Source organism: Paenibacillus lycopersici, assembly GCF_010119935.1.
Lineage (GTDB): Bacteria > Bacillota > Bacilli > Paenibacillales > Paenibacillaceae > Paenibacillus_Z > Paenibacillus_Z lycopersici.
This window is the reverse complement of the sequence record NZ_CP048209.1, coordinates 3,378,986-3,609,671: the sequence shown is the minus strand read 5'-3', so window position 1 is coordinate 3,609,671 and position 230,686 is coordinate 3,378,986. Positions and strand designations below refer to the sequence as shown.

Below are 230,686 nucleotides of genomic sequence, written 5' to 3'. Positions count from 1 at the left end.
TAAGTGCCTTTAATATTCTCTCTTCTCTTTCTTTTGCATCCTGTCTTGCCCTTGACTCACGCTCAGTGGCTTCTTGCCGAAACCTTTCTTCTCTCGCCAATAACTCACGTTGTATTCTCTCATCTCTTTCACTTATATCTTTCTTGAAATCTCTTAAATCCTGATCAAGTCTATCAATAATCTTTTTGTAGCCTTCATCCATTGGTTCTTCACCTTCTTTTGGTGACATATCCTTGCTTGAAGAGTTCATTAAAAACGGTAAGTACGTATCAATTATTGCCGTAGAGGCTCTCCCCTCTTTAAGTTGAGGTTTGACAAATGTATTATACTCTATTCTTTTACCTTCATGTCTAATATCTTTTGGATTATTATGCTCCTCTTCTATTATGATATATCTTTTCGTTTCCAATGTACTCGATCTGTTTTTAGAGTTATAATTTTTTAAATCAACGACCTTCTCACCCATCAATTCTATCACCTTTTTTGAGTTCACTTAATCGTTCAGTGGTTTCCTCAATTATTTCAGAAATTGATTTCACGGATCTATTGGCTCGAGTAAGTATCATTTGAAGATCTTCCTCATCGTACCTCTCGATATTAGCCTTAATAAAATCCAATAGACCATTAATAATAAATGTGTAGGTACGTATATTTGCATCAAAAATATACTCTTTATTGTTTAAGTTATAAATCGTAAGCTTATCCAGTGTGTCCGGGTCATCTTGTATTCTAACGTTCATCCCGTATATGTAATCTGGGCTTAATTCCGCTTGCATTTCTAACCTTCTGCAATCATGACTAAACGTTTTATGAAGCATTCTGAATAGTTCACCATATTCATATTCAGACGTAATTGCTTCAAAATCACTCTCATCATTTTCGGTAAAAAACTCACTAATTGCTTCCCCTACAGGAGCTCCGAACATCTCATTTAAAGAACTAGCAAGATCGAAGTTTTCATATTTATGTCTAGTAATAAGTCTATCTAATGTAAACCAAAGGGCATTAATAAGATTGGGATTCTCTTTCAATTTTTTATCTAAAATATACAGCCCATTCTCTAATGCCATTGCTCCTGTAGTCATTTTATCCCCCTTGTGAATTCCAAAATAAGCCTCAAGCTTATTATAATTATCTTCTCAGGCTTTGAATATAGTTTTGTGGGAATTTCAGATAACGTTCTTGGATTCACGAACCCTCACTGCCTTAAGAGCGGCCGCGATGTGGTTAGTCAGTGCAGGGTTGTCCGGCTGAATATGCTTCTCTGCCACTGAAAATACTGCAACCGAATCCGCTTCTTATACTCCGGTCCGGACCAAGCGGCGTAGCCGCGCAGCGTGAATCCGGTGTTAGCTGATGTTGCTGTCATCTATGTATCACTTACAAATTTTTTTTCAATTATCTCTTCTATAAGATACGGTCTCCACACTCTACCAATTTCTGCATCCCCATGGATTCTACCAGCATAAATACCTAGAAATTTATTGCTAACTCCACCAGCCATAATGTAATTCCCGTTAGAAGTGTTGTAACCTCCAGTAAGTCTAAGTATAACAGGGGAACCTGACATTCCACCTCGTGTTGTTGCATCAATCAAAAATACTGGCAAATTGTCATAATTTAAATCGGGATCAGAGGCTATATGTCCTGTTTTCCAAATGGGAAAAGCAACCCCTGTAGCTATACCATATGGAAAACCAATTATTGATACTGGCATTGCAGGTTGGGCGAGCATATCAACACTAGCAAGATTAAGATCTAGTGGATATGCAGAAACCTCACTATTAATTGTCACCGGTAATGCAACAACATCAATCTTGTTTCCCATCGGATGTTCTAACCATCTCGCATTACCATCTGAATCATAAAGTTTTTCAGAGATTCTTATCCAATTACCTAAACCTCTGCTCGAATGATAAATGATTCTTACTTCGTCAGGTACAGCTCCGGTTGACGATAGTAACATTCCATTTTCTGCATTTCTACCTGAAAGAACATGCCAATTTGTTATCAAATAATTGCTGGAGTTAATGTTCACTAAAAATCCTGTTGCTGTACTCAAGACATGGTTATTAACTGCTAACTCTAGTCGCAGACTACAAGCACTTAAAGGATCAATAAATATGTTCTTTCTTGTATTCATGGAATCTCCTCCGCTATTAATCTATTCAGTTTTTTACAGCAATTTCAGTTAACGTCTTATTCACGTACTTCGTAATAATTCCATATATAGGGTATTCGCGAAACATTGGAACTATCCTGCCCGCTAGCTTCATGCTGGTAACCAGTTCCACCTCATAGTTAGATTACTGGAATGGCGGCGGTTTCGGGCTTTTTTCTTTCCTACTTCGTTTTTATCATTAATTTCCATACCGTTCCCTCACTCCGTCGCTCGATCCCCTCATTTTTTATTGAATTTACGTTTCCGAATCCAGGAGACCGATGAATTCCCGGATCGGCTGTCGTCTATGTAATCGAAAGCATGAATGAACACAAACCAATTTGAAGAAGAGGTGTATTGAAAATGGCGTTAACGTCCGCATTCACGAGCTTCAACCTGCCTGTACTCGACGTAGCACGATCGCAAGCGTTCTTCACCGGACTCGGCTTCGAGCGCAACCCGCAGTTCCCCGGGAACGAGAATTCGGCAGCCATCGTAATCGGCGACAACCTGCAGGTCATGCTGATCAAGCAAGCATTCTTTAATACGCTCACGGAGAAGGAATCCGTCGATACGAGCAAGTATGCGCAGATGACGATCGCATTGGCCTTCGAAAGCCGGGACAAGGTCGATGAAATCGTGAATACCGCGGTTTCCTTGGGCGGGCAATTGCACGCTGAACCTGAATATCATGGGTCCATGTATCATTGGGGCTTCGTGGACTTGGACGGCCATCTGTGGGCCATTAACTGCATGAACATGGAAGCGCACTAGGTTAAGGCTAACGGAGATCACGCTCGTACGAGGGTTCGCAAAGAAAGACGCCGGGCATCTTCCCCGGCGTCTTCTTCGCGATGATTAGTTTTGTTCGGTATAGGCTTTGAAATGGTCCATGATCGCTTGCCAGCCTGCTTGCTGGAATTCGACGGGATTGGAGCTCTCCGCGTCGAACGTTTCAATGACCTTCGTCTCATTCCCTTGATCGACGAAAGCAATATCCACTCTTCTTCCGTCTCCCATGGCGTAGCCGATCGCCTCATGCCGATTCACGACATCGTAGACGCCGCCAAAATCAAAGCCCATGCTGCCATCCTTCGCTTCCATTCGCGTCAGAAACTTGCCGCCGGCCCGCAGATCGTTTTCGGCTCGCGGCGCATGCCAGTCCGAGGACGCTTGATTCCACTTCGTGATGTGGTCCGGCTCGGTCCAATAGCGCCACACCTTCTCGACAGGGGCTTGAATGACGGTTTGCACGGTTACTTTCGTCGGTTGATTCGTTTCCATTATTAAAAAACACCTCTCTCCTATGAGTCGTCGTTTGGCTATCCTCAATAATATAGACGCAAGCCCATGGCGAAATTCATTGGTCCATTCGCTCAGGCAGCCCAAATCGCGAAAATAATGGCGTATGAATGAAGTTTTGAACGTGCAGGATTTGATTAGCTTTGGTTTCGATGACGTGGATGCCCCAGGGTACCAGGCCAGGGCCCGATTGGTCCGGCATATACTGGGCCAACGCCGGATAACCGCCATTCACCGTAATGGGCACGAATCGCGAACCTTCGCAATGCCAGCGAGTAAGCGAATAGAACGCGGACAACTCTTCCTTGCCGCGGATCCACATCTCGAAGGGCGGCATCGACATGCAGCCTTCCTCGTGAAACAACGCGACGAGCGCAGCGATATCGAATTGCTCAAAGGCCTCCACATACCGGGCCAGCAGCTGCTGCTCCGGTCGAACGTCCATGCTGCAGAGCTCATCCGAGCGAAGCTGCGCCCGGTCCATCGTCTCCCGTGCTCTCTGCAAGGCGCTGTTCACCGCTGCCGGCGACATCGCCAACGTTTCCGCGATCTGCTTGGAGGACCATTCGAAGACATCCTTCAAAATGAGTGCCGCGCGCTGCCGCGGAGGCAAGGTCTGCAGGAGAGCGATGAAGCACAGTCGAAGGGTCTCTCTGCGGACGAGCCGATCCGCCGGATCGTCCCCGAAGCCGGTAGACGGCCAGATCCAGGCAGAGTCTGGCAGCGTGTCGCGCGGCTCGACGATGGCGACGGCCGGATCGAACAGGTCAACGGGAAGCGCGCGCCGTTTGGATTGTCGCAGCTTGTCCAAGCACAGGTTGGAGGCAATCCGATAGACCCACGTTTTGAACGAGGAATCCTGTCTGAACGTGCTCCGGCTCTGCCAGACCCGAATACTCGTCTCCTGAACGGCATCCTCCGCATCGTCCATGGAGCCTAGCATCCGGTAACAGAACGAGGTCAAGCCCGGCTTCAAGCTTGCAAATAATGGTTCGTCAAATGCGGTCTCGTTCATCGCGGCCTCCCTTAACGATCTCCCCGAAGGGCGGTACCTTCAATATAGTTAATGAAGCGGACAGCCTCAATACCTGCGCTATTGACCGCTGGGTATCACTATTCATGAGCAAGAATGTTAATAAGTTTGCCAAACGGGTCGCGGACATAGAATCGCCGAACGCCCCAAGGTTCATCGACTGGACCATATTCGATCTGAAATCCAGCGCGTGTCATGCGTTCATAAGCAACATGGACATCATCGACTTCGATGGACAGATCAGGCGTAGGCGTGCGGGAGCCGCCTTCTGAGGCAAAACTAATTTGAATATTCATCTCCCCGGGTGAACCGTATGTTCGAATCCAACCATGATCCATCAACAAATCAAGTCCGAGGACGTCCTGATAAAAGCATTTTGCTGCCGCGATATCCCGTGTGTCTACATTGGTGACGATTCGTGTTACTTTCACATCTAACCTCCGTTCTAATCACAGACGATCCGAACTGGAAGAAACGCCCTTTATTTTACAGTAACTCATGGCAATGCGTTATTCAACTACCCTGCCCGGCGATTTCCTGGCAAGCCGTCCTCTGCTTACTCATATACCGGAGAGCTCATTCTGGAGAAAGCAAACAAAACATCGTGCAAAGCGGGTAATTCCAGGTCATGCGGAATGTCAAAGCTGTTGGAATAGATGGCATCAAGCCCTTGTTCGGAGAGAAGGGCGAATACGTCTTGAACGGAACGATATAAATTGAATTTCGGTTCCCTCGTCCGGTTGGCCATATATCGGATGATATAGGCAATGGTCGCTACTTGCTGCTGTGAAACAATCGTATCCAAGCGAGAAACATCCACCGTGTCTTTGCCCAGCTGAATCGTATTGCTGCCGACATTCACATATTCGAAGATCCGATTGCTCTCCGCATCCCTTTTGAAAGTGGTCAGAGAGTCCGTCTTCACCCATCTCTCCAGCTTCCACTGCACCTCATGCGCATCTTCTCTTTCATAGAATGCATACGTATGTTGCCTGGATGGCTTTAATTCGCGATTAAAGTTATGCAGGGTATAGTTCTTCATCATGTACACATGATCGGCCAAATCCAGATATTCACTGGTTCCGCCAATAATTAGAATGGTCGAAACCCCCGCTTTGGTATACAAATGACGGACGCGATCCGTAAAAGGGACGATGGGATCGTCTTGAATGATTTGCTTCATGCGGGAATCGCGTATCATGAAGTTGGTAGCCGTTCGGTCTTCGTCAATCAGCAATGCCTTGCATCCGAAGGATACGGCTTCGATAATATTGGCCGCTTGCGAGGTGCTTCCGCTGGCATGCTTGGAACTAAAGGCCTTGGTATTGGAATGCGGAATATCCCGTATAAAAGGCGTAATGTCCAGGGAAGTTACGCTGCGGCCATCCTCTGCAATGATTTTGCAGCTTCTCTCTTCGGTTATGCAGTACTCGCGCCCATCCCCAAGAACATGATTGTAAATGCCCGATAACATGCTGTCTAACAGCGTGCTTTTCCCTGAATAGCCGCCTCCGGTTATAACGGTCACGCCTTCGGCGATCCCCATGCCTCTAATCACAAAGCCGTCCGATAATGTAAATTCGATTTCATCTTCCGTCGGGGAAATAAAAGGAACGGCCTCGCCTAGCGGTTGGTCTCCTTTCCCCCGCGGCAGAACACTGTTATTGGCTATAAAGCTTACCAGCTTGCGCTCTTGCAATAAACTTCTGATCTCCATCTGTCTTCTATACACGGTATTAAATCGAACGCAGGCATCATGGTCGAAGAAGTCTACAAAATCTCTGATCGCCTTTCCCAATTCCTTTCTCACGATCTTCACGGATAATTTGCCTGCCACGACATTCCGTTTCTCCATCATGTGCACAGGGAAACGGATGACCATCGCGAGATTCAGCATGTCATCTTTAAGAAAACAGCTGTTGCGGGCAATGACTTTTTGATTAGGTGCATGAACGTATATTTTGCCCGTGAATTTCTCTTTCCCCGTCTTATGCTCTTGCGCCAAATCGATCTGTTCGATAAGCGAAACAAAAGCCCGCAAACAGAAGTCGGCCGTTGAACCGTCCAAAGTGCTGTCGCGGCTTTCTAGGCTTAACAGCTGTACGGGAATCCGAAGCGTAAACTTGACGAATTCAGGTTTTGATTTATGCGTTTCATTGCATACGATCGTGACTCCGTGGTAGGAATAAACGTTATCGTTCTTATATAAGGCTCTTAATGAAGTCACATCGGAGAGATCACATGAGCCTAATAATTTGATGAGTCTGTTAATAGCCATTCGCCTCCTGTTGGTTATGGCTATAATTGTGACATTTCCCCCATTTCATTACAAAGGAACGTTTTTATTTAACTGTTTTTTATCGGCTGGCCCGAGTCCGGTCAGGAGATATAGGAGCTGCGGCCTGAGCTCCTCCTAAGGCAGCGAAAAGGCAGGTTCGCTTGCGGCTCCCGACGGTTCACTTTGATCCAACTTCACCAGAGTAAAATTTCAAATAATCTTCAAAATGCTCCGTCCAATAGGATACGGAATGATCACCGGGATTGGCATGCCACTCCGCTTCAACATGCCTGCTTTTCAATAGGGCATACAGTTCCTGATCCGCTTCTGCTAGCTGATCGGAGCTTCCCGCATCGAGGTAGATGTCCACGTCATTCAGGTTGCGGCTAACGGCCAGTTTAAAAGGATCCCGCTGCTCCCGTAATGCCTCGGTGGGGAACAGCCAGTCACGCTGGTCCATATATTGATCATTATCCGTATAATCCCAGATTGCAGCGCTATGTCCCCCAATCTTACTGAAGAGGTCCGCGTGGTTAAAACCGAGGTAAAGAGCGGCGTAACCCCCCATCGAGAAGCCGCCGACATAGCGGCCTTCCCGCGAGGCGATTGTGCTGTAATGAGAATCTACGTAGGGTATGACCTCTTCTACTAAGTAGTCCTCATAATTGCCTTCATCTACGCCGCCTGGATTCACGCCTTGTCCGGGGACCGTGTTTACCGCGAAGCTATTCCCGTAATCAGGAGAAACGATAAGCATGGGCACGATAGTACCTTGTTGAACGAGACGATCGGAAACTTCGCCTAGGCCCATATTTTCAAAAACGTAATCGCGATTTCCGCCATAGCCATAAAGCATGTAAACTACCGGATACCGCGCCTTTGGGTTATAGCCTGGCGGCGTATAAACATCGAATCGCATAGTCGTCGCCAATGCCTTGCTGTCAATTTCAACGTCCTGGATGTTGGAAACGGCCTTCGCGTTACTAGTCTCCATCGAGCTTGAAGAACAACCGGTGACTACCAGACCGATTACGGGCAGTAAACAACAGGTAAGCTGCGCGATTTTACGTCGCATAAGCGAAAGCCCCTCCACTCCGCATTTGAAATTAATCTTCATGACATTTTATCCCAATTCAAGATCGCATACGCCGTTCTTCCCGATACAGCATATAACCGACAACAACTCCATATACCGCAGAAACAATATGGATCCAAGAAGGTCTTGTATCTGCTGCTTTCGTAAGCACCAGTATTGCATCGATGGCTGGCATCAGAATGGAGGTTACCATCACGACAAGCATTGCTTTTCTCATACGAAGTATCATCAAGAGCAGGAGCAAGATTCCAATAAAAAGGTCGCGATCTGCTTTGATGTATACAAGATTCTTATCCGCGGAGTCGTGAAGGGGCAAGCCGAACTCCCGTATTGCAGCTTCTGGCTGGACAAATCCTCGTATGCCTAGATACAGCATTAACAGCGTCACGACACCCGCGAGCCAAAATGTTACTGACTTTGGTCCCCAATTACGTATATTCATTCTCTACCTCCATTGAATAATAAATTGTGCATCGGTTCAAGACGAAACGAATATCGGGAGATTAACGGGAGATTAAATAGAGGGGCATCGCCGACGGCACCATCTTATTTCTTCACGATGCCCAGCAGGCGATCAACCTCCTGCGTCCAGTCGATTCCGATCGCCTTGGCATCTTGAAGCATAAGACCGGTTACGACCGACAGAAACAGAATCAATCTGCCGTAGGGATCGCCCTCCGCGAATTGTCCTTCCTGCTGCCCCCGGACGAAGATCGGAATCAACGACTCGATCGTATCCCGGGGGGAATATCGCTCGATGGCTTCCTTGGCCCTCTGGGGTACCCCTTCCGACTTTTGCGCTTGTTGAACGAGCATGAAATAATGCTTGTGGTTCTCGTCCAGCAGCCGAAGCGTGAACGCCTTCAGCTGATCAAGGGGCGAACCTGGCAATTGCCCCATATTCCGAATGGCGTCCTGGGATTCTTCGATCGCCTCTTCCACGAGAAGCGCGAAGATTTCGTCTTTGGATTCGAAATATTTATACGTCAGCCCTTGGCTGATGCCCGCTTCCTCGGCGATCAAGCTCATCTTCGTTCCGGCGAGCCCTTTCTCCGCGAAAACTTTAAGCGCAGCTCGCTTGATATGAGCTTTGCGTTCATCGTGTACTTGTTCGGATTGCGCTTTTCTTGCCATGGTCATCCTTCTTCCCTTCTGCGTGTCGCCCCGTCAATTATGCTTCCGATGCGCGAGTTTGCCATTCGCTAACTTCCCAAAGCTTTTTCGCCGCTTCCATGCTCCGGGCTTGCGCCGACTGTGTCCCCACCCGCTTATCGGCGTAATAACAGCCGCTCTCCAGGTTGTTGACATCGGTTTCCGCCAGCCATACAAGGGTCTCCGCGCCTTTCTCGGGCGTACGGGCGAATCTCATCATGGCGGCAGTCGTCATCCGGGCCATCCAGCCGTTGTCGCGATTGAAATTCGTAGCGACGAGTCCGGGATCAAAGCAATACGCAGCCACATTCGTGTCCTTCATACGCTGTGCCAGCTCGGCGGTAAACAAGATGTTCGCTAGCTTGGTCTCGCCGTATCGAAAATTAGGACCGCCCTTCAGTTTTCCCAGAAACCCAAAATAACGCTTGCCGCTCAAGTCATCGAAATCGATCCCTTTCATGGCCATCTTATGGCCGTGGGACGACGTTGTAATGACACGGGCATGTTCACTCATCGCAAGTCTATCCAGGAGCAGCGTCGTGAACAAGAATGGCGCGATATGGTTGACCGCCAGCGTCATCTCGATTCCGTCTTCCGTCATCGTATGATGAACGAACATGGCACCTGCATTATTGATCAAAATATCAATCTTCGGACATTTCGCCAAAATTTCGTCCGCCGCACGGCGGATCGACCGCTGGGACGATATGTCGGCGATGAAAACGTCCACCGTAACCCGATTGCCGCAGGAAGCCCGGATCTGTTCGGCCACCGCTTTCGCTTTGGCTGCATTACGCGCAACGATACCCAAATTCGCCCCTCTGGCAGCTAACTCTTGTGCGGCTGCCAAACCGATGCCGCTCGTCGCACCGGTAATCACCACGTATTTCCCGCTTAGGCTGCGACCGTTCGCCTGTCGAATTCCGCTCATTTTGAATGCCTCCTATTAATTAAATGAACCGTTCATTTAATTAAATTATATAGAGGATCCATTCATCTGTCAACGGTGCGGATGCCTTGCATTCATAATGGGCGCGAGAGAACACAACCGCTGCCCGCAATTCCCCAACTCGTAACAATTCGGCTACGTCTGCGCCACACTTTGGCAATAACTTTCCGTTATCCTGAATTTCGGACAACTACCTTCCGAAATGAGGAACGAACATGAAGAAAATCGCATGGACCTTGACAAGCCTGGTCTGCTTACTCGCCGCTTGCAGCGGCAACAGCTCCCAAGGGACGGAAGTACCGGTGACGGAACCCGCTTCGCCTTCGCAAGCCCCTTTGGAAAGCGAGCATGCTTCCGAACCTGTCACATTAACGTTCGCCACCTATTATTTGAGCGATCGGATGAAGACGGCCGTAACGAAATACGAATCCTTGCATCCCGACGTAACGATACGGCTTCAAGCAACGCCGTCTTACGGGAAGGATTTGGACGAAGCGGCGGCTAACAGGGAGAAGTTCCTGACCGGCGCGAATACGGCCATCTTGGCCGGCAAAGGCCCTGACCTGGTGGAGCTGGATATATTGCCCATGGAGGCTTATGCGAATCGTCATCTGCTCGTCAATTTGCAAGACATGATGTCAAGCGATATATCGTTTCGCGCGCAAGATTACTTCACCAATATCCTGGATAACGCGAGAGTGAACGACGGATTGTACGGCATGCCGTTATACTTCTACCTGGACGGATTGCTTGGCAATAAATCGGCCATCGACAAGACGGGCGTGCCGATTGACGACAGTAATTGGACGTGGAACGATTTCATAGCCGCAGCCAAGCAGTTGAAGCAGAAAGGCGAGATCGCAAGCGCGTTGATTACCGAGCCTTCCATCCTGCTGAGCGAGATGACCGCCGATAATTTCACTCGGCTCGTTAAGGAGAAGAACGGTGAGCGCGCGTTTGATTCCGATTCGTTCATCGAACTGATTCATGACGTGCAGGCCATGATCGATGACGGCTTGCTGTTCGACATGGCCGCGGACGGCGGCGGCAGGGGCAGCGCGGCCACCTTGAACGCGAAGGCGTATTTCAACGCATGGCCGATCGATTCGTTCGAGAGCTATTTATTGAACGGCTTTGCCGAGCAAACGAAGCTATATACGCTGCCCCATCCGCACGAATTAGGCGCTGGCGGTTATTTCTCCACTTTCGGCATGGTCGGCATCAACGCGAACTCCCCGCATAAGCAGGAAGCGTGGCAATTTCTCGCCTTTCTCATGGATGACGAAGCGAAGTCGCTTACCGCTGCCGATACTAATACGAATATCGGCTTCCCGATCAACAAGCTCGCGTACGATGGGCAAGTCGAGCAATTGAAAGAAGCGGGTACGATTCAATCGGACGTTCATCCCGAAGCGATCGTCGACACCGAGAAACTGGATCAATTAAAAGGCTCTCTGTCGGAAGCCGTTCATTGGGTGCGGACGCCTTCCAAAATAGATGAAACGATCATGAACGAATCCAAAGCCTATTTCAGCGGCCAGAAATCGGCCGAAGCCGTCGCGAAGCTCGTTCAGAGCAAAATCGATCTCATCCTCAATGAGTAATCATTATGTATGCAAGGAAGTTGCTAAGCGCTGTTGTTCTTAAGTCCTGACTCCAATGCACATAGAGCCTGTTAGCTCAAGGCTAACAGGCTCCGTTGCAAGCAAGATCTTCCTATGGCCTTTGAAGCGCGATCGTAATCTCGTGCCGATCTTCCCCAAACTGCGAATCCCCCCGCGTAAAGACCCAATACGCCGGAATCATGCTTCTCAGCAGTTCAAGCTCCGCGCCGTTCAACCGAAGTCCCTCGATCCGGTCGCCCGGGAAGCGGTAATCCGCGCCTTCGCGCTTGCGATACTTAATCGCCAACAAATTTTTGATACCGCCGATCGTAATGAACGGAAAGCGGTAGCCGTCCGATACCGCCGACTCCATCAACTGTAGGTTATCCTGCGCGAACGTCAGCAGCCGTTCCCACTTGACGTTCGGATCGACCGCCTCCGTTAGCTCGGCCTCGCTCTCCGCGCCGGCGCGAAGCAGATCCATAATCTTGTTGGCCGACAGTCCGTGCGCGATCATTCGCTCCAGCTGCAGCGAATAGAGCTGCGGCAGCTTCGTTCCGCCGCCGCTCATACGAGGTGGCAAGCGACGCTGTGATCGTTCCCGACGTTCCGGAACAACGGCGCTTCCTCGCGGCAGCGGGCAACGGCAAAGGGACAGCGCGTATGAAATTTGCAGCCGGACGGCGGATTCGCCGGGTTTGGCAGCTCCCCGCTCAGCACGATCCGTTCGCGCTTCAGCTTCGGAATCGGGATCGGTACGGCCGACAGCAGCGCCTTCGTGTACGGATGCAGCGGATTGCGGAACAGCTCGCCGCGCGAAGCGGTCTCCATCATCGACCCCAGGTACATGACCCCGATATGCGAGCACAGATGCTCGACGACGCTGAGGTCATGGGAGATGAACAAATACGTCAAGCCCTGCGTGTCCTGCATCTTGCGAAATAAATTGATGATCTGCGCTTGAATCGAGACGTCCAGCGCGGAGACCGGCTCGTCGGCGATGATCAGATCGGGATTCAAGACGAGCGCCCGGGCGATGCCGACGCGCTGGCGCTGGCCGCCGGAGAACTCATGCGGGAACCGGTCGATATGATACGACGACAGTCCGCATGCGGCCAAGACGTCCATGACCCGGTCGCGAATTTCTTCCCGGGGCGCCAGACCGTGATCCAACAGCGCTTCGCCGATGGCATCGCCGATGCGCACGCGGGGATTCAGCGAGCTATACGGATCCTGGAAGATGAGCTGCATTTTCGGACGAAGCTGTCGCAGCTCCTGCGGCGCCAGCTTGTACAGATCGACGCCCTTGAATTTCACTTCGCCGTCCGTTTTGTCCGTCAATCTGAGAATCGTACGGCCTACCGTGCTTTTTCCGCTTCCCGATTCTCCGACTAAGCCGAAGGTTTCGCCTTGCTTGATCGAGAAGCTGATATCGTCAACGGCCTTGACGCTGCCGACCGTACGGCTGAGCAGACCTGATTTGATTGGAAAATACTTCTTTAGCCCATTTACCTCGAGCAGCGGCTGTGCTGCCTCAGACATGCGCGATCGCCTCCTCGTACAGCCAGCATGCGACCTTTTGCCGCTTGCCGGCATCCTTCAACGCCGGCTGCTTCGTCCGGCAGATGTCCATGCAGTGCGCGCAGCGATCGTGAAAGTAACAGGACGGCGTCAGCTCGAGCGGATTCGGCACCTGACCCGGAATGGAATACAGCTCGTCCCGGCGCTGATTGATGATCGGCTTGGATTTCAGCAGCCCCTGCGTGTACGGATGCTTCGGATGCTCGAACAGCTCCACGACCTCGCCTTCCTCCACGACCTTGCCCGCGTACATAACGACGACGTAGTCCGCCATCTCGGCCACGACGCCCAAATCGTGCGTGATGAGCAAAATCGACGTCTCCGATTCTTCCTTGAACCGGCGCAGCATATCCAGAATCTGCGCCTGGATCGTCACGTCGAGCGCGGTCGTCGGCTCGTCGGCGATAAGCAGCTTCGGGCTGCAGGAGATCGCGATGGCGATCATGATGCGCTGCAGCATGCCGCCGCTCAGCTCGTGCGGATACGAATCGGCGATCTGCTCCGCGCGCGAAATGCCGACTTCGCCGATGAGCTCGATCGCCCGCTTCCGCGCGGCTTTCTTGCTCAGCTTCAAATGCTCCATGAGCGGCTCCATCAGCTGCTCGCCGATCCGAAGCACGGGATTGAGCGAGGTCATCGGCTCTTGGAAGATCATCGCGATCTCGTTGCCGCGAATGGTGCGCAGCTCGTTGCGGCTCAGCTTAAGCAAGTCTTCGCCGTTGAACGCGATGCTCCCGCCGATCACACGGCCGGCCGGCTCTTCGATCAGCCCCATCACCGACAGGGCCGTGATGCTCTTCCCGCTGCCGGACTCGCCGACGATGCAGACGATTTCGCCGGGGCGAACCCGCAGGCTTACGTCGTCGACGGCCCGGACGATGCCCTCTTCGGTTTTGAAATGCGTGCTTAAATGCGTGATATCAAGTAACGGATTCATGTTCGCGCACACCTACCTTTTCTGCTTGGGATCCAGGACGTCCCGCAGCCCGTCGCCGAAAATATTAATGGCGATGACGGTTGCGAAGATCGAGAGCCCGGGCGGAATCCAAAGCCACGGATGGTCCTGGAAATCGATCATGTTGTTGGCCGCGTCGATCATATTGCCCCATGTCGGCGTCGGCGCCATAACGCCGAGACCGAAGTAGCTCAGCACGGATTCGTATAGAATCGCCCCGCCGATGTTGAGCGTGGCGATGACGATGAGCAGCGGCACCAGGTTCGGCAGCAAATGATGAAATAGCTTCCGACGATCGCGAAGCCCGAGCACGACGGTGGCTTGCATATATTCCCGCTCCCGGAGGCTGAGCATCTGGCCCCGCACCATCCTCGCGAGCCCCGGCCAGCCGACGATGCTGAGCATCATCATGACGATGTACATGCGGTAATCCGTCGGCACCTTCCATTCCGACAAGAGCGCGCCCAGAATGAAGAGCAGCGGAAGGCTCGGAATCGTCAGCAGCAGGTCGGCCAGGCGCATAATGATTTGATCGGCGATGCCCCGGTAATAGCCAGCGATCACGCCAAGCAGCGAGCCGACGAAGACGGACAGCGCCATGGAAGCCAGGCCGACGGTCAAGGATATTCGTCCGGCCTGCAGCACGCGGGTCAGCACGTCGCGGCCCAGCGCATCCGTGCCGAGCCAGTGCTTGAGGCTCGGCGCCTTGTTCATGATGGCCATATGGATCTTGTTGTCCGTGTACGGCGAGAACAACGGGCCGACGAAGCAAGCGACGAACATGAACGCCACGACGACGAAGCCGAATACGGCCAGTTTGTTTTTGAGCAGCCGCCTCAAGGATTGCTTCCAGAGGGACGTATAGACGGGACGAACAGGTTGCGGGTTAGCGGACGCCATAGCCGCAGTCCCCTCTCCGTGAATCGTTGACATCGAATGGACCTCCTACAGCCTGACCCGCGGGTCGGCGACATGATACAGAATGTCCGAGACCAGCGTGCCGATGACGGTCAGAATCGCGATAAACAAGGTGAAGCCCATCAGGAGCGGGTAATCCCGCAAACTGAAGGATTGCATATAGAGCTGCCCGATCCCCGGCCAGTTGAAAATTTTCTCGATGATCAACGAGCCGCCGAACAAGGCGGGAAGCTCGAAGCCGACCAGCGTAATGGCGGGCAGCAGGGCATTGCGCAGGGCATGCGTGAACAAGACCTTGCGCTCTTTCAAGCCCTTCGCCCGGGCCGTGCGGATGTAATCCTGCTTGATGACGTCGATCATGTTGCTGCGGAAGTAACGCGTCAGCGAACCGACGCCGAGCAAGGTCATGACCATCACCGGAAGAATCATATGGTGAATGACTTCCCGAACATAAGCGAAGCCCGTCGCGTTGCTTCCCGTTGTCAGCATGCCTCCTGGAGGCAGCCACTTCCAGTCGACGGCCAAAATCTTAATGAGGAAGAGGCCGATGAAGAACGACGGAATCGACATCGCCGCGAAGAGAGCCACCATGACGATCGTATCGAACCATGAGTATTGCTTGTAGGCGGCGACGACGCCGACGACGACCGCGATCAGCCAGGTCAGGAACGTGGAAACGACCGCAAGCAGGAACGAATTCCAGATATATTGGTTAAACAACGTAAGAACGGGCTTCTGCTGCGACAGCGAATAGCCGAAATCGCCGTGGAAGGCGTTCTTCATCCAGGTGGCGTACCGCTCGATCACGGGTTTATTCAAGCCGTAGATCTCCCGAAGCTCGGCTTTGCGTTCCGGCGTCAGCTTGATGTTGCCCGTAATGAAGTCGCCCGGCGTCAACGCGTACAAGCAGAAGATCAAGAAGGAAGCCGCGAACAATATAACGATCATGTATAAGATCCGCTTCGTAATGTACGTGCTCATAATCGACTCCTTAACCTGTCATTCCCCGCCCGGTTTCGGACAGGGAATGGGGATTGTATGTCTCGTTATCGTTATTGGCTCAGCGTCCAGCTCGGCAAGCTTGGAGCAAGTCCGTTGAACGGGCTGACGCTCAGGTTCTGGATCCGCCCGTTATAGGCGTACACGCTCTTCTTATAGCTCGTGAAGATGACCGGCAGCTGGTCGTTCAGCAGCTTGTAGATATCTTGGTACACGGCTTTGCGTTCGTCGATGTTCGACGTCGCCAAGCCTTTGTCGTAAAGCTCCTTGAACGTGGCGTCGTCGTAGCCCGGAATCTCGCCGTCGACGAATTGGAGCAGGCCGTCCGACGGATCGGTCAGGAGCGATGTCGAGAAGGAAGCCATGTCGTAATCGCCGCCTTCGACCTTGGAGACGAGCGCGTTGAAATCCGCGAATACTTCGGGCTCGAACTTGATGCCGAGCGCTTCGTAATCCTCTTTCGCCACGGCGATGAAGATATCGGTCTCCGGCTTCTTGGAGCCCAGGAAATGGATGGTCAGCTTCTTGCCGTCTTTCTCGCGAATGCCGTCCGCGCCTGCCTTCCACCCCGCTTGGTCCAGAAGCGCCTTCGCTTTCTCCGGATCGAACTTGTACGGATTGATGCCGTCCTCCGTATAGGACCACGAGATCGGCGAGGATGGAATGTTCGCGACTTGACCCGCGCCCTGCGCCGCATCGACGTAGATGCTCTGACGGTCCAAACCGTAGGTAAGCGCTTGGCGCACCAGCTTGTCTTCCAGCGCCGGATGCTTCAGGTTCAATTGCAGATAACCGTACGTGCTCGGCGTATACGAGAGGATATTGACGAACCCGAGCGCTTTCAGCTTGTCGATATTCTCTTTGGTGGCCGTGAAGGACGCGTAGTCGACCTCGCCTGTCTCCAGGTACTGCCATGTGTCGCCTTGGGCCGTTTTATATATGAAATGCTCCGTCTTCGGCTTGCCGTCAAAGTAGTTCTCGTTCGCGACCATGCGCACTTCTTGGCCCGGAATGAATTTCTCCAGCTTGTACGGTCCGGTTCCCAGCGGGCTGCCGCTCAGCTTCTTCATGTAATCCAATTGGCCTTGCTTGTAGTCCTTGCCGTAATACGCCTTGGAGAGCACGTCGGAACCGAGCAGCGTCAGCGCGCTGGCGTTCGGCTTCTCGAGCGTGACGGAGATCGTCTGCGGGTCGATGACCTTAATGCCCGGGATGCTTGTCGCCGTGCCGGCTTTATAGGCGTCGCCGCCTTGGATATGCAGCGTATTGACGAGGGAGTCGCCGTCGTATGACTTGTCGTACAGGATCGTCCACGTGAAGGCGACGTCGTCGGCCGTAAGCGGCGTGCCGTCGCTGAATTTCAAATCCTTGCGGAGATGATACGTGTACGTCAGGTTATCGGAGCTTACGTCCCATTTCTCGGCCAAGCCCGGAATAGGCAGGCCTTTGTCGTCGACGCGGACGAGCGGCGTGTACAGCAGGGACGATACGTTGCCGTCGTAGCCGCTTTGCTGGAAGTACGGCGTGAACGCGCCGCTCGGATCGGTCAAGCCGACGATGATCGTGTCCGTACGCTGCTTCGCGACGTCGGGCAGCTTCGACATGTCCGAAGCCGTTATGAGTCCGGCAGCACCCGACGCACCCTGATCGGGCGTCGCCGCGGTCGCTCCGTTGCCGGCTGCGGGCTGGTTGGCCGCAGGCTGGTTAGCCCCGGCCGCATTGTTCGCGTTCGAATTGCCGCCGTTGCTGCCGCAAGCGGATAAGAACAACGCGGTCGCGAGAATGGCTGTCGATAGAGTTACGATTTTTTTATTCATGATACCCTCCCTGGAATCGGCTGCTTTGTAACGTCGTCTAATCCCGACAGGATTACTCAGCATTATTTGTCCTTATTATAGGGAGGATTAACGGTTCTGTAAATAGAGAACTAAAAATAAATTCTTTAAAAAAAGAATATAGGAAATGTTCACCAGAAACATAACGCAATGCTGCATACGTCCGGAAACGCAAACAACCGCTTACGCATCGTCTAATCGATGCGTAAGCGGTCGTCTGCAGCGCTTGTCTTTAATCCGCCGGCTTCTTGATATAGTCCATAATTGTACTGTGCGCCTGCTCGATCGCGCTCGTTCGGAGGCTGTACGTCGTCAGCGTCTCGCCCTCGAAATGCGCCGTCAACATACCGGCGTTGCGAAGCTTCGAGATATGATCATGGGTTATACCTTTGGACAGCTCCATATGGCGCACGATCTCGATGAACGAACGCGGGCCTGCGCTCAGGTATCTCAGAATCTTCAGCCGGCTCTTCTCCGCAACGCTCCGGATCATGCGGTACTCGTGCGGCGACAGGAAATCCTCGTCGCTGACGTACACCCGTGCGGCGTAGTGGCAGATGGTGATTTTCCCATAGTTGCTGATGACGTTGACCGGCTGAAAATGATATTGCGGCATCAGAATCACCTGCTCGAGGCCGTTCACCGGCACGAACGACAGGCCGTTCGTCGTCTCGTCGACGAACGCGAACGGGTCGGCCGACGGAAGCGCTTGCTTGCGGGCGCGCGCTTCCTCCCGGAGCATCGGCATGATCGCCGGATCGATATGGCGAAAATACTGCTCGTTCCATTGTTCGAACAAGCGTACGGTATGATCGCGAAATTCGCCCATCTGATTCGGGAACTGGTTGCCGTAAGCCGACATTAATTCATACAGCTCTCCTGCCGACATCCCTCTGAGCCAATCGATGAAATCGGCGACGTCTTCGCCGGGACATAGATGCACGAGCAGATAGGTTAGCTTCCAGTCGCCGTCGATTTGCACCTTGTCGAGCAACGCCGCCAATTCAGGCGTGATCCGCTGCCGGACGTCCTTGGCCCAGGACGGGGATAAATCGAGCTTCTTATGCGATTTGCGGCAAACGTAGGCATGCAAGCTGCCCATGATTTCGTATAATGGTTTGAATCTCACGTCCAAGCTGTATTCCATGGCCGTACGCCCCTCTCTGCCTCATATTATAGCAATGGATCCTCGTTGCGCACCACTTGGAATTTTCAAGCCCTGCGGACGGGAGGCAGAAACCGCCAAAAAACGCGTACCGGGCCCGATTCGAGGATAGGAGGTCGCCGTCCATGTCCCTCTTGATTAAGCAAAAGGGACGCGATTGTTTTTCAAACCCAAGAACAACCGGCCGGCCATAATCGCCCGGATGTTCTTGTTCCTGGCAAAGACCATTCTCGTTCAGCTTGCGTAAGGAACGACTATAACAAAGCTGACAAGCGGCGACACGCCGCTCATTCCCGGTACGCTCCCCGGAGGACTGTACAGCGTCACCTCATACGTACCCGGCCCTTTGTTCGGCGTTAACCGGTAGGTGAACTTGCCATCCTGAAGCGGAATATCCACGCGCTTGCTCGACAGGTTTCCGGCATGATAATCCATGCCGATCGAGTCGAAGCTCTGCCCCTTCAATGCCCCCGTAATATCGACTGAGGCGCCGGCGCTTATCTCCGCGTAACCGCTTGGCCACGACTTTCCATTGCTGCTCGTCAGCTTAAGCTCAACCTTCAAGGAATCCGCGAAGAAGGAACCGTCCGTGCGAAAAGGCACATCGGCAGCCGTAATCGTCGTCTTGATCGGAATGCTATCAATGACGCGCTTCGTCTGCATATCCCGCATGACAAAAGCATTGTCGCCCGGCAGCAAATCCACGCCTACTTTATACAGCTGGTACTTCAAGCTGTTATAGCCAACCGGAGGCTTTTGCTGCTCATAGCCCCAGGACGCCCCTGATCCCAACCGCTCATTGGAGTAGGTGAACGGAGGTCCTCCGATACTGAGCACCGAGGTCTTATAGTCCGCCTTGCTGCCGATCGGCGGCACGACCGAGTTGGTCGACCAATGCGTATAATGCACCGCGATTGCTTTCGCGGCGGCATCGTAGGTAACCGGCAGACCGAACTGCTCCGACATGAAACGAAGCGGCACGAGCGTCGTGCCATCCTTCACAAGAAGCGGTACTGTCGCCAGCTTCTCCTGCTTGCGGAACACTTCACCGGTACGAAGCCGCAGCTGAAGTTCGTTAAGCCAACCGTTCTGGGAGACGTAGACTGCCCCGCCGCCGGCCTCGGCAACGTACTGAATCTCCCCTCCGATAAGGGTCGCAATATCCCGGAGCGGCAAGAACGCCGTCCCGTCCTTCACGATCGGAGCTTGCGCCAGCGGAACGAACCGATTCTCGTACGGCTCGAACATCTCGCTGCGCCCTGCCTGCAGGTTCAGCTGCATATCGACCGGCAGCAGCACGATATCCGCCGAGTCGAGCAGGTTCACGACAGGCCGAAAGCTGGTCAGCATCGAGACGAAATCTTCAAGCGAACCAAAGCCGGCAAACGAGTAATACGTGCCGCCGTTATTCGTCCAGCTCGCCGAATACGTCACCTTCCCGGAAGCCGCCTTCGTCACGAGTACCGTTCCGGCCGCCCCGCTCACCGGTGCGCCGGCCTTGACCATCGCAGCGAATTTACTGCTCAGCTGCTGCTCCAGCCCCGCGTCCGCGCCAGTGCTCCAGAACTTCCAGCCAGCGGCATCGCCGCTCTGCAGCAGCTTCGCGCTCGGCGGCACCGACAATCCTTCCTCGGCCGCCGACCCCGCCGCAAGCCGGTAAAGCACATCGGAAGCCTTAGGCTCCCCTGCTCCGCCAGCGCCCAGCAGCATCGCCACGGCCGGCAACGCCTTCTCCGAGCGATACGCCGTCAATATATAACCATCACCGGTCAGTTGACTCCGCATGCCGTAATATTGCCAATGCGAATCCGGCAGCCGCGTCGGCAAATACGCCGTGACGGGACTCTGGTTAAACAGCTGCTCCGCCAACGCGCTCGTAAAATGCGTATAATAACCGAAGCCCGGATCCAGCTCCGGTTTACCGTTCCCGGTCAGCCTCGGCGCAGACGCGCCATCCGTACCATTTGCCCCATCGGCCGCCGCCGACGAAGCCGCGCCATTACCGGCCGTCCCCGCGACCAGCGCTCCCGCAAGCAGCAGGAACCTTGTCCAGCTCTTTGTCATTTCCGCTAACCTTCCTTTCATGATAAGCTTCCTGTTTTTACAGACGCTCCCATCGCTGAAAAGTTGCTTCCATAGCCGAGCGAAGGCAACATATCATCCATAGACGGTTGTCTTCGTTTGCGGTTGAATTTTTTTACCCGTTTACGTAAATAGCGAACGGGGAATTCTTTATTCTGATCAAGCCTTGAAGCTCCTTCTCTTCCGTGAAGAGAACAAATGCGGCACGTATTCCGTATAAACGGATTACGTGCCGCATTTGTTCGGTCGCGTCTTTGTTTGAGTTATCAGCTGGCAAACCGCGCCCTGGAGCACAACGGATCCTGCTGCCGCTTCGCCGGCGTGGCATGGACTGCTGCTACCGTTTCGAACCGGCCGGTTTCATGACGCCTGGTTCACGGTGCGTGCGTCGCTGCATGGAAGCGGACAGGAGATGCGTTATTCGCTGCTTTATCGCGTGTTTCCGTGTGCTCGCGGACAGGAGATCCGTTAAATCGGCTGATTAATATGTTTTCGATGCCATACGGGGACATTAACGGATCCTGTGTCCGTGCGCCACCCTAATAGCGCGATTTCGCCAAAATAACGGAACCACTGTCCGCGAGTCATCGAGAGAGACCCTTTGTGATCCTTTCCTTTCGAACTGGGGCACAGGCGGAGTCGAAGCCCGCTCCTGTGCATCCAATGTATCTCCCCTGCCGCATACGGAGGCCAATCGTCACGACTTGGGCGTCTGCTTCTCGCCCGCCGGTAACCGGATCGTCGCCTTGGTGCCGACGCCGACCGCGCTTTCGAAGCTTAACCGCCCGCCCATGCCATGAATGATTTGATACGCGTCCATCAGTCCGACTCCGCTGCCCGACGCTTTCGTCGTATGGGAGACGCTTCCCAGTTTCCCCAGCTGTTCTTCGGTCATGCCCGCTCCCGTATCGGCAATCTCGACATGCATGCCTTCTTCCTGCCGATAGGCGCGGATTTCGACGGAGCCCCCGTTCGGCGTCGCTTCGATGGCATTCTTGATCAAATTGATGATGACTTGCTTCAACTTCACTTGATCGCCGGTTATGCTCAATCCCTCGTCGATGAAGGTATGCATCAGGATGCCTCGCATCGTAGACATGGTGCTCATGAGCGTATGCATATTCTGCAGCAGCAGCGTGAGATCGATCGCTTGAATGCGAGCTTCCCGGGGCTTAGCATAGTTCAGAAAATCGCTGATAATAAGCTCCGCCCGATCCAATTCATCGACGGCGGTATTCATGTAATACTTCCCCCGATCGTCGAGCGACATCTTGGCCAGCTGAATGAAGCCTCTCACGACGGTCAACGGATTGCGAACTTCGTGCCAATTCGCTCATCACCGAGAGCATATCGTACTTCTGCAATTCCGTATCCATATGATGCAATTCCTTGTCCTTTTGCCGCAGCTCCGCTTCTTTCCGTTGCAGCGTGATCTTCAGGGCATGAAGCTGTACGCCTCTTTCGATAAAATGAACGCATAGCACGGTCAGTACAATTTGGAGAACGCCCCCTGCCGCGTAAGCAAGCCAATCCATCGGAGAGAGCGCCGTTTGCGTCTGCCCTTCCCGGAACATAAGCGCGTTAAGCAGGTATGCCCATCCCGCTACAAGCGAGCTTAGCCAATACTTCCGTCTCGAATCCAGTTCATTGATGCGCAAGGCAATCGGACAAGCCAGAAGGAGAACGAGAATGCTGCCGGCCGCCCAGACATGCCAGAAGCGCGGATCCGATACGAGAAGCATATAACCGCACATGATGCCGGCCCCCACCCCGCCGGTTCGCAGCCCGCCATATAGGGAAGCGATGCCGATCGCAATCCAAGCGTTATCCAATTGAATGGCCCCGTCGGACGAAGGCTGAACGACGATGCTCAGAATCGACGTCGACCCGCATACGACGCCGATCAGCCAGCGATTCGCGAAGCGGGGAGAAATCCGCTCCGTCATTACCGTTCGAATAATTGTAAGTGGAACCATTATCATGAAGGCATGCATCATGATATCCTTGACCATCTGAATCTCCCTTTCCGCAGGACATCAAAAAAAAGCCTAAATAAAGGCTGCGTTCGGCAGTCTTTATTTAGGCTTAAGTCCGGTGTAATACCCATCCACTTCCACCTGTATACAATTAAATCGCTTGGCTCGGCAATGCATGGAGTGATTTCTGACACGGTTAGGCCGCAGCTTCATATCCGCGCGCCCACTCGTATCATTTCGCGATCCTCGCTTCGTTTCAATACTTATTAAGCGGTCGGATTCAAGATGAACACGTTGTTGTTATTGTGCAGCAGCCTTTTCTCCAGCGCCCGCTTGGCGATCACCAGCTGGTCCGTTAAGCCTTGGCGGATGAGCTGTTTCTCGATCGGGACCAAGATGCCGTTCCGAATGACCAGCAAGGTTCTGGCGTTGATCAGATAGGAAGCCACCTCCGCCGGCGTTTTCTGCGCTTGGGCGCTGACCGATATGATCTCGGCATGAATGGCTTCTTTCTCGGGATAAACGCACTCGGACAGCTTGCTTCCGTCATCGGTACAGATGCACGTGAAATTGCCTATATAACTCGCAATATCGGTTTGCGTCTTCAAGCGATCCAATGGCGTACTCCCTCCCGAATGACAATCTCGTGCTAAGATTGCCATCCGAAGGGCGTAGTTATACCTGGATTAGCGCACGCCTGCTGAGTCGGTAGTATCTATCTCGCAGCCGCTCGCAGCTCCATCCGTCAATAGATTTCGGTGGCGTCGGCCGGCAATCGACGAACATGCTCGATATATGCCGTTACGCGCAGATCGTCTTCATGAGGATATTCGTACTGCAGTTGATCCGCAACAACTTTCGCCGTACTGCGAAACAATCCGCACATCGCGAGCATCGCTTCCCATACGGCATCGCAGCTTCCTTCGGCAAAGGTGGACAGGAGCTCCTGCCAGCTTTGTTCCGACAGATACCTCCCCAAGTATTTGCCGCTTTTGCCCGCGCTTACGGAATAGTCGGTTTGGATGCCAACTCGCCACTCCAGCATCTTGAGGAGCATCGGCCTCATTACGTTATTAAGATGATGATGGGCATAGAGAATTTCCTTCCTCCATAGCCCCTTCGCCACGTACGTAGAAATCCACCAAAATTCGTTGCAGCAATCCGCGAAAAATTCGGGCGACGGGCGTTTCGCCCTATAATCTTCGTCAGTCGGGGCCGCAAGCGCTGGAAGGCATGCGTCTTTATCCAATAAAATCATAGACAGCTTATCGCCGTTGTTCCAGTTATCCTTGTTCTTGATCGGGGAAAGCGAGAGGTCGATTCGGTTGCCGTCAGCAAACAGCATCAGGTAAGCGAACCCGCCGTCGTTCCACTCGGACGGAAATAAGGGCATGTTATCCGGCGTTTGCATTATAATGCGCTCGCCGAAAACATCGATCCAACGCGGATTGCGAACAAAGGAATCCACGTCGGTAACGATATAGACAATGTCAAAGTCCTGAAAAGGATCCTTCGGCGCATTCGGATTCGTCCGCGATCCGTTCATGGCTACCGCGCGAATCCGTTCGTCCTTAGCAGCGATACCGAGGATCAAATCAAGCATTTCTTTTTCATTTCTCATATTCGTTTGCCAACCTCCGCATTCTATTTTTTGGAATTCAATCTAGAAATGCCAATAAGGAGGTCCGCGATTTCGAACGGTATAAACGCTAGCCCGACAGGCAGGTTATAACTTTTGGAACGTCTTCTTCATCGTCGTTTCTCCTCTCTAAAAGGATAGTCGTGCAATGCTTAAAAATGGATGTGCTCCCACGATATCACTGCAAGATACTAACCTCAAGAGCTTGCTGCCTTGATTCATTGGACTTCCAGTTAATCGCGGGAATGAGAGAAAGGTCTAGTCGGTCGTAGTGTTCAGTCTCACCGGCTGCTTCAGCTTCGCGGACGCGTAAGCGGCGATCGCAACCTCCATGGCGCGCAAGCCATCCAGGCCGGTCACGGACACCGGCTTGTTGGAAATGACGCATTCCACGAAATGATCGATCAGTCCTTGATCCGGATCGTCTCCCCAGAAAGGCGTCGTCGTCTTCATCGTGTCGTCGCTGTGCAGCGTCAAATTCTGCTTGTACAGGTCGACCTTGGCGCTGCCTTCCGTCCCGATCAGGTCGAGCGTCAGGTCGCCCCACACCGGAAAGGATTTCGAACGCGACCAGGATGGATCCAGCGAGGCGACGACGCCATTGTCGAACGTGAACGTCAGCAAGCCGCAATCGTCGATGTTCGCGTCCTCGTAAAAGGATTGATCGATCTCCGCGTACACTTCGTTCACTTCGGCCCCGGGCATGTACCAGCGCATGACGTCGAGCACATGAACGGTATGATCCATGACGGCGCCCCCGCCAGCCAGCTCCTTGTCGGCGAACCAGCCCCAGGGCATCGTGCCGCGGTTCGTCCCGCTGAACGCAACGATTCGCCCGAGTTCTCCCGATGCGATGCGCGCCTTCATTCGCTGCGCTACCGAGCTGAACCGGCAAGGGAACGCGATCATCAGCTGGACGCCTGCCCGGTCGGCGGCGTCTATCATCGCCTTGCCGTCTTCCACGGTCGTGGCGATCGGCTTCTCGCACAAAATATGCTTGCCGTGCTTCGCCGCAGCAATTGCATAACCGGCGTGCTTGGCGTTCTCCGAGCAGATCACGACGGCATCCGAAGCTTCAATCAGCTCGATCTCGCTCGCATACCACGACGTGCCGAATTCCTCGGCCATCCGTCTGCCGCGCTCGGCGTCGTCGTCCGCGATGCCGACAAGTTCGGCGTCCGGATTACGCAGGATGGCATGCGCATACGACCATGCATGCATATGGGCAAAACTAATGATTCCGATTTTCATCCGCCTAACCTCCTCTAATCGAACGTAACGACTTCGCCCGTCTCCGCGGATTTTACGGCCGCAAGGGCGAGCGCCAGCGACTTCGCCGCGTCTTCTCCGGTGACGAGCGGCCGCGAACCCGTGCGAACGCAATCGACGAAATGACGCAGCTCCGCTTCGTATGGCGATGCCGCCAACGGGCTCTCCGCTAATGCCGCCGGATTGCCGTCCCCTCTGAGCGAGACCGCAATCGGCTTGTGGTCGTCCGAATCCAGCTTCAGAACGCCGCCGGTTCCCGCCAGCTCGAGATACGAGCGGAACCCGTCGGGGAGCGCCCAACTGGCGGTCAGATGCGCGATGATGCCGCTCTTCGTCCGGATCGAGACGAAGGCATGCTCGCCCGGCAGCCCTTCCCCGGCGATCTTGGCATAGACGCGCTGCGGTTCGCCGAACGTCCAGCGAAGCCAGTCCAGATCGTGAATGCCGAGATCGGCCAGCACGCCGCCCGAACGGGACTTGTCCTGGAACCATTCCGCCCATCCCGGCGCGGCTCCTTCGCGAATCATGCGCACGGTGCCGACCTTGCCGAGCTTGCCTTCTTCGACGAGCTTCTTGGCCATCGCATAGTCCGGCGAGAAGCGAAGGGCTTGTCCAACCATGAACGTCACGCCGGCGGAGCGGCAAGCCTCGTCCATCCCGATCGCGTCCTCGAGCGAAGTCGCGATCGGCTTCTCGCAGAATACGTGCATGCCGCCGGACGCCGCCCGAATGACATGACTTTTGTGCAGATGGTTCGGCAAGCATATATCGATCACGTTCGGCTGCTCGGCTTCGATCAGCGCCTCCATCGAGGCATAGCTGTTCGCGCCGTAAAGGCCCGCCAGCTTGGCAGCCGTTTCCGGCTGTTCATCGGCTACGCCGACGATGCGAACCTCGGGAATTCCGTCGTAAGCGGCGGCATGCGTACTCCCCATCATCCCTGCTCCAATAATGCCGATCTTGAGCATCGTTACCCCTCCTTTATGTTCGGATAGACGCGCCGCCCGCGAACATACGTCTCCAGCAGCTCGAGCCGCTCGTCCAGGACGAGAAAGTCCGCGTCCAGCCCTTGCGCCAGCGCGCCTTTGCGCCGATCCGCCCCTGCCTCTCTCGCCGGTACGGCCGTGAACGAGGGCAGCACGTCCTCCAGCGGGCGGCCCGTGATGTCCAGCACCCGGCGCAGCGAATCCAGCATGGTCGCGGAACTGCCTGCGAGCGTATCCGTTCCCTTCAAATAGATCTTCCCGCCGTCAACTACCGTGTTGCCGTATTCACCTTCCGCCATCCCCGCTTGATAGACCGCGTCGGTAATGACGCAGACGTTCCACGGCCCCTTCAAGTCATAGAGCAGACGCACGGCCGCGGGATGCACATGAATGCCGTCGACGATGATTTCGGCCGTCAAGCGTGGCTCGGTCAGCCCTGCCCCCGCGACGCCGGGTTCCCGATGGGCGAAAGGACGCATGCCGTTGAAATGATGCGTCGTATGGCGCGCGCCCCACGCGACAGCGGACACCGCCTGCTCGTACGTTGCGTCCGAATGGCCGATGGACACGCGGACGCGTTGATCCGTCAGCCACCGGACGAACGGCTCGCCCCCGGCTAGTTCGGGAGCGAGCGTAATGAGCCGAATCGTCCCTCCCGCAGCCGCGATGTAACGCTCCATCTCCTCCCGATCGGGCGGATGGAGCCAAGCTTCCTCGAAAGCGCCCTTGCGGATCGGATTCAGGAACGGCCCTTCCAGGTGAACGCCGATGTAGTCGGCGCCGTTCATCGAGCCGTCGGTCTGAGCTTGCAAGGCGTTGCGCAATATGCCGATCGTCTGCGGTTCCGGCGCGCCGCCGGTCGTTGCGAGCAGCGAAGTCGTCCCGTGCGCCGCATGAAAGCGCGCCGTACCGCGAAAGTCCTCCGGCTCGCCGCGAAGCAGATCGTAGCCGCCGCCGCCGTGCACGTGGACGTCGACGAAGCCCGGCACGATGATTTTGCCGGCCAGATCCACGGTTTCGCCCATGTCTGCCGTCGCGGGAGCGTCAGCCGGACCCGCCGAGACGATCGTTCCGTCTTCGGCTATGACTAGCCGGCCATCCGCGAAGCGCTCGCGACCGTTATACAGCTGCGCGTGAATGTAGGTGGTAGTCCTCACATCTTCTCTCCCCCTTCTATTCGGAATTAACCATGCCTATTCAGGATAAACATGGTGCAAGGCGCCGATAAGCGCGGCGTCCTCGCCGAGGGCGGCCGGCACGACGCTAAGCTTGCCGCGCAGCCACGGGAATCGGTCGTGCAGCTGCCGGCGAATGGGTTCCAGCAGCGGCTCCCCGGCATTCGCGACGCCGCCGCCGATGACGATGATCTCCGGATCGAGCAGCGCCACGGCCGTCTCCAGCTTATCCGCAAGCAGCCCGGCGGCATAGCGATACATACCGCTCGCGCGTTCGTCGCCTACCGCGCACAACCGTGCGACGTCCTCCGCCGTCGGGGGCACGGCATCCGACATGCCGGACAGCCCGGCTTCCGCGGCTAGCCGCGCGATGCCCGGACCGGAGACGATCGTCTCGAGGCAGCCGACCTTCCCGCACGGACACTTCAGCGCAAGGCCGGGAACCGTGTCGTGTCCGATCTCCCCCGCCAGATTATGTCCGCCGCGAATAAGCCGGCCGTCGACCGCGACTGCGGCCGCGATGCCTGTCCCGATCGTGAGGCATAACGCATTGCGCGCTCCTCTCGCCGCTCCCGCCTGAAGCTCTCCCCGCGCGAACGTGCGGACATCGTGATCGATGCATACGGGAACGCCCAGCCGCTCGGCCATTAAGGGGACGAAGGGAACTTCTCTCCAGCCAAGATGCGTCGCCTCGTAAACGACCCCATCCTCGGGATCGACGCCGCCGGGAAGGCCGAAGCCGGCTCCGGCAAGCGCCGCCGGTTCGCCGTGCAGCGCGGCCAGCGCAGTCTGCAGCCGGCTTGCGATCGTCTCCATGAAGGCGATCGGCTGCCCGAACCGCTCCCGCTTCGCGCCCAGCGTCTCGAATTTCGTCTTGGCCAGCAGCGAACGCGATTCGTCGAACAAGCCGATCACCGTACCCGTGCCGCCGATGTCGATGCCCGCATAGATGCGCCTCATCGCCCGCCGTCCGTTTTCACGGCGCCGTTCGTCTCGGACGATAACCGGATCGCGTCCAGAATCCGCATGACCGTCAGCCCTTGGCGGACATCCGATACCGGCTGCTCCCGCCGGATGACGCATTGAACGAAATGGTCGATTTCCTCTTTGTAGTAGTCGTTGCTCTCGACCTGCAGCCGGCTTTCGACCGGCACGAGGCTCGATTCTTTGAAGAGAAACAGCGGGTCGAGGCTGACGCCCCCTTGGGTGCCGTACAGCTCGATCTTCATCGCGTCGTCTTGCGCCCCGTTCGCCGCCCAGCTCGCTTCGACGGTCAACGCGGCGCCGTTCGCGAACGTGATGTATGCCGTGCCGAAGTCCTCCACGTCATAGATGCCCTCGGCTTTGTTATCGGCCGACCGCGCTTCGTAGAACCCGTTCACCTTCGTCTCATACGGCGCGATGCGGCGAAACAGCTTGCCAAGGACGTTATCCGGCTCCGGCATGCCCATCAGCCACCAGGCCGCGTCCAGCGCATGGACGCCGATATCCATCATCGGTCCGCCGCCGGACAGCGTGCGCGAGGTGAACCAGCCCTTCGGCACGCCCCGCCTGCGAATAATGCGCGCCTTCGCGAAATAAATGTCGCCGAGCTCGCCCGACTCCGCGATCCCCTTCAGCGCTCTGACGTCATACCGGTAGCGGCTGCTCATGCCGGCCATCAGCACGCGGCCCGTTCGCTCGGCTGCTTGCACGAGCCGTTCCGCCTCCTCTGCCGTCGCCGTCATCGGCTTCTCCACAAGCACGTCGAGGCCGGCTTCGAGCGCCTGGATGGCCAGCTCGGCATGGCTCGCGTTGAACGTGCAGATGCTGACGGCATCCAGTCCCGCGCCTTCGAACATCGCTTTCGCCGACGGATAGGCGGCCGCGCCCCATTCCTTGGCCGCCTCCTGCGCGCGCTCGTAATCGAGATCCGCGACCGCCACGAGCTCGACCTGTGGATGGTTCTTGTAGTTGGGCAAATGAAAAATATGGGCGATGGCGCCGATTCCCACGACGCCGACTTTAATGGTTGTCATGTTTTCACGCTCCCGGGCTATTCTTTCGTGTCGAAACGTTTGCACGTACAGGGAAGAATACCGCTTCCGTTGTCAGCGGAGCGGCATTGGCAGTCGTTTATGCTTTCATTTGGCCGCTGCCCGAGCTCTCCCGGACGATTAATTCCGTCGGGATGACGATCTTGCGCACCGTACGGCGCTCCGGCTCCGTCTCGAGCGAAGCGAGCAGCAGCTGTACGAGTTCCTGGCCGATATCCTGAATCGGCTGCCTCACCGTCGTGAGCGACGGCTTGAACAGGCGTGCGGAGAAGATATCGTCGTACCCGACGACCGCGACGTCTTCCGGCACGCGGATGCCCGCCTCCTCCATCGCCTTGATCGCCCCGAACGCGAGAAGATCGTTCCCGCAGAACAACGCATCGAAGGCGATCCCGCTCGCGCGGAGCGACTGCAAGCCTTCGTAGCCGTCCGCGAACGATTGGCCCTGCACCACGCGGATCAAGCTTTCGTCGACCGTATAGCCGTGCATCATCAGCGCCTTGCGGTAACCGAATTCCCGCTCGATCGAGACGGCGGGTCCCCCGATATACGCGATTCGTCCGTAGCCGAGCCGGATGAGATGCTCCACCGCGATGTACGTCCCTTGCAGATGATCGCCGATGACGCAGCTCACGCCCGCGATATTCGGGTCAAGGGAGACGAGCGGGATGCCGGCCGTTTTGAGCGCCTCGATCTGCTCGCCGGCCGCCAGTCCGTAATGAGGGGAGGAGCAATAGATAACGCCATCCATCCGGCGCTCGGAACACATTCTCAAGTAAGCGTTTTCTTTATCCGGTTCGTTGTCCGTCGAACAGATGAGCGTCGTGTATCCGCGCGCCCACAGCTCGTCCTGGATGACTTCCGACATCAACGCCCAATATTCGTTCGATAGCTGAGGAACGATGAGTCCGATCGTGCTCGTGCGTTTCATGATCATCGTGCGCGCGACGAAATCCGGCTGAAACTGCAGCTTCTCGATCACCTCCCGCACGCGGTTGATCGTATGGCGGCTCACCCTGTCCCTCCCGTTCAGCACGCGCGAGACGGTGGATATCGACACGCCGGCTTCCTTGGCCACTTCCTTGATGGTCGTCTTCATCTTATCCCGCCCTTTTCGCAGCCTCTCCGGCCGCATCTCTCGAACAATGCAGCAATGCCAGGCGAATCTCCAAGCCTACCCGCGGTCCGGCAAGCGGCGAATGCGCGGATCGGTGAACACGTCCGACTCGTCATGGCTTGCGCTCGAGAACTCCGAGACGACCGCCCCCTCCGCGCCGGCCTGGAACCAGTGAAGCGTATTCGGCGCTATCGTATACTGCTGTCCCGGGCGGAGCTCGACCTCATGAAACGCCGTGTAATACGGCTCGCTTCCGGCCGGAGGCCGGGCTTGGCGGCGTAACGTCTCCTCGCCCTCCACGTACAAATACACGACGCCCGAGCGGCAGCGGAATGTCTCCATCTTGCCGGGATTGGCCGCGGACAGCGGCGGATGCCGATGCTCCGGACAGGTCTGGCCCGGGAGGAGCACCAGATCCTTGGCGCAGTACCGTTCGTTATTGACATACGTGATCAGCTGCAGCCCGCTACGGGCAAGCTCGCCAAGCCCCATATCGGCCACTTCGACGGCCGCTTGCTCCTCTTCGGTCAGCACGGTGCCGGCTTGTGCCAGCATGCGGATCGTAAAGGCCCGCGCTTCTTCCCTGGTTATGGTCATGCTCATTTCCCGCAACTCCTTCTTCCGCGATTTCACCTTCGGCGGCTTACTCTACCGAGCACGCGACGAGCGCGTACAACGGCAAGGCCGGAAGATGGACGGTCAAATAGCCATCCTGGCAGTTCCATTCCGCTTGCACGGATTCGGCGTTCAGCGTGTGAACCGCCAGGCCCTTCACGCGGCGCGGCATGCGCATCCGAAACGCGGCCGGCGCCGGAACGACCCGGTCCTGTTCTTGATCGAACCGATAGTTCACGAGATGAACGGCAACGTCGCCGTTTGGCAGCGCGTGCGGGTGAAGCCCGATATCCGCCGCTCCCTCCACCTCGATCTGGAACCTGGCATCCGGCAAGGCGTCCTTGATCGCGGATACGAAGCCGTACAGCTTGTCCGCTTCCTCGCTGCGTGCGGTACCCGGATGCGCCAGCACCTTGGCTGCCAGCTCGCGCGCTTCCTCGTCCGCGGCGTCCGCCAAACGGCCATACACGACGACGCTGCCGCCAGCGTCCAAGTAAGCCAGCACCGTCGTCAGCTGCCTTGCCGTCATGATGTCGTTATCGGGCAGGACGAGCACTTTGTACGCGGAGAGGCGCTCCGGCGTGAATTCGTCCCGGAACAGCTCGCCGTCGTCGGAGATGACCACGTCGAACGGAATATGCTGCTTGCTCATCTGCCGGATAATGTCCCAGAACGGCATGACGACGTCCTTGTTGACCGTCGACGAGAGCATCGTCGCCTGGTCGCCGTCGTCGCCGACCGCGTCGTTCTCGCGGTGCCAGTAACTCGGGTAGCTGTAGTTGACGGCGATCTCCGCGCCGGACACGTTCGAGATGAGATGGTCGTAGTTCTTCAGGAACCGTTGGACGGCCATCGTCGGCTCTTTCGGCGCGTAGAACGCGTCGCGGATCGTGTTGCCCATCCATCCGCCGTACGGAATCGACAGGTTGCAGCCGAACGTCGTCGCCTCCAGCAGCATGAGCTGGAATTGCTCCGCCATGCGGCCGGCCTTCAGGTTCTCGAGCAACTCGGGAACGATGCCGCCGTACGGGTTCTCGACGACCGTCATCGGCTTGCCCCCGGCGAAGCCGTTCGCATACCGGTACCAGTATGCTTGACGATAGAGCGTATTGCGCATCTCGGTCGCGATCATGTCGACTTCCGGCTGCAGCGGCATGTATTGGTGCATGACGTGGAAGAAGTTGCCCGACACGAGCACGTCCCGGCCTTTCGATCGGCCGTAGGCGCGAATGTGATCGGTAAGCTCTTTGAAATAGCCCGTCATGATTTTCATCTGGAAGCGGAAATACTCGTTGAACAGCGGAACCGTTCCCCGGTTGGGACCCGGAAAATCGATGCCGTTCGCCTGCAAGTACTCCCCGTAATGGAACGCGTCGAAGTCGGTGTCCGCGAATTGGGCGGGCAGCAGACCCAGCTGCCGGCGTTCTTTCAAATAAGCGCTGAACGGCTTCATGCAATCCTTGCAGAAGCAGCCGCCGTAATTAATCGCCGTGATCGGCAGCTCGCACTCGTCGAGATGAACGCCGTGAACGCCGGCGTCGATCTGGATTTCGATGATTTTCTTGAGGTACGCGCGCCACACCGGATTGTTGCGGCACATTTGATAGCAGATTTGCTCGTTCCCCATGACCTCGACCCATGAAGCGTGAACGGCCGTGCCGTCCCACTTGCGCGCGGCGCATTCCTCCCACAGATCGGTCACCGGCTCGCCTTCGCTGTTGTAGAGACCGTCCGGGAAATAATCGCGGAACGTCTTCTTGAACAGCTTCGGATACTTGTCCTGACTGAACTCGCGTAAGCCGTACCATGTCTTCTTGCCCTCGCCGCGCAGAATATTCAAACCGAGCAGCTTCGTCTCGTCCTCGCTGATCTCGGCGGGAAACTCCCAGCCCTGCACCTCGAATACGACGCCGAATACCTTGATGCCGTGCTTGTCGCATTCGCGGATGAATTCCCGGTCGTTCATATACCCGTATACGCGCAGCCGCTGCGGCACTTCGCCGTACGCCTCCTCTTCCAAATAGGAGAGGGAGAGGCTGCCGCCGCCGAGCGCGGACCAGACGAGCATCGTCGCCTCGTAATCCTTGAGATCTTCGACCATTTGCGTCCTGCGCATCGGCAAGCTCGGGTGGAAGCAATGCTCGTCCCGATACCAGGCGTCGAAATAAATGCCGCGTTCCATAGTGGTTCATCCTTCCCGCGTAGTAAGCTGGTTGAAGCGCCGAAGCGCAAACAACGATAGATCGAAGCCCGGCTCTTCGCCCGCGGCCAAAGCAGCCAGGATTTCGCCGATGGCGCTGGCGAACTTGAACCCGTGTCCGGAAAACCCGGCGCCGATGGCGACATGGGGATAGTCCGGATGGCGGTCGAGAATGAAGTGCTCGTCCGGCGTCATCGTATACGTGCAGGCGCTGCCTCTAATGATATCGGGTACGACGCCCGGCATATAACGCCGCACGTACGCGGCGCAATCCGCGCCGTCGTCCGCGAACGCGCCGTGCGCAGGCAGAACGCCGTCCTCCGGCATCGGACGGAAGCCTCCGTCATGCCGTCCCGCCTTCACGCCTTCGCCGCCGATGTCCGGGAAGCCGAAGTAGATGCCTTCGGGCAGATCGAACAAGAACGCGGGAAAGCGGTCCGGCGCATAGTCGGCCGTCGCCGGCCGGAACCATTCCACCGTCTTGCGAATCGGCGCGAGCGGCATCCGCTTCAAGCCGAGCTTCGCCAGCATCGGTCCGGCGAATTTGCCCGCCGTCACGACGAGCGACTTCGCGCGGAACGTGCCTTGCGCCGTGACGACGTCCGCGCCGCCCGCGTCCGGACGGACGGCAACGACCGGCGTATCGGCCAGCATCGCTGCCCCGCGCGCGACCGCCGCGTCCCGGTAAGCTTGCACGCAGGCTTCGCTGAGCAGGACGCCGCTGTCCGCTTCGTAGCAGCCGGCGAACGATTCGGGCAGCGTCAGCCCCGGCCAGCGCTTGCGCATTTGGGCGCCGTCCAGCAACTCTGCGGGCAGCCCGTTCTCCCTCGCGCTGACGATCATCTCGCCGAGCATCCTGGAGTTCGGCTCGCCGGCTTGCAGGAAGCCGGTCTTAAGAAACAGCTCGCGCCCGGTCTCCCGCTCCAGCTCGGCCCACAGCGCCTGCGCGCGCAGCGCCATCGGCGTGTATTCGCGTCCTTCCCCGTACGCATGGCGGATAATCCGGGTTTCGCCGTGATGGGTGCCTTGCGCGTGAGGCGGATCGAACGCGTCGATCATAAGCGCGCTGCGTCCCGATGCGGCCGCGTGATAGCCGGCGGACATGCCCATCGCGCCCGCGCCGATGACGATGACATCGTAGTGCTCCACCTTCAGCCCCTCCTTCCGTTACTCGGCTTCTTGCTTAGCCTGCCGTCCATACGGCGCTTCCGTATGCGCCAAGCGTCACCTGGTAGCCGTTCGTCTGATTATCGTTCGCCTGATCGCCGTTCGTCTGATTGTCGTGAGTATCGGCGGCTCCGTATGCGAGCGAGGCGCCGTTCATGGATTTCGGCAGCGCGAACGTTGCCGGTTCACTAGACAAATTCACCGCGACGAAACGATTTTCCTTTTCCTTCCTTCTCCAGAACGCGATAACCGGCGTACCGGTGTACACGTATTCCGTCTGGAAGTCGGCATCGAAGCACTGGCGCCGCATCGCGAACAACTCCTTGAAGAACGCCCGCAGATCTGGGCCATCTTGAAGATAGATGGACGCGTCCTCGTCGCCTTGGTACAGCATCGGCATGCCGTCGATGCAGCTGAGCAGCACCCAGAGCGCCTTCGCTCGGGCTTCGCCGTACCATGCCGTCGCGCGCGACTTGTTCCATACCCACGTAACGGTATCGTGATTGCCGAGAAACCGGAGCTTGACGTAGCCGGGAACGGTGCTGAGCAGCTCCGCCTCCAGCCAGCGCGTGAGCTCGCGGGCAAAGTCCGCCGGGGCGAGCCGTTCCTCTTCCATTTCATAGAGCGCCCGGAACAGCGCCATGTCATAGAAGACGTCGGTGTACGGCGCGTAGGCCGGAACCGGATTAAAGTTCTCCGGCGTCGACAGCGGCTTCTTGCCGGCCTCGACGAAGCCGTCGCGGATCGCCTTGCTGATCAGGATGCCGCCCTTCAGATTCGAGCTGCTCGGGCGGTTGCCGCCGTAAGGCCGCCAATTCGTCAGCCCGCCCATCGCGCAGTCGATGCGCGCGCCGTCGACGCCGAAGCGCGCGACATGTTCTTTGACGAGCTCTCTCGTGTAGGTCAAATATTCCGGATTCGTCATGTCGAAGCTCAAGCAGTTCCATTCGATCTGAGGTTCGCCGTCCCTGCCGACGGAAGCCCATCGGCGATATTCGCGGCCGAGCGGATCCTCGAGCTCGGGACCGTGCGGCACATAATCGAACAGCAGCGTCATGCCGAGGTCATGCAGCCTGCGGCTGAACAGGGCGACGTCCTCGTCGCTGCCGTAACGCGGATCCACGATGCGCTGATCGGTCGGATGATAGACGCCGCGATCCAGATGCTCGAAGATCGGCAGCACCCAGACATGGTCGATGCCCATGTCGCGCAGCGCCGGCAGCTCCCCGGCGAATGCCGCCATGTCGCGGCGGATCGGGAAATCCGCGTCCATCGTGCCGTGCGGGTGGCACGAGTAGAGCACGCCGTCCCGATGGCCGTCCGCCGGCGGCGTCCAGCCTCGGCCGGCATAGAGCTCGCGGATCGGCGCGAACGGATCTCCGTCTCCGATCGCCTGCACGTACAGCATGCCGCATGTCAGCTTCCCGCCCGGCAACAGATTCGCTTCGACGGCCGCGAGATTGACGAGCCGCAGCCGTTCGCCGTCCCGGTAGACGCCGGTTCCCCACTTCTCTTCTTCGTCCACGAATATGAGGTTGGTCCGCTCGCCGCCGCTGTTCAAGCGGATGACGGGATTGACGAGCCCGGTCTCGACCGGCGCCCGGTCGGCCAGGCTTGCGGCTTCGAACATCCGGTAAGGCACGTTGCCCGGAAAATCGAATGCCGTCCCTTCCGGTCCGATCGGCTGGCTTGCCATGAAAGCGACGCCGTTCACGTGCAAGGAAGCCGTGCCCGCGTTCTCGAACTCCGCTTCGATGACCGCGTTCGCGCCGATCGCGCCGTACCGGACGGCCAGCGCCAGTCCGCCGCGGCGGAACCTGGCGGTCAGCAGCTCCTCCGTCTCTTCCCAGCCGGCGAACGTCCACGGCGCTTCCGGGCCTTCGCCCGGAATGACGCGCGGAAGCTCCCACGTGTTGGCGCCTTCGAAGCTGCGCCAGGCAAGGCGTCCCGTCCCGTATCGGCCGTCGCAGCCGATATCGAGGGTCAAGTCCCCCCGCCATACGCCCCTGCCCGAGGCTTGGACGGACCGGAGCCGGCCGTCGTTCTCGTCGAACGTCAGCGTAACGTCGCCCCGCGTCCATTGCCGGACGGGAGCCGGATTCGAATGAGCCATGCGGCACTCTCCTTTCCTGCGCGTACGGCCTGGTTATTGCTCGTTGGCCAGCAGCGCGTCCGCGATCATTTTGAACAATTCGAGATCCTGCTTGTAGTCTTCCGGCGTCGTCTTCGGCGCGATCCCCTTCGTTACGACGTCATAGAACGTCTCGAGCTCGACCGTATACGGATCCTTCAGCGTCGGGCGCTTGACGTACTCATGATACGCTTCGCCGACCGTTTCCTTCACTTCCAGCGTCGTCGGCAGATGACGGATGTATGGCGTGTCGTACTTCACGTTCAGCTGCTTGTATTTGCCGAACACTTCGATCGAGGCGTCGAAACGGCACTGCTCGTCCACGCCCGTCTCGAAGGTGGCGAAATAGCCGTCGAATTCGAGGGTGGCCGTAATGTAGCCGCCGCCGTTCCACTGCGTCGCCGAGACGACGCGTTTCGGCATGCCGAGCAGCTCGCGCATCGCGGACAGGTCATGGCTGTTCAAGCCGGCCAGCAGCCCGTACGCGTTATAGATATCCTGCGGCACGTCGCCGATTGCCTCCTTGATCATCGCCGAACGGCGCGTCCAGCGCTCATCCATCTTGTCGCCGGGGATATCGCCGAAGCGGTACACCGTGCTCGATTGGTCGATGATTTTGCGGTTCGGGCCGATGATGTCGCGGATCTTCGCGTATTGGATCGGGCCGAGCGTCTTGATTTCCTCCAGCGCTTCCGTGAATGCAGGCGCATAGCGGCGCATGTAGCCGACCATCACTTGCACGCCCGCCTCGTCGCGCGCCCGGATCATTGCGTCGGCGTCGGCGCGATTGAGCGTCATCGGCTTCTCGATCAGGACATGCTTCCCGTTCTTGAGCGCCTGAATCGCGGAATCGGCGTGGTATTCGTCGCTGTTCAGCACGAACACGGCATCGAGATCCGCCTGCGCCGCAAGCTCCTTATAATCCGTGTACAAATTCGTCACCCGGTACTTCTCGCCCAGCACCTGCAGCAGTGTCGGCGAAATATCGCAAAGCGCCGCGATTTCATAGCGGTCCGCCAAATTTTCCAAAATCGGCAAATGCGTGATTTGGGCCACTTCTCCGAGTCCAACCAGTCCAACCTTCAATTTTCTCATCGTGTACGTTCCCCTTCGTCTATTCGAATGTAATGACTGCTTTCAGAAACCCTTCCGTCTTGCCCTTTGCCGCTTCGAAAGCGGCGTTAATGTCTTGCAGCCCGTAGTAATGGGAGAGCAGCGGCGCGATGGCCAATTGGCCGGATTCGAGCAGCTTCATTCCCGTGCGAATGCCTTTCAAATACGCTTGCGGGTCGCGCTCGTGCGCGTTGATCACGTCGAGTCCTTTCCAGTTCCAGGCCTGCACGTCGATCATGCGCTTGCCTCCTTGATGGTAGCCGAAGATGACGAGCCGGCCGCGGATGCGCACCGCTTCGGTCGCGGTATCGAGCGCTCCCTGCTTGCCGGTCGCTTCGATGACGACGTCCGCGCCTTCGCCGTCCGTCAACTCGAGAATGCGCGCGACCGCGTCTTCCTTCGTCGCGTCGATGACCGCGTCCGCGCCGAGCTTGCCTGCCAGCTCGATCGATTCCGGCCGGGTGTCGACCGCGATAATGCGGGTGGCTCCCTTAAGGCGCGCGCCTTGCAGGATCAGCCCGCCCATGAAACCGACGCCGATCAGCACGACCGTGTCGCCGACTTCTATCCCGGAGCGTGCCGTGCCGTTCATCGCGCAGCCGATCGGCTCGCCGAGCGCCCAATCGAACGGCACGTGGTCGGCCAGCTTGATGGCCCATTCCTCCGGCACGGACACGAATTCGGCGTATCCGCCCCGGTCGGTGAAGATCGTCACCCGGTCGCCGACCGCGAAGCGCCCGGCTCCTTCGCCCAAGGCGACGACGATGCCGCTCACTTCATGCCCGAAGAAGATCGGCTCCGCCGTCTTGAAATTCGGATCGTTCCACATGCCGAGCTCCGACGAGCAGAGCCCGCACGCTTTCACCTCGATCAGCAGTTCGCCGGGACCCGGCGACGGCTTGGCGATGTCCATGACCCGGACGTCGCCGGGTCCAAATATAGCAGCAGCTTTCATGTCTTCTCTCTCCTCTTCGCGCAATCAGATGTCGAACGCGACGCCGGCCTGCAGGATCACGTTCGCGTATGGCGTGTTCTCGCCCGTCCGAACGACCGCGACGGCTTCTTCCGCGATCAGCCGCTTCAAGTCCGCATGCGGGATAGCCGTTATCGGAACGTCGCCCAACAGCTCGAGCGCCTCCGATCGCACCGCGCCCTTGACGGCCGTCCATTCTTCGGCGACGATGGCGCTCTCGACGGCGAGCTCGCTTAGGATCGCGCGCAGCGTGTCGACGAAGCCGGGTATGCCTTGCACGAGCGCAAGATCGATCCGCTTCACGTGCCGCGGGATCGGCAGCCCGCAGTCCGCGACGACGATCCGGTCGGTATGGCCGAGCGATGCGATCAGCTGCGAAAGCCCGGAATGGAGCAAGGCGGTCTTTTTCAACGTCTTCCCTCCTTCCTTAACCCTTGATGCCCAAGCTGGCGATGCCGCCGATCAGGTTCTTCTGCGCGACGTAATAGATGATGAGCAGCGGCAGGAGAATGACCGTGGAGGCAGCCATGAGCAGATTCCATTCCGTCGACCGGGAAGAGACGAAGTTCGCAAGACCGATGGCGAGCGTGAACTTCTCCGGCGAATTCAGGTAGATGAGCGGCGACAGAAAATCGTTATAGACGCCGGTGAACGTATAGACGACGATAATCGTGAGCGACGGGCGCAGTATCGGCACGAGCACCTTCCACAGGATTTGAAACTCGTTCGCGCCGTCGATCTTGGCCGCCTCGTCCAGATCCTTCGGGATGGTCAGCAGGAACTGCCGCATCAGGAACACGTAGAACGCGTTGCCGAAGAAGGACGGGACGACGAGCGGCAAGTACGTATCGATCCAGTCCAGCTTGCTATAGAACAGGAACGTCGGAATCATCAAGACCTGCTCGGGAATGAGCATCGTCGCCAGCATCAGGAAGAACAGCGCGTCGCGGCCGCGGAAGCGAAACCGGGAAAAGCCGTACGCGATGAGCGTGCACGAGATGACTTGTCCGGCGATCGTCAGAATTTCAAGCGTGAGCGTGTTCGTAATGTAGGTGCCGAAAGGAGCGAGCGTGAACGCGTCGTGATAGTTGTGCCAGAGCGGATGGGAGGGAATCCACTTGGGCGGAAATTCCCACATGCCCGCTTTCGTCTTCAGCGAAGTGGAGATCATCCACAGGAACGGAATGAGGCACACGATCGACAAGGCTGCCAGCACCAGATGCGCCAGGGTCGAACCGCCGAGTTTGCGAATGCGGTAGGTCATGCCGTTTTCCCCTTTCCGTTATTGTCTTCGGCGTCGTAGAACACCCATTTGCCTTGCGACTTATAGACGACGATCGCCAGAATGAACGAAATGATCCCGCCGACCCAAGCCATTGCGGACGCGTAGCCCATGTCGAAGGTTTTGAACGCCTTCTGGTACAGGTACAGCATGTAGAAGAGCCCTTCGTTATTCGGTCCGCCGCCGCTCGAGCTGCCGCCTCGTCCGTTCATGATGAACGCGGACGTGAACACCTGGAACGAACCGATGATGCCCATGAGAAGCTGGAAGAACAGCGTTGGCGTCAGCAAGGGGAGCGTAATCCGGGAGAACCGCTGCAAGAGCCGGGCGCCGTCGATTTTGGCCGCCTCGTAGAGATGGCCCGGAATGTTCTGCAAGCCGCCCAGGAAGATGATGGCGCTCCCTCCGATGCTCCACAGACTCATGATGATGTAAGTCGTTAGAATCCAGTTCGGATCCTCTAGCCATTTCGGGCCGTGGATGCCGATGAGCGAGAGCAGGTAATTGAGCAGGCCGTAATCGCTATTGAAGATCCATTTCCAAACCATGGCGATGGCCACGCCCGAGATGACCGACGGCAGGTAAAACAGCGTCCGGTACGTATTGATGCCGCGAATATTCAGATTGAGCATCAGCGACAGGGCCAGACCGAATATCAAGCCGAGCGGAATCGCGAAGGCGCTGTAGACAAGCGTGACGCGCAGCGATTTGTAGAACAGCTTGTCGTGAAACAGATGCTTGAAGTTATCCAAACCTACCCAGGACGGCGACTGGTAAATATCCCACTTCATGAAGCTGATGATCAGCGACGCGGCGATTGGGAATACCGCGAAGATGACTAATCCGATCAGCCAAGGGGAGATGAACAGAAAACCGAGTCTTTCCTCCCTGCGTTCGGCCTTGCTCATAATCGATTTGGCCATGACGGGCCCCCGTTCCTTGAATGAATTGTGATCAGAATTGTCAAAACGTTTACGCAAACGGACATGCGAAACCGCAAAGGGAAGGACGTGGCGCCCTTCCGGTAAAGCGTTGTCAACGAAGGCTTTACTCGACGTTCACGTATTGATTGCCGGCGCGGTCTTGTCCGCGCGCCAGGAAGATCTGCCAGTTCTCGTTCTTCTCCGGCACGACCTTCGTATCGGCCGACAAGAATCTCATCGTGTAGCCGCACCGGCGGTGCGGGCTCGTATTCGCCGTCGCGCCGTGGATGATGCGGGAATCGTGCAGCGAGCATTCGCCGGGCTCGAGCTCGAAGTAGACCGCCGCCGATTCGTCGAGGTTCTTGATCGTCGCGTGGAACGTGTTGATCGCCATGTCGACCGATTCGTATTCGGAGAAGCCGTTATGATGCGTGCCCGGAATGACTCGCATGCAGCCGTTCTCCTTGTTGCTGCGATCGATCGCAAGCCAGACGGTGACGATGTTGTCGTACTTGTCGAAGCGTCCGTTCCAATACGCGGAATCCTCGTGCCAAGGCGTCTGGCGCCCCGTGAACGGATCCTTGCAGATGAAGTGGCTGGACCAGAGAATGATGTCGGGACCGATCAGCGGCTCGACCAGGTCAAGCACTTCGTCGGCCAGCAGAAACTCCAGCAGGCGCGGATCGCGGAAATGCGGCGTGTCGAGCTCGTCGGACAGCTTGGCGCCCTTCTCGGCCAGCTGCTCTTCGAAGATTGCCGTCAGCCTCGCCATTTTCTCGGCCGAGAATACCGGCTTCTTGTATAAGTGATAACCTTGCTCGCGATAAAACGTTACTTCTTCTGCAGTCAATTTGGACATCGCGGACCGTCTCCCTTCGTGCGTGAACGTGTGTAAAATCGTTTTGACTCCTGCTATCTTCATTATAGGGAACGATTCGCCGCCGTTCTTGTTTCAGACGGTACGCGCCTTTGTTCTATTTTGATATTCCATCAGCTCGTACACGGACGGCCCCGCTTGTTTCGATGCGGGTATCGCCACTTTGCGGTTGCCCTTCCTGAATTTGGCCGGCGTGCTGTCGAATCGTTCTTTGAACAAGTGATAGAAGTGACTCAAATTCTCGTAGCCGGCTTCCATGCAAATCGAGACGATGGCGTCGTCGGTCTGCACGAGCAGGTTGGCCGCGTACTGCAGCCGAATTTCGTTGATCCATTCCGTCGGCGTTTTGCCGAAGCACTTCTTGACGACCCGGGTCAGATGCTCCGGGCTTTTCCCGGACAGCTCGTACAGCCGCGGCAGGCCTTCCGCGAAGTTTTCCTTGATGCGCATTTCGTTCGCCAGGTCGACCAGCCAATCGGGTACGGTAAGCGTTGCGGCGGCCTCCGGACGATCGGAGAAGCAGCTCATGAAGATATCTGCCGTAAACACCCGGATCTCCGAGCGGATCTGCTTCTTCTGCATGCCCGGAAGCACCGTGATTTCATGCAGCTTATCCCGGATGATGTCCGTCTGATAGGTTCCGATCTGCTTGACGGGCGGCATCGGGCTGCTCAGCAGCCCTTCCGCGTCCAAGCCGTCGCCCAGGTAGCCGAACATGGCTTCTGCCATTCGGGGCGAGAACGCGAGGTTCAACAGCTCGACCGGACGGTTGCCGTCCCCGGCGTAGCAATGCACGTCGGAAGGCCTGACGAAGCACAATGTACCCGCTTCGAGCAGCTCTTTCTTGCCGTTGATCAGATGCAAGACGGAGCCTTTGGTCACCAGGAAGAGCTCGTAGAAGTCATGGTCGTGCATGTCGGTAATATTCGAGATCGATTTGTGATAGGCGTAATGAATGTCCGTCTCCGGGTCCAGCAGGTTTTTCTCAAGCAGTTTTACCATGCGATCACATCCCTGTTCAGTTAGGAAAACAAACCCCGTGCGCCGGATTTAGGCGCACAGGGCGGAAACGTTATGACTACGCGCGGCAAGCTTATTGCTGCGAGAGCAGCTCGTCGATCTTGGCCTGCATCTCGTCCGCCACCTTAGGCAGCACTTCGGCGGGATCCTTGTAGGTTTTGCCGTCTACCGGATTTACGACGTCGGTGTAGGCCTGCGTGAACATCGAGCCGACCTCGTTCCATGTCCGGTTGCGGTCGTAAGAAGGCGCCTTCGTCGTCAGCTTCGCCTGCTCGAGGAATACCTTGAGCAGCTCGTCCTGCTCCAGCCCCTTCTCCTCCCATACGCTCGGCATCGGCGGTCCCCACATGAAATTCGTATCGATCGCCTGCTTGCCGACTTCCGGACTGGACAAATACTTCATGAACGCCCATGCCGCGTCCTTCTTCTCGCTCTTGTTGTTCATGTACCAGCTGACTTCTTCGGTCCAGGCGAAATTATTAGCGCTGCCGGCGTCTTTCGGGAACCCGACGGCACCTGCCTTGAAGCCTGCTTTCTTAATATCGTTATAGCCCCACAGGAAGCCGAGGGACATGCCGATTTTGCCGCCGGAGAACGGACCTTGGTCGCCCGCGGTCTGCATGACCGAGGACGGCGCGTTGACGCCTTCTTTGGACAGCGTTTGCGCGTATTGGAACAGCTTGATCATCTCGGGAGAATCGACGTAGCCTTTGACCTTCTTGCCGTCGTCGCTTGCCACGTCCCCGCCCATGTTCCAGATGATCGGGTTGCCCGTAATCGCGTTGAAGTCGCTCGCGAACAGGTCCGTGCCGTAAATGCCGTCGTCCGGATGCGTCAGTTTCTTGGCGGCTTCATGGAAATCGTCGAGCGTCCAATCCGACGTCGGGTACGGCACGCCGTATTTATCGAACAGATCCTTGTTGTAGTAGATGACCGCGTTCGACATATCCCGCGGAAGACCGTAATAATGGCCGTCCGCGCCTTTCAGGCGAAGCGCCGTGGCCGGCTGGAAATACTTGTCCATATCGTATTGGTCGCGAGCGATGAATTCGTCGAGCGGCGCGATATAGCCGCGCTCGAACTCATCCGGGGAATACCAGCCGCCCCACAAGTCCGGCCCTTTGCCTGCCGCGAAGGCCGCGTTCAGCTTTTCGAAGAAGCCGTCTTCCGGAATATTCGCCATTTTGACTTTAATATCCGGATGGTCCTTCTCGAATTGTTTGATCAGCGTCACGTAGAAGTCCTGCGTTCCCGTGCCGTCCAGCTGCCAGAAGTCGATCGTGGTCGTTTTGCCCGGCGTTGATTTGCCGGACGAATTGTTTCCGGAAGCGCCGTTTCCGGAGGTATCCTTGCTCCCTCCGCTGTCCGAACCGTTGGAACAACCGGCAAGAACGCCGACCGTCAGCGCGGCCGTCAAGGTAATGCCTGCCCACTTTTTCATGTGAATCCTCCCTTTTCTCTTACAAGGTGTTTCGATTCGTAAAAAAGATGTATGTGCGAAAACGTTTCGACACCGAACGATCGTCCGCCATAAAAGCGTTTTCATGAATCTTATTATATCGGATCGTTTAGCGAAATCTTGTATTATTTTGATCTTCGTATTTAAAATAGAAAAATAATGCCTGCGGACTCCGCAATGTATCGGTTCACGAAAAAACGGCGGCGCTTTACCCTAACGCGCCGCCGTATCTTTATTGCATTATGTTCTTGTTTTCTCAAGTAACAGAAGTTCTGTCCGCATCATGCTGCCGGTCGAATTTTAACTGGAGCGAATCGCAAATGGGAGTATAGCCGATCTTTTGATAGATGCTGTTCGATGTGGGATTTGCCAAGTCCGTATACAAGACGCACTTCGTAAATCCTTTATCCAATGCAAGTTGGCTGATTTGCGCCACAATGGATGTCGCGTAACCCTTTCCGCGCTCGTAAGGAGGGGTATATACGAACGCCACGCCAACAGCCGTCTGCATGACTCTCGTATATCCCGCCATAGAAACGGGTCTCCCGTCAACCTCTAAAATATACAGTTTTTTCGATGCGATCCGGTAGAGGTACGGCTCAGCATCTTGCGGGATGGCCATTTCCGTTCTGCCATAACTTGCCGCAGCATAGAATGCTTCGGCCCAGTACGGGAAAAAGTGAATATCCTTTTCATCCAGCAATCGAACGCTACCGGCCTGCTGAATGTCCGGGTTTACTGCCGTAAGCTCATATATACGTTGGTTCATGGTTGTTTTGAACGTTATTCCCTTGCGCAAGGCGTAGGCTTTGGCGAAATACTCCGCCAAGTTTTTTTCGCTTAGCACGCCTGGAATTTCACGGTCTAGCAGCTCCTCGATCAGACAGTTTACGGCTTCCGGGTTAATGCTATTATCCGTTGCATACAGCGTAATATTGTGCGGCGGTGTCATTATGGCGGTCAATCGTATGCCCTCGGCATCCGAAACCGTTGCCATAAGCCAATTGACAGGATCACGCCAGTCTGTTTTGTCTCTTCCTTCATGCCCGATGATAATATTGCCGAGAGGAATCAAATTTTGCGCTTCATGACGCATCAGCACATCATAGGTAGCGTCGTAAAACGCATGCACATCCGTATACAGCTTGAATTGCATGGACATATCACCCTTTCTCCAATTTAATCGTAGATGATGAAGACGCAAAAAAACTCCGTCCCGATAGGGACGGAGCTGCTCCGCGTTACCACCCTGATTGGCGTTTGCATCAAACGCCCTCTTAGCCATCGTCCAACAACGATGCTTCTGTGTAACGGTAGAATCCCGGGCCCGTCTACTCTGATTCGGGGGCCAGCTCCGAGGTGATTTTTGGATTCGGATATCCGCTGCCTCGCACCGACCGGCAGTTCTCTGAATGGCGTTTCCGACCTACTTGTCCTCTTCATCGCATTTGGTCATTGTTCATTACGTTCACTATAAAATAAGCGCAATATTCTGTCAATAACTCGAGCGCCCCAGCACGTCTTCGGGCCATTCCGGCATAGGCATGAACCGATCATTCAATACGTTCTGGATCGCGGCATAAGCCGCCCTCGCGAGTAGCTTCTTATGTAGTTTTCAAGGAGCCAATCATTCGTATAACGAAGCCGTCGAAGCCAGGTTCACCGCATCCGGTTCTGGCCGTGCAAGGATTTGCCCGGAGGGCCGGTGTTCTCGAACGAGAAAAGCCGCCATTGCACGACCAGGTTCGATGCGTTTGGCTGCGATGACGGCTTCGTTACAGCCCCGAATGAGCTTGAAAGGCGGCATATGCGGCCCGCCCGCGCCGGCATCTCTCGCGCGGCCACCGGCCGCATTTTCCTTTGCTTTTGTACTGTGCCTTAGGATTATCAGCAGGCTGCTGTGATCTGCCTGGCGTGGCAATGATCGAAACGCAGCGAAAGCGGAGTGAAATGATGGCCGCGTGCCTTCCATAATAAAAAGAGAGAGCTGGCTTACAGCTCTCCCATACGAGAATGACCGCCGGAGCGATAAGCACATACGGGTTGCGAAGGAGCTTGTTAACCATGCGCGCTGCCGGCCAATTGCTTGCGAGTCACAATGACGCCCTCCATCGCTGCGATCCGGTTCAAGGCGGATTCGATAAACGCCTCGTCTCTCGTTCGCTGCTCTTCGCTATCAAAATAGTACAGGTCGTGCCCGGATACATAGAGACGGGCGGACTCGCCGACGTTCAAATCATCTTCCGTCTTCATGATGATCGTGCTACAGCCCGCAGCCACGTGATACAAGTGATCCATCCCGAGCATTTCCTTGGTCACGATCATCCCGGCGGCCTGTATGCCTCGGAAACGGGCCGGCTTCGTCAGCCTCGCTTTCTGCGGGCGAAACCCGATCGCTCCCATGCCCGGAAGAGCAATCGTATTCATGCGGGGATCGCCGATGAAGGTAGCCACGAACAGGTTGGCCGGATTCTCGTATACTTCCTTGGGGGTACCTTGCTGCATGACGCGTCCATGATTGAAGATCACGATATCGGTTGCCATCGTCATTGCTTCGATTTGATCATGCGTAACGAATACGAACGTGGATTTCAAGTCCCGGTGCAGCTCGATCAGCTCGCCTCGCATCTGGTTGCGTAATTTGGCGTCTAAATTGGATACTTTTATGTTTTCAAGCCGAATTCTATATTGTTGCGCACCGTCATATGAGGATAGATGGCATAGTTTTGGAAGACCATGGCAATCCCTCGCTCTCCGGGCTCCGTTTTGGTGACATTTCGGTCGCCGATGTAAATCTGTCCGGCGCTAACCTCCTCCAGGCCGGCAATCATGCGCAAGGCAGTCGTCTTTCCGCAGCCCGACGGCCCTAACAGCACGGTAAACGAACGATCCTTCACTTCGATGATAGGCTTTAGCAATTAAGTTAAAAAAGCGTCTTCCGTGAAGGAAGAATTGTTCGACTCGCACAGAGCGAGACTTGCATCGATCTGCCCGATTACTTGTTCAGCACGGGCATCCACACCTCCCATTCATACGCGTCCGAATTAGCGTCGCCCGGGCCGTATACCTCCAGGGACGGCACCTGTTGATTTCGCTTGTATCCGCTCACCGGGAACCATTCCGTCATAATGCGGGCATACGCTTCCCCAGCCTCGGCGAAACCGGTTTTAGACGTAATCGTAAATACCGCCCACAGCGCCGCGGGAATCCCCTCCACATCCATGCCGTCAAGCGCAGGCTTATCTCCGAGTTCCGCTCCGATGATACAGGCCGGTTCATGCCCGGCTGCGCTGAATTTGTACGCCCCCACCTGCCAGTAAGGGGCCTGATAGTAGCTGGCGAGGCCTTCTCCGTTCAGCAGCCTCGCGTTATACCGTTTCATGAACGAACGCCAGTCCTCGCTGTCTCCGCCGCAGGCAAAACCGATGATTTGGAAAGCCGGCTTGGTTTCCATCCGAAATCTCATCTCATTCACTCCCCTGATGGTGAGTTTGAAGGCGATCTGGGGATAGGTCTTCAAGGAAACACCGCTTTTCCGCGCCGACAGCGGCGTTTGCCCATGCAGCTCCTTGAACGCACGGGAGAACGTCCCCGGCGATTCATAGCCGTATTTGAGCGCAACATCGATTATTCTCCCGTTTCCGTTCTGGATGTCGAAAACGGCCTGGGTCAGCCGTCTCCGCCTGATATAGTCCGAGACCGGCATGCCGGTCATGAACGAAAATATGCGGGAGAACTCGTATGTCGAGCAGCCGACGATCGACGCCATCGCCTCCATTCGTATGTCCTCGGTCAAATGATCTTCGATATATGCAATGACGCGGTTCATTCGATGAAGCCAATCCACATTATCCCTCCCCTCGTATGCTAGTATAGGCGAACAAAGCTTGCGATTCTTATCATCTGTTGGCAAATGCGGCTAAGCTTAAGCTTAGCGGCTCGAACCCGATTGTCGCACAGATCCGTTGAATCTCCTCTACGGGGAATGGCGCGGTCCTGCTAACCGAACCGAGCTGCGTTTCTAGTGGACATCACATTCATCGCGCGATCCTTCCGCTACAATGACTTATACCATCGAAAGCGTGACTGCGGCAGCCCAAGATTTCACTTATCCTCACGATCCCCTTTACTACTATAACGCTTGATCGGTTTTATTGCCGGTGACATATATGACCGGAATAACAACCAAAAGAAGCTTGATTTCTCAAGCTTCACTTTTCACGCTCCTGCTGTCGAGAAAGTACCCGGTTCTTCGATATTGCCCATGCCGGCCGGATCGTCTTCGTGGGCAACGGACTATGTCCGCGAGCATTAATAAAGCCATGAAAACAGGCGAATAGCGGATCTCCTGTCCGGATTCAATGCGATTCGCAGACAGTGCTGCTGCCTATCTCTCCTTATGCGATGTGAGTCAAACTGCTGGAGCTGTCTAAGCCGGGGAACGGGGATGCGGCTGGCCGCCAGATCATTGTTTCACTTCAATCTTGTATACCTGCGGCGTGCCGAACTGCGGAAGCACTTCCCGCTCGCCGAACCGTTCCAGCAAGTCCAGCAGCATTTCCCGCATGAGAAGGCCGGGCTTGTCGGAATGCATATGCGTCTCCAGGCGCAGCTTCAGGTCGAGCGGCACGTTCGCCTCGGTCGATTCGAGCACGGCCATGTCCTCGTCGACGACCGCCTTGTCGAAGGCGATCACTTTCTCCGCCGGCACGTCCGCCTCCGTATCGTTGCGGAAGACGAATTGCGTCAGCATGCAGCTTCCGTCGTCGATCGGCGTCGCGCAGGTCACGATCGAATGAATAAGCCCAGACGGGTACGTAATGTCGGTCTGGCGGATGAACGGCATGTACCAGCGGGAGTGCGTTCTGCGCGTCGTCTCCTTCTCTTCGGTGTCGATGACTTTCACGACGCTGTTCAGCTTGTTCGTGACTCGAATCTCGGCATGCATATCGAACCCGCCGTCGAACGGCGCGATATCCATCTCCGCCGGAACGGGGTCGGTGTTCTCGCCGAACGTATTGTGATGCACGAACGCGATATGCGCGTTGTCGAACGAGTTCTCCATCAGCCGCAGCGCCGAACAGCCGATCGGGTGATAGAATTCCTCGATTTGCCGGAAGCCGGGCTCGTCCGCGCGCTTGAAAGCCGGAACGTCCGCGATCGGATCGTCCAGCGCCACCCAGACGTGGCCATAACGCTCCTTGCAATGATACGCTTTGATTTTGTAAACCTTCGGCGGGTTCTCGAGCTCGGACTGGGGAAAATACGTGCATTTGCCGTTTCCGTCGAACTGCCAGCCGTGGTACGGGCAGACGATGCAGCCGCGGCTTACCGTCCCCTTCGACAGCTTGGCGGTACGGTGGCAGCAGCGGTCCACGGCGGCGGCCGGCTTGCCGGATTCATCCAGCCACAGCACGACCGGCTCGCCGAACATCGTCACGCTCCGCGGCCTTTCCTCCAGCATCGACGCCGGCATGACCGGATAATAAAATTTGCGCAGTACGGGCTGTTGCGTTTGCAGCATATCAACCGCTCCTCTCCAGTAGCCTTCGCGAGATCCTCATAGCGAACGTACGGCTGCCCGCGGGCGCTTCCGGCAGGCAGCCGTTTGATTGCATGCGTTTATTTGCTTGGCAGGAATTCCTTCGTAAAGACACTGCCGATATCTTCCTTCTTCTTCAGCACGCCCACGTCCAGCAGCTGCTGCTGCAGTTCCGTCCAGCGCGCTTCGCTCATCGTTCCCGTACCGTCCGTCGCGGCGTCGCCGCCGAACGCGAAGTCCATCTCCTTCTCCGCGCTGAATTTCATCATATCGAGGCTCATGTCCGGATTCTGCTTCTGAATGGCGGGATTGATCTCGTCGGCGTGGTCTTTGTAATAGTCCCAGCCCTTCACGGTCGCTGCCATAAATGCCTTCACTTCGTCCGGATGGTCCTTAATCATGTCTTCTGTCGTAAAGTAGACGCCGGCATAAACGTTGTAGCCGGAGTCGGCGTTCAACAGCATGTCGAACTCGACGCCTTGCTGCTGCAGCGTGTACGTCTCCGAAGTGACGTAGCCCTGCGTGACCGCTTGCTTATCGTTGACGAAATTGACGAGCGATCCGGTGTATTTCATTTCCTGCGCGTCGCCCAGTTTATATTTGTTTTTCATGAAGAGCCAGAAGCTTGCGGTCGAGGCGACATAGACCTTGTGCCCGTTCAGGTCGCCGAAGCCGTCGATGCCGGCATTTTTGTGGTAGAAGAGCGCCTGCGGGCTCTTCTGGAACGCCGTGCCGATCGCCACGACCGGAATGCCCTCCTGCCTCGCGACCAGGATGTCGTCGGCGTTCGCCATGCCGAACTCCGCTTTGCCGGAAGCGACGATTTGGGTGGCCGAAACCGAAGGACCGCCGGGCATGAGCGTCATGTCGAGACCGCCGTCCGCGTAGAAGCCTTTCTCCTGCGCGGCGAAATTCCCGCCGTGCTCCGGCTCCGCGAACCAGTTCAGGACGAGCGTCGCTTTGACCGGCTCCTTCGTTCCCGAGCCGTTAGAATCGCTTGCATTGCCGTTCGAGCCGCATGCAGACATCAGACCGGCGGATAAAGCCATAATCGCGGTTAAAGCGGCGCCTCTCTTCGCATTCACAGTTTTCATGGTCATGCTCCCCTCCATCAAGCTTCTTTTTTTATTTTGTGCTTCTAGGCTCATCATAGAGGGTGCGTCATATACAGGTCAATATATATTACATTAGATTTGTAATCCGGCACAATATTCGGAGAATAGATTGTTATTCGCTCCTTGTACTGCGAAGCGCATCACATGTAACTAACTCATAATCGTCATACATAACGTATATATGACGTGAATAGGCACGGGATGATTAGACAGTCCCCACAGTTACCCCGAGTTCTTTCAACCAGCGGCGGTACGCGACCGAGAAGACATCGACCCGGTGGTTCAGCTCCGCCTGCAGGTCGAGCGGCAGCAGCTCGGGCTTCTGCGATTCGATGACCTGCGCATCCTGATCGAAGACGATATCCTGGAAGCGGATGAAATTCGCGTCGTCCGCGTCGAAGCCGTAATTGCGAGAGACCAACATGAACACGAGGCATTCGTCCTCCGCCACCGGAGAGACGGTAAGCAGAATCCACAGGGTCTGGCCGTTGCCGGGGTCGGTCTTCGACAGCCTTCCGGACAGCGGACGGAATACTTCCTTGCGATAGACATACGTCGTTCCATCCTGCTTATCCGAGCCCGAATGCGCGACCGGCTGGAATATCGGAATGTTCTCGATATAAATCCGGTCCTGCTCCTTGACGACCTGGATGTCCGGAAGCTCGGCGTAGTCGGGATGGCCAAGCAAATCCTGATGGACGAACATAAGATGCGCAAAATCGGTGAAATTCTCGATCACCCGCGTCCCCGCCGCCTTCACCTTGTACGGTCCGCAGGGCAGCGGACGGAAGGCCGGGTCGGCGAACTCTTCGAAATGCGGCACGCTGCCCGCCGGTTCGCCGAGACAGATCCAGACGAAACCGTACTTCTCCTCGCAGGCGTAGGCTATTGTCCTCGTCCGCGGCGGAATCCGTTCCCCGGCCGGCTGGGCCGGAATGCAGACGCATCGCCCTTCGCCGTCGTACCGCCAGCCATGATAGGGGCAGACGATCTCATCGCCCTTCATCCAGCCCTTGGACAGCATCGCGCCGCGATGGATGCACAGGTCGCGCAGCGCCTGGACGCCGCGGCTGTTCCGGAACAGCGCCACCCTCTCGCCGAGCAGCGTGATGCCGATCGGCTTCTCCTTCAGCTCGGAGGATAAATACACGGCATGCCAATCGTTTTCCAGCACGGGATCGAGCAGTCTTGCCATAAGCGAAGCACCGTCCTTCAATGGGATGTGTAATTATTGACCGGAACGAAACGCCGGATAGCGCGCCGCCAGCTTCGCGCGCAGCGCGTCGACGCGCGCCTGGGCGCGGCGCAGCAATTCCCGTTCGTCTACGAGAACGCACCGCCCTTCTTCGACGACGATTCGGCCGCCGACCATAACGAGCTCCACGTCGTTGCCGTTTGCGTTATATACGAGGGCGGAGGAAGCGCGGTGAACCGGACTGATATGCGGTTTCAGCAGATCGACGACGACGAGGTCGGCCTTCTTGCCGGGCTCGAGACTGCCGAGATCGGCTTCGCGGCCCATCGCCTTCGCTCCGCCGTTCGTCGCCATCCGCAGCACATCCATCGGAGGCAGCAGCGTCGCGTCCATCGCATCGACTTTATGAAGGCAGGCCGTAAATTTCAACACCTCGAGATTGTCTTGGCAATTGTTGCTTCCGGGCCCGTCCGTGCCGAGCGCCACGTTGATGCCCAGCCGCCGCATAGCCGGCACGCGCGCGATCCCGGAGGCGAGATACATGTTCGATACCGGGCAATGCACGACCGAGGCCCGCCTGTCGCGGATCGTCTCCAGCTCGCCGTCGTCCAGCCATATGCCATGCACGACCTGCGTGCGCTCGCCCAGCAGGCCGACTTCGCTCAACAGCTCGAGATTGCGCAAGCCGAACCGTTCAAGCGTATTGTCGATCTGACCGCTCGTCTCCGCTACATGCACGTGGGCGATGAGATCTCGCTCGTCTGCATAGCGGGCGGCGCGTTCGAGAAATCCGCGCGAACAGCCGTACAGATTAAGCGGGCCGAGCGCGATGCTTACCCGCCCCGATGCCGCGCCTTCCCAATCGTCCAGCAGATCGTCCGTCGCGGCGAACACCTCCTCCGCCGATTCGCGCAGCCGCCGTTCGCCGGACAAGTCGGCTCCGCCGCGGGCGAGATGGCCTCGTATGCCGGAGTCGACGAACGCGCGCAGCACGCCGGACGTATTATCCGGAGAAGTATGAATGTAATGGTGGTCCATCAAGTAGGTCGCGCCGGACTTCAAATTTTCGACGCAGCCGATGAGGCCCGCCAAATAGAAATCCTCCGGCTCCATGACGAGGCTTAGGGGCCAGATAATTTCGCGCAGCCAGTCCGCGAGCGGCAAATGGTCGGACACGCCGCGCATATAGGTTTGGAACAAATGGGTGTGGGCGTTGATAAGTCCCGGAATGACAGCCTTCCCTTCCGCGTCGCAGACGTACGGACAGGTCTCGCGAAGCCGCTGCAGCCGTTCGTCGTCCCAGCGCCACGGACCCACCTCTTTGATTTCGTCTTCCGATACGTACACGTAACCGGGCTTGAGCACGCTGCCCGCTGCGTCCATCGGCAGCACCGTTCCGTTATAGATCAGTTTATCCGTCACTCTCGTCCCTCCCTGGTGACAGGCGTTCATGCCTGATCATCGTATACGTCGAGCGCCGCTTGCACGGACTCGCCTGCCGGCAGCTTCCGGCCTTCGCGCAGCAGCGATGCCTCCAGCGCGCCGAGCAGATGAAGCACGTTCGTCTGCCGGCAGCCGTAGCCCATCGTGCCGATTCGCCATATTTTCCCTTTCAGCGGCCCGAACGAGCTGGCGATCTCGACGCCGAAGCCGCGCAGCAGCCGTTCGCGCACCCGCTCGCCGTCGATGCCGTCCGGCACGTTGACGCATGTGACGACCGGCAGCTTGCAGCCGGGATCGCCGTATAGCTCAAGCCCCATTGCGCGCAGGCCGCTCATCAGTGCCCGCTCGTGCAATCGGTGGCGGGCGAATCGTTCCTCCAGACCTTCGGACAGCGCGATCCGAACGCCCTCCCGAAGCGCATACAGCATGGACGTCATTTCGGTATGGTGATTGAGCCGGGCCGGGCTCCAATAATCCTGCAATTGACTCAAGTCAAGATAATTGCTTTGCACGGGCCGCGCGGAAGGCGAATCGCCGGCGCCGGAGCGAAGGCCGCGCTCGATCCGCTTGCGCTTCAGCAGCTTGCGTTCGGCGCGATCGTTATACGTAACGGGCGCCATGCCGGACGGAATCGACAAGCATTTCTGCGTGCCGCCAATGACGGCGTCCAGCTGCCATGCGTCCGTCTCCATCGGTACGCCGCCGATCGTCGCCACCGCGTCGACGACAAGCAACGCGCCGACTTCGCGGCATGCGGAACCGATGCCCTCCAACCGCTGCAACCGTCCGGTCGACGTTTCGCCGTGCACGATCGCGACGAGATCGGGACGCTCCCGCGTGACGGCGGCCGCGATTTCCCCGGGGGCGAAGACGCCGCCCCATTCCCGTTCCATCACGATCACGGAAGCTCCGCAGCGCTGGGCGATCTCATGCAGCAGATGGCCGAAACGGCCGTAGATGGGGATGAGCACCCGGTCTCCGGGCTCGATCAAGCTGTTCAGCACCGCTTCGATGCCGGAGCGGGACGTGCCGTCGACGGGATATGCCCATTCGTTGCCGGTCCGGAACAGATGGCGCAGCAGCTCCATCGATTCGTTCATCAGCCGCGTGAATTCGGGATCGAACTGGCCCAGAATCGGATACGACAGCGCGCGCAGCACGCGCGGCTCGGCCTCGACGGGGCCGGGCGTCATAATGATGCGCGGGGAAGGCGACAATTCCTTGTAGGCGGATCGGTCGAAAGGCGCAAGGCCGAACGGTTGGTTCATCGCTGCCACTCCTGTCCATAAGTTAATTCGTACAGGCAGTCCGCCAGGACGGCAGCGCCTTCCTGCAGATGCAGCGGGGCCGAATATTCGTCCGGCGAGTGGCTGACACCGCCTCGGCTCGGCACGAACAGCATGGCGGCCGGACAAACGGCGGCGAACAACTGGGCGTCGTGTCCCGCTCCGCTGACCATCCTGCGCGAGGAGTAAGCCCGCGCCAAGCAGGCGCGTTCCAGGAGACCGGTCAGCCCGCCGTCCATCGGCACCGGCTTCGATGCCAGCCAGATACGCGACGCGAAACCGAGTCCCCGCCTTCGCGCAATGGCCGCGAAAGCGGCGAGCGTATCCCGGCAAAAGGATTCCAGCATCGCATCCTCGTCGTGCCGGATATCGAGCGTGAACCGAACCTCGCCGGGTATGACGTTCGGCGTGCCGGGCATCGCCTCGAGACGGCCGGCCGTAGCCACGAGCGGATCGCCCGCCGCTTTCGCCCGCGTCTCGAGCAGGGCCAGCATCTCGGCCGCGCCGGCCAGCGCGTCGGCCCGCATCGACATCGGCGTCGTGCCCGCATGATTGCTCGCTCCGGTCAGCGTGACGGCATAGCGCCGCTGCCCGACGATCGCCTCCACGAGTCCGATCCGCCGGCCCGAGCGCTCGAGCGCGATGCCCTGCTCGATATGCAGTTCGACGAACGCGCCGATATCGCGGCGCAGACAGGGCGTCTGCGCCTCCAGGCCGAAGCCGGCCTCGCGCATCGCCTCCGCAAGCGTAATTCCGTCCGCGTCGGCAATGCCTGCGCCGTCTTCGAGGCCGTAGACGCCGGTCGCATTCCCGGATCCCCAGTAGGCGAGCGGAAAGCGGCTTCCCTCTTCCTCGCAAAGCGACACGACCTCGAGCGTGCGAAGCGGCGCGCCGCAGGTTCGCTTGAGCGCGGCGACCGCCAGCAGGCCGGCCGCTATGCCATAGGCGCCGTCATACCGGCCGCCGGAACGGACGGTATCGACATGCGAGCCGGTCAGCACGACCGGCGCTGCCGGGTCGGCGCCAAGCAGCCGCCCGTACAGATTGCCCGCGCGGTCGAAGCGCGTCTCGAGCCCGGCCGCCCGCATCCGCTCCTCCAGGAACAGCTGGGCCGCCCGCCACGGCTCCGTATATAGCAGCCGGGTGACGCCGCCGCCCGCCTCGGCGCCGAAGACGGCCAGTTTATCAAGCAGCCCCTGGAGCTCCGCGAAGGCGGACATGTCCAGCGGCGCCCTCATGACGGCCGCTCCCCGTTGCCGGGCAATGGCCGCGAAGCCTGGCGGCTCAACCCCGGTGCGGAGGCAGGCGTTTGCGCCGGAAGCGCATTCGGCTGCGCCTGGCGGACATCCGGCTGCGGCTTGGGGACATCCGGCTGTGCCTTGGAGGCATCCGGCTGCGCATGGGGGTCATCGGGCCGGGCCTTGGGGACGTCCGGCTGCGCCGGGAGGACGATCGTCCGTTCGATCGGCGCTTCGCCCTCTCCCGCAATTCGAGGCGGAACCGTAAGCCGCATTCCGCCGCCGGGCGTCACGCCCTCTCCGTCCATGTACACCGTCTTCCCGCGGCACAGCGTCCGTACGACCTTACACGTGAATTGTCGTCCGATGTACGGATTATGCGGATGCCGGTGATAGAGCCCCTCGCGCGTCAGTACATAAGGCCGGTTCGGATCGACGATCGCCAGATCGGCGTCGAAGCCTTCCGAAATTTCGCCTTTGCGCGGATAGAGGCCGAAGCGCCTTGCCGGATTGGCCGACAGCGCCGCCGACAGCAGCGGCAGCGGTAAGCCGCGCTTCACCCAGCCTTCCTCCAGCATCAGCTCCAGCGTGTTCTGCGCGCCGGCGATGCCGCCCCATGCGTCGAAGAACGACAGACCCGGCGCCGTCTTCATCGATTCCGGGCACGGCGAATGATCGGATGCGATCAGATCGATCGCCCCTTCCAGCAGGAGGGACCACAATCTCTCCCTGCGGTCTTCGCCGCGCAGCGGCGGCGCGCATTTGGCCGCCGGCCCGACGAGCGCCATGTCGTCCTCCGTCAGCGTCAAGTAGTGCGGGCATGTCTCCGCAGTGACATCGATGCCCCGCCGCTTGGCGGCCGTTATCATGTCGATCGCCTCCGGCGTGCTGATATGCACGAAATGGAGGCGGCAGCCGGTCTCCGCCGCCAGCTCCAGCGCCACGGATACCGCCTCCAGCTCGGCCACGGCCGGACGCGATGCGGCAAAGTCCCGCGCCCCCGTCCGGCCCTCGGCCGCGAATTTCGCCGCGAGCCGCGAGGTGATCGCCTCGCTCTCCGCATGCAGCGCGAGCAAGCCGCCGAACGCCGCGATCCGGCGCATTCCATCCCGCAGCGCCTCGCGGCCGATTTCGCGGAATCGCCCCTCGCCCTCGCCGCCCGGATTCGACATGAACGCCTTGAACCCGACGACCCCGGCGGCCGCCAATTCCGCCAATCGGTCCGCGTTGCCCGGGACGAGCCCGCCCCAGAAGGCGTAATCGACGGCGGATGCGCCCTCGGCGATCCGCGCCTTCAAGGCCAGCGCATCCGCGTCGACCGTCGGCGGATTGCCGTTCAGCGGCATATCCGCGTAAGTCGTGCAGCCGCCGGCCGCCAGCGCCGCCGATCCGGATGCGAAGCCTTCCCAATGACCGAAATTCGGCTCGTTAACATGCACATGGACGTCGACGGTCCCGGCCATGACGAGCAGGCCGTCCGCATCGATCGATTCCGCGGCACGGCCTGCGCCGTCAAGAAGGCCAGCGTCCGCGACGATCGCGATCCGTCCGTCCTTCACCGCGATGTCCGCCTTCCTCGCTCCGGACGGAAGCACGGCCGTTCCTCCCCGGATGATCACATCGTAGCGTTCCTCCAGTTCTCCCAGTTCCCCCATGTCGTTCAGCTCCCCCGATACGTACTATAACCGCCGGGCGCCGCCAGCAGCGGGATATGATAATGGGCTTCCGGATCGGTCACCCGGAATCGTACCGGCACCTGCTCCAGCAGCTGTTCCGGCGCGGCCGCCTTCGCCTCGGCGGAACCGCTCGCGAACGCTTCTCCTATGCAAGCTTCCCCTTCGCCGGCCACTGCGCCGCCGAAATAACCGCCGATATGGAACAGCAGCTCGTACACGCCGCGCTCCAGGCAACCCTCCGCCAGCAGCGGCTGATTCAGCCTGCCGTCGGCGTTGGTCACCGCTTCCGTCACGAGCACGCACGGCAGCGTCCCGTCCAGCCGCCACAGCTGCACCTTCACTCCGGGAGCAGGCCGCCCGCGCGAGACGTCCAGCACATGCGTCGTCAGCCGTCCCCCGCTCATGCCGACTCCCCCGGTACATCGTCGCGCAAGGCGAGCAGATCATCCTTCGTCATCGAGAAGCCCTGGAAGCCGAAAGGCGGACGCGGTTCGGTGAATACGCCCGGCGCGCCGCCGCCCGCCGGCTCCACGACGGTTTCCCAAGTCCGGTTGTTCGACTCGAATCTGACCTCCGCCAGCTGCGGGAACCGGGTCAGCAGCCGCTGGCCGATCAGCCAGATCAAATATTGAATGGAAGGCGTCGCGAACTCGTAGAACACGTTATGCGCGATATCGCGCACCTGCTCGGCCGGGACGTAGCGTCCCTTCTCCGGCCGCAGCGCATCCTCCGGGTCGTCGTAGCGCCACAGCAGGTCAAGGAAAATAAACAGCGGCCGATCCTGCGCTTCCGGCAGCGTCGTGTATTCATCGCGAATGAAACCGGCGAACGAGCTGCCGCTGACTTTAATAAGCTGCAGCGCCGACAAGCCGCACCAGTGGGAGGCGATCGCCGAGCCGCCGGCCTCACTGCGCACGACCTCCATTCCGGCGCTTGCATGGTCGTTATGGGAAGGACGGTACACGAGGTCGTTGTGCATGAAACCGCCCGGCCCCGGCACGGCGAGCGGCTCGAACGGAATCCGGTCCGCGCTCAGCTCCACGCGATCGATATGCGGGTACACCGCCAGGAAACGTTCGGCCAAAAAGGCAAGCAGCCCTTCCGTCGCGCAACCGTCGAACGAAGCCGACTGGCGCAAAATGAAATTTTTCATCGAGTCGGTGGCGACGACCTGGCGGTTGTCCCCTTCGGTGAAGGACGTCAGCAGCGCTTCGCCGCTGACGGCGAATTTGACGTTATGGGCGAAGATGACGTTGCGCGTCTCGGAGTACGGCGATTCCGGTATCGGCGGCGCTTCCAGCGGGCGGGCGTAAGTCCGGTAAACGAGCACGTCGCCTTTTCCGTAATAAAGCGTGCGTCCGCACGGCAGTTTCAACATAGCAATCTCGTCCTCTCGTTCTATATTCAGGAGCCGATGATGCGACCGAGACGGAGCTCGGTAATGCGGGCGATTTCAGCCAGCGCCCGCCTCCGTTCGGAAGCCGGGTCGCCGGCGATTCTGAGGCGCATCGCTTCGGCGACGTCCTCCTTCGTCCGTCCCGCGACCGCGAGAATGAACGGGAAACCGAACTTTTCCGTATACGCCCGATTCATGGCGTTGAAATCGTCGTATTCCTCCGGCGTCAGCGCATCCAGGCCGGCGCCCTGCTGCTCCTCGGCCGACAGCGCCGTTACGCGGAGCCGGGTCGCAAGGTCCGGATGGGCGCGCAGCAGAGCCAGCGCTTCGTCCGGGGAGGCCTCCTCGACCTGACGCAGCATCGTCTCGTGGAGATGCGTCAAGGAACGGAACGGCCCCTTGCTCCACGCCCGCCCCGCTACCCAGGAAGAATGCTCGAATACCGGGCCGAGCAGTTCGGTGAAGCGCGCTTCGTTCAAGCCGTTGATGTGCGCGATCGTCATTCGTTCGCCGCTTGAATCGCTTATGTCCTTTCGTTCGCTCAGCCGTCTCCCCTCCTCAGCTCCGCCGCCCGCCGGACCGCCCGCATGATGCCTCCGTAGCCCGTGCATCGGCACAAATTGCCCGACAGCGCCTCCTCGATCTCGGCTTGGGAAGGATTCGGGCGCGCGTCCAACAGCGCGGCCGCGGACACGACCATCCCCGGCGTGCAGTACCCGCACTGGAAGCCGCCTTCCTCCAGAAAAGCGCGCTGAACGGGGTGCAAGCCCCCGTCCGCGATGCCCTCGATCGTCGTGATCGACCGCCGTTCGCACTGGTACGCCATCGTCAGGCAGGCATTGACCGGCGCGCCGTCGATCAATACCATGCAGGCGCCGCAGCGGCCGATCTCGCAGGAACGCTTCGTCCCGGTCAATGCCAGATCGTCGCGGATCACGTCGAGCAGCCGTCTTGACGGCGCGATCGCGAGCCGTACCGGCATGCCGTTCACCTCGGCCTCCCAATCCTCCGCCAGCGCCGAGATACGCATCGCTTCATCGTTCATCGCCCGTCGCCTCCTTGCTCCGCATAGGAGCCGCATCCTGCAGCAGCGCGGGGTCGACCGGCAGCCGGTCGATCCACCGGCCGGCCGCGTGCCGGATCGCCGACGCGATTGCCGGCGCGAGGCCGATCGAGCCGATCTCCCCGATGCCTCTCGGACCGTGTTCGTCGCCTTCGGGCAAGTCCTCGATCGGCAGCACCTCGACCGGGCCGGCCTGATCGATGATCGTCGGCACGAGGTAGGTGTCGAAATTCATCGTCACGTACCGCCCGCCCTCCATGACCGCTTCTTCCAGCAGCGCATAGCCAAGCGCCATCGAGCTGCCGCCTTCGATTTGGCCGAGGAAGCCCTGCGGGTTCATGACCGGCCCCGCCGCAACGGCGTGGAACTGGTCGAGCACGCGGACTCTTCCGGTCAACCGGTTGATCTCCGCCTTCACCGCCACGGCGGCGTGGCTGTACAAATAATGGGCGCCGATTCGCTTCGTGTCCGAGGCCGGGTAATGGACGGCCGCTTCGCATACGATCGGCTCCGCCAGCGTCGCGGCCAATTCGGCGTAACCGACGGCGAGGTCTCCCGTCGACCGCCAGCGCGCGCCGCCTTCCCCGAGCCGCAGCAGCGCCGGCGAAGCGCCGAGCGACTTGCCGGCCGCTTCCAGCACCTGCTCGGCAAAAGGCTCCTTGAGCAGCTCGAGCGCCTTCCACATCATGGTGGTCGCGCGCGACGCCGTGGTGGAGCCGCTGTCCGGCACGGCATCGGTATCTCCGATCACGATCCGCACGTCGCTCGAAGCGAATCCAAGGCGCTCGATCAACATCTGCTCCAGCGTTGCGATCAGCCCTTGGCCGCATTCCTCGAAGCCGAAGGCGGCTTCGATGATGCCGTCCTTGCGCAGCGTCAGCCGCCCGCCGGACGGATCCGGAATGCCGACTCCGAGACCGGCGCCGTGCATGACCAGCGCCGCGCCGATGCCGGTGACCAGCCACGGCTTCCGCGCTTCCGGACGGAAATCGGCATCGGCGGCGGATCCGTCGAGTCCGCCGATCCGCTCCTGCCACAGCCGGCTCTCCCGCAGCGCCTTCCAGACGCGTTCCGCCCCGTCCGTCTTCGCGATCGGCTGCCCGAACGGCCCCGTTCCTTCAGCCTCCGGCTTCAGATTAAGCTTGCGGAACGTCCACGGATCGAGTCCGGCCGCTTCGGCCAGCCGGTCCATTTGCCCTTCGAGGGCGAAAATCGCCTGATTGCCGCCAAAGCCCCGAAACTCGCCGGACATCCCGTTATTCGTGAAGACCGATCGGCTGGCCGCGTCGACCGCGCCGAACGCGTATGAGCCGATCGCGTGCTCGGTCGCGAAGTTTAGCACCTCCGCTCCTAACGTGGCGTACGGGCCGGTGTCGGCGACGATCCGGACGAGGTGGGCGGCGATCCGGCCGTTATGGTCGATGCCGGTCTTCATGCGGATGACCATCGGATGGCGCTTCAGACCGGATCGTACGGATTCCCAGCGGGAATTGTGGATTTTCACCGGACGGCCCGCGGCGCGTGCGAGCAGCGCGCCGTAGGGCTGGACGTTCAGCTCGTCCTTGCCGCCGAACGAACCGCCGATCGGGCTCGATACGATTCTGATCCGATCTTCCGGCACCGCCAATATTCGCGAGAGCTGCAGCCGGTCCATCAAGCCGTGCTGCGTCGGCGCATAGACCGTCAGCCGGCCGTCCGGCTCCGGCACGAACAGGCCGCCCTCCGTTTCCATGTAAGCGTGCATCTGGCGCGGCGTCCGGTACGTCTCTTCGACGATATGCGCGCATTCGGCGAAAGCCGCGTCGATGTCGCCTTTCGCATACGAGGTCTCGTGCAGCACGTTGCCATCGGGATGCAGCAAGGGCGACCCCGGCGCAAGCGACCGCTCGGGATCGTCCAGCACCCGCAAAGGCTCGTAATCCACCTCGATCAGCGAGAGCGCCAGCTCCGCCTGCGCCCGCGACTCCGCCGCCACGGCCGCCACCGCATCGCCGACGTACCGGACGCGGTCTTCGCAGAACACCGGCTGATCCTGGCGGGCGATGCCGAAGCGGTTCAGCCCCGGCACGTCGGCACAGGTCAGCACCGCCGCGACGCCGGCCAGACGCCGGGCCGCTTCCGTGCGGACCGATCGGATCGCCGCGTGCGGATTCGGGCTCCGGAGCACCATGCCGTGCAGCATGTTCGGCGCGGTCATGTCGGTCAAAAACGTCAGCGCCCCGCTTACCTTCTCCGGACCGTCAGGCCTGGTACGCCATTTGACTCCGCTGTTTTGCCGGTTCAACCGCATGGGCGCTCCTCCTTATCCTTCTTCGTAATCGCGAACGGCCTGCCAGAGCTGCGACGAGATAACGTTCGCGGCAGTCCGTTTCCGGTACGCGGCCGAAGCGAAAGCGTCGGGCTCCGGCTCGTAATGTTCCATGACGAGCTCGTGCAGCCGGGCGATGGCGCGATCGTCCGCCGCGGCTCCCTCAAGCTCCGTCTCCGCAAGCGACAGCCGTTTCGGAACCGTGCGTCCGCCCCCTGCGGCCAGACGAAGCCCGCGCAACCGGCCCTCTTCGATCCTGCCGCTAAACGCGGCTGTCACGACGGACGGCGTGAACGCTTCCCGCCGACCGATTTTCTCGTAGCATGCGAATTGCCGGCAAGTCGGCTGCGCCGGCGACCCGCAGAGCGCGGGCTCGGCGCCCGCCCGCAGCGGAAGACGGATGCGCAGCAGCAGCGCCGAATCGTCCGCCGCTCCGGATGCCGCCTTCGTCAGCCAGCCGGCAAGCGTCCCGCCGCGAGGCGAATCGCCTTCCTCCCAATCCAGCTCCGCCTCGTACGCAAGCAGCGCGGGCAGCGCGTCTCCCACGACGGACATGACATTGCCGCCGATCGTCGCGGCATTGCGGACGGAAGGCGCGGCAATGAAGCGCGCCGCCTGCGCGAGAAGCGGAAAGTCCGCCGCGAGCTCCGGACTATGCCGGCAGGCCGCGAGCGTCGCGAGCGAGCCGATCGTCATGCAATCGCCGGACCGATCGATGCCTGACAGGGCTGCAACGCCGTTCAAGTCGATCAGATGAGCGGGCATCCGCTTTAATCCCGCCTCCCATTGGGTGCGAAGCAGCGTTCCTCCGGAGACGTATTCGGCTCCCTGTCCGAACCATTTTTTCATTCGGACGGCCTCTTGCGCGGCCTTTGGACGCCACACGGCCGGGTAACCCGCGGCTCGTTCGCCGTACATGCTCATGGCCAGCAGCTCCTTTCGTCAATGAAATCGGAACTAGAAGCGGAACGATATAATTCAACTATACGCACGCGTCATATATAAGTAAACTTACCTAACACATTATTGGATAACTCGCTAATGAAAGCGAAAAAACGTTGTGCGCCGTGCACAACGTCAGAAGATTTGAGTTATATTAGCTAACGTATTGAATACCATCTCGGTTCTTGTCATCCGCGCCCGTTCCAACGAAGGTCTATTTCGATTGCGCCATCAGCTCCTTCGCCAACATTAAATCTTCCGGCGTATCTACGTCGAACACGAGCGTCGGCTCCCGTATCGGCATGATTTCTCCCGCGACCCCCGGCTCCGCCAGCAGCCGTTTCGCGCCCTGATCTCCCTTGAGTCCGGCGACGCTCGCGAACAGGCTTCGCGCCAACAGGACGGGCGGCATGGACGCGTCGCCCGAGCCGCAGATGACGTAATCCAGCCCGGGACGGCTCCTCCAGGCATTCGCAAGTCCATTCAGCAGCGCCGGCGTCACGAACGGCTGGTCTGCCAGCGCGACGATCGCCGCTTCATGTCCGGCCGCTTCGGCGCAGGCTATGCCGCAGCGCAGCGAATGCGCCATTCCGAGGCCGGCATCCCCGCAGAAGACGATTTGCAGCTTCGGATCGGAATCCGCGGCTTCCGGCAGCCAGCCCAGCGGATCGCCGGGCCTGACGATCGCGAACGCCGCGTCGATGCCGGAAGCGAGCAGCGCGCTCAACCCCCTGCCGCCGAGGCCGATACCCGGCAGCAGCTCCGCGGCCGGTTTGGAGCCGCCCAGGCGCGAACCTGCTCCGGCGGCCAAATATACGCCCGCGATCGTCATGCGTCTCTCCTTGCCGGATCGGCGGCGCGCAGCCGTTTGCGCCAGCCGATCAGCTCGGCGGCGATGCTGACGGCAATCTCTTCCGCGCCCTCCGCGCCGATAGCGAGGCCGATCGGCCCGCTGACGAACGGCTCCGTCGCCATGCCGCCGAGCACGAGTCCGACCCGCCTCGCGGAGCCGACGATGCCGAGATAAGCCGGCCTGAGCGGCATGACGAGCGATGCCAATTCGCGATCCCGGCGCAGATGATGGCTCCCGATCATGATGTAATCGCGCGCGCCGATCCGCAGCTCGGACACGATCCGCTCCGGCTCGCCGACGATCGTCGCCGCATGCGGGAACCGGCCCGGCCGGCAGAGCGCCGGACGCCAATCGGCGACAACTGTCCGGAACCCGACGCCGCGCGCCAGCTCGTCGACCGCCGCCGCCTCTTCGCCGGCACCGAAGATGACGAGCCGCTCGCGCGGCGCGAACGCGCTCGCGAACGACGGCGCGCCGTCCGCCTCTCGGTCCGGCCGCTCGCCCGGCATCAGGAACGGGCTTCCGTCCGCCGGCAAGCCTGCCTCCTCCTCGTCATGCCGGGACAACGGGCCGGCAACTGCGGACGGCCCGCCGGAGAAGCCGTCAGACCGCGTCTTCGCCGGTTCAAGCGAGTAACGAAGGCGGCCCTCGGCTTCCCGGCGGACGAGCAGGACACGCTCCCCGCAGCGCACCCGCCGGCCGATTTCAAGCAGCATGCCGCGAAGCGTCTCCGTCAACGGCTCCAGCAGGATGCGGATATCGCCGCCGCAGCCGATTTCCTCGCCCCAGACGAAGTCCTCCTCGGGCCGCATGTTATAATCGACCAGCTCGTGAACCCCGGATCCGAGAACAGCCGCGACCCGGGCATGAAGATCCGCCTCCAGGCAGCCGGGACTGATGCTTCCGATCCGCCTTCCGTCTTCCGTCAGGAGCATGGCCGCCCCTTCTTTCCGATAGGCATGCCCCCGTACCCGAACGACGGTCGCAAGCACCGCTTCGGCGGAATGATTGTCGACGAAAGCCAAGATTCGTTCCGATTCCATGCGCCTCTCCCCTTTGTTCGCAATCGCCGGCCTTCCGAAACGAGCCGGCACGGAAGCCTTCGGCAGGAAGGCCGACGTTCAGGCATTACGCGCGGCACGACGAGAGACAGCGCTTCTACAGTCTCGCCAGCAGACGTCGCAGCGCGGCGTCCGACGCCGGCAGCACGCGGGACTTGTCGATCGTCCGGACGACTTTCCCTTCCATGACGATTTTGCCGTCGATCATGACCGTGTCGACGTCGCCGCGCGTAGCCGCGTAGACGACTCGCGACGCCCAGTCGGCATCGAACGACGGATAGACGTGAAAATCCTCTAAATCGAGCAGCTGCAGATCGGCCAGCTTGCCGACCTCGACGCTGCCGATTTCATTCTCCATGCCAAGCACCTCGGCGCCGCCCATCGTCGCCATCCGAAGCACGGAAGCGGCGTTCATCGACGTCGGTCCGCACTTAACCTTCTGGATGAACGCGGACAGGCGCATTTCTTGAAACATATCCAAATTGTTGTTGCACGGCGCGCCGTCGGCCCCGAGCCCGACCTTCACCCCGGCCTCGAGCAGCGCGGGAATTTCGGCAATGCCGGATGCGAGCTTCAAGTTCGAGCCCGGACAGTGGGTCACTTTGACGCCCCGTTCGCGGATGATGCGCTTCTCCTCGTCGCTCAGCCATATGCTGTGCGCCAGAATCAAATTCGGCCGCGCCAGGCCGATGCGATCGAGATAGACGACGTTGCGCATGCCGCGTTCCGCCTCGACGAGCGCGATCTCGCCTTGATTCTCCGCGGCGTGGGTATGGACATGCACGCCGTAGTGCGCCGCCAAATCGCGCACCCGGGTCAACAGCTCCTCCGTGCAGGAGACGACGAAGCGCGGACAGAACGCGTAGCGGATGCGCCCGCCGGCCGCGCCGTGCCATGCTTCCAGCAGTTCGATGCTCCGGCGGATCGAGTCCTCCGTCGTCTCCCGCAGCCCATCCGGCACCTCGTCCCCGTGATCCATCATGACTTTGCCCGAGAAAGCGCGCATGCCGCTCTCTTCGATCGCGCGGAAGGCGGCCTCGGCATGATTCACCGTCTCCATGTCGAGGATCGTCGTCGTGCCGCTTCGAATCAACTCCCCGAGCCCGAGCATTGCCGAGATATAGACCGATTCCTCGTCATGCGCCGCCTCCATCGGCCAAATGCGCCGCCGAAGCCAGTCGATCAGCTCCAGATCGTCGGCTCTGCCGCGAAACAGCGTCTGGCATAAATGAACGTGGGTTTGAACGAAGCCGGGCAGCAATGTTTTGCCCCCGGCTTCAATGATGCGATCGGCGCTCCCCGCTAAGCGAGCGCCGATTCGGCTGATTCGGTTGTTCTCGATCCATACGTCGCCCCGAAGCACTTCGCATCGCGCGTTCATCGTGACGATGACGGCATCGCGAAATAATGTCGTTCCCATATGCGCCGCTCCCCTTCCGCTGGTTCTCTGAATCCGTTGCGCGACTGCTCTTCGGGATGAAGCAGCTGTGGAACAAGCGGCCCGCCTTATCCGATCTTGCCCGGATTCAGCAGCCCGAGCGGATCGTTAACGCTCTTCCGAAGCTGCATCCCGTTCACCGCGCCGCGCCCGCCGTTATCGAGCATCCAGGTGTGCGGGTCATAAATCTCGACGCCGATGCTTCGGCAGGTCGCGATGATATGATAAAGCCGCTCCTCCGACGCGAACCGGACGACCGGCAGCGCGTTCGGCAGCAGCCGCCCGCCTGCAAGCACCCATTCGACATGCATCAGCAGCTCGTCGCCGAACAGGCGTTTCAGCTCTCGCAGCTGCTCCATATATAGCGCCGGGTCGAAGCCCGCCTGCAAGTACGTATAGGCGGCGTCCGCCTTCAGCGCCCACAGCGTCGTATGGTTCCATGTAAAATCGGACAAGCCGATCGTCTTGCGGTATTTCTCCGCCGGAATGACATGGCCGATACCGCCCCCGTGCGCGGCGGCAAGCACGGCCAGCTGCGGCAGCGTACCGTCCGCCGTCTCGGCGAACACGACCGATTTGCCCGAAGCAAGCACCTTCTCGAGCGGCTTGAAGAAGGACGGCAGCGGCCATTCGATCGGCGTCACGAGCCGTTTCGGAATATCCCCGTTGCGCGCCAGCGTTTCGCCGAAACGGACCGCGTCCTCGAAATCGTCGAACTGGGCCACGACCTGCATCCAGTCGGTCTTCTTCGCCAGCGGAACGACGACCTCCGTCATGATGCCGGTCGTGCCGTAATTATGGATGTAGTCGTACAGTTCCCGCCCTTCGATTTCGAGGCGGCGCGGCCGCTCCTCCATGGTATACACGACGGCCGACAATACGTTGCCGTCCCACAAATTCCCCCACGTAATCGAGCCGACGCCGCCGGAGCCGCCGGACACGAAGCCGCCGACCGTCGCTTTGGCGAACGTGCTCGGATAGATGCGCAGCTCCTGCCCCGTCTCGCGCGCCTTCTTCTCCAGCGAGCCGAGCTTGACGCCACATTGGACTCTCGCGTAGCCGTCGCCGATCTCCGCGATGGCGTCCAGCCCGCTTAGATCCAGCACGATACCGCCCTCCAGCGGAACGGCTTGGCCGTAGTTGCCCGTACCCGCTCCGCGAACCGTAACCGGAATCCGGTGGCGAAAGGCGAACGCGAGCGCCGCTTCCACCTCGCGCTCATCCCTCGGCGCGAAGATCGCGTCGGCCTTCTTATCCTTCAGCTTGGCGTCGAGAACCGGGGAATACCAGAAAAAATCTTTCGACAGTTTTTCAACCGTCGCCTCGTCCGTGTAAACCGCTATATCGCCCAAATCCGTTTTCGCCTCCGCGTGCCATGTTAGAGACATCTCCGTCACCTGCTTTCCACTCCGTATAATTTATGATAGCGCGACCCGAAGCCTCTGCTCCGGTTCCTGCTCGACCGGGTTGACAAGACCGGCAAAGCCGCCGATTCGGCATTCCGCCACGTCGCCTTCGCGAATGTCGACCGACCCCGGGGTTCCCGTCATAATGACGTCGCCCGGCAGCAGCGTCGCCATGCGGGAGAAATACGCAACGACCTGCCGCAGCGGGTAAATCATATCCGAAACGAATGCGCCGTGGACGATCCGCCCGTTCAAGACCGTCTCCACCCGAAGCGACTGCGGATCGGAAATTTCCCGCGGCGTCACCAGCTCCGGCCCGAAGCTGAAAAAGGTATCGAAACATTTGGAACGGCCGAGAAAACGCGGATTGCGCGCATGAATGTCCTGATCCGTCATATCGAGCGCCGGCACGAAGCCGGCGATGAAGCGTTCCGCCTCCGCTTCCGCGACGTTCTTGCAGGCCTGCCCGATGACGATGCCGAGCTCCGCCTCGGCGGTCACCCGTCCGCCTCCGGCCGGTATGACGATGGCGTCGCCGGGACCGATCAGGCTCGTATCCGGTTTCAGGAAGCAGATCGGCTCGGCGTCCGGAGGCGTCACCTTCATGTCCGCCGCCTTCGCCCTGTAATTGGCGCCGATTCCCCATATTTTGCGCGGATAACGGTACGGCGGGGCGAATACGGCTTCCGCAGCGGGAATCGCCTCGAGCCGGCGAAGCAGATGCGCGCCTTCGGTCCGGCTCCAGTCCTCCAGCGCTTCCGCTTCGCCTCGGCTCAACAGCCCCAACAGCCGCGTGCTCCACTTCGTACCCGCCGCCTCGTTCACGAGCCGAAGCGGAACGAAGCCCGTTTCGGTCGCGATCGCCGCTTCCTCGCAGCCTCCGGACACGATCGTCGCCAGCCTCATGACGGCACCTCCGCACCCGCCTTCGAATCCGCGCCTCTCCGGACGTCGGACACATCGAACGCGCAAAGCTCGACGAGCGCTTCGGCCAGCGTGTCGGTTATTCGCCCTTGTATGATTTCGCCCTTGGCCGCCGTCGCCTTCGTTGCGTCGCCGCAAATGCCGCTCGCCGAAATGTCTGCCATTCGCCAGGCGAACCGGATTCGCCCTTCGAGCGTCAGAAACCGTTTGTCGCCGACGTTCGGCATCTCGCGAACAAGAAATTCGTCCTGGACCCAGCCCGGTTTAATCGCCTTGACGATGGACGTCTCGTAGTCGCCGCCGTGAATGCCGTATTCCAGTTCCTCCGGATCGATCAAGCCTTCGGCCCCGCCGAGGCTGGACGGCGCAAGATAGAACACGGTCATCCCGTGCCGGATTCGAATTTCCCGGGAAACGACGTTCAGCAGATCGACGTTGCCACCATGCGTGTTAAACAGCAGCAGCCTTCCGAAGCCGCTCAGCTTCAGACTTTCGGCGATATCCATCACGATGCCCTGAAGCGTCGCGGCGGACAGCGAGATCGTGCCCGGCAGTCCGAGATGCTCGTTGCTTTTGCCATAGGAAACCGGCGGCAGCAGCCATACGTTCGCTTCCGGCGGAAGCTTGGCGAGCGCCTGCGTCAACGTCGCCTCGCCGATCAGCGTATCGGTCATGACCGGCAAATGCGGCCCGTGCTGCTCGATCGCGCCGATCGGCAGCACGATCAGCGCATCCTCCTTCGGCAGCTCCTTCACCTGCTTGCTCGTCAGCCGCGGCAAGAAACGCTCTTCCCACGCCGTGCCTTCATATCGCATAAACATACGCATGCTCCTTCACGTTAATGATAAGTGCGTCCGTTCCTCTCGAACGGAACAATGTCGCTGCCGGTCCGGGCTCTCCGCCCGTAACGGAGCGTCTAGCCGACCGTCTGAGGCGGGAGCGCACGGCTCGCGGCATCGCGGATCCAGCGCAGCAGCTTCGCATCCTGCCGCGGCCCGGCTACGAACGACAAGCCGACAGGCAGGCCGTCTCCGCCCTTGAGCGGCATCGTCGCCTGCGGCAGGCCGCCGAGCCCGGCGATGCAGGACAGCTGCATGGAGCGAGCGCGGGTTCGCTCGACCTGCGCGCCGGTCAGGCCGATTCGGGGCGCGGCGCATGGCGCCGTCGGAATGACGAGCAAGCCGTCGTCGCCAAGCAGCTCCTCCAGCGATTCGCGAATGCGCTGCCGCACGGGAAGCGCCCGCTCGTAATCTCCCCTGGCAATCGTGGCCGACCAGGCGAACCGCTCCGCGATCCCGGGCCCGAATTTCGGCCGGTGCTCCGTAATCCACGCTCCATGGACCGACCATATTTCGTAGCCCTGAATCGTACGGAAAGTCGCGAACCAGCTCTCGAGGCCTTGCGAAGCTACGATCAGCCTGCTTGCGTCCATCGCCCCTTGCAGCACGTCCGCCGTCCCGGACAGCGCCAGGCGGCAATCCGCCTCCGCCACGTCCCAGGCATCGGTCGCGAACAACAGCCGCTTGAAGGCGCCTCCGGCGGGCGCGGCGTCGCCGCCGATAAGCGCCTCCCCGACCTGAAGCAGCGTCGCGGCGTCGCGCGCCATCCAGCCGACGGTGTCGAAGCTGGCGGAGAGCGGAATGACGCCGTCCAGCGATACGAGCCCGTGCGTCGGCCGAATGCCGTACAGGCCGCAATAGGAGGAAGGGATGCGGACCGAGCCGCCGGTATCGGTGCCGAGCGCGAAATCCGCGAGCCCGGCTGCCGCGGCGGAGGCCGAACCGCTGGACGAGCCGCCCGGAATCGAGCCGGGCGCCTTCGGATTGACGGGCGTGCCGTAATGGACGTTCTCGCCGTTCAGACTGAACATGAGCTCGTCGGTAATCGTCGCGCCTCTCAGCCGGCCGCCGCGCGACAGCAGCCTGGCGACGGCTTCGGCATGCGCAATGGCCGGCCCGTGGGTGCGCAGCCAGTCCGGATTGCCGGCCGAGTTCGCGTGCCCCGCGATAGCGAACACGTCTTTGACCGCGAATTCCTTGCCGGAGAGCGGCCCCGTTCCTGTCGGTTCGACGACAACATGCTCGTTGATATACGCATTGAAGCCGTTCTGCATATGGCGTCCTCCCCCGTTAGGCGAATGTTCCGGCTCCGGCAGGACGGGCGCCGCTCAGCACGCGGAGGTCTTCCTCGTCCAGACTCGCTGCCGGTCCGGCTTTGATCAAATCCGAAAACTTCTCGTCGGGCACCATCGTCGTCAGCACGTACAGCCGGCCGGCGCCGGTATTGCGCACCTGATGGTTATTGCCCGGGGGGACGACGAAGAAGGAGCCCTTGCGAATGTCCGTCTCCGCTTCGCCGACGATGGCCGTCCCCTCTCCTTCCAGCACATAGAAATATTCGAACGCTTCCGCGTGTTCATTCGGAGGCGTCTGTCCGCCCTCGTCGAAAATTTCCACCACCGACACGAACGGAGCCTGGGTCCCGTCGCACAGCAGCACGAATTTGTTCGTATCGCGGGCGGATATTTTCCGAACCTCGCATTGCTCGAAATGTCCCAGCACTAAGCCTTGTATCGTCATCTTTCTTCATCCTTTCCGGCCGCCGCCGCCATCGCGTCCAATATTCCTTCGGATCGGGCGACGAAGCCGTAGCATTGTTTGATGTTGTACAGGGCCGCTTCCGCGCAATATGCCGGCGAGCTGGTCGCGCAGCAGTCCGCGAGCAGCACCGCGTCGTAGCCGAGACAGACGGCGTCCTGCAGCGTATGCATGACGCACTGGTCCAGATTGACGCCCGCGAACAACAGCGTCTGCGCCCCGAGGTTGCGCAATATGCTGTCGAGCGGCGTATCCCATAAGCCGCTCATGCGGAATTTGTCGACATGGATATCCTCCGGCGCGGCCTCCAAACCATCGACGAGCGCGGCCCCCCAGCTACCCTGCTCCAGCACGCGCGAGCCGTTGCCCGGCAGCGGACTGCCGATACCCGTTCCGGAGCCGTCCGGATCGTATACATGCAGCACCGACGGATTCAGATTCATCCGGTCCGCGCGATTGCCCCAATTGAGCCACACCACCGGAACGGCGGCCGCGCGAAGCGCCGGAAGCAGCCGCCGAAGCGGAGCGACCGGTTCGAGCAGCGGCGACGTATCGATGCCGATCGAGCCCAGCCAGCCGTCCGGCGAACAGAAATCGTTCTGCATGTCGACGACGACGACCGCGGTTCTCGCCAGATCGATCGTCAAGCATTGCGGCTCGGCGGCGAAGGATACCGGATGCGGCGGATGAGCGCCGCGGCACAGATCCGCCCGCTCCGGCGACACGTGCCAATAATTGCGAGGATGACCAAGCTGCTTCATGGTGTCTTCTCCCTTCGTGACATGTTCGTCGGATGCCGCCGCTATCGCATGCGATGCGGCCCCTTCCGAGACGCGCGCGAGGGCGGTCATGCCGTCCGCGATCGCCGAACGAGCGTTATTGCGCGTGAAAGGTAACGGAGGCTGGACGGAACCGAGATTACTTGTCCGGCCTTATTGCGCAGCTTCCAAAAACGACGCATCGAACGCCTTGGACACGTCCTGCTTCGCCTTCAGCCCGCCGATTTCCAATAACTGATCCTGAATCAGGCTCCAGCGGTCCGCGGTCATATAGCCGATGCCGCTCGTTTTGGTCTCGTCGTTCAGAATGAACGGCTTCTCCTGCTCCGCCTCGTAATCCATCGCCTCGACGGCCATGTCTTTGTTATACGTCTGGATGAACGGATTGACGGTCTTGTAATGATCCAGATAATACGCCCACCCCTTCTGGCTCGCTTGCACGACGGCCTTCACGATATCGGGATGTTTCTTCAGATAATCCTCGGTCGTGAACAGCACGTCGCAGTAATTGGCGTAGCCGGAGTCGGCAATCTTCAGCACGTTCACCTTGACGCCCTGCTCGCCGAGCGCGTACGGCTCGTTCGTGATGTAGCCTTGGTTGAGCGCGCCTTTCGTCTTCAGGAAATTGACCAGCTGTCCGTTATAGTTCATTTCGTTGACATCCGTCAACTTGTATTTGTGCTTGATGTATTCCCAATACAGCACGCCGGGTTGGATGAAGACGGACCGGCCCCGCAAATCCTCGAAGCCTCCGATCTTGTCCTCGGCATGATAGATGAGCACCTGAGGCGTATATTGGAAGCCGGCCAGGAGACCGACGACCGGAATGCCCTGCTCGCGCGCCCGCAGAATATCGTCCGCATAGGAGATGCCGAAGTCCGCCTGGCCGGAAGCGACAAGCTGCAATCCGGAAACCTGCGGCCCGCCGGGCTGGATCTTCATGGCGATGCCGGCGTCCTTGTAGTAGTTCTGCTGCAGCGCCGCGAAATACCCGCCGTCCTCGCCCTTGGCGTACCATCCTTCGACCAGATGCGCCTTCTGCAGCTCCTTCGCGCCGTCTCCGGCAGCTTCGCCGCTCCCGGCGTTCGATCCGTTATCGCCGGCTTGTTCCGTAATGGCGTCGGCGCCGGACGCCGGCTCGTTCTTGGCCGCGGAGCAGCCGGCGGCCACCAGCAGCAAGACGGCAATGCCGACGGTCATCGGCGTTCGGTTTCGTTTCATGGTCAGCACCTCTCCTTCTTTGTCATCGGCTTGGCTTTCGTTAGCCAAACCCCTTCGTTCCATTCGCCATTCGCCGCGAAGCGCGTTTAATTGTTGATCGCCGAATCGTGCCAGGAACGGAGCAATCGGTTCGACAGGGCGTTGATCAGCAGGAAGAACACGATGCCCATGACGGCCGCGGTCAAGCCGCAGGCGAACAGATAAGCCGTCTGAAGCCGCGTCGATGCGACCGTGATCGCATAGCCGAGTCCGCCTTGCAGGCCGCCGATCCCTGCCACGTACTCGCCGACGATGGCGCCGACGACCGATAGCGAACAAGAGATTTTCATTCCGGCCATAATGTAAGGCAGCGCCGCCGGAATGCGCAGCTTCCAGATCGTCTGCCATTTGGTGGCGTTGTAGAGGTAGAACAGGTTCTTCATGTTCGCCTCGGTCGAGTTGAGGCCGATCAGCGTGTTCGAGAGAATCGGGAAGAAGGCGATCAGGAAGGCGATCACGACGATCGCGTTCATGCCCGCGCCGCACCAGATGACGATAATCGGCGCGACCGCGACGATCGGAATGGTCTGCAATATTATCGCGTAGGGATAGACGCTGCGCTCCACCATCTTGGAGAAAGCGAGCCCGATGGCGAAAGCGACGCCGAGAATTACGCTGAGCGCGAAGCCGAGCACCGACTCCGCCACCGTCGTCCGCACGGAGACGAGCAGATTATGCCAATTGCCCGCCGCGGCCTGCACGATATCCGACGGCTTCGGGAACAGATACGGCTTCACGCCGCTCATCCGAATGGCAATCTCCCAGATCGCGATGAACAGGACGAAGACGACGAGCGGCGGTACGACCCGCCCGGCGAGCTGCCTCCATTTCGACTCCGTTCGCAAGTGCCGGGAAGCCTTCCCGGATATGGCGGACGCCGAGGACGCGGCGGGCGGCGAGACGCTGCCCGATGCATCCGGTACAACATTTGCGCTTGCAACCAACTTTTCCATGCTTATTCTCCTTTCGATGCGCGCTTCGGTTAATGCTTGAGCGCATCCGACACCTTATGCACGTAACTGCCGAATTCCGGCATTGACCGGTAATCCTCCGAACGCGGGAAGGGAATCGGGATGTCGATGACCTCGGATATTTTGCCCGGCCGCGGCGTCATGACGACTACGCGCGTCGACAGGAACGCGGCTTCGAATACGTTGTGCGTAATGAAGAGGACCGTCATTTTCCGCTCCTGACGCCAGATGTTCAGCAATTCGTCCTGCAGCGACTGACGCGTGATCTCGTCCAGCGCGCCGAACGGTTCGTCCATCAGCAGCAGCTTCGGCCGCGAGATCAGCGCCCGGGCGATCGACACCCGCATCTTCATCCCGCCCGACAGCTGACGCGGCAGCACCTTCGTATAATCCTTCAAGCCGACAAGCTCCAACACCCGTTCGCCTTCCCGGATCCGCTCCTTCTTCGGAACGCCCCGCAGCGTAAGCGGCAATGTGACGTTGTCGATCAGCTTCTCCCACGGCAGCAGCGTATGCTCTTGAAACACGAACGCGATTTCGTTCTGCTTGCGCGCTTCCTTCGGCGTCGTTCCGAGCACGGACAGCCGGCCGGAAGTATGGCCGGTCAAACCCGCGATCATATTGAAAATGGTTGATTTGCCGCATCCCGACGGACCGACGAAGCAGAGGAACTCGCCTTCGCCGGCATGAAGGTTGACATGCTGCACGGCGACCGTTCCGTTCGGGTAGACTTTGCCGATATCGTCCATGCTGACGAGATAATCCGAACCTCCCGCGCGTCCGGGTATCGTATGCTGGACTGTTCCTGTCGTTAATGTCGAACTCATTCGGATCCCTCCTCGCAATCTATATGTCAGATTATATGACGTATATTCCTGGTCATCAACGGATTCGAAGCAAATATGTCGCCAAACACAATGTAAGGGCTTCGCATTTGGTATGAATTACAGAGAGATCGATATATCGCGTAATTTTTTATGACACTCATATAACATAACCAAACATTTACGTCAGGTCGGTCTCTCGCCGAGCAAAACAACCCTCTTCTCCTCCTCCGCCAGGACGTGCATCAACCTCCTCTGTGCCATGTCATTCATGCTTAAGAAGGCAATGGCACGGATTTACGCCCGCAACGTCACGAAAAAGCCCGCCCGCAGCCGATTTTCGGCGAACGGGCGGACCATCCAGCGATCCCGTATTCGATTTATTGTAGAAATCCGCTTGCCGCAAGCGCCGTCGCGACGGCGGCTACCCGGCGGCCGAGCCGGCCTGCCATAATCAGCTCCCGCTCGTCGGGCGTCCGCGAGCTGTCCGGACCCGCCACCGTCGACGCGCCGTATGGCGAACAGCCAATGCCGTCGGCCGTCAAATATTCCGGATTTTCGGAATAAGGAAGCCCGACCATGATCATGCCGAAATGAAACAGCGGCACCATCGACGTCAGAATGGCAGCTTCCTGGCCGGTATGAATGGAGCCGGAGCTCGTAATTAGACCGGCCGGTTTCCCCTCCAGATTGCCGTCCGCGCACAGCTCCGAGGCGAATTCGAGAAATAGCTTCACCTGCGCGGGCATGGAGCCGTAATAGGTCGGGAACCCCCACACGATGCCGTCCGCCCATCGCAGGTCGGCGTTCGTCGCGACCGGCACTTCATGCTGCAGCGCCAGCGAGCGCTCGTATTTCTCGAAGCGGCCGACCGTTTGGAAATGATTGCCCAGCTTCGATTCGCTCTCGCGCTTTTTGAACTTGTCCTGGAATGGCGTCCGGTTCGACTCGGCCTCCATTTCCGGAATGCGCCGAAGCCGCACCTCGCTCCCGAACCGCGCCGCGCCGTCCGCCGCCGCCTTCGCCATTTCGTACACATGCCCGTAGGCGCTGAAATAAACGACCAATATTCGGCTCATTCGTCAGCCCCTCTCTTCGCGAAAAGAAACGCGTTCGCACGCATCCGCCCAATAGGCCCGCAGCGCGCAGCCGCTCCACTCCGCGCGCGGCGCTGGCGCTCGAAGGCATCGCCCGCGCCGCCATACCCAACGCCGTTCCGGCAGCATCGTCAGCAGTTCCTCCGGCGTCGCCGCGTCCAGCACGACGAAGTCGGCGTCAAGCCCCGGCTCGATGCCGCCGCGGACGCCTACGACCGCGGCCGGATACGTCGTAATCATTCGCAGCGCTTCCCGAATATCCGCCGGACTCCCCATATGGGCGGCATACGCGGTCACGAGACCGATCAGCAGCAGGTCTCCCCGGCCGAACGGATGGAACGGATCGTGGATATTGTCCGAGGCCGCGGCCAGCTGCACTCCCGCCGCCAACAGCTCCTTGACGCGGGTAACGCCGCGCCGAACCGGGAAGCGGTCGTGCCTGCCCTGCAAATAGAGATTCGCGCCCGGCAAGGTTACGGCGCCGACGCCCGCCTCCGCGAGCAGGGCGATAATCGGCTGCGCGTCTTCGTCCGCCATCGCCGCAAGGGAGCATAGATGGCCGGCCGTCACTCTGCCGGACCAGCCGTAATCAAGCGTCTTCCGCGCGATGTAGGCCGCCGTCCGAACGCTCGGATTATCGCTTTCGTCCGCATGCAGATCGATCGGGCAGCCGTATCGTTCCGCCAGCCCGAACACGCGGTCGATATCCGGCTCCGGCTCCGGCGACAGATGCGGCGCTCCTCCCAATCCCGTCACCCCCATGCGAAGCGCTTCGGCCGCCGTATCCAATGCCTCCTCGGTCAAATCGAAGTACGGCAGCATCGGGAAGAGCTGGATCGTCGCGTAAGGCGCCAGCGCCTCCTTCACCTCGAGCGCGGCCTCGATCGTCCGCATCGCGACCTCCCTGCCGTGCCTGACATGAAAATCGAGATGCGTCCGCAGCGTCGTGCTGCCGTACGATATCGCCTGCAGCGCCGCGCGCATCATTCTTGCCTTCAGCTCGTCTTTCGAGAAATTCGGCACGGCGGCCGCATAGCTGCGCACCGCCTCCTCCAGCGTGCCCGTAACATTGCCCACCTTCGGTAGCGAGAACGCTTTATCCAGATGCATATGCGCGTCGACGAAGGCCGGCAGCACCGCAAGTCCGCCGGCATCCAGCCGAAGCGAGTTTCCCGCCGGCGGCATTTCACCGCTCCAGCCGTCAAGCGGCGTCGTCTCCGGCGACGATACCGTCGCGCCTTCCTGCCGTTCGACCGCCGTCCAGACGCCATCCTCGGCGGACAGCGTGAACAAGGCGCGTTCCTCGCGCAATGGCAGCGCGGCGTTCACGATTCTCAAGCTTCTCGAGCTGGTTTTCATGCGTCATCCCCCCACGCCTCTTCATATCCGCGCTTTTATAATCGAAGTCAGCCGGTCTCAATAGAAATTAACCGAGCTTGCTGGCGGGCGGCCTGCGCCATGCGCGCATGTCGTTACCCGCCGGCCAACGGCAGCTCGATCCGCGACAACGCGCCCTTCCCGCCCGCGACGGCAACGGTCGCGATATTCAGCTCGCCCGGTCCGGCGCCCGCGGCGCAGCTCAACGGCGCTCCGTTAGGATGCCGAAGCAGGAGCGGAAACGCGCTGCCCGTCAGCTCCAGCCGGATCGACGAACCGGCCGGACAGCGGACGGCGATCGGACGAAGCTCGATGGCGGCCGTCTCCCAGCCTCCCTCGCACATGGCTCCGGCGCTCCCGATCTCCGTCCTCCCGACAGACAGAAATCTCGCCTCGCCGCCAGGAAGGAGCAAGGTCAGCACGGCGACGAGATCGGTCGGCCCGTCCAGCGTCTGGCAAACCGCTCGCACCTTAGGCGAGCCGAGTACATGCAGTCCCTCCCGCAGCGGCTCGCCGGTATAGACCAATATTTCGTAGCGGTCCTGCTGCGGGCTCCGGTCGGCGGGAAGCGCCGAGGCAAGCGTCATCGGCAGCCGCGCGTCGTACACGAACACGTCCGGCGCCGCCTTCTTGTCGATCTTCTCCTCGAGATCCGTCAGTCTGCCGCCTCCGAGCGCGCCGTTCGCCGGCAGCTCCGAGCCCGACAGAAACAGCCGCGAGGTCGTTCCCCGAGATGCCGCTTCGGCGTCGGGCCAGGCGTCCGCTTCTTCCCACCGTTGGCCGAACGGCTCGAAATACCGGACCGGCGCTTCTTCGTACGCGCCGTTGTCCGCCTCGCCTTTCAACCAATAATCGAACCAGCGCGCCTGTATGAGGTGCATGCCGCCGTCCGCTTCCGGGCCGTGATCGATTCCGCCCGCCTTGCGGCCCCAAGGGATATGCGTCCACGGCCCGATTACAAGCCGGTGAAACAGATCGGGCGAACGGCCTCCATCCCGCTGCAGCGCCGTAAACGATTGGATCGTGCCGTGCAGCAGGAAGTCGTACCAGCCTCCGATATGCAGCGCCGGAACCGGTTTCTGTCGGAATGCTTCCAGCCAGTTCAGTCCTGCCCAATAATCGTCGTATTCCGGATGCCCCGCCCAGTCGAAATAAGCGGGCATGTAGCGCTCGAGCAGCGGATGGCCGCCGTTCAGCGGCAGCCTCCGAAGGAGCGAGGCCGGGTCCTGCATGGCCTGCGCGCACAAGGCCTCCGCCTCCGCGTCGCCCGCCCGCCGGGCGCCGTCCCGCGCCAGCTGATAGGCCCAAGGCAGGCAGTTCTGCGCGTCGAAGCTGCCATAAGGGTACATCCAGCCGTGGTACGGGTCCGCCGCCGTCATGCTGGGCGCGATTGCCGCCAGCCGCGGCGGGCGCAGCGATGCCGCGGCCCATTGCACCGCGCCCTGATAAGAGAAGCCGTACATGCCGACCTTCCCGTTCGAGCCCGGCAGCGCCGCGGCCCACTCGACCGTGTCGTAACCATCCTCCGCCTCGTGCGCGAACGGCGTGAATACGCCTTCGGAATCGCCCCGCCCGCGAACGTCTTGAACGACGACTATGTAGCCTCGCGAGGCATACCAGACCGGGTGCGCATGACTGACCGTCGAAGCGATCGAGCGGCCGTACGGCTGGCGCATCAGCAGCACCGGGCATTCTCCTCCGCCGATCGGCATGTAGATATCCGCGTATAGCGTGACGCCGTCCCGCAGCGTGCAGGGCACCTTGCGCCGAATCGATACGTCTCCGAATTTCATATTCTGCCTCCCAATTGACCATGGATTTTATATGTTAGATTTTATAACGCAAAATTTATGATCCACAATACTATTTCCGCCTATTTGTATTTTTGCACAAAGAAAATAAAGATCGATTGTGAAATTCGACTACGTATGCCATAATTGATGTTAGGATATATGACATATAAATGGAATGCCATCATGATCTCGGTACGGTTGTCAATGGGAGAGGCACATCGAACGGATGCGAAGGGGATGAATCGCCATGTATTTAACGGTGGAAGACGCGCTTAAAATTTATCCGTTGTCCGAAGGGAAGCTGACGGCGGGCCGGAAAGGCACCGGCAGGATCGTCAAATCCGTCAACGTCATGGACGCGCCGGATATTTCCGATTGGGTTCGCGAAGGCGACATCCTGTTCACCACCGCCTACTTGATGAAGGACGATCCTTCGGCAGGCGTGTCCCTGATTCGCAAGCTGGCGGAGAAGAGCGCCGCCGGTATCGGCATTAAGCTGGGACGGTTCTGGTCGAGCGTCCCGGACGACATGGTGGCCGAGGCTGACCGGCTCGGGTTCCCGCTCATCGAGCTGCCGTTTCCGTTCACCTTCTCCGATCAGATGAAAGGACTGTTCAACGCCGAGCTGCAGCGCAGCACGCGCATGCTGCACGGCGTGCTCGACAAACAGAAAGCGCTGATCCGGTTCGCGCTGGCGCCCGACGGCGTAGGCGAGCTGTTCAAGCGGATCGGCTCCATTCTCGGCGTACCGCTCGCGGTCGTCGGCCTGCGCGGGCAAATTCTGTACAGCAGCCTGCCCCCCGCCGAGCTGGAGCTGCTTGGCAGGCATCCGCAGAAACCGTCCGTCCAGTGGATCCGTACGGAGAACTGGAACCTGCTGCGCATTCCGCTGAAGAGCCCGGAAGCCGGACAGGACGCGATTCGCAGCGCCGTTTTTCAAATTCCGAAAGGGACGCCGCTCAAGGAGGAAGAAGGCCTCTTTCATCAAGCCGCCGAAATCATCTCGCATCATATGAACGCAATCGAACGGAGCTACATGGAACGGTCGACTCAGAACGAATTCGCCTCGCTGCTCCAAAATTATTTGAAGCGCCGAATTTCCATCGACACGCTGCTCGAATGCGCCGCGCGGCACGGCATTGCGTTCGGCGGCGCCCCGTATCTGTGCGCGCTGTTCTCCATCTCGGCGATCAGCGAACCGAAGCGTGATCGGATGTTCCGCACGATCCGCCAGGAGCTGCAGTACCATCCGCTGCTGAAAGACTTCACGAGCCTGCACGTTCACGTCGACGGCGCCATTCTGACCATCCTGCCCGACCGGTTGCCGCCAGGCGCCGGCAAGCCGGCCCAGCTGCTGGCCAAGGTGTTCGCGGACATCGCGGCCGAATCCGGCAGCGCTCTGCGCGTAACGATCAGCCACGCGAAGCATAAGCCAGAGCAGCTCGAACAGGCGTACCGCGAATGCTGCGACGCCCGGGAAACGGCCGAGCGGCTGGCGATCAGCGATTACGTCGTGGAATTCGAGCACGTGGAGCTGTCCTATCTGTTCGAGTCCGTCCCGCAGGACAAAATGCGCCGTTTCCTCGACATGACGTTATCCCCGATTATCGACAAAGCGCCGGATTCCGCACAGGACCTGCTGCGGACGCTGGAGCTGTTCATCGAGAACAACGGGCAGGTGAACGAGACGGCGAAGCAGCTGTACATTCACCGCAACACGGCCGCCTACCGGCTCGATAAGATCGGCGAGCTGCTGCAGGTTGACTTCAAATCCTTCTCCGACCTGCTGAAGCTGAAGCTGGTTATGCTGTTCAAGCATAGGCTGAAGCCTTGATCCCTTGCCATCCCTTCATCCAACCCATCCCGTCCGGCACTCATCGATCGAATACGGTTTATCGCACAATAGAAGACGGCACGGCAAAAGGGCTTGCAAGAGAATCTTGCAGGCCCTTTGTCCAGGGGCTGACCCTTTGGGTGACCTGGATCGATAGGTAATTGCACCGAATGGTGCGGAGCAGCTTGAACCGCAAGTCTCGGACAGCTCCGGCGGCGCCACGGGAGGTGCTGTCAGGCAGCGCGTTTCTCTCGGCATGTTGCCATGACCGATTCATCAATCGGCTATCGGCCATTCCGGCCGGAGAGGCAGCGGTACGATCGCCGAGAGCGATGCGGCGGCATGAAGCGGCACGATCGCCGAGAGCGATGCGGCGGTATGAAATGGCGTGATCGCCGAGAGCGATACGGCGGCATGAAACGGACAGGAGATGCGCTATTTCGTCCAAAATGCAGATATTCATGGCTTCCCGGAGGCAATAACGGATCCTGTGTCCGTTTGCCAACCCAAAACGCCGATTTCGATACGAATAACGGATCCTGAGTCCGCGCTCCTTATGAAGGTTGTCTAGTTCGGGCTATGCGATTTGAAGATTCGCCTAATTGCTCGACAGCCCGATGGCCTACAGGCCCTACAAGGCCTGCAGGGCCAGCAGGCCCTGCAGGAAAGGAGGATCTTACAAACCAAATCCTAAAGCCATCTCGGCGGTGCGCCGCTTACCAGCCGATTGCCGCTCCGTCGCTGCGGGGGTCGGCGCCGCCCTGCCGGAAGCCGTCTTCGTCGATTTTGATCGCGTGGGCATGGCCCATGACGGCGTCGAACGCGCCGACCGTGCGAACCGAATGTCCGTTCTCGGCAAGGGCGGCCGCGACGGCGGGATCGATTCGCGACTCCAGCTTCAGCTCGCGCGTCGGCTCGCCCCATGTCCGTCCCCATACCCAGCGCGGTTCGCTGACCGCTCTCTGCGGGTCCATGCCGTAATCAAGCATGCGCGTGACGAGCGCCGTTTGCGTCTGCGGTTGGCCTTCCCCGCCTTGCGTGCCGTACAACAGGAACGGCTTGCCGTCCCGCGTCGCCATCGCCGGCATGAGCGTATGGAACGTCCGCTTGCCCGGCTGCAGGCAGTTGACATGCGCCGGATCGAGCGAGAAGAACGAGCCGCGGTTTTGCAACAGTATGCCCGTATCGCCGGCGACGACGCCCGAGCCGAACTCGAAATAAAGGCTCTGGATGAACGATACGGCATTTCCGTCCTTATCGACGACTGCCGCGAACGCCGTATCGCTGCCCATCGGCTCGGCTTCGAGCTCGGATGCGCGTTCCGGCCGGATCGAAGCGGCCAGCGCCGACGCGTACTCCTTGGACAACAAACGCTCGAGCGGAATGTCATGGAACGCCGGATCGGTCAGCACCTCGTTGCGATCGCGGAAGCTCAGCTTCAGCGCTTCTACGAGCAGGTGATAGTAGTCGCGCGTACCGTGTCCGACGCTGCGGAGATCGAACGCCTCCAGAATGTTGAGCGCCATCAGCCCGACGAAACCTTGGGAATTAGGCGGCATTTGCATGATTTCGACGCCGCGATACGTGCCGGTCAGCGGATTCACCCAATCGCCGCGGTGACCGGCGAAGTCCTCCGCCGTCAGCAGTCCGCCCCTGCTCCGCAGAAAGCCGGCGATTTCCGCCGCTATCCGGCCGCCGTAGAAGGCGCCGTGCCCTTCTGCCGCCAGCTCCCGCAGGGTTCGGGCCAAACGCCGCTGCACGAAACGCGCCCCCGCGGCCGGCGCGCCGCCGCCGGGCAAAAATATCGCGGCCGTTCCAGGCTCGGCGGCGAGCATTCCCGCATGCGCCCGCGTATTCGCGCATTGGTCTTGCGAGAGCGGGAAGCCGTCTTCCGCGTAGCGGATCGCAGGCTCCAACGCCTCGGCGAAGCCGAGGCGCCCGTAAGCGGCATTCACCGCCTCCCAGGCATCGACCATGCCCGGCACCGTCACGGCGCTGCGGATACCGCGAGTCGGAATCGCCGAACAATCCGCAAAAGCCGCCATCGTCGCGGCAGCCCCTGAGCGCCCGCTGCCGTTATAGCCTCGAACCCGGTTCTCTCCCGCCTCGTACGTCAGCCAGAAGGAATCGCCGCCGAGCCCCGTCATATGCGGATAGACGACGGCCAGGCAGGCGCTTACGGCCACCGCCGCGTCGAACGCGTTGCCTCCCCGTTCCAAGATGCGCGCGCCTGCCGCCGAAGCAAGCGCATGCGGACTGACGATCATGGCCTCGGTCCCGATAACCGATTCGTTTCTTTCCATGCAACGCATCCCTCTCTCCATGTGATGTTAACTAACATAACATAGAGATCCGAACCATGACAACGGCTATTTTCATGCATCGTCGAAAAATTGGCACGTATGCCATTGATACGAAAGAATAGCGCATATTAAGTTAACGTATCGAAAGTATAATACAAAATAGGTTTACATATAGGAGACATACGCAGTATGATCGTTCCGCGTATTTCCGTGCCCCCTGGTCGCCGGAGACGGTTCAGCCGGCGGACATTTCCGTTGTTTCATACGGATGGCCGCTTATGGCGCGTAACGCAGGGAATGACCTTATCTATTGTCAATAATTCGATGACATGCTATATTGATAACGATTATCATTATCACCAAGAAAAGGTGGAGTTATATTGTCGAAATCCAGAAAGCCGTATGTCGTTCTCGTATTCACGCTCGCATTCGCACTGCTGCTCGCCTCTTGCGGGCAATCCACGAACCATAACGCCGAATCGTCCCCTTCGTCGTCCGAATCGCTGCCCTCCCCTTCCTCCGGCGAAGCCGCGAACGGAACGAAAATCTATGCAGCCGCGAACGGCGACATCGAAGTGCCGGTTAATCCGCAGCGCATCGTCGACGTGACCGCGTTCTACACCGGCTTCTTCGTTGCGCTCGGCGCGCCGTTAGCCGGCGCCATGGACAACGCCCTCGCCAATCCGTACTTGAAGGGCAAAGTCGACGGCGTCGCGAACCTGGGCACCGTGCCTTTGCCGGAGAGCATTCTCGCGCTGAAACCCGATCTCATCATCGCCTACAAGGGAACGGATGAGATCGACCAGCTGGCGAAGATCGCCCCGGTCGTCGCCGTAGAGTACGGCAAGCTGCCCTACAAGGAGCAAATGATCGAATTCGGCAAGCTGACGGGCAAGGAAGCCGAAGCTTCCGCCTGGGTCGACCAATGGGAGAAGAAGATCGCCGATCTGAAGCCGAAGGTGCAAGCGGCCGTCGGCGCCAAAACCGTATCGATTCTGAACCCGTACGCGAAAGGGCTGTACGTGTTCGGCCACAACTTCGGCCGCGGCGGCGAAATTATCTACGGCGAATTCGGCTTGAAAGCGCCGGAAGAGGCGCAGAAGGCAGCGATCGACAGCGGAACGGGCTGGGCTTCCATCACGCTGGAGAAGCTGCCCGAGTTCGCGGGCGACATTATCTTCACTTGTCCTTGGTCCGGCGATACGAGCGATCCGAAGATTGTCTACGACAACGCGCTCTGGACGACGCTTCCCGCCGTCAAAGCCGGCAACGTGTTCCAGCTGAACCCGGCGGCGGATACGTACAACGATCCGGTATCGCTCGATGCGCAGCTCGACTTCATCGCGAACAGTCTGCTGTCCGTCAAATCTTAAACTATGATCGTGAAAAAGCGCCCTCGCAAGGGCGCTTTTTCACGATCGCTATGGCTTATGCGGCGCCGGCCCTTCGATTAAGCGCCGATACAGGAAAGCGCCCGATTCAGGCTCAATGGTACGGCCCTAGACGCGTGCCGCTCCCGGCATTCGGGGATGCATCTACGATAGCATCCGATCGATCTCGAAGCCGCATTGCTTCAACACCCGCTTTACCTCGTCTAATTGTATGGGCTTCACCAGGAAGTCGCTCATGCCTGCCGACAGACAGCGCTCCCGGTCGCTCGGCAGCGAGTTGGCCGTCATCGCCACGATGATCGGCTCCTGGCCCGACCGTGACGAAGCGATCACCCGGCGGGTCGCTTCGACGCCGTCCATGACCGGCATGCGCATATCCATCAATATGAGATCGTACCGGCGTAAGCCGGCCAGTGCCAAGGCATCGCTGCCGTTGCCGGCCACATCGGCCGAGATGCCGAGCTTATGTAACATGGACAAGGTCAGTTTCTGGTTAATCTCGTTATCGTCTACGACAAGCACCGCGCGGCGCTCCGCGCCTGCAGCCTCCCGCGCCAAGGCCGGCCATCCTTCGGCAGCCGCCTCCTCGTTCACCGCCGAACCGCTTTCCTCCTGCATCGTTTGCAGCGGTATGGTGAAACGGAAGGTCGTACCGATGCCAACGGCGGAATCGACGCTAATCGAACCGCCCATTAGCTCGACGAGATTTTTGCTGATCGCCAGGCCCAGCCCGGTCCCTTCGTATTGGCGCGTTAGCGACGTATCCACCTGCGAAAAAGGCTGGAACAGCATCGGAAGCTTGTCTTCCGGAATGCCCACCCCGGAGTCCGCGACGGCGAATTCGATCCATGCCCGAGATTCGCCGTCTTCCATCAGTCGCGAGCTGACGGTAATTCGCCCCTCCGGCGTAAACTTGAATGCGTTGCCAATCAGGTTGACCAGCACCTGTCGCAGCTTGATTCCGTCCCCCACGAGAAGTTCCGGCAGCGCCGGGTCGCGCTCGTAAGCGAGCTTAAGCCGGCTTTGCATCGACTTCGCGGTGAACAAATCGAACGTTTCTTCGATCAGCAGCGGCAGCTCGAACGGCAGAAGCTCTACCTCGAGCTTGCCGGATTCGATTTTGGCATAATCCAAAATGTCGTTAATGACCGACAGCAGCGCCTCGCCGCTCTTACGGATAATCTCCGCGAATTCCCGCTGTACGCCGTCCAGCTCCGTGTCGAGCAGGAGCCCCGTCATGCCGAGCACGCCGTTCATCGGAGTTCGAATCTCATGGCTGACCATCGTTAAGAAGTTCGACTTCGCCCGCGCGGCGATCTCTGCCGTTTCCTTCGCGGCCATCAGCTCTTGCTCGAACCGCCTGCGCTCCGTCATGTCAACGACGGTGCACGCGTATACGCGCTCTTGGTCCACGGTCGCGACGCCGATCTGAATCTCCGCCGGGAAGCGGCTGCCGTCCTTGCGGACCGGTTCCAGGTGCCGGCGTCCTTCCGCCGAGCCGCCGATGTCAACCGCCCCGAACGTTCCTCCTTCGAAGCAGGGAATCAATCGCATCACGTGATGACCCAGCACATCCTCCTCGCGATAGCCAAACATCGTTCTCAGGGCCGGGTTAACCGTCAGAATCAAACCGTCCTCGCCGAATGTCATCATCGTATCCATGCTCGTTTCCTGAATGGCGCGCGTCAGCGCCTGCGTCTTCGACAGCTGGTACGTCGCCTGCATAAGCTCGCGGTTGCTCCGCTCCAGCTCCATCGTCTGGCGCTGCAGCAGCTCCGTCTGCAGCTGCAGCGTCTTGCTGCCCACATATAGATTCATGAACCCTTCAATCTTCGCCTTCAAGATCTGCGGAACGAACGGCTTCAGCATATAATCGATCGCGCCGGCTTCGTAGCCGGTAAAGAAATGCTCGGCGTCCTTGCTTGTCGCCGAGATAAAGATAATCGGCGTCTCCTTGGTTTTCTTCAACGATTTAATCAGCCTTGCCGTTTCGAATCCGTCCATCTCGGGCATTTGCACGTCTAGCAGAATCGCCGCGAACTCCTCCCTCAGCAGGCATCGCAGCGCCTCGGCGCCGGATAAGCATTTCACGAGATTGCAATTCAAATCCCCCAGCACCGCTTCCAGCGCCAGCAGATTGTCCGGATGATCATCCACCAGCAAGATATTGACCGGTCCATCGTAAACGATCATAAGTGCGCCACCTTCCCCGTACTAGATACAGCGTGTTTCGGCCGCCGCCTCATGTTCATTCCTGCTCGATCGCAGCCGGCTATCTCGGCCCGCGCCGCGGTTACGCTTTGATTTTGCGATACAGCCGGCTTCGGTCGTCGAATACCTCGTAGTCGTCCGCATACCGGGTGAAATTGATCGATTCCTTCGTGCCAAGCGCCAATATCCCGAACATGCCCAGACTGTCGTAGAGCAGGCCGTGCACGTGATCTTGCAATTCCTTGTTGAAATAGATCATGACGTTACGGCAAAATATGACATTGAATTCGTTGAACGAACGATCCGTAACCAGATTATGCTGCGCAAAGACGATATTGCTTTTGAGCTCGCTCTGAAACAGCACGGAATCGTATTTGGCGGTGTAATAGCGGCTGAACGATTCCGTGCCGCCCGCCTCGATGTAGTTACGCGTGAACGTCTGCATCCGCTCCAGCGGAAATACGCCTTCGCGCGCCGTTTCCAGCACGTACTCGTTCATGTCGGTCGCGTATATGCGCGTTTTGTTGTACAACCCTTCTTCTTTCAGCAGGATCGCCATAGAGTACACTTCCTCGCCCGTGGAGCAGCCCGCATGCCAAATCCGGATGAACGGATACGTTCGCAGAATCGGCACGACCTGCTCGCGGAACGCGCGAAACATCTCCGGATCCCGGAACATTTCCGTCACGTGGATCGTCAAATCGGCGAGCAGCCGGTTCGTCGCGTCGCGGTCATGCAGCACCTTCTCCGTCAAAGCCGTGATCGTGGGCAGGCGCTCCGCGTTGACCCGGTGCCAGATACGCCGGCGCAACGAAGAGAAGGCGTAATTGCGAAAGTCTTGTCCGTACAGCCGAAACAACCCTTCCAACAGCAGCGTGATTTCTATTCGCTCGCGCTCGCTTACGTCGTTTCGTTCCTTGTTGTCTCCAAGCATCGGCGAAACATCCTTTGCTTCGTCTCTCGTTCCGTTCTTCGGATCTTCTCTCATCGTATCGATCGTCTCTTTCCTCCGGCGTCACTGACCGCCGTTATCATTGATATAGCCACACGCGCATCAGAGACAGCAGTTGATTGATATTAACCGGCTTCGCGATATAGTCGGACGCGCCGGCTTCGATGCATTTATCGCGGTCTTCTTTCATCGCCTTCGCCGTAATGGCGATCATCGGAAGCCGTTCAAACTCCGGCATGGAGCGGATGTGCCGCATCGCCTCGTATCCGTCCATTTCCGGCATCATCATGTCCATGAGTACGAGCTGCGTCTCGGGGTGCCGCTGCAGCATCTCCAGCGCTTCGCGCCCGTTATCGGCAAAATGGATGTTCATCTTGTAGCCCTCCAGGGCGCTCGACAAGGCAAACACGTTACGAATATCATCATCGACGATGAGTATCGATTTCCCTTCGAAAATCGTCTCCACGCTGTGCAGCTTCCGCAGCATGTTGCGCTTCGCCTCCGGCAGGTCCGCCACGACGCGATGCAGGAACAGCGTCGTCTCGTCGAGCAGCCGCTCCGGCGATTTGGCGTCCTTGATGATGATCGTTTCGGCGTACTTCTTCAGCTGGATCTCGTCCTTTTTGTCGAGATCGCGGCCGGTGTAGATAATGATCGGCAGCTCCCGCAGCTTCTCGCTGCGGCGAATGTCGTTCAGCAACGAGAAGCCGGAGACGTCCGGCAGGCCAAGGTCGAGCACCATGCAGTCGTAATGCCGCTCCTCCAGCTCCCGCAGCGCCTCGGCGCCCGAGGAAACGGCTTTCACGATGACGTTGTCGTCCCCGACCAACTCGATGATGCCGGTTTGCTGGGCGGGATCGTCCTCGACGACGAGCACGTATTTAAGATCGCGTGCCAGGAAAGACTCGATCTGCTGGAATAGCTGATCCAGGCGTTCCTTTTCCGTCGGCTTGCGCAAATAGGCGATTGCGCCCATGGCCAGTCCCTGCTGCACTTCTTCCATGACGGATATGACATGCACCGGAATATGGCGCGTATCGGCATCATGCTTCAAATGGTGAAGGACGGACCAGCCGTCCATGACCGGAAGCATCATGTCCAGCAGAATCGCATCCGGCTTGTAGCGTCGCGCGTTATTCAGGCCCGTATCGCCCTGCAAGTCGACGATGCCCTTGAATCCGCGCGCACGGGCCATGTCGAGCAGCAAGCGGGCGAATGGCCCGTCGTCCTCGATAATGAGGACGACGCGGTCCTCCGGCCCGATCGCGTTCCTGTCGTCCTCGATCGAAACCGCGAGTTGTTCGGCGCCGCGATCGGACTTCGCCGCGTACGGCGACAATTCCGGCGGGACTTTCGCCGCGATCGCGCGGAAATCCTCGTTCCCGGATTGGGCAAGCAGCGCCGCCCCCACGGCCTGGGCGCCGAGCTTGGCATCCTCCGCCGCATTGACCGGTGGTTCGTCATCGGACGCCGGCGCTGCGCAATACTCCGGCAGATAGAGCGTAAACGTGCTGCCTTTGCCTTCTTCGCTGGACAGCGCGATCGTCCCGCCAAGAAGCTCGGCCAGCTCGCGGCTGATGGCGAGCCCCAGGCCCGTGCCTCCGTAGATCCGGCTGGTCGTGCCGTCAACCTGCTGGAACGCCTCGAAGACGAGCTGCTGCTTCTCCGCCGGTATGCCGATGCCGGTGTCGCGGACTTCGAAGGCAATCATCCGTCCGCCGTCCGCCGCCAGCTGAGCTTCTTCCGGGTCGGAGTTCCGAACGGTTAGGCTGACACTGCCCTGATGCGTGAATTTAAAGGCGTTGGAAAGCAGGTTTTTGAGTATTTGCTTGACCCGGTGGCTGTCGGAGTAAATACCTTCCGGAACATCCTTCTCCACCGATTGCTCGAAGGCAAGCCGCTTCTGCTGGCTCATCGGCCCGAAGCTCCGGTTCATGGCATGCATCAGGTCGGACAGATTCACGTGCTCCGTCACGAGATTCATTTTGCCCGCGCCGATCTTGGACAAATCCAGAATCTCGTCAATCAGCTTCAAGAGATCGCTTCCGGAAGAATGAATCGTCGTGGCAAAATCGATTTGGCGGCCCGTTAAATTGCCTTCCTTGTTATCGATCAGCATCTGCGACAAGATGAGCAGGCTGTTGAGCGGCGTCCGCAGCTCGTGCGACATGTTCGCGAGAAACTCCGACTTGTATTTGGACGACTGCGCCAGCTGAACGGTCTGCTGCTCCAACGCCGTCTTCGTCCGCTCGATCTGCTCGTTCTTCTGCTCCGTCGTGCGCACCTGCTGCTCCAACAGATGGGACTTTTGCAGCAGCTCCTCGTTGGTCTGCTCCAGCTCCTCCTGCTGGCTCTGCAGCAGCTCCTCGGAGCGCTTCAGCGAGCGAGTCTGTTCTTCCAGCCGGTCATTGGAGCGGCGCAGCTCCTCCTGCTGCGAGATCAGCTCCTCGGACTGCGCTTGAAGTTCCTCGCCAAGCGCCTGGGATTCGCGCAGCAGCTCCTCGATTCGCAGCCGGCCGAACAAATTATTCAGCTGAATGCCGAGATTCTCCGCCAATTCGTTAAGCAGCTCCCGCTGCCGTCCGACGATTGGAACCATGGAGGCCAGCTCGATAACGGCAAGCTGACGGTTCTGGTACGACACCGGGAGGAGCAGCAGCACATTCGGCGGCGTCTCGCCTATCCCGGAGCGAATCCGGATGTAGGTCGACGGCAGCTCGCGCAGCTCGATGGGCTGACCGGTGCCGGCGCACTGCCCGACCAAGCCTTCTCCCAAGCGGAATTGGCGATCGAATAATTCTTCGCTTTGCGGCGCATAGGCGCCGCGGAGCCGGAACGAGTTGTCCTCTCCCAACCTCTCACGGATATACAAGCCGCCGTACACAGCGCCGGCGAGCGGTACGACTCGCTCCATGAACACAGCGCCGAGCTGTTCGATTTCAATCTCGTCCTGCACGGCGACGGTCGATGCGACGAGGTTGGTTTTCACCCATGCTTCGTCCTCGATCTTCTTGTTATAGGCCTGCTCGGCCTCCATCCTCCGCTCCAGATCGTCGGCGAGCGAGAAGAACGCTTTGGCGACCTCCCCGAATTCATCGCCGGTTTCCGCCCGCTTGCGCAGGGCGGGATCGCTGATCCCCCTGGCGTACGCCCCAATGATCTCGGTCAGCCGGTTGAGACTGCGCGTGACGCCGGCGATGTTCCACAGCATGATGCAAATGCCGATCAGCAGGCCCGAGATGATCGTTCCGATCATGATCATCCGCGTGCTGTGATTGGCCGATATGGCTGCCGCTACCGCCTCATCCGTCGCCACGCGATGGAAGTCGGTCAGATCGCCGATCAGATTGAGCGTATTCTCTTGCCCGTTGACCCCTTCCTTCTCGCGCAGCGCGGTCGCCGCCGCGCTGTTCCCTGCTGCGATCAGCCGCTTGACCTCGTCCGCGTACTGAAAATACGCCGTAAAGCTGCGTTCAATCTCATTCAGCTTCGAACGCTCCGTTTCGGCCGTGGATAGCTGCTTCAGCTTATCGAAGGAACGCCGCGCGTTGTTAGGCTCCTGAGTCAAGATGCCTTCATTCTTGGCAACGCTCTCGGCGGTCGGTACGGTCAGGATGTTCGTCAAGCCTTTCGCCTCGTTGTTCACGGATGCGCGCAAATCATAGGCCGCCATCAGCTTCTGGTAGCGGTTGGCGTACACTTCGTCCAGCTTGCCGCCAAGCATCGAGATATTGTTCAAGCTAATGATGGACATGAAGAGCAGCACGGCCATCAGGATGATGAAGCTAATCGTCAATTTTGTCTTGGTTTTCATTGAATGCCCCCCGAGCTCTATTCCTCTGAATCGCTTCATTCGTTCAGAGCGGTAACTTCATATGTAAACGCACGAACAGACCGCCCGTCCCTGAGGACGGCGGCCCGAACGTCGCGATTATGTTCGCCGTAAAGCCGACAATCGTAAATGCACCGCGATCCAGCTCCTCTTCGTATCGTCCCGCTTACATGCTCGACAGCCTGATGGAAGTCAACTTGGAGCGGATCTCTCTCCGCGCGAATTGAATACATTCGCCGTCGCGCGAAACCTGCCTCTTCCTGGATGCCAATTTCATTGGCGGATGCCTTAGCCAGGTGAGACTAGTCTGAATTACCCGGACGACCTCCGCTTGAAACACGGATCGGCTGCCGGTCCCGCCCGCGCATGCCGATCGCCTATCGATACGCGCCTCGATACGCGCGAACGGAACCGGTTCATTGCACCGAATGCTTCGGGAATGAAACGGAGGTTATGATTGCCCAGCCAGATTCCTTAATTGGTCTATAATCACCTCGGGTTCCGCCCGCTCCATAAAGTCCGGATCGACATGGGCATGGCGAATGATGCCGTTCTGCCCGATGACATAGGTCGCCGGAACTGGCAGAATCCAGCGGTACGTGCGATTGTAGTCGGCGAGATCCAGCTTTAATCGCGTTGATAATGCATGCTGCAGATAATCCGGAAGCTCGAATAGCAGCTTGTAGCCGGCTCCCGCTTGGCCATCCGGGTCGCTAAGCACCGTGTACTCCAGCTGCTCCTTCTCCTTCTGGGACAGCGAATGATCCTGACTTTGCGGCGATATGGCGATCAATCGGCCGTTCAGCTCGCGGATCCGAGGCAAGCACCGTTGGAATGCCCGAAGCTGGATATTGCAAAACGGACACCAATCGCCGCGGTAAAAAACCAGGATCACGGGTCCGCGGGCAAGCTCCTCGCACAAGGCGATTTCCTCTCCGAGATGGCCATTCAATTTAAAGTCAGGAGCCTTATCTCCTTCTTTCAATCCGAATGAGTGACCGATCTGCTGCTGCTCCCGGATATGCCGGAAAATGACTTCCTGCGCTTCCGCCGGCACCTTTGCCATAAAGGCCGCTTTCGCCTGTTCCAATTGACGGTTAACTTGCATGAGACAACGCCCCTTTCCTCATCCGATGCCGGTGTCGGAAGACGGAATATCCCGCTACGGCAAGTCCGCATAGCGCCGCATCGATGCCGATCAGGAGTTGATAATTCCTGAAAATATCGTAGAACACCCCGCCGATCAGCGCCCCCAATATGCCCCCGCATTGATGAAACAGCATCAGATTGCCGACCAGCCTGCCTTTATTTCTCGTAAACTCGTTCGCAATCAGCATCCCTCCCGGAACGGCACCCAAGTACGTCAATCCGAAGGTAATCGCAAAAAGGACGGGCGTCCACGCGAAATGGAAGAATAGAATCATAAAACTGAGTATGCGAATGCCGTACAGCGTCATCATCACGAGCTCCTTATTCATGACGTCCATCAGCATGCCGAACGCAAGCGAGCCGACGATTTCCATCACTCCCAGAACTCCCATCGAGAGCGCGATCGACTCGGAAGCGACTTTCGCCTCTTGATGAATGGCCACCAGGTTCATCTCGACCGTCCCCATATTGATCCCGCAGGTAAACAGGGCAAAGGCAATTATGGCAATCGGCCAATTGAATTTGCTTGGGAGCAGCCTGGCGTCGTTGTCAATCGGGAGCTCCGTGCTATCGGATTGGGCTGACCCGGCCGGCTCGCCCTTATCCGGCCGAATCATGAACACGATAAGGGGGATCGTGATCAGCAGCCCGAGCAGCGCAGACAGCAGGAACGCATGCTCCCAGGTCAGGCTCCCGTTGGCTAGAAACACCGGGGTACAGACAGCGAGCCCAATGGAGGATGCGCTGTTAAGAAGACCGGCCGCCTTCGCGCGGTGGCGTTCAAACCATCCGAACAACAGCAGGTATGCCGAAGAGGCCCCCATTCCCGCCAACCCGGATACGATCCCGTAACCTACGAAGAAGATCGCCGGAGAATGCCCCGAATAGACGAGAGCGGCTCCGCAAATACCGGCAATGCTCGACACGAGCATCAACTTCTTCGGGCCATAACGGTCCGCGAGCCTCCCTCCGATCGGAGCGCAGAGGGCGGCGATCAACAGATTGGTCGACCACGCCGCGGAAACGAAGCTTCTGCCCACGTGCAAATCGTCAGCCATCTGAACCTGATAGGACGCCATAATGAAACGGGAAATCGCGCCGATAAATCCAATCATCCATAATGCGGCTAATCCAAGCCATGCTTGGCGCTGCAGGTTCCTCTGGCCATGTCTCATACGCAGCCTCCCCATTTTCTGACATCAATAAAAGATACCGATCGGTATCTTTTATTATAAGGGAATTCCATGACATGGCAAGGGCTCCATCCGAAATTTCTGCTATAATCTAGGTAACAAATCCGGGTGAAGTGCGGGAGGCCACAATTGAAAAAAGGAGATAAAACGCGCGAGCATATCATTATCAAATCCGCCGAGCTCTTCAATCAACAGGGCTACGCGGGATCATCGATGAACGATATTATTGCCGCTACCGGCATTCAGAAGGGCGGAATCTACCGTCACTTCAGCGGGAAAGACGAGATTGCCCTCGAAGCGTATGATTATGCCGCAAGCCAGGTCGGTCGGCGAATCGCCGAAACGATGGACCGGGAAGCGTCGGCGGCAGGCCGGCTGCTTGCCTATTTCCGTGCCTACGAGGATGCCGTTAACGATCCTCCGTTCATTGGCGGATGCCCGCTGCAGAATACGGCCGTAGAGAGCGACGACACCCATCCGGCCTTGCGGGAGAAGGCCCGACAGAGCTTGCATCGTACGCTCATGCAGATGAAGGGCATTATACACGACGGGATTCGGACAGGTGAATTCAAGGCGAATATAGACACGGACGCTCTCGCCGCGTTTGCATTGTCCTTAATGGAAGGCGGCATCATGATGAGCAAGCTCGAAGGCAATAACCGGTATATGCATATGAATATTGCCACATTCACCGCATACCTGCAGCAATGCTGCTCGAATGGACAAGAGCGATCGTCCTGAAGATCATGGCTATAAATGAAAGGCAGCCGATCGTTGTCGCGAACCGGCTGCCTTCGTTGGCGGATGAGCCGTATGACCGATAGCTCAATAAGAATAGTGATCTAGAGCTTCTCGGAGCCGGACATCGCAGCATGCCGGACGAACCAATCCAGCGCCCCGTTCAGCATTTCGTCGGTGAATTGATGCGCGGCGTCGAATTCGGTAATCTCGAAACGTTCCGGACAGGCCGCGTAATGGTCCGACACCGCCGCCTTGAACTTGTGCGCTCCGTCCGGAGGCACATGGCCATCATTCGCCCCGTTCAGGAAGCGAATCGCGGGAGCATGTTCATATTTGCCCGCGTTCGTGAGCGGATTGCAGCGATGATAGCAATTCCAGGCATACGTATCCGGGCGGCTCTCTTCTTCGTCCGTGCCCGGACGCAGCCAGTCCGGCGTCGAGATGCAGGCCGCTACCGCGGTGATCCGTTTGTCCAGCCCCGCGGCGGCCAAGGCGATGTCGCCGCCCATCGAGATGCCCCCCGCCATCACGCCGCCGGTCAGTCCGAATCGTTCTGCCGCCCAGTCGATCACGCGCGGATATTCCTCCGCCGTCATTGCGATCATCGGCCAGAAATAACGGCGCTTGTTACTCCGTAGTTTACCGACGAACAGATCCCGGCTCTCCCTCATCCGCTCCCCGTGCTCGTACGGATCGTACGATACGGCTACGAAACCGGCGTCGGCGAACATCCGCAGATGCGGGCGTAGTCCTTCCTTGTCGCCGGTCAGCCCCGGAAGCCAGATGACGAGGTGTCCGTTCCGCTCTCCATTCGGCTCCTCCCATATAACCGGGATATGATCCACTCGTTCATGATTGCGCTTATTCGTTTCTATCGCATCCATCCGTTACCTTCCTCCCCATGTACGATCATATCGCGTCATTTCCGCATCGCCTGCTAAGGTATGGGGCTATGATTCTCGCATGTTGTCCTCCATATCAAACAATGCCAACCAAATCGTACCATACTTTCGGAATAGATGAGAAGATAACCGGTTCAACGAAGTGAAGTGCGCATGCTCACGCTGCTCTTAGAACTTAGGCAGCGGGTCGTTGAGAGATCGCAAGCCCGGATTTCCCCCAAAGAACGGAACCTCTGTCCGCCAGTCTTTGAGGAGGAACCTTTCCTTACTATACATGCGGCGTACGCAGCGTCGAACTTTCTCGACAGCCTCGAGTGTGCCGGCTGCGGTTTGTTTAATCAACGAATATCAATTATCATACCAATGAAGCATGCAAACGTACGCTTACCGTTTATTATCCGTAAAGGTTTGGTGGAATTTACAATGGCCAAAGTAGACCGAAGAATCCTGAAAACACAAGAAGCGATGAAGAAAGCCGTTCTTGAACTGATGTCCGAAAAAAATTTCGATAGCATAACGATTCAGGATATTGCCGACCGGGCAAACATTAACCGTGGAACAATTTACTTGCATTATCAAGACAAATTTGATTTATTGGATAAACTCATCGAGTCCTACATTAACGATTTAGGAGATATGGGAGAATGGGCATGCGAGTTGGATTGGGCCGACGCCCTTGTACCTTATTTTGAATATTTCGAACGGCATTATCTGTTCTTCTCAACCATGCTGGCAAGTAAAGGTGCTCCCATATCGTTTAGAAATCGGCTGCTTGCCCATATCATCGAGGGATTCCAGGGCGAGATCGACAGAGTAAGCGGAAGAAATACCGATCTGCATGAAGATATCATGCTGCAGTTCTCCGCGACCGCATATGCCGGGGTCATCGAATGGTGGATTACGAACGGAATGCCGTATCCGCCGCAAATAATGGCCAAACAGGTGGGTGTCCTGTTAGGCAGAAGTCTATGAACAAGAGATACCGCTCCCTGCCAAATGCTGAACTAATGGTAGTTCGGGTTGGAACCGTCCAGCATCTTTTGCATCAATTTGTTTTTGCGTACGTCTCCCGTATCCCTGAATGCAATGACGCGGTCGGTTATTACTTGTTCGGAAGGGATTCTCTCCAGCGACGATCCGCCGACGTACCCTACGGCAGCCGTATGGTCGTACACGCAAAAAGTGCCATCATCGCGTACGAGGAGCTGCCCAATAAGCCAACCGGCGACCATTCGTGGCGTTTGGAACGAGGAATGTAATTTCGCGTCGGATCGTATGCCGGATTGAGCACTTTTTGCAGCTCATATTGTACAGGGATGTTCACATTTCCATCGGGATCTACGATGGCGGCCATCTCCGTTTCCTGAACTATCCATCTCCCCCATTCATCCTTTAACCACTTGTTCTTCCATTCCAGTTCATGCGCCTCGCCTACAAAGGCGGGAGTAGCGGGGCTGGTTGGGGTTCGATCGTAGAAAACTTGGTTTGCTATGAAATAAACGAAGTAAATAAACAAAGGCAGCCTTTGAATATGAACGGTACCTCATGTTAGAACACTAACATCAGGTACCGTCATTTCGTTCGGCTGCCTTTTGACACTGGAGGAATAGCAATGCGATGCGAATGATCGGCGTAATGACAAATCACGATCGATCTGGGTCAACTTGAGCGCTTGTAGAACACGTCCCCTTAATGGCTCCAGGCGCTTAAGCGTGCTGGTATTGCGCTTGATGAAGCCTGCTGTAGATGCCGCCGGACGCGATTAGTTCCATATGGCTGCCTTGCTCGGCGATGCCGTTCTCGTCGACGACGATGATGCGGTCCGCGTTCTTGATCGTCGCCAGCCGGTGCGCGATGACGAGCGTCGTGCGGCCTAAGGACAGCTCGGCCAGCGACTTCTGGATCGCCGCTTCGGTCTCGGTGTCCAACGCCGACGTCGCTTCGTCCAGAATAAGAATCGGCGGGTTCTTCAGGAACATCCGAGCGATCGCCAAGCGCTGCTTCTGACCGCCGGACAGCTTCACGCCGCGTTCGCCGATAATCGTGTTCATGCCTTCCGGCAGCTGATTGATCATCGCTTCCAGCGAGGCCCGTCTGGCCGCCTCCCAAATCTGCTCGTCGGTCGCCTTCAGGTCGCCGTAAGCGATGTTCTCGCGAATCGAGCCGGAGAACAGGAAGACGTCCTGCTGCACGATGCCGATATTTCGGCGCAGCGACTTCAGCGTCAGGCTGCGGATGTCTTGGCCGTCGACCGTAATGCGCCCCCCGGTGACATCGTAGAAACGCGGCAGCAGGCTGCAGATCGTCGTCTTCCCGGCGCCCGAAGGGCCGACGAAGGCGACCGTCTCGCCCGATCGAACGGCCAGATCGACGCCCTTCAGCACGTCGCGGCCTTCCTCGTAGCCGAACGAGACGTTCTCGAAGCGGATTTCTCCGCGCAGCGAGTCGACCGCGACGGCATCCTTGGCGTCCTGAATATCCGGCTCCGTGTCGATAATCTCGACATAGCGCTTGAATCCGGCGATCCCCTTCGGATAGCTCTCGATGACGGCGTTGATCTTCTCGATCGGGCGGAAGAATATATTAGACAGCAGCAGGAACGCCATGAACTCCCCCAGCTCGATTCGGCCGTCGATATAGAACCACGCGCCGCACACCATGACGAATATCGTAATGAGACGCATCAGCATATAGCTCACCGAGAAGCTCTTCGCCATCGTCTTGTAGGCGAGCAGCTTCGTCTCGCGGAAATTGCTGTTGTCCACGGAGAACAGCTTCTTCTCGTGCTCCTCGTTCGCGAACGACTGCACGACGCGAATGCCGCCGACGTTCTCTTCGATGCGGGCGTTGAAGCTTCCCACGTTGCCGAACAACCGCCGGTACGTGTTCGTCATGCGGCCGCCGAACAGGATAATCAGCCAAGCCATGAATGGAATGATCACGAACGTGAGCAAGGCCAGCTCCAGGTTGATGTAGGCCATCAGCGTAAAGGAGCCCGCAAGCGTCATGATCGCGATAAAAATATCCTCCGGCCCATGGTGCGCGATCTCCCCGATATCGTTCAGATCGTTCGTGACCCGGCCAACGAGATGACCGGTTTTATGGTTGTCGAAGAAGCGGAACGACAGCTTCTGTATATGGTCGAACATCTTCCGGCGCATGTCGGTTTCGATATTGATGCCCAGCATATGCCCCCAATAGGTAACGACGTAGTTCAGCACGGTGTTGAGGGCGTAAATTCCGAGCAGTCCGATGCTGGCCAGCACGACCATCTTCCAGTTGCCGCTTGGCAGCAGATCGTCGATAAATTCGCTGACCGCCAGCGGAAAACCGAGCTCGAGCAATCCCGCGATGACCGCGCAAGTGAAATCGAGAATGAATAAACCCCTGTAAGGACGGTAATACATGAAAAACCTGCGAACCATTGTTTAATGTCCCCTCTCTTTGGTCCGTCGGACCTTCAGACCACGGCTCTGATCCGATCTCTTGAATATCGACAGATGAATGAACGTAATCTTCGATCACTTGATCCGGCGCCTTCCATTCGCCGGCGGCATCGGGTGACCGATTCAATGATGGGCCGGGCGAGCTGCCGGGCAAGCGTCGCTCGCTTCGCCTTCGACTGCTCCGGAAACCTCCGTCTCTCCTTCAACCCTCCTCGTATACAAGCGTATACTTGACAATATGTATTAAATGTAAATGAAATCCGGAACAGGCGTCAACCCCTAAACGAAAATGCACCTTCTCCCGCCGATAGGCTCGCTGGAGAAGGTGCACAGACCGCCGCCGCTGCAAGCCCTGCCGGCAATTCGGTCTTATCGGCTAGTCGGGTTTATGGACGATCGAAACGACTGTTGACGATTTGCTTCGGTCAGCTGGCCGAATGGTCTTACCATGCGGACGCGCGGAAACCGGACAGCAGGGCGAACCGGGAAGTCGCCGATTTCATGATAGCGGCCCTGCTACGCATCGGATATGCCAAGCGCTTGGTTCCGTTCTTTAAACCTCTCGTTATGCGACGATACATAAGCCATTCTCGGCGCCTCGGGATCCATGTACCGTTTGGCGCTGTTAAGCGCTACGGCCGCATCCGTGAACGCCCCGGCAATGAGGTTGAGCTTGCTTTCGTAATTGACGAAGTCGCCTGCCCCGAAGATGCCCGGCATGTTCGTCTCAAGCCTCGGGCTGACGAATATGTTCCATTCGTCCATATCCAGTCCCCAATCCTTGATACCCGTAAAATCGGATTTCAACCCGTGGTTGATAATTACCTCGTCTACTGCCAGCTCGCGCGAAGCGCCTGTATCGACATGCGCGATCGTCACCCGTTCAATCGTCTTTCCGTTGCCGCTGTATAACTGCGTGACTTCATAGGGCGTAAGCACATCGGCAGAAGACGCCTTCATCCGGGCAATGTTTTTCTCATGCCCGCCGAAGCGGTCGCGCCTATGCACGACCATGACCTGAGCGGCGATGGGAACCAGCTCGTTCGCCCAATCGACGGCGGAGTTTCCCCCGCCCGAGATAAGTACGCGTTTCCCTCTGAATGGCTCCAGTTCCTGCACCGTATAGTGCAGATTGGACACCTCATAGCGCTCGGCTCCTTTCAGCTCCAGCTTCGCCATTCGCAGAATGCCGCGGCCGATAGCCAGTATGACCGTGCGTGTCCAGTGCTTCTCTCCCGTAGCCGCCTCCAGCATGTACGTCGAATCCGCCTGTTTCTCCAATCCGATAATGTGCTGGCCGAATACGATCGTCGGGTCGAACGTCTTCGCCTGCTCCGACAATTGGGCGATTAACTTCTCGCACAGGATCGGCGCAATCCCTCCGACATCCCAAATCAGTTTCTCGGGATAGATCAGCATCCGCCCGCCCAGCTCGTCTTTCGCTTCGATCAGCTTCGTCTTCAGATCGCGCATTCCGCTATAAAAGGCAGCATACATCCCCGCAGGGCCGCCGCCGATAATCGTCACATCGTATAATTCAAGCTGCTCCGTCAATCGATGTCCTCCTCCAGCCGGCTCATGTCATGTCCATGCTGTGATAATCATTCTCAATATCATTGTAGCTTCGGCAGCGCGACAATAACAATGGACAGAATCGACAGTCGCTTTATACAAAATGGAGGATGGGATCCGGAACTTTACGCGCGAGCACAACCAAATCAAGCTAACGATCGCAGGATATCGTCGATTTTGATACCGTTGGATATGATTCCGTTATTCATCCAGGTTAGAAAATCGACCTCGTACACGCGGTTGTTCCGTACGGCGGGCAGATCATGCCACTCCGGCCGCTCGAGCAGTTCCCGCTCCTTTCCTTCGGCTTGGCTATGCCACTTATCGAACGTAATGAACAGATGATCCGCGGTTAACGCACGCAGGTCCGCTACGGAGAGATTGAACATGCCCGGCCTATTCGCTTGGGAAGCTACGCCTACCGCGGCATGTGGACGCAAGCCGGCATCGCCATAGAGAACAGTCGACACAAAGGATTGCCCTTCTTCCGTATATTGGATGATGTGGTCTGCCGAGATACGCAAGAAAGCGACCGTTTCACCTTTCATAATTTGACTCAGCCTATGACTCGCATTCCGTGCTTTGAAATCATAGTTTGCGATCGCATCGTCGGCCAACGCCGTCCGACCGAAATAATCGGCGACGGTTCGCAGCAGCGTACGCCAATTATTGGTCTGCTCGCGCAGAATGCACGTGTTGGATATGCGTCGGCACTGCGAATATTGCTGCTGCTCATAACGGTCCATAAGCAAGATCAAATCCGGCTTATAACCGGAAAGCGCGTCGAAGTTGCCGCCGTTCTCATCGAACGTCGGAATATGGTTTAAGCCCAGATAGTCTTGTTTTCCCCATTTCGCATGCCAATACTGGGCGATAGGCTGCATATTCAGCGCGACGATGAAATCCTCCAAGTACGGCGCTACGACCCGAAGCTGTCCCTTGCGGCTGCGACGGTATTGTCCGGGCGACATGCCTACCGTCTGCTTGAAACGGCGATTGAAATAATATTCATTGCTGAAACCCGCATTCAGCGCAATATCGAGCAGCTTGTCATCGGCGCTTGCCAGCCATTTCTTGGCTTGATTGATCCGTACATCATTCAAGTACTGGAGCGGTACTTGACCCGTCGCTTCTTTGAACAGACGGGTATACTTCCAACGATCGATGCCTGCGAGGGAGGCCAGCTCCTCCACGGTCAGAAGCTCACGGTAGTACTGATGAATATGCCGTATGCTATGCTCGACACCATGCCGCTCGATATCCGTTCCCTTCTCCTCGGCTGCAGGTGCATTTTGGCTGAGCAGCAAGAACAGCAGCTCTTGAAATCTCGCGAATCGTTGGAACAGCCCGAGCTGGTCGCTCGCCCCGCGGAGCCCATATAACTCATCGAGCAGCTCCATTGTCTTCGCGAAGGGCGCGCAGGCAAGCTCTTGCTTATCCGGCAGTAGGCTGGAAGCCGCGTCATTGCCGCTCGTAACGAAGCACACTCGGTAATAGCTGCAGCTCAGCACCTCAGGATCCACGGATAACGTCCTACCAGGTCTCTGCAAATAGCATTTTCCTTGTCCCGTCCCGCTCATGATAAAGAGCAATTCAAAGCTTTCCTTATCGTTATTGTCGCTGCCGTCCGAATCACTCCGATCCGCTTGCTCGCCCGCAACGATCAAGCGGATCGATTGCAGCACATAATGGACGATAGGAGCAGTCCCGGTTTGTTCGCGCTGTTCAATATCCAACATCGTTACTTTCAACCGCCTTCTAATTGATATTCATTCTCAATGAATATAGTGTAAATCAAAACGAGCCGCTCATCAACCTTCGTTGAAAAGCGGCTCTATTTCAAGGATGGCGTTGAGTCCCGCCAATGAACGTAATCACGCTTTATTCCCGCTACGAAGCCAGCAATCGAAGCAAATCATCCATCTTCAGCCCGTTGGCCGTAATGGCGCCCGTCTGCCAATACGATCTCTCTACGGGATATACGTGACCTTTCTTGAATGCAGGAACGGTCTGCCATAACGGATCCGCCTTCATTTCTTCAAGCGCCTTCGCGTTGCCCTCTTCCTCCCACGTCCCGTTGGACGGAAGCAAGATAATATGGTCCGCGTCAAGCTCCGGAATGACCTCCTTCGACAAGACGATATTGCCTTCCGTCATCGCTTCGGCGAATCCCGGCGCCTTCAACCCAAGATCCTCATACAAGAGTTGTCCGACAAACGTGTTATGGATGCCGAAAATATTAATCGATTTGTCTGCGACGTTCATTCGCAGGACGACAAGCTTCTCATCGCCGATCGCCGCGTTCAGCTTCGCCTTCACATCGGCGATACGGGCTTCGTAATCGGCAAGAACCTGCTTCGCCTTGTCGCTGAGACCAAGCAATTCGGCGATTAAGGTCAATGTTTTGCGCGAATCCGCCAGTACGTCGTCCGGCAAACGGAACGTCGGCGCGACCTTGGAATAGAGCTTGTATTGTGCGGCATCGACTTCTCCGGCGCCGATGATCAAGTCCGGCTCGGACACAAGCAGCGCTTCGATGCTGCCGGTCACGTCGAACAACGGCACGTCCAGCTTCAAATAATCCTGCTTACCCCACATCGGGTTATAATATTGCACGATCGGCGTTACCCCGAGCGCAACCAAATAATCTTCACGATACAGCGCCGAGATTCGCTTCGGATTCGTCGGAATCTCTACCTCTCCGAAGGCATCGGTAACGACGCGCGTTTCCTTCTTAGGCGTAGCTTCGCTGGGCGCCGCCTGTGCAGGCTTATCGGTATTCGTCGTGACCTCAGCTTGATCGCCTGACGAGCCGCAGCCGGTCACCGTAAACATCGCTGCCGTTATAAGCGATATCCATCCTGTTTTCATTAATCCCGATCTTGCCATGATTCCATTCACTCCCATGAGGTTTATGTTGTGCAGCAAAACCATTCGTTATTAAAAATGATAATCATTATCATTTCGAATGAGTAGATTGTACCCCAACTTGGATTTCATGCTCAATACACATTCTCAACGACCGGCTTTATACAAACTCGTCATATCCTGACTAATGAGAGTACCATAATGAATCCAGAATATCGTTGACCGGCGCTTTAACTTCAACTATAATGAATACACGTGAATAAGGCGATGGAGTTCGCCATAACCGCCCTCGGGCTAATGACTCCTACCAGTGAGCAACTTGCACTGGTAGGAGTCTATTTTTTTGTCCGAAATTCACCCAATCAACCCATGCTAAGGGAGAGAAAACATTGAAAAAGCTAAAAGAAACGGCCTATCATTATGCCGAAAAAACGATGCATGCTGCCCTGGTCGGCTCACTGTTCAAATGGATTTTCTACGGTGGCATGCTGGGCATTTTATCCGGTTCGGCTTCCGCGTTATTTTTGGAGAGCCTGGAATTTGCGACCGATCGGCGAACGGCGCACCCTTGGCTGTTGTACCTATTGCCGCTCGGCGGGGCATTCATGAGCTTGGTATACTTGAAATTCGGCAAAAACGCCGGCAAAGGAAACAATCTGATTTTAGAACAAATTCAAGACGGACAAGAGAGCATTCCTTTTCGTATGGCTCCGCTTGTGCTATTGGGTACGTTTCTAACCCATCTCTTCGGCGGTTCGGCAGGTCGGGAAGGAACCGCCGTGCAAATGGGCGGCAGCTTCTCGGAATGGATCGGCAAGGTATTTAAAGTCGATGGCATTGATCGTAAAATTCTGTTGATGTGCGGCATCAGCAGCGGCTTTGGATCCGTATTCGGAACGCCCCTTGCCGGAACGATTTTCGGACTCGAAGTCATTGCGATCGGGCTTGTCAGCTATCAGGCTATAATTCCATGCTTCATCGCCGGTTTCGTGGGTAACCTGGTTACGACGGCTTGGGGCATTCATCATATTCATTACACGATGGGCGCTGTGCCGGCTCTCTCTGCGTCCGTCGTGTTCAAAGTCATGGTGGCCTCCATCCTCTTTGGATTAACCAGTCTTTTTTTCAGCGAGCTTACGCATGGACTCAAAAAAATGTATGCGAAGCTTTTCAAAAACCCGATCATCAAGGGCTTTGTTGGCGGACTTGTTATCATTGCGCTTGTTTTCATTTTCGGTACGCGCGATTATTTGGGGCTGGGCATTCCCTTACTGCAGCAGTCCTTCGAAGAGCCGGTTGCGCATCTGGCGTTTCTATGGAAAACGTTATTTACCGCGCTTACGCTTGGCGCCGGTTTTCAAGGCGGCGAAGTTACCCCCCTCTTCGTCATCGGGGCAACGCTTGGCAACTCGCTGGCCGTTCTGCTCCATCTCTCCGCGCCGTTTCTTGCCGGACTTGGCTTGATTGCCGTGTTCAGCGGCGCCACCAACACGCCGCTGGCCTGTTTCGTGATGGGCATCGAGCTTTTTGGTTCGGAAGGGATGATTTATATGTTTATGGCGTGCATCGTAAGCTATTTGTTTTCCGGTCACACGGGCATTTACACCTCTCAGCAAATTGGCGTCTCAAAATCGAAATTGCACCCTATTCCTCTAAAATCAACCCTTGCCTCCGTGAGGAACAAGAAGACCGCAGAGAAGGAGAAAGCATGACCCCGATCGACTGAGCACAGGTTAAGCAGACAGGCAACGGCGCATGAAAAAGGAGCGATCGCTCGCTCCCGGATTGCGGAGAACTATACGCTGCTTCGAGCAGGCTCATGGCAAACCGCGCCCTGGAGCACGAACGGCTCCTGAGGCGCTTCGCCGGCGTGGCATGGACGCCGCGATCATTCCCAGGTTTCATCAAGATGCTGTGCGTAATATTTGATCGGTTTGCTAAAATATTGCAGTTTCTCATCTGCGGTTGTTTCGAGCAAATTGGTCAGAAGGAGTTCCGTCGACTCTTTGTAGTTCCCCGTATTATAAAGGGCGATCGCAAGAAAAACTTGCAGTCCTCTATGATGAGGGAACTCTCTTACGCCGCGCCTTAACGTTTCCTCTGCTTCCTTATAGTAGCCCAAATAACGATAGGTGCTTCCTAATCCGAGCAAAGCTCTTTCGAGATCTGCTCCGGCTAGTCCTTGTTTAATGGCTAGTTCATAGAACGGAATCGCTTCTCGTCCGAGTCCTGAATTGTCATGCGCAACGGCTGTTTGATAGTTGATCTCGGCATCGTCCGGGTAAGCGGAGACTAGATCTAGAAGCATCGCGCGGACTTCGGCAAGAAGCGCTTGATTCTGCTTGGCTCTTCCTTCTTCGCGCAGCTGTATGGCTTTATCCAGACGCTCTCGTTTCATAGTTGCATTTCCCTTTCTCTTGTGGCTCTGCATCAAACGCAGCGCCGGCTGATAAGCGTTATTCTTACTTAGATAAAATTTTCATCAAAACATCCGCTTCGGGGAAACCGTACGTTTCGTCTCCTTGTTCTTGCAAGATTAAACTGTTAATCATGCATAAGTACCAGCTTAGAAGTTGCTTGGGATCTCCTTGGATGAATTCGCCGAGCTCTTGACCCTTTATGACTATGGGCAACAGCTGATCAAGCATCCTGTCGTTGGAATAGCGTTCGAAAATCTCCGTCACCCTGGGAGGAAGATTTTCGGTTTTACGGGCTTTGAGAATAAGCATAAAGGCAAATTTGTTTTCGTCGTCCAGCATATTCGCAGTTAAAGATCGGATCTGTTCGTACGGGGTACCCGGCATGATCCCGCTATGACCGATCTCGCTTGCCGCATCTTCCATCAATTCTTCGACAATGGCCGAGAATAGAATGTCTTTGGATTTGAAGTAACGAAAAATCAAACCTTCGCTGATCCCCGCAGCTGCGGCAATCATACTTGTTTTCGTCCGGTTGAAACCATTTCGAGCAAATATTTTAAGTGCCGCCTGCTTAATTTGCGTCGTGCGTTCGTCACGGATTTGATCCAGACGCTCTTTGTTTGGAGGTGACAATGCTATCTGCTCCGATCCATTGGGAATGTTGTCATCATTATATCACGTATAGCCCTCCGTATCCTGTCGTTTGACTAGCGCGTGAGCGGAAGCACACGCTGAACTAGCAAGTCCAGAAAGTATTCCGAGCTTGCAAAGCAAGCGAGATGTCCGGCATTCGGAACGAGCGCGAATTCCTTGCAGGGGGCTTCGATATCTTCAAAAAACGAACGAGCCGTATCGACCGGCGTAACCAAATCGGTATCCCCTTGAAAAATGAAGTAAGGCAACTCATATTTCAGACCTACCTTGCGAGCGTCGAACGTAATCAATTCCTCATATAACTGTCCCAGCGAGTAATTCATCCCTTTGAAATACGCGAGAATATCCCGAAAATTATGATTTGGCGAAGCCAACATCGATGGCAGTACAAGATCCATAATCATATTAGGCGCAGGAGTAACGACTTTGACCATCCAACGATTCTTATGGTCAAAGTCTTCGAGGCTCCAGCGGGCTGGATCCGGTCCGATTTGCTCGAACAGCCTGATACCTTTCGCACAGCCTGCTGCGCGGAGGCCATCCAAATTCATGCGGTACGAAAGCTTATGTCCTTCGATGTTTACATTCTGATCCGTCCCTACATAGGCATGAAATAAATCCGGGCGTCGTTTCGCCATCTGCGTCCCGATAATGCTTCCCACGGAACTGCCGATCAAAATCAATTTATTTTGCTGGAGCGATTGCAGCAGATATTTCGCTACTTCAATACCGTCCCTGACTAGCAGATCAAAGTTGATCTCGCCAACTCCGTCCTTGCTGTTACGGCTATATGTTTTGCCAGAGCCTCGCTGATCCCATTGCACGATCGTAAAGTGTTTCTCCCAAGAGCGAATAAGCGGACTGAATATCGAATAGGAAGACGCTGGCCCTCCGTGGATGAATAGCAGAATGGGATTACGGCGATCCTCGCCGCGAATCGATATCCATTGTTCGATCCCGCCGATCGTGATGTAACGACTCTCCAAGATCCTGTTCGGTGACAATAGACGAAGTTTACGTGCATTTTTGCGTTGGTTGAAGATTCTTAACATCAAATCAGGCAATACGTTTGTTTTGCTCATATGGACAGCTCCTCTATTTCGTAATTTTATTGAGTGAGTCACTCACTCAATAAATTGTAAACGATATTCCACCATCTGTAAATACCTAATTTCTGCAGGAAGGGTTAGGTTATGCTTCAGCCATGACCTGTCCAGAGCGGTGAAGTCCGAAAATAAAAAAGGTCATCGTGAGCATTCACGATGACCTTGGTATGCTGATTCGTTGCACTATCGTTCTCCGGATTCAGAAATGCTGCATTTGTATAGCCATTAATCCGTTGCCGTCAGGATCTTCAAAAATAACAAGATTGTCCGCTAGGAACTCGTTATGATTGACATGCCGTTGCCAGATAGCTCAACAGGCCGCAACAATAAGCGGCCTGTGCTTCGTTGCGCTATAGTCCCGCTAACGCACAAGTCGATAACGACTGCCATTCAACGTCACGAAGCCCTGCATGCATGCTACTTCTTTCTGCTCTTTCCAAAATACCTGTAACCTAATGAAGATGGCGTCTGTACGATCGCTTTCTGTCTATCCGTTAGCATGTCCAGAAGCTCTTGAGACCTGTTGAAAGGCGCCCATGAAATCATCGCCGGCGAATATTTATAGAGCAAGGATCTCCGTTCGTGCGCTGCTTGCCAGGCAAATGTACCGTGTGTCAACGCTTCCGAGAAAATGAGCACGTCTCCGGCTTTTTGCGGAATGTGGACAACAGGCCCGATTTCCGAGTAATGCTTATATTCAGCCGGCGTTCTGTAATTCGATTTATGGCTGCCGGGAATGCAACAGAACCCCCCGTCGTCCGGGCCGATATCCGTGAGGGCGTAGGAAACGACGGTCAATCCGCTGTACATTTTCCCATCTTGAAACGTATAATATTGCCCCGGGTCATATGGAACCCCTCCCCCATGAAGTCCGAGCGGAGGCGCTCCCTTCTGATGGATAATCGAATATTCATGATCCAGACGATATTCCTCACCCAGAATCTCGGTCAGATACGGCTCTGTATTCGGGTCGTCGATCAGATCGCGGAATGCTTGTTCTTCCCAATACATGAAGCTTCTTCGCTCTTCCGGCGCTATGCCGGCCTGCTCGTCAATGGCCTTGTTGAGTTTCGCAAGCTGCTCCGTAGTCAAGACATCTCGAATGACAATGAAACCTTGTAAGTCAAATAAGTATTTTTCTTTTTCATCCATGCTTTCCACCTCCGTATTATTCATTCGCTATTCCCGAACGGCAATCGCTCGTCGCCATGATACGAACGCAGCGTCCTCCTTCAACAATCAACTCACCTCACATACTAGCAAAAAGCGTGAGTCGTAATACCGAGAAGCGTGTCGGAAGAAATAATTTACAGCGAGCGAGGTACCGTCAATTGGCAAGGCATAACGAAAAAAGTGTACCTTCACCCTTGAATCGGAGCATATAGCTAGAACATGAAAGGAGGTGAGGCGCAATGTTGTTTGATATCGACGCCTTCATGCATTCCCTCTTCAAATGGCTCATTATCCTCGGCTATGGTGCGTAGTTATGGGTTAACGGAAGAAAAATAATGAAATTCAGACGCCCGTCAGCGGTCTAACACGTAGAATACGTGGTATGATTTTGCTGCCGGGTTCTTTTTTGTTTTCCAACAGCTTGCTCAAAAAAATGATAAAGCGAGGATTTCGTATGAAGCAATTAACTTTCCATGAGTTACAGGGCTACTTGGCGCTAAAATACAAAGAAGGACGTACTTCCTCTGCTTTGTTTATGAAGCTGGTAGAAGAAATTGGCGAGGTCGCAGAGGTACTAAACCAGTTAGAAGGACGAAAGGAACATTCAGGGGATGCTTCGTTAGAACAAGAGCTCGTGGATGTCATCCATTACGCCGTAGCCATCGCGAGCATCAATCATATTGATCTAACCGAGGCCATTATTAAGAAGGATAAGCAAGCTGCAATGAAATACAATCAATCGCCTAATTTGGAAGCATTTTTAGAAGCACGGAATAAAGAACGCCAACATTGAAAAACATAATGCATCGCTGCGCGAGCAGCGGAGGCTGTCAGGACGTGACCGGCTTCCCGAACTCGATTCTTGCATGCGCCTTATGGTTGGTTTGGCGACGACTACACCGATCATTAAGGCAGAAGCGCCTGACTTGTCCAAGCGACAAGATTTCCAGACAAAAAAAGCCGCAGTTTATGCGACTTCCGTTGTGACATCCGATGTATAGCTGTTCTTGACGTCCGACTTCCGTAGCCTTCATAACAACGGTGTTCTTCCGGCCGTCATCACACCTCGTGCATTACTGCGCCTGCTCTGCCGCAGGCTTCCGCTTCCATTCCCGGAACCCCACGAATCGCTTGCTTCTCTCGTCCCATAACCGGTAACGAAGGGCTTGCAAACTGAGCCGGATGCCGATCGCCGGAACGTTCCGCAACGCGTCGCTGCTGTCATGGATTTGCTGCAGCCGGTAATTCGACGCTTGGGGCACCAGATGATGGATATGATGAAAGCCGATATTGCCCGTGATCCATTGCAACAGCCGAGGCAGTTTATAATACGAGCTGCCGTGCATCGCGGCGTTGACAAAATCCCACTCGACCGCACGCTCGTTATACGTGTCTTCGAACTGATGCTGCACGTAGAAGAGCCAGATGCCCGCAATGCCGGATAGGTAGAGGATCGTGCCCTGCACGGCCAGCACTTCCTTCCACCCCAGCGTCCAGCAAAGCAGTCCCATCACACCGACCAGCGCGGCGTTCGTCAGATGCGTGTTTAACCGCTCTTTGCGCTTGGCGTTCTTGCGGTTCAGCCGGTACGCGACCAGAAACAAGAAGATCGGTCCGAGTCCGAACAAGATGAACGGGTTGCGGTACAAGCGATAGCCCAGCCGTCTCAGCGGGGAGAAGGCCGCGTACTCGTCCGTCGTCAGCATCCAGATGTCCCCGATGCCCCTGCGACATAAGTTGCCGCTCGTCGCATGGTGGATGGAATGCTCGTTCTTCCACTGATCGAAGGGGAAGAAGGTCAGTATCCCGGTGATCGTCCCGACGATCGCGTTCGCCTTCTTGCCGGCGAAGAACGACTGGTGGCAGCAATCATGGAAAATAATGAATATCCGAACTGCGAACCCGGCGGCAGGTACTGCCAGCGCCAGCGCGATCCAGATCGAAAACGAATAGCTTGCGTACGCGAGTCCCCAGATCAGCAGGAATGGAACGATGGTGTTCGCCAATTGCCACATGCTCTTCCTCAAATCGGATTTGCCAAGCGCGGCAATGTCCTTCTTCAAGCGGATGATTTCTTGTTGTGATTTCATTATATTCCCCTTTATCCGGTATTCCGCCCTCTCCGCCCGTTCTTGTCAATGCGGCGGCATCCGACGTCTTGCTGCGTGGTTATCCTTGCGTCGTGCGGTACCTCGGAGCGTTCAAAGCTTTTTTCATGGCGAGGCCAGCCGTGAATACGGGCACCTTGCCCGCCGGAAGCTCGATATCTTCCCCGGTTTTGCGGCTTCGACCCGTTCGCGCTTCGCGATAACGGACATCGAATTTGCCGAAGCCGACGAGCTGCACCTCCTCGCCTTGCAGCAACGCCTCCAGAATCGAGTCGAGCACATGAGCTACGGCTTTTTCCGCGTTTTTCTTCGAGAATCCGCTGCTCTTCGCCACTACTTCCACCAGTTGTTCTTTGTTCATTCGCGTTACCTCGCTTCTCTATAGTCAACCGACGTGCTACGACACGCCTCCGGATCAGGAGCACACAGGCGGCCGAAAAAAAAGCCGCCCCTTCATGTGGGGCGGCTTGAAAGTTTTAGTAAACTTTAGTAACGTTCTCGGCTTGCGGGCCGCGGTTGCCTTGTACGACGTCGAATTGCACGCGTTGACCTTCATCTAACGATTTGTAGCCTTCGCCTTGAATCGCACTGAAATGAACGAATACGTCGTTGCCTGCTTCGATTTCAATAAAACCAAAGCCTTTCTCCGCGTTGAACCATTTCACCGTACCTGTGTGCATGTAAAGCCTCCAAAAAAGATGTATTTGCTCTATCATTACGCCAATTTGCTGCGGCCGTAATCGCGAAATAACGGTCAAAAGGCTTTATCAGGACGACTTGATGTCCGCTAATGTTTCGAGTAAACTAAGAATACCATGTCCGCTATTGTAAGTCAAGGCAGGAGGTTGAATGATGTTGTTCGTCTGTGATAATGTCACCCTGTAACTGTTCTGAGATAATGTCACTATGAGACAGGAGACCATGACATTGACGAACACAGAGCTGAAGAAGGTATTGGTTGTGGAGAAAGTGTTGGATGGACACATGACGAATGAGGAAGGAGCTGCCCTGCTGGGGCTTTCGGTTAGACAGGTTCAACGTCTGAAAAAACGTTATCAAGTCGGAAACGCTGGGGGGATCGCTCACGGCAATCGCGGACGTAAGCCCGTTCATGCCTTGTCCGCGGAAATCAAGGATCGAGTCGCGGAACTTTACACACAAAAGTATCAAGGCAGCAACAGCTGTCACTTTGCCGAACTGCTTGCTGAGCATGAGGGGATTGAACTAAGCGGCGTCAGCACACGTCGCATTCTCCTCACCAAGGGTTTGAAATCGGCGAAACAGCGTAGACGTTCGAAGGTGCACCAGCCCCGTAAACGTCGCTCCCAAGTCGGTATGCTTTGGCAGATCGACGCAACTCCGTATGCTTGGCTCGAGGATCGTGCCCCTGTCTTTGCCCTTCACGCCGCCATCGACGACGCTACCGGCATCGTGACAGGCGCCGTATTCATGCCCACTGAATGCCGCGAAGGGTATTCGCTTGTGATGATGCAGGGAATCAAGAAACAAGGCATCCCACTCGGACTCTACAGCGATCGCCACACCATCTTCCGTTCGCCGAACGAGAAACTTACCTTGGAGCAGCAGCTTGCTGGCATGACCAAGCCCCTCTCGCACTTTGGCAAGGCTATGCATGAATTGGGCATCGAACACATCAAGGCCGTCACGCCGCAAGCCAAGGGCCGCATTGAGCGCCTCTGGGTGACGCTGCAGGACCGCCTCGTCATTGAGCTGCGATTGCTCGGTGTATCGACCATCGAGGAGGCCAATAAGGCACTCCCCAAGCTTATCGCCAAGCACAACAAGCAGTTTGCCGTAGCCCCCGTATCTGCCGACTCCGCTTACCGCAAGCTTGGCAAGGACGTACGCTTAGAGCATGTATTCACGACACGTGAACATCGTAAGCTGGGTACGGGCCGAACGCTTTCGTACGGCGGGAGGATTTACACCTTCGCCAAGGCGGTACCGGGACACTGGGATGCCAAATCCGTTGTCGAGGTCCGAGAGACACTTAGCGGGGCCTTGCTGATCTGGCACAACGGAGAGGCCTTAATGCTGAAGGAGACCACGAAAGCGGTCCGACAGGCGGAGAAGAAGCCCAATAAAAAAGCGGGTATTGCGCAGCCACGCAAACCCGCCGCTGACCATCCTTGGAAAAGGACGTATCAGGTACACCAAAAACAGATTCAGAATACCACAATGCAAGGCCGAAACCAAGCCACCTGACGGTGGCTTTAAACTCAACGGGGGTGACATTTTCACAGAACAGTTAGGGTGACATTCTCTCAGACAATTGACAGGCAGGAGGTTGAATGAATGAATAGAACCGTCGGCATATCCGACCACGGCGCGCGCGCGATTCAGGACTTCATCGAAACGCTCGCCATCCCAGAGGCATTGACGCCGAAGACATTGAAAGAGTATGCAAGCGATTTGAAGCAGTTCATCGCTTGGTTCGAAACGATAGATCGCCGCGATGCCGAAGACGCGTTCCGAATCGAAGCCGTCACCGAGTCCGCCATTGTGCGATACCGAGAGGCCGCACGGCAGGAGATGGCATTGAAGCCGGCCACCGTCAACCGCCGGCTGATCACGCTCAAGCGCTTCTTCGGCTGGGCAGCGGCCGAGTGGCGGATCTCCCTCGATCCCGCGAAAGCGGTGAAGCTCGTGCCGGAAACCAAAGCAAGCCCGCGGCGAATGCAGGAATACGAAGAAGCCGCATTGATCGCGGCGGTCGAGCAAGGAGGTTCCCTCCGTGACCTGACCATCCTGCTCGTTATGCTGCATGCCGGGCTGCGGACGATGGAAGTATGTGATCTCGCCCCTAACGATATCCGGCTCGGCAAACGCGTCAGCGAGCTGACGGTCCGATCGGCCAAAGGCGATAAACGACGGGAAGTGCCTTTGAACGACGTGTGCAGCGCCGCGCTGGCAGCCTACCTAGCCGCATCCTCCGAGCACAGTCCTTACTTGTTCCCGTCGGAGAAAACCGGCGATCGCCTCACTGAACGGGCGCTGCGCCATTTGGTTCGGAAGTATATGACGGCCGCCGGCCTCGAAGGGCTGAGCGCCCACGATTTGCGGCACCGCTTCGGGTATGCGGAGGCGGAGAACATGCCGCTCCACCGCTTGGCCCGGCTCATGGGCCATGACCGTCCGGAAACGACGATGCATTACTACAAGGCGACCCCTGAGGAGTATCGCACCGAAGCCGGAAGTTCGGCTTGAACGCGCGTCCCCAGCGGCATGCGGATTTAACAGCGGGGCGAAAAACTGTGGCAGCGATGAATTGGGCCAGAATGGCTCTCAGGGGCTGTCGAGAACGTTCGACGCCTCCTACGTCGCATGTCCTGAAAGGGAAAGGATCCCCCTTCTAAGACTCGCGGACAGGGGTTCCGTTATTTGGGCGAAATCGAGCTTTTGGGGCAGCGCACGGACACAGGATCCGTTAATGTCCCCGAATGACATCGAAAACAGGATAGTCGGGTGATTTAACGGATCTCCTGTCCGCGAGCATACGAATCTAGGTGATAAAGAAGCGAATAACGGATCCCCTGTCCGCTTCCATCGAGGACGTACCGTGAACCAGCCGTCATGAAGCCGGCTGGTTCGAAGCGGTTCCGGCAGTCCGTGCCACGCCGGCGAAGCGCAACAAGATCTATTCGTGCTCTTGTGCGCGGTTGCCGCAAGCCTACTCGAGGCAGCGTATATTTCTCGACAATCTGCGGGCCGGAATGGCTCTCTTAATTAACTTGCAGAATAATGTCCTTCAGCTCCATCAGCTTCTTGATTCGATAGCTGGCCTGTGAGAAGTCATGTGTTTGCGTAAAGTCGTTATGGACAATGGCACAGTCGATACCGGCTGCCACGGCAGCGGTCAACCCTCTGTTAGAATCCTCGACAACCAGCGTCTCTTCTTTGGCCGCTCCGAAGCGCTTCAGGCCGGTCAAGTATGGTTCCGGATGCGGCTTGGTGCGCTCGTAGTCTTCGCGAACAAGGACGAACTCCATGAATGGCGTAATCTGGCGCTTCTCATGAATCAGTTGAAAATCCGCATGTTTGGCAGTCGTCACGATGGCCATGCGGACGTACTTGGACAATTCGGCCAGCGTTTCGACTACGCCTTCAATCTCTATGGCTTCCGTTCTTAGATATTCCTGATAATACGCGTTGCGGACCTCGCGCTGCCTGTTGATGGTCTGTTCATCAATCCCCGCCGCCCTAGCCTGGGACCAGGTGCCCCGCGACCTGGTCATGTCGCGGAGGTATTGTTCTTTATCCAAGGTGAATCCGATGTCAGCCAGAGCGCGTTCTCCCGCTTTGTAATACCAGCATTCGGTATCCACCAGAACGCCGTCATGATCGAAGAGGATGTACTTTTTCATTTATCGTTCTCCTTTGTCAGCTGTGGCAATCATGCGCGCTTCTAACGGTCTGCAGGTTGAGGCACCGAAATTTCGAATTACATCCTGTCTATTTATGTCGCTTAGCTAAGGTAAGCATGTAAATTCTTTTTAAGCCGCTCCTTTACAGGATGCGTGCCGTCGTCGGCAAATTCCTTGCCGGTAAGCATTTCGAAGAGGCGGATATAGCGATACGACAGTTCGATGACAAGGTCATCAGGTGCGGTCGGCAGAATTTTATCTTCGTAAGGGTCGCAATGCTCCCTGAACCACAGTCGCAGGAATTCTTTGTCGATATTCTCCGGTTCCTTGCCCTCGGCTAACCTCGATTCGTATGTCTCTTTCATCCAATAGCGGGAAGAATCAGGCGTATGGATCTCGTCGATGAGAAGTATCTCTCCTTTGTCATCGATACCGAATTCATATTTGGTATCTACGAGAATTAATCCATTCCGATCTGCGATTTCCGTGCCCCTGGCAAAGAGCGAAAACGCGATTTTGTGCAAATACTCCCAGGTCCCTTTATCGATTAAGCCTTCGTCAACGATTTGGGCAGCCGTAATCGATTCGTCATGTTCGGCTGACTTCTTAGCCGGAGTCAGGATCGGTTGCTCGAGCTTCTGATTTCTCTTCATTCCGTCGGGCAGGATATGGCCACATATGTCTCGGATACCTTGCGAGTATTGAACCCAAACCGAGGTAGCAGTCGAACCCGTAAGGTAGGCCCGCATGACGAATTCGACCGGAATTACCTTGCATTTTTTCCCTATCGTAACATTCGGGTCCGGGATATGTATAACGTGGTTACTTATTATATCCGAGGTGTTTTCAAACCAAAAGGCGCTAAGCCGGTTTAATACTTGGCCTTTAAACGGAATGTTGGCAAGAATCCGGTCAAATGCGCTTTGACGGTCCGTGGTAATAAGGATTAGAGTATCGCCCCTATCATAGGTGTCGCGTACTTTATCTCGCCTGAACCCGGGTACATTCAGAAATGAGGTGTCCTCGAGACAGTTCCATAGGTTTTTTTGAATCGTTTCTTTGGTTATCATACGCACCTGACCTTTCAATAATTGAAATAAAAAAAGCATCTGATCTAAGATCAAATACTTTGCCCAGGCGTACGGCTTATGAAATATGCGCTCCCCCGTAGTTACCTACGTTACGCCAGTCACACATATTTGAATACAATTCCATACTATCAGATAATTCTATCATTTCCAATGTTATTTTTGAATCTATTTACATCCCGCTTGTTGCTGCTAACCTGCTCGCTAGGTCTGAGCAACAATCATTATCTAGTCCTGGCCAATCCCAGTGCTTTATGGTCCCAAAGAATATCTTCCACGACCGAAGCTTGCCGTTCTTCGCATGTGACAATGAGCACGACATCGCCTTTCTGGATACTATCCAATAATCGCGGTTCTTTTTTGCGCAGATCAAGAGGTACGACATAGATACCCGACACTTCTTTTTCCTTCAGTTCAGTAAGGCCGATTTCGAGAAGACTTGAATATTCGAACGTAGCCACGAACTGCATCGACAATTGTCTCCAATCATTATTCGGTGTCCCGCCGGCTGGAATTTCTCGATCAGGTACTTTCTTTGCGACTCATCGAACAATTTGTTATTTTCTATGGTGTTCGTATAGGAATCATAAATCGTAAAAAAATACAGCGACGGGAAATACAAGAACCACTGCTCATTCAACACGGCCGAAGAAGCTCGGATATCGACTAAGATCAAATCATGTATGGCCAGCATGACGTTAGACTGCCAAACGATAATGATTGTGCTTATCAATAAGAACCCGACCAACACGATGCGATGTATGTACAATTGACCTGCGCTCGGGATTCCCATCGACCATATTGCGGCAACCCTCGGTTTACGTTTATCCAGGTAATTAATCTCCAAAGCTCCGATACTGAAGACATTAAAGGGTCCGTTTTCTCTTTGCGCCAGCAGGTACACTTTATTCAGGTCTACGGATGTACGGTAACTGTCATATATAGCGAACAAGTACACAGGTATGTAGAGCGATATGAATTTGGGATCTAATGCATCCCTTGCCGCTTGAAAATGACCGTTGAAGGTTTGCACCATGGCTACATTCAGGTGAATCTTCTGGTTGATAAACACCTCCCACAGGATCAGCGCATAGCCGCGCAAATATTTATTCAGCAGCAAATGCCCAAACCCGGGAAAGGCCATGGACCAGCATGCAATCGTATACGGATTACGCTTATGCAGTTGGGTTGTTCCCAATAAGCTTACATGCGCCATGTACCGTTGATTTCTGAATTTATCCCTGAAGTTATCCATTGTCCCTCCCGATTATAACCCTGGCTCGTTTGGGGATAATTTGTCCTCCGACGAAATGGAATATGTAGGGAGATAAAAATTCGCGTGCATAAATTCTCGCCATGCTCAAGCATGAATTGAATGTGAATGGAGATGATGAGGAGGAAGAGTACACAACGGACGGAATGATAGCATGTATAAGGAAAACGTCATTGAATTTACGGATAACAATACGCGTGAAGTAAATGAGTTGATCCATCAAAAAATACAATTCTGGTATGAGCATGTATTATTTTCGGGTTTATGGTGGGTCAATCTTGCATTTGCGATCTTGCCGTGGTTATTATGGCTTGGTTTCCGAAAGAAAGAAAGCACGAATCGGCTGCTGTTCTCAGGGCAATTTGTGATAATCGTTTCTCTTGTTCTTGACTTAACTGGAGACCAACTTGGGTTATGGTATTACCGATTTAACGTAATCCCTGTTTTTCCGACTTATGTTCCCTGGGACTTGACGTTAATGCCTGTAACGATCATGTGCTTCCTTCAGGTAAAGCCGGATTATAATCCATACATTAAAGCAGTTCTCTTTGCTCTTGTATCCTCTTATCTAGGGGAGCCCTTCTTTCAATGGATGGGCATTTATGTGTTAACTCACTGGAAATTCTTCTATTCGGTCCCGATTCAATTCGCTATATATTTGATGGCACATTACATGGCTAGAGGGAACAGGTATTCACCTTTGGGGTCGTAAGCCGCTGCTATTAGCGAGCCCGCCCGAGTTTAAAAACAATCGGAATGTAAAAAATGAAATGCAGGATTGAAATTATCCTTGCCGCCGCAGCCAAGGGACGAAGGAGTGTAAATAATGAGCCTGGCATTTGCCGGAATTCTCTTGATACTTGCCTTACGTTGGGCAAAGTGGTCCAAATGGTATGACTATTACCCGACGCTCCTTTACGCGGCTTTGCTCAACTTCCTCTTCCTCTATCTTGTGAAATCAATTCCGCTTTGGAAGTATAAGTCCTCGATCCTCTCCCAAGAGCTGCTTGACCTGATGATTATCTTTGTCGTGCAAGGAGCAATGATTATGTTGTTCTTGTCTTACCATCCTCATAAGTGGAGAAGGATGATTCTCTACTGGTCAGCATGGATAATCGTCTTCTCCGTCATCGAGTACATTTTTAATGTGAATGGCCGGATCAGTTATGCGAATGGATGGAATGTGGTATGGAGCGTTATCTTCTACGTCATTATGTACCCGATGCTGTACCTCCATTATCGAAAACCGCTTATCGCCTTGCTGCTCTCGCTTCCCATTACACTAGGATTCATGTGGATCTTTCATTATCTATGAACCGAGAACATACGAAAAAGGCGCCGGAAGGCGCGGTGCGTACGATCCAATGATCCCGTATTCGCTGCGATCACGGACATCCCTTAATGCGTCGGATTAGCCGGAACTAGAGCACACCAGAAGCCGCTTAATGACTTCACGATTGATAGGCTTGCTTACATAATCGTCCATGCCTAACGCCAGGTATTTCTCACGATCTCCCTTCAATGCGTTCGCCGTCACCGCTACGATGCGCGGACATTTCTCGGGGGCCAGCTTTTCTTTGATGGTCCGCATGGCTTCCAAGCCATTGATTACCGGCATATGGATATCCATAAAAATCAACTCGTACGATTCCGTAAGCGCCGCTTCGATCGCTTCTTTGCCGTTTACGGCCACGGAAACCCGATGCCCCATTTTCTCCAGCATCTTCTGCAACACGAGCGTATTGATGGCATTATCTTCGGCAATCAATATTTTTGCTTTCTTCATCGCTGCAGCAGTTAATGGTTGGGATGGGCTGAATTCCCGAAGCTTACGTTCGTTAAGCCGTATCGTAAAATGGAAGGCGGATCCGTGTACGCCATCGCTCTCGGCATGGATCTTCCCTCCCATCAATTCTACGATTCTTCTGCTGATGGAAAGTCCCAAGCCGGTTCCTTCATACTGGCGGGCCATGAAATTATCGATTTGAGTGAAAGGCTCGAAAATTTCTTCAAGCCGCGACGGCGGTATCCCGATGCCTGTATCCGTAACCGTGATGCCTAGAAGCGGCGGTTGGGCTTTCATGTTCTTGATGGCAACCGATACGGTACCGCTAGGCGTGAATTTCACAGCGTTGCTAAGTAAGTTAAGAACCACCTGCTTCAAGCGGTCTTCGTCAGCGTAGATGTAATCGGGCACGTCGTGATGAATGGTGCAGGACAACTCCAGATTCCTGACTTCGGCCTTTGCCGAAATAACGGACAGACAGTCCTTGATGCAATTTCGCAGATCGAATACGTCTTCTTGCAGCTCCGTCTTGCCAGCCTCGATCTTCGACAGATCGAGAATGTCATTGATAATGGAGAGAAGCGATTCCCCGCTTTTACGAATAATCTCCACGAACGCTTTGTTCTCATCGTCCAGATCCGAGTCTAGCAGGAGATTGGTCATCCCGATCACGCCGTTCATCGGCGTTCGGATTTCATGGCTCATCATCGCCAAGAACTCGCTTTTGGCTTGATTGGTCGCTTCCGCCGTCTCCTTGGCATGCACCAATTGCTTCTGTTCCGAAATATCCTTGCAGATGAGATAGAAACCAATGATTTGATTCTTCACGATGATCGGCGCGATACTCGTGAGCACTTCGATGATTTCGCCGCTTTTATTGACAAGGCTGTCGATTTGCAGTTCGACGGTATCATCGTAGAGCGCTTCTTCCAGAATGCGGTCTACGTTGGGCTTTCCGATGAGATTGGCGAGTTCCATGCCGATCATTTCCGATTCGATGGGATAACCGGTTATTTTCTCGGCTACCGCGTTGGCATTGATCACTCGTCCTTGCAGGTCGAAGGAGATGACGGCATCATGGTTATATTTCTTCAACGACGTATAGCGCTCCACGGTTTCTTGAAGCCGCTGCTCGGATTCTTTTTGCTTGGATATATCGATCAGCTGCGCGATGTAATAGAGCGGCTGCCCTTCTTCGTTACAGAATAACCGAACGGACAGGAACACCCAGATCATAACGCCGTCTTTTCTAAAATAACGCTTCTCCAGCTGCACTTCGGCTTCATTCCCCATTAGAAGCTTCAGCTCGTCTATATTTTGGACCGAATCGTCGGGCAGCGAAAAAACACCGAACCGTTTGCCGTCGAGCTCTTCCTGCGTATATCCGAATATCCGTTCGAAAGCAGGGTTAACGGTAAGAATTAATCCATCGGGCGCCAATAGCGCGATCCCGAAGGAAGCATAGTTGAATACTTGTTCGTTGAACGAATGCGGATCAAGATTTACGCGGTGCATAGGAACCTCCATTAGTAGTCTTCAGAAACAGGTCAAGCCACTATTACACTGTTACACCGTTTATTAATCGCTGAAACCGAACTCCCGCACCATTCCCTCATGATTCACGTCCCACAGCCCCGGGTAACATCACACTACATGGCAAACAAGTCCTCCGTACCCACTTTCAGCCATGCCCATAGGCGATTGGGATCAATTCCGCAGCCATAGACATTGACTTTTACTCAGACGATCTCCAATACGCTTCGCTTGGCCCAAGACAGCAGCAGGAACCGTTTGCCCTAATTATCCCTACTTAAGGAGCGTGACGAAATTGAAGACGAACAAGCTGATCCTCCCCCTGCTCGGACTCACCCTGATGCTGCCTGCGCTGGCGAACGCCGATGCGCTGCCGAACGAGCCGACGGCGCCGACGGTTACCTCGGCGGACGTACCGGCCGCTCCGATGAGCGTGTATACGGTGAAGATGAAGGTGAACGACCCGATGCTGGACAATAACGGCCGCATGGTGAAGATGGACACGAATCCGATGCTCTGGAAGGGCATGGTGTACGTGCCGGTGCGCGCGCTTGCCGAAGGCGTCGGCGCGAAGGTTGCGTGGACCGAGGCTACCGGGGAGACGGTCATCTGGGCCGGGTCGTATGTGATGAAGTTCTGGGTCGGACGGGACGCAATGGAAATTAACGACGCGAGAATCTCCATCGGTTCGAAGGTCATGCTGAACGAGGACGGCCGCGTCATGGTGCCGCTGCGATTCATTGCGGATCAGCTCGGCTGGCAGCTCGATTACAGCACGCTCGACTGGAGCATAACGCTGACCAAAATGGTCCAGCCTTAAAGGCGGTAATGGCGGTACGCTACGAATAAGACGAAGACAAAGGATGAAGCGCAGCTTGCTTCATCCTTTGTCGCGTTCCCGTACGATCGAATCGCGAACATTGCGCGCAGTTCTTGTACTCATGCATCATTGACCGTTCGTGAGCTGTTGCGCCGCCAGGACGATGAACATAAAATGCGAAGAGCCGCCCCCCATGACATATTCCACTTGCTGCCACAAATACGGGAACACCAGCAGTTCCGGAAAGTCGGGACGGATCAGCGCAGTGCCCGAAATGACGCCGCCGGGAATATACGACCAGTCGGCGCGATTGAGTCCATAGCCTACCGTTGCCGACTTCGCGCCCACTCCCGATGCAAACGACATCGTATTGGAGCCCGGATGACAGCCCAACACGAAGTTCAGCGCATTGAAAATCATTTCGGAATCGAAAATGTCGGAATACGCCCGGTGCAGGAAATAATATTCGTATCCCAGCTGCTGAATCCCCCAACCCGCCCCCCAGATATGCGGGCGATACGGTATCCCGTACGGCGTTTCGGCACTCTGCCGCGCGAACTGCTCTTTCAATGCAGGCAAAGCGCCGCGAATCTTATTGGAGAATCCGGCGTCTTTCATCGCGTACTCGGCTCGCGCGATGAACCAGCCAACCTTGTCGATCGATGCGACGATGTACTCGGCTTCCGACAGCAATACGTCTTGATATTCCCGATCGCCGGTGGTCAGAAATAATTCCGCGGCTGCATGTATGCGGGCCGTTCTGGCAGTGCCTGTCCCATCCGTAACCTTATAGATCTCTCGGGCCGCTTGCAAAGCTTGGCTGCTTAATGCAGGGTTGAACGCTTGCAGAGCGCGGGAAGCTGCTGCCAGATGAGCGGCGGTCGTCAATTCGCGCGGCGGATTATCTTCCGTAAACACCCAGCGATCCCCGAGCATGCTTGCGCTGTCGCCAAGATGTACGTACTGCCGAAGATCGCTTTCGATAATCCCCCGATACAGCCGCCCTAATGCGCGATAGGCGCCTACGACGGACAAGACGCCGTGCTCGATCTGCTGCAGGATGTCGTTCTTGCCGTCAGGCTGGTGGATTTCGACGATTCGTCTGTCCTGGTCAATGGTGGTCGCATCGTAATGGACATTGAAGGCCTCGTACGCCAGGGCCAGCGTATAGAATTCTCCGGACTGCGACTCTACGCGAAGGTCGAAATCGCCGGCATCGTGCCAACCGCCTATATTCAGCCCCGGAACGACGTCTCCCGGTTTGTAACCGGTCAATGTGGATGGCCCTTGCACATAACCGTCAAAGTGATTCAGATTTACCGGTGCCATCCGAGCGTCATCATCATGACAATGGCCATGCCAGACGCGGTATTTCTCGCTTACCCGCATATGGCACATCTGTACGGGAAGGAAATACTCCAGCACCGGCTGCCAGACGCCCCGGTCGTATACATCGCTGGCGATCCGGAAGATGGACGACTCCGAGGAACCGTACTGAATTTTGTAGAGTCCCTCTTCCTTTATGTCCGTAAAATCGAATTTCAAGTAGCGATAGCGGAGGAATTGCCCCCATTCCTGCCCTTCGGCGGACAAAACCCGTTGCTCGCCCGTCTCTGTTAGTTGGGAAAGGATGAGCTTCTCGCGTCTGCTCTCGCGTTGGTCAAGTTCAATGATGGCCGTCTTCGTTTGGCCCGGATGGTATCCGACCTGCGAGGTTTGAACGACGGCCGGATGGAGCCAGTCTTCGACGACATTGGGCGTGATGACCCATTGAATCGCATTGGCGGCGGCACCGGCAGGCACTTCGCTGCTGATCACAAACCAGCCGTTATTGTGGTTCATGCGTCCGTCGTATAACTTAAGCTCCGCCCCCTTGCTTTCGATCGTGAAGCGGTTATAAGGGTCGTCGGGCCGAACCGTAAACCGTCTGCCGACGGCATACGGTTCGGCGATGAGGTCATCGGCAATCATCGGGCTGTATTCCTTGCTTCCCCCGGACAGGAGTGCCGGATCGGCCTTCGCATCGGGTTCGCCGAAATTTCCGATATGCGAATAATTGGCCGGTTGCGTCATTACAGGTCCGTTGGGCTGTTCAGGAAATATTCCCTGCCTGTTGTCCATGATCCAAGGCTTACCGAACAGCGCGCCGGGAAACAGTTCGAGGTTGAAGCTGATCTTGCCGGCATAGTTGTCCGGTATCGGTCTATCCAGTTCAACGGAAACGTGAACCGACTTGCCATCGCCTTGGACGGTAACCTTGTAATCGAACTCGAAATCCGGATAGATCATCGGGTTAAAGCCCTTTAAGTGCCTCGAGGTGTCTGGAAAATGCAGCGATGCGGTGATCGTATTCGCCATCTCATCCAGTTCGCGCTTCCCCTGTTTGGGTACCGGCTGCCATTGTCCGGGCGTCTGTTCAAAACGGATATCGCCGTTCGTAGCGACGCGATTGCCGTGCATGATGATGCTTACGCCGGATTGATGTCCTTCCGGATAAATATCGTCGAAAGCCATCACGTCCACGCCCGCGCATTGAAAATAGCCGGAAGCGTGATTCAATATAAATCCCTGCTTCGCAGCGCCCTTGTAACCGTTTCCATTTTCCATAATGACGCCTCCTACTTATTTGGATGCCTGATAGTAATGATAATATAGCCGCGGTCTCGTGCATAGGCCATTGCCGGTAAAAGAGGTGATTGGCTTATCGGCACTCCTGTTCCGTCCACTTGCCGCTCCCCTGATCGTGTGCATAATGTCGGAAAAAATAACCATAATAACTCAGTCGGTAGGATTTCAATATTACAAGGAGCAGATGAACTTGAAAATCAAATCGATGTTGGCGTTGCTTTTAACGGTGGGGCTCATGATAAGCTTGAATCCAGTAGGCGTATACGCCCAGTCGGCTACGGTACAGAACGCAGCATGCATTTCCCCCAAGATGGTTCAATTGAGAACGGACATGCAGCGGGTTTGGATCGACCATACCATCTGGACGCGGAGCTATATTGTAAGCGCCGTATCGGATCGTTATGATCAGCAGGACGTTCTAGACCGCCTATTGAGGAACCAGCAGGATATCGGAAACGTGATTAAACCGTATTACGGGGACGCCGCAGGCAATAAACTGGCTGAGCTACTGAGAGAGCATATCTTGATCGCAGGGAAAATTATCGTGGCCGCCAAAGCCAATAAACAAGACGAAGTGAATAAACTGGAGGCCGATTGGCATAAAAACGCGGATACAATCGCTTCGTTCTTAAGCGCCGCCAATCCAAACTGGCCGTTTAAAGCGCTGCAAGATATGCTGTATACCCACCTGCAGCTTATAACGGAGATCGTACTGGACTGCATTAAGGGTGATTGGAAGGCCGATATTGCGGCGACGGATAAAAACGAGACCCATATGATCCATCTGGCGGATATGCTTACGGATGGGATTATTAAACAGTTTCCAGCCAAGTTTAAATAAACGTCTAACCATTGGACACGGAGGCTCCTTTCAGCTTGGAGCCTTTATTAATTTCCTAGCTACATGAGGCGAATTATATTGTGAATTAGTGTAAATCACAGCTGCTGCCAAATATTTTCCTGCTTAGTTCCTTGATCGAAGGGCTGTATTCCCCTGAAGTATCAATAGCGAACGTAGGTACGTCGAGCCGGGGCTCCTCGTAAGGACTCACGCAGGGCGCCATGCCTTTCCTCGCCATGTCGATTCCTTTATCACCATGGAAGTACTCCCTGAGCGGATTGTCCAGCCCCCGTCGTACGAACCTGTCGAGCGCGACCTTGCCGTCAACCTTGCAAAGGCACAATTTCACCTGCGCCTTGCCCATGAACGGTTCAAGCCTGGTCGACCAAATCCGATGCTGGAACGCCGCTTCGGCAATTACCGACACCTGGTTGGCGATCAGCCCCATGAGCGTATCGAAGAAGATTTCCGTTGCCCTTAAATTGCTCTCCTCCGGAAGCTCGCTATGCCTTCTCGCGAAAGTATGCACATATCCTTCCTTGATCTGGTCCCGGCTGATGACGGGCATCCAAATTTCATTGCCAAGCACCTTAGAGAAGGTCGTTTTCCCTGAACCCGGCCTGCCAGTGACAATGATTAAATATGGCTTGAGCATATCGTATCACTCCATTTGGTCAAGTCTTCATGCTTCCCGCGCGCCTTACTTCTGATGAAATGTACCGTCCTGCCTCAATCGGCGGCATTGCGCGTATATGCTGCTGCCAATCGCTTCGGAGCGCATCTTAACCAAGCAAGCTCGATATATTCTTGCAGTACATGCCGATCTACAGCCGCAAGTCTTACCAGTACGCTTGGATGATTGCGATAATGATCCGTTAGGTAGAAAATAGCCGGGTGAAGTTCAAGCAAAAACTCCCGGTCTTCAAATGCGACTTTAAGGACGAGCGATTGGCCATCCTGATGCAGGCGAGCGAATAACTTCCCTTTGACCCGGAATGCCGTCGTTCCCTAAGACATGCCCTCTTCCGCGCCTGGCAGCGAAAGCGCGATCGCGCGAACCAATTCAATATAAGGGCTTGGATTCATGTACTCACTTCCTCGCGAGATTGACTATAAAATGAAACTACTGTAATTGAATCTACTATATAAATGCATTCGCGAAGTGTATTGAACTATCCTGTCCGATGCTTCAACCCGGATCCAATAATCAAACAAGAGCCTTCGGAACCCGATCGGTTCGAAGACTCTTGCTGATAGACGGTTAGATCAGATCGGACTTCTGAAGGAGGTTCCGCACCATCATGGCGACTTCGGCGCGCGTAACATTAGCTTTCGGCGCCAGAACGGCATCGCCTCGGCCTGTTACGATTCCGGCCTGCAGGCTGTCGGCAATGCCGGCCTTCGCCCAGCCGGACGCCTCGGCCACATCCGCGAACGAACGCAGCGCTGCCTCTGTCGATTGGGCCGGAAGCCGATCCTTCAAGCCGGTCACCTTCATCGCCTTGGCGACGATCGCCATCGCCTGTTCACGCGTAATGCGCTCACTCGGGCGGAAGGCGCCGTCCTCGAAGCCATTGATCAACCCATGCTTGACCGCGGCGTTCACCGCCCCGGCATACCAGTCCGACGCCGCCACATCCGAGAAGGCGCCCGCTCCGCTCTCCTGTTTCAGTCCGAGCGCGCGAACGACGATCGCGGCGAACTCGGCGCGCGTGATCTCGCGGTCGGGACTGAACAGGCCATTGCCGGTTCCCTCGATGATCATTCGCGATCCCATGTCGTTGACCGCATCCTTCGCCCAATGCTTGGTCATGTCGGCAAATTCGATCGGATGCCAAACGACGGAATACATGCTGTTGGTTAAGCTGCTGATCTTCGCGTACGGCTTGCCGTCAATCATGACGATCTTCGTCGGTACGTGGCGTACCGTACCGTCCGGATCAACGACGACGCCCGTCGTAATCTTGCTCAGATCGACGCCGTCCGGAATCGCGATCGTACGCTCTACGTAGGCGTTAAATGAAGCGACTTCAACGGTCTGGTCTCCGTAAATCGCCCGAATCGTGAATTCCACCGGCGGCACGACAAGCGTGAAAGTGCCTTTCTCCGCCGCGTTTTCCACCAATTTGACCTGATCCGCAGCCGGAACGGCAATCTCGACTTGCAGCTTGATGTCTTCCAGCGCCACCGATTGGCCAAGTTGTGCGGATATCGCATCGATGTTGATCTGCGCCGCCGGCAAGGTGTACGTTGCGCGCTCCGTTCGGAGAACAAGCGTAGCCGATGCGTTCTCCATGTTTTTAATAAGTTGTCCGTTCAATTCGCCAATGATGGAATCCGCTGCCGTATTGACCGGTATGGTCACCACCGCATGACTGCCTTCCGCATCCAGCTTCGCCTGCAGCTTGGCGGGGTCGATGGTAATGGTCGTCTTCTTCATGCCGCCGACCTCGGATGTCTTCGACTTGCCGAGACTTTCGGCTTTGCCGTTGACGAGAACTTCCACATCATCCGTTGCGCTTGGTACGGATGTAGAAGACCCAGGAGATGGCTTATTCGGCGTCACTGTCGGTTCATTCGTTACGACCGCCGTCGTTTGGCCGAAGCGTACCGCTTGGCCTGTCGACGCATCTACTTCCGCAACCGCGATCTTATCGCCGCTCGTTGCCGCGATCAGGCCATCGGCAGGCAGATCGGCGTAACCCGTCAGTACATCGCCGACGTTCGGCACGGTCACGCTGCCGCTGCCGAAGTTGCGGTATACCTGCTTGTTGCCCTCCGTTGCGTCAGGCGACACCGTCAGCTTCGTCTTGCCGTCATTCTCCGCGCCGCTCGGATCGGCCGACGTTACCGTCAGTCCCGCTGCCGCATCCGGTCCCGCCGGCTCGTCCGTTACGACCGCTGTTGCTTGACCGAAGCGTACCGCCTGGCCCGTCGCCGCGTCTACTTCCGCAACCGCGATCTTATCGCCGCTCGCTGCCGCGATCAGACCATCGGCAGGCAGATCGGCGTAACCCGTCAGCACATCGCCGACGTTCGGCACGGTCACGCTGCCGCTGCCGAAGCTGCGGTATACCAACTTGTTGCCCTCCGTTGCATCTGGCGTCACCGTCAGCTTCGTCTTGCCGTCATTCTCCGCGCCGCTCGGATCGACCGACGTTACCGTCAGCCCCGCTGCCGCGCCCGGTCCAGCCGGTTCGTCCGTTACGACCGCTGTTGCTTGGCCGAAGCGTACCGCCTGGCCCGTCGCCGCGTCTACTTCCGCAACCGCGATCTTATCGCCGCTCGCTGCCGCGATCAGGCCATCGATAGGCAGATCGGCGTAACCCGTCAGCACGTCGCCGACGTTCGGCACGGTCACGCTGCCGCTGCCGAAGTTGCGGTATACCAACTTGTTGCCCTCCGTTGCGCTCGGCGTTACCGTCAGCTTCGTCTTGCCGTCATTCTCCGCGCCGCTCGGATCGGCCGACGTTACCGTCAGTCCCGTTGCCGCATCCGGTCCCGCCGGCTCGTCCGTTACGACCGCTGTTGCTTGACCGAAGCGTACCACCTGGCCTGTCGCCGCGTCTACTTCCGCAACCGCGATCTTATCGCCGCTCGCTGCCGCGATCAGACCATCGGCAGGCAGATCGGCGTAACCCGTCAGCACATCGCCGACGTTCGGCACGGTCACGCTGCCGCTGCCGAAGCTGCGGTATACCAACTTGTTGCCCTCCGTTGCGCTCGGCGTTACCGTCAGCTTCGTCTTGCCGTCATTCTCCGCGCCGCTCGGATCGGCCGACGTTACCGTCAGCCCCGCTGCCGCATCCGGTCCAGCCGGTTCGTCCGTTACGACCGCCGTCGTTTGGCCGAAGCGTACCGCCTGGCCCGTCGACGCATCTACTTCCGCAACCGCGATCTTATCGCCGCTCGCTGCCGCGATCAGACCATCGGCAGGCAGATCGGCGTAACCCGTCAGTACATCGCCGACGTTCGGCACGGTCACGCTGCCGCTGCCGAAGTTGCGGTATACCTGCTTGTTGCCCTCCGTTGCGTCCGGCGTCACCGTCAGCTTCGTCTTGCCGTCATTCTCCGCGCCGCTCGGATCGGCCGACGTTACCGTCAGCCCCGCTGCCGCGCCCGGTCCCTCTGGCTCGTCCATCGAAAAGGCCATCGCTTGGCCGTAGTGAACCACTTTACCGGTCGAGATGTCAACTTCCACGACACCGATCTTATCGCCCATTGCCGCCGGAACGAGACCGCCGGCAGGCAAGTCGGCGTATCCCGTCCCCGGCAGCACGTCGCCGACGTTCGGCTGGGTCACGTCGCTGACGCCGAAGTTCCGATAGACCAGCTTATGACCTGCCGCAGCATCCGGCGACACCGTCAGCTTCGTCTTGCCGTTATTCTCCGCGCCGCTCGGATCGATCGACGTGACGTTCAGACCGCTCAGCGTGATCTCGTACGTCGCTTCGCTAGCATCCACAGCGTAATTGGTTCCATGGAAATCGCCCGTATAGCCGGAGTATACGGCTTTAATCGTATGCGCGCCTTCCGAGATATCGTTGTAGTTAATCCAGTTAAATATACCGTAGGGAGGCAGCCCCGTGACGATCGAAGTCAATGGCACGTTATCGGTTTGAAGAACGCCGTCAACGTAGAACGCCATCGTTCCCCCATAATAGACGGGACCGAAGATCCCTGCCGAGTAGGTTGGAGCGCCCGTTACGGAAGCGGTATAGAACACGGGCAGCGTTGGACCGATTACGATATTCTTCGACCCGCTGATGTTCGTCGTCGAAGGCGTTCCTGCCGCTCCTTCCGCCAGCAGCATGCTTTTATTGCCCGCCCGGTCTACGGCCTCAATTTCATATACCGCTGACGTCGGGGGAGCGGTAAGGGTGTCTGACGGAGCTTCGACCTGGTGAGGTAGCCCGTCGACATACACATTATAATGATCGATGCCGCTGCCTTCCCCGTCGGAAGCTTCGTCCCAAGTTAACTCGATGCTGCCGTTGGTCTCATTCTTAGCGATCGAAGCGCCGTTATCCCAAACGGGCGACGTACTGTCAACGGCAATGCTGGGATGAAACACGCTTGTTCGATTGCCGTACTGGTCCTCGAAATAATAGCCGGCATTCAGAGTATGCGTTCCATCGTTCATGCCCGCCGTATCGAGCATGACCGGCACGGAAGCATGCGTCCCGGCGACGAACGAATCTACCGGAGTATCGTCATCGCTTGCATCATAGACGCGAATGTGATGGCCATAGCCCAACCACTCGGAATCCATATTGAATGTAACTTCGTGCTCGCTTACGCTCTGATTGGAGACGAATTGCGGCTCCGCATGGAAACGGATGTCCATGCCGGCGTATAGCTGCGGGTAACGGCCGCCCTCCACATGCCACACATGCTCGAAATCCCAGTTGTTATCGGTTTCCGAATCCGACGTGAAGGTTGCCTGGATTTTCATTAGCATGGTATCCAGTCCACGGCCATACCGATCGTCATTTTCCATCAGATCCGGCTGGTGCGACGCTTCCGTATCCCAATAAGAGGCTCGGACGAACGACTGTGTTTGATCTTGATTGTTCAAACCGATCAAGCCGCCCGCTTGGGTGCCCGAGGCTTCTACCTCGCCTGCCGCATAACTGCGCGAGATCAAGTCGTATACGGTGTATCCGATCAGGCCGCCTACGGCATTGCCGCCGGATACGTGGGCGGTTGAATACGAATCACGGATATTCGATGACATTGAAGATCCAATCAGACCGCCGACATCATCCGTTTCCGGAGAAACCGAGGAGGTATCGACAGTCCCTGCCGAATAGCTTCTGGTAACGTTCGAGTCGGTAAAGGCTCCGAGCAGACCTCCTATCCGCGAATGATCTTCCTCTGCGTCGCCTTCTCCCGCAGCTACGAAAGCTTCGGCATGAGAGCTGTATACCAATCCGCTCATCAGGAATCCTGCCAGTCCTCCAACCGAATTGGCGCCGGTCACGGTACCCGGACCGATATGATTGTACGCAAACGCCATGCTCGCATTGTCGTCTCCGCTGGCCTTGCCGACCAAGCCGCCGACATTTTTATTCCCTTTAACGTCTCCCGTGGCGGAAATGAACATTAAGGATGTTGTCGACATGCCGTTATCATCATCGTCCGTTTGCTCGACGGACCCGGCAATGATGCCGACGTTATCGTGGCCGGTAATGCCTTCCTGACCGGTTTCGACAGTTAAGTTGTATACATGCCCGTTCAAAATTTCGGCGAATAAACCGACATTGTCATCGTCGGGCATATCGATATTCAAGCCTGTGATTTTTTTGCCGTTGCCGTCGAACGTCCCGGACAAGTAGCGGATCGGAAACCAGTTCGCATCGGATAGATCAATGTCGTTCATCAAAATATAAGGACTGCTATACGAATATTGCGCATACCCGATTAATTCCAATTGCTGTCGATTGGTGATTTGCCACGGGTCGTCCGATGTACCATTCCCGCCCAGTTGATCAAAAGCATATGCCACTTTTCCCCCCATGGGCGAGAACACCGACACCGCCACAAGCGAGCCGGCCAAAATCATCGTCAGCTTTCTTCCGGGATTACCCCCGGCCGTCTTCGCGCCGTTCCGTTCCTTCACATATAACCCACCTTTACCATGTATGATCGTTGATGCTTCCCGAATCATTATATCGAACAGCAATAAACGCAGAATCAACAAGAAAAAAACCGCGGAATCCCGTCGGATTCCGCGGCTTTCATGGCCGCTTGAAGTCAGCGCGCTATTGCACCGGCTGCCTTCATATGGTTAGTAAGCGATCGTGGCGTCACTCAATGTCCCATGCCTGGGCGCGGCTCTTCGCCTTCAGGCGGCTTCGTGCGGCGAATGAACAGGCCGATCACGAGCGCGAGCACGCCGATGCAGAAGCCTACCCAGAATGCATTGTGCAAGCCCTCGACCATGCCTCTTAACGATTCAAGCGGGTCTGCAGGGTTGCTCGACTTCGCGAGATAATCCTTCGTGCCGTTGGACATGATGCTGATGAACAGCGCCACGCCGATCGCGCCGGCAACTTGCTGCAGCGTGTTCATGATCGCCGTACCGTGCGGATACAGCGCGCGCGGCAGCTGGTTCAGCGCCGTCGTCTGCGCAGGCATCATCACGAGCGATATCCCGATCATCATAATGATATGCACCGCGATCAGGTAGCCTTTCGTCGTCTCCATATCCACGCCGGTGAACATGTAGACGGCGAGAACAACAATGGCAAGCCCCGGGATAACGAGGACGCGCGGCCCGAATTTGTCGAACAGAATGCCGGCTACGGGCGCCATCATTCCGTTGACAATGCCGCCCGGCAGCATAATCAGACCCGAAGTGAAGGCCGTCAGCATCAGCGGACCTTGCAGGTACATCGGCAGCAATGTCAGCGTCGAGAACAACGTCATCATCATCACGAGCATAAGCACCGTAACGAGAGCGAACATAGGGAACTTGAACGCGCGCATATCCATAACCGGGCTTTTGAGCGTCATCTGGCGCACGGCAAAGACCAGAATACCGAGGACGCCTGCCGCGACCATCAAATACACTTGGGGATCGCCCCAGCCAAGGTCGCCCGACTTACTGAATCCGTATACGACACCGCCAAAGCCGATCGTCGAGAGAATGATCGACAGGATGTCAACCTTCGGCTTCGTGATCTTCGATACGTTCTTCATATAGATCGATGCGAAAATAATCGAGAATGCCGCAAGCGGAATGATGAGGTAGAACAGCCAGCGCCATTCCAGCTGATCGAGAATGAGACCCGATACCGTCGGTCCGATTGCCGGCGCGACCATGATCACCAGGCCGATCAGCCCCATCGCGCCGCCGCGCTTCTCGGGCGGGAAGATCGCAAGAATCGTGTTCATCATAACCGGCAGCATCAATCCGGTACCGAACGCCTGCACGACGCGCCCGACCAGCAGCACTTCGAAACCCGGTGCAACCGCCGCAATAATCGTACCTATGAGGAACAATGTCATCGCCCCGATGAACATTTGCCGCGTCGTGAACCATTCTTGCAAAATCGCCGTTACCGGCACGAGCACGCCAACCACCAGCATATAGGCGGTGGACAGCCATTGGATCGTAGAAGGCGTTACATGTAATGCCGTGATTAAGTCCGGAAAAGCGTTACCGAGCAGCGTTTCGTTCAAAATCGCAACGAATGCCCCGATAATCAGCGCGATAACAATCGGCGCTCGTTTGATTTGAGTCAAATCCGGCCCTTCCGCGTTCATTGCAGCTTGACTTGCAGCTTCCATCGTAATCCGTTTCCTCCCTATTGTGTCTGTCTTCGCGACATCCGGCTTATGTAGCGATCGGTTAAGTGCCATCCCGAATTTCCAAGATTTATTGAAAATCATCACCCGGCGTCCCTCATTCAATATAACACACATCCATCGCGGTATGAACGTGAAGTCTTCCATTATCTAGATCGGGATTCCGGATTCCGTCTCCTATAATCAGGCTCATGGCCTTGCATCGCAAGGACGGCTCATGCGAATCGCACGCCCGTTATCCCCGTGACCAAGCCGACAAGAATGCCGAATAGGCAAGCCGCCAGCCAGATTTTCCTGCTTCGGGCTTCCTTCAAGAAACTCCACCCTGCGATAATTAATAAAATTCCCTCGATTAAAAACCACGGTTCGAAGAGCGCTAGATCCCATAGCACATAAGTATCTTCATCCATGTGAAATGAGCCCGATTCCAACCCGGTTATCCCGCTGATTTGAAGGATGCGATAACCCACTCCATAAATGCCGTGCGAAGCGGCTAACGAACATCCTGCCCAAGCTGCGAATAGCAGCATCAAGCTGGAAACTCTGCCCTTGGCCCAATAGATAAACGCAAGTCCAAGGAATCCGGCAGCCGTTAGAAATACGGAGGCAATCCAATTGATCCATTCAAAATCGATCGATTGCACGAGATCAGGTTTCAGTATCCCTCCGCCCCTCTTGCCGCCCAGCGCCCAATAGAGGTGCGGGAGCATGTAGCCGATCGACCATATAAACACTGCGTACCCCGACCACAGTGACGATTTTGTTATCCTTGGTTGAATAAGTCTGCTCATATCATCTGCCCCCTCTATACTGACAGACGATTCAAAAACGAAATGATTGCACTTCTCCGTATGAATGACGAAAGCCATCCGGCCGGATGGCTTTGGATACCTTATCTTGTTGCATCTTAATGCGCCTCTCATAGCGTGTCTGCTCCATTTAACGTATCTGCTCCATCCCCACTGATTGCTGCAAAATAGAGATGTTTTCCCGAAGAAACGGCCGGTTCTTATCGATACCTCTGTTCTTGCACCACACGACGGCACTGAACGCATCGTAAAAATCATAGAACGGCAGCACCGTCTCCAGATTCACCATGGGGCGAATCGATCGATACCCTTCGATGTACGGCAGCTTTGTTCGCGGGTTTACTGACCAAATATAACGATTGATTTTGGTAAAGTCGATTTCGGAGGAGCCGCCGCGGGCACTCTCGAAGTCAATAATGCCCGTAACTTTGTTAGCATGTACGAGTATATTGCCAGGTCTAAAATCCATATGAACGATGCATGGCCCGTCAGGCTCCGGTAAAGCAGCATATACGTCTTCAAAGCGCTGCACGCATCGTTCATACAGCTCTGGATCGAGAATCGCTTTGCAAGGCTCTTTCCACTTTTCGACATTATCCCTGATATGCAGTCTCCAATTATTCCGGTCAAGCAGCTTGAATCCATCCGTTGCATGGACCCCGTAGCCTGGCGTTGCAACCTCATGAAGCATCGCATGATTCGCGCCGATTTGAAAAGCTAGCTTCTCATCCATATCTGCTGTGCAAGCCATGCCTTGTATCGCCGATAGAAGCAATGCGCCGGTAGTCGTTTCGTCCCCTTCCCAAACATCCAGTACGTTAGGAACAGGTATGACATCCTTCAATGTGTCAAGCATCCGAAACTCACGATACAGCTTATCCTTGTTAAACGGAATTTTGACATACGCTTGTTCTCCGCCGGCAAGGGTAAGTTTGTATACCTCTGAACTATACGACTCCGGAACATCTTCTATTTTCGAGACGTTCAGCTTTAATTTGTCGATAACGTTGCGAATGGAACTCATAGCGTACCCCCTCGTGTTGGATTGCAGAGCGATATTCCCGATCTCACCCTTATGTCTTATTGAGCTTAGTGCCGAGGGGGAGCGCGATGGCCAACCGTTATACGGGTTTGAGCTGAATGAACATATCGAGCTCGCTATCGTCTTGTTCATGCTTGAATCGTTCATCGTAGACTTCGAAACAAACCACATCGAACGGCTCATAATGATTAGCGCCGAGCCAGTCCGTCAGCTTTTCGAACGTTTCGTTGATCTTGCTGACGGGTCCTCGATGAGTTACGCCTGCATATTGGCCTGCGGGAATGGGATACATAGACATTCCTTCCGGCACTTCGCTGTTAGAAGCGGTTTTCACGCCTGCCAGATAGCCGAGTTCGTTGCGTTTGATTAATCCTATGGTCTCATGGGGATTAACGCGATCGGTTATGTCGTTGATCCGGGAAAACAAAGCCGGCCAGACATCGCCAGGATCGGTCGGTTTACCGATGTTTCCAAAACCAATAATCGTACAAGCAGGAATAGCAACGAGAATCGGCTGCATGTTCCCCCTCCTCTATGACCGGGTATGATTCTTATTCGCTTGATTGGAATATAATCCCTTCCTGCGTTTGCCAGAACGTAAAAAAGTCGCTCCGATGAGCGACTCAGAATGTGGAGAAATAAACAATGCTTCGAGCAGCAGGCTTGTGGCCAACCGCGCCTGGAGCACGAACAGCTCCTGTTGGCGCTTCGCCGGCGTAGCATGGACTGCCGGTACCGTTCCGAACCAGCCGGCTTGGTGACGGCTGGTTCACAGTTCGTCCGTATGTTCCCGTTCCCGTTAGGCTAATGCCTGCATCAGCGCCGCTGCGAGATTGCGAAGCGATGTTAAGGTATCCGTGTCCGTCACGCTGCCATCGGTCCCTAGCTTCCTGCCTACGAACGGAACGGCCAGCGTCGCATCGTCCGGAACCGCCGCGCTCATCATTCGAAGCGTCTGAATTAACGAAGACAGCGCGGCCGCTCCGCCTTCGGGATGCGGGGACACGCTAATAACCGCCGTTGGCAAATTCATCCATTCGCCCGAAGAAACGACCCAATCGAGCGCATTCTTAAGCGAGCCCGGGACTCCGCGTGCATATTCCGGCGTGCAGATCACGATCGCATCCGCTGCCCTCAGCCGTTCCCGCCAATCGACCACCGCTTCATGAGGCTCGGCACCGTCGATATCCAGGTCCGGATTGAAATGCGGCAAGCTCGCGAGCCCATCGTACGTTCGAAACTCGACACTTGGAGACATCATGCCCGCGATGGACGCCAGAATTCGTGAATTCGTCGATCCCTCGCGGAGACTTCCGGATATCCCCATCACTACTAGAGGGCGTTGATCCATAACGCTCACCAACTTATCCATTTGATCTGCTGCCTACACGAGCTTCAGCATGCCCGAATAGATGCCCGGTTCCGGCTGTTCGATCTCGACCGCGCCGACCGCGCGTCTGTAGAAGTCGACCGGGCCCGCGCCTCCGATGATGCCGTACGCGTACCCGTAATCCCGCATCGCATGCAGCGCTTCGAACAGCAGCTGTTTGCCGATTCCGAGGCCTCGCATCTGTTCGTCCACGCCTGTCGGGCCGAAGAAGCCCCTGCACGTCGCATCGTAGCAGGCGAAGCCGAGCAGCTCGCCGTCCTTGACGGCAATGAGGCAGGCGACCGGCTGGCGGGCGAAAGCGATCTCGGTCTCGCTGCGCCAGCCTTTGCCGAACCGCTTCTCGATCCACTCGGCAACGGTGACCAGCTCCGGGCCGATCGCTCTGCGGACCGTAATCCCGGTACGCTCCGCGAATTGCTTCGCCGATTCGGACTCCGGCAATTGATACAATTTAACCAACATATCTCCCATTCGTGAATCTTCCTTTCACCGACAATAGTGGCCTATCGCGCATACTATCATTATTGTAGCGAACGATGCGGCACGATTGCAATCGAGGCCGCCGAATTCCATGTCCGGTTAGACAATGGAACAACGATTTCGCTGTTCCTATTGTGGTATTGCCGAAGGCTAACCGCGTTCCAGCAGCGTCCGTACGCGCGTCGTCGTCTCTTCGTCGGCCGGCATGTTGATGGTGACGGTGAGATGAGGCGCGTCCGATACTTGAAACGCGAGCTGGTCGAATTCCAGCCGTCCTGCAATCGGATGATAGTTGATCTTCTTGCCTTCGGGTCCCACGATAACGTCATGCTCCTGCCACCAGCTTCGGAATGGCTCGCTAATCCCGCTTAGCTCCTCAATCAGTGCAATCCACTGGGGATCGCCCGTGAATTTGCCGTAATTGGCGCGGAATTGCGCGAGCCGGTGCCGGGCGTGGGCCTCCCACTTCTCTTGCAGCAAGCGTCGGATCACGGGCGAAGTAAACGTGCGCCAGAGCGAATTGCGATCGCGAACAGACAACATTTCATAATCGCCGTAGATCAGGTTCGAAGCTTGGTTCCATGCGACGATGTTCAGCTGCTGGTCGGTTACAAGGGCCGGACTCGTCCCCTGCTGATCAAGGAATCGTTGCAGGTACGGGCTGACGGATCTGACGGACTGCGTGAAGTCGGGCGGCAGCTGCTGCAGCGCCAGCATATACAAATGCCGGCGCTCCGTCGCATTCAGCTTCAGCGCCTCCGCGATATTGTCCAGCACTTGAGCGGATACCTGGATATCCCGGCCTTGCTCAAGCCTCGTATACCAGTCGACGCTGATCCATGCCAGCTGAGCGACCTCCGAGCGGCGAAGTCCGGGCGTTCGTCTCCGGCCGGTATTCGGCAGGCCGGCCTGCTCGGGCGAGATGCGAGCCCTGCGCGTCTTCAGGAAACGGGCCAGCTCTTGGAGTCGTTCCTGTTCCGATGGTTCCATTGGCATACGATCGTTCCCTTCTCTAGCCTATGATGATTTCTCCTAGGATAATCGGACATCTCGTCTAAGTATACGATCTACTTTACGCTTAGCAAGCAAGAAATTCACGGAACAGAAAGGGTGTCATTCGATTGCAAGAAGCGGTGATGCAGACCAAAGCGCCGACGCGTTCGGCCAGGCTCGTTGTTCTACTCGGCCTTTCGCTCGGCTACTTTATGGTGCTGCTGGATATGACCGTCGTCAGCGTGGCGCTGCCTGCCATTCATGCCGACCTGGGCGGCGGCATATCCGGCCTGCAATGGGCGGTGAACGCCTACACGATCGTATTCGCGGGATTGCTGCTGTCGATGGGGGCGTTGACGGATAAGCTCGGGGCCAAAAAAATGTTCATCGGCGGACTGGTCCTTATACTGGCTGCCTCGGGCGTATCGGCAGCCGTTGCCTCGATTGGTGCCCTGATTACGATGAGGGCCGTGCTTGGCATCGGCGGAGCGGCGCTGCTGCCGGCTTCGCTGACGCTCATCGCCCATGCTTATCCGGACCCCGGCGAGCGAGCGCGGTCGTTAGGGATATGGGCAGCCGTTACGGGAATTGCGCTGGCGGCCGGACCGGTCGTTGGCGGGCTGCTGGTTGATTCGCTCGGATGGCGAAGCATTTTTCTGCTGAACCTTCCCCTCGCGCTTATAAGCCTTGTCGTCGCTTGGACGTCGATTCGCGAGACGGCCCGCAATCCGCGGCGAAGCCTGGATATCCCGGGTCAGCTGCTCGCTATCGTGTCGATCGCGGCTTTGTCGTACGCCCTGATGGAAGGCGAGTCCTACGGCTGGCGCTCGACCGTTATTCTGGGCGCGTTCGGATTGGCGCTCGCAGGCATGGCCGCATTGATCATCGTCGAAACGCGCAGCAAGCTGCCGCTTATCCCGTTTCAGTTATTCCGAAGCGCTGCGCTGTCGGCCGGCATGGCTGCAGGCATGCTCGTTAATATAGGGCTATCCGGCATTCTGTTCGTTATTCCGATGTTCTTCCAGCAAGAACGCGGGCTATCCGCCCATACGGCGGGACTTGCTTTACTGCCGATGATGATTCCGATGGCGGTCAATCCGATTGTCACGGGACGGATCGTCGGCCGGCATGGTCCGCGCATGCCGATGACCTTCGGCTTCGCTTCCGCGGCGGCAGGGGCAGCGCTGCTCGTCGGGGTTACCGTCACGACAAGCTATGGGCTCACCTTAGCGGGGCTGCTCCTGCTCGGGTACGGCCTATCGCTTACGATTCCGTCTCTGATGGCTGCCGTTATCTCTTCATCGCCCAAGGAGCAAGTGGGCACGGCTTCCGGAATGATTAATTCGAGCCGGCAGCTTGGGGCAACATTAGGCGTTGCCATGACGGGGGCACTGGTTAACGCGCGAGAGTCTTTCTTATCCGGGATGCACGCATCGCTCTTCGTCACGGCTATTCTATTAGCCGGCGGCAGCCTTCTATCGTATCTTGCGATGCGGCGAGCGAAGAAATCTTAGTTCTAGGAAAATCTTGAAACGCGCGTATAATGGAATCAGGTTGTATGCATGCCGGCCCGGTGACGAGCTTGCCGGACGCGGTTATCGGGCCGAATCGCATAGCCTGCTGTAGACGCTTGCGTCTTAATAAACCGGAAGGCGGTGCATGGAGCATGAGATTTAGCGAATATACATACGAGAGACCGGACGTGAAGGCGTTCGAGGCGAAATTCAAGGAACTGCTCGGCGTATTCGCCGCGGCCGGCAGTTTCGAGGAGCAGGATTCCGCGATGGCGGGCCTCAACAAGCTCCGCAGCGAGTTCGACACGATGCAGACGATCGCCAGCATTCGCCACTCCATCGATACGAACGACGAATTCTACAAGGCCGAGCAGGACTTCTTCGACGAGAACAGCCCCGTCGTGCAGGAATTCGTGACGGACTATTACAGGGCGCTGGTCGGCTCGGCGTTCCGGAACGCGTTGGAGGACAAGTGGGGACGCCAGCTATTCCGGCTCGCCGAGCTGTCCTTGAAGACGTTCAGTCCGGAAGCGATCGAGGATCTCCAGCAGGAGAACAAGTTGACGACGGAATACACGAAGCTGATCGCTTCCGCGAAAATCCCGTTCGAAGGCGAAGAGCGCACGCTCGCGCAGCTCGGTCCGTTCCAGCAGTCGACCGACCGCGATATGCGCAGAAGAGCCGCCGAAGCGTCCTCCGGCTTCTTGGCGGAGAACGAAGCGACCCTCGACCGCATCTATGATGACCTGGTCAACGTCCGCACGCGCATCGCGAAGAAGCTCGGCTTCGACAACTTCATCGAGCTCGGCTACGCCCGCATGAGCCGGACCGACTACGACGCCGGCATGGTCGCGAACTTCCGTAAGCAAGTGCAGGACTATATCGTCCCGGCCGCGACGAAGCTCAAGGAACGTCAACGGAACCGCATCGGTGTCGACAGCCTGCTCTATTACGACGAGAACCTCGCCTTCCTGTCCGGCAACGCGACGCCGAAGGGCGACCCGGACTGGATCATAGCCGGAGGCGCGAAGATGTACGCGGAGCTGTCGCCGGAGACGGACGCGTTCTTCCGGTTCATGCAAGACAACGAGCTGATGGACCTCGTCGCCAAGAAGGGCAAACAAGGCGGCGGTTACTGCACGTATATCAGCGAATACCAAGCGCCGTATATTTTCTCCAACTTCAACGGCACTTCCGGCGATATCGACGTGCTGACCCACGAGGCAGGGCATGCGTTCCAGGTGTACGAGAGCCGTGGCTACGCGGTGCCGGAATATGCCTTCCCTACCTACGAAGCCTGCGAGATCCATTCCATGAGCATGGAGTTCCTGACTTGGCCGTGGATGGAGCAGTTCTTCAAGGAGGACGCGGACAAATACCGGTTCGACCATCTCGCCAGCTCGCTGATCTTCATTCCGTACGGCGTGACCGTGGACGAATTTCAGCATTACGTGTATGCGAATCCGGAAGCGACGCCGGCCGAGAGGAAGCAGGCATGGCGCGAGATCGAGAAGAAATATCTCCCTCATCGCGATTACGCGAACAACTCGTACTTGGCGGCAGGCGGCTTCTGGCACAAGCAGGGGCATATCTTCAACTCGCCGTTCTACTATATCGACTACACGCTGGCGCAGCTTTGCGCGTTTCAATTCTGGAAGAAGTCCCGCGAAGACCGCGAGGCCGCATGGAATGATTACCTCGGCCTATGCCGTCTGGGCGGCAGCCTCTCCTTCACCGAGCTCGCAAGCGTGGCCGGCTTGATCTCGCCGTTCGAAGACGGCTGCGTCGCCTCCGTCATCGGCACCATCGAGGCATGGCTGAATAGCGTGGACGACACAGCGCTGTAAGCCGGTTAGCAGGCTGTACTGCGTGATCTATGCTCCGTACAAAAACCAGCGGAAGTCTCGGAACGATACGTTCCGGACCCCTGCTGGTTTTTTGTGCTGCGGTTCATATCTGGATTGGTTTACCTTTACAGGCTTTCAATGGCTGATGTGATCTGTTCGTTAAGGAGCGGCGTCTCTTTTGATTTCGCCCAATAAATCATCAGGAGATTTCCCTTCTCATATAGAAAAGGATACGTGGTGAATTGGGCATTTATCATCTGCTTATTAAACGCTTTAACACCGGATTTACGAGCTGATTCCGTATCGAATCGATAAAAATAAGCAAATTCCGGATCCGCGTGATCCGTAGCTGCTTCGCCCTCGATCGCGTTCATTTCTGGAACGACTTTATTTAACGTTGGTATAGTGCCTGCCATCCCGTACGGCGCTAGCGTTACATGCTGCGACTCCAAAGCGCGAGTAACGTCTTGAACGCTATATTCATGTTCCTCGGCATTTTTATTGCTAGCGCACCCGACTAATGCGATCATACCTATCAAGAAGAGAATTCCCAACCTCGATTTCATGTTTATCCCGCTCCCTTCCTTCCGTATCACCTTTATCTTACCATAATTGGCAACATCGACAGGGTCTAATCCGGCGTAAAGCCGTGCCGCGCCTAGTAAACACAAAGAAGCCGCGATATACGCGGCTTGGACTAACTGATTAATAGCATTAATCACTGATCTATCAACCGATACTGCCCTATCGTGGTCTTACAACGAACCCAACGCGCTCTATTCGTGCGTCGGTTCGATAACCGGATAGCCGATCTTTTGCCAGCGGAACAGATGCTTGGCGCGTTCGGACAGGTTATCGTACGTTTCCTGCGGAATTTGAACGGAGTTATCCCGGTGGGAGGCACTGTAAATCAGCGCCAGATTCGGACGGATCTCGTTGCTGCGGTTCGGCGTTCCCCGATGCCACATGCGCACGTCCCGGATCAGAATCGAGCCTGCCGGCATATGTACTTTGATCGAGTGCATATGCGATGCCAATTCATCCGGATTCGGGCCGTTCGGGCCGTAATAATGGTCAGGCAGCAGATGGGTTCCGCCCGGCCAAATCTCCATCGGACCGTTCCCGTCATCGACGTCGACGAGCGGAATATTGAAGACTAAATCCGTGATCGGAAGCGATATCTTGCACAAATCGCCGAATCTCGCGCCATAATCCGGGTGGACCGGCTGCGCCTTCTTGCCGCCCGGGAGAGAGGTGTTCGACGAGAATAGCGTAACGGCGTAATCCGTTCCGAGAATACGGTCGATAATCGCCAGCGCGAACGGATGCTCGATCACGAGCGAATCGTTGAACGGCGGCGCAAAAGGAAGAAGAATGCCCAAGTGATTGGTGCCTTCGTTGAATCCTTTTTTGTTCAGATAGATTTCTTCCCCGTGCTTGTCGATGAACCAGTTCATGCAAGCCTTGAACGCTTCCCTGAGCTCGGTCACTTTCTCTTGAGGCAGGACGCCTTCAATAATCACGTACCCGTTCACTTTAATCAGGTTAACGGCAAGTTCGACGGTCGCGTCGTGCAGCTGCAGCGTTTCCAGTTCTTCTTTGCTAATTTTCAACCTCATTCACCTCGCATAATTGGATGGATCCCCGATCACGATCTGCTTGTTTACGGTTACGAGTGCTCTTTCACGCTTGCCTTCTCGGCCGCGCTTGCTTGTATGATAGATGCACAATTCTCATCATAGCATTGCTTGCGCTATTTGACAGCCCCTCCGCCGGATCGCAGCATATCGCGGCATGTGCCGTCCATCCGTGAAAAAGGCGGCCGAACCGGCCGCCCCCTTCGATCACGCATCGCTTGCTTGCTTGTTCTTCATTGCTTCCGCATGTCCGGATCTGCCGCTCAGTTCTCGTCGGGATACTTGTCGTTGACGGCTTTGATCGCGTCCGCGAGCCCGAGGCCCATCTGCTCGTCGACGTATTTCTTCATGGCCGCCTTGATGTCCTCTTTGCCGATGACCAGCTGGGTTACGAGCGCGTCCAAATCCCCGCCGCCCGTACTCAAGGAGCTGGCGAAGGCGTTGACGATCCAGTTGATCGGCGGTTTCTCGCCGGATTGCAGCTGTTCGGCCTCGACATTGTCGATGTACTCCTGAACCTTGCCCGTCTCCGTCGCCGGATAGCCCTCGACATACTTATTGCCATCCGACCAGATGGCCAGCGCGCTGAACACGTTATTGGACGGGTACAGCTTCATCAAGTCGAAATCCTTCTCGCTCTGATGCTTGTTCGTTACCATGTCGCCGTTCGGCTCCCAGTCCACGCCCTGCAGGCCGTAGCGCGTCACCTTCTGCCCTTCCGGCGAGGCGAGCCAATCCATCAGCGCGAGAAGGCGCTCCTGCTTCGCGTCCGATGCAGTGCCGCTGAACAGCGTGCCGGACCAGTAATCGAAATAGCCGTACAGGTAATTCTTCCCGTCCGAAGCCGGTACCGGGTTCAGAATCTTCACATGATCCAGAATGCTGGAGTTCGGATTCGCCTTGTTCCACAGCGCCGGCTCGGCGTTCATCGTCTTCGGCGTCGTCACCAGCGCCGCCGCTTTGCCTTGCATGAACTTATTCTCCGCGTCGACGTTCGGCAGCGCGAAATCTTTGTCCAGCAGTCCGGATTGGTACAGGTCCCGGATTTGCGCGATCTGTTCCGCGTAGCCGTCCGTCATCCAGCCCGGCTGCCATTGGCCGTTCACCTTCTGCCACCATGCGGACGCCGGATTGATATTCTGGAACACGCTCTCGCGGATCCAGCCGATGCCGCCGGCCGTAAGGCCGATGACATGCTTCTTGTCGGCGATCGTCTTCAGCACGTTCTTCAGCTCGTCGTACGTCGTCGGATCCTGCAGGCCGAGTTCGTCCATCCAATCCTTGCGGATCTCGATGCCCCGGTCCATCGGCAGCTCGTTGCGGTTGGCCAGCATGCGCGGGATGAAATAGTTTTTGCCGTCCGCCGCCGCGGCGCCGGCCACATCGGGCAGGTCGATGTATTTCTTCAGGTTGGGATACGGGCTCATGTCGTCCGGCAGCGGCTTGATGATGCCCTGGTCCGCCCATTGGTTCACGAGGTCGCCGCTCGTCTGGTCGAAGAAGAACGCGTCCGGCAGCTGACCCGAAGCCGCCCACAGCTTCGTGCGGTCCCCGTAGTCGCCCCACGATTCGTTCACGGGCTTGATCGTGATGTTGAATTTCTGCTCGATCATTTGCAGCATCGGGTCGGGCTGGTCGGCTTTGATCGAAGTGGCGATGTCGTAGAACGCGAGCGAAATGTCCAAATGATCCTTGAACAGATCGTCCTCCGCGGCATTCGCGTTCGTATTCTTATTCGTATTCGAACTCGAGTCCGCGCCGTCGTTCGACGATGCAGGGACGCTGCCCGTCCCTTCGTTCCCGGACGGCGAATTCGAGCCGCAGCCGGCGAGCAGCGTTGCGGCGAGCGCCAGGCTCGCGATGCCCGCGGCGAAAGTTTGACCTCTCTTCATAACGATTGCCTCCTATAATGGATTGACCCCGCAATGATACGTGAATGATCGCGATCGGCAAGGGCCGTCAGCCCTTGATGGAACCGACCATCACCCCCTTGGCGAAATACTTTTGCAGGAACGGGTAGATGGCCATGATCGGGAAGCTCGCGATGACGATCGCCGCCATTTGCATCGCTTCCTGCGGAATGTTGATTTTGGACTGGTCGATTGCGGACATGCCGACGTTCTTGCTCAGAATCTGGCTGATATTCATCAGGATGTTGCGCAGCATCAGCTGCAGCGGGTATTTGTCGGAATCCGACAGGAACAGCATCGGGCCATACCAGTCGTTCCAGCGGTCCACCGCGTAGAAGAGCGAGATGGACGCCAGCACCGGCAGCGAGGTCGGGATGACGATCCGCAGCAGAATCGTCAGATCGCCGGCGCCGTCGATCCGCGCCGATTCCTCCAGGCTCGCCGGGAAGTCCCGGAAGAAGCTCATCATGATCCAGACGTAATAGGTGCTGATCGCCGACGGCAGGATCATGACCAGGTAACTGTTATACAGGCCGACGCCCTTCACCGTCAAGTAGTACGGGATGAGACCCCCGCCGAAGAACATCGTGAAGATGATGATCGTCATGAGCGCGTTGCGCCCGGGCATCGCTTTCTTGGATAGCGTGTACGCCGCGATGATCGTCAGGGTGAGGCTCAGCGCGGTGCCCGATACCGTAACCAGCGTCGAGACGACGAACGCCCGGCCGATGCCGAATTCGATGATCTGCTTGTAGCCCTCGAACGTGAAGTGCGTCGGCAGCAGCATGCCCTTCGGCGTGCCGAACGACGTGATAATGACGGTGTAGAACGGGAAGACGGCGCAGATGCCCAGAAGGATGAAGACCGCGTGCAGCAGCAGGTCCGCCCGGCTCTTCCCCCGGTTCGCGAGGCGATCCTCGTGTCCCGTCTGATTCGTTAAGACAGCTTCGGCCATTAGACGAGTCCCTCCTGTCCGAGTCGTTTGACAGACTGATTGGCGATGATGAGCAGGCACAGGCTGATGACCGACTTGAACAAGCCGACCGCGGTCACGATGCCGAAGCCCAGATTGACGCGGCCCGCGAATGATAACCGGTACATGAACGTGTCCAGCGTGTCGGCGACCTGGTAGACCGGCGCGCTGTAGAGGTTGAAGATTTGGTCGAAGCCCCCGTCCATGATGCCGCCCACCGCCAGGATAAGCATCATCGCGACGACGCTGCGGATCGATGGCCAAGTAATATGAAGCATCTGCTTCCAGCGATTCGCTCCGTCGACGTAAGCCGCTTCGTACAGCTCCGGGCTGATGCCCGCGATCGCCGCGAAATAGATGATCGCGCCCCAGCCGGCTTCCTTCCAGATGTTCGTGACGTACAGCAGCGGCCGGAACGTGGCGGGATCGCCGAGGAAGCTGACGTAAGGCAGATCGAGCTTCGCGAACAGCGTCGCGATCGCGCCCGTGTTGCCGAGAATATTGACCAGAATGCCTCCGAGCACGACCCACGACAGGAAGTGCGGGAAGGTGAATACCGTCTGGTACACCCGTTTCAGCTTCGAGCGCGCGATTTCGTTCAGCAGCAGCGCCATGATGATCGCCATCGGAAACTCGACAAGCAGCCGGCCGCAGCTGATCAGGATCGTATTGCGGAACGCCGTCCAGAAGTCCGAATAGCGGAAAATGTACCGAAAGTTGTCCAAGCCGACCCAAGGGCTCTTCAGCACGCCTTTGTTGAACATGTACTTCTTGAACGCCAGCGTGATGCCGTACATCGGCACGTACGAGAAAACCGCGAAATACGCGACGACCGGAACGAGCAGCAGGTAGAACACCCGGTACTGCTTCACTCTTCGCCATAAGCGGGCTCTCTTCAATCGTTTGGCGTCCTCGGGCGGCTGCGGGCCGTAGCCCGGCCGAATCGCTCCTTCGCGCGAAATCGATCCATTCATCCTGCACCTCTCCCTGCCTTAAGGAATGCTGTCTCCGTCTTGCGACAACTTTCATTTTAGACATGATTGTAAGCGCTTACCATTGGCAAAAGCCAGCCGAACTTGTGCAGGGAATCGATATGTTGACGCTCCGCTCCCGTCTATGGAGTGCAAGCGCGAGCGAGAAGACAACATTATCGCGCGATCGTCCATTTACCGGCGTCCGCGCGAGGCGGAAGACAAAAAGGAGCCATTCCCGCCCGTTACCCGGAGAAAGGCCCCTTGTCCTGCTTGGCTGCGGCAGGCTCGCTCATTCGTTCATCCTGTAGGCTCTGGGTGTCCTGCCGGTCATTTTCTTGAAAATCTTGCTGAAGTAATACGCATCGTGATAGCCGACCTCTTCGCCGACCCGATGCACGGGCATATTGCTGTCCCGCAGCAGCTCGCAAGCCCGCCGGATCCGCAGCTCGGCCAAGTAATCGGTGAAGGACCGGCTGACATGCTTGATGAACAGCTGCCCGATGTAATTGCGGTTCATGTAGAATTCGTCCGCCAGCATCTGCAGCGTCAGGTTCCGCCGGTAGTTGTCATTCACGTAACGCAGCACCGCGAGGAACGCGTCGCTGCGAATCTGACCCAGACCCTGTATGTACATGCCGCCAAGATAGGCCGTCGTCATCCGCTGCAAATCCCGCATCAGCTCGCCGAGATTCTCGTAGCGCTCGATCAGGCGCTCGTAATCAATGAGCAGATAGCCTTCCAGCTGCTCCGTATCCGTCCGCTGCGCCTGAATAATTGCGGTCAGCACGGTGTTATAGAGGAAGAACGCGTGCTTAATCTGGTACGCCCCCGAACGGAACCAGGCGGCATAGTCGTCGTACAGCTTCGTCAGCTCGGACATGTCCTGCTTGCGCAGCGCCTCCGACAGCTGCCTGAACGCGGCGAAGCCCGTCTGCTCGCCCGCTTGGTACACCGTCGGCTCGCCGGCGATGAAATACTGGTACGCCGCCATCTCCGCTTCCTCGATCGCCGCCTTAACCGCTTCGGCGAGATGCACCGTCCGGCTGAGGCCGATGCCCGCGAATCGCCCTGCGTAGCGGCGCAGATGCTCCTGCAGCGGTGCATGAGGGTCCTCTTGGGCGATGTAGAGGCTCCGGCCGCCGCGTCCGATCAGCTTGACGTGCCGGTAAGGCGTCAGCGGCTCCGGCCCCTCGAGATCCACGGTCGCCGCCACGCGCATGCCCCGGTCGGGATCGATGCCCGCTTGCGCGAGCAGCAGCTCGAACCGCTCGAGTCCGGCCGGCGAGTCTTCCAACAGACATTCGAGCATGGACGGCACGCCCTTCTCCGCCCGTTCGTCGAGCATGTCCTTCGTCTTCTTGAGCAGCGGCGCGAGTTCCTCTTCCTCGACGGGCTTAAGGCAATAGCCGATCGCGCCCAAGTTCAGGCATTTTTGCACATACGAGAACTCGGCAAAGCCGCTGACCACGATGAACAGCAGGTCCGGCTGCAGCTCCCGGCATTGCTTAATGAGCTCGAGCCCGCTGATGACCGGCATGCGAATGTCGACGAACACCACGTCCGGGCGGAGCTCCCGGATCCGCTCGCGCGCCGTCGGGCTGTGCGTCTCCGTGCCGACGATTTCGAATCCGAACCGCGCCCAATCTACGGCGCTGCGCAGATTGGCCACGACCCACTGCTCGTCGTCCACGAGCATCGCCTTATACATGCGAATCATCGCCTTCCTTCCGTATGGGGATGCGGAGCGTCACTTCGGTTCCCGCCTTAGGCCGGCTTTCGATCGCGATGCCGTAATCGCTTCCATAGAGAAATTGCAGCCGATGCTGCACGTTCGACAACCCGATCCCCCGAGTGCCGTCCGATTCCGTATCGCGCCCGCCGGCCGTTAGCTGCTCCCGGACGGCCGCGAGCCGCCCCTCGTCCATGCCGACGCCGTCGTCGCAGACGCGCAAGACCAGGACGGGGCCGTTCTCTCCGCCTTCCGCCGCCGCCGTCAGCGTCAGCATACCCGGCTCGTACTGCGGCTCGAGTCCGTGGTAGACGGCGTTCTCGACGATCGGCTGCAGGATCATCTTCGGCACCGGAATCGCGAACAGCGCGTCCGGCACGGCGCAGGCGAACCGGAACCGGTGGGAGAAGCGGATGGTCTGAATGTTCATGAACGCTTCGACGATGCGGAGCTCGTTCCCGAGCGGCACGATATCCTGCCCCTTGATGCTGTAGCGGAAGATCCGCGACAGCGACCGCGTCATGTCCCGAATCTCCGGAACCTCGCGCGCCGCGGCGATGCCGCTGATCGCGTCGAGCGTGTTGTACAGGAAATGCGGATTGACCTGGCTCTTCAAAAAATCGAATTCCGCCTGCTTCCTCCCGATCTCCGTCCGGTACAGCTGCTCGTTCGACGCCACCAGCTGCTTCGTCAAATGCTGTACGCTCGACAGCATCTGGTTGTACCGGTTGCCGATGACGGCCGCCTCGGCGGAGCCCCGCAGCTTGATCCGCTTGTTCAGGTCGCCGCTGTCGCTGATGCGCAGGTACTGATACAGCTTGCGCATCGGGAAGATCATGTTGTTCAGAATGAGCAGGAACGGGACGGCCAGCAGCAGAATACCCGCGGCAAGCGCCAGCAGCGACTGCCGCTGCAGCTTGCGGATGTCCCGGAAGAAGACGTCATCGGGGATGACCCGGACGATCCGCCCGCCGATCTGCGGCAGCTCGTCCACCTGAATATGCGTCAGCTCGCCGTTCAGCCGGACCACGCCGCTGCTGCCCGACATCGACGGCACCTCGAACGGCTTGCCGATCATCCCGCGGTCGTTGCTCATGAAGATGCGGCCCGTCCGGTCGAGCAGGTAGAGGTCCGTGCCCGGCTGCAGCGATTTCAGGTCGTATCCGCCGGTTAGCGTCGACGCGTCGATGATCAGGATGATCCGCCCGATGACGTTCGTGTATTCGCGTTTCAAGTCGCTGGAGAAAATATTCGTGCCGACCGCGAAGCAGTAGCTCGAGGACCCGACGGAGCTCTTGCATTCCTGCACCTTCGAGAAGTAGGAATCCGCCTTCTCCGGCATGAAGTCGCCGAACTCGCTGGCCGACGAGCCCTGCAGCGAGAACCAGTCGCCGTTCTTGCCGACGACGACGAAGTCCGAGATGCCCGGCTTCACGGTCGAAAGATTGAGGAACAGATTCTTGATCGTGGGATAGCGCTTCACCTTGGACAGCATGTCCTTGTCCAGCAGGTAGTCCTGGATCAATTGATTGTAAGCGATATTGTAGGTCAGCCATTTGACGACGTCGTAGTTGGACAGAATCGTCTGCTCCGTCTGCCCGAAAATTTCGTTCGTGTACACTTCGTTGTTCTTAGCGATGAACGACGCGCTGCGGTTGTAATTGAACAGCAGGATCGCGACGAACACGACCATCGTCAGCAGCGCGATGATGTACATCTGCTCGCGGATAGGCAGCTTGCGCAGCAAGTTCATAAGGCGAGGTTCCCCCGGCTTCGGTTATGACATCCATCGGCGTAATGTTAGGGCTATTACTTCTCTCTGAACAGGATAAATCCCTCTTCATAGGCAGACCGCAATATCGCGGTGCATCCGATTATGAGAAACGGGGCTGATAGCTATAGTAATCCTGCGCATGCACCGCCTTGAATCCAACGGATTCATATAACCGCAGCGCATGATCGTTTTTCGTTTCGACTTCTAAGTGTACGGAGTATCCGGCCGAGCGCTGCTCGTTAATGACTCGGCGCAACGCTTGTCTGCCTATTCCCTTGCCCTGGTATTCCGGCAACACGGCAAATCCATAAATCCATGCTTGCCCCTCTTCGCGGCTCACTCTGATCTTCCCTACCGTTCCTTCGTCCGCATCAATCATGAAGACTACCGTGTTCTCCCCCAGGTCCCTGCTTTCCAAGACTCTGGCGTCTTCTTCGTCCACGCCGAACGCCGTAACGGATAATCGTACGCGCATTGCGTAATCTTCTAACGCTGCTTGCCTGAGGAGAATTGCGCCCGACTCTTCAAGAGGCATCCCTTCCCATTCCATTTGATGCTCCGAGAAGGCATACGCAGCACCTGCCTGGCTCAAAAAAGCTTTCGCCGTATCGGATCCCGCAGGCGCGTTCAACAAGATTTTCTTGTATCCGTTCCGATACGCCTTCTCCATGGCTTGTCTGAACAATTGCTGGAAATGCCCCTTCCGCCGTTCGCTCGGATGCACCATGCCGCAAACTTCCACTGTGGAGCCGAAGGGGTACAGCCCCATAAACGCGATAAGAACGTCTTTTTCGTAATGAAAAAAATCCAATGGATCGGACCCGCGGTCCCTAAGCATGTCCCAGTTAAGTTTCAGTTGTACATGATCATGCGTTTCGCACGCTTGCTGCAGCTGTTCAATAGCTTCCAATTGTCGTGGGGTTAACATGAACTCTCCTTTGACTGTCCGCATTATAAACGCGATTCTAACGTTTATTCTATCAGGGAATTTCTTATTTTAGAATGACGGGCTTAAGGACAACGCAAATAAGGCTTCCCATACGTCATCGTTAGATGATTATGGAAAGCCCTTTCTTAAGGAGAGGGTTCTTCACCCTATGCGCAAGCTGTTGATAGGATGTTGTTCTAGCCCCTTCCTACGGCGGACAGCGTTACACTAGGGCAGCCTGCATCGTCAGATGATTACCTCCTCCTCCATGAACGGACATAGGCAGGCGGCAGGCGGACAGAGGATCCGCTATGTGATCGATATCGGCGTTTTGGAGGCAGCGATCGGACATAGGATGCGCTATTGGCTCCGGCATGCAGCATAAACCCGGCTTTCGGCACAAATAGCGAATTTCCTGTCCGGCAGCGAGCGAAAAATCGGTGCATACGAGCAAATAAAGGATCTCATGTCCGTTGAACGACAAGTATGAGGGCCATCCTGTACAGGACAGCCCCTTCTGACACGAAGCTTAATCTCTGCCGGTCAACAGTCGTCTTCCGAGCTGCAGCCGCGCTTCCAGCTCGATTCTGTTTTTGCAATCCTCGCAGCAATGCAGGGCGTTGATATTTCTCTTCATACGATCGTAAGCTTGCGTTCCCTCCATGACATAAAACATTCTTCTGCAACTATAGCAGGTAGAATGAAAACAAAAAAATCCATCGATCTGCTCTTGCATTGCATCCCCTCCCGGCAATCCCGACAAAGTCCAGTACTCTTGACGTGATGACTGTGACGCGATATAACGGAGTAAATTCTAAATCACACACTGTATTGATTATATTAATACAGTGTGTTATTTAAAACAAGGGGGCATTTGCCGTTGCCGAAAGTCGTAGACCACGAACAAAAAAGAAAACTGATCGCCGAATCAGCATGGAATATTATTGAAGAAAAAGGGATCGAGCATGCATCGATCCGTGCCGTTGCAGCCGCGGCAGGGTTGTCGCCCGGCGCATTGCGGCATTATTTTTCGACACAGGACGAGCTGTTGCTATTTATCGTGGATTATTATTTGACAAGAGGAGCTGCCCGAGCAGAAGAACGCCTGGAACTAAGCCCCGTTCCAATGAAGGCTGCGAAGGAAATTCTGTTGCTGCTGCTCCCTCTGGATGCGGATAAACGAACAGCCGCCGGCGTCTGGTGGATCTTCGCCATCCGCTCGCTCACGAGTGCGGCATTACGAACGAAGAAAGACGAGCTCACGGACGGACTCCACGGCCTGACTAAAGCCGTACTCGAAATTCTAGCCGAGGCGAAGCTTCTCCCCTCTTCGGCGGACATCCAACTCGAAACATTACGATTGGCGGCGATTGTCGAAGGCTTGACGATCCTCGCATTGCTCCGCCCGGAATTTTACACGCCGGGGACCGTTGAGCGAATCGTCGTCCGCCATCTTCAGGAGCTATGCCCTATGCCCGCAAGCTGCGATAGGTGAGCATCTATGGATATTTAATTCGTTTAATGTTTAATTCCATTAAACAATATCTCCATAGATGTCTATTTCAATAGCAGGTAGATACCAACAACGCTCGCGTATATTCCGACTGCGGGTTCGTAAATACCGTATTCGCGCTTCCGTACTCTTGAATCGAACCGTTCCTCATGACCGCGACCCGGTCTGCGAAGCCAGGGACGGTCTCAATCCAGTGCGTGATATACAGAATGGATATTCCTACGGAACGTCTCCGTTCCCATAGCAGCCGCATGATTTCCGCTTCGTTGTCCGGATCCAGCGCCGACGTGACCTCATCGGCCACAAGCAGGGCCGGCGCCACCGCCAGCGCCTTGGCGATAGCGATTCTCTGCTTCTGTCCGCCCGAGCATTCCGATGGGAACCGCTCTAATCATTCGGCGGACAACCGATCCCTCGCGAGCATCGCAGCCGCTTGTTCGTTGGCCGATTTCTTGCTCAACCCGCTCAGCCGCAGCGGCTCCGCGATGATTTTCTTCAGGTGCCAATACGGATTCATCGACCGAAGACGAGCTGCATGGCCTGGCCGCCTGATCTTGTTCGGTCTATCCGGCTGCGACGATCCGAATCGACGACGCGCACCGGATCTGGATCGATAAATACGGCATCCGCCCATTGCTGCATCAAGCCCGCTCCTTCGTTTCCATAGCTCGCATAACCGTTAATCAGCACGGTTCCTTCTACCGCATCATCCGGTATGAGTCCGTAGACGGCTCGCGCCAGCGTGATTTTGCCGGAGCCCGATGCTTCCTTGCTCCACTTCGAACGAGATCGGATGCACGATTGTTGTATCGCCATATGTCACTTCATCATTGATAATGAATATCAATATCACTTAATGGTAAAACAATGACCATATTTTGTCCGAATGACGACCGAATGACGGTAAATGCCACGTTTTCGAAAGTCCCGGCTAATCAATTTCTGAAGTCCCAAGCGGATAATTAACCAACAAATGGATAAAATAACGTTCCAGGAGGCGAGGATCGTGGATTTTCAGGCATTGAAGCACAACAGCGATTTTGTTAAACGCGATCTGGAGAACGCCAATCTGAATGTATCTCTTCAGTACTTCAAAACGCTGTGCGACGAGAAGAAGCTATCGCGCGATTTAATTGCCCCCTTCTACAGCGCGACAATGCTTGCGGATTACGACCTTTATCTGAAGTCGTTGGATCAATGGTCGGAAGAAGCACGCGAAGCAGACGCCATACCAAAGTTATTGGCAGGCGCGGTTGCCGTCTCGATCGGAGAACGAGTATACACCGTGAACATGAGCAGCTTCGCTACCCGGTCCGTGAGCCAGTCCACGGAAGAGAACGTTCAGCAGGGACCGAGCGATTCTCTGAGCGAGAAACCCGATATTTCGCTTAATATGATCCGCAATCATTACCGTCTATCCACGCTGCGCGTTGAAGAACTGCAGCTTGCGGTGGATTCGAAAACCAGATCGGTCCTTGTGTACGACGAGAAGCTGGTGGACCCGCAAGCCCTTCAATATCTACGAACGAAGCTCAGCGCATTGCGTAATGAAGTCATCCAATCCGCGGGACAATTGCAGCGGCTTCTAACCAGTCGCAGAGGCAACCCGTTTCCATTGTTTCTGGCGACGGAGCGTACGGACCGGGTCGTCAGGAACTTGTTCGACGGGCGGATCGTGCTGCTCATCGAGGGTTCATCCTGGAGCTTGATCGGCCCTGCTTCCTTCTTCGATTTCTTTAAATCGATGGATGATATTGCGCAATTGTCTATCGTGGGCGAGTTTCTCGTAGGCACTCGTTTCTTAGCGCTGCTGATTACGTTGTTTCTGCCAGGATTATATGTCGCTATTATTTCCTTTTCACCGGATATTATTAACGTTCAATTAGCTCTGCTCATCGCGGGCAGCCGCGTTTCGGTCGCTCTTCCGCCGTACTTGGAAATTCTATTCATGATGCTGATGGTCGAATTCTTGATCGAAGCGAGCATACGTCTTCCGAAGACCATCAGCTCGACAGCTACGACGGTAGGCGGACTAATCCTCGGGGAAACCGCCGTCCAAGCCGGGTTGGTTTCGACCGTCATGATTATCGTGACCTCATCCGTTGCCATATCGAACTTCGTTATTCCCGTCAATGCAATGCATCAGGCCATTCGCATCACCCGTTATCCGATCATCATCATGGGCGCGCTGTTCGGCATGCTCGGAATCGTCGTCGCTTCCATCGGGCTCGTGTCCTTCCTGTGCGGCCTTCGAAGCTTGGGCACGACGCCCTATATGGTCTTGTTAAAACGACCCATGAAGTAGGTGCATAGATTGTTGGTTAATCGGTATTTCTTCTACATCATCATGCTCAATTCATTAATGGGATTAAGCAGTTTGATCACCACGATCCTCTACCGCCATCAGTTGACCGGAAGCTTCACGAGCCTATTGACCGCAGGAGCCGCAGGCTTGCTTATTTTTGCTATCTTATACAGTCAAATCAATAAATTCCCCGGCCAGCCGATATTCCGCACTTTGAAGAACGCTGTTCCAGGCTGGTTGTTAATCCCCTTCCTGGTCATACAATGCGCGCTCTCTTGGGGGTGCGGGTTATTTTTTCTCATCGAGATTACGCAATCGGCCAAGATCTTCTTAATATCCGGCCATTCTTCGATCATGATCCTGTGTCTCTTCCTTGCATGCATTCTGCCGGTCGCGGGTCTCGATTCGAAGTCCCTTCTGTTCATCTTCGAGTTCATCGTCATCCTGTCGCTTCCGGTGCTCATATTGCTGGCATGGCGTACCGCTACCGATGACCTGATCCAGGTCGATTCCATGATCGAGGTCATCATGACCATCGGCTCGCGACCCGACCTTACCTCGATTACCGCGGCGGCGAGTATGTTCACTTGCATTACCCCGTTACTTGTCTTCCACGAGCATTTGCGTTATGTACCCAAATGGCTGCGATTCGCGGGACTTGCCGCAGGGTTTGCCGTCCAACTGTTCACGTTCCTCGTCCCCGTGGGCTATTTCGGCCGCTACGGCGTAGAGAACTTGAAGATCGCCTGGCTGGCCGTAGGCGACAGCATGAGGTTTGAGAATATACTGATCGGGCGGATGGTTCATATCTTCTATTTGTTCTACGTCGAAACTACGCTCGCGTTCGTTATCTTGTGCTGGCATTGCTCCTTGCAATTCATCAATCAAGCGGACCTGCGCTCAGGAGGGAAATTTCGATGGCTCGTACTTTCGTTGTTCGGTGTTGCGGCGATTTGCACCAATTCTTTCGCAAGCGAGCTCGCGGTGCCCTTTACGATGTTCATCAACACCCGATTCTGGGGAGAGATCGTATTCGTCCTCCTCGTCCTCTGGGCCGTGCGAGCAAGACAACGCCATTCGTCATTAGCGTCTCGCTCTTGATCATGCTGATCGTTACGCTTAGCGGATGCGCGCTGGCCATTGATAGACGGGCATTCGTCAGCGTCATCGGGATCGACCAATCGGACCAGCCCGGGAAACGCTATAAAGTCACCTTGAAAATCTCGCTGTTCAAAGGGGATCCGAAACAGACGGGAACCGACTTCGTCTTGTTGTCGGCGGATGCCGGCACGATCTCGGAAGCCCTGTATAAAGCGAGAGCCCAGACCGACAAGAAGCTGTTCTTCGGCCATACGAAAGTCATTCTATTCGGGGAGGCGCTCGCCCGCAAAGAAATTCGCCCCTTGCTAGACTTCTTCGTCAAGAATCGGGAATTCCAGAAGAATGCATACTTGGCCGTCGCCGAACCGAACGCGTACAACGTATTGCTGCATCGGCCCCAGCAGGAGCCCGTGGCCGGCTTCTTCCTCTACTCGATCTTCTACCTGAACGAATACGAGTCATCCAATGTCGGAACATTGACGTTATTCGATGCCTACCGAAGGGAAATCGACCCCGCGCTTAATCTCGCGATGCCAATCGTCGAGCGTCAGCAAGAACGCATTCGCGTGGAACGTACGGCGCTCTTCAACAAATCGAGTATTCAGCTTAAGTTAAGTTCTGCGGAGTCTCGATTGATCGCGCTATTAACCACCGGGGTTCAAGACTCCGAATGGATCATGCATATGGATCAAGGATCGTATGCGTTGAAAATCGTAAAGGGCAAGGCCAGTTATTCGATAACGGAATCGGCTCCCGCTATCACCGCGCGGCTCCAGATTCGAATGACCGTTCGCGTGGAAGAACAATCGAATATCCTGATGAAGGCAGCCGATGCGAATATGCAGAAGATTGAACAGCAAATGAAGCGAACGGTGCAAGCGGACACTGAACGGCTGTTGCTTCGGATTCGAGATAACAAGCTCGATCCGATCGGTTTCGGCCTCAGGTACAGATCCCGTCATGCCTATAACGCCGCCAATTTCAATAAGGACCAATTTCTGTCGCGCCTTGTCTTCAAGGTGAGCCCCGTACAGGTAAAGCGAGAAATCGTGAAGATCGAATAAGTCAGCGTTTCTTGCTAAGCGTAAAGGATTCCGGAGCCGCTCCCCATTCCATGTACGTGCATGGCCCCCTGCTGCATAATTTAATCGTAATCGCCGGTATTGCCCGATCCGGCAGCTCCGGCTTAAGCACGATTTCTATCGGACCTTGTTTGATTTCGATGTATCCGATCTGTTCAATGACGCCAACCCCGCACTGTGGACAATTGCTCATGTTGTTCGTTCCTTCCTCTCATTCATTCGTGTTCGGTCTTATTCGCATTACGGCTGGATTCGCATAAATGGGCAGGATAAGATCCGGCTTACCGAAGGTAAACCGTTAAATACTACAAAGGCAGGCATGCCCTGATCGAATCTGTCTTGATCGAATCCGTCCTGTTCGAATCATGTATACTTCATTGCTCCCTGGCAGGCTTATTCGACGCATCCTCGATCGTCTTGTCGAATACATACACCGTCATCGCAATATCTTCCTCGATGTTAATGTCGGTGAATATGCGCACGATTCGGGCTTGGACAAGCTCTTCGAACTTACGCAGCACCTCGGGATTCTGATAGATCTTCTTCACCAATTTCGTACGGGATTCATGCACCATCCGCTTGCCTTCTTCGGAGCTGATCATGAACTTCTCGATATAGGTCAGATTGCCTTTCATTTCACTGATGGCCCATGAACCGGCGAAACGGGTCGTTATCTCTTTCGGCCCGTTTCCAACATATTCTTTGCGGATCTCGCGCACCAGCTGGCTGAATTCATGTCCGAGGTTTCTAGTCATTCGCTTCTCCCTCCTTGCCGGCACGCAGTAATCCCGGAGCTAGCAGCACATAGCTGATCACAAGCACAAGAATCGACAGCGATAAGTATAAGTTATCCGATGTATTGTCGTGGTTCACGATGATGAACCGGATCGAGCCCGTGATGCCGATGTACAGGAGGTACCGCAATGGGAAATGATCATTTTCGCAGAAATACTTCACGATCATCGAAATAAACACGAAGTACAAGAAGAACGCCAGAACGTTTTCCAATACGCTGTGAACGTTATTGTTTCCAAGGAACACCTCTTTTATGATGGTGCAAAGCTCGCAAACGAGGTAATAGCACAGGATCAACGCTAGAATGACAAGCGATGCATTGAGCAGCAATTGAAAAGCCCTGACAATCCAGGTTTTCCCCTTCAATTCTAGTAATCCGAACATCTCGTCTAGATTCCCCCTTTTGAATATAAAAAAACCACCAAAAAAACATTCTGCGTACTTTCGTACGCAAATTGCTTTTTCGGTGGGTTAATAACAAGGCATTGGACAATACCCGTAATCCTTCCCGCCTTCGAGAACGAAGAAAACCAGTGATCAAGAAGCAATTTATCATTACGACATGAACATTGGTTTTTTCTATTTCAGTATACCACAAGGGATCAAATCAATGTCAAGATAGGTCAGAGATCTTTCGTTGGCAAATGCAGATCACCCGTCGCTCGTCACTCGACGGGAAATGAAATCTCAACCAAACTCCCCTTATTAATTTCGCTTTCGACATGTATGGCGCCGTTCATGGCCCGGATGATGCTGAAGGCGACCATCGTACCGAGACCCGTGCCTTTTTCTTTAAGCGAATAGTACGGCGTACCGAGCCTATGGATTTGTTGCTTCGTCATGCCGCAGCCCGTATCCTGAATCCGGATCACGACCGCTTTGCGTATCCGTTGAACCGTTACGTCTACGCTCCCGTTCGCTGAAGCTTCAATGCTATTTTTGATCAAGTTGATCAGACTGCGGCGGAGCAGTTCGCTGTCGCCGGGAACCGTTTGATCGGTATAAGAGGCAGCCGTTAACGTGACTAGTTCCGTGTCTGCATAGGGTGTCAGCATGCGGACAACATGCCGAAGCTCTGCCGACAAGTCCAGGAGGGTCATCGTCGTAATACGGGGCTGCGCGAAGGTAAGATAATCAGAAATGGTATTGATCGCCGAACTCAGTTCAAGGATCGCCGTATTCGCCAATAATTCGCGCTTCCCGGCAGGCAGCTCCTTCTCTTTGAACACTTGCAGCAGCCCGTTCACGGCCGTTAACGGATTTCGGATTTCATGCGCGACGCTAGCCGCAACCTGACTAATCGCCTTCATCTTCTCGATCTCTTTCATTTCTTCCAGCATGCTGAAATGGCTGCGTATTAATTCAACGTAGTAGACCGATAGGCAAATGCCGACAAATTGAATAAGGCCGAATAGAATCAGATGACAGGCTAAGCTGAAGCTGATGTCGTTCAGCGACAGCAAGATCGCTTTCAATAGGACCTGGCTTAGGAATGTAGACATAAAGAGGGCGATGAATAGTTTCTTGCGGCTGTTCAAGCGTATTTTGGTCATGATGAACGCGAGACTCAAGAACACAATCGCAGCTACCAGCAGACCGATATAGATGCCGGAGCCCCCGATCGTGAATCGGAACGCGAATAGAATGACAAGCAGCGTCGCTCCTACCAGCCGGCCAAAATATAACGTGCCCAGCACGAGCGGGATAAGGCGAAAATCGATCAAATAGTTGCCATCGTATTCGTACGGATAGGACATGCATAATACGATGGTCGTGCTTAAAAATAAGAACGATACAAGCTTGGACATCTTGCCGGTACTTGCGCCGTACTTCGTCCATATCGCGAAATAAATAATCGATGGAACGCATATAAACATAAAATTCCCCATGATGCCTTGTAGGGATTGCGCCAAAATATCTCCACCTTGACATGTAGTGGTTACCGTTGCGAGACATTTTTCAGAGGTCGTGAAGTGAAATGAGTGGTGGCTTAGCCGTCTGTACAAATCATTCGTATGAGAATGGGAATATTAGGCTGTCTTCCGGGCACGGGCAAGCAGCCTGCGGCCCATAAGCCAAATCGCTGCGCCGGTTGCCCATAAGATCAGCGCCGAGCCAAAACCGACGGACACCCACCATATCACAATCCGATGCTGCCCCCATGTCCCTCTCGCAGGCATCGTCAGCAACGTAATCCCGGCAAGGACGCACATAAGCGTACCAGCCCAATAATGAATCCGGATCCGGAAGAGATGCGCCAGCGGAAAGAAATGCGCGCCGACAATAAAGGCCATGACGGGGAATAAAACATCCATATGATCGGTGGCGCCGCATAATCCGCTTGCGATGCCGATCATCGCGCCCTCAAGTCCGAAAATCATCCCGAACCGCTTCATCGTCCGTTTCATGTAACGGCTATCCGTATCCGTCATCGTACTCGAAACCGCTCTGGACGCCTTAATCAATTGAACCCCGCCGCTGATAAACAGGCTTCCGATCAACAATGACGGGATCAACAGCCAATAGAGACCCAGACCTTGCAGGCCGCCGATGCCGATTGATGCCCACAACGTACCGAAAAAACCCATGAAAAGCACGCCTGTGGCTGCCCCTGTAATAGCGGCTCTGGGAATATGGTCATGCGCCATGCACGATGTCCTCCTTAAGTGATCGAATGTTGCCTATACACCAAAGATACCATCATGCAGGATTGCAAATTAGTTGTAGCTATCATGAAAACGGGATGACAAATGTCACCTTTCGGGCCAATTTCGTCCAACCTTCCTCGTGATATCAGACCCCGTGTCAGGAGGAGGATATCGGGCCGCCGATCGGTTGCGATCGGCGGCCCCGCTTGGCCTGCCGCTTCTACTTCAGTTTCACCTGGAACGGCTGTTCGATCCAGGACGGATAGTCCGTGATTCGAAACGTCAACGGATTCGTGTACGGTTGGTCGAGCATGGCGTCGAACGTCGTAACGATCCCGTCGGTCCCGTTCGTGCTTGAGGTCCGATAGCCGCCGATCTGAAACTCGCGGCCTGCCGCGTCATGAAACGTCCCGTCGACGATCGAAAAGGAATAATGGTCTCGGTCCGTATCGGTCTTCACGCCCAGCCGCACCGAAACCCGGCCCGCTCCGGATTTCTCGGCGGAAATCAGGCTCACCTGGTCGTCGGGCGCTTGCACGATGCGTTGGTTCGCCAGATCCAGCTTCAACTCCAGCTTCGATTTGTCCAGCGCCATAATACGGGCGCCTTCCAGCGTCAGATGCTTGGGCTTCGAGAAGAAGGCGCTCTCGAACCGCAGCGTCACCTTGTTCGGCGAGACTGACGTCGACCCGTAGCTGCGGAGCTCCTCGCCGGCATCCGTCACGATCCGGAGATCGCCCAGCCAGAAGATCTTCATGGCGTTCGCTTCGTCGAATTCCGCGTCGACCTCGATGCTCGTCGGATGCACGACCGCCCGCGTGAACCGGATCCGCTGTCCCTGCACGACGATGGTTTGCTCGAGCGGAATCGTCTCCGACAGGCCGTCGAATCGCGCTTTATCGATCGGGAAGGTTGCGTTCCACGTCATGTCCTGCGAATAGGCCGTCAGTCCGATGCTAAGCTTGATGCGCTCCGGCATCTCCGTCCCGGCCGCCAGGCTGATGTCCATGCGCTCTTGAAATTCGGAACGCAGATCGCCGTTAGATCCCGAACTTCCGGAAGAGTAGGAAGCCTGCAGCGGCTTCCCCGTATCCGCGTCATAGGCGCGCGGCCGGTCATAAGGAAGATGATCCATCTTCTCGGACAGCTTCACGGTATAGAAGACGTTCAGCCGCGTATCGTCCGCGATGATTCCGGTGACGGTGAAGGTCACGCCGTCATGGCTGTCGCCGGCGTTGACCGGCTGCACGAAATCGTTCCGCACGGCGCCCTCTAGCCCTTTGTCTCCGGCGACCAGCGAGACGAGGCCCGACATGCCGGGCAGCTCCGCTACGGCCGCGGCGAAGGCCGGGGAGACCCGCAGCAGACCGAACAGCAGCACGAGCAGCAGGGCAGCGGACGTCGCCGTCGCGGTCCGCCTCGCGCGCCTGCGCCCGGTTCGTCCCGCGCGCGCCATGCCGCGCAGCACAGCTTCGTCCAAGGCGGCCGGCAGCGGTGCAGCGTCCCACGACGTCTGCTCAGCCTTCAACTCCGCTTCGACACGATGCCGTTCATGCTCTGGCAAAATCATGGCTTCCCTCCTCCCCCAGCTCACTTCGCAGCCTCACGAGCGCTTTGTGCAGCCGAGTCTTAACGGTGCCCTCCGGGCATTCCAGTACGGCCGCGATCTCCGTCAAGGTGAGCTGCTGATAATATTTCAGGATAATAATGTCCTTCTGCTCCCGCGGCAGCCCGTCGACGAGCCGGCGCAAGCTGACCCGCGTATCGCTGTCGTCCGCGAACGAGCCTGTCGCTCCCTCCGTCTCCCGGCCTTCGGCCGGCTCGCGGCGCTTCCGCTTGCGGAACTCGTCGGCGCAGACGTTGAGCACGATCCGCACCGCCCATGTATGGAAGTACGCCGGATCCTTCAGCTTGCGGAAACTCTTGTACGCGCGGTAGGTCGCCTCCTGCACGGCTTCCACGGCATCGGCCTCGCGATGAAGGTAGGCCAGCGCGATCCGGAACAGCCGTTCCTTGCTCGCCCCCATCAGCCGCAGGAACGCGTCGTCCATGCCGGATGCGGCCGCTGTTATCTGCTCGATCGTATCCAGTATCTTAACCTCCCGCATGACCTTGATGAGTATTAGACGCCGGGAAGGGAGAAACGGTTTTCCGTCGCATAAAAACCTGCCTACAGTATTCTCCTCGATGTCGGTAGCGGTAAATTCTCGGGCTATCAGGACCATCCTTTGGAGGTGGCCCTTCTTCTCTCACTTTGTTCAATTATTGTCCCTATTGCTTCATGTGCTTATGTTGCTCGTACCGCCAAACAAACTTTCCAGAATGGCATCGGCGCATTCTTCTGAAGAATGTAAATGCGTATTAACAGTGCAGCTATACTGTATATCCTTGGCCATTATTTTATTTTGCCATTCTGATTGATCTTCGGTTCTATCTCCGCGTTCAATATTCCTTTGGCGACAAACTTCCAAAGGACAATATACCTCAACCATATAGAATGGATACCCGGCAAATATGTCCTTCACTTGTTCATAATGCGGTTTTAACTCGGGTCTTTCTACCAAAATGCCATCGATAAGCACATTCTTCCCATGATCAGAAAATAGTTTTGCCGTATGATACATCATAACTATCGCATCACTTAAATATTTCCAGTAGTTTTCACGAAGATAATGATCCCCAATCGTATTTTCAAAAAGATCGTTGGCAACAACATAAAAAAATTCATTTGATCTTAACTGAATAGCATCAACTATAGAAGTTTTTCCAGCGCTAGTTACACCGTTCAAAAAAACGATCTTACCCTTCTCCATCTCAGTATTCCTCTCTTGTTCTTGGTCGCCAAAAAAATCAATTCTGCGTCGATGACCTCAAGATCCACCGGATATTCGCAGCTTGCACGGAAGTCCCCTAGAAAGCGTACATCAATTCATTGTATACAAACACAAGCCACTCCTTTTGTGGAGAAACAATCTCCGGCAACTGATCGAGCGGAGACCAGAACAATTTGAACGTATGATTATCCGCTTCCTGCCCCCATTCATTTTGGTCACAATCAGAACGAAGATGGTAAAAATGTCTCGAAATCGTAGAAGCGATATTCGAGTCTTCTACCCAGCCAGTGATTTGATAAGTGATGTAATTGGGATCGCGTGGATTTCACGGGAAATGCTGCCGCGGAGCGCTGAAATCCTGGACTTCGCGGCTTTTCATGACCGTCCGCGGCGGATAAAGCTGCCCGAATGACAACTTTATCGACACTTTTGCCGGTCTGCAGCGGATAAAGCTGCCCGAATGACAACTTTATCGACACTTTTGCCGGTCTGCAGCGGATAAAGCTGCTCGAATGACAACTTTATCGACACTTTTGCCAGTCTGCGGCGGGTAAAGTTGCCCGAATGGCAGCTTTATCGACACTTTTGCCGGTCTGCGGCGGGTAAAGTTGCCCGAATGGCAGCTTTCCAGTTTTAGCCACGACTTTTTGCTATTCTGCAGCAGGAGTGTGAGGTTTTTTGCAAGTCTACTGCTGAAAATCCTTCCCGGGGGAAGGATTTAATGGAAAATCCTTCCGCGGAGCGCTGAAATCCTGCCCACGGGAAAGAATTCGCCTAATTTCCCGGTGCTGAGCACCGAAATCCTGCCCTTGGGAAGAATTCACGGTCTGCGGCAGGAATGTTGCCCAAAAAGCAACCTTTCGACTTTTTCGCTATTCCGAGGCAGGTAAGCGTGCGGAATCCTCACGTGCTTCAACCGTGCCAGCAGGAAATTGAATGCCTGCATGCGGATGCTGAATCACAAGAAGCTCCTTTAGAGTGAAGAAAAACAAACACTTTGAAAATTATGCTTCATTGAATGACATCCGCCGTTGGCAATGTAATATAGACGGCATCCATTTCGCTTTTCCCATCGATTAATGCTTTCGCAATGCGATGTCCGCCATCAATTAATTGTCCATCCGAGCATAATAAGATGGGGTACTCCATGTTTGCGTCGATAATCCGCTGGCAATGAAACGCAACATTGCGTATCGTTGGAATCGATCTACTCCTGCTGTCTTTAAACCAACAATCCTGATCAAGCTCCGTGATGGAATCAATCGTAATTTTGCGAACGGGTACGTTCTTCGATAAGGCCCACAGCTTCTCGACGTCCCAGATATGCCGCTTTCCATCAATGATCCTACCGTGCGTATGCTTCATTCGTGAAAGCAAATCTTCCACAACAGTCACCTCGTTGTTCATAGTAAGGAAAATCATGTTCTAACATAATACCAGTTATTCGCCATATATGCCGCTGCTTGCCCGCTACGGATTCCCTATCAATGTCCTTGCCTTGTACAATAGCCAGGTTTTTAACAATGACTCGTTATCCTTATGCATGGCAATTCGATGCCGAAACCAAAAGTCATCCAGCGAGACATGTATCTTGCCGATTGGGATAATCGGTTCGCGACTGATCAGCTCGTCAAACTGGAGCTTCCCTTGACCCGAGGCTGTAAATTGATCTCTAGGAAGGAGGTATACCGCACCTTCGGTCCACGGCTCGTTCTTCATTGTCGATTCATTGATCGAGAAGAAGTAATATTTCTTCTTCCGCCCAATTATACAGCCATTCCTGAAGCTCCCAACTAATCGGCTCCGATTGAATATAGCAAAAAACATGGACCAGATCGGGTCCGAGGATGCGAATACGGCTTTCGTTAATTCTCCGTTATACAAGGTTTGTTCGCGAGGCGCAAAGCGTTCGATATGCTGATTATTCGAGCCATGAAAAACGTATTTCCCCTTCAAGGACAAATACATGAGAAATCGGGCCTTATGAAAGGGTAACTGATAGTGAATCAACCGCCCCTCATGAATGGTCGAAGCCAATTGATCGTATTGAGCAATCTCATGATCGGAGAACGCCATCTTCGGAGACGGATATAACAAAATCGATAGAAGAAACGAAACCATCCGGTTGATTCCTCCTTTCCGTAAGCATAAGTATTTGCACCGGCCGTTCCTTTCGCGATCCATCGCCGACTGAACACAAACGGCAGCCGGTTTGTTACGAACCTGCTGCCGTGTATTCATTTCGCTATCGGATTATAAGGCGAATCTGTTCTTGATGATTTCGGCAACCTCTTGAGCGTTTAGCTGCGAGTTATTAATTCTGATATAGTTTTCTTTCTGAATTTCTCCCTCTAATGAATTCAATCGATGCTGCTCCATCGTCTGTCTCAGATTCTGTTCGGAGCGTGCTATATCTCTTTTTGTCGGTTTATGCGCAAGCCTATGAGGCGTTTTGTTTCGCTCGATTCGCTCTTCGAGTTCGGCTTCAAGCTCAACAAAATAGCTTTCTCCGCCCTGATCCTCAAAGATCTTGATAATTCTCTCGACGTAATCCCAATCGTTCGGTAAATCGAAACCCCACACATACGTAAATATCATTCCGTACATATCACTGCTAGCGGCTGCTTCAAATATGTCCCGACGGAATGTATCCACTAATTCCCACATTTTAGGACTGAAGCCAAAATAGGGAGCCAACAACTCGATTGTCATATGGTTGTGGAACAGCTTTAATTCCGTTATCCGTTCCAATTCATGTCCAACCGTCATTTTGCCTACAGCCTGGGGACCGAATATCAAGACAAACTTCACGAGATCACCCTCATTGGTAAGTATTAATTCGAATAGTACCATCAATTGACAGACGGGATCGTTCCTTTCTTAGCCCCCTGTAATCCCATATAGCTTGGCACCCAAGCAAGTTTTCCCTAAATTATACCACAAAAGAACGCCCTCAAGCAGGAATGCTAGAGGGCGTTCGTTAATTCTCTTCAGCGCAGATAGGCGGGATATGCCGCCTTCACACTGCGATAAGCCTCCTCGGCGGAGCGCTCGGGGCTGTATTCCAACCCGATAAAGCCATCGTACCCGGTCTCCGCAATGGCTTCCAGCACGGGCGGCAGATTCACTTCGCCGCCTAACGGCTCGTGGCGGCCGGGAACCTTGGCGACGTGATAGTAGCCGATTAGATCGTGGTGCTTCCGGATCGTTTCGATCAAGCTGCCTTCCATGATCTGCATATGATAGATATCGTACAAGAGCTTAACGTTCCGGCTCCCTACCTGCTCGACGATCCGCATCGCTTCCGCCGACGAGTCGCAATAGATGCCCGGATGGTCCGCCTTGCTGTTGAGCGGCTCCAGTACGACGGTTACCCCGGCTTCTTCCACGATCGGAACGATCGCGCGCAAGGACTCGACGGCTTCCTTCCGATGCCGCTCGATGCTCCAGCCCGGCTGGAGATTGCCCGGCACGAAGATCAGGCGCGGACAAGCCGTCCGTTGCGCGTAATCGACGGCTGTCCGGACATCGCGGGCCAGCCATTCCCGATCCTCCGGACGGGTTAGCAGCGGCCGGCCGCCTCCGGTCTGGAAGCCGGTCGTGCCTCCCATGCACGACACCTGCAGCGGCCGAGCCTTCCGCAAGTCCTGCACCTCTTGCCATTCATGCTGGCGCCACACGAACTCGCAGCCGGCGAAGCCGCTGTCCGCTGCCGCATGCCAGCGATCGGCGAACGATACCTCTTTGCCGAAATTCATTTCCAAGTGCGCCGCAAAACGCAACACAAGCATCAACTCCGCGATCACATGATATGGTGGAAATCGTTCGGCGAACGATTAGATATACTGTTCCAGATACCGCTTCGCGAGCAGCAGCCCTCGCTCTACTTTGTCCTCCGACCCGGACCAGACCGGATCTTCGTGCTCGATGCTGAGCACGCCTGCATAACCGATTTCGTGCAGAGCCGTTATATAGCCGTTCCAGTCGACGTCCCCTTGACCGGGCAGGCGATGGCGCCACCAGCGGTTCGTCAGCATGCCTTCATGCCGCAAGACATCCGGCAGCACCTCCGTATCCTTCGCCTGCGCCGCAAAAATCCGGTCCTTGAAGTCCCGTACCGCTTGGCCTGCATCGATCCCCTGCCACCCGAGATGGGAAGGATCGATATTGAGCCCGAGCGCCGGAGACGGCACCCGTTCGAACAGCGCCGTCCACATGAACGGAGAAACGGCGATATTGTGCGCCGGCGGCCAATGGTCGAGCATCGGGCAGTTCTCGAAGGCCAGCTTCACGCCGAGCCGTTCGGCCGTATCCGCGATCGGGCGGAATACTTCCCCGAACAGGTCCAGATTCGCTTCCAACGTCTTCGAAGGATCCCGTCCGGTGAACGTGGAGACGACTTCGATGCCGAGATTGCGCGCCGCTCTCAGCAGCGTTGCGATCGTGTCCGCCGCCTCCGCCCGCTCGGCCGGATTCGGCGAAAGGAACGGAATGGCGCCGTACATGATGCCGATCAGCGGAATGCCGGAGGCTTCCTGAAGCTTCAAGAGCTCCCCCGCGCCCTTGCCTTCGGCGAGCTCCCGCCAATTCAAGAAGCGGTACCGTTGCCCTCCGTGGAGCTCGATGCCCCGGAATCCGTGCCGACTCGCCCAGGCGAACGTGCGCGCCGGATCCCACTCGGGAAAACAAGCGTGATAAAAACCGATTTCCATAGCAGTGCTCCTTATAGCTCTATGGCTGTTCTATGAAAGTTCTATGCCAGTTCTATGACTGTTCTATGCCAGTTCAATGATGCGTCCGGTCTCGATCGATTCCAGGACGGCAAACGACATCGCCAGCATTTCCTTCCCCTGGTCGAAGCCAACCGGCGCAGGGCGGCCCTCCGCAATGGCATCCGCGAACAGCTTCAGCTCCGTCCGGAAGAGATCCTCCTGCTTCAGCACGATGCGCTCTTGCCCGTCGCCGACGAACAAGTCGATCAGAATGTCGCCGCCGAATTGGTTAAAGGAGCCTTCCGCCCCGCCCAGCGGCCCGATGATGCGATCGGGTCTCCCGCGCAGCCGGGTATGCTTGGCCAGCCCCCAGGAAACCGTCATCGTCCCGATATCGCCGGAATCGTATTCGACGGTGACGACGCCCGTATCGATCGCCAATTCGTCGAAATGGGCGATTTCCGGCCGGTCCTTGGCCAGGATGCCGCCGCTTGCGAACAACCGCTTCGGTTTGGATTGAAACACCGTATTCCACATGTAGAAATAATGGCAGCAGGCATCCACGAACGGCCCTTTATTGCCGTTCTTGTCATGCATGGCGATCTTCGGCCGCACTTCCTGCAGCAGATCGGAGCTGAATACGAGCGGATGTCCGAATCTGCCTTCCTCCGCCCAGCGCTTCGCGGCCGATACGCCTTCGGCGAAGTTGCGCTGGAACCCGATGCCGAATCGGACTCCCGCCCGTTCCACCGCTTCTTCCATCCGCCGCGCGTCCTCGAACGAGCTGGCGAGCGGCTTCTCGCAAAAGACGTGTTTTCCTCTCGCCGCGGCATCGATGGTGATCGGGGCATGAAACCGCAGCGGCAGGCAGACGGAGACGATGTCCACGGAATCGTCTTCGAGCGCTTCGCGGTGATCCGCATACACGTTCGGCACGTTATATCGTTCAGCCAGCTCCTGCGCTCGGGGCAGATCCACGTCCGTTACGGAAACGACATGATGTCCCGCCGCGATCCAGCCCCTCACGTGGTTGCCGCCCATGTCTCCCGTCCCGATCACGGCGATATTGTATCTTGTCATCGCTTAACGCCTCCTTGTGCCTGCAGCCGTTGCTTGACCAGCGGCAGCACCGCTTCTCCCGACCGGCGCGCTTCTTCCAGATGCGGGTAGCCGGACAGAATGAAGGTGCTGATCCCGATCTCGACGAATTCCAGAATCCGCTCTGCCGCTTGCTCGGGCGTGCCGACGATCGCCACGGCGCCGCCTCCCCGGATGGCCGACAAGCCGGACCATAGATTAGGGCCGATCACGTAATCCTGGTCCTTGGATTGCTGCCACAAGTCCATCTGCCGCTTCTGATTCGTGGCATCCGTTCTGGCGTGCAGCTTCTCGGAAGACGATTTCAACGCCGGGTCGGCTTTGCTGATGATATCCCGGGCCGCCTCCCACGCCTCCTCCTCCGTGTCGCGAACGACGATTTGCGCCCGCAAGCCGTAGCGCAGCGTGCGCTTGATCCCCTTCGTCCGGCGAAGCTCCTCCAGCTGTCCTTCCATCTCCGCGATCTGCCCTTGAATCCACGGCAGCGGCTCCGCCCACATGAGATAGACATCCGCCAGCTCCGCGGCAACCTTCTTGCCGGCCGCGGAGCTCCCGCCGAAATACAACGGCGGATAAGGCTGCTGGAGCGGCATCGGACGGCTGAGGCCGCCTTCGATTTCGTAATAGTCGCCTTTGTAATCAAAGCCGCCGCGTTCCTTGTCGTTCCATACGCCCTTGACGATCTCCATGAACTCCCGCGTGCGGTCGTACCGCTCGTCATGGCTGATATGAAGGAGGTCCCCGGTTGCTTTCAAATCATCCGGATAGTGGCCGGTTACGACATTGATCATCGCCCTGCCGCCCGTTATCCGGTCTAGGGTAGCGCCCATTCGCGCCGCGAGGATCGGAGCCATCAGACCGGGCCGCATCGCCACGAGCGGCTTGAACGATTTCGTCCGCGAAGCAATGTAGGTGCCCACGATCCAAGCATCCAGGCAGTCTCCGCCAGCCGGGATCAGCGCGAATTCATATCCGGCCTTCTCCGCTTCCTGCGCAACGCTCGCCATGTATTCCGGCGTCGACTCCCGTTCCGGCCGCACGCCGATATGCGGGCCGTCCCCTGTCGTAGGAATGAACCAGCCAAACTCGATTTCTGCCATGCGATCACATCCTTCTCAATACCCGATTAGTTTAATGGGATTTATTTGCAATTTGAATATATCAGTTCTCGAATAGGCGGTAAATGTCAGTACGAGACCAATGTTTTTGTCATTTTGCGTGAATATTGCATTGACACTCTTGCCGAGATTTTGCTTCTCTCTTACACTGGACATAACGATGAATTGACAATGAGGAGCGTCTGAGAGATGAACGCCAGCCCTAGAGATGCATTTTGGCAGGAAGAGAACATTCAGTGGATCGAGAACCACTTATTCACGCCGACCTCGTTCGAACGCGCCAATGCCGTGTGGCCGGCCCGGCTCGGAAGGAACGAGGCGAAGCCGAATTACCACGTCGGACCGCGCTTCACCCCTTATTACAGCCTGCACTATGTCGTGGACGGGATCGGCTTCTTCTCGCAGGAGGATCATACCTACTCGCTGAAGAGCGGCGATTTGTTTTGCCTGTTTCCGCATGTCTCGCAAGAGTATTACACCTCCGCCGAGCATCCGCTGAAGCTGGCATGGGTCGCCTTCGACGGCAGAATGGCGAAGGACGTTCTGGACAGGATCGGCTTGCGCCCCGAATCGCCGTACCTGAGCCGGCCTGCCGATGCGGAGCTTGAACGGCGGATGGAATCGTTCTTTGCCTTGATTCGCAAGGACGGCGGCGACGGCGCGGAACTGATGAAGTCCAGCATTTTCTTAGGCATTCTGGGCTGGCTGACGGAGACGGCCGAGAAGCCGAGCCGGAAGGAAGCCGGCGCCGAGTCATGGCTCGACAAAGGCATGGCCTACATGAACTTGCATTTCGCGGAAGGCATCACCGTGCAGGAGATTTCCAAGTATGCCGGAGTCGACCGCACGTACTTCAGCAAGTCCTTTCGAAAAGCGTACGGCATGACGCCGGTCCGCTACTTGCAGCAGCTGAAGATCGACGCGGCCAAATCGATGCTGGCGGAAACGGAGTACAAGCTGGCCGAGATCGCGCAATCCGTCGGATACCCCGACTTATTCACCTTCTCGAAAGCGTTCAAGAAGCATGTCGGCCTTCCCCCCAACCACTATCGGCATTTGAAGCACTAATGCGGGCTGCCCCGCATGTCCGGGGCAAGCTGCCGCATAAGGAAGGAGGCATCTCGCCAGATGCCTCCCGGCTTGTCAAGAACGTCCATAGGAAACTGCCTCATATCGCCGATTGCGATCACATAGCGGATCCTCTGTCCGCCTGCCGTTGCAGAAGAACGCCTTTATTTCGCGAACGTATCCTTGTATTTCGCGTTGACCTCGGTCAAAATCTCGCTGCCGCCGGCATTGTTCCATGCCTTGACGAACGTGTCGAAGCCGGCGTCCAAATCGGTTTCCCCGCGAACGAATTTAATAAAATATTGCTGGGCCAGCTTGCCGAGATCCAGGTATTTATCCATCGCCGGCACGTAGAGCGGCAGCGACTCGAGCGTCTGTCCGCCCTTCTCCCTCAAGCCGTCGATAAACTTCAGCGTATCGTCGGTATAATCGTAATGCTCCATCAGCTTGCTCTTCGTTCCGAACAGTCCGTAGAAGGTACCTGCGCCGATCTTATACTTGTTGTTCTCGCTGGCGAACTCCGGCTTCATGATCGGCTTGCCGTTCTCCATGTGATAATGCTCGCCTTCGATTCCGTATACGGAGGTCAAATACGTCTGGTCGTCCGTTGCCAGCGCGTTCAGGATTTCATACAGCTTCTCCTTCTTCGCCGGATCGTCGGCCACTTGCCTGCCCATGGCGAGAAACGCGTTCTTGGCGCCGTACGAGTATGCCAGGCCGTCGCCGTCAGGACCGGAAACCTGCTTGCCGACGACGATCTGGTTGTCGGGATTCTTCGTATAGAACGGCGAGCCGACGATGCCGATGCGCGGTTCGAATTGGAACGACATCCAGTCGCGGACGCCGACTTTGCCGTTGACGAAATCGTCGTGGTAATCGTTCGCCGTCTTCGTGACGAACTCCGGATCGATCAGCCCTTCCTTGTACCACTTGTTCAGCAGCTTGAACGCTTCCCGCGCGCCCTCCGTCGTCATGCCGTAGACGATCTGGCCCGACTTCGGATCGACCATATAGTCCGTCCTTACCTGGAACGCGCCGAATACGGTCGAGAACGAACGGCTGTCCGTCCCTTGCCCCGAGTATCCGTATGTATCCTTCTTGCCGTTCCCGTCCGGATCGTCGTTGCGGAATTTACGCAGCACGTCTTCGAATTCATCCAGCGTTTTCGGCGGCTCGTTGTAGCCGATTTTGGCCAGCCAGTCGGCATTGTAGCCCGGCAGAAACGGCAGGCTGCCGATCGGCCAGATGACCGGAATGCCGTAGCTTTTGCCGTCGACCTGCCCGTATGTCCATACGGACGGATCCGTATCGTCGAGCGTCTTGGCATACTCCGGCATATGCGATTTGATTTCGTCGACCGGCAGCTCGGCCAACACGCCCTGATTCACGAGTTCTTCCACCCGCTGCGGCGAGGAATCGAGATAGATCAGATCGGGAATTTCGCCGCTGCTGAACTTGATGTTCATCTGCTCGTTGTAATTGGCGCGCTCGATGCGGATGTTCTTGAACTTCACGTTGAACTTCTTCTCCAGCGCTTGCTGCACCGGGGACGAATCGTCTTCCGGGGGATTGAAGCTGAGCCACGTGATTTCCATCGGCGCTTCCGTTTTCGTCTGATCGGCGTTCGTCTGACCTTCGTTCGTCTTGCCGGCGTTCGCGCTCGTGTCGGCGCCATTGCCGCCGCTGCCTGCTTTACCGTTCGCCGCGTTGCCGTTATTTCCGCAGCCCGCTGCGACCAGCAAGAGCAGCGCTGCGGCGATAAGAATGATCGTACGCATCCGGCCCGTTGACCTTGTCATATCTCTTCCGCTCCTTCGATTCATTCCTTTGATTCATTCCTTTCATTCCTTCGATCCATTCCTTCGATCCATTCCTTCGATCTTTTTGCGCTTCGCTTATGGGCGAGGCCGCTCATTCAGCCGTCCGGCAAGCCGCCCTATATGCAGCTCTATCATCAACTCTATCAGCTACCCCTTCAACGAGCCGACCAGGACGCCTTTAACGAAATACTTCTGCAAGAACGGATACACGATGATGATGGGAACGATGGTCACGATCAGCGTAGACGCCTTCACCGTTTCGGGAATGACGTCCTGCGCGCCCATCGTCTGGTCGAGCAGCGCTTGCACGTCTTGGTCGCGGTTCTCCACGATCAGCCGGCGCAAATACGTTTGCAGCAGCATTTTCGAGCTGTCCTGGATATACAGCATGCCGTCGAACCAGGAGTTCCAATGCGCAACCGCCGCCCATAGACCCAGCGTCGCCAGGATCGGCTTCGACAGCGGCATGATGACCGAGAACAGCACGCGGAGATCGCCTGCTCCGTCGATCTTGGCCGCATCCTCGAGTTCGCTCGGGAGGCTCATGAAGAAGTTGCGCATGATGAGCAGCGAGAACGTCGATATCAGAAACGGCGGCGCCAGGATAAACACCCATCTGGAATCGAGCAGCCCGATATTCTTGACCAGCAGATAGGTCGGGATCAGCCCGCCTTGAAAAAACATCGTGAACACGAACACCATCGTATACAACGAACGGTGCGGCAGATCGGGCTTGGACAACGGGTAGGCCGTGATCGCCATGAAGAACAGCGAGAGCAGCGAACCTGCGACCGTCCTAAACGCCGTGTTGCCGAAGCCGATCCAAATTTGCTTCGAATCGAACGTCTTCTTGTAGGCTTCCAGCGAGACATGCAGCGGATAGAGATGAAAGCCCGGCCGGATGGCTTCGGTCGGCGTGCTGAAGGATACCGACAACAGATGAACGAACGGATACAGGACCGATAAGCTCAGCAGACCGATCAGCGCGACGGCCGCGATTTGGAAGGCTTGCTCGCCTTTGGTCATGCGAATATTCACTTTCTATAACCTCCTCTCTGCTCGGCGATGCTCAGAATATGCCTTCCTGTCCGGTCCGCTTGACCACGAAATTGGCGATGACGAGGAACCCGAAACCGACGACGTTCTTGAATAAGCCGACGGCCGTCGTAAAGCTGTAATCCATCTGGTTAATGCCGACGCGGTACACGTAGGTATCGAGAATATCGCCCACCTCGTATACGGCGGGATTGTACAGGTTAAGCACCTGATCGAAGCCGGCGTCAAGCAGGTGGCCGATGCGGAGCAGGAACAGAATGACGACGACCGGCAGCAAGCCGGGCAGCGTAATGTTCAGCGTCTGCCGCCAGCGGCTGGCGCCGTCCACCCGGGCCGCTTCGTACAGGTTCGGGTCAATGCCGGCCAGCGCCGCCATGTAGACGATCGTCCCCCAGCCCACTTCCTTCCACATGGACGACATGACGAGCGTAAACCTGAAATACGCCTTCTCGCCCAAGAAATAAATCGGGTCGATTCCGATGCCCTGCAGCACGTAGTTAACGATCCCTTGCGTCGGGGACAGGAACGTGACCAGCAAGCCGGACAGCACGACCCAGGATAGAAAATGAGGCAGATACGTAATCGACTGGGTTACGCGCTTGAACCATTTGATCCGCAGCTCGTTAAACAACAGCGCAAGCACTAGCGGCGCGGGAAAGCCGAACGCCAAATGGTAGAAGCTGATCACGATCGTATTCCGCAAGATGTCGGGAAAATCGTTGCTGCCCGAGAACATGCGCCGAAAATGCTCCAGTCCCGCCCAAGGGCTCCCGGTAATACCGTCGAAGATACGATAATTCTTAAAGGCTAGCTGAATGCCGTACAAAGGCCCGTAGTAGAACACGCCATACCAGAGCAGCGCCGGAACGAGCATCAGCAGCAATATCTTGTAGCGCTTGTATCGGCGCCATGTAGATCCGGAGAACAGATCGTTCCTCCCCCTTTCACGCTTTCAAGCGTTTCCTACCGCAGCCCGGCGTGCTCCCGCAGGAACTGGCGGCTAAAGGCGGCGCTGTCGCCGGCCGGCCGTTCGCTGTCGTCCTGTTCGACCGTCCACCACGGCAGGCGCAATTCGTCCAATCGCGGCAGCAGCGGCAGCAGCGGCACGCTGCCTGCCCCAAGCTCCTTCCATTGCTGGCCGGCGACGTCCTTGAGATGCACGTAAGCGATCGAATCCGCATACCGGCTTACGAATGCCGACGGATCATGGCCCGCCCGGTAGATCCAGGCCAGATCCGCCGCGAGCTTCACGTTGTACTGCTTGGCGAGCCGATCGAAGAAGCCGTACCCGTCCGCGAATTCGCCGTCATGGTTATGATAGGCGAATTGAATGCCGGCCGAAGCGCAGCGCTCGGATAGTTCGGCCGCAAGCTCCAGCCATTGCGGCCGATCGGCTTCGGCCCCCATGCTGACGAGCAAGTAACGGCTGCCGAGCCTCGCCATCCCCTCCAACATCGAATCAAGCCCTGCTTTCCCTTCCTGCTCCGCGAACTGCTGCAAACCGGCATGCAGCGCGATCAGCGAGAATGAAGGCCGAACGCCAAGGCAGCGTCCGATCCCCTCCTCGTCTTCCAACAAGGTAATGCGCCCTTCGGCTCCGTCGTAACCCGCCTCGATCATTTCGTCGAAGACGGCCGCATACTCGCGCTTCACTCTGTCCAGCCCCCAAAGTCTGGCCTGAATCGCTATTTTGGGCTTCGCTTCAGCCATGCCCATCCCCCTCCTTGTAAATAGGTGCGCCTTGCTCCGCAGTACTGCGAGCCAGGTCAGCCGCTTTCGGAGCACAAAAAAGACACGCCAATGTACGCATTGCACGTGTCTCCGGTTGACCGGTAGCCAAATACCTAGTAATTTAATGGGTATTGTTTGATATTTAATATAACAGCGAACACGATGAGGGTCAATGTCATTAAGCGGCAAGATTTTTATGTCATTTTGCGGTCAAATCGAGTCATTGCATAACGCATCGTCCAGCCATCATTCGACGACATGGACTATTCTGCTGCCTTCGCGTCCGAAACCTATTCAACGATTACGCTCGTTTATTGGTCCGCATGCCGGTGCGCACGCGAACAAAATTGTTATTTCCCGCGGCATAAGCCGCAAGATCGAACGGCTCCGCCGCCATATACTTGAGCAGTATACTCAACGTATAGGGAGGCGTAGGAATCATGACAGCCGCAGCAACGTTTCAATTAACGGAGGAATTAATCGAACAATTTTACAGAGAGGGATATTTCTATGCGCCGGGCTTTCTTGATCCGAACGCCGTGGAGGCGCTCAACAAGGAGATCGAGAAGTTTGCGAACGGTCCGGGAGACGGCCAATGGAGAAGCAGAGGAATCAGCCTTGATAACGATCGAGACGAGTATCCCGACACGATTGCCATGCTTAACGATCCGCGTATCGTCAGCATGATGGAGCGCATACTCGGGGACAACGTACGGCTGTGGCTCGGCATGTTCGCTGTCGTGGCGCCGAACGCCAATGGCCTCGAATGGCATCAGGACAATCAGTATACGCATGTGCTGGGCCATATGCTGAACGGCTTCATCGCCCTCGATCCGATCGACGAACGCAACGCCGGCCTTTGGCTGGCGCCGGGCTCCCACCTCCTCGGCCGGCAGCCCAACCTGAACGGGCCGGACCACGCGCATAGACGCGCCGCAGAACCGGCGAACGCCATGCCTTGCAGACCGATGTCTCCGGGCGACGCCGTATTCTTCCATCGCGAGACCTTGCATCACAGCAAGCGCAACCATACCGACCGGCCGCGGCGCGCTTTTGCATTCCAGGCGGCCGCGGCCAACTGCCGCTATGCCAAGACGGGGAAGCTGATCGACGATCGGCCGATGCTCTCCGTCCCAAGGGCCTAACAGCCACCCCGAATGGCGCTCGGCTACAGGTTCAAAAGAGCTTTGCGCCTTCAAGCAAGAACGGCGCAAGGCTCTTCTTCGTTAAGAATGAGCGTCTTTCAATCTACCTCATCAACCTCTCCAAGCTTTTGTCGCTTAGGGTCTCAGTGTTTGCGGAATTGTCGTGGCGTGATGCCGTAGAACTCTTTGAACCGGTTATTGAAATAGCTGGAGGAGCCGAAGCCGCAATCGAGCGCGATCCGTACGATAGGGTCTTCCGTCATGCGCAGCCTATGGCTGGCATGCTGCAGACGCAGCCGGATCAGGAAGTCATGCGGCGTCACCCCTGTCAATTCCTTGAATTTCTCGTAAAACCGCGTCTTGCCGCAGCCGGATATCCGTATCGCTTCCTCCATATCGACCGCGTCCGTGCCGCAGGCGATCATGTAATCGACCGATCGAATGATGTCGACAGCATCCATGACGTTTCCCCGTTGCAGTGACTCTTGCTCCTCGTAGAAACGGTGCAGCTGTACGAGGATCTGAAGCAGCGTCGTAAATTGCTGAAGCTCCCAGGCCGGCTGCCGCGTCTTCGCTTCTTGCACGAGCATCTTCGCCAAGCGGCCGATCTCCCGCGCTTGCGGCGAATCGGCCGGAATAAGCGGAGGCACGTCCATGCGATAGAACGGCACAAGCAGCTTGCTGCCTCCCGGCAATTTGGCGGCGACGGCCGGCGAGAACAGCAGCATGATCCAACGAGCCGGCTTGTTCCCTTCCCTGATCAAGTTCCAATGCGGCTCGAAAGGCCGAAATAAGAACACGTCGCCGGGAACGGCATCATAATTGCCCCCAAGCAGCGTGCAGCGAATGCTGTTCTCCAGCGGAATGTTGATTTCCAGCGCATCATGCGTATGCAGCTCATGCTCCGTCAACGATGCAATCTTCTCCTCGACGGTGAAGCCGTGTTCAAGTCGGATATCCGTATGATTCATTTCGTCCCGCCTTCGACCATGATATGATTTCGTGCCGGGTCCTTCATTTCTGAAACTTCCCCATAAATACCGCGATCCACAAACACCGCGATCCAAACGATCATTGATCCCAGAAGAACTTGAGTTGTTATTTACGCGATTCCAAAGGATTCTCCTTCTACCATGACGAAAAGTACGGATAATATCTCTACTCAGCTGCTACGAAGTCAGAGCGAGCCGACGCCCCAATATCCCGTTTGGGCAACGCCGGTAAATACAATGTATTCAGAGAGCGTTATCCCAAGCAGCGAGGTTTTAGAAGCAATTAAAGAGAAATTAATAGTGGAGTTGAATAAGCTCGTCTAACTGGACCAAAAAACTGCACTTCCAATTGCCAGCCGGTGCCTAACAATTGGGATGCAGTTTATTTCTTCTTAGGGACGCGTTAGTCTTTGCTTACCTTCTTACGCCGTGACAGCGAGAGTCCGCCGAAGCCGCTAATGACCGCGATGTAGAAACCCAGGTCATACCACCATCCAATATTGTTCGTTTCATAAACCCGGATATGATGTTTGAAAATACCAATAATCAGAGATACGGGCGCGATCCAGCCATGCCAAATCCCCCAGAAAAACCCGGCAGGATGATGCTCGTTGTTCACTCCGTCTCCCGGTACGCATCCCGTTAAACATATAACTGAAGCCAGAAGAAGCAAGGATAGTGCTGCATACTTTCGTTTCATGTTCCGCCCTCCTCTTATTCGATCCCCGTTCATTACCATAGTAAAGCCGAAGCGGAATCGTCTCAATGCTCCGATTGGTTCGCCTGTCCGCGATTTCGCCCGGCTTGTCATATACATACGCCGAAGCGCTCGCCGGCATGAATAAACGTCGTGAGGCGCCGAGCGTGAGGCGGCGATGAACACGCAAGGGCGGCGTTGCTTGGATCAGCGGCTGCTTTCATTGCGGAATCGCTCCTTTCAGTTATGGATGCGCTGTCATTCATCAGTGTAGCGGGCGGGAGAACGGCTGCAAATGATAATAATTTCGAATCCTGACACTGGTTTGGAGTGATTTGAAGAAATCCGCGATCGATCCAATCAAAAAAGGATGAAGCAGACATTCATTCTGCTCCATCCCTTTTTTGATTGTAGAGGCATTGAGGTTATCTCGGTGCGCGTCCGCTTAAAGCTTGATTTCCGAGCCGCTCTCCGACGAATCATAGATCGCCTGCATGATCTGCGAAGAGAGAATGACGGTATCGATATGGGAGGCCAGCTTCTCCCCGCTCTGGATGCATTGCAGGAACGCGTCGATCTCATTCTGGAACATGTCCTCCGCGTTGTATTTCGGCGTTGTTTCCAGCAGCGCCCCGTGCTGCGCGCTGTACAGCTTGAACTCGGCGCCGTATTGCAGCCGGATGCCTGCCTTGTCTCCCAGGAAGTCGATATACATCTCGTCTACGCCGATGTTCTGCGCCCAAGCCCCGTTCACCGTTACCGTCGGTCCTTCCGTGCGGATCAACGCGGTCACGAAATCGTCGACGTCGTATGTACCTTCGTAGTTAGGCGGACCCGCCCACATGTTCAAATACGAGTAGTTCTTCATGTCGCGGCCCAATTTACTGTAAGCTTGTCCCGTAACCGTCTTCGGCAGCGGATCTCCCGTGCAATACATGACGATGTCAAGGAAGTGCACGCCCCAGTCGATCAAGGCACCGCCGCCCGCGATCGCCTTGGTGGTGAAGGCGCCGCCGAGTCCCGGAATCGAACGCTGCGAACGGAAGCTGACGTACACATGATAAATATCGCCCAGCTCGCCGTTCTCGATCATATTCTTGATAATGTTGACGCCGGTATTAAACCGGTTGACCACGCCGATGTTCAATACCTTCCCCGTCTCGTGCTGAACCTTCTGCATCTCGAGCGCTTCGGCGTAGGTGCGCGCGGCCGGTTTCTCGCACAACACGTTTTTGCCGGCGCGCAGGCAGTCGATCGCGATCGTGGAGTGGACATTGTTCGGCGTGCAGACGGATACCGCTTCGATTTCGGGATCGTTCAATACTTCCCGGTAGTCTTCCACGGCAATACCGCAGCCGTAATCCTGAACGGCTTTTTCGGCCTTGTCGCGGATAATGTCGCAGAAATATTTGATCTCCGCATTCGGATTGGCGAGGTAAGCTTTGATATGGGCGGAATTGGCGATCGTGCCGCAGCCGATGACGGCAACCTTAATCTTCTTGGTCATGTTGTACCTCCTGGTTAATTTATGGCCTATATCCAATATAACCGTGATGATTAAGAATGTCATCCGGTCAAATGGGCTGTCATATTCAAAACCATTCATGGGAATTAATCGGATAGCGGCTTACGAACTTGGCACAGCTCACGCGGATTGCGTTTAGCAACTGTCGGCGCGTGATCGATGAATTCGGATCGGGGCTCGAGCCATGACGCTTGATTATAGTCGCGTTCACATGGTTATAATTGGAAATTAATGACTAGACTAATGATAATGGTGAGCCCGGAATGATTCTTTTTTGTAACCTTGCATTCTTATTGGGGTGTTATTTTTCAGGAGCCTCAAAAAAATGGACGCTGTACTACGACACCATCCTTTATATTGCGCTGTGCAATTTGTTATATAATTTCATATGCAGAGATTTTCAATTGTGGATCTATAACGCTGATCTGTTGTTGAATCACGTCAATACAGAATTAGTAAACTCATTCGTACTGCTTCCGTCGTTAGTCGTTACCTATTTACACTTCCTGCCATCGTCCTCAAGCATACGCCGCAAAACAATATATTACTGTGCTTGGGTTTTCGGATTATCCGCCCTTGAACTGATTTGGTATTTAACTGGCTATATTAGCTATGAACATGGCTGGAATTTGTTCTATTCAATTCTTTTTGACTTTGTCATGTTTTTTACCCTTGAGCTCCACCATAAGAACGTCAAGAAAGCTTTGGTATTATCGGCCGCCACGATACTCTCGCTAATCATCTTATTCACAGGCTTCCCGCCTACCCCTGCTCCGTTTTCCAACAGATTATCGGTGACCGCGATGCCATTATTGCGATAGATCGCTTCCACCTTCGTCTTCCATGCCTTATTCGTATCAAGCGTATCGTCTTTCCAGCTAACGTTAGACGGTTCGCTAGCGGCCGTATATTGGTAGTCGCCATTTCCGCGCTGCTTGTTTAATTCCTTTTCCGCATGTTCGACATCTTCCGGTTGAAACTTCGCCGTGATGCCAATTAATACGGGCTCGGGAAAATAGGTATCGAACGTAAAGCTGACATCGGCAAAGCGGTCATTGATCTTCATTTTCTCTTTGGCAAGGTAAGTGATCGTTGTACCGAGGGTTGTTTGGGTTACATCCTTGTCAGCGATCCCCAAAACATGAAAGGTCTCCTTTACGTTCATGCCCCATTTTAGCTTGTTTATAGGGGGAGGCGTGCCGTACGTGGGGTGGTGACTACAACCAGCAAGAATACATGCAAGAAGCGTCATAAGTATGCATCTCATGCCGTATTTCCGCATATAAGAACCTCCTGTATTCAGCAGTCCGTTTGCCGTCTAATCAACCGAATTTTACCGCGCCTCGGTCCTTGCTTCATTATAAATATAGCTTGGCTGTGACTCTTTGCCGTGACTCCTTGCCGGCATTCATGGATTGAACAATAATCCCCAGATAGCAATGTCAGGGGTACTCTAGGAGAAAGCAGACTGCCATCGTTCTACCTCGCGGAGGATGTTCAATGCCCATTCGATTTCGCGAAGCATGCTTGACGCGTGACGTCGCGCAGCCTCTTCATCATCCAGCAAGGCGATCCAGCCCCCCATTGACCACAAGGGTTGCCGCGCCATTGCCAGCGGGAGGGCCAGACGTTCCGTCACCGATAGATGTTCGGACAAGCCCTCATCATAGGCATCGACCAGACTTCGAATTCTGCCCAACCGCCTTCCCGACATCGGTTCGCCGGAACAATCAAAGTAATACAAGGTCAGCGCAAGATCATCGATGCGGGCGCGTTCGCCCATGAAATCGAAATCGGACACAAGTACGATACGCCCATCTCGGAAGCGCACATTGTTATCCCAGTAGTCGCCATGCACCAACTGCCGCGGAAGCATTGGGATCAACTCCCGTTCAGCGGTCGTTACCAGCCGAGCCAATTCCTCTGCGGCATCAGCAAGCCTCTGATTATACAATGACGGATTCCACCCTCGTATGCGTCGAGTTCCCTGCAATGTCCTCTCATAAGCTACCTGCGGCTCGATGTAATTTGCAAAGACGGGGTTCTTGCTGCCTTCAGAGCCGAAGCGTACTTCACGAAGAACCGCATGCATGCGACCAAGCAGAGGAAGGCCTTCCATAAAGCGCTGCCATGAATCCATGCTGGCATCGCTCTCTGCGTATCGTTCAACTTCCACGAGCCGACCGTCAAATTCGATATGCTGCCGCCCGTCCAGTGTCGAACGTATGACCGATGTTGGTATTCCGCGGGCATTCAACTCTTGTCGGGCGAGCTGGATGTCCGCAAGCCTGGCTTCATTCACATACGGACGGTATACTCGGACGACATAGCGGCCGTGGGCATCGCTAACGAGCAGGTTCAGGTTGGCAGAGCCGCCGAGGTCAATACTGCCGGAAATGCCAGATATGCCGTAAGCATCGTATACGGTCTTAAGCAGCGCTGCCGAAGGCCTTGCGCGCAGACCACGCAGCCCGCCTCCCGCATTGTCGGAGCTCTTATCGTTCATCAGGATTCATTCCCCCCTCGTACTGCCTGTTCTTGTTCAATGGATGATCGTACACTTCATAGTAATCTTGCCCTCTAAATCCGTTGAACGCGGAAAGAAGCCCGCAAAGTCGTAGTCGATCTTCATCGATTAAATGCTTGCCGTATGCCTGAACTTTATAGGCAAGCTCGATATTTGCATACCCTATATACCTGAGAAGCCCCATTTCGGCTCGACCTTGACTATAATTTCGCTCTGCACGAATGACCATTTCCTCTAATCCGTTCGCGATCGGGCAATCCTCAGCATTGACATGGTGCAGCTTGAAGAGACTTTCTCCAAATACTTCGGCTAATCGCTCAGGTTCTTCAAGATATTCATCACTTGCCGCATCGGAACCATCTAATCGCTCTGTAATAAGAAAGTCGTTTGTGTCATTTGCTATGTATTGAATAACCCTCGGGCAGCTTCCGTATTTATTCAGAAACGACGTCATTATAGCTTCGCTATGCATGTGGCTTTTTGGCGTGACTTTAAGAAAATAATCATGCGCTGCGCTGATAATATGAAATACAGATGACCTGGGCTTGTTTTTAATAATAGCAACGTCTGCCTCACAGAAGTATTCTCTTACTTCTGAGGGGAATGCTTCGTAGTTAAAAGCATCTCTTGCGGGAATATTCATCGTTATTCCTCCATAAGCAATGTCGATTTCTTTCCTATCCAACTATTCTGCGGATCATTCACTCATCCTGCTCGTACGCGTAACAAGAAACGGGCAGTGGCGGAGCCGTGCTGCCTGCCAGGTATATCCAAAAACACTGTTGTATATTAATTCTCTAGTATGTATATTTATTACAGTATAAAACTATTGGAGGTGCCCGCTTTCATGGATCAAATCAGAAAAGCGACTATGGACGACACGAATAGAATGCATCAGCTTATTAATGCTTACGCGGATGAAGGTAAGCTTCTTCATCGGACGCTTAGCTCGATCTACGAAAATCTCCAATGTTTTTATATCGCAGAAATAGACGGCGAAATCGTTGGAACCGTAAGTCTGCATATTCTGGATAAAGAACTTGCTGAAGTACGTTCGCTAACCGTCTCTTCCGAATGCTTCGGCAACGGGATCGGGAAAAGACTGGTAAACGCCGTTATTGAGGAAACCAAAACGTTGGGGGTTACGTCCCTGTTATCCCTGACGTATCAGGTGGGATTTTTTGAAAAATGCGGGTTTACCCTCATTGATAAACGTACCTTGCCGATGGCGAAGATCTGGAAAGATTGCGTGCATTGTTCAAAATATTCAAATTGTGACGAGAATGCGATGATCATCCATGTAAGCTAAGAGGTCGGAATTGCATAGATTTGCATAAATATACATAAACGCGTTTGCAAATTAGACCAACAATCATTCCTGCATTGCCGAACCAACTAACCGAACAAAGCCTTTCCGGACTAGACCGGAAAGGCTTTGTTCGCGTTCCATGAAAGGGGCGCCAAGAGGCAAACCAGTAATTTCCATGTTTAAAATCTCATTCATATGGTTAACTCTGAAAGGTTGCCTCCCCCCTTCCCCTGCCAAATAAATACATGTCATACGTTTCTCTAGGATGAAAACGGGGAAATTGGAAATAGTATGTCGAAAAGGATGGATACCTGCATGATTGTAATGAACAACGTCAACAAGGTCTACCCGGATGGGTATCAAGCATTAAAGAATATCAATCTTGAGTTCAGGAAAGGCGAGCTCACGGTACTCATCGGTCCGAGCGGCTGCGGGAAATCGACGACGATGAAGATGATCAATCATCTCGTCACGCCGACGAGCGGCTCGATTCTGATCAATGGCAAAGATACGCGCGAGATCGATCCGGTCGAGCTGCGCCGCGGGATCGGCTATGTCATTCAAAGCATAGGATTATTTCCCCATATGACGATCGGGCGAAACGTCGGCGTCGTCCCCCGATTAAGGAAATGGCCGGCCGACCGCATCGCGCAGCGCGTCGACGAGCTGTTGCGGCTGGTCGGACTGGAGCCGTCCACCTACCGCGACCGTTATCCGTCCGAGCTCAGCGGCGGCCAGCAGCAGCGCATCGGGGTCATCCGCGCCTTCGCGGCGGATCCCGACGTCATTCTGATGGACGAGCCGTTCAGCGCGCTCGATCCGATCAGCCGCGAGCAGCTGCAGGACGAGATCGTCAGGCTGCAGCAGGAGCTGCACAAAACGATTATTTTCGTCACGCACGATATGGACGAGGCGCTCAAAATCGCGGACCGCATCGTTCTCATGCAAAGCGGCGAAGTCGTGCAGTGCGATACGCCGGAACGGATATTGCGCTACCCCGCGAATGAATTCGTGGCGTCGTTCATCGGTCAGAAACGGCTGCATCAGGAAGAGAGCCAGGACTATCATTATGACAGTCCGAGCGTCAACGAAGTCATGGTGAACCAGCCCGTGACGGCGTATCCGAATAAAGGGTTGGCCGAAGCGATCTCCATCATGGAGCGGCGCAAGGTCGATTCGCTGTTCATCATCGACCGGCAGCGGCATCTCAAAGGAATCGTGTCGATCTATAACGTGCTGGAGCATTACGGGGAGGAAAATATAACGGTGGCCGACGTCATGAAGCCCGTGCTTTATTTTGTCCGCAGCGGCTCCTCGCTTTCCGAGTCGGTGGAGATGATGAGTCATAACCGGCTGTCCAATCTCGCCGTCATCGATGAACAGGACCGTCTCGTCGGGCTGATCACGAGGGGCAGCATCGTACGCCATCTGGCAGAGATCCTCCCTACCCCAGAGGAGGAGGTGTAACGGATGCTCGCTTATTGGTCGTTCCTGCAGGAACGTTACGCCGATATCCTCCATGCGCTCGGCCAGCACTTGGCCATCTCGCTCACGGCGATCGTTCTCGGCACCGTATTAGCCGTGCCGCTCGGCATCGCGCTCGTGTACAACCAGATCCGATGGATCAACGGCAGCGTGTTCTTCGTGGCCAACCTGCTGCAGACCGTGCCGAGCCTGGCGCTTCTGGCCGTCTTGATTCCGCTCATGGGAATCGGCACGAAGCCGGCGGTCGTCGCGCTGCTGCTGTACACCATCATGCCGATTCTTCGCAATACCTACGACGGCTTCGAATCCGTCGACCGCAACGTGCTGGAATCGGCCAGGGGCATGGGCTACGGGACGATGCAGCGCATTCTGCTGATCCAGCTGCCGCTGTCGGTGCCCTACATCATGTCGGGCGTTCGGGTCACGATGGTGTACATCATCAGCTGGGCGACGCTCGCAACCCTGATCGGCGCCGGCGGACTCGGCCAGCTGATCGTGTCGGGGATGGCGGTGAACAAGCCCGAGCTTATCGTTACGGGCGCCTTGGGCTCCATTCTGCTCGCCTTGCTTGTGGACTGGCTGCTTGGCTTGCTGGAGAAGTGGCTGACCGTACGGTACGGCGGCGCGAAGCGAATGACGATTTGACATGGAGGAAACCGATGATTGCAAAGCTGACCAAGACGATAACGGTGCTCGGCTTGTGCGCGATGATGTTGACGCTCGGTGCCTGCGGCACGGGCAATACATTCATCATTGGCGCGCAAACGTTCACCGAGACCAAAATTTTAGCCGAAATGTACAAAGCGCTGATCGAGGACCGTACGGACGTCAAGGCGGAGATCATTCCGGATCTCGCGTCCAGTCCCGTCGTTCTTCAAGCGCTCAAACGCAACGACCTGCAGATGGGCACGCTCTACTCCGGCGAAATCTTCAATAACCATTTTCCCATTCAGGAGACGAAGGATCGTCAGCAGGTGCTCGAGCAGGCGCAAGCCGGCTTCAAGAAATATTACGATCTCGACTGGATGGATCCGCTCGGCTTCGAGAACACTTACGCGTTCACCGTGCGGGCCGATCTGGCCAAGTCCAAAGGATACGAGAAAATTTCCGATATTGCAGCGGATGCGCCGAGCATGCGGCTTGGGGTGGACACGTCCTGGCTTGAACGTCCTTCGGACGGCTATCCGGCCTTCGCCAAGTATTACGGCATTACGTTCGGCAAGACGTTCCCGATGGAATTGAGCCTCGTCTATAACGCGGTCGCCCAAAACCAGGTCGATATCGTCCTCGCGTACTCCACCGACTCGCGTCTCAAGGCATATCGCTTGAAGACCTTGGAGGACGACAAGCATTTCTTCCCGCCGTACGATGCATCGCCGGTCATCCGTAACGATGCCGTCAAGAAGTATCCGGGCGTGGCGGAGGCCGTCTCGGAGCTGATCGGCAAAATCGACGTGCAAACGATGGTCGATCTGAATTATGAAGTCGATATCGGAAAAAAAAGCGAGCGCGAAGTCGCCATCGCCTACTTGAAGAAGGTCGGCTTGCTTAAATCGTAAGGAGGATTAGGAATGGTTGAACCGCATTTAACGTTTTGGGATTTCATAGACTACGTACAGCGGAATTACGGGATGCTGCTGGGTTATCTATATCAGCATATTCTGATGGTCCTTACGGGCGTCGGGCTCGCTTTCCTCGTCGGCGTGCCGCTGGGCGCGCTCTGTACGCGAAGCCGTGCTCTCGCCCGGATCATTCTGGCCCTCATGAATATTCTACAGGTCGTTCCGAGCTTGGCCATGCTGGTCCTGCTCCTGCTCATCATGGGTCTCGGGTCGACGACGGTTACGGTCGGTCTGTTTCTCTATTCGCTGAACCCCATCGTACGAAACACGTACATCGGGCTGCAGCAGATTACGCCGAGCTATGTGGAGGCGGGACGAGGCGTCGGCATGAGCGCCATGCAGATTCTGTTCCACGTCCGCTTCCCGCTCGCGCTGACATATATCATGACCGGGCTGAGGATTTCCGCGGTGATCGCCATCGGCGTCGCCACGATCGCCCCGCTCATCGGAGGAAGCGGCCTTGGCCGGGAAATCTACGCGGGAATCAACATCGGCAATTCGCTGCGCATCTTCGCCGGCGCGGTACCGGCGGCGCTGCTGGCGATTGCGGCCGATATCGTGCTGGGCTTCCTGCAGCGCAGACTGAGGGTGGATAACCGGCGTTCGAAGAACGTCGTGCCTCCGACGCCCAAGACGCAAGGTTAAACCGAAGGCAGCAGGCCGTATCCGCCGTCGCCTTGCCGCGGCGCGAGTTCCTCTGCCATCTGAATCGCAGTTATTCGGCTATATGGCGTAAATCTGCACGCCTGCCTTAAGAAAAGCAACAAGCCCGATCAATTATCGGGCTTTTTTTAAATTCCTCTTTACGGGAATGTTCGGCACGCCATGCGGAGCTCGTCGGCAAAAGAAACTGATGGATAGTAGATCTGCTTCGCAATCTTAAGATGATCCGTTCTTCTCCCAGGCCTCGGTGTTCAGTTCTCCGTTAATGACCGCGGCAACGAAAGAGCCCATCGAAGCCGCGGCTATAGCCTGATGCATCCGCGATGTAACGTCTCCAGCGCTGAACACGCCCGGCACATTCGTTTTTCCGAACTCATCGACGACGACCGCTCCCCACTCCGTAATCTCGCATCCGATCGTTTGCGGCAAGTCCGATCCCGTAATCAGATCCGGTTTGAAGAAGATCCCCGTGCACGGAATCGTCTCCCCGTCCTCAAGTACGACCTGCCTGACGATGCCATGATCCGAATCAATTTGCCGGATCGGTGAGTCGAACAGAGGCACTTGATTACGCCGGAGTGCTTCGCGCTCGGCATCCGTCAGTTCATCCGGTCCATTCGAGCAGATGGTAAAGCTTCTCGTCCAACCGGAGATGAGCGGAGCGAAGTGCATAAGCATAGCCCCTTTCGTAATGATGACTAGCGGCTGATCGCGTAACTCCCAACCATCGCAATAAGGACAGACAAAAGCACTTGTCCCGTATACGTCCGCTAATCCGGGAATCTTCGGCAGCTGATCCTTCATACCGACGGCGAACAATATTTTCTTGCTTGTAACCGTTTGTCCTTGCTCCGTCTCGATTTGAAACCGGCCGTCGTTTCCCGTGATTGTCGCCGCCGTATCCGCAATGAATGATACGCCCGGATAGACGCTGATCTCTTCCTTCGCAATTCTTCGAAATTCGCTCGGACTGATCCCGTCGCGAGTAAGAAACCCGTGAACCTCGCGGGTTACAGCGTTGCGGGGGCGGCCTTCATCGATCACCGCAACCGTTTTCCTTGCCCTCCCAAGTACCAGCGCTGCGTTCAGCCCGGCCGGTCCGCCGCCAATAATAGTCACATCGAAATGTTTAGTATTCATATCCAATCAATCCTCCATGGATCTATAGTGTCCGTATTTGGACCATAAAAATGTCGTCGATCCATACCCTCTATATAGATCGACAATATCCATAATTGACATACAAGAAGCCTTCACTTCTTATTTTCCGCATGATTGCGACGCTTGAACGCCTCGTCCAATACCGATTGAATCGTATGTTCCCGTAAGTATTGGTACAGATGCTGTTCAGCGCCGTACATCACTTTCTCGACCAAGCATTCGTTCTTCTCCAGCTTGTTCCCATCGTTCCCATCTCGATGCACGGCCCCGTCTTCCGCCAACAACTGATGCTGCCGCGATCTCGAATTGGAGCACTCGAATAGCTGCTGCCGCCCTTCGATAACCTGGATCACATCGAGGAACGTAATTTGATCCGCCGGTCGTGCAAGCTCGTAACCGCCGTTCACCCCAGGCGCTGCGCGTACGATCCCGTCTTGCCTCAGCTTGGACATGATTTTGGATAGATAGCTCTCTGAAACATCAAGCACTCCGGCTAATCCCTTAATCCCGACATTGCTGGATCGCTCCGATTGTCCCAGATGGATCAAAGCATGCAGCGCATAATCCGTGCTCTTGGAGAATTGCAAGGTTCGCTCTCCCTCCTCGATAATATATTCATTATAGACCTTTGTTATCCATAATAATCGAATGATATACAAATTGCAATGACATGCTTGTTCTGAGGTCAACATTGCGATTGTCATAGAAAAGAAAAAACTTTAGCATTAGCGCTTGCTAATATAACTATTTGCTTATATAATCAGCCATGTATACTACATAGTGTCCGAACGGAAAATCCGAAGCACTGAAAAGGAGTGTGAACCACGCTGCCGTCCATTGAAGAAATGTCCGCTACCCTCAAGCTGCTCTCCGACAAATCCAGGTTGTCGATCATCGCTTTACTCCGTCATGGAGAGCTGTGCGTTTGCGATATTGTTGATTTGCTGGAAACAACGCAGCCGAATATCAGTCAGCATTTGAAGAAACTTAGAACCGGCGGATTAATTAATGAAGAGCGCCGCAGCCAGTGGAGTTATTATTCGTTGAACGTAGCCGACAAGCCTTATTTGAAGCAAGTTATCGATCAACTGCCCTCCATGCAAGAACAGATCGATGCACGCCAATCGAGAGGCTGTACTTAAAAATCTGGAGGGACTATGCCGGCTTTCGCGTTGATTCTATTCCTGCTTACGTTAGTATTCGTCATTTGGCAGCCGAGAAGTCTCAACATCGGCTGGTCGGCGTGCGGCGGCGCGGTTATCGCTTTAATCGTCGGCGTTGTCGATCTTCACGATGTAGGGGATGTGACCCGAATCGTCTGGAATGCCACGCTTGCGTTCGTAGCGGTTATTCTCATCTCTCTCCTTCTCGATGAGATCGGGTTCTTTGAATGGGCTGCACTTCACATGGCTCGCCTCGCCAGAGGGAACGGCAAGTTAATGTTCGTCTATGTTATCCTGCTAGGCGCTGCGGTTGCCGCGTTCTTCGCTAATGACGGCGCAGCGCTTATCCTGACTCCGATTGTACTGGCGATGGTCAGAGCGCTCAAGTTCGATGAACGCATGATTCTGCCCTTCATCATGGCGAGCGGATTCATCTCCGATACGGCCTCGCTGCCGCTGGTAGTCAGCAATCTCGTGAACATCGTTTCATCGGACTTCTTCGGCATCGGATTCGCGGAATACGCCGGCCGAATGATTGTTCCGACGCTCTTCTCGATTGCGGCCAGCTTGCTCGTACTCTACCTGTTCTACAAGAAGAGCATTCCGAAGCGATATGACCTAGCCCAATTGAAACAACCTGTCGAGGCGATCAAGGACATCAGGCTGTTCAAGCTCTCGTGGGTCATCCTTGCCGTCTTGCTCGCGGCTTATTTATTAAGCGGATTTATCGACGTCCCGGTATCCATTCTTGCCGGTGCCGCAGCGCTTGTCTTTCTGTTCCTTGCCAGACGAAGCCCGGCTATCCGTACCTGGCAACTGGTACAAGGCGCGCCGTGGTCCGTTGTCGTGTTCTCGATCGGTATGTACGTGGTTGTGTATGGTCTTCGAAACGCGGGTTTGACAGACGAGCTTGGTTCCCTCTTCAGGTGGACCGGTGAACATGGCTTGTTCACCGCTGCGATAGGATCCGGTTTCATTGCGGCCATCCTCTCTTCGTTCATGAACAACATGCCCACCGTTATGATTGACGCGCTGGCCATTCAGGGTACCAATCCGCTGGGCATGCTTCGGGAAGCGTTCATATACGGGAATGTCATCGGCTCCGATCTGGGGCCCAAGATTACGCCGATCGGATCGCTCGCCACTTTACTCTGGCTGCATGTATTGTCCGGCAAAGGCGTGAAGATCTCCTGGTGGGCGTACTTTAAGACGGGTATGATATTAACCGTTCCTGTTCTGTTCATTACGTTATCCGGTCTCTACCTGTGGTTAAAAGTCGTGGGGTAAGACTTGCTGACACCAAATCGATTGCGAAGGGGCCTATCAGAATGAGTAACAAACCACTGGTCTATTTCTTGTGCACCGGCAACTCCTGCCGCAGTCAAATCGCGGACGGATTCTTGAATGCGCTTGGCGGCGATCGCTACGAAGCGAAGAGCGCCGGTCTTGAAGCGCATGGTTTAAACCTTCGCGCCGTTCAAGTAATGAAGGAAGCCGGCGTCGATATCAGCAGCAACGCTTCGAAAGTCATTGACTCCGAAACATTAAACCGCGCCACGTATGTGATTACGCTTTGCGGACACGCTGACGAGCATTGTCCGGTGACGATGAACCAGAATGTCATCCGCTGGCATTGGGGCTTTGAAGACCCGGCCAAATCGACGGGCACTGAAGAAGAGATTCTCGCGCAATTCCGACAGGTTCGCGATGCAATCAAGGCTCGAATCGAACAATTCCTGAGAGACGGTGAGTAAGGATGACAACTTCGATCACACGCATGCACATCGCGCTAAACTGTACGGATCTGGAGAAATCGCTTCCCTTCTACCGCGGCTTCTTCGGAACCGAGCCTGCGAAAATAAAAGACAATTACGCCAAGTTTGAGCTTCAAAACCCGCCTCTGCATTTCTCGCTTAACGTTCGACCGTTTGAGAGTAATGGCGTTTTGAACCATTTGGGGTTTCAAGTCGATACGACTGAAGACGTGCTAGCCACTGGTGAACGATTACGGCAAGCGGGTTTGTTGCCGATCGACGAGATGAACACCACATGCTGCTATGCCGTTCAGGATAAAATATGGGTACATGACCCGGACGGGAATGCCTGGGAGATCTTCGCCACCAAAGAAGATTCGGAATTCGAATCCGCAAGCGAAGCGCGCGACCCTTCGCCGTGCTGTGCGCCTACGACAGCACCGGTGGCGGTTAGGTTCACGAATTTCAAGCAATAACAGGACTACATTAGGAAAATGGAGCTTGCGTGCCTTAACGCGTCCAAGCTCCATTTAATTGGACTAGAGGTTAATGAAAATCATCCTCCAGCTTTTCATCGTTACTTTCAATGAACAAGCCTCCTGGCGTATGGTACAATAAAGGAAATAAAAGTTAGTTCCGATAAGGAGAATGTCTAATGACGCAGACTGCCCGTCGGTTAGAGAAAGAAATCCTGAAGAAAGTGTCTTTGAACTATTTGCTGCATATTCCGGACGGCTACGAGAACGATGCTACGAAGAAGTGGCCGCTGATTTTGTTCCTGCATGGTTCCGGCGAGCGCGGCGACAACGTGGAGCGCGTGGCTGTTCACGGAATACCGAAGATCGCGCAGACGCAAACCGATTTCCCGTTCATCGCGGTATCTCCGCAATGTCCGGAAGATTCCTTTTGGGGCGCCGAGACGGATGCTCTCATCCTCCTGCTTGACGAGATCGTTAAGAGCTACAATGTCGACACGTCCAGGGTTTATTTGACGGGATTGAGCATGGGAGGCTATGGGGCTTGGCAGTTAGCGGCCGTTCAGCCCGGCAGATTCGCCGCGATCGTGCCGATATGCGGCGGAGGCAATCCGGAGCGAGTCGAACCGCTGAAGGAAACGCCGGTCTGGGTCTTCCACGGTGCCAAAGATGACGTCGTGCCGCTCTCGGAGTCGGAGAAAATGGTAGACGCCTTGCAGGCGATTGGCGGCAACGTGAAATTAACCGTCTATCCGGAAGCCGATCATGATTCTTGGACGGAAACGTATGAGAATCCGGAATTGTACGAATGGCTGCTCCAACACGCTCTGTAGAGAGCCAAGCAAGGCACTCCTCCCGTTCTTATTAACCTCACAAATTATGGTCGACATCATAGCAGCTTGGAAATAATAGCTCTGCACCTATCCCCGGTTCGCCGGCAGCTAATACCCAGTATATTACTGGGTATTTTTTGTTTTGGTCGATTAGCTGCATATTCCAGGAAAAATAAGGTCATTCTATAGGGAAATTCCAATCACATTCCACGCATGAGGGAAGCATATGAAAACGTCAGCCCAGTCGGCATTCATCCATCAATTCGAACGGCAGCCCGACTTCAACGTTCAACGCATATTGGTCGATTCGGATATCCCCGTCACTTGCTGCTACCTGGATACCATCGTCGACACGGCGCTCATTGAGAAGACGGTCTTATCCCCTTTGCTGGACATCCATATAGACCGCGAGCGGCCGTATCACGAGAACCGAACAGCGCTAATTCGCGACAAGCTGTCCAGCTTACCGTGTACCGAGGAGAAGTCCTTCGCCCAATGGGTATCCGCGTTACACCACGGCCAGTGCATTATATTCATTGCCGGTATCGATGCCGGCTACCTTCTCTCGGCGCCTGCTTTTCCGCATCGGAACATTCAGGAACCGAAGACCGAGAAGACGGTTCGCGGCCCGAGCGAAGCCTTTACCGAAGCCATCATGACTAACGTTGGCCTCGTTCGCAGCCGGATCAAGTCGCCGCAGCTCGTCTTCGAAACCTTTGAAATCGGGGAGCTCTCGTGTACCAAGGTGCTGATGGGATACGTTCAGGGCAAGGCGTCGGAAGCGCGGATCCAGGCTTATCGCGAGCGAATCGGACAGATCCGTACCGAAGCCGTCTTCGAAGGGGCGAATATCGAGGAGTGGATCGAGGACAAGGAGCTCACCCCCTTCCCCCGCATGCTGAATACGGAACGGCCCGATATCGCGTCGGCTCACCTTGTCGAAGGGAAGATCCTGATTTTCACCGACGGGACGCCGAGCAGTCTGATTACGCCGGTCTCGTTCTTCCAGTTCTTCGTAAGCGCAGAGGATTATTACCAGCAGCCGCTGTTCGCTACGTTGCTTCGTTGGCTTCGATTTCTGTCGTTCCTGCTCTCCGTCTATACGCCGAGCATCTTTATCGCGCTCTCCAATTACAACCAGGAGATGATTCCCTCCGAGCTGCTCATTAATTTGGCCGCTCAGCGGGAAGGCGTCCCCTTCCCTGCCTTCGTCGAGGCGCTCATTATGCTCGTCATGTTCGAGCTTCTGCGGGAGGCCGGCGTCCGTATGCCGTCCGTCACCGGACAGGCCATCTCCATCGTCGGGGCCGTCGTGCTGGGACAGGCGGCGGTCGAAGCAGGATTAGTATCGGCGGCCATGGTGATCGTGGTCGGCATCACGGCAATGGCGAATTTTGTATCGCCTTCATTCAACTTTGGAATGGCGCAGCGCATACTGCAATTTTCGTTCATGGTGCTGGCGGTCTCCCTCGGCATGTTCGGCATCTTATGCGGTACGTTGGCGCTGGTCGTGCACCTCGTATCGCTCAAGACTACGGGAGAGCCTTACCTCAGTCCCCTCGCGCCCATCCGATCGTCGGAATTCAGAGATACGTTATTCCGCGTGCCCTGGTACAAAATGAAAGAGCCGCGGAACGCGAAGAAAGCGACACAGAGGTGATGCTTCATGAAGCCCTTGATCCGCGGCACGTTGTTCCTGCTTGCGCTATTCGTTTGCTTTCCGATGCAGGGTTGTTCCGATCTGAAAGAAATCAATGATATGGCCATCGCAGACATGGTCGGCGTCGACATGGATGAAGAGGGCCATTATATGGCTTATTACCAGATCATTAATCCGAACGGCGTCGCCGGTTCCAAGTCCGGAGGCTCCCGCTCGCCGCTGTATACGTATGCGTTCCAGGCCGATTCATGGGCGGAATTCGCGAGCACCGCGACCCGTACCATTCCGCGAAAGCTGTTCATCAGCCACTATCAGGCTTACATTGTCTCGGAACGTCTGGCCGCGAAGGGCTTGGACGACCTGCTTAATTTTCTCGAGAACGACCCGACCCGCAGAATGGCGACGAACGTATTCATTGCCAAGTCACCCGTACAGGACATCATGAATACGTTCGTACCGCTGGAGAGAAACCCCGGCAAGGAGCTGCGCAGCGTCCATGAGCTGCAACACAACGTGGCGAGTACAGCCAGCCCGAATTCCCAGATTAAGACGCTGCTGGAAAATTACGAAGGCACGAAGCTGTCCTTTATTTCCAACATTCGCGTGGTCGGCAAACCGATGGCCACTACGAAGCGGTTCGAGACGATTCAGGGGGATAAAGGGAATTTCGAGCTGTTCGGTTCCACGATCATCAAGCAGGGCAAGCGGGTTGGGGAATTGACGCCCGACCAAATGGCTTCGCTGTTGTTCGTTAGAGGGGAAGCTCATTCTTTAATCGAGCCGATCGAAACCGACAACCAAGAAGCAGCGGAGCTCCAATTGATGGGACAACCGCGAATCAAGCGCCAATTGACGCTGAAGAACAATCGGCTCGAGCTGCGGATACATATTCATCCGAAATTGAAATTAGCTTCAATCGATACGAACGGTCGGATCGACACAGCAACGCTCCATCGGCTCGAGAAGCTGTTCGACGAGCGCATGGCCGCCCATTCGAACGCGTTATTACAACTGGGCAAGAAGAATCATTGGGACCTGATCGATATCCAGGACCAGATCATGCATAAGAATGGGAAACGTTGGCACAAGCTCAAAGCGTCCCCGGAAAGCTGGGAGGGCGCTAAGATCACCATCGACGTGCATGCGAAGATTATTAAAACGGGCGTTATCATGACCCCTTACACAAGGAGCTAACCGAATGGAATCAACGATGCTGTCCATGCGGCAGTTTCATATCCTCATCGTATGCGCGACATTAAGCACGGCGTTCTTCTTGCTCCCCTCCACCCTGATCGCGAACGCGCATCAGCATGCTTGGCTCGTCCCGCTCTGGACGGGGGCAGTCGGCATCGCCTGCACGCTGCCTTGGATATTTCTGTCGAGCCGCTATCCCCGGCTCGACGTCGTCCAAATCGCGCAGCGGTTGTTAGGGGAATTTCTCGGGAAGCTCGTCAGCTTGATTATTATTTTCCACATGCTGCTTACTTGCGCATGGGTGCTCAACAATCTGGATGACTTCATGACCAGCACATTGTTGCAGAATACCAACGAATGGGTGTTCGACGCCGCCTTCATAACCATCGCGGCATACGGCTCCATTCGCGGGATCGCGGCCATCTCGAGAACGGCGGAGTTCTTCTTCCCGCTGATGCTAATCGGCTTCACGCTTTTTTTTATCCTCGCGATTAAAACATGGGATTGGTCATCGTTCAACCCCGTGGGAGCGTTCGATTGGGAGGGTATCTTCCCCAAGTCGGCCTTTATGATTGCATTCCCTTACCTGGACGGTTTCACGCTTCTGATGATTTTCCCGTATGTGAAGGAGAAGCCGGGCAGGAATTATATCAAGGCTGCGTCACTCGGCGCATTGCTGCTGTCGCTGATCACTTTCATCGTCGCTGGCGTACTCGGTATATCGCGCGCTTCGCATGTCATCTTCCCGCTCTTCGTCGTTGCACAGGAGCTGGAGGTTAGTCCGTTCGTGGAACATTTGGAAGCTACCATTTCAAACCTGTGGCTGATCCTGGTCTATATTAAGCTGACCCTGTCCTTCTATTGCGCGACGGTCGCCCTCGAGCATACGTTCGCCGTGAGAAGCCGCGGATTGATCGCCTTCCCGCTCGCGATCATGTGCATCGGTTTCGCGCAAAGCATGCATGACAATATAATTGCCGATCTCGAGTGGATCGGACGATATTTACTTCAATATTTCGCGCTGGATACGATATTGCTTCCGATTTTGCTCATTCTCGTCTACCTGATCAAACGCTGGACTGCCGGGAGGGCGACTGCCTCATGATTCCTTTCCTGCTGTCAATCGGCTTGTTCTGCGGGCTGTTCGTCTACTTTCGAAAGCAGCGGCGCCCCTTGAACGAACTCATCCTCTTCGCGCTCATGTCGCTAATCGGAATTGTCCAGTTAGGTCTGCTGATTCTCGATAAGCCAATTCGATTAACTGCCTTAATCGCCGGTTTCCTTAACGCGTTCTAGCGATTTCGTCCATCTTCCTGGATGCTGGCGAAGCATTATTAAGGTTGCCGGCGCACAGGCTAAAAGGGAGCAGGCTGCCATTCGGCAATCTGCTCCCTTTTTGCGTTATCCGCTGCGTATTATTTGATCTGCTTCGACGCGACGAAGGCCGCCGCTTGCTTCTTGACTTCGTCGATGACCTTCTCGGCGCCCGCTTTCTTGTAGCGCGCGATCAGATCGGCGACAGCGGCATCGACGTCCTTCACAAGGCCTAATTGGATCGGGGCGCTGTACTGCTTATCGATATTCGTTATGTTCGCAAGCTCCGTCTTGATGTTCGTCGTATCGATGTTGAAGCCGTTCAGCAAATACGGCTGCGCTTTCTCGAGCAGCGCGTTCTTCGTATCGATGTACTGCTGGGTATAGCTCTCGAGCGGCGGCCATTGATCGCGATTGTTGGACCACCAGCCGGCGCCGTACATCGGGTACGGATTCGGATCGGCCTGAGCGACGACCAGCTTGCCGTCGGCGTTGATCGTGTAGTTCTTGCCCTCAATGCCGAATGCGAGCAGCATATTGTATGCTTTGTCCTGGTGCAGCAGGTCGATGGCCATCAGCGCCCGCTCGTAATTGGACGTTTTCGGCGAAATCGAGAAGCCGTTGCCCGTAGCCGGGCGAGTCATGACGACGCCGCTGTCCGTCAAATTGTTGACGGCGCCGAGCTCCCATCCTTTGGCGATCATGTCCGAGCTGTACTGCGCGTAATTCTCGAACGCGTTGGCCCAGTAGCCGGATTTGCCCGCTTTGGCCAGATCGGCGGCGGCCGTCTTCTGCGCGAACGCATTCTTCGGCAGCAGCCCCTTGTCCGCCCACTCCTTCATCGTCTTGGCGGCTTCGATGAATTTCGCTTTGAAATCGTCGTCGAACAGGCCCGTAATCGTATAGCTCGGGTCGTCCGGGAAGAAGCCGGTCAGATACGGCGCTTCGCGAATGACGTAATTCTTCATCAAGCCGCCGAAGATGCCCTGGATGTCCGTCGCAGATCCGTCTACCGGCAGCATGCCCTTCTCGTTGTCCTTGATCGCTTGGAAATAGGCGCCCAGGTCCTTGAAGGTCTTGATCTCCGGTACGTTGTACTTCTTGCGAAGATCTTCGCGGTAGAAGCCCGTACCGACGTCGAGCTCCTTGAACGTTTGCGGGATCATGTAGATTTTGCCGTTGACGAGGGCGTCCGCCCATTGGCCGTCGGAGGTCGCCTGCGCGGTCAGCGGCATGTACTTGTTGACGTCGTCCATCGCGATTTCGTGATAACCGCCTTTCGACGCGTTGGAGCCGTAATTAATGTTGCCGTAGATGACGTCCCAATCCTGCGGAGACGCAAGGACGAGCGGGTACTTCGTGTTGATGTCCGCGAACGGAATGTACGTCAGCTCGATCGTCGCGTTAATGTCCGCTTCCAGCTTCTTGTTGACTTCGGCCATCACCGCATCGTTGTCTTTCGGGGCCTCCCCGAGCAGCACGAACCGGAGCGTTACTTTGTCCAGCTTCGGCGTATCGGCATTGTCATCGGCATCCTTCGAAGCATTCGTCGTGCCGCCGGCATTATTGCCCGAAGCTGCGGCCGCGTTCTTGTCCGCGTTCGCTGCATTCGCGTTCTTGCTCGTGCTGTCGTCCGCCGTTTTGTTACCGCCGCCATTGCCGTTATTGGAACACGCGGACAAGATGACCGACAGGCACAGGACAACGGCAAGCCCGAGTCGCATCGATTTGAATCGCTTGTTCATCCTCGCTTCCCTCCCATTTATATGTTGAATGAAGACTGTTAACCGCCGATTGGCGGGATTAACCTGGGCAATCATGCACCGGAATCGCCGGACGAACGAGCCGCGCTTCAGCCTTTCACCGAACCGATGGTCAGGCCGGCGACAAAATACTTCTGGACGAACGGATACGCGAAGACGATCGGTCCGGTCGCCACGACGGTCAGCGCCAGCTTCACGGTCTGCTCCGGCAGTTCGATCGCGGATACGGCGCCGTTGTTCTGCAGCATCTGCTTCGCGAACGTGGTGGAGCTCAATATCCGATAGAGCGAATATTGGAGCGGAAACAAATTCTCCTTGGTGATGAACAGCGTAGCCGTATACCAGTCGTTCCAGTAACCGAGCGCGACGAACAGGCCGATGGAAGCGAGCGCGGGCTTCAGCAGCGGGAAGACGACCCGGATGAAGATGGCGAAATCGTTCGCGCCGTCGATCTTCGCGGACTCGGAGATGGAATCCGGGATGCTGTTCGCGATGTAGGTTCGGAGGATGAGGATATACAGCACGTTGAACATCCCGTTCAGCAGCAGGATCGACATCGTGTTGCGCAGCTCCAGGTAATTGGACATGAGCAAGTAATAAGGCACGAGACCGCCGCTGAACAACGTCGTGAAGAACAGGTAGAACGCCATGCCGTTGCGGTATTTCACGTCCTTCCTCGCGAGTACGTATGCCGTCATCGACGAGAAGAAGATCGAGATGCTTGTGCCTGCGACCGTCAAGAAAATCGTGACCAGGTAGCTGTGAATGATTTTGTCAGGCTCCCGAAAGATGAAGGAATAAGCGCCCCAATCCAAGGTGCGCGGAATCAGCGAGTAGCCATGCGTCAAGATCGAGCTCTCCGATTGGAAGGAGCCGACGAGCAGCATCAGGAACGGCAATATGCAGGCGAGGCCGACGAAGCCCACGACCGCGAACGCGATGATGTTGAATGCGATAACGTCCTTTCCCTTTTTCAAGCGGTTCCCCTCCCCCCATGTCGATGTTCAATAGAGCGCATAATCGCGATTCCACCTTTTGACCAGCCAATTGACCGTATAGATAATGAAGAAGCTCAGCACCGATTGATACACGCCGCCCGCCGACGACATGCCGAAGTCGTTCGCGAAGATCAAGGTGCGGAAGACGAAGGTGTCGATGATGTCCGTTTTGTCCGCGAGAAGGCCGTTATCGCCGATCAATTGGTAGAACATGTCGAATTCGCCGCGCATGATTCTGGAGAGGCCGAGCAGCACGAGCGTGATGATCGTCGGCCTGAGCAGCGGGAGCGTAATATGCCAGATTCGCTGAAACAGGTTCGCCCCGTCGATTTTGGCCGATTCGTAGCTCTCCTGGTCCGTGCCCATAATGGCTGCCAGGTACAGCACGCTGGAGAATCCAATGCCCTTCCACACGTAGAAGATCGGAAGCAGCAAGAGCCAGATATCGGGATTGGAATAAATATCGATTTTCTCGGATCCAAGCGTTGTCAGCCATCCGTTCAAAGCGCCGTAATCGTAATTGAAGATGTTGTAGAAGAACGCCGAGACGGTTACCCAGGAGATGAAATACGGCAGGAACATGAAGGTTTGCGCCGTCTTCTTGAACCATTTGCCGGCCATCTCCGCGATCAGGATGGCCACGATCACGGCGAGCACGGTGCTTGCCGTCAGAAACACGAGATTATACAACAGCGTGTTCTTCGTGACGAGCCACAGCTTGCCGGATTGAAAGAAATAATCGAAATTCTTCATGCCGTTCCATTTGCTGCCGAAGATGCCCCCGTCGTACGAGTACTCTTTGAACGCGATAATAATGCCCGGCATGGGCAGGTAGGCCAGTACGAGAAAATAAAGGCCGACCGGCAAGAACATGACATACAGCACGCGGTTCTTGACGATCTCGTACACGAATCCCCGCTTCTTGCGAACCTGTGCATCGCGCATTCGTTCACCTCGATCTCTGTCGAATTGGTTCTGCTTTCATAATAAAGCGTTTTCATAACGGCTGCCACGCGTCAAAATTACGAAACCTTGTTATTCTTACGATCCCGGGGCCGCAGCAAGAAAAACCGCATTCCACAACAAGAGGCGTGAAATGCGGCGCTTTAGAGCGGCAGCTCTACGATCGCGGAGATGCCGGGTCCTTCATGCCGGCGGTAGGACAAGCCGTATTCTTCGCCATGCAACAGCTTGATCCGCGTGTTGATGTTGCCGGCTCCGTATCCGCGGCTCGGATCGTCCGTCTCTTGCGCGAACATCGTGCCGATGCGCGCCTCGGACATGCCGACGCCGTTATCGGCGACGCGGATGACGAATTTGCCGCCGTCCGCCGCGGCGCTGACGGTGATCGTTCCCGTCTCTTCTTCCGTCTCCAGAATGCCGTGAATGATCGCGTTCTCGACGAGCGGCTGCAGCGTGATTTTGGGCATCGGCCGGTCGTAAAGCTCGTCCGGTATGTCGATGACGAGGCGAATGCCGTTCTTGAACCTGGCGTTCTGAATGTCGATGTACGCGGCGATATGCTCGATTTCGCTGCGCAGGCAGACGATATCCTCGCCCTTGCTCAGGCTGAGCTTATAGAACTTGGACAACGATTGAACCAGCTCGTAGATGCTCTGTTCCTGAATGCGCAGCGCCTTCCAGTAGATCAGGTCCAGCGTGTTATAGAGAAAATGCGGATTAATCTGCGCTTGAAGCGCCTTCAGCTCCATGGACTTGACTTCCTGCCCGAGGGTGTACTTCTCGTCCAACAGCTGCGACACTTTGGCGATCATCGTCTGGAAGTTCCGCCCCAGCTCTCCGATTTCGTCCTTGCCGTCATGCTGGACGCGAATCGCGAAATCGCCTTTCTTGACGCTCTTCATCTGCGAGATCAAGCGGCGGATGCGCCGGGTGGTGGACGATGCCGCGACGAACGCAAGGGGCAGCAGGAACAGTCCGATCAAGAACGTCAGCAGCAGCATCTGCTTCATCGCTTTCCTCTGGGACCGCACGATTTCTTTATACGGCGTCAGACTGACCAGATACCAGTCCGTATCCGCGACGTTCTGCGCGCCGACTAGATAGTCCATGCCGTCCAAGCTGCGCTTCCGCCAGTCGCCGGCCTTCAGGTCGACGGCGGGGATCGCATCCAGCATATCGGGTTTGAAGACGACATCCCCTGCGGCGGACGTCGAAGAACGCGCGATCGGCTGGCCGGCCCGATTGATGAGATAGACGGATGAATTCTCCGAGAAGGCGACCCGGTCCAGAATGGAGGCGAAAAGGCTTCTCGGAATGTCGACGGTCAACACGCCGAGGACGTTGCGGAAGTTTTCGTTGTCGTAGATGCTCCTCGCGATCGAGAACGTGTCGGTGCGCTCTGCCGATAATTCGCGCTCCTGAATCGTATTCGGGAAGAGCTCGAATGTCGACGTGCTTCGCTGCAGACTGGCGTACCACGGCTTCGCTTCGATTCGCGTCATGCGCATGACGTCGTCCGTCTCGTTCGCGGAAGCGACCGCTTGCGCCGTATACAAGCTTGTCTTGATAATGTCTTCGCTCGGCTTCGTGATGTAGAACTGCTTCCGAATGTCTTCGACGTCGAAGCTCCATAACCCGTAGTGATTCAAGTAGTACGACGCGTCCCGGTGCAGAATATCCTGCATGCGCTCGTTGGAGGCCAGAATGGTCAGGTAGTTCTCGGCCACATAGAGCTTGTATTCCAGGAAGGAGCGGCTCTGCTCGAATACCTGCTGGGAGGAGTATTTCGCCTGCGCTTCAAGATCCTTGGACGTGATGCGGTAATTGAGCGCGATGAACAGCGTGAACGCGATGGCAAGCAGGAGCAGATACTGCAGGAACAGCTTGTACTGCAGGTTTAAATTGCGGTAGAAGTCATGCTTCATGGAAGCTCTTCGTCCGATAGTCGGAGGGCGTCATGCCGGTGTATTTCTTGAACAGCGTGGAGAAATAGTTCGTGTCGATCAGGCCGACGTCCGCCGTGATCTCGTACAGCTTCTTGCCGCGGTCGAGCAGCAGCGCCTTCGCTTTCTCGATGCGAAGCGCGGTGATGTAATCGTTCACCGTTCGGCCGGTCGCTTTCTTGAATAGGGCACAGAGATAGGTCTGGCTCAAATGCGTATGATCGGCAATCGATTGGATCGAGATTTGATTGCTGGCATAGTGATGGTCGATATATCGCTTGATTTCGTCGATTTTGTCAACGCCGTTCGCCGCCGGCTTCTGGAGCGTCATCTCGACGTGCGCGAGCAGGAACCGCGTCAGCTCTTCGAGCGTTGCGCGGGTATCGATCTCGCGCCACATGTATGTGGTTTCGTTCTCGTCGCCCGCGTTCGCTTCGTCCCACTGCATCGTCGCCTCGAACAGAATGCGGAGGTGATTGAAGAAGAGATTGCGGATTTTGTTCGTGTCGGGATCGGCCGATCGGGCAATGTCCGCCGATAACCGGCGTACGTAGTCGATGACATCTTGAGCAGCCGCTTCGCGCAGCATGCGTTTGAAGCCGGCATAGCCGGACTTATCGAAGTCGAAGGAATACCCCGCCGTTGCCGCGATCGGCATGTACACCCGGCTGTCCCCGTGGTAGAAATGCCGCCTGGCTGCCGTCAGCGCCGTCTTGTACAAGCCGGCGAACGCATCGGTACGCGGGGTCATATCGCTGCATCCGGCCGAGATGGAGCAAGCGCCTGCCGGACAGACATCCAATAAGGCAGTCAACATCAGCCAGGCCAGCTCTTCGCCCTCGGCCTCGCCCTCCGCAGCGCCCTTCTCCTCGCCGCCTCGTTGAATAGTCGCTTCCGCTGCGACGACGAGGCAATTATCGCCCACGAAGCCGGCTATCATGCGCGTTCCGGGGAAGGCGTCCGCTTGATTGAACCGGTTCAGCATGCTGTGCTTCCAGACGGTCCTCTCCTCTTCGGCTGCCGCCAACGCCCAATGCAGCGTCAGCGCGTACACGCGGTAGCGCCCGCCGCCTCTCAGCTGCAGCATATCCGGCGAAGCGCGCGCGATCCAGTCGGTCAGATCGCCTTTCTTGCAGATCAAGTCCACGACGATTTCCTGGCGGAGAAAAGCGATATCCCCTTTCGTCCCTACGGCGGACGCCAGTCGCTTGACGATGCCGAGAAACACCTGCTTCAACTGTTCCATCTCGACCGGCTTATCCAAGTAATCGACGGCTTGCAGCTGAATGGCCGATTTCAGGTACGCTTTATCCGCGAAGCCGCTCAGGAATACGATTTCGCAGGCCGGATACAAATCGCGAATGCGCTGTGCCAGCTCGATCCCGTTCATCTTCGGCATGCGGATATCGGCCAGCAGGATCGCCGGCCTGTAATGCTGGGCAAGCTTAAGCGCCGTTACCCCGTTCTCGGCCGTTCGCACCTCCGCAATGCCCCATTCGGACCATGGCACAAGCTCCGACAAGCTGTTACGGGTCGTTTCTTCATCATCGACGATCAGCAGATTCGGCATGGTCATCCCCTTTCTGTAAGTGCTTACAATCACGTATATTCTATCTCGCTCCGCGTTATCCTGCACCCGCATTCCACGATCGTCAGGCTTCCCAGACGCTGGCGTATACATAATTACGAATCGTGCCGTGCCAGCGATACCACGGTGAGCCGCCCTCCTGCTGCGCATAGAACAGCGCTACTTCCGCCTCCGGATCAATGACGACATAGCAGCCGCGGGCGCCATCCCAACCGAACTCGCCATTGTGGCTCAACGCGTTGTTGTCCTCTCTGTCCACCAGCGTTCGTACGCCGAGCGCATAGCTGTACCCGCTCTTGCTCACGCCGCCGAATTTGGCGAAATCCTGCTGAGCCTGCGGGCCCAAGCGGCCTCTACGCATTTCATTGACCGTCTCCGGCCGCAGAATACGTTCGCCGTTCGGCGCCAATCCATAATTGCACAGCGCCGCAGCAAACAAGATGTAATCGCTTACGGTAGAGAAGAGTCCGCCCCCGCCGCTCTCATACGCTCTGCCCGGCTGCACATTGAATGTCTCGCCTATGCTCTCGGCGGTATGCGTCTTCCCGTTGAAGTTGTTGTACAGCTTGCAGAAACGCTTATCGTCCTTCAGCACGAAAGACGTATCCCGCATACCGATCCTGTCGAAAATATGCGCCTTCAAATACGTCCCGAGCGTCTTGCCCGACAGCACTTCGATTAAAGCGCCCAGTACGTCATGGCAGGCGCCGTACTTGAAATGGGTGCCCGGCTCGAAGAGCAACGGCTCCGTGGCCAGCGCTCTGATGACATCCAACGTTCTGCCTTCGCCGCCCGATGCCTTGATCGCCTTGTCGGTCTCCTCGGTATCCCGCCGGTCGATCCCCGCGGTCATGCTGAATAGATGCTCGATCGTGATGGGGTTCCGCGCAGGCCGCAATTCCTCCGACCCGTCCGCCCGACTATGCCGAACGGCCATGTCCCTGTATTCGGGGATATAGGCATACAGCGGGTCGCTGAGCTTGAACGCTCCGGCCTCGAGCAATTGCAAGAGCGCCGCGCAAGTCATGACCTTGGTGGCAGAATATAGCCGGAATATCGTGTCCGGCCCGAACACGATTTGGTTCTCCACATCGGAGAACCCGGCATAGTGCTCGAAGACAGGCTTTTGCTTGTAATACACGGCCATTCCCAGGCCGGGAATGTTCTTCTCCGCGTAGAAACGGTCTAGATAGTCTGTCAGTTTCGAGAAGTTCATCGTACTGTTTCACTCTCCCTATCTCATTTCAGCATTTTTTCCAATCTTACTTCGCTGTAGTTTGGTCGCCAGCCTAATTTACTGTTGATTGCCGCCATTGGGCCGTTATTATCGCGAGTGGAAGTAAGAATGCCATGGTAACCCATCCTTTTCGCAAACTCGATTCCTTTTACTTTTAAGGCTGTTGCTACCCCCTGTCCGCGAAATTCTCTCGCTGTTGCAGTCAGACCTTGAATGAAGTATTGAGGTGCGGAGGGCAATCTCATCAAATGGCTATGTCCGATATACCTTTGCCCTTCCTTGGCAATAAAATAGGCTTCTGGAATGTTATCTTCGTGGGTTAACATTTGATCATTAGGAGAGGTTCGAGGTACAAGCGGCTCTGTTGGGTAGTCAGCCCAAGTCAAATTGTTAAGCGCTTGCAATTTCGAAAAGTACGCTGCATCCGAGTTGAGTTCTTCAGCTAATGTCGTAACCGCGATCCCTCGTGCGTTCAGCGTACTTTCATTATCTACATAAGGCGTAAGGTCTATCTCTGTTGCCGGTAAATAAAGGTGCATCATGCGATGATTTTCAACAAATCCGAGTCTATCGTACAGCTGCAATAATTGAATCTGATCCTGAAACGCTCTTGCCTGAACCGCATATGGTCCAATAATGCGAATATCATGGATGATTTGATTAACAAGCATCTCCACAACTTCATAATCAGGATGAAATAATAGTTCGACTTTGAGAATCAAGCGCGGTGATGCACGTTGTTCCCATATTAAGCCGTAACCGATCACCCGTCCTATCTCATTCGCTGCAACGTACTTTCGAAGCATACGGCAATGCTGTAAATTAGAAACCAGCGAAAAGGAGCCTATCCTTCCGCTATACACAGATTCACTAATACGAATGACTTCTTCAAAATCCTGCTCAACACATTCACGAACCATAAATGACATATTCAACTATCCTCCCCTTTCAACTTATTATCAAGCAGCATCGCGGCTCTATCCATTTTGCGCCTATTTTACCACATTGATTTTATTCTTAGTGGCTCCCGGCCGGCTTCATGACGGCTGGTTCACGGTGCGTTCGTTGATGCAAGGAAACGGACAGGAGATCCGTTATCCGCTTCTTTATCACGTTTTTCCGCGTGCCGGCGGACAGGAGATCCGCTATAGCGGCTGATTAGCCTGTTTTCGATATCATTCGGGGATATTAACGGATCCTCTGTCCGCGAGTCTTGACGGGAGATCCTTTCCTTTATCAACAATCAAGTTTATCAGAGCCAATGAAAAGAGCAGCTGCCTGCGGCAAACTGCTCTTTGGTCCGTTGAACGATAGCGCCCAACTAGAACAATCGGATATTGGAATTCTTTTGAAGTAATGGTCTCCTAATGCTCGGTTAACGGAATGATTTCAACAAGTTAATCTCTGACGTTGGTAAGACACAAGCTTCAACCTCTACATCGGCAGGCATGAACCCTAAATTATAATAGAGCAATTCTGCGTAAGTGCCTTGCAACAAACCAAGTCTCATGATCGGATACTCGCTATGCAGAACGGTCAATGCCCTCTTCAACATATTGGCAGCTATCCTCCTGTTCCTGTGCGCGGGGAGGACACCGAAATTAAATAAGCCCGGGTAAAATGTCCGTTGTTGGTCTTCCATAAACAACAAGCATACGCCGACTAACCGATTCGAAGCCATATCGTAGACCAGAGTCGAAGCGTTTTCTTGGGAGTGCTTACCTAAATCTTTTTGGTTAACGGAAACAATACGCAATCTTTAATGGTATCGCAGTCAGTGAATACCATTAGCAGCCGTTCGATTCCAAACCCCCAGCCAGAAATAGGCGGCATGCCATACTCCATAGCAGTCAGATAGTCTTCATCCATCTCCATGGCTTCAGAATCCCCATTGCTTCTCAGCAGAGCTTGAGCTTCCAGCCTTCTTCTCTGCTCCAGCGGATCCACGAGCTCTGAATAGGCATTAATGATTTCCGCCCCATTCACCACGAGCTGGAAGCGATCGACGATCAAAGGATTTTGATCATTAGCGCGCGCCAGGGGAGACAGGTCGATCGGATGCTGAATAATGAATGTCGGTTTGATCAGCTTCGCCCGGCACGTCTTCTTATAGAGCAGATCAATGAAGTTCCCTCTTCCCAAGGATTCCGCCTCAGCATGATCTACTGATATATTTCTGCTTCTGGTCTCTTCGTACAAATCCTGCACATCCGGATATAGATCAATATCTATTCCCGTATCCTTCATAATCAAATCTCGAAAAGAGACGATCTCCCACTCCGAGGCAAAGTCAACGGCCAGACCATTCATATGGATCGTTGTCGTATGAAAAGTCCGCTGCAAAATGTTCAGCACCATCTCGCGCATGAACTGCATGGTTTCTTCGTAGCTCCAGTATGCCGCATAACCTTCCACCATCGTGAACTCCTGCAGGTGTTGAGGGCTAATCCCTTCATTTCGGAAACACTTGGCAAATTCGAATACTTTGGCGTAACCTCCAACAATTAATCGTTTCAGATACGTTTCCGGTGCAATGCGCAAGTTGAGTTCAGTATCGAGCGCGTTATGATAGGTTCGAAACGGCTTGGCGATTGCACCGGAGGATGTATGCTGCAAGACAGGGGTCTCCACTTCCAGGAAATCGTTAGTCTCCAAAAAATTCCTAATCGCGCTTACCATTTTTGCTCTTGCCAGTAAACGGGCTTGGGTTTCCTTGGTCATGATAAGATCCAAATAACGCTGTCTGTACCGGGTCTCGACGGAAGTTAAACCATGCCATTTGTCCGGTAACGTCCGCAAAGCCTTTCCCAGGAAAACATAGTGCTGAATGCGCAGCGTTTTCTCCATCGTTTTCGTCGTAAACATATTCCCTTCGGCACCGATAAAGTCTCCGATGTCTACCCATTTATCAAATTGTTTAAATGCTTCTTCCCCCAACGTTTCCTTATTGAGCAGCAGCTGCAGGCTGCCCTCGATATCCGATAAGGTTACGAAGATGAGCTTGCTGAAGCTCCTCAGGCCAAGGATTCTTCCGGCTACTCGCACTCCCGCCGTACCATCCTGCAGTTGAGCTGCTTCATGAAGCGCTGTGTTTATATTAAATTTCTCTGGGTATACCGGGATCCCCAGGGATTTCATGCTTTCTAATTTTTCTAAACGAAGGGCAAATTGCTGCTCATTGCTCAATGGAATCACTCTCCATATGGTTTAGTTGAGGATATGACCTGGACGAATTCTCCGTTCTATGCAATAAAAAAACTCCCACCCCCAAGATTATTCATCTTGAGGACGAGAGCTGTTCGCTTCGTGGTACCACCTCAGTTAATTGATATGTCGCCATATCAAACTCTTCAGGTACGGTCAATGTGCTGCTAATCATTGATGATACCCTATCTCGTTAACGGGAGATCCCGTCGCAGTATCACTAAGAGCCTTCCCTTAGATCCGTGCGAAGCTCCGAGTCTTTTTTCATTCAGATCATTAATGCTCCCTTTCACCGCACAGGAGCTCTCTGTAAATAACGATCAAAATTACTCTTCTCTTCATAGCCGTTAATTATATATTCGGAATATTATAAATAATTTAGCAAAATAATTCAACATAGTCAATTGATTTAGGATGTGCAGTCAAGCACGTCTGTTAAACAACGGCAGCCGCTCATTCCGATCGGCTTGCTTCACGGGCACTATTCTCCGAAATAATGCCCTTCCTCCAAATCGGCGAGAAGTCCCTGTTGGACAGGCTTCCAGCCCAGCAGCGCCTTCGTCCCTTCACTTGATCTCGCGAGATCAAGCGACGCGACCATGCCTAGGAAACCGTAGATCGCCTGCGCCTCTTCGCGCGGGATGCTAACGACAGGCACGCCTAGGTGACGGCCGATGACGCCGGCAATGTCGCGGAGCGCAATGCCCTCGTCGTCCACGCCATCCAGTCGTGAGCCTGCAGGCGCAGATTCTACGGCGAGACGGAACAAGACGGCCGCATCCAAGCGGTGAATCGCCGGCCATCGGTTGGCGCCGTCTCCGATGTAAGCCGAAGCGCCGCGTTCGCGGGCGATCCGAATGAATTGCGGCACGAAGCCTTTGTCTCCTTCGCCGTGAACGGAAGGCGCAAGCGAGACGATCGAAGCTCTCACGCCCTGCTCGACGAACGCAAGCGCCGCGTCCTCCGATGCTTGGCCATTCGCATGCGCCGTGATCACAAGCGGTTTCCCGGAGCCCGCAAGCCCTTCTCCCATTGCTTCGATGGCTCGGAGATCCGTTGCCAACGATGCCGCGAAATTAGAGAAGTCGTGATTAAATGCCAGATGAATGACTCCGTCAGAAGCGGCTGCGCAGCTGCGCAGAACATCCGCGTCCTCTAAAACACCGCGGACCGCCACGGCTCCCAGGCTCTCTATTACTTGAACACCCTGCTCCGAACGGGTCAGTCCGACTACCTGATGGCCCGCACATACGAGTTCGCGGACAACCGCCGTACCAATATAACCTGCCGCACCTGTAACGAAAATACGCATAATCAATGTACGCCTCCTAAACATTTGACGAAGATAGGACTTCAGTTTAAACTATGAAGTTAACTCTAAGGCAAGCGTAAGGAGGCAGGAATTCATGTGAAAATTCAAGAATTAGCGGACCTGATGGGCTTAACGCCCCACACCATCCGTTTCTATGAGAAGGAAGGCTTGCTCGACAGCAGGCATATTCAGCGGGAGAAGAACAATTACCGCAACTACGCTGACGAAGCCATCGATCGGTTGAAGCTGATTAAGAAATTTCAGGGCATCGGCTGCTCGTTAGCCGAACTGAAGACGATATTGCAGGATCACGATACGAACGCGCGCACGAACCAGGAAGTCATCGAATGGATTCTTCAGAAGATTAATGAGATCGAGCGCAAGAAGGACGAATACGATCATATGCTGGTCACGCTGAATTGGATGCTGACCTACAGGAAGCTGCTGAATGAGGACCCGCAGTAAGCCGAGGCTATGATGGCGGAATGGCATCACAAAATTAACCTCTAGTTGTACCAAGTGAAAAAGCTCTTGGACGCATTTTGCGTCCCAAGAGCTTTTCGCGTTGCTTCCTTGTTCTATTGACGCCCGACGTTCTATTGATGCCCGACGATACGATGCGGTACGTACGGCTCTTCCAATGACGCCAGTTCTTCCGGTTTCAGCTGCACCGAGAGCGCGGCCGCCGCGTCCTCCAGATGCGAAATCTTCGTCGCGCCTACGATCGGAGCCGTGACCGGATCCTTGTGCAATAGCCAGGCCAGCGCGATTTGAACACGCGGCACGCCGTACTTACCGGCAAGGCTCGCTACCTGGTCGATGATCGCGCGATCCGCTTCCTCGGTCGCGCCATACTTCTGTTTTTGCACCTCGTCGGTTTCGGAGCGATGCGTCTTCTCCTGCGGGTCTCGGGTTAATCTTCCTCCTGCAAGCGGACTGTACGGGATCACTCCGATCTTCTCCGCCTTGCACAGCGGCAGCATTTCGCGTTCATCCTCGCGATAGATCAAGTTGTAATGATTCTGCATCGTGACAAACCGCGTCCATCCGTGTTTCTCCGCGACATGCAGCGCCTTTTGAAACTGCCAGGCGAACATCGCGGAAGCGCCGATATATCTGGCCTTCCCGGCCTTGACCACATCGTGCAAGGCTTCCATCGTCTCCTCGATGGGCGTGTCGTAGTCCCACCGATGAATCTGGTACAAGTCGACATAATCCGTGCCCAGTCGTTTTAAACTGTTATCAATCTCGCTCGTGATAGCCTTCCGGGACAGCCCGGCTCCGTTGGGTCCTTCATGCATGCGAAAATGCACCTTCGTCGCCAAGACGATCTCTTCGCGGCGGGCAAAATCCTTCAACGCCCTGCCGACAAACGCCTCGCTCGTTCCTCCCGCGTATACGTTTGCGGTATCGAAAAAATTAATGCCCAGTTCCAAAGCTCGTTTAATGACCGGACGGGTCTGCTCTTCGTTCAGCACCCAGGAATGATGCCCGAACGCTGCATCGCCAAACCCCATACAGCCAAGACATATCCGCGATACGTCAACGCCGGTATTTCCAAGTTTGATGTACTGCATCGCATAACCGCCTCCTTCCGACTTGTTGGATCAGACTAGCTTGCCGTAATGATCGTCTTCAACCGGCTCCTGCCAATCGGTTGCCCCTGGCGTCAGAGCCAGGTGCACGAACCAGCTGTCATGCTTCGCGCCATGCCAATGTCTGATGCCAGGCGGTATATTGACGACATCGCCCGTCTTCAGCGGTTGCGCGGGCTGGCCCTCTTCTTGATACCAGCCCTCGCCGCCGGTAACCAGCAAAACCTGCCCTTCCTGATGGGAGTGCCAATTATTGCGCGCTCCCGGCGCGAAGGTTACGTTCCCGATCGCGGTATTGAGCGGCGTCGGATCCGTAAATACCATCTGCAGGTAAGCCTCGCCGACAAAGTATTGCTCGACTCGCTGGCCAAGCGGGAAAATAATGCTCTTGTTCAATTGTTCGTTGTTCAATAGCCAAACCTTCTTTCTTCGATGTAAGCCGCTGCTCAAGCTCGTTCATGCATGGTTCCGCCGCTATGTCCCCTGCGGCTATTTTGTCCAATCCTGACCATTTTCAACGTATGGGCCGGCAGCCTTGCGTTCCAACTTAACGATTTTAACGATTTGATTTAATCAACTCCTGTCTATTAGTATAGAATTCAAACCGAATCCTTCAATGGTTAAAAAAGCCGAATCTGTTGATAGATCAACAGATCGTTGAACATTGTTGATTATAGATACGGCGAAATCGATCGGGACCTCCCCGCGAAAAGACCAAAAGGCAGCCGCTCCCATTAGCCGGCTGCCTTCATGTCCAATGATCGATGATTAGGCTTGTTTTACGGCTTCCATCATCTTGAAATACTGCAGGTCTCCGAGTCCATAATGAGGAAATAAACGAAATAACTGCTGCAATAATTCAGCCTTGGGCACATTGAGATTTTTTCGTATAAATGCGGTGATTTCATTATCTTCTTTCAAATACTCGAGATACAATTGAATGCCTTGGTACATCACAGGCATTAACTGCGCTTCGGGCATACGATGTTGAATCAACGCCTGTTCATAAATTTCTTGATAGCCGCCCAGCAGGATATCCGTTTCTTCCACTTCATACGTCGCTTCCTTCACCATATGGAAGTAGACTTTCCCGTCAAATCCCGCTTGTTCCAGATAGGCCAGTACGGTCAGCAAATTCATTTGACAGAACATGTCATCGCCGAACCATAGAACCGCGCATTTGTACTTGTTCTCCAGCAGCGGCTTCAACGGCTTCACGGTTATCTTCTCGTATTCTTGCAATGAAACCCGGTGTCCGACCGCCCTCAGCCTATTAAATTCGTCGCCGAAAATCGCATACGTCGTTTCGTTGGCGCACATCGCTTCATTGAAAGGGACATAATCGCTCTTCTCCATCAGCTGATGGTTAACGAACTCCTCGTACATCATTTGTCCGTTCAAGATATTCAAAATATCCCGGTCGAATTGATCGTAAATAGCAGACTGCAAAGCCTCGATCTTTAATTTCTGCGAAATGTCCATCGAATAACCGTCCTTTCTGCCAGTGAAATCCAGTTTCACGATCGTCTGCAAGGGCTGCGGCTTCTTCCTGTAGGCATTGGGACTGATCCCAAAGGTCCCTTTGAACGCTCTTGAAAAAGCTTCCTGCGATAAAAATCCGTATTTGAATGCAATATCAATCGTCCTGTGCTTAGTTTCCTTCAGTGCGATGGAAGCCAGATAGATTTTTCGAAGCGACATATATCTTTTGATGGAGATTCCGGTCAGCTGATGAAATTTAAAGGAACAGTAGTACGGCGAGAATCCCAAATCGTTACCCAGACGCGCCAATGAAAAGTCTTCGACGAGATGATCCTCGATCCAGTCAATCATCTCCTGCATGGTTTTATCCATAAGCCCTCCTCCTATACTCATTATAGAAGATAAGGACATCGTTTTTTTGATATAAGTTGCGTTTACTGCTCGTTATAGGCAGCTTGGTTTAAGCCAAAAGAAAAAGCTATCGCAATGATAGCTTTGGAGAGTGGTCCGTTATCCTCGCCGCAGAGCTTCAAGGAATTATGGTTAATTGCGTATGGGGACGGTTACATCCGAATTGCGTTCCCGGCGTCATGCGATCGACGCCTTGTATATAGACCGGATGGAGCCGGTCAGCAACCCGTTGAACGCCTCGTCCGACTGCTGATCGGACAACCCTTCCGCCAAGGCGCGCGAGAAGCTGGCAATCAAGCCGTGATTGCGGGCCAGCCGCTCGTTCGCTTCTTCCCGCTCGTACCCGCCTGACAGCGCGACGACCCGGGCGACATGCGGCTCGTCCATCAGATCGCGGTAGAAATCGTCCTCCGTCGGGATCGAGAGCTTCAGCATAACGGTCACGTCGGGCGCAAGCGCGGACAGCTGCTTGAAGATTTCGTCCTTCAATAGCCGTTCCGATTCCCGCTTGTCGCGGCTGTTAATATCGACTTCCGGCTCGATGATGGGAACAAGACCTGCGGACCAAATCTGCTTGCCGAGCTCGAACTGCTGCTCCGCTACCTTGCGAATCCCATGCGGATTCGCCTCATGAATGACCGAACGCATCTTCGTTCCGAAGACGTTGCGCCGGGCCGCCCGCCGGAGCAAGCCGTCCAGATCGGGAATCGGCTTGAGTACCTGCACGCCGCCATCCAACTCCGCCAGCCCCTTGTCCACCTTCAAGAAAGGCACGATGCCTTTCTTCTCCCACAAGTAGTCGGCCGTATACAGCCCGTCGATCTTCCGATCCATGGTGTTCTCGAACAGGATTGCGCCCAGGATGTATTCCGCGTCAAAAGCAGGACTCTTGATGATCCGCGTCCTCATCTCATGAACGAGCGCGAACATCTCCTCGTCGCCGGAATAGCGGCTCGGCTCGATGCCGTACTGCTGCAGCGCCTTCGGCGTGCTCCCTCCGCTTTGATCCAGCGCTGCAATGAACCCTTGACCTGTGCGAATGCGTTCCATCTGCCTCTTATTCATGTTCGAAAGTCCTCCCAAAACGGCTTTTCTTCCATTGTACCTTAGATCGCTTCATAATAAAAAAGAGGGTTTAATGGCTTCGGCTTTGAATTAGTCAAGCGAGGCAAGCCAGTCGCGGAGCTCCTCCTGCATATAACGTATGCCATCCTGCAGATAGATGACCTGATCGGTCAACCGCTTGTTGCTGTCGCGGCAGTGAACATGCATAGGCGTCTCGTATTTTTTCAGATAATACTTGGCACTGGCACGATAGCCCGTGCTTGTCGCTTGTCCAAGAACCCCGAGATAGTAGGAAAGGCGCTGCGCCGCTTCGGGATGCTTTTGCCAGTTCTTGCACAGCCAGACGAACAAGTCGGCATGATGGTTCGCGCAGGTTCCGCTGTAACCCGCTGCCCCCATCTTCAGTGTCTCATATAAGAACGTCGTGTTGGCGTTATACAGCTTAAAGCCGGACCCTTTGGTCCATTCAAGCTTATCTCGCATTCCCTCGACCGTGCATGTGGTATCCTTCAGAAAGACAAAACGGCCGGTCTGCACGCAGTAACGGATGACTTCCGCCGGAACGGGCATATTGCCTTCGCCGGGACGTTCATAGAAGCCTAGCGGCAGATCGCTGCTCAGATCTTCGACAAGCCGCTGGGTATTCTCAAGCATCGCCTCGGCAGCGTATTCGCCTTCCTTGCCGTACCTGCGCGTCAGGCGGCTTACGATAAATATCTGGGCATCGATGCCCGTCTCGGCAAGGGCATTCATCTCCTCCAGCTGACCTTCGTACGATACGCTGCTGTGACCCGAGGTGACGATCGTCATATCGCCCTTCCGGTCAGTAATAAATTTGGACAGCTCCACTTTTTCTTCGAGCGTTAACGCGTCCATCTCGCTAGAGGCGCAAATCGCGAATATGCCTTCGCAGCCGCTCCGGCGATAATACGCCATCAATCCCTCTACGCCTTGATAGTCAATGCTAAGATCGTCATTGAACGGGGTTAGCATGACCGGATATACGCCATCTGGAATCGAATACATATGGATTACCTCCTTAATAATTAGCCCAGCACCTCAAGCGGCCTAGAGAACAAGGCGTCAAGTACCGTTGCCGTCGCCCCCATCGCGCTTTGCGATTCGCCAAAGGTAGCCGGCTGCAGCAACACTCTATCTTTCGCGAAAGCAAACAGCCTCCCCCGTAACCGCTCCTGGATGACAGGCAGGTATTCGCTTATATAGGGGAATAAACGACCGCCCAGTACAATAATTTCCGGATCGTACATATTGCATATATTGATCAATGCCGTTTCCAAATACCGCAGCGTTTCTTCCATGCACCGAAGCGCATCGGAATCGCCTTCGCGTACGGCTGTCATGAATGCGTTCATATCGCCGCAGTCGAAGCGCCGGAGGATGCCGATAATGGACCCGACCGTCTCCCAGCACCCCTGATTGCCGCATTCGCAGCGCATGCCGTTCGGTTCGATCGTCATATGCCCGACCTGCCCGTACAAACTGTTCGTGCCGCGCACGATTTCGCCATTGAAGATGACACCGCTGCCGATACCGATGCCCATCGTAACGAAGACAAGATCCGCGCCGCTTTTGCCAAGCCCGTACCGGCTCTCGGCGAGCGCCGATGTGCGGGCATCGTCCTCGATTACCGCAGGCAGCCCGTATTGGCGCTCAAGAACCTCCTTCAACGGATAGCCCGCCCATCCTTTGAAGTTAGGGGGATTGATCAGAATCCCCTTCTCGTGATCCATCGGCCCCGGCACGCCTACGCCCAGTCCAACGATCTTCAGCCCTTCGGCGATCACGTCATTCTTTATCGCTTCCAGATAGGGGCCTATGACCGCCCAATAGCCTTCAGGCCCCGTATGACCATTCACATTGCCTTCCGTTGCTTGCAATTTATTTCCTGCGAGATCCGTTAACACGATTTCGAACGAGGAACGGCCGATATCCAGGCCGATGATCCGGTAATAGCGAAGGTCGAATCCCAGCATCACCCGTTTCCGGCCTACCAGCCCCGATATGGATTGGTATTCCCGTATGACCTTTAACTGGATCAGCTCCTGCGTCAAATTGCTGATCGTACCGGAGGTCAAACCGGTGCTTGCTACGAGCTCGACCCGCGAAACCTGCGCGTGCTTCCATATTTCCTTCAAGATGACCGACATATTATGTTGTTTGATCCGCTGCGAAGACATGATTTTATTGGTTTGGATAACGACTCATCCCATCTTATTCAGAATAGGGTTCCTTAATAATTGATCCGAAACTGAATTGGAGAGACGCCGGTCAGCTTTTTAAACTGACGGCTGAAATGGCTCGCCGATGAAAAGCTGAGCCTTCTCGAAATTTCTTCAACCCCCATTTTCGTCTCCGACAAATATCGCTTCGCCGTATTGATCTTGATTCGGTTCAAATAACTTTTCGGAGAAATGCCGAATACGGCCGTAAAATGCTTATTGCAATTCGACACGCTCATATACAGCTCTTCCGCGATTTTGCTAATCAGGACGTGCTCCTCCACGTGATTTTCCAAATTGGAGGCGATTTTATGAGCCACTTCGTATTTTTCATAGCTGATTTTCTTCTTCTTTTCTTCCTTATGCAGGCTCTTCTTTTTTAATATATCCACAAGCTCGGAAAGCAGCAGCAGAAAGTAACCTTGTATCTTCAATAAACTGACCGACCCGACCGATTGCATAAGGTCGAACTCGTGGGTCTGATTCCAGTCATCCTGCGCCTCGGATTGCTGCGCGATAAGCGTGTAAAACTCATCCAAGCCCGTCTCCGTCTGGTCTTCCGGCACGACAATCTGTTCGCCCTCTTGGCACAGCCAATAGCGCAGACTGCACTCGTCCAAATCAAATTGGAAGGTGAAGAACGTACACGGTTCTTGACTATTATTGATAAAATTATGCACGCGATGAGGCCCGATAAGCAGCCCCTCCCTGGAGCCAAGCCGATAGTGGCAGCCATTCACGTTAATTTGAAAACGTCCGTCTATGCAATAGAGAAATTCAAATACGGGATGACTGTGGTTATCGGAAGTCCAGGCAGGTTCAACGGTCATCTGATGAGCTCCAGTAATTGAAGTGGAGGTTTTCATTTCAGGCAGACTATATACCCTTTCCATTTTTCTACCGCCAATCATCGGATTTAGGTTGCACTTGATTTCTTTCAATTTACAATTTTACAATAATTCAGTTTATTCCACTGTTGAGATTACTGCTTTCTTCCGGCATTGACAACTGCTATCTCGCGACAACCGAAATGCGACTAGCCCTTTATCCCCCCGATCATGACGCCTTTTACGAAGTATTTCTGAATAAACGGATAGACGAGCAGAATAGGCAAGGTCGTAATGAAAACCATCGCCATCTGCACTTGGTAAGCCGGAGGGATCATGCCAAGATCGTTATTCGTGTCGGTGATCGTCGTATTTAATATATTTTTCAAAACGAGCTGCAGCGGCCATTTCGATGACGTGTTGATGAATATAGAGCCGTTAAACCAAGCATTCCAGTTCTCAACCGCATAGAACAAGCCGATCGTGCTGATTGCCGCGAGGGATAACGGGAATATAATTCGGATAATCATATTCAGCTCCGACAGCCCATCCATTCTCGAAGCATCGATAATCTCGCTCGGTATGGTTTCGAAGAAGCTGATCATGACGATGACGTTAAAGGTGCTAATCAGTCCCGGCAGGATTAACACCCATATCGAATCGATTAAGTGCAGATGGATAAAGAGAATATACGTTTGAACGATACCCGGCGGGAATAACATCGTGACCAACAAGAGAAACTTAATGAATTTTCGGTAAGGCAAATTTCGCCTTGATAACGGATACGCCGTAATAATGGTGAATACCAATTGCAGAAACGTACCTGCTACCGTCACGAAAGCGGTTACGCCAAACCCGCTCAAGAGCTGCTTGTAATGAACCAGGTACTTATAGGCGCCTATATTGAAGCCTATTGGAAAAACAGTGACTTTACCGGTGTCGGCGGCAGCGGTCGAGCTAAACGAGATCGCAATAATATTAATAAACGGGTATAAAATAGAGACGCTGAATATGATTAACAGAATGCCGTTCAAGCAGCTGAATATTTGCTCGCCTCTTGTCCGTCTCAGCATGTTCGTCACCTACCATATTCCATGTTCTTTATCTACGTATTTCACGATTCTGTTGACCGTAATAATCAATACCAAGCCGATAACGGATTTAAATATGGATATCGCGGTCGCCACCCCGTAATTAAAGTTGTTTTGAATACCGATTCGCAAAGCCAACGTATCCAGGATATCCGCAACGGAATAGACGGGCGGAGAATAGAACAAGTAGATTTGCTCAAAGCCGGCATTCAGAATACCGCCCAGTTGTAAAATCAGCAGAATGACGATCGTCGGCATCATGCTCGGCAGCGTGATCCGCATCGCTTGCTTGAATCTGGAGCATCCGTCGACAATGGCCGCTTCATACATTTCCGTATCGATGCCGGATATGGCGGCCAAATAAATAATCGTCCCCCAGCCTACCCCTTTCCACACTTCGGAGATGACCATAATGCTTCTAAAAAATCTTGGATCCGCCAAAAATAAAACTTTATCATGATGCAAGATATCAACGATGACATAATTGATGATGCCCTTCGAAGAAAGGAGGCTTGTTAATATGCCGGCAATGATGACCCATGATATAAAGTGCGGCAGGTACGAGATGGTTTGAATGACTTTCTTGAATGTACGGCTTACCACTTCGTTTAATAGCAAGGCCAGAATAATCGGTGCGGAAAAACCGAAAATCAGTTTATACACGCTGATGAGCACCGTATTTCTTAACGCGTTCGCAAAGTTATTGTCTTGAAACATATAGTTGAAGTTATCCAAGCCCACCCACGGGCTTCCGAACAGGCCCTTCCCGATCTTGAAATCTTGGAAAGCCATTACATAACCGACAATCGGCACGTATTTAAACAGGATATAAAAGGCTAGTCCCGGCAATAGAAGCATGTATAAGGAAAAGTGTTTCTTGATATTTTGAACAAACATATATGCACCTCTTCTTTACTAAACAAGTGCAATGACAAGAGAACTTCCTTATCATTGCACTTGTCGTAACGCGATAGGGTTTGCTTTATTTCGTATCCTTCGCATATCTGTCGTTCATTTCTTGCGTCATGACATCGCCCTTCAATAGCTTAAATTGCTTCTCCCATTCCGTCCAGCCGGCGTCCAAATCCATTTTCCCCGAAATAATCTGCGTGAATATTTCGGTGGCCTTTGCCGTAATTTGCGGTAATTGAGCATCTGCCGTAGGCGTTGAGAAATACACTTCTCTCGGATGAGCGGACAGGCCCGTATTATTCATGTTGGCGACCGTTGCTTCCGGCCATAAGTATTTCCAGAACTCCCGTTGGTCCATGAACCCGATGTTGTACACGTCCCAAGCGCCATCCGCCCTTAACCCTTTCAAGTCTTTCGTCAATGTCGTCGTGTCGCCCGATTTGGTGTTGTCCGTGCCATCGACGCCGACCGTTATGAGCTTGTCGCTGGAGGTAAAGTCGAATATTCTGGCAATCCCTTCAAGCACATCGGCTTTTGCCTTTGAATTAACCGCCCATATGCTGGAGAACCCGACAGGCAGCCCGTCTTTATCCTTCGTTATGATGTTGCCGTAGCCCGATACGCTCTTGGCAATTCCGGGTGCCGGGGGAACGTTTAGCACGACGAGCTTAGCATCGGGCGTTTTCTCCTGGATTACAGCCAAATCCGCTGCAGCGCCCGACGAAACGCTTGAATATACGCCGACTTTATTGCTTTTGACGAGTTCCGGTTTGCCGTGATTGGCTTGATAGAGCACAAATTCGGGGTCGGCTACGTTCGCAGCGACTAATTCCCTGGCTAAACCGATCGCTTGCTTGTATCCCGGCGTAATTTGCGACCACACCAGTTTGTTGTCGTCCGTCTTCATCCAATCCGAGTTAGGTACGCCGAAAGGCGCCAATACCGGTTCCAGCCCGCCCGCTTTGTCGAAGGCTACGCCGAACGTGTCCCCGTCGATACCGTCTTTGTCCGGATCTTTCGTCGCGAATTGTTTTAACACTTCTTTATACTCGTCGAAGGTCTGCGGGGATTTTAAACCCAGATTATCAAGCCAGTCCTGCCTAATAAATACAGCGCCGTATCCAATATCCCTTGGCGTGGGCAATACGTATAAGTTTCCATCCGCATTCACGAATTTGGTTTGCATCTCTTTGTCATAGAACTTTTGCACATTGGGCATCTTCGGCAGCAGATCCGTCATTTTCGTTAACATCCCGCTTGCGCCAAAATTGTTAATCAACGCGATGGTTTGCGTATCGGTACTCGCTTGAATTAAATCAGGCGCCGTACCGCTGTTAAATTCGAGCGTGAGTTTCTGAACGAAGCTGTCATCCGGTATTTCTTGCACCTTAATGATCGTGTTGGTTTTCTTCTCCAATTCTTTTAAGACGGGATTGTTCGTTCTGTCCCCGTCCGTAAATACGCCTTTGAACGCAATCGTGATGGTTGGCGCGGCCGTTGATGCAGATGTTGATTCCGATGTTGATTCGGACGTCGATGCTCCGGAAGGCTGATTGGAAGCTGGAGCATTGTCGTTATTCGAACATGCCGTCATCAAGACGGAGACCGTTAATCCGAACGCGGCGGCTCTCCCCGTCAATCTAATCTTCTTATTCATGATCGTTCCCCCCTGGAAATTAGAGTATTGACTTTCATGTAGGCGCTTACATTAAGAAAATGAATGACGTGCAAGCCTTACCCTCCTTTCGCGATTTTTCCGAGCAAGCCATTGTACGATCTATTATTCATTCTAGGATGATTATTCCATAAAGCATCTGTCTGAAGCTTTAGTATCACTCCATATTATGTATGCTGATCGCTTATTTCCCATATGATCCAGCGATATCTGATTTCCTTAAGCATAAAGCCAATTACAAGAATATTCCATTCAAGAAATAAGTCGTTTTTTATACTTTTCAGTATACTTTTGCTTACGCCGAACATGAAAATGCTCCCCTCCTGGCAGCAGGTATGTCATTCACCTGTCCGCCATTCGGGGAGCATTTCGCAATCTCGACGGCCACGGCCGCTTCAACCCTTATGCATAGCGCCTTTGCAGGGCGTACGATAACTTAATAGAAAGCGCCGCGTAAAACAATGACCAGCAGAATGAACAGTACAAGAAGTACGCCTGCGCTAGTGAATCCGCCTCCGCAGCTGCAGCTGCCTCCTGCTCCACCAAGAAAACCCATAACGAAATCCTCCCTCCAAGTTGCTAGGGTATTGTATGACTTCGTGATGGAAAAGAACCGGGCGCCTGCGAAAAATGGGTGCATGGATGGGAATATACGTCGTGACAAGCTATGCAGGATTTACATATACAACCTTCCTAACAACCTGGGCTGCCTCTCAATTACGGAAATGGATGCGGATAAGGGTTAAGCTCCGCAGGAGACAGCTTCTTCTTGGCGTACCCCAGTTTCATCGGCACTTCCAATACCCGGTCCAGGCCCGATAATCGGGAATAACCGTGCCCGAACGTCATCGGCAGCATGCCAGGGATCAACACCTTGACGCAGTGCAGTCCGTTGCGGAGCGTCTCGCTCGAAGACTGATCGACGACGATAACATCCAGGTTCAGGCTGCGAAACGTCCGAAGAACCTGTTGCAGATCATCCGTTAAATCGTCATGCATCACGACGGGCCCGAATTCTTCGCCGAAGGTCCGTAGAGGACGCTGTTCGTCCAGCAGAAATCCGAGTCTCTCCTCCGCTTGCGGCAGGCAGTACAACAGCGCATGATCCTCCATATTCTGCACGAGGAAAGAATCGTGAACCATCGCTTCCGCTTCTTCTTGGCGCTCTTGCCAGCGATTCTCCAGCCTCGTGATCGCGACAGCCAGCTCATGGATCGCGCTTCTGGCCGCCCGGACGGGGTCCAGATGAGCGCCGGCTGCGCAGACAAGGTTCAATTCCCGATCCGGTCCCCCTTTCGCGACGGCCCAGATGCTTGGAATGCCGTTCTCCATCGTCGTGTTGTACAAGCGAACGTCGTAGCCGGTTACGGCTCTTACCCGATCGATCATCAACATGAGTTCCTTGTCGCCCGACGAGCGATAATCGAGCCGGGGGACGGGCAGTCTGGCGTACCACGTCATCAAGAATGAATCCCGTTCGACCACCTCTAGTATGCCGTATAAGATCGCTTCCTCCCGGCTTCCGCCGATCGCGCAGCCGTTCGAGATCTCATATACGAAGCTGCCTTCCTGGCCGACGCTGTAATAAGCCAGCCGCTCGGGAATCAGAACGGGACGTTCTTGCAGGAAGGAATAGCCCCAGACCCAAGGCATGATCGAATCGGGGTCATAAGGCTCGAAGGGAAAATCCGGCTGCGCTAACTGCTCCCGCGCATGAAACCCCACACGTGCCGGGTCCATTGCCGTATCTTTCAGGTTGGCATAGCTGTCATATACGACCGTTCGTTTGCCGCGAGGCGCGAAACCGCAGTATCGCTCGATCCCCTCCAGGATAGCGGCTAACAAGCTGTCCGCATAAGAATGGGAATGGCCTCCGGTCACTTCGCTCGACAAGTTCACGGGCAGGTTAACGGCCGCGCTGGCGAACGCGGACAGGAAGTCCGACTGCTTGCCGTTGATGAGCCCGGTTCGGCTGTCCAAGTAGTCTCTGGCCAGCACCTTCCGCAGCTCGCTCATCGAACGGCTGCGGTAATGCTGCCGGTCGGGCTTCATGCACGGCCGAAGCGTTATTGCGGCTGCTTCCGCCGAGTCATCCGGCAATCGGCTGCATATCGGGCAGCTTTGCTCAGGCAGGAAATAGTGGACGGAGGTATTCATCGTCTTCAAGTCAACGATGTAGAGGCGGCCGTCCAAATCGGCATCCTCGCCTCGAAGCGCCCTTGCTGCAGTCTCGGAGAGAATGAAGGCTAAATGCCGCAATCCCGAAGGGGATACCGCAGCGGGAGGCTTGGGCGGAAGATCGGGGAATACCAGCCTTAATAACTCGTCGCTCACTTCCTCCTGGTCGTGGCTGGCCCGCATGCGCCTGGTTTCCGCACATCGGGAACAGCCGGACGACCCCGGACGGATTAACGGCCCTACCACGCCTTCCCCATTGGACACATAGCAGCCTAGCCAAGGGAGACCGCGAGGCCGCAGGAGCTCTTCGGCTTGAAGATGAACGGAGGGGCTCCCTCCCACCACCACGACCAGATCTGCGAACGGCAAGTCTTCGCCGAAATCCGGTCTGCGCACGACCCGGACTCCCGGCAACAGCTTGCTCACCGTATCCGCGAGCATGCCTTCTCCGATCACAACGACGGTATTCATAAGGACTCCTCCTCACGGAGCACTAGGCCAACGACCGCTATCGGCCCATCTCTTAAGAAAGACTCGTACCGCATGTCAAAGACCTCGAGGCGCTTGCGATGCAGCTTCAAGGTTTGAACGGCCAACCGTATGCATGGCGCGAGTTCGATCGCGTTTCCAGAAGGAATGATGACGCCCGGCTGCTTATGATCATGCCAAGTCACAGAAGAAACCGGAGTGCTTTCTGTTTTCATCAAAGCATTCTGCAGCGATTGCCGAAGGGCGAGCGTTAGATGGAGGCCTACGCTGCCATACCAGGAAGTACCCGAACGGACCCACACTGCAGGAAAGCCGAGCAGCGGCTCTCCGGAGGCGATGAGAGGCTCGCCCTCCAGGATATCGAGGGCTTGCAAATAATATAGGCAATGGACATCTTCGATTCGGGTACCTTCCATGCGCGTGAGAATCTGTTCATGACCATGGACCCGCCGGCCCAGCTCCTTGTTCAAACAAGCCTTCAGTCCGCGGCCGACTGCTTCGGCGAAAGTGAATCCCGCTCCGATATGGATGTCCTCCCGCCGGCTTGAGGGCAGCCCAGGCAATAACAGCGGGGCCATGCGAGCAGTATATGCTTCAAGACCGGCAAGCCCCGACTCCCGCCTAGCCTCTGCATGCGTCAGACCGCTGCCGACGATCGTCGGCAACAGCTTCGCAGGTCCTTCCGACAGCGGATCGGCAGGCTCAACGAGACATTGCGCCAGCGGGAGCTGGCTCAGCGCGCCTTCATCCCACGCATGGAAAATGCCCGACGCCTCCGAGGTCAGGCTGCTGAACCATGAGAACCATTCCTCCGGATCAGGCTCCTGGTCAGTTCCGAGAGTTAACTCGGCATCCATCGCCGAACGGACCGGTTCATGGCCGGATTCTAACGGATGAGGAAGAATCGGATGCCAGCTTCCTTCCAGCGTAACCGGATGCAGGAGATAACATTGATCGCTGCAATTCGCACCTCTCTCTGCCGTGTCTTCCGCTTCATCCGTCTCTTCCGTCTCTTCTGTCTCTTCCATCTCTTCTGTCTCATTCGTGCCCAAGTTGCGCCATTCATTCACGATCAGATTCGCTAACAGGTCGGAGGCCGTGGCAGAGACCGATCGCGTTTCCCAATCCGCAGGGAATACAGACGCATGCACGCGTCTCCATGCCGATGCCCAGCTGCCGTTTCCTTCCGGATGAAGCAGCGGCCCGGCCATCCCCATGCCTCTTACGAGCATAGCGGGAAGCAGCGGCTTCTTCTCGGCTCTGCAAGCGGCTTGAAGCTTCTGAAGTTCTTCCGGATCGCCATGCTGGGCGACATACATAATGAATGAGAAGGGCCGAACGGCAGCCGCCCAGCCCGCTTCGTTGTCTTCGGCCGCGGCAATGATATTCGGCAGCGCCTCCGAATCGCCGATAAGTGCCTGTTCCGGAACCCTCTTCAGCTCCTCTTCATCCGTTGACTGCGCGTTCGTTATCAGCACGTCGATCCCCGATAATCCCGATGCATACCACGCCTTTACAAGCGAGATCAAGATCGTTCCGGAACCGACCGCAAGTACGCCGTGAGACGACATTTTGCTGCCCTCCATTCTTGGCATGACCCCTTAAGAAGCCGTAGCGATCAAGACTTCATGCCCAGACATTCAAGCTAATTAACAAACTATGTCTCGCGGCTTGCGATTATTCCTCCGGCGAATTCCGGTTGCATGGTTAGCAGCTTACCGTATAACTTCGGCGTTTACTCATGCTCGCTGCTATAGACGATATGACCGTCCACCATCGTCCATATCACGTTGAAACCGTCATCCATCAGCACCAAGTCCGCATCCATGCCCGGGGCGATTCTGCCTTTCGCGGGCATGCCCAGTACGTCTGCCGGCGTTTCCGTTGCCATTCGGACGGCGTCCCTGAGCGGAATTCCTGCCCGAACGGTTTTGGCCAAAGCTTCGTTCATGGTTACCGTGCTGGAAGCGAGCGTGCCGTCTTCGAGCTTAGCTACGCCTTGCGAAACCGTAACCCGATGGCCGCCGAATTGATAAGTGCCGTCCCCCATCCCCATCGCTTGAAGCGCGTCCGTTATCAGCACCATCTTATCGGCGCCCTTCTCGCGGTATAGCATCCGCACGATTGCGGGGTGCAGATGAACGTCGTCGACGATGGCCTGCACGCTGACATGGCGTTCTTCGAAGGCCGCGACGACGATTCCGGGATCGCGATGATGGATCGGGCGCATGCCGTTGAAGCAGTGGGTCACATGGCTTGCCCCGCATTGAAACGCTTCCTTGGCCTCTTCGTACGTCGCGTCGGAATGCGCCACGGATACGACGATTCCCCGTTCCTTCAAGAAGGACACCATCTCCATGCCGCCGGGCAGCTCGGGCGCCAAGGTTACCATCCGAATGAGCGAACCGGCATGTTCAAGAATCGCCGCCATTTCATTCGCATCCGGATGCCGCAAGTACCGTTCGTTCTGCATGCCTTTGCGCTTGGCATTGAGATAAGGTCCTTCAATATGAACCCCGGCTACTCGCGCTCCCGTTTCCTGCCCGCTATACTCGGCAACGCTGGCCAGCATGCCAAGAAGGTCTTCCATCGAAGAAGAGACGGAGGTCGCCAAGAATGACGTGCATCCGGTCCTGGCACAAGCTCTGGATACCGCATCCATGCTTTGAAGCGTCCCGTCCATCATATCGAACCCGTCCGCGCCGTGAATATGAACGTCGATCATACCGGGAATGAGCAGCAAGCCCCTGCCGTCTATTACCGTATCCGCATCGCTGCACGATAGGCCGGTCCCTTCGGCAGGACGGATTTCCGTTATGCGGCCATTCTGAATGCGGACATCGCTTAATACGGGCTCGGCTTCAATCCATAAACGCACATTCCTGATGAGGCAAACAGACATTTTCGCAACACTCCTTAATGTCATTAAGAATTCAATCGAGAAACAGCGAAACCTCCCCATCGGTCTGTCGGAACGGTACTTCCATTAACCCAGGGGAGGTTTCTATTCCTGCTTGTTGCATTGCAGCGAGTTAAGCGAACTGGATACGCGCCGTAGCCAATCCCCACGGGCCGACAGGCAGCCGAACGGAGCCGTCCGATTCGATCCGCAGCTCTTCGCCGTCGTATTCGAGGAGATCCGTCAGCCATGCCCTTCGAATCGGCTTCCCGGGAAAGAACAGTCTCGCCTGCTGCTCCCGACCGGAGATTTCCTGCAAACGAACGATGACGCCTTCTTTGTTTCTCGCTCCTTTGATCGTGGTCGCCGCGACTTGCGCGGGCTCGATCACGGCCAGCGTCCCGCCGCCGGTCTGTTCGTACGGCTGCTTCTCGGCGCGCTGCTCTTGGAAGCTCATGCGCTGACCATATAATCCGAGCCTTCTGGAATGCCCGAAACGATACGCCTCGTCCAGCTTAAGCGCTTCCGCGCTGGTCAGCGAGTACGCGAACGTAATCAGCCCGCCTTGGGAAGGCTTATAATTCGACTTCCAATAATTATTGAGCACATACGAGAAGACTTTGTTCCCGGACAGGTTGAGCTCCTTCGGCCAGCGTCCCTTCACCTCTTCGTTCACGGTGAAGAGCGGAATATCCGGCGAGGCGATCGTCACGGCCGCTTCTGCGCCCTGCACGACCATGGCGGTCTGCAGCGGCAGCCATTCCTTGCAGGCGCCAGGCAGCTGATCCCGATCCCAATTCACCCAGCCGAGCTGCGAATCCGACAGGACGGACGCTTCGGTCAGCTGCAGCGGGAAGGCGACATAGACCGCTTCCGTCGCCGTCGTCTCTTGCTTCGCGTAGCGATAGCGAAGATCCAGCCGTTTGGTCTCCCGGAACAGCTCCCATTCTATGGTCAGTTCCCCCATAGGCACGGAGCCCGTCGCGATGATGGATACCGAAGCGGCGTTCTCCGCGCGGTGAACGGTCTTCAGCTCGAAGTCGCCGAGCAGCTCCGCCCCCTGATCCGTCTTGTCCGCATGGTTGCCGAGGAGCTTCGATCCTTCTCCGCCGCGCGCATAGAGGAATGCGCCGAAGCCATGCGGATCGGAGATATCTACCAGCTCCGCGCCCGTGTCCAAGTCCGTCCAGGACTGTATGCATCCGCGCTTCGCGTCGATCGTGACGGAATAATGCCGGC

Annotated in this window: 205 protein-coding genes, 2 pseudogenes, 2 riboswitches and 2 other annotated features (2 of these 211 cut by a window edge); of the genes and pseudogenes, 37 read left to right on the top strand and 170 right to left on the bottom strand. The window is 55.8% G+C overall.

Features of this window, described 5'->3' with window-relative positions; translation table 11 throughout:
- From GXP70_RS16040 to GXP70_RS16030, 3 genes are all read right to left on the bottom strand, one after another.
- A protein-coding gene (locus GXP70_RS16040) for a hypothetical protein (RefSeq protein WP_162357753.1) crosses the window boundary here: on the bottom strand, positions 1-466 show its 5' portion. It extends 209 nt beyond the left edge of the window; only the first 466 of its 675 coding nucleotides appear in the window; its start codon is at positions 464-466; its stop codon lies off the left edge, out of view.
- Entirely contained in the window at positions 459-1,085 is a 627-nt protein-coding gene (locus tag GXP70_RS16035) for a hypothetical protein (protein WP_162357752.1), read from the bottom strand. The genes GXP70_RS16040 and GXP70_RS16035 overlap by 8 nt, the downstream gene beginning before the upstream one ends.
- Positions 1,086-1,369: 284 nt before the next feature.
- Positions 1,370-2,143 carry a S1 family peptidase gene (locus GXP70_RS16030; protein ID WP_162357751.1) on the bottom strand — a complete coding sequence of 258 codons (774 nt, stop codon included), beginning with the start codon at positions 2,141-2,143 and terminating at the stop codon, positions 1,370-1,372.
- 381 nt (positions 2,144-2,524) lie between these two features.
- Here GXP70_RS16030 and GXP70_RS16025 point away from each other — a divergent pair, with 381 nt between their 5' ends.
- Positions 2,525-2,935 (top strand): VOC family protein, encoded by a 411-nt coding sequence (locus GXP70_RS16025; RefSeq protein ID WP_162357750.1) that lies wholly within the window; start codon positions 2,525-2,527, stop codon positions 2,933-2,935.
- Positions 2,936-3,019: 84 nt separating this feature from the next.
- Here GXP70_RS16025 and GXP70_RS16020 read toward each other — a convergent pair whose 3' ends face one another.
- From GXP70_RS16020 to GXP70_RS15985, 8 genes are all read right to left on the bottom strand, one after another.
- Positions 3,020-3,445 carry an SRPBCC family protein gene (locus GXP70_RS16020; RefSeq protein WP_162357749.1) on the bottom strand — a complete coding sequence of 142 codons (426 nt, stop codon included), beginning with the start codon at positions 3,443-3,445 and terminating at the stop codon, positions 3,020-3,022.
- A 76-nt stretch (positions 3,446-3,521) separates the two neighbouring features.
- Positions 3,522-4,478, bottom strand: a complete 957-nt coding sequence (locus GXP70_RS16015) for a sigma-70 family RNA polymerase sigma factor (RefSeq protein ID WP_162357748.1) — start codon at positions 4,476-4,478, stop codon at positions 3,522-3,524.
- Between the two features lie 98 nt (positions 4,479-4,576).
- Positions 4,577-4,927, bottom strand: a complete 351-nt coding sequence (locus tag GXP70_RS16010; protein WP_162357747.1) for a VOC family protein — start codon at positions 4,925-4,927, stop codon at positions 4,577-4,579.
- Positions 4,928-5,052: 125 nt separating this feature from the next.
- Complete coding sequence (locus tag GXP70_RS16005) at positions 5,053-6,774, bottom strand: P-loop domain-containing protein (RefSeq protein WP_162357746.1); 1,722 nt, start codon at positions 6,772-6,774, stop codon at positions 5,053-5,055.
- Positions 6,775-6,952: 178 nt separating this feature from the next.
- Positions 6,953-7,891 carry an alpha/beta hydrolase gene (locus tag GXP70_RS16000; protein WP_162357745.1) on the bottom strand — a complete coding sequence of 313 codons (939 nt, stop codon included), beginning with the start codon at positions 7,889-7,891 and terminating at the stop codon, positions 6,953-6,955.
- 16 nt (positions 7,892-7,907) lie between these two features.
- On the bottom strand, positions 7,908-8,312 hold the full coding sequence (locus tag GXP70_RS15995) for a DUF4267 domain-containing protein (protein ID WP_162357744.1): 405 nt from the start codon (positions 8,310-8,312) through the stop codon (positions 7,908-7,910).
- 104 nt (positions 8,313-8,416) lie between these two features.
- The gene (locus tag GXP70_RS15990; protein ID WP_162357743.1) at positions 8,417-9,010 is read right to left on the bottom strand and encodes a TetR/AcrR family transcriptional regulator; all 594 of its coding nucleotides are present in this window, start codon (positions 9,008-9,010) and stop codon (positions 8,417-8,419) included.
- Between the two features lie 31 nt (positions 9,011-9,041).
- Entirely contained in the window at positions 9,042-9,953 is a 912-nt protein-coding gene (locus tag GXP70_RS15985) for an SDR family oxidoreductase (RefSeq protein ID WP_162357742.1), read from the bottom strand.
- Positions 9,954-10,186: 233 nt separating this feature from the next.
- Here GXP70_RS15985 and GXP70_RS15980 point away from each other — a divergent pair, with 233 nt between their 5' ends.
- Positions 10,187-11,575 (top strand): ABC transporter substrate-binding protein, encoded by a 1,389-nt coding sequence (locus tag GXP70_RS15980; RefSeq protein ID WP_162357741.1) that lies wholly within the window; start codon positions 10,187-10,189, stop codon positions 11,573-11,575.
- Positions 11,576-11,687: 112 nt separating this feature from the next.
- Here the strand turns inward: GXP70_RS15980 and GXP70_RS15975 are convergent, their stop codons facing one another.
- The 61 genes and pseudogenes from GXP70_RS15975 to GXP70_RS15675 form a co-directional block, all read right to left on the bottom strand.
- On the bottom strand, positions 11,688-12,158 hold the full coding sequence (locus GXP70_RS15975) for a hypothetical protein (RefSeq protein WP_162357740.1): 471 nt from the start codon (positions 12,156-12,158) through the stop codon (positions 11,688-11,690).
- Positions 12,143-13,117, bottom strand: coding sequence for an ABC transporter ATP-binding protein (locus GXP70_RS15970; RefSeq protein ID WP_162357739.1), 975 nt, complete (start codon positions 13,115-13,117; stop codon positions 12,143-12,145). The genes GXP70_RS15975 and GXP70_RS15970 overlap by 16 nt, the downstream gene beginning before the upstream one ends.
- On the bottom strand, positions 13,110-14,093 hold the full coding sequence (locus GXP70_RS15965) for an ABC transporter ATP-binding protein (RefSeq protein WP_162357738.1): 984 nt from the start codon (positions 14,091-14,093) through the stop codon (positions 13,110-13,112). Before GXP70_RS15965 ends, GXP70_RS15970 begins: the two co-directional genes overlap by 8 nt.
- Positions 14,094-14,105: 12 nt before the next feature.
- A complete protein-coding gene (gene opp4C / locus GXP70_RS15960) occupies positions 14,106-15,044 on the bottom strand; it encodes an oligopeptide ABC transporter permease (protein WP_162357737.1) in 939 nt (312 codons plus the stop codon).
- 12 nt (positions 15,045-15,056) lie between these two features.
- Positions 15,057-16,010 carry an ABC transporter permease gene (locus GXP70_RS15955; protein ID WP_162357736.1) on the bottom strand — a complete coding sequence of 318 codons (954 nt, stop codon included), beginning with the start codon at positions 16,008-16,010 and terminating at the stop codon, positions 15,057-15,059.
- 71 nt (positions 16,011-16,081) lie between these two features.
- The gene (locus GXP70_RS15950) at positions 16,082-17,845 is read right to left on the bottom strand and encodes an ABC transporter substrate-binding protein (protein ID WP_162357735.1); all 1,764 of its coding nucleotides are present in this window, start codon (positions 17,843-17,845) and stop codon (positions 16,082-16,084) included.
- A gap of 250 nt (positions 17,846-18,095) precedes the next feature.
- The gene (locus GXP70_RS15945) at positions 18,096-19,010 is read right to left on the bottom strand and encodes an ArsR/SmtB family transcription factor (RefSeq protein ID WP_162357734.1); all 915 of its coding nucleotides are present in this window, start codon (positions 19,008-19,010) and stop codon (positions 18,096-18,098) included.
- A gap of 252 nt (positions 19,011-19,262) precedes the next feature.
- Positions 19,263-21,092 (bottom strand): copper amine oxidase N-terminal domain-containing protein, encoded by a 1,830-nt coding sequence (locus GXP70_RS15940; protein WP_162357733.1) that lies wholly within the window; start codon positions 21,090-21,092, stop codon positions 19,263-19,265.
- A 715-nt stretch (positions 21,093-21,807) separates the two neighbouring features.
- The gene (locus tag GXP70_RS15935) at positions 21,808-22,380 is read right to left on the bottom strand and encodes a sensor histidine kinase (protein ID WP_263864137.1); all 573 of its coding nucleotides are present in this window, start codon (positions 22,378-22,380) and stop codon (positions 21,808-21,810) included.
- A complete protein-coding gene (locus tag GXP70_RS15930; protein ID WP_162357731.1) occupies positions 22,331-23,122 on the bottom strand; it encodes a hypothetical protein in 792 nt (263 codons plus the stop codon). Before GXP70_RS15930 ends, GXP70_RS15935 begins: the two co-directional genes overlap by 50 nt.
- A 230-nt stretch (positions 23,123-23,352) precedes the next feature.
- Positions 23,353-23,703, bottom strand: coding sequence for a hypothetical protein (locus GXP70_RS15925; RefSeq protein WP_162357730.1), 351 nt, complete (start codon positions 23,701-23,703; stop codon positions 23,353-23,355).
- 128 nt (positions 23,704-23,831) lie between these two features.
- On the bottom strand, positions 23,832-24,707 hold the full coding sequence (locus GXP70_RS15920; protein WP_162357729.1) for an aminoglycoside 6-adenylyltransferase: 876 nt from the start codon (positions 24,705-24,707) through the stop codon (positions 23,832-23,834).
- Between the two features lie 276 nt (positions 24,708-24,983).
- On the bottom strand, positions 24,984-25,976 hold the full coding sequence (locus GXP70_RS15915) for a Gfo/Idh/MocA family protein (protein WP_162357728.1): 993 nt from the start codon (positions 25,974-25,976) through the stop codon (positions 24,984-24,986).
- A gap of 14 nt (positions 25,977-25,990) precedes the next feature.
- Positions 25,991-26,962 (bottom strand): Gfo/Idh/MocA family protein, encoded by a 972-nt coding sequence (locus tag GXP70_RS15910; RefSeq protein WP_162357727.1) that lies wholly within the window; start codon positions 26,960-26,962, stop codon positions 25,991-25,993.
- 2 nt (positions 26,963-26,964) lie between these two features.
- A complete protein-coding gene (gene nagA / locus GXP70_RS15905) occupies positions 26,965-28,137 on the bottom strand; it encodes an N-acetylglucosamine-6-phosphate deacetylase (RefSeq protein ID WP_162357726.1) in 1,173 nt (390 codons plus the stop codon).
- Between the two features lie 36 nt (positions 28,138-28,173).
- Positions 28,174-29,115 carry an ROK family protein gene (locus tag GXP70_RS15900; protein ID WP_162357725.1) on the bottom strand — a complete coding sequence of 314 codons (942 nt, stop codon included), beginning with the start codon at positions 29,113-29,115 and terminating at the stop codon, positions 28,174-28,176.
- Positions 29,112-30,173 (bottom strand): Gfo/Idh/MocA family protein, encoded by a 1,062-nt coding sequence (locus GXP70_RS15895; RefSeq protein WP_162357724.1) that lies wholly within the window; start codon positions 30,171-30,173, stop codon positions 29,112-29,114. The genes GXP70_RS15900 and GXP70_RS15895 overlap by 4 nt, the downstream gene beginning before the upstream one ends.
- Before the next feature lie 97 nt (positions 30,174-30,270).
- Positions 30,271-31,290 (bottom strand): LacI family DNA-binding transcriptional regulator, encoded by a 1,020-nt coding sequence (locus GXP70_RS15890; RefSeq protein WP_162357723.1) that lies wholly within the window; start codon positions 31,288-31,290, stop codon positions 30,271-30,273.
- Positions 31,291-31,365: 75 nt separating this feature from the next.
- On the bottom strand, positions 31,366-31,905 hold the full coding sequence (locus tag GXP70_RS15885; protein WP_162360508.1) for a D-lyxose/D-mannose family sugar isomerase: 540 nt from the start codon (positions 31,903-31,905) through the stop codon (positions 31,366-31,368).
- Between the two features lie 46 nt (positions 31,906-31,951).
- Positions 31,952-34,105: an alpha-amylase family protein gene (locus GXP70_RS15880; protein WP_162357722.1), complete on the bottom strand. Its 2,154-nt coding sequence runs from the start codon at positions 34,103-34,105 to the stop codon at positions 31,952-31,954.
- 6 nt (positions 34,106-34,111) lie between these two features.
- A complete protein-coding gene (solA, locus tag GXP70_RS15875) occupies positions 34,112-35,272 on the bottom strand; it encodes an N-methyl-L-tryptophan oxidase (RefSeq protein WP_162357721.1) in 1,161 nt (386 codons plus the stop codon).
- A 34-nt stretch (positions 35,273-35,306) separates the two neighbouring features.
- The gene (locus tag GXP70_RS15870; protein WP_162357720.1) at positions 35,307-37,403 is read right to left on the bottom strand and encodes an alpha-amylase family protein; all 2,097 of its coding nucleotides are present in this window, start codon (positions 37,401-37,403) and stop codon (positions 35,307-35,309) included.
- A 33-nt stretch (positions 37,404-37,436) separates the two neighbouring features.
- Complete coding sequence (locus GXP70_RS15865; RefSeq protein ID WP_162357719.1) at positions 37,437-38,516, bottom strand: Gfo/Idh/MocA family oxidoreductase; 1,080 nt, start codon at positions 38,514-38,516, stop codon at positions 37,437-37,439.
- Positions 38,517-38,535: 19 nt separating this feature from the next.
- Positions 38,536-39,489 (bottom strand): zinc-binding dehydrogenase, encoded by a 954-nt coding sequence (locus GXP70_RS15860; protein WP_162357718.1) that lies wholly within the window; start codon positions 39,487-39,489, stop codon positions 38,536-38,538.
- Positions 39,490-39,513: 24 nt separating this feature from the next.
- Complete coding sequence (gene rbsD, locus GXP70_RS15855; protein ID WP_162357717.1) at positions 39,514-39,918, bottom strand: D-ribose pyranase; 405 nt, start codon at positions 39,916-39,918, stop codon at positions 39,514-39,516.
- A gap of 16 nt (positions 39,919-39,934) precedes the next feature.
- Positions 39,935-40,771 (bottom strand): carbohydrate ABC transporter permease, encoded by an 837-nt coding sequence (locus tag GXP70_RS15850; RefSeq protein ID WP_162357716.1) that lies wholly within the window; start codon positions 40,769-40,771, stop codon positions 39,935-39,937.
- Entirely contained in the window at positions 40,768-41,712 is a 945-nt protein-coding gene (locus GXP70_RS15845) for a carbohydrate ABC transporter permease (protein WP_225442437.1), read from the bottom strand. Before GXP70_RS15845 ends, GXP70_RS15850 begins: the two co-directional genes overlap by 4 nt.
- A gap of 124 nt (positions 41,713-41,836) precedes the next feature.
- Positions 41,837-42,571: a phytanoyl-CoA dioxygenase family protein gene (locus GXP70_RS15840; RefSeq protein ID WP_162357715.1), complete on the bottom strand. Its 735-nt coding sequence runs from the start codon at positions 42,569-42,571 to the stop codon at positions 41,837-41,839.
- Between the two features lie 93 nt (positions 42,572-42,664).
- Entirely contained in the window at positions 42,665-43,591 is a 927-nt protein-coding gene (locus GXP70_RS15835) for an AraC family transcriptional regulator (RefSeq protein WP_162357714.1), read from the bottom strand.
- Between the two features lie 91 nt (positions 43,592-43,682).
- A complete protein-coding gene (locus GXP70_RS15830) occupies positions 43,683-45,050 on the bottom strand; it encodes an ABC transporter substrate-binding protein (RefSeq protein WP_162357713.1) in 1,368 nt (455 codons plus the stop codon).
- Between the two features lie 274 nt (positions 45,051-45,324).
- Positions 45,325-46,224 (bottom strand): GNAT family N-acetyltransferase, encoded by a 900-nt coding sequence (locus tag GXP70_RS15825; RefSeq protein WP_162360506.1) that lies wholly within the window; start codon positions 46,222-46,224, stop codon positions 45,325-45,327.
- Between the two features lie 62 nt (positions 46,225-46,286).
- Positions 46,287-46,520, bottom strand: a binding site (T-box leader).
- 969 nt (positions 46,521-47,489) lie between these two features.
- Positions 47,490-47,971, bottom strand: a pseudogene (locus tag GXP70_RS29865) (ABC transporter ATP-binding protein); the annotation flags it as partial.
- 92 nt (positions 47,972-48,063) lie between these two features.
- The gene (locus GXP70_RS15815; RefSeq protein WP_162357712.1) at positions 48,064-48,915 is read right to left on the bottom strand and encodes an AraC family transcriptional regulator; all 852 of its coding nucleotides are present in this window, start codon (positions 48,913-48,915) and stop codon (positions 48,064-48,066) included.
- Between the two features lie 618 nt (positions 48,916-49,533).
- Entirely contained in the window at positions 49,534-50,592 is a 1,059-nt protein-coding gene (locus tag GXP70_RS15810; RefSeq protein ID WP_162357711.1) for an aromatic ring-hydroxylating dioxygenase subunit alpha, read from the bottom strand.
- A 98-nt stretch (positions 50,593-50,690) separates the two neighbouring features.
- On the bottom strand, positions 50,691-51,704 hold the full coding sequence (locus tag GXP70_RS15805) for an ABC transporter substrate-binding protein (RefSeq protein WP_192043361.1): 1,014 nt from the start codon (positions 51,702-51,704) through the stop codon (positions 50,691-50,693).
- A gap of 226 nt (positions 51,705-51,930) precedes the next feature.
- A complete protein-coding gene (locus GXP70_RS15800) occupies positions 51,931-52,920 on the bottom strand; it encodes an aromatic ring-hydroxylating dioxygenase subunit alpha (RefSeq protein WP_162357710.1) in 990 nt (329 codons plus the stop codon).
- A gap of 33 nt (positions 52,921-52,953) precedes the next feature.
- Complete coding sequence (locus GXP70_RS15795) at positions 52,954-54,342, bottom strand: amidohydrolase family protein (protein ID WP_162357709.1); 1,389 nt, start codon at positions 54,340-54,342, stop codon at positions 52,954-52,956.
- Positions 54,343-54,368: 26 nt separating this feature from the next.
- Entirely contained in the window at positions 54,369-55,631 is a 1,263-nt protein-coding gene (locus tag GXP70_RS15790; protein ID WP_162357708.1) for a pyridoxal-phosphate-dependent aminotransferase family protein, read from the bottom strand.
- Positions 55,628-56,887 (bottom strand): allantoate deiminase, encoded by a 1,260-nt coding sequence (gene allC / locus GXP70_RS15785; RefSeq protein ID WP_162357707.1) that lies wholly within the window; start codon positions 56,885-56,887, stop codon positions 55,628-55,630. The genes GXP70_RS15790 and allC overlap by 4 nt, the downstream gene beginning before the upstream one ends.
- A complete protein-coding gene (allB, locus tag GXP70_RS15780) occupies positions 56,884-58,542 on the bottom strand; it encodes an allantoinase AllB (protein WP_225442436.1) in 1,659 nt (552 codons plus the stop codon). The genes allC and allB overlap by 4 nt, the downstream gene beginning before the upstream one ends.
- Before the next feature lie 5 nt (positions 58,543-58,547).
- Positions 58,548-58,967: a hydroxyisourate hydrolase gene (gene uraH / locus GXP70_RS15775; RefSeq protein WP_162357706.1), complete on the bottom strand. Its 420-nt coding sequence runs from the start codon at positions 58,965-58,967 to the stop codon at positions 58,548-58,550.
- A complete protein-coding gene (gene pucL / locus GXP70_RS15770; protein WP_162357705.1) occupies positions 58,964-59,941 on the bottom strand; it encodes a factor-independent urate hydroxylase in 978 nt (325 codons plus the stop codon). The genes uraH and pucL overlap by 4 nt, the downstream gene beginning before the upstream one ends.
- Before the next feature lie 26 nt (positions 59,942-59,967).
- The gene (uraD, locus tag GXP70_RS15765; RefSeq protein ID WP_162357704.1) at positions 59,968-60,462 is read right to left on the bottom strand and encodes a 2-oxo-4-hydroxy-4-carboxy-5-ureidoimidazoline decarboxylase; all 495 of its coding nucleotides are present in this window, start codon (positions 60,460-60,462) and stop codon (positions 59,968-59,970) included.
- A gap of 38 nt (positions 60,463-60,500) precedes the next feature.
- Positions 60,501-61,004 (bottom strand): (2Fe-2S)-binding protein, encoded by a 504-nt coding sequence (locus tag GXP70_RS15760; RefSeq protein WP_404822257.1) that lies wholly within the window; start codon positions 61,002-61,004, stop codon positions 60,501-60,503.
- Positions 60,994-63,312: a xanthine dehydrogenase subunit D gene (pucD, locus tag GXP70_RS15755; protein WP_162357703.1), complete on the bottom strand. Its 2,319-nt coding sequence runs from the start codon at positions 63,310-63,312 to the stop codon at positions 60,994-60,996. The genes GXP70_RS15760 and pucD overlap by 11 nt, the downstream gene beginning before the upstream one ends.
- Positions 63,313-63,324: 12 nt before the next feature.
- Positions 63,325-64,179, bottom strand: a complete 855-nt coding sequence (locus tag GXP70_RS15750; RefSeq protein ID WP_162357702.1) for an FAD binding domain-containing protein — start codon at positions 64,177-64,179, stop codon at positions 63,325-63,327.
- A gap of 307 nt (positions 64,180-64,486) precedes the next feature.
- Positions 64,487-65,104: a nucleotidyltransferase family protein gene (locus GXP70_RS15745; RefSeq protein WP_162357701.1), complete on the bottom strand. Its 618-nt coding sequence runs from the start codon at positions 65,102-65,104 to the stop codon at positions 64,487-64,489.
- Entirely contained in the window at positions 65,101-66,168 is a 1,068-nt protein-coding gene (locus GXP70_RS15740) for an XdhC family protein (protein ID WP_162357700.1), read from the bottom strand. The genes GXP70_RS15745 and GXP70_RS15740 overlap by 4 nt, the downstream gene beginning before the upstream one ends.
- 115 nt (positions 66,169-66,283) lie before the next feature.
- The gene (locus GXP70_RS15735; RefSeq protein WP_162357699.1) at positions 66,284-67,606 is read right to left on the bottom strand and encodes a 5'-deoxyadenosine deaminase; all 1,323 of its coding nucleotides are present in this window, start codon (positions 67,604-67,606) and stop codon (positions 66,284-66,286) included.
- An 86-nt stretch (positions 67,607-67,692) separates the two neighbouring features.
- The gene (locus tag GXP70_RS15730) at positions 67,693-69,012 is read right to left on the bottom strand and encodes an FAD-binding oxidoreductase (protein ID WP_162357698.1); all 1,320 of its coding nucleotides are present in this window, start codon (positions 69,010-69,012) and stop codon (positions 67,693-67,695) included.
- A 30-nt stretch (positions 69,013-69,042) separates the two neighbouring features.
- A complete protein-coding gene (locus tag GXP70_RS15725; protein WP_162357697.1) occupies positions 69,043-69,936 on the bottom strand; it encodes a fumarylacetoacetate hydrolase family protein in 894 nt (297 codons plus the stop codon).
- Positions 69,933-70,775 carry a creatininase family protein gene (locus tag GXP70_RS15720; protein ID WP_162357696.1) on the bottom strand — a complete coding sequence of 281 codons (843 nt, stop codon included), beginning with the start codon at positions 70,773-70,775 and terminating at the stop codon, positions 69,933-69,935. Before GXP70_RS15720 ends, GXP70_RS15725 begins: the two co-directional genes overlap by 4 nt.
- Positions 70,776-70,870: 95 nt before the next feature.
- The gene (locus GXP70_RS15715; protein WP_162357695.1) at positions 70,871-72,067 is read right to left on the bottom strand and encodes an amidase; all 1,197 of its coding nucleotides are present in this window, start codon (positions 72,065-72,067) and stop codon (positions 70,871-70,873) included.
- A gap of 16 nt (positions 72,068-72,083) precedes the next feature.
- Complete coding sequence (locus GXP70_RS15710; protein ID WP_162357694.1) at positions 72,084-72,533, bottom strand: cupin domain-containing protein; 450 nt, start codon at positions 72,531-72,533, stop codon at positions 72,084-72,086.
- Complete coding sequence (locus GXP70_RS15705; RefSeq protein WP_162357693.1) at positions 72,530-73,312, bottom strand: cysteine hydrolase family protein; 783 nt, start codon at positions 73,310-73,312, stop codon at positions 72,530-72,532. Before GXP70_RS15705 ends, GXP70_RS15710 begins: the two co-directional genes overlap by 4 nt.
- Positions 73,313-73,483: 171 nt before the next feature.
- Positions 73,484-74,551, bottom strand: a complete 1,068-nt coding sequence (locus GXP70_RS15700; protein ID WP_225442435.1) for an ABC transporter substrate-binding protein — start codon at positions 74,549-74,551, stop codon at positions 73,484-73,486.
- A gap of 86 nt (positions 74,552-74,637) precedes the next feature.
- Positions 74,638-75,543, bottom strand: a complete 906-nt coding sequence (locus tag GXP70_RS15695; RefSeq protein ID WP_162357692.1) for an ABC transporter permease — start codon at positions 75,541-75,543, stop codon at positions 74,638-74,640.
- 29 nt (positions 75,544-75,572) lie between these two features.
- The gene (locus GXP70_RS15690) at positions 75,573-76,310 is read right to left on the bottom strand and encodes an ABC transporter ATP-binding protein (protein WP_225442864.1); all 738 of its coding nucleotides are present in this window, start codon (positions 76,308-76,310) and stop codon (positions 75,573-75,575) included.
- 455 nt (positions 76,311-76,765) lie between these two features.
- On the bottom strand, positions 76,766-77,464 hold the full coding sequence (gene wrbA, locus GXP70_RS15685; RefSeq protein WP_162357690.1) for an NAD(P)H:quinone oxidoreductase: 699 nt from the start codon (positions 77,462-77,464) through the stop codon (positions 76,766-76,768).
- A 3-nt stretch (positions 77,465-77,467) separates the two neighbouring features.
- Positions 77,468-78,841, bottom strand: a complete 1,374-nt coding sequence (locus GXP70_RS15680) for an amidohydrolase family protein (RefSeq protein WP_162357689.1) — start codon at positions 78,839-78,841, stop codon at positions 77,468-77,470.
- 113 nt (positions 78,842-78,954) lie between these two features.
- On the bottom strand, positions 78,955-80,652 hold the full coding sequence (locus tag GXP70_RS15675) for a CocE/NonD family hydrolase (RefSeq protein WP_162357688.1): 1,698 nt from the start codon (positions 80,650-80,652) through the stop codon (positions 78,955-78,957).
- Between the two features lie 247 nt (positions 80,653-80,899).
- Here GXP70_RS15675 and GXP70_RS15670 point away from each other — a divergent pair, with 247 nt between their 5' ends.
- Positions 80,900-82,486 (top strand): PucR family transcriptional regulator, encoded by a 1,587-nt coding sequence (locus GXP70_RS15670; RefSeq protein ID WP_162357687.1) that lies wholly within the window; start codon positions 80,900-80,902, stop codon positions 82,484-82,486.
- Between the two features lie 716 nt (positions 82,487-83,202).
- Here the strand turns inward: GXP70_RS15670 and ggt are convergent.
- Positions 83,203-84,789, bottom strand: coding sequence for a gamma-glutamyltransferase (gene ggt / locus GXP70_RS15665; protein ID WP_162357686.1), 1,587 nt, complete (start codon positions 84,787-84,789; stop codon positions 83,203-83,205).
- A 380-nt stretch (positions 84,790-85,169) separates the two neighbouring features.
- Here ggt and GXP70_RS15660 point away from each other — a divergent pair, with 380 nt between their 5' ends.
- Positions 85,170-86,162, top strand: coding sequence for an ABC transporter substrate-binding protein (locus GXP70_RS15660; protein ID WP_225442434.1), 993 nt, complete (start codon positions 85,170-85,172; stop codon positions 86,160-86,162).
- 162 nt (positions 86,163-86,324) lie between these two features.
- Here the strand turns inward: GXP70_RS15660 and GXP70_RS15655 are convergent, their stop codons facing one another.
- The 5 genes from GXP70_RS15655 to GXP70_RS15635 all read right to left on the bottom strand — a co-directional run bounded on the left by GXP70_RS15655 (position 86,325) and on the right by GXP70_RS15635 (position 95,499).
- Positions 86,325-88,373 (bottom strand): response regulator, encoded by a 2,049-nt coding sequence (locus GXP70_RS15655; protein ID WP_162357685.1) that lies wholly within the window; start codon positions 88,371-88,373, stop codon positions 86,325-86,327.
- Positions 88,374-88,473: 100 nt separating this feature from the next.
- Positions 88,474-89,325 carry a CheR family methyltransferase gene (locus GXP70_RS15650; protein ID WP_162360501.1) on the bottom strand — a complete coding sequence of 284 codons (852 nt, stop codon included), beginning with the start codon at positions 89,323-89,325 and terminating at the stop codon, positions 88,474-88,476.
- A 97-nt stretch (positions 89,326-89,422) separates the two neighbouring features.
- Entirely contained in the window at positions 89,423-93,157 is a 3,735-nt protein-coding gene (locus tag GXP70_RS15645) for a response regulator (protein WP_162357684.1), read from the bottom strand.
- 469 nt (positions 93,158-93,626) lie between these two features.
- Positions 93,627-94,283, bottom strand: coding sequence for a peroxiredoxin-like family protein (locus tag GXP70_RS15640; protein ID WP_162357683.1), 657 nt, complete (start codon positions 94,281-94,283; stop codon positions 93,627-93,629).
- Positions 94,273-95,499, bottom strand: a complete 1,227-nt coding sequence (locus GXP70_RS15635) for an MFS transporter (RefSeq protein ID WP_162357682.1) — start codon at positions 95,497-95,499, stop codon at positions 94,273-94,275. Before GXP70_RS15635 ends, GXP70_RS15640 begins: the two co-directional genes overlap by 11 nt.
- Before the next feature lie 147 nt (positions 95,500-95,646).
- Between GXP70_RS15635 and GXP70_RS15630 the strand changes: the two genes are divergently transcribed.
- Positions 95,647-96,258, top strand: coding sequence for a TetR/AcrR family transcriptional regulator (locus GXP70_RS15630; protein ID WP_162357681.1), 612 nt, complete (start codon positions 95,647-95,649; stop codon positions 96,256-96,258).
- Positions 96,259-96,359: 101 nt separating this feature from the next.
- On the opposite strand, the gene GXP70_RS15625 is transcribed toward GXP70_RS15630, so the two are convergent.
- Positions 96,360-97,142 (bottom strand): alpha/beta hydrolase family protein, encoded by a 783-nt coding sequence (locus tag GXP70_RS15625; RefSeq protein WP_162357680.1) that lies wholly within the window; start codon positions 97,140-97,142, stop codon positions 96,360-96,362.
- A 441-nt stretch (positions 97,143-97,583) separates the two neighbouring features.
- Here GXP70_RS15625 and GXP70_RS15620 point away from each other — a divergent pair, with 441 nt between their 5' ends.
- On the top strand, positions 97,584-98,132 hold the full coding sequence (locus tag GXP70_RS15620; RefSeq protein WP_162357679.1) for a TetR/AcrR family transcriptional regulator: 549 nt from the start codon (positions 97,584-97,586) through the stop codon (positions 98,130-98,132).
- Between the two features lie 178 nt (positions 98,133-98,310).
- Here the strand turns inward: GXP70_RS15620 and GXP70_RS15615 are convergent, their stop codons facing one another.
- The 5 genes from GXP70_RS15615 to GXP70_RS15595 all read right to left on the bottom strand — a co-directional run bounded on the left by GXP70_RS15615 (position 98,311) and on the right by GXP70_RS15595 (position 105,067).
- A complete protein-coding gene (locus GXP70_RS15615; protein ID WP_162357678.1) occupies positions 98,311-98,676 on the bottom strand; it encodes a peptidase G2 autoproteolytic cleavage domain-containing protein in 366 nt (121 codons plus the stop codon).
- Between the two features lie 190 nt (positions 98,677-98,866).
- Positions 98,867-100,585: an ABC transporter ATP-binding protein gene (locus GXP70_RS15610; RefSeq protein WP_162357677.1), complete on the bottom strand. Its 1,719-nt coding sequence runs from the start codon at positions 100,583-100,585 to the stop codon at positions 98,867-98,869.
- A 537-nt stretch (positions 100,586-101,122) separates the two neighbouring features.
- Positions 101,123-102,160, bottom strand: coding sequence for an NAD(P)/FAD-dependent oxidoreductase (locus GXP70_RS15605; protein WP_162357676.1), 1,038 nt, complete (start codon positions 102,158-102,160; stop codon positions 101,123-101,125).
- A gap of 164 nt (positions 102,161-102,324) precedes the next feature.
- The gene (locus GXP70_RS15600) at positions 102,325-103,917 is read right to left on the bottom strand and encodes a helix-turn-helix domain-containing protein (RefSeq protein WP_225442433.1); all 1,593 of its coding nucleotides are present in this window, start codon (positions 103,915-103,917) and stop codon (positions 102,325-102,327) included.
- A gap of 151 nt (positions 103,918-104,068) precedes the next feature.
- Positions 104,069-105,067 carry an ABC transporter substrate-binding protein gene (locus GXP70_RS15595; RefSeq protein WP_162357675.1) on the bottom strand — a complete coding sequence of 333 codons (999 nt, stop codon included), beginning with the start codon at positions 105,065-105,067 and terminating at the stop codon, positions 104,069-104,071.
- Positions 105,068-105,300: 233 nt separating this feature from the next.
- Positions 105,301-105,360, top strand: a riboswitch (Fluoride riboswitch).
- 75 nt (positions 105,361-105,435) lie between these two features.
- On the opposite strand from GXP70_RS15595, the gene GXP70_RS15590 reads away from it, so the two are divergent.
- Positions 105,436-106,758, top strand: coding sequence for a voltage-gated chloride channel family protein (locus GXP70_RS15590; protein ID WP_404822255.1), 1,323 nt, complete (start codon positions 105,436-105,438; stop codon positions 106,756-106,758).
- A gap of 176 nt (positions 106,759-106,934) precedes the next feature.
- Here GXP70_RS15590 and GXP70_RS15585 read toward each other — a convergent pair whose 3' ends face one another.
- From GXP70_RS15585 to GXP70_RS15570, 4 genes are all read right to left on the bottom strand, one after another.
- Positions 106,935-107,444, bottom strand: a complete 510-nt coding sequence (locus GXP70_RS15585; RefSeq protein WP_162357674.1) for a tetratricopeptide repeat protein — start codon at positions 107,442-107,444, stop codon at positions 106,935-106,937.
- Positions 107,445-107,508: 64 nt separating this feature from the next.
- On the bottom strand, positions 107,509-108,099 hold the full coding sequence (locus GXP70_RS15580) for a TetR/AcrR family transcriptional regulator (RefSeq protein ID WP_162357673.1): 591 nt from the start codon (positions 108,097-108,099) through the stop codon (positions 107,509-107,511).
- Between the two features lie 74 nt (positions 108,100-108,173).
- A complete protein-coding gene (locus tag GXP70_RS15575; protein ID WP_162357672.1) occupies positions 108,174-109,202 on the bottom strand; it encodes an alpha/beta fold hydrolase in 1,029 nt (342 codons plus the stop codon).
- A 441-nt stretch (positions 109,203-109,643) separates the two neighbouring features.
- Entirely contained in the window at positions 109,644-110,378 is a 735-nt protein-coding gene (locus GXP70_RS15570) for a phytanoyl-CoA dioxygenase family protein (protein ID WP_162357671.1), read from the bottom strand.
- Between the two features lie 475 nt (positions 110,379-110,853).
- Here GXP70_RS15570 and GXP70_RS15565 point away from each other — a divergent pair, with 475 nt between their 5' ends.
- Complete coding sequence (locus tag GXP70_RS15565) at positions 110,854-111,192, top strand: MazG nucleotide pyrophosphohydrolase domain-containing protein (protein WP_162357670.1); 339 nt, start codon at positions 110,854-110,856, stop codon at positions 111,190-111,192.
- Positions 111,193-111,472: 280 nt separating this feature from the next.
- Here GXP70_RS15565 and GXP70_RS15560 read toward each other — a convergent pair whose 3' ends face one another.
- The 3 genes from GXP70_RS15560 to GXP70_RS15550 form a co-directional block, all read right to left on the bottom strand.
- Positions 111,473-112,489, bottom strand: a complete 1,017-nt coding sequence (locus GXP70_RS15560) for a Delta(5) desaturase DesA (RefSeq protein WP_162357669.1) — start codon at positions 112,487-112,489, stop codon at positions 111,473-111,475.
- A gap of 79 nt (positions 112,490-112,568) precedes the next feature.
- Positions 112,569-112,868 carry an HU family DNA-binding protein gene (locus GXP70_RS15555; protein ID WP_162357668.1) on the bottom strand — a complete coding sequence of 100 codons (300 nt, stop codon included), beginning with the start codon at positions 112,866-112,868 and terminating at the stop codon, positions 112,569-112,571.
- A 115-nt stretch (positions 112,869-112,983) separates the two neighbouring features.
- On the bottom strand, positions 112,984-113,187 hold the full coding sequence (locus tag GXP70_RS15550; RefSeq protein ID WP_162357667.1) for a cold-shock protein: 204 nt from the start codon (positions 113,185-113,187) through the stop codon (positions 112,984-112,986).
- Between the two features lie 247 nt (positions 113,188-113,434).
- Between GXP70_RS15550 and GXP70_RS15545 the strand changes: the two genes are divergently transcribed.
- Both GXP70_RS15545 and GXP70_RS15540 read left to right on the top strand, forming a co-directional pair.
- On the top strand, positions 113,435-114,733 hold the full coding sequence (locus tag GXP70_RS15545; RefSeq protein ID WP_162360403.1) for an ISNCY family transposase: 1,299 nt from the start codon (positions 113,435-113,437) through the stop codon (positions 114,731-114,733).
- A gap of 90 nt (positions 114,734-114,823) precedes the next feature.
- Positions 114,824-115,735 (top strand): tyrosine-type recombinase/integrase, encoded by a 912-nt coding sequence (locus tag GXP70_RS15540; protein WP_162357666.1) that lies wholly within the window; start codon positions 114,824-114,826, stop codon positions 115,733-115,735.
- Positions 115,736-116,250: 515 nt separating this feature from the next.
- Here the strand turns inward: GXP70_RS15540 and GXP70_RS15535 are convergent.
- From GXP70_RS15535 to GXP70_RS15525, 3 genes are all read right to left on the bottom strand, one after another.
- On the bottom strand, positions 116,251-116,892 hold the full coding sequence (locus GXP70_RS15535; RefSeq protein WP_162357665.1) for an HAD family hydrolase: 642 nt from the start codon (positions 116,890-116,892) through the stop codon (positions 116,251-116,253).
- Positions 116,893-116,993: 101 nt separating this feature from the next.
- Entirely contained in the window at positions 116,994-117,962 is a 969-nt protein-coding gene (locus GXP70_RS15530; RefSeq protein WP_162357664.1) for a phosphoribosylaminoimidazolesuccinocarboxamide synthase, read from the bottom strand.
- Positions 117,963-118,016: 54 nt separating this feature from the next.
- Positions 118,017-118,095: riboswitch (ZMP/ZTP riboswitch) on the bottom strand.
- A 294-nt stretch (positions 118,096-118,389) separates the two neighbouring features.
- Positions 118,390-119,235, bottom strand: coding sequence for a hypothetical protein (locus tag GXP70_RS15525; RefSeq protein ID WP_162357663.1), 846 nt, complete (start codon positions 119,233-119,235; stop codon positions 118,390-118,392).
- A 172-nt stretch (positions 119,236-119,407) separates the two neighbouring features.
- Here GXP70_RS15525 and GXP70_RS30325 point away from each other — a divergent pair, with 172 nt between their 5' ends.
- Both GXP70_RS30325 and GXP70_RS15520 read left to right on the top strand, forming a co-directional pair.
- A complete protein-coding gene (locus GXP70_RS30325; protein WP_404822254.1) occupies positions 119,408-119,965 on the top strand; it encodes a CBO0543 family protein in 558 nt (185 codons plus the stop codon).
- Between the two features lie 114 nt (positions 119,966-120,079).
- The gene (locus GXP70_RS15520) at positions 120,080-120,568 is read left to right on the top strand and encodes a CBO0543 family protein (RefSeq protein ID WP_162357662.1); all 489 of its coding nucleotides are present in this window, start codon (positions 120,080-120,082) and stop codon (positions 120,566-120,568) included.
- Between the two features lie 96 nt (positions 120,569-120,664).
- On the opposite strand, the gene GXP70_RS15515 is transcribed toward GXP70_RS15520, so the two are convergent.
- Positions 120,665-122,554 (bottom strand): PAS domain S-box protein, encoded by a 1,890-nt coding sequence (locus tag GXP70_RS15515; protein WP_162357661.1) that lies wholly within the window; start codon positions 122,552-122,554, stop codon positions 120,665-120,667.
- A gap of 313 nt (positions 122,555-122,867) precedes the next feature.
- On the opposite strand from GXP70_RS15515, the gene GXP70_RS15510 reads away from it, so the two are divergent.
- Positions 122,868-123,392 carry a copper amine oxidase N-terminal domain-containing protein gene (locus GXP70_RS15510; protein ID WP_162357660.1) on the top strand — a complete coding sequence of 175 codons (525 nt, stop codon included), beginning with the start codon at positions 122,868-122,870 and terminating at the stop codon, positions 123,390-123,392.
- 126 nt (positions 123,393-123,518) lie between these two features.
- Here GXP70_RS15510 and GXP70_RS15505 read toward each other — a convergent pair whose 3' ends face one another.
- On the bottom strand, positions 123,519-125,999 hold the full coding sequence (locus GXP70_RS15505; RefSeq protein WP_162357659.1) for a glycoside hydrolase family 9 protein: 2,481 nt from the start codon (positions 125,997-125,999) through the stop codon (positions 123,519-123,521).
- A 211-nt stretch (positions 126,000-126,210) separates the two neighbouring features.
- On the opposite strand from GXP70_RS15505, the gene GXP70_RS15500 reads away from it, so the two are divergent.
- The gene (locus GXP70_RS15500) at positions 126,211-126,861 is read left to right on the top strand and encodes a glycosyltransferase (RefSeq protein WP_192043360.1); all 651 of its coding nucleotides are present in this window, start codon (positions 126,211-126,213) and stop codon (positions 126,859-126,861) included.
- Between the two features lie 85 nt (positions 126,862-126,946).
- On the opposite strand, the gene GXP70_RS15495 is transcribed toward GXP70_RS15500, so the two are convergent.
- The 10 genes from GXP70_RS15495 to GXP70_RS15450 all read right to left on the bottom strand — a co-directional run bounded on the left by GXP70_RS15495 (position 126,947) and on the right by GXP70_RS15450 (position 139,891).
- Positions 126,947-127,516: an AAA family ATPase gene (locus tag GXP70_RS15495; RefSeq protein WP_162357657.1), complete on the bottom strand. Its 570-nt coding sequence runs from the start codon at positions 127,514-127,516 to the stop codon at positions 126,947-126,949.
- A gap of 74 nt (positions 127,517-127,590) precedes the next feature.
- A complete protein-coding gene (locus GXP70_RS30320; RefSeq protein ID WP_162360498.1) occupies positions 127,591-127,827 on the bottom strand; it encodes a hypothetical protein in 237 nt (78 codons plus the stop codon).
- Between the two features lie 295 nt (positions 127,828-128,122).
- Positions 128,123-133,483, bottom strand: a complete 5,361-nt coding sequence (locus tag GXP70_RS15485) for an S-layer homology domain-containing protein (RefSeq protein ID WP_162357656.1) — start codon at positions 133,481-133,483, stop codon at positions 128,123-128,125.
- Between the two features lie 191 nt (positions 133,484-133,674).
- Positions 133,675-135,132 carry a DHA2 family efflux MFS transporter permease subunit gene (locus GXP70_RS15480; protein ID WP_404822361.1) on the bottom strand — a complete coding sequence of 486 codons (1,458 nt, stop codon included), beginning with the start codon at positions 135,130-135,132 and terminating at the stop codon, positions 133,675-133,677.
- Positions 135,133-135,389: 257 nt separating this feature from the next.
- Entirely contained in the window at positions 135,390-135,965 is a 576-nt protein-coding gene (locus GXP70_RS15475; RefSeq protein ID WP_162357654.1) for a DUF3995 domain-containing protein, read from the bottom strand.
- A 148-nt stretch (positions 135,966-136,113) separates the two neighbouring features.
- A complete protein-coding gene (locus GXP70_RS15470; protein ID WP_162357653.1) occupies positions 136,114-137,007 on the bottom strand; it encodes a phosphotransferase family protein in 894 nt (297 codons plus the stop codon).
- A gap of 97 nt (positions 137,008-137,104) precedes the next feature.
- Positions 137,105-137,545, bottom strand: a complete 441-nt coding sequence (locus tag GXP70_RS15465) for a GyrI-like domain-containing protein (RefSeq protein WP_162357652.1) — start codon at positions 137,543-137,545, stop codon at positions 137,105-137,107.
- A gap of 279 nt (positions 137,546-137,824) precedes the next feature.
- On the bottom strand, positions 137,825-138,352 hold the full coding sequence (locus tag GXP70_RS15460; RefSeq protein ID WP_225442863.1) for an NADPH-dependent FMN reductase: 528 nt from the start codon (positions 138,350-138,352) through the stop codon (positions 137,825-137,827).
- 57 nt (positions 138,353-138,409) lie between these two features.
- Positions 138,410-138,886, bottom strand: a complete 477-nt coding sequence (locus GXP70_RS15455) for a GNAT family N-acetyltransferase (RefSeq protein ID WP_162357651.1) — start codon at positions 138,884-138,886, stop codon at positions 138,410-138,412.
- Between the two features lie 159 nt (positions 138,887-139,045).
- The gene (locus tag GXP70_RS15450; RefSeq protein ID WP_404822253.1) at positions 139,046-139,891 is read right to left on the bottom strand and encodes a helix-turn-helix transcriptional regulator; all 846 of its coding nucleotides are present in this window, start codon (positions 139,889-139,891) and stop codon (positions 139,046-139,048) included.
- 125 nt (positions 139,892-140,016) lie between these two features.
- Between GXP70_RS15450 and GXP70_RS15445 the strand changes: the two genes are divergently transcribed.
- Together GXP70_RS15445 and GXP70_RS15440 are read left to right on the top strand one after the other, a co-directional pair.
- Positions 140,017-141,402, top strand: a complete 1,386-nt coding sequence (locus tag GXP70_RS15445) for an MFS transporter (protein ID WP_225442432.1) — start codon at positions 140,017-140,019, stop codon at positions 141,400-141,402.
- A 152-nt stretch (positions 141,403-141,554) separates the two neighbouring features.
- Positions 141,555-143,249 carry a M3 family oligoendopeptidase gene (locus GXP70_RS15440; protein WP_162357650.1) on the top strand — a complete coding sequence of 565 codons (1,695 nt, stop codon included), beginning with the start codon at positions 141,555-141,557 and terminating at the stop codon, positions 143,247-143,249.
- A gap of 125 nt (positions 143,250-143,374) precedes the next feature.
- Here the strand turns inward: GXP70_RS15440 and GXP70_RS15435 are convergent, their stop codons facing one another.
- The 9 genes from GXP70_RS15435 to GXP70_RS15395 form a co-directional block, all read right to left on the bottom strand.
- The gene (locus GXP70_RS15435; protein WP_162357649.1) at positions 143,375-143,815 is read right to left on the bottom strand and encodes a hypothetical protein; all 441 of its coding nucleotides are present in this window, start codon (positions 143,813-143,815) and stop codon (positions 143,375-143,377) included.
- Between the two features lie 210 nt (positions 143,816-144,025).
- Entirely contained in the window at positions 144,026-144,862 is an 837-nt protein-coding gene (locus tag GXP70_RS15430; protein WP_162357648.1) for a phytanoyl-CoA dioxygenase family protein, read from the bottom strand.
- 287 nt (positions 144,863-145,149) lie between these two features.
- Positions 145,150-146,778: an extracellular solute-binding protein gene (locus GXP70_RS15425; protein WP_162357647.1), complete on the bottom strand. Its 1,629-nt coding sequence runs from the start codon at positions 146,776-146,778 to the stop codon at positions 145,150-145,152.
- Positions 146,779-146,845: 67 nt separating this feature from the next.
- Complete coding sequence (locus GXP70_RS15420) at positions 146,846-147,751, bottom strand: carbohydrate ABC transporter permease (RefSeq protein ID WP_162357646.1); 906 nt, start codon at positions 147,749-147,751, stop codon at positions 146,846-146,848.
- A complete protein-coding gene (locus tag GXP70_RS15415) occupies positions 147,751-148,743 on the bottom strand; it encodes an ABC transporter permease (protein WP_162357645.1) in 993 nt (330 codons plus the stop codon). Before GXP70_RS15415 ends, GXP70_RS15420 begins: the two co-directional genes overlap by 1 nt.
- 289 nt (positions 148,744-149,032) lie before the next feature.
- Positions 149,033-150,460, bottom strand: coding sequence for a response regulator transcription factor (locus tag GXP70_RS15410; RefSeq protein ID WP_162357644.1), 1,428 nt, complete (start codon positions 150,458-150,460; stop codon positions 149,033-149,035).
- On the bottom strand, positions 150,444-152,225 hold the full coding sequence (locus GXP70_RS15405; RefSeq protein ID WP_162357643.1) for a sensor histidine kinase: 1,782 nt from the start codon (positions 152,223-152,225) through the stop codon (positions 150,444-150,446). Before GXP70_RS15405 ends, GXP70_RS15410 begins: the two co-directional genes overlap by 17 nt.
- A 121-nt stretch (positions 152,226-152,346) precedes the next feature.
- A complete protein-coding gene (locus GXP70_RS15400) occupies positions 152,347-153,174 on the bottom strand; it encodes a GNAT family N-acetyltransferase (RefSeq protein ID WP_162357642.1) in 828 nt (275 codons plus the stop codon).
- 529 nt (positions 153,175-153,703) lie between these two features.
- Positions 153,704-153,910 (bottom strand): hypothetical protein, encoded by a 207-nt coding sequence (locus tag GXP70_RS15395; protein WP_162357641.1) that lies wholly within the window; start codon positions 153,908-153,910, stop codon positions 153,704-153,706.
- Between the two features lie 144 nt (positions 153,911-154,054).
- On the opposite strand from GXP70_RS15395, the gene GXP70_RS15390 reads away from it, so the two are divergent.
- Positions 154,055-154,669 (top strand): TetR/AcrR family transcriptional regulator, encoded by a 615-nt coding sequence (locus GXP70_RS15390; RefSeq protein ID WP_162357640.1) that lies wholly within the window; start codon positions 154,055-154,057, stop codon positions 154,667-154,669.
- Between the two features lie 67 nt (positions 154,670-154,736).
- On the opposite strand, the gene GXP70_RS15385 is transcribed toward GXP70_RS15390, so the two are convergent.
- From GXP70_RS15385 to GXP70_RS15380, 3 genes are all read right to left on the bottom strand, one after another.
- A complete protein-coding gene (locus GXP70_RS15385; RefSeq protein ID WP_263864013.1) occupies positions 154,737-155,009 on the bottom strand; it encodes a hypothetical protein in 273 nt (90 codons plus the stop codon).
- Positions 155,010-155,078: 69 nt separating this feature from the next.
- Positions 155,079-155,204, bottom strand: a complete 126-nt coding sequence (locus GXP70_RS30070; RefSeq protein WP_263864011.1) for a hypothetical protein — start codon at positions 155,202-155,204, stop codon at positions 155,079-155,081.
- Entirely contained in the window at positions 155,201-155,503 is a 303-nt protein-coding gene (locus GXP70_RS15380) for a P-loop NTPase family protein (RefSeq protein WP_162357639.1), read from the bottom strand. Before GXP70_RS15380 ends, GXP70_RS30070 begins: the two co-directional genes overlap by 4 nt.
- 190 nt (positions 155,504-155,693) lie before the next feature.
- On the opposite strand from GXP70_RS15380, the gene GXP70_RS15375 reads away from it, so the two are divergent.
- The 3 genes from GXP70_RS15375 to GXP70_RS15365 are packed head-to-tail and all read left to right on the top strand — an operon-like array spanning position 155,694 to position 159,157.
- The gene (locus GXP70_RS15375; RefSeq protein ID WP_162357638.1) at positions 155,694-156,992 is read left to right on the top strand and encodes a spore germination protein; all 1,299 of its coding nucleotides are present in this window, start codon (positions 155,694-155,696) and stop codon (positions 156,990-156,992) included.
- A gap of 12 nt (positions 156,993-157,004) precedes the next feature.
- Positions 157,005-158,093 carry a hypothetical protein gene (locus GXP70_RS15370; RefSeq protein WP_162357637.1) on the top strand — a complete coding sequence of 363 codons (1,089 nt, stop codon included), beginning with the start codon at positions 157,005-157,007 and terminating at the stop codon, positions 158,091-158,093.
- A gap of 2 nt (positions 158,094-158,095) precedes the next feature.
- Positions 158,096-159,157 carry a Ger(x)C family spore germination protein gene (locus GXP70_RS15365; RefSeq protein ID WP_263864136.1) on the top strand — a complete coding sequence of 354 codons (1,062 nt, stop codon included), beginning with the start codon at positions 158,096-158,098 and terminating at the stop codon, positions 159,155-159,157.
- Position 159,158: 1 nt separating this feature from the next.
- On the opposite strand, the gene GXP70_RS15360 is transcribed toward GXP70_RS15365, so the two are convergent.
- The 15 genes from GXP70_RS15360 to GXP70_RS15290 form a co-directional block, all read right to left on the bottom strand.
- The gene (locus tag GXP70_RS15360; RefSeq protein ID WP_162357635.1) at positions 159,159-159,368 is read right to left on the bottom strand and encodes a hypothetical protein; all 210 of its coding nucleotides are present in this window, start codon (positions 159,366-159,368) and stop codon (positions 159,159-159,161) included.
- A gap of 181 nt (positions 159,369-159,549) precedes the next feature.
- The gene (locus GXP70_RS15355) at positions 159,550-159,930 is read right to left on the bottom strand and encodes a Na-translocating system protein MpsC family protein (RefSeq protein WP_162357634.1); all 381 of its coding nucleotides are present in this window, start codon (positions 159,928-159,930) and stop codon (positions 159,550-159,552) included.
- Positions 159,923-160,354: a phosphate-starvation-inducible protein PsiE gene (locus GXP70_RS15350; RefSeq protein WP_162357633.1), complete on the bottom strand. Its 432-nt coding sequence runs from the start codon at positions 160,352-160,354 to the stop codon at positions 159,923-159,925. The genes GXP70_RS15355 and GXP70_RS15350 overlap by 8 nt, the downstream gene beginning before the upstream one ends.
- Positions 160,355-160,635: 281 nt before the next feature.
- Positions 160,636-161,883 carry an ATP-binding protein gene (locus GXP70_RS15345; protein WP_162357632.1) on the bottom strand — a complete coding sequence of 416 codons (1,248 nt, stop codon included), beginning with the start codon at positions 161,881-161,883 and terminating at the stop codon, positions 160,636-160,638.
- A 117-nt stretch (positions 161,884-162,000) separates the two neighbouring features.
- Positions 162,001-162,558 carry a hypothetical protein gene (locus tag GXP70_RS15340; RefSeq protein ID WP_225442431.1) on the bottom strand — a complete coding sequence of 186 codons (558 nt, stop codon included), beginning with the start codon at positions 162,556-162,558 and terminating at the stop codon, positions 162,001-162,003.
- Between the two features lie 280 nt (positions 162,559-162,838).
- Positions 162,839-164,188 carry a DUF4179 domain-containing protein gene (locus GXP70_RS15335; RefSeq protein WP_162357630.1) on the bottom strand — a complete coding sequence of 450 codons (1,350 nt, stop codon included), beginning with the start codon at positions 164,186-164,188 and terminating at the stop codon, positions 162,839-162,841.
- The gene (locus GXP70_RS15330) at positions 164,169-164,726 is read right to left on the bottom strand and encodes a sigma-70 family RNA polymerase sigma factor (RefSeq protein ID WP_162357629.1); all 558 of its coding nucleotides are present in this window, start codon (positions 164,724-164,726) and stop codon (positions 164,169-164,171) included. Before GXP70_RS15330 ends, GXP70_RS15335 begins: the two co-directional genes overlap by 20 nt.
- 171 nt (positions 164,727-164,897) lie before the next feature.
- Positions 164,898-165,431 carry a phosphotransferase-like protein gene (locus GXP70_RS15325; protein ID WP_162357628.1) on the bottom strand — a complete coding sequence of 178 codons (534 nt, stop codon included), beginning with the start codon at positions 165,429-165,431 and terminating at the stop codon, positions 164,898-164,900.
- 1,032 nt (positions 165,432-166,463) lie between these two features.
- The gene (locus GXP70_RS15320; RefSeq protein ID WP_162357627.1) at positions 166,464-166,838 is read right to left on the bottom strand and encodes a chromosome partitioning protein ParB; all 375 of its coding nucleotides are present in this window, start codon (positions 166,836-166,838) and stop codon (positions 166,464-166,466) included.
- Between the two features lie 84 nt (positions 166,839-166,922).
- Positions 166,923-167,573 (bottom strand): hypothetical protein, encoded by a 651-nt coding sequence (locus tag GXP70_RS15315; protein ID WP_162357626.1) that lies wholly within the window; start codon positions 167,571-167,573, stop codon positions 166,923-166,925.
- A gap of 132 nt (positions 167,574-167,705) precedes the next feature.
- The gene (locus GXP70_RS15310) at positions 167,706-168,263 is read right to left on the bottom strand and encodes a DEAD/DEAH box helicase family protein (RefSeq protein WP_162357625.1); all 558 of its coding nucleotides are present in this window, start codon (positions 168,261-168,263) and stop codon (positions 167,706-167,708) included.
- Positions 168,264-168,442: 179 nt separating this feature from the next.
- Entirely contained in the window at positions 168,443-169,237 is a 795-nt protein-coding gene (locus GXP70_RS15305) for a hydroxypyruvate isomerase family protein (protein WP_162357624.1), read from the bottom strand.
- 51 nt (positions 169,238-169,288) lie between these two features.
- A complete protein-coding gene (locus GXP70_RS15300) occupies positions 169,289-170,164 on the bottom strand; it encodes a sugar phosphate isomerase/epimerase family protein (protein WP_162357623.1) in 876 nt (291 codons plus the stop codon).
- Between the two features lie 63 nt (positions 170,165-170,227).
- Positions 170,228-171,244 (bottom strand): Gfo/Idh/MocA family protein, encoded by a 1,017-nt coding sequence (locus GXP70_RS15295; RefSeq protein WP_162357622.1) that lies wholly within the window; start codon positions 171,242-171,244, stop codon positions 170,228-170,230.
- Complete coding sequence (locus GXP70_RS15290) at positions 171,241-172,362, bottom strand: LLM class flavin-dependent oxidoreductase (protein WP_162357621.1); 1,122 nt, start codon at positions 172,360-172,362, stop codon at positions 171,241-171,243. Before GXP70_RS15290 ends, GXP70_RS15295 begins: the two co-directional genes overlap by 4 nt.
- Before the next feature lie 207 nt (positions 172,363-172,569).
- Here GXP70_RS15290 and GXP70_RS15285 point away from each other — a divergent pair, with 207 nt between their 5' ends.
- Positions 172,570-173,448, top strand: a complete 879-nt coding sequence (locus GXP70_RS15285; RefSeq protein ID WP_162357620.1) for an AraC family transcriptional regulator — start codon at positions 172,570-172,572, stop codon at positions 173,446-173,448.
- Between the two features lie 164 nt (positions 173,449-173,612).
- Here the strand turns inward: GXP70_RS15285 and GXP70_RS15280 are convergent, their stop codons facing one another.
- The 4 genes from GXP70_RS15280 to GXP70_RS15265 form a co-directional block, all read right to left on the bottom strand.
- A complete protein-coding gene (locus tag GXP70_RS15280) occupies positions 173,613-175,247 on the bottom strand; it encodes an extracellular solute-binding protein (protein WP_162357619.1) in 1,635 nt (544 codons plus the stop codon).
- 168 nt (positions 175,248-175,415) lie between these two features.
- Positions 175,416-176,306, bottom strand: coding sequence for a carbohydrate ABC transporter permease (locus tag GXP70_RS15275; RefSeq protein WP_225442430.1), 891 nt, complete (start codon positions 176,304-176,306; stop codon positions 175,416-175,418).
- A 31-nt stretch (positions 176,307-176,337) separates the two neighbouring features.
- Positions 176,338-177,198: an ABC transporter permease gene (locus GXP70_RS15270; RefSeq protein WP_162360493.1), complete on the bottom strand. Its 861-nt coding sequence runs from the start codon at positions 177,196-177,198 to the stop codon at positions 176,338-176,340.
- Positions 177,199-177,287: 89 nt separating this feature from the next.
- Positions 177,288-178,034, bottom strand: coding sequence for a sugar phosphate isomerase/epimerase family protein (locus GXP70_RS15265; protein ID WP_162357618.1), 747 nt, complete (start codon positions 178,032-178,034; stop codon positions 177,288-177,290).
- A gap of 461 nt (positions 178,035-178,495) precedes the next feature.
- Here GXP70_RS15265 and GXP70_RS15260 point away from each other — a divergent pair, with 461 nt between their 5' ends.
- On the top strand, positions 178,496-179,200 hold the full coding sequence (locus GXP70_RS15260; protein WP_162357617.1) for a phytanoyl-CoA dioxygenase family protein: 705 nt from the start codon (positions 178,496-178,498) through the stop codon (positions 179,198-179,200).
- A gap of 143 nt (positions 179,201-179,343) precedes the next feature.
- On the opposite strand, the gene GXP70_RS15255 is transcribed toward GXP70_RS15260, so the two are convergent.
- The 3 genes from GXP70_RS15255 to GXP70_RS15245 form a co-directional block, all read right to left on the bottom strand.
- Positions 179,344-180,171, bottom strand: coding sequence for a helix-turn-helix transcriptional regulator (locus GXP70_RS15255; RefSeq protein ID WP_162357616.1), 828 nt, complete (start codon positions 180,169-180,171; stop codon positions 179,344-179,346).
- Between the two features lie 424 nt (positions 180,172-180,595).
- Positions 180,596-180,892 (bottom strand): hypothetical protein, encoded by a 297-nt coding sequence (locus GXP70_RS15250; RefSeq protein WP_162357615.1) that lies wholly within the window; start codon positions 180,890-180,892, stop codon positions 180,596-180,598.
- Positions 180,893-181,334: 442 nt separating this feature from the next.
- Positions 181,335-182,396, bottom strand: a complete 1,062-nt coding sequence (locus GXP70_RS15245) for a Gfo/Idh/MocA family protein (RefSeq protein WP_162357614.1) — start codon at positions 182,394-182,396, stop codon at positions 181,335-181,337.
- Positions 182,397-182,677: 281 nt separating this feature from the next.
- Between GXP70_RS15245 and GXP70_RS30315 the strand changes: the two are divergent.
- Positions 182,678-183,019, top strand: a pseudogene (locus GXP70_RS30315) (CBO0543 family protein); the annotation flags it as partial.
- A 29-nt stretch (positions 183,020-183,048) separates the two neighbouring features.
- Here the strand turns inward: GXP70_RS30315 and GXP70_RS15240 are convergent.
- The 3 genes from GXP70_RS15240 to GXP70_RS15230 all read right to left on the bottom strand — a co-directional run bounded on the left by GXP70_RS15240 (position 183,049) and on the right by GXP70_RS15230 (position 185,584).
- Positions 183,049-183,696, bottom strand: coding sequence for a hypothetical protein (locus tag GXP70_RS15240; protein ID WP_162357613.1), 648 nt, complete (start codon positions 183,694-183,696; stop codon positions 183,049-183,051).
- Positions 183,697-183,867: 171 nt separating this feature from the next.
- Positions 183,868-184,920 (bottom strand): phosphotransferase, encoded by a 1,053-nt coding sequence (locus GXP70_RS15235; RefSeq protein ID WP_162357612.1) that lies wholly within the window; start codon positions 184,918-184,920, stop codon positions 183,868-183,870.
- Positions 184,910-185,584: a phosphotransferase gene (locus tag GXP70_RS15230; RefSeq protein ID WP_162357611.1), complete on the bottom strand. Its 675-nt coding sequence runs from the start codon at positions 185,582-185,584 to the stop codon at positions 184,910-184,912. The genes GXP70_RS15235 and GXP70_RS15230 overlap by 11 nt, the downstream gene beginning before the upstream one ends.
- Positions 185,585-185,788: 204 nt before the next feature.
- On the opposite strand from GXP70_RS15230, the gene GXP70_RS15225 reads away from it, so the two are divergent.
- The 5 genes from GXP70_RS15225 (at position 185,789) to GXP70_RS15205 (ending at position 190,002) form a co-directional block, all read left to right on the top strand.
- A complete protein-coding gene (locus GXP70_RS15225; RefSeq protein ID WP_162357610.1) occupies positions 185,789-186,250 on the top strand; it encodes an N-acetyltransferase in 462 nt (153 codons plus the stop codon).
- Between the two features lie 315 nt (positions 186,251-186,565).
- Positions 186,566-187,717 (top strand): ABC transporter ATP-binding protein, encoded by a 1,152-nt coding sequence (locus tag GXP70_RS15220; protein ID WP_162357609.1) that lies wholly within the window; start codon positions 186,566-186,568, stop codon positions 187,715-187,717.
- A gap of 3 nt (positions 187,718-187,720) precedes the next feature.
- Positions 187,721-188,380 (top strand): ABC transporter permease, encoded by a 660-nt coding sequence (locus GXP70_RS15215; RefSeq protein ID WP_162357608.1) that lies wholly within the window; start codon positions 187,721-187,723, stop codon positions 188,378-188,380.
- 14 nt (positions 188,381-188,394) lie between these two features.
- Positions 188,395-189,294 carry a glycine betaine ABC transporter substrate-binding protein gene (locus GXP70_RS15210; protein WP_162357607.1) on the top strand — a complete coding sequence of 300 codons (900 nt, stop codon included), beginning with the start codon at positions 188,395-188,397 and terminating at the stop codon, positions 189,292-189,294.
- Positions 189,295-189,306: 12 nt separating this feature from the next.
- On the top strand, positions 189,307-190,002 hold the full coding sequence (locus tag GXP70_RS15205; RefSeq protein WP_162357606.1) for an ABC transporter permease: 696 nt from the start codon (positions 189,307-189,309) through the stop codon (positions 190,000-190,002).
- A gap of 234 nt (positions 190,003-190,236) precedes the next feature.
- On the opposite strand, the gene GXP70_RS15200 is transcribed toward GXP70_RS15205, so the two are convergent.
- Positions 190,237-191,160: an NAD(P)/FAD-dependent oxidoreductase gene (locus tag GXP70_RS15200; protein ID WP_162357605.1), complete on the bottom strand. Its 924-nt coding sequence runs from the start codon at positions 191,158-191,160 to the stop codon at positions 190,237-190,239.
- Between the two features lie 113 nt (positions 191,161-191,273).
- The gene (locus GXP70_RS15195; protein WP_162357604.1) at positions 191,274-191,768 is read right to left on the bottom strand and encodes an RrF2 family transcriptional regulator; all 495 of its coding nucleotides are present in this window, start codon (positions 191,766-191,768) and stop codon (positions 191,274-191,276) included.
- Positions 191,769-192,026: 258 nt separating this feature from the next.
- Between GXP70_RS15195 and GXP70_RS15190 the strand changes: the two genes are divergently transcribed.
- The 8 genes from GXP70_RS15190 (at position 192,027) to GXP70_RS15155 (ending at position 199,366) form a co-directional block, all read left to right on the top strand.
- Positions 192,027-192,323: an ArsR/SmtB family transcription factor gene (locus tag GXP70_RS15190; RefSeq protein ID WP_318652376.1), complete on the top strand. Its 297-nt coding sequence runs from the start codon at positions 192,027-192,029 to the stop codon at positions 192,321-192,323.
- Positions 192,324-192,338: 15 nt separating this feature from the next.
- Positions 192,339-193,631 (top strand): arsenic transporter, encoded by a 1,293-nt coding sequence (locus GXP70_RS15185; protein ID WP_162357603.1) that lies wholly within the window; start codon positions 192,339-192,341, stop codon positions 193,629-193,631.
- A gap of 41 nt (positions 193,632-193,672) precedes the next feature.
- A complete protein-coding gene (gene arsC, locus GXP70_RS15180) occupies positions 193,673-194,098 on the top strand; it encodes an arsenate reductase (thioredoxin) (RefSeq protein ID WP_162357602.1) in 426 nt (141 codons plus the stop codon).
- Positions 194,099-194,100: 2 nt separating this feature from the next.
- On the top strand, positions 194,101-194,574 hold the full coding sequence (locus GXP70_RS15175; protein WP_162357601.1) for an ArsI/CadI family heavy metal resistance metalloenzyme: 474 nt from the start codon (positions 194,101-194,103) through the stop codon (positions 194,572-194,574).
- A 179-nt stretch (positions 194,575-194,753) separates the two neighbouring features.
- Complete coding sequence (locus GXP70_RS15170) at positions 194,754-195,407, top strand: carboxylesterase family protein (RefSeq protein ID WP_162357600.1); 654 nt, start codon at positions 194,754-194,756, stop codon at positions 195,405-195,407.
- 226 nt (positions 195,408-195,633) lie between these two features.
- Positions 195,634-197,067, top strand: a complete 1,434-nt coding sequence (locus tag GXP70_RS15165) for a spore germination protein (protein WP_162357599.1) — start codon at positions 195,634-195,636, stop codon at positions 197,065-197,067.
- 6 nt (positions 197,068-197,073) lie between these two features.
- On the top strand, positions 197,074-198,261 hold the full coding sequence (locus tag GXP70_RS15160) for a Ger(x)C family spore germination protein (protein WP_162357598.1): 1,188 nt from the start codon (positions 197,074-197,076) through the stop codon (positions 198,259-198,261).
- A gap of 4 nt (positions 198,262-198,265) precedes the next feature.
- Positions 198,266-199,366 (top strand): GerAB/ArcD/ProY family transporter, encoded by a 1,101-nt coding sequence (locus GXP70_RS15155; protein WP_162357597.1) that lies wholly within the window; start codon positions 198,266-198,268, stop codon positions 199,364-199,366.
- Positions 199,367-199,676: 310 nt separating this feature from the next.
- On the opposite strand, the gene GXP70_RS15150 is transcribed toward GXP70_RS15155, so the two are convergent.
- The 10 genes from GXP70_RS15150 to GXP70_RS15105 form a co-directional block, all read right to left on the bottom strand.
- Positions 199,677-201,320, bottom strand: a complete 1,644-nt coding sequence (locus tag GXP70_RS15150; RefSeq protein ID WP_162357596.1) for an ABC transporter substrate-binding protein — start codon at positions 201,318-201,320, stop codon at positions 199,677-199,679.
- Between the two features lie 107 nt (positions 201,321-201,427).
- Positions 201,428-202,315, bottom strand: coding sequence for a carbohydrate ABC transporter permease (locus GXP70_RS15145; protein ID WP_162357595.1), 888 nt, complete (start codon positions 202,313-202,315; stop codon positions 201,428-201,430).
- A 27-nt stretch (positions 202,316-202,342) separates the two neighbouring features.
- Positions 202,343-203,281, bottom strand: coding sequence for an ABC transporter permease (locus GXP70_RS15140; RefSeq protein WP_162357594.1), 939 nt, complete (start codon positions 203,279-203,281; stop codon positions 202,343-202,345).
- A 161-nt stretch (positions 203,282-203,442) separates the two neighbouring features.
- Positions 203,443-205,224 carry a cache domain-containing sensor histidine kinase gene (locus tag GXP70_RS15135; RefSeq protein WP_162357593.1) on the bottom strand — a complete coding sequence of 594 codons (1,782 nt, stop codon included), beginning with the start codon at positions 205,222-205,224 and terminating at the stop codon, positions 203,443-203,445.
- Entirely contained in the window at positions 205,214-206,812 is a 1,599-nt protein-coding gene (locus tag GXP70_RS15130) for a response regulator (protein WP_162357592.1), read from the bottom strand. Before GXP70_RS15130 ends, GXP70_RS15135 begins: the two co-directional genes overlap by 11 nt.
- Before the next feature lie 82 nt (positions 206,813-206,894).
- Entirely contained in the window at positions 206,895-208,046 is a 1,152-nt protein-coding gene (locus GXP70_RS15125) for a serine hydrolase domain-containing protein (protein WP_162357591.1), read from the bottom strand.
- Between the two features lie 23 nt (positions 208,047-208,069).
- On the bottom strand, positions 208,070-208,996 hold the full coding sequence (locus GXP70_RS15120; RefSeq protein ID WP_162357590.1) for a GNAT family N-acetyltransferase: 927 nt from the start codon (positions 208,994-208,996) through the stop codon (positions 208,070-208,072).
- Positions 208,997-209,442: 446 nt separating this feature from the next.
- Complete coding sequence (locus GXP70_RS30310) at positions 209,443-209,748, bottom strand: GNAT family N-acetyltransferase (protein WP_404822360.1); 306 nt, start codon at positions 209,746-209,748, stop codon at positions 209,443-209,445.
- A gap of 41 nt (positions 209,749-209,789) precedes the next feature.
- On the bottom strand, positions 209,790-211,253 hold the full coding sequence (lysS, locus tag GXP70_RS15110) for a lysine--tRNA ligase (RefSeq protein WP_225442429.1): 1,464 nt from the start codon (positions 211,251-211,253) through the stop codon (positions 209,790-209,792).
- Positions 211,254-211,348: 95 nt separating this feature from the next.
- Positions 211,349-211,622 (bottom strand) — a binding site (T-box leader).
- A 130-nt stretch (positions 211,623-211,752) separates the two neighbouring features.
- The gene (locus GXP70_RS15105) at positions 211,753-212,583 is read right to left on the bottom strand and encodes an SDR family oxidoreductase (protein ID WP_162357588.1); all 831 of its coding nucleotides are present in this window, start codon (positions 212,581-212,583) and stop codon (positions 211,753-211,755) included.
- Positions 212,584-212,679: 96 nt separating this feature from the next.
- Between GXP70_RS15105 and GXP70_RS15100 the strand changes: the two genes are divergently transcribed.
- On the top strand, positions 212,680-213,048 hold the full coding sequence (locus tag GXP70_RS15100; protein WP_162357587.1) for a MerR family transcriptional regulator: 369 nt from the start codon (positions 212,680-212,682) through the stop codon (positions 213,046-213,048).
- A 131-nt stretch (positions 213,049-213,179) separates the two neighbouring features.
- On the opposite strand, the gene GXP70_RS15095 is transcribed toward GXP70_RS15100, so the two are convergent.
- From GXP70_RS15095 to GXP70_RS15030, 15 genes are all read right to left on the bottom strand, one after another.
- Positions 213,180-214,160, bottom strand: coding sequence for an aldo/keto reductase (locus tag GXP70_RS15095; protein WP_162357586.1), 981 nt, complete (start codon positions 214,158-214,160; stop codon positions 213,180-213,182).
- Positions 214,161-214,190: 30 nt separating this feature from the next.
- On the bottom strand, positions 214,191-214,589 hold the full coding sequence (locus tag GXP70_RS15090) for a cupin domain-containing protein (protein WP_162357585.1): 399 nt from the start codon (positions 214,587-214,589) through the stop codon (positions 214,191-214,193).
- A gap of 357 nt (positions 214,590-214,946) precedes the next feature.
- Positions 214,947-216,032, bottom strand: coding sequence for a helix-turn-helix transcriptional regulator (locus GXP70_RS15085; RefSeq protein WP_162357584.1), 1,086 nt, complete (start codon positions 216,030-216,032; stop codon positions 214,947-214,949).
- Positions 216,033-216,248: 216 nt separating this feature from the next.
- Positions 216,249-217,136 (bottom strand): fructose bisphosphate aldolase, encoded by an 888-nt coding sequence (locus GXP70_RS15080; protein ID WP_162357583.1) that lies wholly within the window; start codon positions 217,134-217,136, stop codon positions 216,249-216,251.
- 90 nt (positions 217,137-217,226) lie between these two features.
- Positions 217,227-218,162, bottom strand: a complete 936-nt coding sequence (locus GXP70_RS15075) for a dihydrodipicolinate synthase family protein (protein WP_162357582.1) — start codon at positions 218,160-218,162, stop codon at positions 217,227-217,229.
- 20 nt (positions 218,163-218,182) lie between these two features.
- A complete protein-coding gene (locus GXP70_RS15070; protein WP_162357581.1) occupies positions 218,183-219,304 on the bottom strand; it encodes an ROK family protein in 1,122 nt (373 codons plus the stop codon).
- Between the two features lie 83 nt (positions 219,305-219,387).
- Positions 219,388-220,269 (bottom strand): AraC family transcriptional regulator, encoded by an 882-nt coding sequence (locus GXP70_RS15065; RefSeq protein ID WP_162357580.1) that lies wholly within the window; start codon positions 220,267-220,269, stop codon positions 219,388-219,390.
- Between the two features lie 143 nt (positions 220,270-220,412).
- Positions 220,413-221,276 carry a carbohydrate ABC transporter permease gene (locus GXP70_RS15060; RefSeq protein WP_162357579.1) on the bottom strand — a complete coding sequence of 288 codons (864 nt, stop codon included), beginning with the start codon at positions 221,274-221,276 and terminating at the stop codon, positions 220,413-220,415.
- 9 nt (positions 221,277-221,285) lie between these two features.
- Positions 221,286-222,191 (bottom strand): ABC transporter permease, encoded by a 906-nt coding sequence (locus tag GXP70_RS15055; protein WP_162357578.1) that lies wholly within the window; start codon positions 222,189-222,191, stop codon positions 221,286-221,288.
- 85 nt (positions 222,192-222,276) lie between these two features.
- Positions 222,277-223,863: an extracellular solute-binding protein gene (locus GXP70_RS15050; protein WP_162357577.1), complete on the bottom strand. Its 1,587-nt coding sequence runs from the start codon at positions 223,861-223,863 to the stop codon at positions 222,277-222,279.
- 454 nt (positions 223,864-224,317) lie between these two features.
- A complete protein-coding gene (locus GXP70_RS29860; RefSeq protein ID WP_225442428.1) occupies positions 224,318-224,437 on the bottom strand; it encodes a YjcZ family sporulation protein in 120 nt (39 codons plus the stop codon).
- 161 nt (positions 224,438-224,598) lie between these two features.
- A complete protein-coding gene (locus GXP70_RS15045; protein ID WP_162357576.1) occupies positions 224,599-226,530 on the bottom strand; it encodes a TOMM precursor leader peptide-binding protein in 1,932 nt (643 codons plus the stop codon).
- Positions 226,527-227,759 (bottom strand): hypothetical protein, encoded by a 1,233-nt coding sequence (locus GXP70_RS15040; RefSeq protein ID WP_162357575.1) that lies wholly within the window; start codon positions 227,757-227,759, stop codon positions 226,527-226,529. The genes GXP70_RS15045 and GXP70_RS15040 overlap by 4 nt, the downstream gene beginning before the upstream one ends.
- 524 nt (positions 227,760-228,283) lie before the next feature.
- Complete coding sequence (gene nagA, locus GXP70_RS15035) at positions 228,284-229,450, bottom strand: N-acetylglucosamine-6-phosphate deacetylase (RefSeq protein WP_162357574.1); 1,167 nt, start codon at positions 229,448-229,450, stop codon at positions 228,284-228,286.
- 130 nt (positions 229,451-229,580) lie between these two features.
- Positions 229,581-230,686, bottom strand: partial view of a glycoside hydrolase family 38 N-terminal domain-containing protein gene (locus GXP70_RS15030; protein WP_162357573.1) — the 3' portion only. Its footprint extends 2,386 nt past the window's final position; 1,106 of the gene's 3,492 nt are visible here — the last part of the coding sequence; its start codon lies beyond the right edge, outside the window; it ends in the stop codon at positions 229,581-229,583.

Bases quoted from the DNA above. Each gene is read 5' to 3' on its own strand.
- GXP70_RS16035 (WP_162357752.1), bottom strand. From the start codon at position 1,085: ATGACTACAGGAGCAATGGCATTAGAGAATGGGCTGTATATTTTAGAT.
- GXP70_RS16030 (WP_162357751.1), bottom strand. From the start codon at position 2,143: ATGAATACAAGAAAGAACATATTTATTGATCCTTTAAGTGCTTGTAGT.
- GXP70_RS16025 (WP_162357750.1), top strand. From the start codon at position 2,525: ATGGCGTTAACGTCCGCATTCACGAGCTTCAACCTGCCTGTACTCGAC.
- GXP70_RS16020 (WP_162357749.1), bottom strand. From the start codon at position 3,445: ATGGAAACGAATCAACCGACGAAAGTAACCGTGCAAACCGTCATTCAA.
- GXP70_RS16015 (WP_162357748.1), bottom strand. From the start codon at position 4,478: ATGAACGAGACCGCATTTGACGAACCATTATTTGCAAGCTTGAAGCCG.
- GXP70_RS16005 (WP_162357746.1), bottom strand. From the start codon at position 6,774: ATGGCTATTAACAGACTCATCAAATTATTAGGCTCATGTGATCTCTCC.
- GXP70_RS16000 (WP_162357745.1), bottom strand. From the start codon at position 7,891: ATGAAGATTAATTTCAAATGCGGAGTGGAGGGGCTTTCGCTTATGCGA.
- GXP70_RS15995 (WP_162357744.1), bottom strand. From the start codon at position 8,312: ATGAATATACGTAATTGGGGACCAAAGTCAGTAACATTTTGGCTCGCG.
- GXP70_RS15990 (WP_162357743.1), bottom strand. From the start codon at position 9,010: ATGACCATGGCAAGAAAAGCGCAATCCGAACAAGTACACGATGAACGC.
- GXP70_RS15985 (WP_162357742.1), bottom strand. From the start codon at position 9,953: ATGAGCGGAATTCGACAGGCGAACGGTCGCAGCCTAAGCGGGAAATAC.
- GXP70_RS15980 (WP_162357741.1), top strand. From the start codon at position 10,187: ATGAAGAAAATCGCATGGACCTTGACAAGCCTGGTCTGCTTACTCGCC.
- GXP70_RS15970 (WP_162357739.1), bottom strand. From the start codon at position 13,117: ATGTCTGAGGCAGCACAGCCGCTGCTCGAGGTAAATGGGCTAAAGAAG.
- GXP70_RS15965 (WP_162357738.1), bottom strand. From the start codon at position 14,093: ATGAATCCGTTACTTGATATCACGCATTTAAGCACGCATTTCAAAACC.
- opp4C (WP_162357737.1), bottom strand. From the start codon at position 15,044: ATGTCAACGATTCACGGAGAGGGGACTGCGGCTATGGCGTCCGCTAAC.
- GXP70_RS15955 (WP_162357736.1), bottom strand. From the start codon at position 16,010: ATGAGCACGTACATTACGAAGCGGATCTTATACATGATCGTTATATTG.
- GXP70_RS15950 (WP_162357735.1), bottom strand. From the start codon at position 17,845: ATGAATAAAAAAATCGTAACTCTATCGACAGCCATTCTCGCGACCGCG.
- GXP70_RS15945 (WP_162357734.1), bottom strand. From the start codon at position 19,010: ATGGAATACAGCTTGGACGTGAGATTCAAACCATTATACGAAATCATG.
- GXP70_RS15940 (WP_162357733.1), bottom strand. From the start codon at position 21,092: ATGACAAAGAGCTGGACAAGGTTCCTGCTGCTTGCGGGAGCGCTGGTC.
- GXP70_RS15935 (WP_263864137.1), bottom strand. From the start codon at position 22,380: ATGTCGCTCGACGATCGGGGGAAGTATTACATGAATACCGCCGTCGAT.
- GXP70_RS15930 (WP_162357731.1), bottom strand. From the start codon at position 23,122: ATGGTCAAGGATATCATGATGCATGCCTTCATGATAATGGTTCCACTT.
- GXP70_RS15920 (WP_162357729.1), bottom strand. From the start codon at position 24,707: ATGAGAAATGAAAAAGAAATGCTTGATTTGATCCTCGGTATCGCTGCT.
- GXP70_RS15915 (WP_162357728.1), bottom strand. From the start codon at position 25,976: ATGAAAATCGGAATCATTAGTTTTGCCCATATGCATGCATGGTCGTAT.
- GXP70_RS15910 (WP_162357727.1), bottom strand. From the start codon at position 26,962: ATGCTCAAGATCGGCATTATTGGAGCAGGGATGATGGGGAGTACGCAT.
- GXP70_RS15900 (WP_162357725.1), bottom strand. From the start codon at position 29,115: ATGAGGCGCATCTATGCGGGCATCGACATCGGCGGCACGGGTACGGTG.
- GXP70_RS15895 (WP_162357724.1), bottom strand. From the start codon at position 30,173: ATGACAACCATTAAAGTCGGCGTCGTGGGAATCGGCGCCATCGCCCAT.
- GXP70_RS15890 (WP_162357723.1), bottom strand. From the start codon at position 31,290: ATGAAGACGACCATCAAGGAAGTGGCCAAGGAAGCCGGCGTGTCGATA.
- GXP70_RS15885 (WP_162360508.1), bottom strand. From the start codon at position 31,905: ATGACCATAACCAGGGAAGAAGCGCGGGCCTTTACGATCCGCATGCTG.
- GXP70_RS15880 (WP_162357722.1), bottom strand. From the start codon at position 34,105: ATGGAACGCGGCATTTATTTCGACGCCTGGTATCGGGACGAGCATTGC.
- GXP70_RS15870 (WP_162357720.1), bottom strand. From the start codon at position 37,403: ATGGCTCATTCGAATCCGGCTCCCGTCCGGCAATGGACGCGGGGCGAC.
- GXP70_RS15865 (WP_162357719.1), bottom strand. From the start codon at position 38,516: ATGAGAAAATTGAAGGTTGGACTGGTTGGACTCGGAGAAGTGGCCCAA.
- GXP70_RS15860 (WP_162357718.1), bottom strand. From the start codon at position 39,489: ATGAAAGCTGCTGCTATATTTGGACCCGGCGACGTCCGGGTCATGGAC.
- GXP70_RS15850 (WP_162357716.1), bottom strand. From the start codon at position 40,771: ATGACCTACCGCATTCGCAAACTCGGCGGTTCGACCCTGGCGCATCTG.
- GXP70_RS15845 (WP_225442437.1), bottom strand. From the start codon at position 41,712: ATGGCCAAATCGATTATGAGCAAGGCCGAACGCAGGGAGGAAAGACTC.
- GXP70_RS15840 (WP_162357715.1), bottom strand. From the start codon at position 42,571: ATGTCCAAATTGACTGCAGAAGAAGTAACGTTTTATCGCGAGCAAGGT.
- GXP70_RS15835 (WP_162357714.1), bottom strand. From the start codon at position 43,591: ATGGTAAAACTGCTTGAGAAAAACCTGCTGGACCCGGAGACGGACATT.
- GXP70_RS15830 (WP_162357713.1), bottom strand. From the start codon at position 45,050: ATGAAAAAGTGGGCAGGCATTACCTTGACGGCCGCGCTGACGGTCGGC.
- GXP70_RS15825 (WP_162360506.1), bottom strand. From the start codon at position 46,224: ATGCAATTCAAGCTGTATACGGATGTGCATGCGTTTTACGACGCTACC.
- GXP70_RS15810 (WP_162357711.1), bottom strand. From the start codon at position 50,592: ATGCTGCAAACGCAACAGCCCGTACTGCGCAAATTTTATTATCCGGTC.
- GXP70_RS15805 (WP_192043361.1), bottom strand. From the start codon at position 51,704: ATGAAAACTGTGAATGCGAAGAGAGGCGCCGCTTTAACCGCGATTATG.
- GXP70_RS15800 (WP_162357710.1), bottom strand. From the start codon at position 52,920: ATGGCAAGACTGCTCGATCCCGTGCTGGAAAACGATTGGCATGCCGTG.
- GXP70_RS15790 (WP_162357708.1), bottom strand. From the start codon at position 55,631: ATGAACCAACCGTTCGGCCTTGCGCCTTTCGACCGATCCGCCTACAAG.
- allC (WP_162357707.1), bottom strand. From the start codon at position 56,887: ATGAGGGCGCCGCTGGACATGTCCGCCTTCGCGGAGCTCCAGGGGCTG.
- allB (WP_225442436.1), bottom strand. From the start codon at position 58,542: ATGGGGGAACTGGGAGAACTGGAGGAACGCTACGATGTGATCATCCGG.
- uraH (WP_162357706.1), bottom strand. From the start codon at position 58,967: ATGAGCGGGGGACGGCTGACGACGCATGTGCTGGACGTCTCGCGCGGG.
- pucL (WP_162357705.1), bottom strand. From the start codon at position 59,941: ATGTTGAAACTGCCGTGCGGACGCACGCTTTATTACGGAAAAGGCGAC.
- uraD (WP_162357704.1), bottom strand. From the start codon at position 60,462: ATGACGATCGCGCACATCAACGGCTTGAACGAAGCGCGCTTCACCGAA.
- GXP70_RS15760 (WP_404822257.1), bottom strand. From the start codon at position 61,004: ATGAACGATGAAGCGATGCGTATCTCGGCGCTGGCGGAGGATTGGGAG.
- pucD (WP_162357703.1), bottom strand. From the start codon at position 63,312: ATGCGGTTGAACCGGCAAAACAGCGGAGTCAAATGGCGTACCAGGCCT.
- GXP70_RS15750 (WP_162357702.1), bottom strand. From the start codon at position 64,179: ATGAAAAAATGGTTCGGACAGGGAGCCGAATACGTCTCCGGAGGAACG.
- GXP70_RS15745 (WP_162357701.1), bottom strand. From the start codon at position 65,104: ATGACGATCGCGGGCGTATATTTGGCCGCCGGAGCAGGTTCGCGCCTG.
- GXP70_RS15740 (WP_162357700.1), bottom strand. From the start codon at position 66,168: ATGGAATCGGAACGAATCTTGGCTTTCGTCGACAATCATTCCGCCGAA.
- GXP70_RS15735 (WP_162357699.1), bottom strand. From the start codon at position 67,606: ATGGGAACGACATTATTTCGCGATGCCGTCATCGTCACGATGAACGCG.
- GXP70_RS15730 (WP_162357698.1), bottom strand. From the start codon at position 69,012: ATGTCTCTAACATGGCACGCGGAGGCGAAAACGGATTTGGGCGATATA.
- GXP70_RS15725 (WP_162357697.1), bottom strand. From the start codon at position 69,936: ATGAGGCTGGCGACGATCGTGTCCGGAGGCTGCGAGGAAGCGGCGATC.
- GXP70_RS15720 (WP_162357696.1), bottom strand. From the start codon at position 70,775: ATGTTTATGCGATATGAAGGCACGGCGTGGGAAGAGCGTTTCTTGCCG.
- GXP70_RS15715 (WP_162357695.1), bottom strand. From the start codon at position 72,067: ATGCAGAACGGCTTCAATGCGTATATCAACGAGCATGTTGTCGTCGAA.
- GXP70_RS15710 (WP_162357694.1), bottom strand. From the start codon at position 72,533: ATGACGATACAAGGCTTAGTGCTGGGACATTTCGAGCAATGCGAGGTT.
- GXP70_RS15705 (WP_162357693.1), bottom strand. From the start codon at position 73,312: ATGAAGCAGCTTGGTCATCCTCGCAATTATTGGCACGTGTCGCCGGAG.
- GXP70_RS15700 (WP_225442435.1), bottom strand. From the start codon at position 74,551: ATGAAACGAAACCGAACGCCGATGACCGTCGGCATTGCCGTCTTGCTG.
- GXP70_RS15695 (WP_162357692.1), bottom strand. From the start codon at position 75,543: ATGGAAAAGTTGGTTGCAAGCGCAAATGTTGTACCGGATGCATCGGGC.
- GXP70_RS15690 (WP_225442864.1), bottom strand. From the start codon at position 76,310: ATGGACGATATCGGCAAAGTCTACCCGAACGGAACGGTCGCCGTGCAG.
- wrbA (WP_162357690.1), bottom strand. From the start codon at position 77,464: ATGAGCCGAATATTGGTCGTTTATTTCAGCGCCTACGGGCATGTGTAC.
- GXP70_RS15680 (WP_162357689.1), bottom strand. From the start codon at position 78,841: ATGAAAACCAGCTCGAGAAGCTTGAGAATCGTGAACGCCGCGCTGCCA.
- GXP70_RS15675 (WP_162357688.1), bottom strand. From the start codon at position 80,652: ATGAAATTCGGAGACGTATCGATTCGGCGCAAGGTGCCCTGCACGCTG.
- GXP70_RS15670 (WP_162357687.1), top strand. From the start codon at position 80,900: ATGTATTTAACGGTGGAAGACGCGCTTAAAATTTATCCGTTGTCCGAA.
- ggt (WP_162357686.1), bottom strand. From the start codon at position 84,789: ATGGAAAGAAACGAATCGGTTATCGGGACCGAGGCCATGATCGTCAGT.
- GXP70_RS15655 (WP_162357685.1), bottom strand. From the start codon at position 88,373: ATGATCGTTTACGATGGACCGGTCAATATCTTGCTGGTGGATGATCAT.
- GXP70_RS15650 (WP_162360501.1), bottom strand. From the start codon at position 89,325: ATGCTTGGAGACAACAAGGAACGAAACGACGTAAGCGAGCGCGAGCGA.
- GXP70_RS15645 (WP_162357684.1), bottom strand. From the start codon at position 93,157: ATGAAAACCAAGACAAAATTGACGATTAGCTTCATCATCCTGATGGCC.
- GXP70_RS15640 (WP_162357683.1), bottom strand. From the start codon at position 94,283: ATGCAAGTTAACCGTCAATTGGAACAGGCGAAAGCGGCCTTTATGGCA.
- GXP70_RS15635 (WP_162357682.1), bottom strand. From the start codon at position 95,499: ATGAGACATGGCCAGAGGAACCTGCAGCGCCAAGCATGGCTTGGATTA.
- GXP70_RS15625 (WP_162357680.1), bottom strand. From the start codon at position 97,142: ATGGATGCGATAGAAACGAATAAGCGCAATCATGAACGAGTGGATCAT.
- GXP70_RS15620 (WP_162357679.1), top strand. From the start codon at position 97,584: ATGGCCAAAGTAGACCGAAGAATCCTGAAAACACAAGAAGCGATGAAG.
- GXP70_RS15610 (WP_162357677.1), bottom strand. From the start codon at position 100,585: ATGGTTCGCAGGTTTTTCATGTATTACCGTCCTTACAGGGGTTTATTC.
- GXP70_RS15600 (WP_225442433.1), bottom strand. From the start codon at position 103,917: ATGTTGGATATTGAACAGCGCGAACAAACCGGGACTGCTCCTATCGTC.
- GXP70_RS15595 (WP_162357675.1), bottom strand. From the start codon at position 105,067: ATGGCAAGATCGGGATTAATGAAAACAGGATGGATATCGCTTATAACG.
- GXP70_RS15585 (WP_162357674.1), bottom strand. From the start codon at position 107,444: ATGAAACGAGAGCGTCTGGATAAAGCCATACAGCTGCGCGAAGAAGGA.
- GXP70_RS15575 (WP_162357672.1), bottom strand. From the start codon at position 109,202: ATGAGCAAAACAAACGTATTGCCTGATTTGATGTTAAGAATCTTCAAC.
- GXP70_RS15570 (WP_162357671.1), bottom strand. From the start codon at position 110,378: ATGGATGAAAAAGAAAAATACTTATTTGACTTACAAGGTTTCATTGTC.
- GXP70_RS15565 (WP_162357670.1), top strand. From the start codon at position 110,854: ATGAAGCAATTAACTTTCCATGAGTTACAGGGCTACTTGGCGCTAAAA.
- GXP70_RS15560 (WP_162357669.1), bottom strand. From the start codon at position 112,489: ATGAAATCACAACAAGAAATCATCCGCTTGAAGAAGGACATTGCCGCG.
- GXP70_RS15555 (WP_162357668.1), bottom strand. From the start codon at position 112,868: ATGAACAAAGAACAACTGGTGGAAGTAGTGGCGAAGAGCAGCGGATTC.
- GXP70_RS15550 (WP_162357667.1), bottom strand. From the start codon at position 113,187: ATGCACACAGGTACGGTGAAATGGTTCAACGCGGAGAAAGGCTTTGGT.
- GXP70_RS15540 (WP_162357666.1), top strand. From the start codon at position 114,824: ATGAATAGAACCGTCGGCATATCCGACCACGGCGCGCGCGCGATTCAG.
- GXP70_RS15535 (WP_162357665.1), bottom strand. From the start codon at position 116,892: ATGAAAAAGTACATCCTCTTCGATCATGACGGCGTTCTGGTGGATACC.
- GXP70_RS15530 (WP_162357664.1), bottom strand. From the start codon at position 117,962: ATGATAACCAAAGAAACGATTCAAAAAAACCTATGGAACTGTCTCGAG.
- GXP70_RS15525 (WP_162357663.1), bottom strand. From the start codon at position 119,235: ATGGATAACTTCAGGGATAAATTCAGAAATCAACGGTACATGGCGCAT.
- GXP70_RS30325 (WP_404822254.1), top strand. From the start codon at position 119,408: ATGTATAAGGAAAACGTCATTGAATTTACGGATAACAATACGCGTGAA.
- GXP70_RS15520 (WP_162357662.1), top strand. From the start codon at position 120,080: ATGAGCCTGGCATTTGCCGGAATTCTCTTGATACTTGCCTTACGTTGG.
- GXP70_RS15515 (WP_162357661.1), bottom strand. From the start codon at position 122,554: ATGCACCGCGTAAATCTTGATCCGCATTCGTTCAACGAACAAGTATTC.
- GXP70_RS15505 (WP_162357659.1), bottom strand. From the start codon at position 125,999: ATGGAAAATGGAAACGGTTACAAGGGCGCTGCGAAGCAGGGATTTATA.
- GXP70_RS15495 (WP_162357657.1), bottom strand. From the start codon at position 127,516: ATGCTCAAGCCATATTTAATCATTGTCACTGGCAGGCCGGGTTCAGGG.
- GXP70_RS15480 (WP_404822361.1), bottom strand. From the start codon at position 135,132: ATGAACGCGGAAGGGCCGGATTTGACTCAAATCAAACGAGCGCCGATT.
- GXP70_RS15475 (WP_162357654.1), bottom strand. From the start codon at position 135,965: ATGAGCAGACTTATTCAACCAAGGATAACAAAATCGTCACTGTGGTCG.
- GXP70_RS15470 (WP_162357653.1), bottom strand. From the start codon at position 137,007: ATGAGTTCCATTCGCAACGTTATCGACAAATTAAAGCTGAACGTCTCG.
- GXP70_RS15465 (WP_162357652.1), bottom strand. From the start codon at position 137,545: ATGCAGCCGATTCTCGTTGCTATTCCTGCTTGTACGATTATTGGTTTT.
- GXP70_RS15460 (WP_225442863.1), bottom strand. From the start codon at position 138,352: ATGGGGATATCCGGAAGTCTCCGCGAGGGATCGACGAATTCACGAATT.
- GXP70_RS15455 (WP_162357651.1), bottom strand. From the start codon at position 138,886: ATGGGAGATATGTTGGTTAAATTGTATCAATTGCCGGAGTCCGAATCG.
- GXP70_RS15450 (WP_404822253.1), bottom strand. From the start codon at position 139,891: ATGCCAATGGAACCATCGGAACAGGAACGACTCCAAGAGCTGGCCCGT.
- GXP70_RS15440 (WP_162357650.1), top strand. From the start codon at position 141,555: ATGAGATTTAGCGAATATACATACGAGAGACCGGACGTGAAGGCGTTC.
- GXP70_RS15435 (WP_162357649.1), bottom strand. From the start codon at position 143,815: ATGAAATCGAGGTTGGGAATTCTCTTCTTGATAGGTATGATCGCATTA.
- GXP70_RS15425 (WP_162357647.1), bottom strand. From the start codon at position 146,778: ATGAAGAGAGGTCAAACTTTCGCCGCGGGCATCGCGAGCCTGGCGCTC.
- GXP70_RS15420 (WP_162357646.1), bottom strand. From the start codon at position 147,751: ATGGCCGAAGCTGTCTTAACGAATCAGACGGGACACGAGGATCGCCTC.
- GXP70_RS15415 (WP_162357645.1), bottom strand. From the start codon at position 148,743: ATGAATGGATCGATTTCGCGCGAAGGAGCGATTCGGCCGGGCTACGGC.
- GXP70_RS15410 (WP_162357644.1), bottom strand. From the start codon at position 150,460: ATGATTCGCATGTATAAGGCGATGCTCGTGGACGACGAGCAGTGGGTC.
- GXP70_RS15405 (WP_162357643.1), bottom strand. From the start codon at position 152,225: ATGAACTTGCTGCGCAAGCTGCCTATCCGCGAGCAGATGTACATCATC.
- GXP70_RS15400 (WP_162357642.1), bottom strand. From the start codon at position 153,174: ATGTTAACCCCACGACAATTGGAAGCTATTGAACAGCTGCAGCAAGCG.
- GXP70_RS15395 (WP_162357641.1), bottom strand. From the start codon at position 153,910: ATGCAAGAGCAGATCGATGGATTTTTTTGTTTTCATTCTACCTGCTAT.
- GXP70_RS30070 (WP_263864011.1), bottom strand. From the start codon at position 155,204: ATGAATCCGTATTGGCACCTGAAGAAAATCATCGCGGAGCCGCTGCGG.
- GXP70_RS15380 (WP_162357639.1), bottom strand. From the start codon at position 155,503: ATGGCGATACAACAATCGTGCATCCGATCTCGTTCGAAGTGGAGCAAG.
- GXP70_RS15365 (WP_263864136.1), top strand. From the start codon at position 158,096: ATGCTGATCGTTACGCTTAGCGGATGCGCGCTGGCCATTGATAGACGG.
- GXP70_RS15360 (WP_162357635.1), bottom strand. From the start codon at position 159,368: ATGAGCAATTGTCCACAGTGCGGGGTTGGCGTCATTGAACAGATCGGA.
- GXP70_RS15355 (WP_162357634.1), bottom strand. From the start codon at position 159,930: ATGACTAGAAACCTCGGACATGAATTCAGCCAGCTGGTGCGCGAGATC.
- GXP70_RS15350 (WP_162357633.1), bottom strand. From the start codon at position 160,354: ATGTTCGGATTACTAGAATTGAAGGGGAAAACCTGGATTGTCAGGGCT.
- GXP70_RS15340 (WP_225442431.1), bottom strand. From the start codon at position 162,558: ATGGGTTTTTTCGGTACGTTGTGGGCATCAATCGGCATCGGCGGCCTG.
- GXP70_RS15335 (WP_162357630.1), bottom strand. From the start codon at position 164,188: ATGATTTTGCCAGAGCATGAACGGCATCGTGTCGAAGCGGAGTTGAAG.
- GXP70_RS15330 (WP_162357629.1), bottom strand. From the start codon at position 164,726: ATGCGGGAGGTTAAGATACTGGATACGATCGAGCAGATAACAGCGGCC.
- GXP70_RS15325 (WP_162357628.1), bottom strand. From the start codon at position 165,431: ATGGAGAAGGGTAAGATCGTTTTTTTGAACGGTGTAACTAGCGCTGGA.
- GXP70_RS15315 (WP_162357626.1), bottom strand. From the start codon at position 167,573: ATGGTTTCGTTTCTTCTATCGATTTTGTTATATCCGTCTCCGAAGATG.
- GXP70_RS15300 (WP_162357623.1), bottom strand. From the start codon at position 170,164: ATGGAAATCGGTTTTTATCACGCTTGTTTTCCCGAGTGGGATCCGGCG.
- GXP70_RS15295 (WP_162357622.1), bottom strand. From the start codon at position 171,244: ATGACAAGATACAATATCGCCGTGATCGGGACGGGAGACATGGGCGGC.
- GXP70_RS15290 (WP_162357621.1), bottom strand. From the start codon at position 172,362: ATGGCAGAAATCGAGTTTGGCTGGTTCATTCCTACGACAGGGGACGGC.
- GXP70_RS15285 (WP_162357620.1), top strand. From the start codon at position 172,570: ATGAACGCCAGCCCTAGAGATGCATTTTGGCAGGAAGAGAACATTCAG.
- GXP70_RS15280 (WP_162357619.1), bottom strand. From the start codon at position 175,247: ATGACAAGGTCAACGGGCCGGATGCGTACGATCATTCTTATCGCCGCA.
- GXP70_RS15270 (WP_162360493.1), bottom strand. From the start codon at position 177,198: ATGCTCGTTCCGGCGCTGCTCTGGTATGGCGTGTTCTACTACGGGCCT.
- GXP70_RS15265 (WP_162357618.1), bottom strand. From the start codon at position 178,034: ATGGCTGAAGCGAAGCCCAAAATAGCGATTCAGGCCAGACTTTGGGGG.
- GXP70_RS15260 (WP_162357617.1), top strand. From the start codon at position 178,496: ATGACAGCCGCAGCAACGTTTCAATTAACGGAGGAATTAATCGAACAA.
- GXP70_RS15255 (WP_162357616.1), bottom strand. From the start codon at position 180,171: ATGAATCATACGGATATCCGACTTGAACACGGCTTCACCGTCGAGGAG.
- GXP70_RS15250 (WP_162357615.1), bottom strand. From the start codon at position 180,892: ATGAAACGAAAGTATGCAGCACTATCCTTGCTTCTTCTGGCTTCAGTT.
- GXP70_RS15245 (WP_162357614.1), bottom strand. From the start codon at position 182,396: ATGACCAAGAAGATTAAGGTTGCCGTCATCGGCTGCGGCACGATCGCC.
- GXP70_RS15240 (WP_162357613.1), bottom strand. From the start codon at position 183,696: ATGCGGAAATACGGCATGAGATGCATACTTATGACGCTTCTTGCATGT.
- GXP70_RS15235 (WP_162357612.1), bottom strand. From the start codon at position 184,920: ATGAACGATAAGAGCTCCGACAATGCGGGAGGCGGGCTGCGTGGTCTG.
- GXP70_RS15230 (WP_162357611.1), bottom strand. From the start codon at position 185,584: ATGAATATTCCCGCAAGAGATGCTTTTAACTACGAAGCATTCCCCTCA.
- GXP70_RS15225 (WP_162357610.1), top strand. From the start codon at position 185,789: ATGGATCAAATCAGAAAAGCGACTATGGACGACACGAATAGAATGCAT.
- GXP70_RS15220 (WP_162357609.1), top strand. From the start codon at position 186,566: ATGATTGTAATGAACAACGTCAACAAGGTCTACCCGGATGGGTATCAA.
- GXP70_RS15215 (WP_162357608.1), top strand. From the start codon at position 187,721: ATGCTCGCTTATTGGTCGTTCCTGCAGGAACGTTACGCCGATATCCTC.
- GXP70_RS15210 (WP_162357607.1), top strand. From the start codon at position 188,395: ATGATTGCAAAGCTGACCAAGACGATAACGGTGCTCGGCTTGTGCGCG.
- GXP70_RS15205 (WP_162357606.1), top strand. From the start codon at position 189,307: ATGGTTGAACCGCATTTAACGTTTTGGGATTTCATAGACTACGTACAG.
- GXP70_RS15200 (WP_162357605.1), bottom strand. From the start codon at position 191,160: ATGAATACTAAACATTTCGATGTGACTATTATTGGCGGCGGACCGGCC.
- GXP70_RS15190 (WP_318652376.1), top strand. From the start codon at position 192,027: ATGTCCGCTACCCTCAAGCTGCTCTCCGACAAATCCAGGTTGTCGATC.
- GXP70_RS15185 (WP_162357603.1), top strand. From the start codon at position 192,339: ATGCCGGCTTTCGCGTTGATTCTATTCCTGCTTACGTTAGTATTCGTC.
- arsC (WP_162357602.1), top strand. From the start codon at position 193,673: ATGAGTAACAAACCACTGGTCTATTTCTTGTGCACCGGCAACTCCTGC.
- GXP70_RS15175 (WP_162357601.1), top strand. From the start codon at position 194,101: ATGACAACTTCGATCACACGCATGCACATCGCGCTAAACTGTACGGAT.
- GXP70_RS15170 (WP_162357600.1), top strand. From the start codon at position 194,754: ATGACGCAGACTGCCCGTCGGTTAGAGAAAGAAATCCTGAAGAAAGTG.
- GXP70_RS15165 (WP_162357599.1), top strand. From the start codon at position 195,634: ATGAAAACGTCAGCCCAGTCGGCATTCATCCATCAATTCGAACGGCAG.
- GXP70_RS15160 (WP_162357598.1), top strand. From the start codon at position 197,074: ATGAAGCCCTTGATCCGCGGCACGTTGTTCCTGCTTGCGCTATTCGTT.
- GXP70_RS15155 (WP_162357597.1), top strand. From the start codon at position 198,266: ATGGAATCAACGATGCTGTCCATGCGGCAGTTTCATATCCTCATCGTA.
- GXP70_RS15150 (WP_162357596.1), bottom strand. From the start codon at position 201,320: ATGAACAAGCGATTCAAATCGATGCGACTCGGGCTTGCCGTTGTCCTG.
- GXP70_RS15140 (WP_162357594.1), bottom strand. From the start codon at position 203,281: ATGCGCGATGCACAGGTTCGCAAGAAGCGGGGATTCGTGTACGAGATC.
- GXP70_RS15135 (WP_162357593.1), bottom strand. From the start codon at position 205,224: ATGAAGCATGACTTCTACCGCAATTTAAACCTGCAGTACAAGCTGTTC.
- GXP70_RS15130 (WP_162357592.1), bottom strand. From the start codon at position 206,812: ATGCCGAATCTGCTGATCGTCGATGATGAAGAAACGACCCGTAACAGC.
- GXP70_RS15125 (WP_162357591.1), bottom strand. From the start codon at position 208,046: ATGAACTTCTCGAAACTGACAGACTATCTAGACCGTTTCTACGCGGAG.
- GXP70_RS15120 (WP_162357590.1), bottom strand. From the start codon at position 208,996: ATGTCATTTATGGTTCGTGAATGTGTTGAGCAGGATTTTGAAGAAGTC.
- GXP70_RS30310 (WP_404822360.1), bottom strand. From the start codon at position 209,748: ATGGCTTCGAATCGGTTAGTCGGCGTATGCTTGTTGTTTATGGAAGAC.
- GXP70_RS15105 (WP_162357588.1), bottom strand. From the start codon at position 212,583: ATGCGTATTTTCGTTACAGGTGCGGCAGGTTATATTGGTACGGCGGTT.
- GXP70_RS15095 (WP_162357586.1), bottom strand. From the start codon at position 214,160: ATGCAGTACATCAAACTTGGAAATACCGGCGTTGACGTATCGCGGATA.
- GXP70_RS15085 (WP_162357584.1), bottom strand. From the start codon at position 216,032: ATGGATAAAACCATGCAGGAGATGATTGACTGGATCGAGGATCATCTC.
- GXP70_RS15080 (WP_162357583.1), bottom strand. From the start codon at position 217,136: ATGAATAAGAGGCAGATGGAACGCATTCGCACAGGTCAAGGGTTCATT.
- GXP70_RS15075 (WP_162357582.1), bottom strand. From the start codon at position 218,162: ATGTATTCGATTCCAGATGGCGTATATCCGGTCATGCTAACCCCGTTC.
- GXP70_RS15070 (WP_162357581.1), bottom strand. From the start codon at position 219,304: ATGTCGGTCATCTTGAAGGAAATATGGAAGCACGCGCAGGTTTCGCGG.
- GXP70_RS15065 (WP_162357580.1), bottom strand. From the start codon at position 220,269: ATGGAAAGGGTATATAGTCTGCCTGAAATGAAAACCTCCACTTCAATT.
- GXP70_RS15060 (WP_162357579.1), bottom strand. From the start codon at position 221,276: ATGCTGAGACGGACAAGAGGCGAGCAAATATTCAGCTGCTTGAACGGC.
- GXP70_RS15055 (WP_162357578.1), bottom strand. From the start codon at position 222,191: ATGTTTGTTCAAAATATCAAGAAACACTTTTCCTTATACATGCTTCTA.
- GXP70_RS15050 (WP_162357577.1), bottom strand. From the start codon at position 223,863: ATGAATAAGAAGATTAGATTGACGGGGAGAGCCGCCGCGTTCGGATTA.
- GXP70_RS29860 (WP_225442428.1), bottom strand. From the start codon at position 224,437: ATGGGTTTTCTTGGTGGAGCAGGAGGCAGCTGCAGCTGCGGAGGCGGA.
- GXP70_RS15045 (WP_162357576.1), bottom strand. From the start codon at position 226,530: ATGAATACCGTCGTTGTGATCGGAGAAGGCATGCTCGCGGATACGGTG.
- GXP70_RS15040 (WP_162357575.1), bottom strand. From the start codon at position 227,759: ATGGCCGGGCCGCTGCTTCATCCGGAAGGAAACGGCAGCTGGGCATCG.
- nagA (WP_162357574.1), bottom strand. From the start codon at position 229,450: ATGTCTGTTTGCCTCATCAGGAATGTGCGTTTATGGATTGAAGCCGAG.